Here is a 225,299-nt window from a genome sequence, read left to right on the forward strand (position 1 = left end):
CGAAGAAAGAAACATCACGGCAAAAGGGGGCGCAAGCGCCCCCCTCCGCCCTCAGAAATCCAGACGCGCGGTCGCAGAGATCGCGCGGCCGTTGAGCAACCGGCCGCGGACGATGCCGCTGGCGGGAATGCGATCCTCGTCGATCGAGGTCAGTGCCCGCGTATCGAACACGTTGGTGGCGTTCAGCGACAATAGCAGCCGTTCGGTCGGACGGAGCTGCACGAAGGCGTTGGTCGTGACATAGCCCGGCATCTTCAGCAGGTTGACATCCTGCGAATAGCTGTCGGTGGTGCCAATGAACACGGCCCCCACTGCGAAACGATCGTTGCTGATCTGCGGCGTCGCCTGGAAGATCAGGCTGGCCTGATGACGCGGGGTGTTGCCGTCGACCGCCGGGTTCACCCGGTCACGGACGATCTCGGCGTCGGTCCAGGTCGCCCCGCCGGTCAGGCTGAACAGACCGTGGCGGATGCCACCTTCGAACTCCAGTCCCGTGGCACGGTAGTCGCGTGCGATGACGGCGCCGGTCGAGGTGTTGATGTTCGAATCCTGCGCGTCGACATGAAAACCGGTCAGGTTCAGCGTCAGGTCCGCCCGGCGGAACTTCACGCCGAGTTCGGCCTGCTTGACGGGATCGTAGGAAGCCGATGGGATCAGCAACCGGCCGGTTGCATTGTCGATCACCGCGCCGAACGTGATCCGGTCGGCATTGGCGCGGGCGCCGCGGCTGTAGCGGCCGAACACCGCGAACGGCTCCGACACGCGGAAGTTGATGCCCGCCGAGTAGGACAGATAGTGATAGTCGTAATCGACCAGACCGGGCGCGCCGATCGGGGTCACGCCGACGCGCTGCTCGGGCGGCGAGATCAGCCCGTTCCCGTCAATGTCACGCGCGACCTGCCCGACCCGGCCATTGCCCAGTTCGACCCCGAACACCTGCCCGCTGGCGCTGCCATAATCGTAGCGCAAGCTGCCGCCGATCGACACGCGACCGATCCGGTAGTTCGCGGAGGCGAACGGCGCGTTCACCGTATAGGCCAGCCGCAACGTGCGGCGCTGCGTGCCCGACAACGGGTTATAGGCGTAGATGCCGTTCGCGGTTCGCGCCGCCCCGGTGCTGTCGAAGACGTTGAGCAACTCGGCATCCCCGCCGCCCCGGATTTCAGACACCGCGACGCCGTACAGGATCGACGTGTCGATGGTCTGGCGCGCGGCATAGAAGCCCGCCGTGGTCGTCAGGCTGGCCTCGCCCAGTTCCCATACCCGGCTGGCCCGGATGTCGTTGGTGACGTTGCCGACATCCTGCTGCCGCCGGTCGCGGATGTTGTAGATGCCGATCAGGCCGTTGCCGTTCAGCGTCGTCGGGTCGGCAACCGCCTGTCCCGCATTGGCGCCCGTTGCGTAGCGGAAGCTGCCACCGGTGGCACCGAGCCGCGTCAGCGCGGCGACCGGGGTCAGCATCAGGCTGCTGAACGGCCCGATCAGCCCGCCCGATCGTTCCGCGTACCGAAACCGTTCCATGATCGTCCAGCCCGCCAGCGTGAACTGGCCCTCCACGCCGAAGGCCTGCTCCTTGACCCGGTGGCCGTTGCGGATGTCCTCCAGGATCGGCTGGTTGTTCTCGTCGAGCAACGTCACCGACTGGAGGGCGCGGGTCGACAGCGTATCCTTGGTCGGATCGAAACCGGGCACCGCGCTCAACTTCGGATCGGCATCGGTACCGGTCACGCGCAGCGGCACCGAATCATAGAAGGGCGAACGATCGTCGAGATATTTGCCGTACAGCCGGATATAGCCACCGGTGAATTCCCTAGTGACATTGGCCTTGATCTGGCCGCCACGTTGCCCGTCGAAGCCGATCCGGCGGGGGCCTTCGCCCTGCCGGTAGAAGCCGCCGACATGAAAGCGCAGATTGCTGGTCAGCCGGCCGCCATAATCGAAATCGGCACGATACTGGTCGAAGTCGAAACCTGCGGTCAGCGCCACCGCGCCACCCTCGCGTTCGCCGGTCTTCGAGATGAAGTTGATGATCCCGCCCGGCGAGTTGGAGGCGAAGGTGGAGGCGGAGCCACCCCGGATCGCCTCCACCTGGGCCAGATTGAGATCGACGCGCACGAAGCTGTCCGAGCTCGCCCCGACAATGTCGCCGAATTCCATCACCGGCAGGCCGTCTTCCTGCAACTGCACGAACTTCGCGCCGGAAGACGACAGCGGCAGGCCCCGGATCGTGATGTTGGCGATGCTTTCGCCGTTGGGCGCTTCGGCCAGAATGCCGGGAATATCGCGGAGCAGCTCGCCGACCGAACGTGGCGCGAGCTTGGCGATCTCCGCCTCGCGCAACACGCTGGTCGAGGTGGCGCTATCCAGCCGGTCGCGCCCCTTGGCGACGCCGGTGGTGACGACATCGGCCCCCTGCGGAGCCTGTGCCGGCACCGGTGCCGCTGGTATCGCCGGTGTGTCGGGTGTCGCCGACGCCGCAACCGGCATCATCAGCGCGATCGGCGCCACGGTCAGCAAAGCATTGCACTTCATCAAGAAATCCACCCCCAAAAAACGGCTTTTGCTGTTTATAGGACGCGGTACCGGGCGCGGGTCGAACATCCCGGATTCAGGATGGGCGCTGAAGCGCAATTTATCTTTTCGTTGGTTTACAGATCGTCAGCCCAATACCGGGCCTATGACCGCAAATCGGGCATCGGGCTGCCGCAATATGTCGTCATGATATGAAAAAGGGCGCGGAGGCTGTCGCCTCCACGCCCTTTCCCGTCGTATGGTTCGTGCCGTTTACTCGGCAGCGACGCCCTTGGCAGGACGCGTATCGCGGCGTTCCGCGATCCGCGCCGACTTGCCGGTACGACCACGCAGATAATAGAGCTTTGCGCGACGCACGGCGCCCTTTCGGACGACGTCGATCGAATCGATGTTCGGCGAATACAGCGGGAAGACGCGCTCGACGCCCTCACCGAACGAAATCTTGCGGACGGTGAACGAGGAACCCATGCCCTTGTTCGACCGGGCGATGCACACGCCTTCATAGGCCTGCACGCGGGTACGCTCGCCTTCGACCACCTTCACGCCGACCTTCAGCGTATCGCCGGGGCGGAACTCGGGGATCGCGCGCTTGGCGGTGAGCTTCTCGATCTGCTCGGCTTCGATCTGCTGGATAATGTTCATCGCATCAGTCCTTGTCACGCCGCGCGCCAGAGGGAGGCTGAACCCGAGCGCCCTCATGGCGCTCCCAAAGGTCCGGCCTCCGTAGCCGTGTATCGGTCTCGGCCATCGACTTTCGCCAAGCCGCGATCCTCGCATGATCCCCCGATCGCAGCACTTCGGGGATCGTGCGCCCTTCCCATTCAAATGGTCGGGTATAGTGTGGATACTCGAGCAGCCCCTGTTCGAAGCTTTCGTCATCCCCACTTGAAGCTGCGCCCATTACGCCGGGAAGCAGCCGGACGCAAGCGTCCAGCAATACCAGCGCCCCCATCTCGCCGCCCGACAGGACATAATCGCCGATCGACACCGGTTCGACCGCGCGACCCTCGAACAACCGCTCGTCGAATCCTTCGAACCGGCCGCACAGCAAGGTCAAGCCGGGGCCGGTGGCCAGTTGCCTGACCCGTTCCTGGGTCAGCGGTGCGCCGCGGGGGGTCAGGGCCAGCACAGGGAGGCCGGGTGCCATGGCCGCAGCGTGATCGACCGCGCGGGCCAACACGTCGGCGCGCAGCACCATGCCCGCCCCCCCGCCGGCGGGCGTATCGTCGACCGAGCGATGCCGATCGGTGGCGAAGTCGCGCAACTGGATCGCGTCGCACCGCCATCGTTCCTCACGCAGCGCACGGCCGGCGAGCGATTGACCTAGCGGTCCGGGGAACATGTCGGGATAAAGGGTGATTATCTGGGCGATGAACATGACCACCCCCCTTCCCCCCGCCGCACGCCCTGCGCAAGGGGTGGACGATTGCATCATCATCGGTGCCGGTCCCGCCGGGCTGACGGCAGCGATCTATCTCGCGCGGTTCCTGCTCACCATCCGGCTGTTCGATTCGGGTGACAGCCGCGCGGCCTGGATACCGCGGACGCATAATCATGCCGGCTATCCCGATGGCATTGCCGGCATCGAATTGCTCCGGCGGATGCGGGAACAGGCGGAACGGTTCGGCGCAGTCCGGGAAGAGGCCAAGGTAACCGCGATCGAATGCGATGGCGAGGAATTCATCGTCCATCTCGGCGATCACACCGCCCGCGCCCGATCGGTGCTGCTCGCCACCGGCGTGGTCAACAATCGCCCGGCGATGGAGGCCGGGCTTCACCGCCGGGCGCTGGCCGAAGGGCTGCTACGCTATTGTCCGATCTGCGACGGTTACGAAGTGACCGACAAGCGGGTCGGCGTGATCGGCAAGGGTCGGCACGGGATGAAGGAAGCCCTGTTCCTGCGTAGCTATACGCGCGACGTGACGCTGGTCAGTCCGGATGCCGAAACGGATCTGGATGCCGAATGCGAGGCGGCGCTGGACGCGGCGGGCGTGGCGCGGGTCAGTGGCCCCTGCGGCGGTTTCGCGATCGAGGAACGGCAATTCGCCTTCGACACCGCCAATGGGCGGGTGGCGTTCGACAGCGTCTATCCGGCGATGGGATCGGTGATCCGCTCCGAACTGGCGGTCGCGGCGGGTGCGCGAGCGACGGACGAGGGATGCCTGGAGGTGGACGATCACCAGCGAACCTCGATTCCCGGCCTGTTCGCCGCAGGCGACGTGGTGAAGGGGCTGGACCAGATCAGCCACGCGATGGGCGAGGCGGGCGTGGCCGCCACCACGATCCGCAATCTGCTGGCGGAAAGACAGCCGATCCGGCGATAGAACCTATTCGACGAAGGCGGGATCGACCACCATCCGTTCGAACGACCAGTCCGGCACCGCCTCCGACCGCATCGGCACCATGAAGCGCTTGCCGGTCGGGCGTTCGATCTCGATCACGTCACCCGCGCCGAAATTGTCGATCGCCACCACCTGCCCCAATGGATCGCCATCCGGCGTCACCACTGGCAGGCCGATCAGGTCGGTGTGGTAATATTCGCCTTCGCCCAGTGGCGGTAGCGCCGATCGCGGCACCGTCAAGGCGGTGCCGCGCAACGCTTCGGCAGCGGTACGATCCGGCACCTGCGCGAACCGCACGATCGCGCCGTTGCCACCATGCCGGAGCGAGGTGAGCGTCAGCGCACCGTCGTTGAACGAGCGGTAACCATCCAGATTCCCGGCGAAGACCTTCAGACGGACCTCGCCCGCCACGCCATGTGCACCGATCACGGCGGCCAGTGTGACGGGTGGGTCGTTCTTCATGCGATCATCCTTGGGGGGAGCCATCGTCCTCCGAGGGACTGTCGTCGGCGCCTTCGGCCGGATCGTTGGCCGACACGCCCTGATTGGTCGCGTCTTCCAGATCGTCAGGCGTGGTGCGGGGGTCCGGCAGGGAACCGGGCCGGGATTCGGGATCGTGGGTCATCATGCACTCCTTCGACTGATCCAGCCTAGGCAACGCATGACGACCCCATCCGCTGCTTATGCTTCTGCGGTGGTTTCCGCTTCGGCATCCGCCACCGGTTCGGCCGGCGTCGCAGCGGCGGCAGCAGCGGCTTCTTCCTGCGCCTTCAGCTTCTCGGCCCGCTCCTCGGCGCGCTCGGTCGCCTTCTCGCCCGGCTTGCCCTTGCTGGGGTTGTTGCGCGCGGTGCGCTCACGCACGCCGGCGAGGTCCAGGAAGCGCGCGACGCGATCGGTCGGCTGCGCGCCGTTCGACAGCCAGTACTTGGCGCGATCGGCGTCGAGCACGACACGGTTCTCCGCGTCCTTGGCGAGCAGCGGGTTGTAGTTGCCGATCTTCTCGATGAACTTGCCGTCGCGGGGCGAGCGCGCATCGGCCACGACGATGCGGTAGTACGGACGCTTCTTGGAGCCGCCACGCGACAGACGAATGCTGAGTGCCATGATATATTTCCTGTAGGTTGTGGTTTGGTATTCAGTCGGAGCCGGCCGGAACCGGCATCGTCATTTCTTCTTGATGAGGTTTTCGAAACCGGGAGGAAGTTTCGGCATCCCGTCGGGGCCGGCCGGGCCGCCGAGTCCTGGCAGGCCACCGCCCGCCTTCTGCATCAGGTCGCCCATGCCGGGGCCGCCGATCGCATTGCCGAGACCGCCCATGCCGCCCCCCATGCCGCCCTTGCCCAGCATCGCCATCATGCCCTTGATCCCGCCCATCTTCTTGATCTTCTTCATGGCGGTGGACATTTCCTGATGCATCTTCAGGAGCTTGTTGACGTCCTGCACCGTGGTGCCAGACCCCTTGGCAATGCGGATCTTGCGCTTGGCATTGATGAGTTCGGGCTTGTTGCGCTCCTTGACCGTCATCGATCCGATCATCGCATCCATGTGGATCAGGATCTTGTCGCCGCCGGCCTGCTGAAGCGCACCCTGCGCCTTCTTCATGCCGGGCATCATCCCCGCCAGTGCACCGAGCCCGCCCATGCGCCGCATCTGCGCCAGCTGGCCGCGCAGGTCGTTCATGTCGAACTGACCCTTGGCCATCTTCATGGCCATCCGCTCGGCGTCTTCCTGCTGGATCGACTCGGCGGCGCGCTCGACCAGCGACACGACGTCGCCCATGCCGAGGATGCGACCCGCAACGCGTTCCGGGTGGAAGGCTTCCAGCGCGTCCAGCTTTTCGCCGGTGCCGGCGAACTTGATCGGCTTGCCGGTGACGGCGCGCATGGACAATGCCGCACCGCCGCGCGCATCGCCGTCCATCCGGGTCAGCACGACGCCGGTCAGCGGCACCTGATCCGAGAAGTTCTGCGCGACGTTGACCGCGTCCTGTCCGGTCAGCGCATCGACGACGAGCAGGATTTCCTGCGGCCGGGCGATATCCGCCACCGCCTTCATCTCGTCCATCAGCGCCTGATCGACGTGCAGACGACCGGCGGTGTCGAGCATCAGCACGTCGAAGCCCTGCAGCTTCGCCGCCTGCATCGCGCGCCGCGCGATCTCCACCGGTTGCTGCCCGGCGATGATCGGCAGCGTCGCGACCTCCACCTGCGTGCCCAGCGTCGCCAGTTGCTCCTGTGCATTGGGACGATTGACGTCGAGCGACGCCATCAGCACCTTCTTGCGATCACGACCGGACAGACGCTTGGCGATCTTGGCGGTCGTCGTGGTCTTGCCCGAGCCCTGAAGCCCGACCATCATCACCACCGCGGGCGGCGCCACGTCGAGCAACAGGTCGCTCTCGTCCGCGCCCAGCATCGCGATCAGCGCGTCGTGGACGATCTTGACGACCTGCTGACCCGGCGTGACCGAGCGCAGTACGTTCTGGCCGATCGCCTGTTCGGTCGCCTTCTCGACGAAATCGCGCGCGACGGGCAATGCCACGTCGGCTTCGAGCAGCGCGACCCGCACCTCGCGCATCGCGGCGCGAACATCGGCTTCGGTCAGCGCACCACGGCCACGCAGGCGATCGAAGACGCCGCCAAGCCGGTCGCTCAGACTTTCAAACATGGCCTCGACAACCCCGACTGGCGCCAAACGCAAAAGCGCCGGCGGGCGAAACCTCGCCGGCCAGCGGGCACGCCGCACCGGGGCGGTCGTGCTTCTCTCAAGCGTCCGACTGAACGAACGTGCGGGGGCTGTTACAGGAACATGGGTGTGTTAGCAACCATGCAGGTCACCAGCCGCCGCCGGTCTCCGCCAGATACGCCTGTTCCTCGGGCGTGGTATCCCGTCCCAACGCCGCGTTGCGCCCCGGAAAGCGGCCGAATCGACCGAATACCGCACGATGGTCGCGCGCGAAGGCGGCGTTTTCCTCGATCCCCAGCGCCTCGAACGTCGCCACGCTCTTGTCCTGCAACGCCTCATCCTCGGCGTGCATCAGCGGCATGTAGAGGAACACCCGCCGCGCCGGCGGCATCGCCCGGTCATAGCCGCGCTCGATCGCCTCCAGCGTCAGGCCGACCGCCAGCGCGTCCGCCGCGAACGCCTGCGCCTGACCACGATGGAGATTGCGGGAAAACTGGTCGAGCACGATGATCGCCGCCAGCATCGTATCGGGATCGTCATGCCAGCCCGCCGCCTCGCCCGCCAGCAGGTCGTGGTTCAATCGGCCGAAGCGATCGGCGATCGTCCGGTCGAGCGCATCGTCGCGCCTGAATTGTGCTTCCTTCGACAGCCCGAACCAGAAGTCGAGCACTTCGCGTGCCTGCGCGTGGACTTGCGCGTCGTCCGTCCCTAGATCGCCCGTCATGTCGTCTCCCCCTGCGGCCGAGGTCGTGAGCCTCGGATGCCGCCTCAACATCGCCGAAAGCGAAACCATCCGCGCGTTGATCGTGGGGCGGGACATGGTTGTCGTCAACAGTTGCGCGGTGACCAACGAGGCGGTGAAGCAGACCCGCGCCGCGATCCGCCGCGCCCGCCGCGACCGGCCGGAAGCGGAGATCGTGGTCACCGGTTGCGCGGCGGCGATCGATCCGGCGGGGTTCGCCGCGATGCCGGAGGTGACGCGGGTGGTCGCGAACGATGCCAAGCTGGCCCCGGCCAGCTGGGGCCTGTCCACCCCCCTGCCCGCTACCCTGTTCACCGGCCACGCCCGCGCGTTCGTCGAGGTGCAGAACGGCTGCGACCATGCCTGCACCTTCTGCATCATCCCGCAGGGTCGCGGCGCCAGCCGATCGATCCCCGCCGGCGCGGTGGTGGATCGGATCGCGGCGCTGGTCGATGCCGGCCACCGGGAGGTGGTGCTGACCGGGGTCGACGTGACCAGCTATGGTCACGACCTGCCCGGCGCACCGATGCTGGGATCGCTGGTGGAACGCATCCTGCGCGGCGTGCCCGAGCTGGAGCGGTTGCGGCTGTCCTCGCTCGATTCGGTCGAGATCGACGATCGGCTGTTCGACCTCGTCACCGGCGAGGCACGGGTGATGCCGCACCTGCATCTGTCGCTACAGGCAGGCAACGACCTGATCCTGAAGCGGATGAAGCGCCGCCACTCACGTGCCCAGGCGGTGGCGCTGGTCGAGCGGTTGAAGGCAACGCGCCCGGCCATCGCGATCGGGGCGGACCTGATCGCCGGCTTCCCGACCGAGGACGAGGCGATGTTCGCCGATACGCTCGCGATCGTCGCCGATTGCGCCATCGTCCACGCCCATATCTTCCCCTATTCGCCGCGCACCGGCACGCCCGCCGCACGGATGCCGCAGGTCGATCCCGTCATCCGTCGCGACCGCGCCGCCCGGCTGCGCGCGGCGGCAGCGATCCAGCGACGCGACGGGCTGGCGGCGCAGATCGGTGCCACCGCATCTGTCTTGGTCGAGCGCCCCGGCACGCACGGCCACGCCGCCGACTTCGCCGACGTCCACCTGTCCACGCCCGCCGAACCCGGCACCATCGTCTCCGCCACCATCACCGGCGCCACCGACACCCATCTCATCGGAACCACTGTATGAGCACGACACCCTCCTGGCACGACAAGCTGCTCGGCGGCTTCCGGCGAACCTCCGACCGGCTGGTCGGTAACCTCGCCGGTCTCGGCACCGCCCGCCTCGACACGGAAACGCTCGACGAGGTCGAGGAAGCGCTGATCGCCTCCGATCTCGGCCCCGAAACCGCGGGCCATATCCGCAACCGGCTGGCCGAGGGCAGTTTCGAACGGAACATGGAAGACCTCGGCATCCGCCTCGTCGTGGCCGAGGAGGTGGAGAAGGCACTGGCCAAGGTCGCCACTCCGCTGGAGATCGACGCCTTTCCCCGGCCGCAGGTGATCCTGGTCATCGGCGTCAACGGATCGGGCAAGACGACGACGATCGCCAAGCTGGCGCATCTGTTTATGGAACAGGATTACGGCGTGATGCTGGCGGCGGGCGACACGTTCCGCGCCGCCGCGATCGGCCAGTTGCGCACCTGGGCGGACCGGGTCGGCGTGCCGATCGTGACCGGCAAGGAAGGCGGCGACGCGGCGGGTATCGTCTACGAAGCGGTGAAGCAGGCGACCGCGACCGGCATCGACGTGCTCATCGTCGACACCGCCGGCCGACTTCAGAACAAGCGCGAACTGATGGACGAACTGTCCAAGATCCGGCGCGTGCTCGGCCGCCTGAACCCGGAGGCGCCGCACGACGTGGTGCTGGTGCTGGATGCCACCACCGGCCAGAACGCCCTCAACCAGATCGAGGTGTTCAAGGATGTCGCCGGTGTCACCGGCCTCGTGATGACCAAGCTGGACGGCACCGCGCGCGGCGGCGTGCTGGTGGCGGCGGCGGAACGGTTCGGCCTGCCGATCCACGCGATCGGCATCGGCGAGGGGATGACCGACCTGCGCCCGTTCGATGCCAACGAGGTCAGCCGGATCATCGCCGGTGTCGAGGGGGTGCGGAAGTGACCATCGGCCGCGACATCTATACTGACGCCGCCGCCGGAGTCGCGGAACTGGAAAAGGGGAAACCCGGCATCCGGATGGCGGTGGACTATGGGCCGCTGCTGGTCTTCTTCCTGGTCAATTTCCTCGCCCCGGCCGGACCGATGGTCCGGTTGGTGGCGCGGTTCAGCAGCGTCCTGAATGGCATGGATCAAGCCGGCGCGCTGGTGATCGCCCGGGTGATCTGTGCGACCACGGCGTTCGTGATCGCCACGGTGATCGCGATCATCGTATCGCGCGTGAAGCTGGGCCGGGTATCGCCGATGCTGTGGATTTCTGGTGCGCTGGTGATCGTGTTCGGCGGACTGACCGTCTATTTCCACGATCCGCGCTTCATCCAGATGAAACCGACGATCGTCTACGCCACCTTCGCGGCGGTGCTGTTCTTTGGCTTCGTCACCGGCCGGCCGCTGCTGGAAGGCCTGTTGGGGACCGCCTATCCCGGCCTGAGTGCGCTCGGCTGGCGCAAACTGACGCGCAATTGGGCGGTGTTCTTCGTCGCGATGGCACTGCTCAACGAGGTCGTGTGGCGCAATGCCGGCTGGAATTTCTGGGTGGGCTTCAAGCTGTGGGGCGCGATCCCGCTGACCCTGGGGTTCGCGATGGCCAACATCCCGATGCTGATGCGCCACGGATTGCAGGCCGGCGACGGTGCCGTGGCCAAGGAACTGCCGCCCGAATAGGCGCCGTCGCTACACCAGTACGGTGTCGGGCCGGCCGACCTCGTCCAGCCGGGTCTCGCGGTCGATTTCCATCAACGGTTTGAGCAGGCCGTCGCGGATGTCGTACACCCAGCCATGCAGCGTCAGTTCGCGGCCGCTGGCGAACGCCGCCTGCACCGTGTCGGTGCGGGCGAGGTGGATCAGCTGGTCGCGCACGTTCATCTCCACCAGTCGATCGACCCGCGACGTTCCCTCCGGCACCGCTTCCAGTTCGTCGGCGTGGACGCGGGCAACCTCGCGGGCATTTTCCAGCCAGGTGTCGACCGGGCCGCTGACCCCGCCGTTCAGCACGCCGTGGATGCCGCCGCAGCCGTGATGGCCGCAGAGCACGATATTGGGCACCTCCAGCACGTCGACAGCATATTGCAGCACCGACAGCAGGTTGAGATCGTCGTGATGCACCAGATTGGCGATGTTGTTGTGGATGAACATCAGGCCGGGCAGCGACTGCGTCTTCTGTTCGGGGCTGATCCGGCTGTCGGAACAGCCGATCCACAGGAATTGCGGACGCGTCTGCCGGCTGAAGAAATCGGCATCCTCGTCGGTCAACTCGGCCGACCAGGCGCGGTTGGCGAGCAGCAATTGCTTGGACATCTTCATGCGGCGTGAACCTCGGCGATGGGGGCATCGATCATCGGCGCGGTCCGCCCGGCGATGTCGCCACGGATCAGGACGCGGATGTCGCGATACCGGGCGTTCTTGATGAAGGCGTTGATGATGTCGACATTGTCGAGATCGACATAATTGGTCGAGGTGAGATCGATCATCAGGTTCGCCCCGTCCGGCACCCGCCCCAGGCTCTTCTGCAATTCATACTTGTGGATGAAGTACAGGTTGCGCCGGGCCCGGACCAGCCAGTCGTCACCGGCATGGGCGACGGTGACGGCGGTGCGGAAATTGCGGGCGATCACGAACACGAAGCCGACCGCCATGCCGATCACGATGCCTTCCAGCAGGTCGGTGAACAGGATCGCGGCGACGGTGACGACCAGCGGTACGAACTGGGTCCAGCCCTGCTTGAACCGTTCCATGAACAGTTTGGGCTTGGTCAGCTTGTACCCGGTGGCGATCAGCACCGCGGCCAGCGCCGACAGCGGGATCAGGTTCAGGATCGCCGGGATCAGCGCCACCGACAGCAACAGCCATGTGCCATGCAGCAGCGTCGACAACTTGCTCTCCGCACCGGCATCGACATTGGCAGAGGAGCGGACGATCACCGAGGTGACGGGCAGGCCACCGATCAGGCCGGACACGATATTGCCCCCGCCCTGCGCCAGCAATTCCCAGTTCTTGTCGGTGGTGCGGCGCTGCGGATCGATCTCGTCCACTGCCTTCACGCTCAGCAGCGATTCGAGGCTGGCGACGATCGCGAGGGTGATCGCGACGGTCCAGACGGTGCCGTTGGTGATCGCGGCGAAATCGGGCAGCGTGAACAGGTTGACGAATTCACCGACGCTGCCGGCGCGCGGCACCTGCACCAGATGGCGGGGGCCAAGCTGCCATTCCGGCTTCACCGCGCCCAGCAGCATGTTGCCGAACACGCCGATCAGCACGACGACGAGCGGTCCCGGCACGAAGCGCAACGGCCCCGTCTTCGGTCGTGCGCCGTCCCACCAGAACAGGAATATCAGGCAGACCGCCGCGATCAGCACCGCGCCGGGGGTCACGCTGCCCGTCAGGCTATCGGTGATCCGGGTGAAGGTGTTGATGCCGTCGCCCGTGGTGAATTCGAAAATCCCCTCCGCTTCGGCGTCATAGCCGACGGCATGGGGAATCTGTTTCAGGATCAGGATCAGGCCGATCGCCGCCAGCATCCCGGTGATGACCGAGGAGGGGACGAATTCGGCGAGGATGCCCGCCCGGGTAAAGTAGAAGCCGAGTTGCAGGATGCCCGCCAGCATCACCGCCAGCGTGAATACCTGATAGCTGGGCAGGCTTTCGATCGCGGCCAGCACGATCACCGTCAGCCCCGCCGCCGGCCCGCTGACCGACAGGGGCGAGCGCGACAGCGACCCCACGACGATGCCGCCGACGATCCCGGCGATCAGCCCGGAGAACAGCGGCGCCCCCGACGCGAGCGCGACCCCGAGACACAGCGGCAATGCGACGAGCGCAACGACGATCGAGGCCGGCACATCCGCCCGTGCGGTCGCCAGTAACGACTTGGATGACGGCACCGATACTCCTGTCGTTATATCTCCGCCGGTCGTGACCGGGCCGGCCATGAACAGCGCATGACATTGGTGTCATGTAGCCGATCGCATAAGTGAGATTGCAGGGACGCGCAACGATCATGGCAGGTTGCCGTGGCTTATGGGGATGATGGATGCGGCGCGGGTGTTGCTATCCGGTTGCGCTGGCAGCCGGTATGCCTATGTCGTCCGATGATGGCGCACCGCCCGACACGATCGACCGACTGGGGTTTTCCGCGCTGGCGCGGCTATGGCACGGGCCGGGAGGCCAAGCCGGTACGGCTGTGCGACCGCCATGGCTGCGATGCGCCGGGAAATTGCCCCGCACCCAAATCACCCAACAATCCCGATCGCTGGTATTTCTGCCAGGAACACGCCGCCGAGTATAATCGCGGTTGGGACTATTTCGAGGGCCTGTCCGTCGAGGAAGCGGCCGAGCGTGAGGCGAACGAAACCCGCAGTGCCGATGGCTATGAACGATCCCGCCACTATGCCTGGACGGGGCCGGGCGACGGTACCCGCTCACGCGACGAACTACGCGCACTGACCGCGCTGGGGCTGGAGGACGATGCCGGGTTCGAGGCGATCCGCACCGCATGGCGCAAGCTGGCCAAGGAAAACCATCCCGACGTGCGCCCCGGCGATCCCGACGCCGCCGTCCGGTTCCAGGCGGTCCAGGCTGCCTATGAGGTGCTGCGCGCCGCCGAAGAACGCCGCACCACCGCATGATCCGTACGGCGAAAAGCCGGTGGACCGGCGTGGTGCTGGTCTGCGGCAAATGTTCGAAGAAGATCGATGGCGGCTTCGGCGACGATGGCAGAACGTCGCTGGCCAAGGCGCTGCGCCAGCGTGCCGGCAAGGGCCGCAAGGCGACGCACGGCGTGATCGAGACGAAATGCCTGAAACTCTGCCCGAAGCGCGCCGTGGCGGTGGTCGATGCGGCCTGTCCGGAACGCTGGCTGGTGGTCGACGCCGGCGAATCCATCGACGCGGTTGCGGTAAGGATCGGGATGCTGCCGGCCGGTCAGGCGTAACGGGCCGCCGTCTCCCGGATCAGCGCGATCATGTTGGGGATGCCCTGCGTCCGGTTCGAACTCAGTTGCCGGCCCAGATCGAACGGTGCGAGCGCCGCCGGAATGTCGGTGCCCAGGATCGCATCCGGCGCCCGGTCCTGCACGGTCAGCAGGACCAGCGCGATGATGCCCTTGGTGATCGCCGCATTCGAATCGGCCAGAAAATGCAGCTTCCCGTCGTCCATCCGGGTCGGATAGATCCAGACGGAGGCCGAACATCCGCGGACCAGCGTCGCCTCGGTCTTCAACGCGTCCGGCATCGGTTCCAGATCGCGGCCGAGATCGATCAGCAGGCGATACCGGTCGTCGGGATCGAGGAAGTCGTATTCGTCGTGGATATCGGTGATGCTGGGCATGGCCCCTCGCCTAGCGATTGAACCGCGATCCGGGAAGCACCCGGATCAGATGTCCACGCCCGCCGCGATCGCCTCCAGCTTGCGGATACGTTCGCGCAGGTCGGCGATCTCGATCCGGGCGCCCGCGGTGGGCGCGGGCAGATCGCCGCTGCGATCGAGCTCGCTCCGCTTCAGTTGCAGCCAGCCGCGCCAACCCGCCAGCCCGCCGGCGACGATCATGCCCAGCCCGGCCAGCCCGGACAGCGATAGGGTAACGGTGGTGAAAGGATCGATCATGGTCGCCTCCCTGTTGATCTTCAGCGATCGCGCAGCCGCTCGATCTCGCGATCGAGGCCGAGGCTGCCGTGGTTGTCGGTAACGACCCGCTCCAGCACCGCGACGCGGTCCTTGAGCTGGCGGATTTCATCCTGCGCGCGGATCGCGTCGGCGCTCTGCACCGTGCGGTCCTGTTGTTGTCCCAGCGACTGGTATCGTCGCGACATCACCTTCGCGATGGCGACGATGAGGACGATCAGGACGGTCATCGAAAAGGGGTTCATCGGTCTTGCTCTCTATGTATCGACAGGTCAGCCAAGCTTGACCGGCTCGGCGCGTTCGTCGCGCAACCGGTCGATCTCGTCGGACAGGTCCATGCCGCGATCGGTGACGATCCGTTCCAGCACGCGCACGCGCTGTTCCAGCCGCTCGGTCTGCGCGGCATATTGTGCCGCCTTCTCGGCGACCATCGATGCCTCCAGTTCTATCCGGCGATGCTGGTAGGCGAACCATGGCTTGACGAAGACGCCGCCGAAGATCGCGAGCAGGCCGCAGGAAATGCCCAGAATGGGGATGATGCGCGGGGACATCGGTGATCCTCAGTTGGCCGGGCTGCGCAGCCGGTCGATCTCGTGGCTCAACAGGCTGCCGCTGTCGGTCACGATCCGCTCGACGACGATCAGCCGGTCCTTCATCGAGCCGATCTCGGCGCGGAGTTGCGCATTCTCCTGACTGAGCAGCTTCACCCGCTCGACCGTCTCATCATCCTTCTTGGGATAGACCGACCGGCCCCGGGCGCCGTCGAGCGGATAACCATGCTTCATCCGCAGCCACGTGGTGGTGACCCAGCCACCCATCATCAGCAAAAACATGACGGCCATGAACGAAAACACGACCTGGATGAGCTGAAATTTATCCGGTGACATATGATGGCTCCCTGAATGTCAGCGTAGCGCGTCGATGGCGCGGGCGGTGCGTTCGGCGGGATCGGTTGCGATCCGTTCGAGGACGGCGATCCGCTCCTCCAGCCGGCCGACCTGTCCGGCCAGCTTCTCGTTCTCCGACGTCAGCAGCTGCATCGTGCGGCGCGCCTGCGGGTCTTCGGTATTGCCCCGGTCGTCGCCGGGCGCGTGGCCATGTTTGGCGCGGATCCAGTTGTTCACGATCCAGCCGCCGATCAACATGGCGATGATCGCCAGCACGAAGAACGGTTTATCCCAGTCCATCGTCATCACTCCCTATTGGATTGTCTGTCGTCGACCCCTGCCGGGACGGTTCAGCGCAGGCGCTCGATCTCGTCGGCGAGCGCGGTATTGCGGCTGGTATAGTGGGTTTCCATGTCGGCCAGCCGGCGATCGATATCGCGCAGCTTCGAGCGGACTTCGGCGGTGGAGCGTTTCGGATTGCTCCGCACCCCCTGCCAGAACTTCTGGTCGTCTGCGTTCTGATACAGGCCGATCGGCTTGGGATCGACGATCGCCGCCACGATAAAATAGGCGGCGATCACCCACCATTGCTGGGCGATCAGGGCCAGGCCGGCCATGCCCAGGCGGACCCATAGCACCTCGACCCCGGTATAATCGGCGATCCCGGCGCAGACGCCCTTCCACTTGGCATCCTGCTTGTTGAGGTAAAAGCGAGTACGGGCGGCCATCTCAGTTGCTCCGGTCAAGGTTGCGGTCGAGGCGATAGCTGGGCTGCGGGGCGTTCAGGCCCGGCTTCCAGTCGGGATTGTCGGCGGCGACGATGCGCTCGACGGTGTTGAGGCGATCCTCCAGACGACGGGCGAGATTGTACATCTCGTCCAGCATCCGCTCGTCCTCCTCGGTGATCTTCGGCGCGGCGCGCCATTTGGTGATGTAGTGCAGCACCACCCAGGGCAGCCCGATGAACAGGCAGATGATGGCGAGTACGGGTTCGATATCCATCTCAGCCCTCCCGGTTCGCATTGCCCAGCCGCGCCTTCAGCGCCGCCAGTTCAGCATCCACCCGGTCGCTCTGCCGCAGTTCCGCGATCTCGTCCTCCAGGCTCTTGCCGACGCCCAGGCCCATCGCCTCGGCTCGGCCCTCCGCCTCGTCGGCGCGGCGTTCCAGTTCGCCGAAGCGGCTGAACGCCTCCTGCGTCTTGGGGCCGGCATAGGCATCGCGCAGGCGATAGCGGTTGTTGGCGCTTTCCAGCCGGGTCTGGATGTTCGACTGCTTCGACCGCGCCTCGCGCAGGCGACCCTGCAATTTGGCGATATCCTCCTCGGCGGCGCGCAGGCCATCGTCCAGCACCTGGATTTCCGCCTTCAGCTGGTCGGCCATGTCGGCCGCCTTCTGCCGCTCCACCAGCGCCGCCTTGGCCAGGTCTTCGCGATCCTTGCTCAGCGCCAGTTCGGCCTTCTCGGTCCAGTTGGCCTGCAACTGTTCCAGCTTGGCGATGTGGCGGCGCATCTCCTTCTGGTCGGCGATGGTGCGCGCGGCGGAGGCGCGGACCTCGACCAGCGTTTCCTCCATCTCGAGGATGATCATGCGGATCATCTTGGCCGGGTCTTCGGCCTTGTCGAGCAGATCGGCGAAGTTGGCGGCGACGATGTCGCGGGTACGGCTGAAGATTCCCATCATGAACTCCTGAGGGGCGGAAACGGCATTCATCCGCTTATGCCACGAAGCGGGCGGCCATGGCGACTGCCCGTCCCTGATTAAACGATCCGCCATCCGCTTCTGCCGGGCCGACCGCGGTCAGCACGCAGGTGGCGCTCATCACCACGGTCAGGGCGAGCGTGGCGAACTTGCGGGTGAAATCGTTGAACATGGCGTGGTCCCTTTTGCTGGTCGACCGTGTCATCGGCCGGATACCTGATGCTTTGCAGAAGCCGTGCCAGTTTATGAAATTACCTAATTACAACGACTTAACAGATTTTCGGCCGCCAGCCGATTTTGATATCTTGCGCAACATTGGGATTTCGCGCCAAGGATTGGCAATGGAACGGGCAAGCCAGGTCATTGGTCAATCGGGGGCCTTTCTCGACGCGCTGGAACGGGCCAGCCGCGCCGCCGCGCTCGACCGGCCGGTGCTGGTGATCGGCGAGCGCGGGACCGGCAAGGAGCTGGTCGCCGAACGCCTGCACCGCCTGTCGCCGCGCTGGGACCAGCCGCTGGTCATCATGAACTGCGCCGCGCTGCCCGAGACGCTGATTGAGGCTGAACTGTTCGGGCACGAGGCGGGCGCCTTCACCGGCGCCACCAAGGCGCGCGTCGGCCGGTTCGAGGAGGCGGACGGCGGCACCTTGTTCCTCGACGAACTCGGCACGCTGTCGATGGCGGCGCAGGAACGGCTGCTGCGCGCCGTCGAATATGGCGAAATCACGCGGATCGGGTCGTCGCGGCCGATGCGGGTCGACGTGCGGATCGTCGCGGCGACCAACGAACATCTGCCCGACAAGGTGGACCGTCACGAGTTTCGTGCCGATCTGCTCGACCGACTGTCGTTCGAGGTGGTGACGCTGCCGCCGCTGCGCTCGCGATCGGGGGACATCCATGTCCTCGCGGATCATTTCGGGCGGCGGATGGCGGCGGAACTGGGCTGGGAGCGCTGGCACGGCTTCGGCCCGGCGGCGGTCGAGCAGTTAATGCGGCATCGCTGGCCGGGCAACGTCCGCGAACTGCGCAACGTGGTGGAGCGTGCGGTGTACCGCTGGGAACAGGGTGGACCGGTCGACCTGATCGAGATCGATCCCTTCGCCTCCCCTTATCGTCCGCAAAGCGCCGCGATCCCACGCCCCGATCCCGCCACGGCGTCGCCGGATACCGGCCCGCAGGACGACGAGGTGACTGCATGCGAAGTCGGCCCGTCCGACTTCAAGTCGCGCGTCGCGCTGTTCGAACGCGATCTGCTGACCCGCAGCCTCGCGGAGAACCGGTTCAACCAGCGTCAGACCGCCGAGGCGCTGGGCCTGTCCTACGACCAGTTGCGCCATGCCCTGCGCCGCCACGATCTGATCGGAACGGTTGCGTAACACCGGTGGGCGGACCAATTGCGGGTGGCGTGCGTTTCCCCGCACGATCCATCCCGACCCGGTCACGGGTCCAATCAGGAGCTGCCCCGATGGCGTTCGAACTTCCCCCCCTGCCCTATGCCTATGATGCGCTGGAACCGACGATCTCGAAGGAGACGATGACGTTCCATCACGACAAGCATCACGCCGCCTACACCAACAAGCTGAACGAGTTCGTCGCGGCCGACGCCAAGCTGGAAGGCAAGACGATCGAGGACATCCTCGGCATGATCTCGCAACTGCCGGCCGGCGTGCGCAACAACGGCGGCGGTTACTGGAACCACGACTTCTTCTGGAACACGATGAAGCAGGGTGGCGGTCAGCCGTCGGGCAAGCTGGCCGAGGCGATCGAGCGCGATTTCGGCGGACTCGACAAGCTGAAGGAAGAATTCAACACCAAGGGCGCGGGTCAGTTCGGGTCTGGCTGGGCATGGCTGATCGCCGACGGCAGCGGCAAGCTGAAGGTCACCTCGACCCCCAATCAGGACAACCCCCTGATGGACGACGCCAAGGAGCCGGGTACGCCGCTGCTGGGTAACGACGTGTGGGAACATGCCTATTACCTGACCTACATGAACGATCGGCCGGGCTATCTGAAGGCATGGTGGGACGTGGTCGACTGGGACAAGGTCGGCGAGCGGTACGACGCGGTCGCCGCGTAACCCGACGTCTTTTCGGTTCCCCGGCTCGATGCCGGGGAACTACCCCGGCATCTTGAACACGATCCGCGTCAGCGTGCCGCCACACCCCAGTTCGCCATCGGGACGGTAAGTCTTGGCAAAACGCGATGCCTTGATGAAGTCGGTCGAAGCGCCTGAAAAAATGAACGGTGGATAGCTGAGCAGGGCACGCGGCGCGGCGGTCCTGCCATCGGCGGCGATATCGAACTGGACCTGTGCCCATCCCTCGAAACCCCAGGCCATCGCCTCGCGCGGGAATGCCTCGAAGCCGGGTGAAGTCATCATCTTCGGCGGCGCATCCAGCAGGGCGCATTGCCGGGCATCAAGCCCTGTCGCCGTGAAGGCGGTACGGGCGGCGTCCACTTGTCCCGCTCGCTGTTCCAGCGACGCGATCCGGACCAGCGCCCCCACTTTCAGCGGATCGTCCTTCGACAGCGCGGCGTCATCGACGATCAGGCGCAGTACCGGCATCGCGTTCCGATCCCCCGATCGTCGCGCCATCATCCGGTCGGCCAGCATCAGCCGCAAAATCGCCCGCGCCTGAGGGTCGCCGGCATAGGCCGGCGACTCGATCAGCGCAGTCAGCGTCTCATGACGTTTGTTGCGGCCATCGTCGTCATTGTTCCGTACAGCGGGATCGAACGCCAGTCGCACCACGGCCGGCGCGTCATGAGCGGCCGCGATCGTCATGCCACGATCATACAGCGCGAGCCGTTCTTCTGCCGGCAGCGTCCAGTTGCCCGCTAGACGAAACAGCGCGGCCAAGGTCGACAGCGATGCGGGCGAGGCCGCACTGGCGGTGGCCAACGCCGCTCGCTGTGGCGCCAGGGCGACGGGGCCGTTCGTGGCGTCCGGCAGGTCGATATCCTTGCCGGCCAGCCACTTTTCCACCGCCGCATCGACGCTGCGCTCGATCGATGGACGCTGAAAGGCGGTGGAGCACCGCATCTCCACCCGCGCGCCATAGCGGAAGAAGGCGGGGATCGCCGCCACCCGCTCCGCCGGCCACCACCATTCCCGCACCGTCCGCGCGAATTCGAGCGCAACCTGTCCGCCGCCGGCCGCATAGATCGGCGCGGCGCGGCGCACGGTACCGTCGTCGGCGATGGTGAACTCCACCACCGCCACATCGACCGGCTTCAGCCCCGCCTCGCCGCCGCAGTCCGGCGCGCGCATCTCGGCGGCGGGATCGAATTCGCCCTTGGGCAGGCGACCGGCCCCCGTCATCGCCATGTACTGCCGCGCCTGATCGGCTTGCCCCGCCAGCAGCATCGCGATCGCGGCATCGGAACGCACCGCGACGTCCGACAGGCTGGTGCGCGTGGTCAACCCGCCCGACGCGGCGACCGCGCGTAACGCCGCCGCCTTGGCGCCCGCGAAATCACCGGTGTTGAGCAGCAGTTCGGCCTGACGCTGGGCAATCGTCGCCGTCACCTTGCCGTCCAGCTTGGTGCCGGCGGTCATCGCGTCGATCCGGACCAGGGCGACCTTTGCCCGCGCAGGGTCGACGAAGGTCATCGCCTGCACCTGCCCCAGCAGCGCGCCCAGCTTTGCACCGGGGTCGCCCGCATCCTGTTCCGCCGCGATATAGAAATCCGCTGCGTCGGCATAATCCAGCGCATCGATCGCCAGCGCGCCGAGCCGAAGATTGGCCAGCAGCCGGTCGTCGGCCAGCGTCGCATCGGTTTTGGGCAAGCCCGCAAGCCCGACCCGAATCGCCTCGCCCGCGCCCGATCTGTCCCCCGCCTTCAGCAGCGATGCACCGCGACGGACCTGCGCGATCGCCCGGCTGCGCGATCCCGGTTTGCTCCGCCGTTCCAGCGCGGCCCATGCCCGGGCGGCGGCCGCCGCATCGGGCGTGGCGTCCAGCGCCACGGCGGCATCGAACAACTGCTGCGCCGTCGGGTTGGCCCCCATGGTCGCGATCGGCGCCTGCTGCGCCCCCGCCGTACCGCCCAGCATGATCGCCGCCACTGCCCCTGCCGTCATCCGCATCGTGCGTCTCCCCCCGCGTCGGCAGGTTGTATGCACGGCGGCGCATCCCATGGAAAATGGAAACGCCAGAGGATCTGTAAGCCGGGTTCTGTCCTCCCCAAGGGGATGGGCGACCATTCCTCTACGACGACGCTTGCGCGCCGCCTCCAGCAACCAACCCGGGCAGCGGGTGGAAACGCACCCCGGAACCGCGAAGGTTCCATGCCGCCCCTATTCGGTCTTGCTCCCGGTGGGGTTTACCATGCCGCTTCCGTTACCGGTCGCGCGGTGCGCTCTTGCCGCACCCTTTCACCGTGGCGTCGCCGAAGCGGTCGCCGTCTGCTCTCTGTGGCACTGTCCCTGGGGTCGCCCCCGCCGGGCGTTACCCGGCACCGTCGTTTCGTGGAGCCCGGACTTTCCTCGCGCAGCCAAGGCTGCCCGCGGTCGCCCGATCCTCTGGCGTCGCGCGTCCCTAGCCGCGATGGCGGCCCCCGCCAACCATCAATCGTCGCCTTGCGGGCGCGGCAACAGCAGCGCGAGCAGGATCATCCGGCATTCGGCATCGATCTCGCCATCGATCAGTTCGGGACGGAAGCGTCGCTGGAACGCCATGATCGCCGCCATCCGGTCCGCCACGTCGTACCCGAACCGCTCCAGCGCCAAGCAGAATCCCGCCTGCGTCCATTGCGGGTCCATCAGGTTACGGGTCGGGCGTGGCAGCGCAAGCCGCAGGCGGGCCAGGCTGTGCCACGGAAACAGTTCGCCCGGATCGCGCTTGCGGGCGGGCGCGATGTCCGAATGGCCGACGACGTCGCCACGGGTGATGCCGTGGCGTTCCTTGATATCGGCGACCAGCGGGATCAGCGCCTCGATCTGTTCGGCCGGAAACGGGCGATACCCCCAGTCGTGACCGGGATTGACGATCTCGATGCCGATGCTTGCCGAATTGACGTCGTCGATCGCGCGCCAGTGCGAGCGGCCGGCGTGCCAGGCGCGCTTACCCTCGTCCACCATCCGCAGGATCGTGCCGTCTTCCGCGACGAGATAATGGCACGATACCTTGGCGGCAGGATCGCGCAGCCGGGCGATGGCGCTGTCGGCATCCTGCATCCCCGTATAATGCAGTACCAGCATCGACACGGGCAGCGACCGTTCGTCCCAGTTGGGCGACGGGGTGTCGATGATCGTCATGTCCGGCCGTTCTCCCGCTGAAGCCGGTTCTGGTTGGCCGAAGACGGCGTGCCCCGCAAGCGTTCAGGCAGCGTCGCGAACGGATGCCGGCCCCACCCGGTCGTAGAAACCACGGAATCGGCGACTGGGTTCGAACAGGCCGGTCTGCCCGATCACCGTCTCCCCTGCCCCCAGCACCAGCGTACCGCCCGGCGCCAGCGCCTCCGCCAGCATCGCGAACACCGCCAGCTTGGTGGGGGCGGACAGATAGATCAGGACATTGCGGCACAACACCACGTCGAACTTTCCCGGTGGCGGGCGATCGGTGACCAGGTTCATCCGCCGGAACTGGATCAGCCGGGTCAGCTCGGGCTTGGCGACCCAGTCTCCCCCTTCACCGTCGAACCAGCGCATCATCCGCCGGATCGGCAATCCCCGCTGGATTTCGAACTGGGTATAACGTCCCGACCGCGCCCGGCCGAGGGCGCTGTCCGACACGTCGGTCGCCACGATTTCGGGGATGGCGATGCGGTGTTCGGCCTGACGTTCGGCATAGTGCATCGCCAGCGACAGCGGCTCCTGCCCGGTCGCGCAGCCCGCGCTCCAGATCCGCACGCGCCGCCCCTTTTCCTCGTGCAGCGCGATCGCTTCGACCAGCATCTCGAAGACGGGCTGGTCGCGGTAGAACGAGGTTTCGCAGTTGACCAGCGCGTCGACGATGCGATCGGCCACCGTCCGGTCCTGCCCGTTCAGCAACTGCAACACCAGTTGGTCGAGCGTCTCCAGCCCGCGTTCGCGCAGCAGCGGTTTCAGCGCGGTGTCCAGCCGCCACGACCGGTAGCTGGCCAGTTGCTGGCCGGTCCGCGCCTCCAGCAACGCGGACAGCACCGTCATCGCCACGGTCGATCCCGGCATCGCCGGGGGAAAGGGAGCGGTCATGGACGGCGCCCCGTCGCAATCAACCGGCCGATCGCCTCGGGCGGCAGGATCGCATCGGCGTGGCCCTGCGCGGCGACCACGCCGGGCATGCCCCATACCACCGAACTCGCCTGGTCCTGCACGATCACGCATCCCCCCCTCGCCTTGACGCGCTGCACGCCTTCGGCCCCGTCCCGGCCCATGCCGCTCAACACGATCGCCAACAGCCTCGGGCCGTAGACATCCGCCAGCGAAGCAAACATCGGATCGACCGAGGGCAGGCAACCACTCGCCACCGGCTCCGCGGTCAACCGTACCGCCGCCCCGCCTTCGGGCAGCGACACGCAGCGCAGGTGACGGTCGCCGGGGGCCACGATCACCCGTCCCGGGCGCACCCGCAGGTGATCCACCGCCACGTCGCACGGTCGCCCGGCCATCAGCGCCAATTGCGCCGCGAAATAGGCCATGAACGATACCGGCAGATGCTGTGTCACCACGATCGGCGCACTGAAGCCCGGCGGTACCGCGCGCAGCAGGTTGCTCAATGCATGGATGCCGCCGGTCGACGCTCCGATCGCGACGATATCGAAATCGGTCGCGGTGCGGGCGGATGTCGTCATTGCCGGGTTCGGGCCGCCGGGCGGCGCGACCTTCAGGGCGACGGCCGGGCGCCGTGCCGGCGGCAGGCGATCGAACAACCGGCCGATCCGGTCGACCAGTTGCCGCCCGAACTCGGCGGACAGGCCGCTCGTCCCCGGTTTTTCCAGCGTATCCGCCGCCCCCAGTGCCAGCGCCTGGATCGTCGTCGCCGCGCCATCGCCCGCGGATGACGACACGACGACGATCCGGGCACCCCGACCCGCATTCAGCAGGTCGGGAAGCGCGGTCAGTCCGTCGACCCCCGGCAGCGCCACATCCAGCAGGATGACGTCGACCGTCTCGACGGCCAGGAACGCGAGCGCCGCGGCGACGGTGGCCACCGCCCCGGCCACCCCCATCCGGTCTCCCGCCTCGACCAGCCGCGTGATGACCGCGCGCGACACCACCGAGTCGTCGACGATCAGGACCCGGATCGGGTCCGCCGGCGACAGGCCCGGTGGTCGGATGGCGATGGCCATCGATATCAGCCCCGCCGATCGGGGTTCACGCCATGCCGACGATCTGGAGCTTGCTCTCCAACGTGTCGCGGTCGAACGGCTTCATCACATATTCGTCGGCCCCGGCCTCGATCGCGGCGCGGATATAGGCCATGCCGTTCTCGGTCGTGCAGAACACCACCTTGGGCCGGGTCGGCACGTCGGATTCGCGCAGCGCGCGCAGGAAATCCATCCCGCTCATCACCGGCATGTTCCAGTCGAGCAGGATCACATCCGGCGCGGAAACGAGACAGGCGTCCATCGCTTCTCGCCCGTCGCACGCCTCGGTCACCTGAAAATCGAGCGTCTCCAGGATGTGTCGCGCGACCTTGCGGATCACCTTCGAATCGTCGACCACCAGACAAGTCTTCATGAAACAGCCTTCCGTCACCTGACAGCACGATATTGGCAGGTAAAAATGATTAGCGTCTTAACCCCGGGCCGTTTTCAGGCGGCGAGCGCCTGATCGTCGATCACGGTACCGGCGGGGACGAGAGCGGTCAGGTCGAGGACGAGCAGCGGTTCGCCGTCTCGTTCGACCACGCCGTTCGCGGCGGCTGCCCAGCGCCCGTCCAGCGCCAGACCGGAGGACAGCGATATCCGTTCAAACGGGAACACATCCTCGAACGCATCGACCAGGAATGCGTAATGATGGCCGTCGATCGCGGCGATGATCGCGCGCCGCGCCGCCCGCGCCGGCTCCCGCCCCAGCGCGACCTGGGTGTCGATCACGGTCACCACGCGGCTGCGCAGCGCCGCCAGCCCACGAACCGCAGGCGGCGCGCACGGCACCGCCACCACCTCGCCGATATCGACCGCCGAATCGACCTGCGATGCCGCCACCGCGACCCAGCGGCCGGCCAGATGGGCGATCAGGAACAACTCGCTCATCGTGCCATCTCCCGTCGCATGTCGTCATGCGACTGCATTTCCGCCGCAACCGCCGCGATCAGCGCCGCCCGATCATAGCGATAGATGCCTGCCTCGCCCGGCATCGCGGGGCGGCTGCGCAGCAGCACGACCGGATCGCCGTTCGCCGACGCGGCGGGCGGGTCGTCATCCATCGCCAGCGTCACCGCCGCGGTTTCGCCCGGTGCCAGCGTGGAGGCGCAGCGATATCCCGACGCCTCCAGCACGGGCCGCAGGAACGTTTCCATCCAGCCGGTGCCGTCATGATGCAGCAGGCAGAGCGGGCGGACGACCGGCGGCGCGAGTTCGCCCGCGAACAGGGCATGGCCATCCACCACCTCCACCTGCTCGCCGTTCACCACCGCGACCCCGGCGATGCCGGGCCGGTCGCGCACCGGCGCCATCGCCACCGGCAACGTCACGATCTCGTGCGCGTCACGGATCGGATAACCGATCTCGGTCACGCCGTCGGTCAGCCGCAGCAGCGTCACCTGCCCGGTCGTCGGGGGTTCCGCCCTCGTCACCAATGGCACGACCCCACCCTCGATCGACAGATGCAGGCGGCCGCCCGTCCGCTGGATGGCCGTGGCCGACACCGTTTCCACCCGGTCCACCGCCGCCAGCGGCAGCGCGCGGCGTCGCCCGTCAAGATCGTCGAACAACAGCGCGTCGATCCCGCGTTCCTGGGCCGCCGCCTCGTTCTCGTCGACGATCGCCTTTGGCGTGAAGCGCAGTCCCGCCGCCGCCGCGACGCCCGCGCCGTCGAGCAGCAGCATCGGCAATCCGCTGTCGGGCAGCGTCTGCCCCGCATAGATGCCGGTGCCCATCACCGCCGGGCAGACCGGCTTCACCACCAGTTCCTCCGAATCCAGCACCGCCCCGATCCCGAGCGCGAAGTTGCCATCACGCGTGCCGACGATCGCCAATGCCTGCGTACGTCCGCCATCGATCCCCAGCAGCGACGCCAGATCGACCAGCGGCAACCGCCGCCCCCGCACCGTCGCTACCCGCGAATCGCCCAGATCGTCGACCCGCACCGCGTCGCCGCGAATCGCCACGATCTCCTCGATCGACTGGCGCGGCAGCGCGAAGCGCTGTTCGCCGACGCCCACCACGATCGCCGGGATGATCGACAGCGTCAGCGGCACCTGCAACTCGATCGTCAGCCCCGCACCCGGCCGGTTGCGCAGCGCGATGCGGCCACCGATCTGCTCGATGTTGGCGCGCACAACGTCCATGCCGACGCCACGTCCCGATATGGCGGTCGCCGTATCCCGGCTCGACAGGCCCGGTGCGAAGATCAGTTCCAGTCGCTGCCGTTCGGTCATCGCCGCGAGCTTCGCCTCGCTGTGCAATCCCGCCGCTGCCGCCTTGGCGACCAGCCGGTCGACATCGATGCCGCGGCCGTCGTCAGTCACCTCCAGCACGATCTGGTTGCCGGTCTGCCGGGCCGATACCAGCAGCCGCCCCGCCTCGCGCTTGCCCAGCGCATGGCGCAGCGCCGGCGGCTCGATCCCGTGATCCACCGCGTTGCGGATGATGTGGACCAGCGGATCGCGCAGCAGTTCGATCATCTCGCGATCGAGTTCGACGTCGGCGCCCTCCACGTCCAGCGTCACCAGCTTGCCCAGCGGTGTCGCGGTATCGCGCACCATCCGCGGCATCGCCGAAAAGAGCGCCTCGATCCGCTGCATCCGGGTACGGCTGATCGTGTCGCGCATTTCGCCCACGGTCAGCGACAGGCGTTCCAACGCACCTTCGACGCGGGGATCGATCGGCTGGTCGCGCAGGCGACGGGCCAGTTCGTTGCGGGCCAGCACCATGTCGGACATGCCGGCCATCATCCGGTCGAGCAGATCGACCGCCAGTCGTACACTGCGGCTGGCGATGCGGGTCTGCGGCCCGGCCGCTGCCGGTGCGATCGGCAGGGCGTCCTCCGCCAGGGCGGCGATCAGCAGATCCTCCGTGGTATCGTCTAGTGGCGAGCCGGCGGCGATCGCTTCGGTCAGTTCGCCGATCCGGTCGACGATCGCCAGCACCGCATTGACCAGCGCGGTATCCGGCGCCCGCGTACCCTCGCGCACCGCCGCCAGCACGTCCTCGGCGGCATGGGCAAGCCGGCCGAGCCTTGGCAGATCGAGGAAACCGCAGCTGCCCTTCACCGTGTGGACGAAGCGGAAGATCGCATCCAGCCGGGTACGATCGGTCGGGTTGGCCTCCCACAGCACGATCTCCCCCGACAACGCGTCCAGCGTTTCTCGGGTTTCCGCGATGAATTCCTGTAGCAGGTCGTCCATGAGCCTCCGGGCGTTCGCCGATGGTCATGGACGACAGGGGTTAAGACCCCCTTTACCCGAAGGTATTTTTGCGGGCGATTACCCGGCGGGCGCCGCCATCGTCGCACCGAAGATCATCACGCCCTCGCCCTGATCGGACACCAGCACCTGTCCGCCCCCTTCGGCGACCAGCGTATGCACCATGAACGCCGCCGCCAATCGCGAGGTGACGCCGTCCGCCGCCGCCCCCTCGGTCAGCATCCGGCGCAGTTCGGGATCGAGGATGATGCGCGGCCCCGCGATGCGGACCACGATCTCCAGCCGCCCGTCCTCCTCTTCGGCACCGATGTCGAGCGTGCCGCCACGGACCAGCGCCTCGTTGGCGATCAGCGTCAGGTTCAGCATCGCCTTCACCGCCGCCTTGGGCAGGGCATCCGCCTCGACCAGCCAGCCCAGCGTGGTGCGCTTGGCATCGGACAACAACCCCTCGATCGCGGCACGCGCCTCCCGCGGATCGACCGTCTCGCCGAACCCGCCGGCCGCTCCGAAGGCCAGCCGGAAGAACTTCAGCTTGTTGGCGGAGGTGCGGGCGCTATCCGACAATAATTCCATGCACCGTTGCCGCATCGCGGGGTCGGTTTCGTCCGCCAGCAACTCCAGCCCGTTGTTGAGCGCGCCCACCGGGGACAACAGGTCGTGGCAAAGCCGCGAACAAAGCAGGCTGGCGAAATCGACCGGACTGATGGTCATGCTGATCCCCTGAAATACGTATGTCCTGTGCGGGCTTTCGCTTTTTCCCGCAAGTCCGTGCCGGTCAGCCCGATGACGGATCGCCGGATGACGGATCGATCGAGAGGGCGGCGAACCGGCCATGCACCGGTCCGTCCGCCACCGCCTGCCACGCCGTCACCCGGCCGCCTGCCACGATCAGCCAGATGCCGCCGTCCGGCGCGGCATCGGCGGCATCTCGCGGCGACGGCGCGGCGACGCCGCCCGGGTGCGAGTGATAGCAGCCGACCGGCATCATCGCCCCGTCCCGTGCCCGTCGATGCGCCGCCAGCAACGCCGCCGGATCGATTTCGAATCGCCGCGCCGGATCGGGGGCCACGTTGATGCAGGGTTCGACCGCATCGATCCGGTCGACGCTGCCGAACAGCAGCCCGCACACCTCCGCCTCCGGTGACGCGGCGGCGACCGCGAGGATCTGGTCGATCAGCGCGCTTGAAATTTTCACCCTCATCGCCATCTGGCGTAGTCCATGGACCGGGGGGTTGCCACTATCGAAGCGACGATCGCGCCGGCTGCGGACGGGTGGCGGCTGGATCGTGCGCTGGCCGAAGCGGTGCCGACGCTGTCGCGCGAACGGTTGAAGGTGTTGATCGCCGCCGGGGCGGTATCGCATGGCGGCGCGCTGGCCCGCGATCCGGCGCGGCGCGCGACGGCGGGCAGCGTGTTTTCCGTCGCGGTGCCGATCCCTACCCTGCCGCACAACGAAGCGCAGGATATCCCGCTGGTCGTCGCCTATGAGGACGAACATCTGATCGTGATCGACAAGCCTGCCGGGCTGGTTGTCCACCCCGCCGCGGGCAACCTCGACGGAACGCTCGTCAACGCGTTGCTTCATCATTGCCGGGGATCGCTGTCGGGGATCGGCGGCGTCGCGCGGCCGGGGATCGTCCACCGGATCGACAAGGACACATCCGGCCTGATGATCGCCGCAAAGACCGATCGCGCGCACGAAGGCCTGGCGAAGCAGTTCGCCGACCACAGCATCGAGCGCCGCTACCGCGCGATCACCGGTGGCATCCCCCGCCCGGCCGAGGGATCGGTCGATGCCCCGCTGGCCCGCAGCGCGCAGAACCGCAAGAAGATCGCGATCGTGCCCGGCGGCAAGCGCGCGGTCACCCATTACCGCACTCTTCAGGTCCTGCGCGATGCGGCCCTGGTGGAATGCCGGCTGGAGACCGGACGCACGCATCAGGTCCGCGTCCACATGGCCTCGCTTGGCCATTCCCTGCTCGGCGATCCCGTCTATGGCCGGGCGAAAGGGTTTCCACGTCAGGTACTGGAAACGATCGGTTTCCGGCGACAGGCGTTGCATGCCGCCCGGCTGGGGTTCATCCACCCCATAAAAGGGGACGTAATGGCGTTCGACAGCGATATGCCGCCGGATATGCAGGAACTGTTCAGCCGCCTTCACGTATAACTTTTAGCGAATTCGCCGCATCGCGGCACGCGCGTCCGAGGAAAGGGATCAACATGGCAAAAGGCAGCAACGTCCCGGCGACGATACCTGCACTCGGCGGCGAACAGAGCCTCAACCGCTATCTGTCCGAAATCCGCAAGTTTCCCCTGCTCCAGCCCGAGCAGGAATATATGCTCGCCAAGCGGTTCCAAGAGCATGGCGACACCGACGCGGCGGCCCAGCTGGTCACCAGTCACCTGCGGCTTGTCGCGAAGATCGCGATGGGGTATCGCGGCTATGGCCTGCCCACGTCCGAACTGATTTCGGAGGGCAATATCGGCCTGATGCAGGGCGTGAAGAAGTTCGAGCCCGATCGGGGCTTCCGGCTCGCCACCTATGCGATGTGGTGGATTCGCGCGTCGATCCAGGAATATATCCTGCGGTCGTGGAGCCTTGTGAAAATGGGCACCACCGCCGCACAGAAGAAACTGTTCTTCAACCTGCGCCGCATGAAGTCCAAGCTCGACGCGTTCGAGGATGGCGACCTCCGCCCCGAGGACGTCACCAAGATCGCCACCGATCTGGGCGTTGCCGAGCATGACGTCGTCTCGATGAACCGCCGCATGGCGATGGGTGGCGATACGTCGCTGAACGTGCCTATGCGTGAAGATGGTGAAGGTCAGTGGCAGGACTGGCTTCAGGACGATGCGCCGTTGCAGGACAAGATCGTTGCCGATCAACAGGAAGCGGACGTCCGTCACGACATGCTCGTTTCCGCGATGGACGATCTGAACGATCGCGAAAAGCACATCCTGACCGAACGCCGGCTGACCGATGACCCCAAGACGCTGGAAGAACTCAGCCAGGTCTATGGCGTCAGCCGCGAGCGCGTACGCCAGATCGAGGTGCGGGCGTTCGAGAAGCTGCAAAAGGGCATGATGCGGCTGGCGGGGGAAAAGCGGCTTTTGACCGCCGCCTGATCCGGCCCCGACAATCATGCCGGATATCGTCGTGATCGGCGGCGGCGCGGCCGGCATTGCCGCCGCCCGCCGCCTTCACGATGCCGGTGCCGACGTGCTGCTGGTCGAAACGTCCGACCGGCTCGGTGGCCGTGCCTACAGTAGAAATCTTGCGTTACCCGGCGGTGGCGATGTCACCGTCGATCTGGGTTGCGGCTGGCTTCATTCCGCCCGTCGCAATCCTTGGACGACGATTGCCGAGGCGCGGGGCTTCCCGATCGATCGGGGATCGCCGCACTGGGACGTGCAATGGTGCGATCTCGGCTTTCCTCCCGCTGAACAGCAGGCATTCGCAACGACGCGGGAACGATGGGAGGCGGCGGCCCATGCCGCGCTGACCGGTCCCGATCGGCCGCTGTCGGACTTCATCGATACCGCCGACCCCGCCCGCCCGATGATCGACGCCATCTCCGGCTTCGCCAACGGCGCGGCATTGACCGACGTCTCGCTGCACGACTGGGCCGCCTATGAGGATGCAGCCGGTGACGACAATTGGGCGTTACCGGCTGGTTACGGCACGCTGATCCATGACCATGCCCGCCCCCTGTCGGTGCGGCTCCACACGCCGGTCACCCGGATCGATCACCATGGTGCCGTCCTGCGGCTCGACACGCCCGTCGGCACGATCGAGGCTGAACGGACGATCGTCTGCGTGCCCACGACCGTCATCGCCGATGGAGGGATCGTCTTCGATCCGCCACTGCCCGCCAAGCTTGATGCCGCCGCCGCGCTGCCGCTGGGGCTGGCGGACAAGGTGTTCCTGCATGTCGATGCCCCAATATGGCCTGCCGATGCCCATCTGATCGGCAATCCCCGCTCCGCCTGCACGGCCAGCCATCGACTGTCGCCGTTCGGTCGGCCGATCGTCGAAAGCTTCTTCGGCGGCCCCTGTGCGGAGATGATGGAGGGAGGCGACGCCGCCGCTTTCGCGATCGACGAACTGGTCGCGCTGCTGGGTGGCGACTGGCGGTCGCGCTTCACGCCGTTGGCCGTTACGCGCTGGCGCCAGGAACACGGAATCGGCGGCAGTTACAGCCATGCCCGTATCGGTTCGGCCGGCCAGCGGATGGTGTTGGCCCGACCGGTCGACGACCGGCTGTTCTTCGCGGGGGAAGCCTGCTCGCCGCACGACTTCTCGACCGCGCATGGTGCCTATGCCACCGGCATCGCCGCCGCCGACCGGGTTCTGGCCCTTTCCCGCCACGCCCGATAGGACCGCCAACATGATCTTCATGTTGCGCTGGCTGGCAAAGGCCACCCTGATCTTCGTTGCGGTGACCATCCTGTGGGTCGGCCTCTATCGTTTCGTGCCCCCGCCCTTCACCTTCACGATGATGGGCGACGTGATCGCCGGGCGCGGCGTGACCAAGGATTGGGTGCCATTGTCCCGGATCGATCCGGATATGGCGCGGGCGGCAATCGCCGGTGAGGATGCTCGCTTCTGTTCCCACAACGGCTTCGACTTCCGTGCCATCTCGGCGGCGGCGGTGCGCAACGCGCAGGGACGCCGCATCCGCGGCGGTTCGACGATCAGCCAGCAGACCGCCAAGAACGCATTCCTGTTCCAGGGTGGTGGCTATCTGCGCAAGGCGGCGGAGGCGTATTTCACCGTCCTGATCGAGGCGCTGTGGGGCAAGCGGCGTATCATGGAGGTGTATCTCAACATCGCCGAAACCGGGATCGGCACATATGGTGTCGAAGCCGCAGCAATCCGTTATTTCCATCACGACGCCAGCCACCTGTCGCCGACCGAGGCGGCACGAATCGCTGCGGTCCTGCCGCTGCCCAAGAAACGGGCGGCGATCGATCCTCGCGGGTCGATCCGGCGTCATGGCAATACCATCACCCGTCATATCGGCGTGGTGCGCCGCGCAGCGCTGGACAAATGTGTGTCGTGATCGGGTGAGATGACCTTGCTCAACGCGGTGGAGCGGCATCCTGCACATTGGCGCTGCTCGGCGCGACGCCCATCTCGGCCAGCGGTTCTCCGGTTTCCGGCACCATGTCGTTGGACGCGGCGATCTCGGCGACCAGATTGGCCTGGGCTGATCCGCCGACCGCGCGCTCATGCGTCGCGCTGGCGATGATCGTACTGGCCGTGGCGATCAGCACGACCACCGCGATCAGGCCGATCAAGCCGACCTTGATACGCTGAAACGACTGCGATGGTTCGGGACGGCCTTTCATCATGTGGCCGGAATGTAACACTACCGCCGATATTTCTCAACCCGTCGTCTCAAACGACCGGCTCGACGAGTCCCTTTTCCGCACGCCAGACCGGGTTGTGGAGCGTCGACAGATAGCGGAAACCGGTGTCGCACAGGATCGTCGCAATCCGCCGCCCCGGCCCCAGGGCACGCGCCAGTCGCACCGCGCCCGCGACATTGATCCCCGACGACAGACCGAGACACAGCCCCTCTTCATCGAGCAGGCGCCGCACCCATTCATAGCCCTCCTGATCGGCGACCCGGAACTGCGTGTCGATCGGCGCACCTTCCAGATTGGCGGTGATCCGCCCCTGCCCGATCCCCTCCGCCACCGACGATCCCTCCGACCGCAGTTCGCCATACGCATAATAGTCGTAGAGCGCGGCGCCATGCGGATCAGTCAGCGCGATCGTCACGCTATCGTCTTTTGCCTTCAGGCCCAGTCCGACGCCGGCGATCGTGCCGCCGGTACCCGCCGCGCAGGTGAAGCCGTCGATGCGGCCATCCATCTGCGTCCAAATTTCCTCCGCCGTGCCGACGATATGGGCGCGGCGGTTGGCGATATTGTCGAACTGGTTGGCCCAGATCGCCCCCGGCGTCTCCTCCGCGATCCGGCGCGAGGTGTGGACGAAATGACAGGGGCTGGAATAGGGCGCGGCCGATACCAGCACCAGTTCCGCACCAAGCGCGCGCAGCGTATCCATCTTCTCGCGGCTCTGCGTCTCGGGCATCACGATGATCGTGCGGTATCCCTTGGCATTGGCGACCAGCGCCAGCCCGATACCGGTGTTGCCCGCCGTCCCCTCCACGATCGTTCCGCCGGGGCGTAGCGTCCCGCGCGCCTCCGCATCCTCGACGATGAACAGTGCCGCGCGATCCTTTACCGAGGCACCGGGATTGGCAAATTCACATTTACCGAAAATGTCGCAACCCGTCGCCTTGCTCGGTCCGTCGAGGCGGACGAGGGGGGTATGACCGATCAGGGCGAGCGTATCCGGGGCAGTATGCATGCCACAGGCCATAGGCCCCTGCCACCGCCTGGCCAAGCGACCGCCCATTTACCGCCCCCAAGTATCACTAATGGCGCCGGGGTGGGTGCTCCCGTCAATGGCCGATGCCGGTCGGCACCCCTACGGTTCGCACCACCGCACAGCGCTTGACGCAATGCAGCATATCGGCAAAATCGACGGCGTCATGAAGATGCACCCTCTGTTCACCGCCGCCCCGCTCCTCTTGCTGGCCGCCTGCAATTCACAGCCGCAGCAGCCCGAAGTTGTTGATTCCAATCCCGATCCGCTCGCCAACCAGATCGCGAACGCCGCACCGGTGGAACTGCCGCCATCGATCCGGGTGGAAAAGACGTTCCGTTGCGCCGATGGCTCGCTGGTCGGCGTGGTGTTCTTCAATGGTGACAAGCAGGTCAACGTCCGCGTGCCCAGCACGGCAACCACCCCGACGGTGCTGAAGGCGCCAGCGAAGGGCGAGCCATTCACGGCCGAGGGCGGCTGGACCCTGACCGGCGACGATACCAAGATCACGCTGACCCAGCCGGAAAAGAAGGCGCTCAGCTGCCACGTCTGATTCCGGCCCGTTCCGATCATCCGGAGGCCGGCGGCTGGTTCCGCCGGCCTTTTCTTTTGGCCGCCGCGTATCCACGCCTTGTCCGCCGCCGTCCGCAAGCCCACGTCGAAGCGTGACGATGGATATCCTCGATCCCCAACTCGTGCTTGGTGCCTATTCGGTCGGGGTGTTTCCGATGGCGGATGCCCGCGATGCCGATGGCGTCTATTGGGTAGAGCCGCGCCGCCGGGCCGTGCTGCCGCTGGACGGGTTCCACCTGTCGCGTACGCTGCGGCGGACGATCGCGGCGGACCGGTTCCAGGTTACCGTCGATACCGATTTCACCGCGATGTTACGCCTGTGCGCCGAGAGTGCCAGCGACCGGCCCGAAACCTGGATCAACGGCGGTATCGAGGACGTGTTCGTCCGCCTCCACCACCTCGGATTTGCGCACTCGGTCGAGTGTCGTGACGGTGATCGGCTGGTGGGCGGATTGTACGGGCTCGCGATCGGCCGGGCGTTTTTCGGGGAAAGCATGGTCAGCCGCGCGACCGATGCGTCGAAGGTCGCGCTGGCCTGGCTGGTCGCGCGGTTGCGGGTGGGTGGCTTTACCTTGCTCGACTGCCAGTTCCAGACGCCCCACCTCACCTCACTCGGCGCGGTGGAGATATCACGCACCGATTACATGGCGTTGCTGGAGGCCGCGCTTGAGGGGGGGACGACGGCCGGCTCGCCGGATGTGGTGTCCGGGCGCGGGGCGGCCGATTTCGGCGCCCTTGATCGTGTGCCGGCGATCGACTCGGTATCCGGCCCGGTCGCGGGGAAGGACATCGTGCAGCTTTTGGTCCAGACGTCGTAGATTGGATGCTGGACGACGTTCAGCGCCGACCGCTCCTTGAACAGCCATCCTGAAAAACCACGCCGCCATGCCCGGTCGGGGCCACGCACGTCCATCTGCACGAACGCGCCCGTCAACTGCTCCGCCTCCCACGGCGCGGTCCGGTCACAGGCGCGCAGGCGGACGACCACGTCACCGATCCGTGCCACGCCGCCGGGGCGGAGGCGCACCTCGCGGCTGGCGCCGTTACGCTTGTTGAGTACGCCGATCACGGCGATGCGTTCTGCCATCGGAGTCGTACCGGCGATCATCGGGCCGGCGCCGCTGGTGTCGACCGTCTCGATACCGGTCGGCGGCGCCTCGGGCACATCCTGTTCGACCCGGATCGGCGCAACAGCGGGATCGGGCGCGGTCAACGCGCGATAGCCGAACCAGCCACCGATCGCGAGCGCCACGACCAGCACGGCCGCGGCGACCCAGCGGATCATCCCTCCGGCGTCCAGGCTTCGTAATCGCCCGTCGCGGCGGCGCGCTGCCCGCCCTTTTCCATCGCCCCGGCCGGGCGATAGGCCAACGGCGTACCGGTCAGGTTGGCGATCGCCGGCTTCTGCCAAGCGCGCTGCGGCGGCATGGACCGTTCGGGAACGTCGTCGACCTGACGGTGGAGCCACGCGACCCATTCCGGCGGCACCCGGCTGGCGTCGTTGGCACCCTGATAGATCACCCAGCGGCGAGGATGACCGGCGGTATCCTTGCGCCCTTCGTAATAGACGTTGCCCAGCGCATCCTCGCCCTTCCGGGCCATGCCGCGCAGGCCATAGACGCGGGTGCCGATGGTGGCGCCGTTCCACCAGGTGAAGATCGAGGACAGGATACCCATGCCGTCCGCTTACCCCGACCGATCGCCGTCATCAACCGCCGATCGGCGGTCAAACGTCATGATCCGGTCGTCGACCAGCTGACCCGGTCGCCCTCACCGATCCCCAGTTCGCTTGCCCTGCCGCCGCGGAGTTCCAGAACGGCCGACACCGGCTCGCCCGACGGGACCGACGCTTCGGAGAAGGGGACGGTGTTTTCGGCGATACGGGCGATCGTGCCGTCGGCACGGATGAACAGGATGTCGAGCGAGGTCGGCGTGTTCTTCATCCAGAAGCTCGTCTCGCGCGGTTCGCCCCCATCAGGTGGATAGGGCGCAAACAACATCGCCGAATCCGCGACGAGATTGGTGCGGAACATCAGTCCGCGCGCCTGTTCCGCCGCCGTCTGCGCCAATTCCGCCCGGAAGACATGACTGCCCCCCGCCCCGTCGATCCGGACCGGCACGATCCGTACGCCTTCCGCCTCCGATCGACGGCCGTCACAGCCGGCCAGCGCCAGCAAGGCGATCACGGTGGCCACCTTCTTCACGATACAGGCTCCACCACGACGGCCAGCGCACCCTTGCAACCATCGACGATGCGGGCACGCACCGGCTGTTCGGGTTCGACGGCGATCAGGCCGCCGCGGCGCAGCGTCTCCATGTGGACGAACACATCGGCTCCATCCCGATCGCGGATCAGGAAGCCGTATCCCTTCAGCCGATTGAACCATTTCACGCTGGCCGGTTCGAAGGCGCCGGCACTGTCGATCATGGTGAGCGGATCGATCCGATCCTCGCGGGGGCGGGGCAGCGGAACATCCGCCACCGCCTGGGACAGGTCGATCGTCATGATCTGCCGGGCCTGCAGGCCCCGGCCGCGCTCGACCACCAGCGCCTCGACCCGGGCGCCTTCGGGCAGGCTGCGGCGGCCATGCTCTTCCAGCACGCTGAAATGCACCAGCACATCGCCCATTGCGGGATCGTCCGCTACGATGAAGCCGAATCCCCGCGTCACGTCGAACCATTTGACCACGCCGACGACCGGTACGCCCGGTACGCCCGACCCGATTCCATCGTCTGTACCGTGTGCCGGCTGCAACCCTTGCTCCATCGGCCACCCCTGACGGCGCCCTGCTAGCATGGTTCGTCATCCCCGCAAGGACCTATGGCCGAAGCGGTATCTACATCGATTGTCTGACCGGGATCGGCAAAGGCGATTAATCTTGCCAGCACAAAGGAATGGCCTGCCCTGACCATGGCACCGATATGCTTTTCCCGCTGGGCCTTTTCGACCGGTGCGGGCGCAAACGGGCCGATCCGCCGCCGCCGGGCGAAGGCCAGCGCGCTGTCGAGGCGATCGCGAGCCACCGCAGGCTGAACCGCCGCGACATCCTCGGCGCCGACACGCGCCTGTCGCAACGCCATCGTCACCCGTCCCGCGCCGAGCCCGCGTCGGGTCAGCGCCGCCGCCTTGGCGGTCGCATAGGCACGGTCGTCGACATAGCCGAGCCCCGCCATCTTTTCTGCGAGATCCTCCGCAACGGTCCGCGCGTCGCCTTCTCCCGCCCAACCGCGCTCGCGTGCCTTGCGCACCAGATAGTCGGCCAGCTTGCCGCGCGTGGTGGCGAACCGCTCGACATAACGCAGCGCCAGACGCTCCATCGCGGACGGATCGAGCGGGAGTACCGGGCGCCTGGTTGATCGATCCGCCGTCATTCGCCTTGATTGTGCCACACTGGATAAGGAAGGAATAACCGGCGCAGGTGCGCCGCTCGAAGGACCAAGGCACGATGACGACCGAGATGCAATGCCAGGCCGCCCCGATCGCGACGCCGACCGCGGATGCGCTTCCCCGCCGCTTCGCCGATTTCGGGACGCTGGGCGAGGCATTGGACTATGCCGCCGGCGGCGTCCGTGGCCTGAATTTCCATGATCCGCGCGGCGCATTGGCACGGCCTTATGCCTTTGCGGAACTTCGCGAAGATGCATTGCTTGCCGCGCGCCGGCTGATCGCCGCCGGCGTGAAGCCGCAGGATCGGATCGCACTGGTCGCCGAAACCTCGGCCGAGTTCGCGGCCTTGTTCTTCGGGGTGGTCTATGCCGGTGCATGGCCGGTGCCCTTGCCGCTGCCGACCTCGTTCGGCGGGCGCGACTCGTATATCGATCAGCTTCGCGTCCAACTCGCCAGCTGCGACCCATCGATGCTGATCTATCCGCCCGATCTGATCGCGCTGGCCGGGGAGGCTGCCGCCGTGGCGGGCGTGACCGGGATCGACTGGACGAGCTTCGCCGCACGTCCCGCGCCCGAGGTGACGCTGCCACAGGCCGAGCCGGACCAGATCGCCTATCTGCAATATTCCAGCGGTTCGACCCGTTTCCCCCACGGCGTCGCGATCACGCACCGCGCGCTGCTCAACAATCTCGCCGCGCACAGCCACGGCATGGCGGTGCGCGACACCGATCGCTGCGTGTCATGGTTGCCCTGGTATCACGACATGGGGCTGGTCGGCTGCTTCCTGTCGCCAGTGGCCAATCAGGTATCGACGGATTATCTGAAGACGGAAGATTTCGCCCGCCGCCCGCTGGCTTGGCTCGACCTCATCAGCCGGAACGAGGGCACCACCCTCTCTTATTCACCGACCTTCGGTTACGACATCTGCGCGCGTCGCATCTCCTCGCAGACCAAGGCGTCCGACCGGTTCGACCTGTCGCGCTGGCGGGTCGCGGGTAACGGCGCGGATATGATCCGCCCCGACGTGATGCAGGCATTCGTCGACGCCTTCGCCGATGCGGGTTTCCAGGCCGGTGCGTTCCTGCCCTCCTACGGTCTGGCGGAAGCGACGCTGGCGGTGTCGATCATGCCGCCGGGCGAGGGTATTCGCGTCGAGCTGGTCGAGGAGACCGAGCTGTCGGGCGCCCATGCCAATGACGACAGGCCACAACGGTTCCGCGCCATCGTCAACTGCGGCAAGCCGGTGCGCGACATGGAGGTCGCGATCCGTCAGGAAAACGGCGCGCCGCTGCCGGAACGGGCGATCGGCAAGGTCTGGTGCCGGGGGCCATCGGTGATGGTCGGCTATTTCCGCGATCCCGCCGCGACCGAGGCGTGCATGACCGATGGCTGGCTGGATACCGGCGACATGGGCTATATGTCGGACGGATATCTGTACATCGTCGGCCGCGCCAAGGACATGATCATCGTCAACGGCCGCAACCACTGGCCGCAGGACATCGAATGGGCGGTGGAGCAACTGCCCGGCTTCAAGTCCGGCGACATCGCCGCCTTCGCGATTACCACGCCGGGTGGCGAGGAGACGCCGGCGGTGCTGGTCCAGTGCCGCAGTTCCGACACCGCCGAACGCAGCCGCCTGCGCGACGCGATCCGGGAACGGGTACGCTCGGTCACGGGCATGAACTGCGTGATCGAACTGATCCCGCCGCGGACGCTGCCGCGGACGTCGTCGGGAAAACTGTCGCGTGCCAAGGCGCGCAATCTCTATCTGGCCGGCGAGATCAAGCCCTACGACATCGCCGCCTGACGCCGCCATCGGCATGGGCATCACAGGCTGCCTATTCGCCGGTGCAGCAAAGCTTGCTGGGAAACTGCGCCGTCATGCGCCAGGTTCGGGCATCATGACACGTGTCTCCTTTAGCGCCCAGGTGTTCCTGGGCATGGCCGCCGGCCTGCTGCTCGGTTTCTGGGCCCGTACCCTGGGTGAAACCAGCGCACTGGCCGAGGCATTGCGCATCATCGGCGAAATCTTCGTCCAGCTGTTGCGGGCGCTGGTGGTGCCGCTGGTCTTCACCGCGATCGTCGCCTCGATCGCGGCCCTGCGCGATCTGGGTAACGCTGCGCGACTGGTGGCGGGCACGCTGATCTGGTTCGCGATCACCGCATTGATCGCAGTCAGCATCGGACTGGCGCTGGGCCTGCTGATGGAGCCGGGCGTACGTGCCGGGGTGGATGCCGCGACGGCAATCCGACCGACCTCGACCGGATCATGGCTCGACTTCCTGCGGGGGCTGGTGCCGTCCAACATGCTTGGCCTGAGCGCATCGACCAAGTTGACCGATAGCGGGGCGACCACGTCGATCTCGTTCAACATCCTCCAGATCATCGTCGTCGCCATCGCGCTGGGGATCGCCGCCGTGCGGGTGGGCGAGCCGGGATCGGCCTTCCTGTCGTTCAATGCCTCCGCCCTCGCCATCTTCCGCCGGGTGCTGCGCTGGGTGGTGAGGCTGACCCCGATCGGCACGGCCGGGCTGCTGGGCCATGCGGTCGTGCAATATGGCTGGCAGTCGCTGTCGGCGCTGGGTGCCTTTGCCGGTGCGGTGTATCTGGGACTGGGACTGGTGCTGCTGGTCGTCTATCCGGTCCTGCTGCGGATGAACGGCCTGTCCATCCGGCGTTTCTTCGCCGCCGCATGGCCCGCGATCCAGCTTGGCTTCGTGTCGCGCTCGTCGATCGCCACGTTGCCTGTCACCGAAGCGGCGGTGGAGCGGATCGGCGTTCCGAAAAGCTATGCCGCCTTCGCCGTGCCGTTCGCCGCGACGACCAAGATGGATGGATGTGCCGCCGTATACCCCGCGGTGGCGGCGCTGTTCGTCGCGCAATATTATGGCATCGCGCTCCATGCTTCCGACTATCTGCTGATCGTCCTGGTATCGGTGGTTGGATCGGCGGCGACCGCAGGGCTGACCGGGGCGCTGGTCATGCTGACGCTGACGCTGTCGACGCTGGGGCTGCCTTTGGAAGGAGCGGGCCTGCTGCTTGCCATCGACCCGATCATCGACATGGGGCGTACCGCGGTCAACGTCGCCGGACAGGCGCTGGTGCCGACGATCGTCGCCCGCCGGCAGGGACTGATCGTGGACATCGCGGCGACCGATCCGGCGGCGGTTCCCGCGGCGGCATGACCCCGGTCGCCCGGCTGCGTGCCGCCACAGCGCCATCGCACGACATGGTCGATGCGGCGTTCGGCCATCACGATCTGACGAAGGCGGCGGATTATTCCCGCTTCCTGATCGCCCATGCGCTGGCGCTGCCCGCCGCCGAACGTCAATTCGCCACGATGGATCGATTGCCGCCATGGCGGATTCGCACGCCGTTACTGTTGGCGGACCTGCAAGACCTCGGCCATGCCCTCCCCACACCTCTCGCGTTCACGCTACCTGATATGGCGGGTGCGGCATGGGGAGCGCTGTATGTGACGGAAGGATCGCGTCTCGGCGGCATCATGCTGGCACGATCGGTCGACCCGAGTCTGCCCACCCGCTATCTCGGCGCGAAGCATGAAAGTGGGGAATGGCGGGGATTGCTCGCGGCGATCGATGCCGAGGGTGAGCGGCAGGGCGAAGCATGGATCGATGGCGCCATCGCGGGTGCGGAGATATGCTTCACCCTGTACCGGCACGCCGCCGCCCGGATCGCCACCCGCTGAAGCAGCCCCTGTCTCAGCCCTCCTGAATCGGCGCGGTCAGGATGGCGCGCAGCCCTGGCTGGTTATCGTCCTGCTCGATCTCGCCGTTCAGCCGGGCGACCATCGCCGCCATCATCCGGCTGCCGAAGCCTGCCTTGTCGCCGACCTTGCCCCGTCCTTCGTCCGCGACGATCAGGCGCAGACGGTTGCGATGCTGTTCCAGCACGATGGCGATCGGGCCGGGCAAGCCATCATAGGCATATTTGGTCGCATTGATGACCAGTTCGGTCATCACCAGCCCGACATTCACCGCCCGGTCGGACGGGATCAGCACCGGCGCGAAATCCAGCCTCATGCGCGACGCCCATTCCTCCCCCAGCGACAGCTTCATGTCACCGGCCAGTTCCTCAAGGTACCGGGCCAGATCGATGGTTTCGATCCGATCGTCGCGGTACAGGCGACGATGGACCTGCGCGACGGCGGACAATCGCGCCTGTGCCTCGCGCAGGTGATCGGACACCTCTCCCGGCCCGACTGCACGCGCCTGCATCGCCAGGAAGGCGGATACGAGTTGCAGACTGTTCTGGATGCGGTGATCGACCTCCTTCATCAGCAGGTCTTTCTGCTGCAGCAATGCCTCGCGTTCGTTCGCGGTGCGGGTCAGCTGGGCGTTCAGATCACGTAGCTGGCGGACCTGGTAGGCATCGTGAAAGGCACGCCGCAGGCGATGCGCAGCCTCCACCTCTTCCAGCGTCCAGCGGCGCGACAGGCCGCGCACCGCCTCCGTCCAAGTCTCGAACGATGCACGCGGCGTCAGTTGCTCGCCCGGTGTCAGGCCGACCGACTTGTGCGGGTTGCCCGCCCATTCGATCTCCTCGATCTGCTCCATGCGGAACCACAACAGGGTGCCGCCTTCTTCCCCCAGCGTCATCGCGAGCAGACCACTGGCATTGCCAGCATGTCCGACGGCCTCCGGCATCGCCGTGGCCAGTTCGTGCGTCACGAAAGGATCGCTGCCGCCACGTGCACTGACCCACGCCCCAATCTCCCGGATCGTATCTTCAGGTGGACAGATGCCGTCGACCACCACCGTCTGGCCGTGGACCAGCGCAAAACCATCGGCTCCCAGCATCGTGCGCAACTCGCGCTTCACCCGCGCCACCGAATGGGGCAGGCCGGTCGCGCCCGCCAGCTTGGGGACGACATCGTCCTCCGCCGCGCGCAGCCGCAACCGCTCGCGATAGGTTTCCGCTTCCTCCTTGGCGCGGACCTGTCGGGCAAGGCCGGATGCCAGCATCGCCGCCGCCGCACGAACGTCGGCGGACAGCGCGTGCGGCGTACGATGATGGCAGGCGATCAGCCCCCATAGCAACCCGTCCTTGACGATCGAGATCGACGCGGAAGCGGCTACTCCCATGTTCATCAGGTACCGGACATGGATGGGCGACACGCTGCGTATCGCCACGTCGGACAGGTCGACCCCCGCGAAGGCTGCTGGCCTGATCGGCTGCGGGTGATAGGTGACGTCGGGGATCGACCGGGTACGGTTGCGGATATAAAGCGCCCGCGCTTGACGCGGGATGTCCGATGCCGGGAAATGATGATGCATGAAGGTGGACAACGCCGGATCGCTGTCTTCCGCCACGACGCGCCCGGCATCGTCGTCCAGAAAACGATAGACCATGACCCGGTCGAACCCGGTCAGCGTTCTGAAGGCGACGGCCGCACGATCGCACAAGGTACGCAGATCGCTCGCGCGCTCGAAGCTGGTGGCGAAGGCATCGAGCCGACTCAGGGTCGCGCCAGCGCTCATCGGTGCTGCGGCACTCGGCTCCAGCTCGACGAGCAGATGATCCCCTGCCCGGTGCACGGCGACGTCAAACCGTTCGTCATGCACGGTGATCGGCATACCAATCACCGTCCCGCCCGAACCAGAAGGAGCAGTCGCGATCAGTGCCGCGATATCCTGGCGCACCAGCGTCGATAGCGGCGCGCCCAGCCATTCCGGCGACAATCGCGTCTCGATATCGCCCGCTCCCGCGATCACGGTCATCGAACCGGCATCAGCGATCAGCAGCAGTCCATGTGGCTGGATCGATCCGGGTATATGGATGGGCTCCCGATCACAGCCGGCCAGGTCAAGGCCGGGATCGGTCGAAATACTATGCGACGCCATGGCTTACGCTTACCTCTTTACGGAAAGCGGCATGAACGTTTCGTCCGGGCATTGCAAATCCGGTACCCTCGATCACTTCACCTGGATCAATTCGCGGATACGCGTGGCCAATGCCTCCATCGCGAACGGCTTGGTCATCACGTGCATCCCGGCATCCAGATGCCCGTTTCCGACCACCGCATTCTCGGCATAGCCGGTGATGAACAGCGTCTTCAGACCCGGCCGGACCAACCGTGCGGCATCCGCCATCTGCCGACCGTTCATTCCGCCCGGCAGGCCGACATCGGTCACCAGCAGATCGATCGGGATCGCCGACTGCAGAATCTTCAGCCCGGCAGCGCCGTCCGCCGCCTCGATGGGCAGATAGCCCAGTTCCTCCAGCACCTCGACCACCAGCATCCGGACAGTCGGCTCGTCATCGACGACCAGCACGGTTTCACCCTCACTTGTTCGAGGGGCATCGGCCAGATCGGGCATCGCTTCCACACCGTCGGCCTCGCCACGGTGCCGCGGCAGATAGAGACAGACCATCGTCCCCTCCCCCGGCTCCGAATAGATCCGCACCTGCCCGCCCGACTGGCGCGTGAAACCATAAATCATCGACAGGCCAAGCCCGGTGCCCACCCCCAGCGGCTTGGTGGTGAAGAACGGATCGAACGCCTTGGCGATCACCTCCGGTGTCATGCCCGTTCCCGTATCGGATACGCATAGCGACACATATTGACCCGGTTCAAGATCACGGTCCCGCGCCGCGCGCGCATCGAGCCAGCGGTTGGCGCTTTCGATCGTCAGCCGACCGCCATCGGGCATCGCGTCGCGAGCGTTGATGCACAGGTTGAGCAGCGCGTTCTCAAGCTGGTTGGGATCGACCAGCGTCGACCACAACCCTCCCGCCGCCACCGTTTCTAGTTCGATTCCCGGCCCGATCGTGCGGCGGATCAAATCCTCCATGCCGGCGATCAGCCGGTTCATGTCGGTCGGCTTGGGATCGAGCGTCTGCCGGCGCGAAAAGGCGAGCAGCCGGTGCGTCAGCGACGCCGCACGTTTCGCTGCCCCCTGCGCGGCGAGCGAGTATCGTTCGACATCGGCAAGTCGGCCTTGTGCGATGCGGATGCCCAGCAGTTCGAGACTGCCGATGATCCCGGTCAGCAGGTTGTTGAAGTCGTGCGCGATACCGCCGGTCAACTGGCCGACCGCTTCCATCTTCTGGCTCTGACGCAGCGCCTCTTCCGCCACCATCAGTTCGCGGGTCCGTGCCGCCACCTGCTCTTCCAACGTGTCGGCGAAACGGCGCTGGTCGTCGATATCGGTATTGGTGCCGACCCACCGGACGATCACCCCGCCCGCCCGTACCGGCTCCGCCCGCACCAGAAACCAGCGATAGGCACCGTCCGCGCGACGGATGCGGAATTCGACCCCGTAGACTTCGCCGGTCATGATGGCATGCACCCACCGTCGCCCGGCTTCGGCAGCATCATCTGGATGGACGATGTCGGTCCATGCCATCAGCCCGGCCAGTCCGGCCTTATCGAGACCGCTATAGGCATAGACCTGATCGTTGAACCAGTAGAGGTGGCCATCGGCATGGGCCGCCCAGATCTGGTTGGGCACGGCCTGGGCAAAGACGCGGAACTGCTCCTCGCTCTGCCGGCGGGCCTCGTCAGCACGAACGCGCTCGGTGGCAGCGCGGACGCGGGATGCGACCTCACGGATCAGCGCCAGCTCGTCGTCGTCGTACGGGCGCGGCTCGGCGTTGTTGACGAAGACGAGCGCGACGATGCGCCCCTGTTCGAGCAGCGGCATATTGACGAACGAGGCGGCGGCGATGCCGCGCAGCGCATCGGCGGTGGCGCGGGTACGCGGGTCGCGCGCGACATCGGCGATCTGCACGGTCCGGCCCGCCTTCAGGTCTTCGATATAACTGCCATATTCCCGGAATTGCAGCACACCGGCAATGCTGGTCACGCCTGGCGCATTCCAGTCCCGATCGATCGTGATCGTCTCCGCCCCGGTATCGATGACGCCGTACCCGGCACGGCTGACGCCCAATGCACGACCGAGGATTTCCGAGGACACATAGCTGATCTCACCGATGTCGGTCAGGTCACGTAGCCGATCACCCAGTTCGAGCAGCGTCGACTGTCGCATCGCCGCGCGCTTCTGATCGGTGATGTCGAAACTGACGCCGGGGAAGCGCACGGGTCGCCCCTGATCGTCAAGCCGGCACCGACCCTGCGCCGCGACCCAGCGGGTGGAGCCATCATCCTGGATCAGGCGATATTCGGCAATGAACTCTCCCCCCGAACTGATTGCCTGCTCGATCCGGGCCTCGGCCGGAAGGCGGTCGTCCGAATGCATCCTGCCAAAGAACGCGGCAATGGGTGCGCCGTGGGCAGCCCGATCGGGATCGACGCCATAAAGACGGGCGAACCGTTCGTCCGCGCGAACCAGATCGGTGGTTACGTCCCAATCCCAGGTGCCGATGCCGTGTCCGGCAGACAGGGCCTGCTGCAACCGCTCCTCGCTTTCGCGGGCGGCATGTTCGGAGCGGCGCTGGTCGGATACATCGGCGAACAGGATGCCGATCCTGCGTTCAGCGGGGTCGCCGACCCGTAACGCCTGTACCTCGAACCAGCGGCCCATGGCCTCCGATCCGTTTCCGAAGCGGGCCGGTTCACCGGTCAATGCGACTCGGCCATAGGTATCGTACCAGTGCTGCTCCAGCCCCGGCACCAGTTCCCGTGCGGTCCGGCCGACGGGATCGACCAGTCCCGTCTGCTGTTCGAACATCCGGTTCACCGCGACGAACCGGTAATCCACCGCCCGATCTCCATCGAAGATCATCTCGACGATACAGAATCCGGTATCGACCATGTCGAATATCTGGCGATAGATGTCCGGCGACACGGGGCCGCCGGACGAGAGGGAATGGGTCATCGATCCGCCAATGGTCGGTTACGTCGTCTGGCCGCCCGCTGCCGCCGGGCCACGGTGGTTAGCGAGACGCGAACGGGCGTGGTTCAGTTCCCTTTCTGACAGGCGACGATCGCCGCGATCACGCCCAGCGTATCCTGCGGGTCGCGTACGCGCACGGTATCCAGTCCCAGTTCCTTGGCGGGATAGTCATTGCCACCGGGGAAGATCGCATCGCCGATGAACATCATCGCCTCCAGCGGGATGCCGCTGGCATCGCGCAGTTTCTTGAGACCATAAGCCTTGTCGACACCCTCGCGAGTGATGTCGATCGAGGTGGCGCCACCCATGTTGATCGACAGGCCGGGCAACCGCTGCTTCAGTTCGGCCTGGATGATCTTGCGCTTCTCGAACTTGGGGTCCCAATGTTCCTTGGCGTCGATCGGCGCCTGCTGGCCGAGCGCGGAGAAGGTGATCTGGCTACCGCGATCCTCGATCCGTTCGCCCCAGGTCTGTTCGGGTACGAAACCCGTCGCCTCCAGCGCGGCGTCGAATTCGCGCAGGATCTTGGCCTTGGTCTCGTCATCGAACAGTTCGGCATACACCGTCGTCCATGCATCGTCCTGCCACGTATAGAGCTTGGTGCCGGTGGTCGGCATCAGCCACAGCTTCGACCGGTCGGCCCGCGCCGGCAGACGGCTGGCCACCTGCTTGTCGAACTGTGGCCAGTCCCCGCCGGAAATCACCGCGACATTGGCTACGCCCAGCAGGTCAGCCAGCGCCTCCGCCATCGGATCACCCAGCGGCTGCTTGCTTTCGGCCAGGGTTCCATCGAGGTCGAATGCGACGAGCTGCTTCATGCGTGATCCCTTTTGATAATGAGATGGTCGATGGCCCACGCGACGCCATCGTCGTCGTTCGGCCGGGAAACGTGATGTGCCCGGGTTTTGACGGCATCCGGCGCATTGCCCATCGCGATCGCCAGTCCGGCACGGTCCAGCATCGGCAGATCGTTGGCCTGATCGCCGATCGCGGCGGTTTCGTCGAGCGGCACCCCGAACGATTCGGCGAGAGCGGCGATGCCCGCCCCCTTGTTCGCCTCCGGTGCGGTGACGTCGAGATAATAGGTCTGGCTTTGCGCGATCGTGGCGCTGTCACCCCATGCGTCGGCCACCTGCACGGCCAGTTCGGCCAACAGCGGCTGATCGTCGCTGACGAAGGTGATCTTGTCCGCCCGGTCGAGCAGGGCATCGAAGTCGTCGGTGACGATCGGTTCCTGCGCCGAGGCCCGCCGCTCCGACCCGACATGGGTGCCCTGGTCGGTCGACGCATACCAGCGATCGTCGGCGAACATCCACCGGTCCACCGGCGCATCGCCGACTGCCGCCCAGATGCCGCGTGCGACCGCAGGATCGATCCGGTGGTGCGCCAGTATCTCACCCGACCGCCGGAAGACGATGCCGCCGTTGAACGCGCCGACCGGCTCGTCGAGACCCAGTTGCTCGATCAGCGGCAGCAGCCCCGATCGCGGACGTGCGGAGATGATCGTGAAGCCGATCCCGGCCTCATGCAGGCGCGCGACCGCGTCGATCGTTCCGTTGGTCAACCGCTTCTCACGATCGACCAAGGTTCCGTCGACATCGGACACCAGCAGGCGCGGGCGCTTGCCCGATGAGTTCATTGCGGGATTTCCACGTGGCCGCCAAAGCCATAGCGCATCGCCGACAGCACCTTGTCGCCGAACGTATGGTCGATCCGGCTGCGATACCGCGCGAAAAGCGACGCGGTGAGGACGTTGGCCGGCACCTTCTGCTCCATCGCCGCATCGATCGTCCACTGCCCCTCGCCCGAGTCCGCGACGCTGCCGGAGAACTGTTCCAGCATCCCGTCCTTCGCCAGCGCGATGGCGGTCAGGTCGAGCAGCCACGACGAGATCACGCTGCCACGGCGCCATACCTCGGCGATGTCGGTCAGGTTCAGGTCGAACCGTTCCTCCTCGGGCAGTTTGTCGGTGTTCTTGGACTTCAGGATGTCGAAGCCTTCGGCATAGGCCTGCATCAGGCCGTATTCGATGCCGTTGTGGATCATCTTGACGAAGTGGCCCGATCCCGCAGGCCCGGCATGGATATAGCCCTTTTCGGCGCGGGGATCGGCATTCTCCGGGTTGCGGCCGGGGGTACGGACGATGTCGCCGGTGCCGGGCGCCAGCGTGTCGAAGATCGGATCGAGCAGGTCGACCGTCTCCTTGTCACCGCCGATCATCATGCAATAGCCGCGTTCCTTGCCCCACACCCCGCCGGACGTGCCGACATCGACATAGTGAAGGTCCTTCTCCGCCAGCATCTTCGCGCGGCGGATGTCGTCCTTGTAGAAGCTGTTGCCGCCATCGATCACGATGTCGCCGGGCTTCGCATCGGCACCGATCGTCGCGATCGTCGCTTCGGTGATCTCGCCGGCGGGCAGCATCACCCACCAGATCGCCGGCGTGTCGAGCTTGTCCCGCATGTCGTCGAGCGAGGTGGCGGGGATCGCGCCATCCGCAGCCAGCGCCGCGACCGCCTCGTCATTGCGGTCGTAGGCGACGATCTCGTGACCACCGGCCATCAGCCGGCGGGCCATGTTGCCGCCCATTCGGCCGAGGCCGATCATGCCAATCTTCATCATGTTCACCTATATCGAGGATCGGGCAACCGGAGCTCAGGCGGTCGCCGGCTGCTTATTCGCGATCGCGCCCAGCAGGTCGTCGAAGGCGCTTGTGAAGGACGCAACCCCTTCAAGAACAAGGGAATCCGTCACACCGGGGAGGTCCAGCCCAAGCCGATCGGCCTCCGCCAGCACATGCCGGGCGGCGTCGACATCGGCGGTCAGCGTCGTCGCCACCGTGCCGTGGTCGCGGAAGGCGTCCATCGTCTTGGGTGGCATGGTGTTGACAGTGTCGGGACCGATCAGCGTGTCGATGTAGAGCGTGTCGGGATAGGCCGGGTCCTTGACCCCGGTCGACGCCCAAAGCAGCCGCTGCGGCTGTGCGCCCTTCGCGGCCAGCGCCTGCCAGCGATCGGATGCGATGAAATCCTGATACCAGGCATAGGCCTGCTTGGCGTTGGCGATCGCCACCTTGCCGCGCACCGCCTTCAGCGCCTCCGCCTCGGCATCGCCGTCCTTCAGCCGGGCGTCGATCTGTTTGTCGATCGTCGTGTCGATCCGGCTGACGAAGAAGCTGGCGACCGATGCGATGCGATCGATCGGCTGGCCCTGACGGACGCGCTCTTCCAGTCCCGCCGCATAGGCCTCGGCGACCCGGATATAGGCGTCAAGCGAGAACAGCAGCGTCACGTTGACGTTGATCCCCACCGCGATCGTCGCCGAAATCGCCGGAGCGCCGGCGATCGTGCCGGGAATCTTGATCATCAGGTTCGGACGATCGACCGCCGCCCACAGCTTCTGCGCCTCCGCGATGGTCGCGTCGGTGTCGTCGGCGATGTAGGGCGACACCTCCAGGCTGACATAGCCGTCCTTCGCATCCAGCTGATCATAGACCGGCGCCAGCGTTTCTGCCGCAGCCTTGATGTCCTCGATTGCCAGATGTTCGTAGCGGTCGATCGTCGCGGCGCCGGGATTTTCCTCGTCGAACGCGGCAAGCGTGTCGTCATAGGCATCGCCATGCCCCATCGCCTTTTCGAAGATCGACGGGTTGGAGGTGACGCCGGTCAGCCCGTCCTCCTCGACCAGCTTCTTCAGCCCGCCGGCTTCGAGAAACTTGCGGTCGACGAAGTCGAGCCAGACGGCGGTGCCTGCGGCGGAGAGATCGGAAAGCTTGCTCATCGCGGTCATTCCTTGTCGGTGGAGGCGGCTTCGGCGATCAGCGAACGCGCCCTGTCGACGATGTTGTCGACGGTGAAGCCGAACTTGTCCTGAAGCTTGGCGAGCGGTGCGGAGGCGCCAAAGGTGGACATGGTGATCGTGTCGCCATGGCTGCCGACATAGCGGTCCCAGCCCATCGACCCGGCCATCTCGACCGCCAGCCGCGCCTTGACGGCGGGCGGCAGGACCGAGTCCCTGTATCCCTTGTCCTGCAACTCGAAACGATACCAGCTGGGCAGCGAGACGACGCGCGCCCTGGTGCCCGCCGCCGTCAGCTTTTCATAGGCATCGACCACCAGCGACAATTCGCTGCCCGTGGCGATCAGCACGACCTCCGGCTCGCCATCGCAATCGGCCAGCACATAGCCGCCCTTCCGCACGCCTTCGGCACTGGCATATTTGTCGCGATCGAGCGTCGGCAGCGCCTGACGGGAGAAGATCAGCGCCGCCGGGCGGCTCGCATCCTCCAGCACCGCGCGATAGGCCCATGCGACCTCGTTCGCATCGCCCGGCCGAATCACGTCAAGACCCGGGATCGCGCGCAGCGACGCCAGATGCTCGATCGGCTGGTGGGTCGGGCCGTCCTCGCCGACGCCGATCGAATCGTGGGTGAACACCCAGATCGCGCCGACCTCCATGATCGCCGACAGGCGGATCGGGGCGCGCATATAGTCGGCGAAGACGAGGAAGGTGGAGCCGTAGGCGCGCAGATGCGACAACGCCATGCCGTTCACCACCCCGCCCATGCCGTGTTCCCGGACGCCGAAGTGGAAGTTGCGGCCGGCATAGTTGTTCGGTTCGAACGACGCCTCGTCCTTGATGTCGGTCTTGGTGGAGGGCGCGAGATCGGCTGAGCCGCCGATCAGCCACGGCACGCGCTTCGCCAGCGCATTCAGGACCTTGCCACCCGAATCGCGACTGGCCAGACCCTTGGCATCGGCGGGGAACACCGGCACGTCGGCATCCCAGCCGGCGGGCAGTTCATCCTTCAGCATCGCATCGAGTTCGGCCCCCAATTCGGGATTGGCTTGGCGATAGCGGTCGACCATCGCGACCCATTCGTCACGCAGCGGCTTGCTGCGGTCGCCGATCGCCTTGCGGAACGCCCCGGCGACGCCATCCGGCACGTAGAAGCTCTTGTCCTCGGGCCAGCCATAGGCACGCTTGGTCAGGCGGACATTCTCCTCGCCCAGCGGCTCGCCATGCGCCTTCTCGCTGCCCGCCTTCGGGCTGCCCCAGCCGATCACCGAGTGGACGACGATGAAGGTCGGCCGGTCCGTGGTCTTGCGGAACGTCTCGATCGCGGCGGCGATCGCGGCGGTGTCGTTCGCGTCGTCGACATGGATGACGTTCCAGCCATAGGCCTTGAAGCGCAGGCCGACATCCTCGTCGAACGCCAGATCGGTGCCGCCCTCGATTGAGATATGGTTGCTGTCGTAGATCCAGCAGAGGTTGGACAGTTTCAGATGACCGGCGATGCTCGCCGCCTCGGATGCGACGCCCTCCATCATGTCGCCGTCGCCGCACAGCGCGTAGACGTCGTGATCGAACACGGGGAAACCGTCGCGGTTGTAGCGCGCCGCGAGCGACCGCTCGGCGATCGCCATGCCCACCGAATTGCTGCACCCGGCGCCCAGCGGGCCGGTGGTGGTCTCCACACCGGTGGTGTGGCGGTATTCGGGGTGGCCGGGGGTCTTGGAGGACAATTGCCGGAACTGTTCCAGATCGGCGAGGCTCAGCGCCTCTTGGCCGGTCTTGTTGCCATCGGCGTCGATCTCCTCGATCCCGGCGAGGTGGATCAGGCTGTAGAGCAGCATCGACGCATGGCCGACCGACAGGACGAAGCGGTCGCGATTGGGCCAGTCGGCATGGGCCGGATCGTAGCGCAAGAACTTCGACCACAAGGTATATCCGACCGGCGCCAGCGCCATCGGGGTGCCGGGATGGCCCGAATTGGCCTTCTGCACCGCATCCATCGACAGGGTACGGATGGTGTCGATCGCCAGTCTTTCGGGACTGCCGTCCTCGTGCAGGGCAGTGTCGACGGGCGTGGCAGTCTCGGTATCGGACATGAACATGAGCCTCTATTGGTCGATGGTCGAACGCCTGTACCGGCGGTCGGTTGCGCGGTGACGACGCCCCTAGCGGTTCGTCGGACGACGTTCCAGTCGCGTAACGGTTCCGGCGGCGGCGATATAGGCCGCGTCGACCTCGGTCAGGAACAGGCCATGGCCGAGCACGCCGGGGATGCCGGCGATCGTCGCGGCCAGCGCCGGCCACTCCTGTGCGACCGCTTGGCGGCAATCGAACACCATGCCGCCATTGTCGGTACGATAGCGCCCCCCGTCACGCGGGACGACCGATGCGAATAAGGCGGTCAATTCCTGCGACACGAAGGCGGCACTGAACGGCAGCACCTCCACCGGGATCGCCGCCTTGCCGATCGCCGCCACCCGTTTGGAGCCGTCGGCGATCACGATCATGTGATCGCTGGCCGCCGCGACGATCTTCTCGCGCAGCATCGCCCCGCCCGCCCCCTTGATCGCGCGGCAGGCGTCGTCGATCTCGTCGGCGCCATCGATCGTCAGGTCGACGCGCGCGACATCGGCGAAATCCCGCACCACGATCCCGAGCGACCGCGCGAGTGCCGCGCTGGCCGCCGACGTGGCGACCGTTTCGATCCGCAGTCCGGCCGCGGCGATGGCATGGATAGCATGGGCGGCGGTGGAACCCGTGCCCAGCCCCACCAGCATCCCGTCGCGTATCTCCCGCACCGCGGCCCCGGCCGCCATTCGCTTGTCGTCATCCGGATCGGTCATCGAAGGGGGAACGAGCCAGAACGCGATCCGTGCCCGCGCCCTGCCCCGTACCCGCACCCCGTCGTCCGGTCGGGGGTTGCAACCTTGGGCGAACCCGCGCATTTTGCGATGGTTACGGGCGAAGGTCCGTCGAGCGAACGGACAATACCATCTTGATTTTGAAGGACGTGCGGCCAGGCGCCGCGATGATCGCGATCGGGCTGGCATTGTCGGTCACGGCATGTGGAGGCGGCGAGTCCGCCGATAAAGGCAAGAGCAAGGGCGGCGGCCAGCCGGGCCAGGGCACACCGCAGGTCGGCTTCGTTGCGGTCCAGCCGACCGAGGCGGCACTCGTCACCGAGTTGGCGGGTCGCGTCACCGCCTTCGAAAGCTCGGACGTGCGACCGCAGGTCACCGGCCTGATCCGCCGCCGTTTCTTCACCGAGGGGACCTTCGTCCGTCAGGGACAGCCGCTCTACGAAATCGATCCCCGCCTGTACCGTGCCGCCGCCAACGAAGCGCGCGCGAAGGTGGCGAGCGCCGAGGCCAATCGCGAGGCAACCCGCGTCCTCGCCGATCGCTACCGGCCGCTTGCGGAGATCGAGGCGATCTCCAAACAGGATTACACCAACGCGGTCGCGCAGGCCCGTCAGGCCGCCGCCGCCGTGGCACAGAGCCGGGCCGCGCTCGACACCGCGCAGATCAACCTGCGCTTCACCACCGTGCCCGCACCGATTTCCGGGCGGATCGGCCGCTCGCTGTTCACGGTCGGTGCGCTGGTATCGGCGACGCAGGCCGACCCCCTCGCCCAGATCCAGCGGCTCGACCCGATCTTCATCGATATCCAGCAGAGCGCGGATGCGCTGCTGTCGTTGCGTCGCAGCCTGTCCGGGCAGGGCGTGGTGCCGACCACGGCACAGGTCCGCCTGAAACTGCCCGACGGCAGCGATTACGGACGGACCGGCACGATCGAGTTTTCCGAGGCGCTGGTCGATCCGACCACCGGCACCACGACGCTGCGCGCCCGCTTCGCCAATCCGCAGAACGTGCTGCTGCCGGGCATGTTCGTCCGTGCCCGTTTCGCGCAGGCCATCAACCGCCGTGCCTTCCTCGTCCCCCAGCAGGGCGTCAGCCGCGATCCGCAGGGCAGCGCGACCGTGATCCTCGTCGGCCCCGGCAACAAGGCGGTGCAGAAGAAGGTGACGGCCGAACGGACGCAGGGCGCCTATTGGGTCGTGACCGAGGGGCTGAACCCCGGCGACCGGGTGATCGTGCAGGGTCTGGGCAAGCTGCGCCCCGGCCAGTCGATCAAGCCCGTGCCCGCCGCGACGCCGCAACGCGTCGAGGCCCCGAAGCAGGACGGCGACCAGACCCAGAATCCGCAGAAGGCCGGCTGACCGCATCATGCTGAGCCGGATTTTCATCGATCGCCCCATCTTCGCATGGGTCATCGCGATCATCATCATGCTGGGCGGCGTCGGCGCGATGCTGAGCCTGCCGATCGCGCAATATCCCGACGTGGCCCCGCCGCAGGTCACGATCCGCGCCACCTATCCGGGCGCCAATGCCCAGACGTTGCAGAACGCGGTGACGCAGGTCGTCGAACAGACGCTGACCGGGATCGACGGGCTGCTGTATTTCCAGTCGTCCTCGTCCAGCCGCGGATCGGTGACGATCACCTGCACCTTCGACAAGGGCGTCGATCCCGATATCGCGCAGGTGCAGGTCCAGAACCAGGTCCAGCAGTCGCTCGCCCGCCTGCCGCAGCAGGTGCAGCAGCAGGGGCTGATCGTCCGCAAGTCGAACCCCGACTTCCTGCTGATCGCCTCCGTCTACGATTCCACCGACCGGTCGACCAACCGCGACGTGTCGGATTACCTGACTTCGACGTTGCAGGACCCGCTGGGCCGGACCGAAGGGGTGGGCGACACCAACGTGTTCGGATCGCAATATGCGATGCGCATCTGGCTCGATCCGAACAAGCTCAACAGTTTCCAGCTGATGCCGGCGGACGTCATCACCGCGATCCAGAACCAGAACACCGAGGTCGCGGCCGGCGAGATCGGCGGCCAGCCGGCGGCGCCGAACCAGTATCTGAACGCCGTCGTCACCGCGCAGTCGCGGTTGCAGACGCCCGAGCAGTTCCGCAACATCATCGTCAAGACGCAAGGCAACGGCGCGGCGGTCAAGATCGCCGATGTGGGCTGGGTCGAGCTGGGCGCGGAAAGCTATGCCGCGATCAGCCGCGTCAACCAGCATCCCGGTGCCGGTATCGCGGTGCTGCTGGCGCCGGGCGCCGATGCGCTGAAGACCGCCGAACTGGTGAAGGCGCAGATCACGGAGACCGCCAAGAGCTTCCCGCCCGGCTACGAATACCGGTTCGTCAACGATTCCACCAACTTCATCAAGCTGTCGATCGAGGAGGTCGTGAAGACCCTGATCGAGGCGGTGATCCTGGTTGTGATCGTGATGTTCGTGTTCCTGCAGAGCTGGCGCGCGACGCTGATCCCGACGATCGCGGTGCCGGTGGTACTGCTGGGCACGTTCGGCGTGTTCTATCTGGCGGGCTTCTCGATCAACACGCTGACGCTGTTCGGGCTGGTGCTGGCGATCGGCCTGCTGGTCGACGACGCGATCGTGGTGGTCGAGAATGTCGAGCGCCTGATGGAGGAGGACCCCAGCCTGACGCCGCGCGAGGCGACGATCCGGTCGATGGACGAGATCACCGTCGCGCTGGTCGCGATCGCGCTGGTGCTGTCGGCGGTGTTCCTGCCGATGGCGTTCTTCGGCGGATCGACCGGCGTGATCTACCGCCAGTTCTCCGTCACCATCGTCGCGGCGATGATCCTGTCGGTGGTGGTCGCGCTGGTGCTGTCGCCGGCGCTGACCACGACCTTGCTCAAGCAGAAGCAGCATGACGACAATGGCGACTCGGTGGAGGATGGCTGGCTCGGCCGCAAATTCCCCAGGGTCGCGCATTTCTTCGCCCGCGCCCGCGACAACTTCAACAACTGGTTCGATCGCACCTCGGACCGCTACGTCGATTCGATCAAGGCGATCGTGTCGCGCAAATGGCTGTTCCTGCTGATCTATGCCGGCGTCGTCACGCTGCTGGCGGTGCTGTTCCTGCGGATGCCGACCGGGTTCCTGCCCACCGAGGACCAGGGCATCGCGATCGTGCAGTTCCAGCTGCCCCCCGGTGCGACGCAGAACCGCACGTTCGAGGTGCAGCAGGAGGTCGAGAAATATTTCGTCGCCAGCGAGAAGGCCAACGTCCAGACTGTCTTCACGGTCAGCGGCGCGGGCGGCGGTGGCGCCAGCGGGCAGAACACCGGCCAGGGCTTCGTCGCGCTGCGTGACTGGGCGGAGCGGGAGGGCAAGGAGAACTCCGCCGATGCGATCACCGAGCGCGCCTCCGCCGCGTTCGAGGGGCTTCGCGATGCGCGGGTCTATGCGTTGCTGCCGCCGGCGGTTCGGGGGCTGGGCCAGTCCAACGGCTTCACGATCGAGTTCCAGAACACCGGCGGCATGTCGCCCGACCAGTTCGCCGCCGCGCGCGACAAGCTGCTCGCCGCCGCCGCCGCCGAGCCGACGCTGGCGGGCGTGCGCCTCAGCGAACTGCCCGACGTGCCGACCGTGAAGGTGAACGTCGATCCGCAGAAGCTGTCGACGCTGGGGCTGAACCAGGCGACGGTCAATTCGACGCTGTCGACCGCGTGGGGCGGCCAGTACGTCAACGACTTCCTCGATCGCGGGCGGGTGAAGCGCGTCTATGTGCAGGGCGATGCGAACTACCGCACCTCCCCCTCGGACCTGAACCAGTGGTTCGTGCGCGGATCGAACGGGCAGATGGCGCCGTTCACCTCGTTCGCGACGACCAGCTGGCAGAAGGCACCGGTGTCGCTGTCCCGGTTCAACGGCATCCCCAGCTACGAATTCCAGGGGCAGGCCGCGCCCGGCACCAGTTCCGGACAGGCGCTGGAGACGATGCGGCGGCTGGCCGGCGAGATACCGGGCACGTCGGTCGAACTGGCCGGGCTGTCCTATCAGGAGGCCGTGTCGTCGGGTCAGGCGCCGTTGCTCTACGGCCTGTCGATCCTCGTCGTGTTCCTGTGCCTTGCCGCGCTGTACGAAAGCTGGTCGATCCCGTTCGCGGTGCTGCTGGTCATCCCGCTGGGGCTGATCGGGGCGATCGCCTTCGTCACGCTGCGCGGGCTGACCAACGACGTCTATCTCCAGATCGGATTGCTGACGACGATGGGGCTGGCGGCGAAGAACGCGATCCTGATGATCGAGTTCGCCGAACAGGCGGAGAAGAACGGCGCGCGCGTGCTGGATGCCGCGTTGCAGGCCGCCAAGATCCGGCTGCGGCCGATCCTGATGACCTCGTTCGCGTTCATCTTCGGCGTGCTGCCGCTCGCCATCTCGACCGGCGCGGGGGCGAACAGCCGCATCGCGATCGGCACGGCGGTGATCGGCGGAATGCTGTCGGCGACGTTCCTCGCGATCTTCTACATCCCGCTGTTCTTCGTCCTCGTCCGCCGCGGCGTGCGCGACGGCATCGCCAAGCTGCGCGGACGGCCGACCGGCTTCCGGGGCCAGGATTACGATGGCGGCCGGGGCGATGGCGACGAAGGCGGCCAGCCCTATGGCCCCAACCGCCCGCTCGGCCCGCCGCAGCGGGGGCAGGCATGATGCGTAACACCGTCCTCCTCGTCGCCATGACCGCGACCGCCCTGTCGGCCTGTTCGATGGCGCCGACCTATGTCCGCCCCGATCTGCCGGTGCCGGCATCCTGGCCGGTCGGCGACGCCTATCTGCGCCAGTCGGAGGCCAGCCTGCCGGCGATCACCTATCCGGCGGTCTTCACCGATCGCCGGCTTCAGCGCCTGATCGAGCAGGCGCTGGTCAACAATCGCGACCTGCGCGTCGCCGCCGCCAATATCCAGGCGGCCCGCGCCCAATACCGTATCCAGCGCGCCGACCTGTTTCCGCAGATCGATGCCACCGGTCGCTATAGCTATCAGGGCGGCGGCAACGGCGCGTCGACCGTGGCGGGCGGCGGCACCGGAGCCGGGACCGGCGGCACGGGAACGGGGGGCACGGGGACCGGGACGGGCGGCATCGGCGGTCCCGGGACGGGGGGCACCGGAGCCGGCGGCACGGGAACCGGCGGCACTGGCACGGGCGGCACCGTCGTCACCACGTCCTCGTCGCGAAGCGCATGGTCGGTGGGACTGGGGGTGACCTCGTTCGAGCTTGACCTGTTCGGCCGCATCCGCAGCCTGAGCCGCGCCGCGCTGGACCGGTATTTCAGCACCGAGGCCGCCGCGCGCACCGTCCGGTTGACGCTGGTCGGGGACATCGCCGACGCCTGGCTGGCCTATGCCGCGGACCAGAGCCTGTTGCGGATCGCGCAGGACACGGCATCGTCGGCCCAGCGATCGGTCGAGCTGACGCGTGCCCGCCTGCGTGGCGGCATCTCGCCCCGCACCGATCTGGCGCAGGCGATCCAGATCCTCGCCACGGCGGAGGCGGATCTGGCGCAGCAACGCACGCTGGTGGCGCAGGATATCAACGCCGTGCAGTTGCTGGTCGGTGCGCCGGTCGATGCCGCGCTGTTGCCCGCCACCATCGATCAGGCGGCCGTGACGATTGCGGCATTGCCGGCCGGGCTTGATTCGGGCGTGCTGCTGCGTCGGCCCGACGTGGTGCAGGCGGAATACGAACTGCGCGCCACCAATGCGGAGATCGGCGCGGCGCGCGCCGCGCTGTTCCCGCGCATCTCGCTGACCGGGCTGGTCGGCTTCGCCTCGACCGCCCTGTCGTCACTGTTCGACAACGGCGCCTTCACCTATTCGGTCGCGCCGTCGGTCGGCTATCCGATCTTCCAGGCGGGGGCCGCACGCGCCAATGTGCGCTTCACCGAGGCGCAGCGCGACGCCGCGCTGGCCACGTATGAAAAGGCGATCCAGACCGCGTTTCAGGAAACCGCCGACGCACTCGCGCGACAGGGCACTATCGCCGATCAGGTGGCGGCCAATCGTCGCCTCGTCGCGGCGACGGCGGATACGCTGCAATTGACCGATGCGTCGTATCGGGGTGGCGTGACGCCGTTCCTCAACACGCTAGATGCGCAGCGATCGCTATACTCAGCGCAGCGGACGCTGGTCGCCACGCAACTGGAGGCGGCATCCAACCGGGTGACGCTCTACCGCGTGCTGGGAGGCGATTCGTCGCTGGAAGCGACCGCGGACGGACCGAGACCGGTGACGCCCGTAGATGCCGTTCGACGGGAGCCGGGTCCCGCGCGATAGATCGCGGCACCCGGTTCGCCGGTCAATTCCTCAGCCCTTCAACCCTGGCGGAACGGCGCCACGGCGGTGCGGCCGAACTGCATGATGAGTTCGCTGACCTCGCGTGCCTGCGCCATCGACCGGCTGCTCTGCTCGCGCAGGAACTCGCCCTGGATACGCATGACGTCGGCGATGTCCTTCGCCTCGGCGGCGGCGCGCATCGCGGCGAATGCCTCCCGCGTGTTGGTTTCGGCCTGCTCGATCATCTTGATGCCGATCGTCGAACCGTTGTCGGCGATCGCCCGGCCCGCTTCGCCCATGCGTTCGGCACCGGCCCTCGCCGCGTCGCTGCCGGCCTTCGCTGCGTCGTTGATCGTATCGGCCATGTCCGTGTTCCTCCGTTGGATGGTCACTGACGCCGCCAACGCGCGGCGCGACCGGGCGATCCGCCAGATTGCGCGCCGGGATCGATGATCCCGCCGGCCGGCCGGTCAGGTGCCGTCGTGGTTCACCAGCAGGTGCTTCGCCTGTTCGACCAGGGCGGCCGCCACCCAGCAGTCCAGTTCCTCGGCCACCGCGATCAGTCGCTCGGCCAGCGCCGCAGCTTCCTCAACGCGATCGATGCCGGCCCGTTCGTTCGTCATGAAATCGATCTCCGCGCCGCTTTCGGTAGCCCGCCTGCCGCCACGGTCAACCATCGATCGGGCGTCACGGATCGCGATCTGTTCCGATGCAGGACGTATCGAGCCTGCCGGACGACCGGACGAACAGGCGGACGAACGGGCGGACGAATGGACGGGCAAACGGGCGGGCGGACGGGATACGCGCAGATTGAGGGGAGAACCGCCCTTCCCCCCCACGCGTACCGCTGCTATCGCCCGCGACAACCGTTGATTATCCGATGCTCCGGCGCCTCGTGCGGCCCAGCCGCCGTCCGTGGTGCGCGTGGGCGACAACAGGCAAAGGACGCTTATGACCGCCATCGGCCAGGACACCCTCAATACCCGCACCACGCTGACCGCCGGCGGCAAGAGCTACGATTATTTCAGCCTCGCCAAGGCGGCGGAGCAGCTGGGCGACATATCCCGCCTGCCCTTTTCGATGAAGGTGCTGCTGGAGAACCTGCTGCGCTTCGAGGACGGCGTCACCGTGACGCGTGAGGATATCCAGGCGATCGTCGACTGGCAGAAGGACGCGCGGTCGAACCGCGAGATCCAGTATCGCCCCGCGCGCGTGCTGATGCAGGATTTCACCGGCGTTCCCTGCGTGGTCGATCTGGCCGCGATGCGCGACGCGATCACCAAGCTGGGCGGCGATCCGGCCAAGATCAATCCGCAGGTGCCGGTCCACCTGGTGATCGACCATTCGGTGATGGTCGACGAGTTCGGCACGCCGCAGGCGTTCGAGGAGAATGTCGACCTCGAATACCAGCGCAACATGGAACGCTACGAGTTCCTGAAATGGGGTTCGAAGGCGCTCGACAATTTCCAGGTGGTGCCGCCGGGCACCGGCATCTGCCACCAGGTCAATCTGGAATATATCGGCCAGGCGGTCTGGTCGTCGGCGGAAAGCGGCGACCATGCCAAGGGTGGCGCGACGATCGCCTATCCGGACACGCTGGTCGGCACCGACAGCCACACGACGATGATCAACGGCCTGGGCGTGCTGGGCTGGGGCGTCGGCGGGATCGAGGCGGAGGCGGCGATGCTCGGCCAGCCGGTATCGATGCTGATCCCCGAGGTCGTCGGCTTCAAGCTGACGGGCGCGCTGGCCGAGGGCATCACCGCCACCGACCTGGTGCTGACCGTCACGCAGATGCTGCGCAAGAAGGGCGTCGTCGGCCGCTTCGTCGAGTTCTACGGTCCCGGCCTCGCCTCGATGACCCTCGCCGATCGTGCGACGATCGCCAACATGGCCCCCGAATACGGCGCGACCTGCGGGTTCTTCCCGATCGACGCGCGCACGATGGACTATATGCGCCTGACCGCCCGGTCGGACGAGAACATCGCGCTGGTCGAGGCCTATGCCAAGGCCAACGGCTTCTGGCGCGAAGAGGGGGCCGCCGACCCGATCTTCACCGACACGCTGGAACTGGACATGGGCACCGTCGTGCCCTCGCTCGCCGGCCCGAAGCGTCCGCAGGACAAGGTGGCGCTGAACAAGGTGGACGAGGTCTTCAACGGCGACCTGTTCAAGATCTATCACAAGGAGCAGGCCGTGCGCGTGCCGGTGGCGAACGCCACGCACGACATCGGCGACGGCGACGTGGTGATCGCCGCGATCACCAGCTGCACCAACACGTCCAACCCGTCGGTGCTGGTCGCCGCCGGGCTGGTCGCCCGCAAGGCGCGCGCGCTGGGCCTGACCGCCAAGCCGTGGGTGAAGACCTCGCTGGCGCCGGGATCGCAGGTCGTGACCGACTATCTGGACAAGGCCGGACTGACCGAGGACCTTAACGCGCTCGGCTTCAACCTGGTCGGCTATGGCTGCACCACCTGCATCGGCAATTCGGGGCCGCTGGCCGCGCCGATCTCCGCCGCGATCAACGAGAACGATCTCGTCGCCGCGTCGGTGCTGTCGGGCAACCGCAACTTCGAGGGGCGCGTGTCGGCCGACGTGCGGGCGAACTTCCTCGCCTCGCCGCCGCTGGTCGTCGCCTATGCGATCAAGGGCACCGTCACCACCGACATGATCGAAACCCCGCTGGGTCAGGGATCGGACGGGCAGGACGTGTTCCTGAAGGACGTATGGCCGAGCAACGACGAGGTCCGCACCGTGATGGAGGCGAACATCGACGATGACATGTTCCGCAGCCGTTACGGCAACGTCTATCAGGGCGATGCGAAATGGTCGGGCATCGACGTGACCGGATCGGCGACCTACGCATGGCCCGCCGCCTCCACCTATGTCGCCAACCCGCCCTATTTCGAGGGCATGGAGATGACCCCGGCACCGGTCACCGACATCATCGAGGCACGGCCGCTGGCGATCCTGGGCGATTCGATCACCACCGACCACATCTCGCCCGCCGGCTCGATCAAGGCGGACAGCCCGGCCGGTCGCTGGCTGTCGGAGCGGCAGGTCAGTCGCGGCGACTTCAACAGCTATGGCGCGCGGCGCGGCAACGATCAGGTGATGGTGCGCGGCACCTTCGCCAACATCCGCATCCGCAACGAGATGGTGCCGGGCGTCGAGGGCGGCATGTCGAAATATGACGGCGAGGTCATGCCGATCTATGACGCGGCGATGCGGTTCAAGGCGGACGGCACGCCCCTCGTCGTCGTCGCCGGCAAGGAATATGGCACCGGCTCGTCGCGCGACTGGGCGGCGAAGGGCACCAACCTGCTCGGCGTGCGCGCGGTCATCACCGAAAGCTTCGAGCGTATCCATCGCTCGAACCTGGTCGGCATGGGTGTGCTGCCGCTCCAGTTCGCCGAAGGCGTGACGCGCGAGACGCTGGGTCTGGACGGTTCGGAAACGTTCACGATCCGCAACGTCGCCACCCTGCGTCCGCGTCAGGATGTCGAGGTCGAACTGGTCCGCGCCGATGGCCGCAAGGAGACGTTCACCACCCGCTGCCGGATCGATACCGTCAACGAGCTGGAATATTTCCTGAACGGCGGCATCCTCCAGTACGTGCTGCGCAACCTGGCCGCCTGAGCCGGGCAGTCGGACGTGAAAAGGGGCGTGACCGGCAACCCGGTCACGCCCCTTTTTCGTGCGCGAGGGCGTGGCGATCAGGGTTTCATCTGCTCGCCCAGTTCGCGCGCCGCTTCGTCCAGTCCGGCCAGCGCGTCGCGGCGCTGGTCCTCGGTCAGATGGCGTTCGATCGTGATCGACTGGCGGGCGAGCCGGATGCTCGCCACCGCCTGACGCAGGCCATTGCGCTTCGCCTCGTCGGCACGACGTTCCGCCTGCGCGGCCTGACGGACCGCGAACGCCGACTGGCGATGGCTCCATTCAGCCTGATGGCGCCCCCATTCCGCCTGTTGCATCGCCAGCGTCGTGGTCTGCCGGATGCGGTTGCGGCAGACGATGATGGTGCGACGTCCGCGCTCGTCATTCCCCGCCATCGTCGGGGCGCCGGTTCCCGGTTCGCAGTCGCGGTCGACGACGATCGGGACGGCCGGCATCGGCGGCGTCGCGGGGATCGGCGGCACCGGCACCGGGTGCGCGGCGATATAGGCGGCCGCGGCGGCACCGTCGTAGCGGGTGGTCTTGCCGTCCTTCACGATCACGACATGCCGGGCGGTGCGCGTGCCGGACCGGGGTGCCGGGGGCACCGGCGGTTCGGGCGGGCGGGCGGGTGCGGTCATCGGGATGGCAGGTGGCGCCGGCGGCGTGGGCGGGGCGGCGAGCTGGACGCCGGTCGCGCTTTCGACGCCGGCGGTCAGCGCGGCGGCGGCGCGGGTGCCCGAGGCGGTGACGACCAGTCCGGCGGTGACGGCGCCCAGGATCGCGACGGCGCCGGTCGCCCGACGCGTGCGGGACAGGCGGGTATTGGTCAGCATCCGTAATCTCCCTTTCAGATCGGTGATGGTGTGGAGGTGGCAGGCGGCCGAGATCGCGCCGCCATGCGCCGCCTTCACGATCGCGCAGGCATAGATATGGCGGTCGGTCCGGCTGCGGCCGGCGAGCACGCGGGCATCGTTGGCGAGTTCCTGATCGCAGCGGAAGGCGCGAAAGGCATGCCAGGCCAGCGGATTGAACCAGTGGATCGCGAGCACCGCGAGTGCCGCCCAGTTGGCGACCAGATCGCCACGGGCGTGATGGCCCAGTTCATGCGCCAGCGCGAGTTCGCGTTCGTCGGCATCGTAGCGGTCGGCGAAATCGTTCGGGAAGGCGACGAAGCGTCGCGCGGTGCCGAAGGCAAGCGGCCCCGCCGCCGCCGGCGTCTCGATCACGCACACCCCGCCGACCCGGTCGAGCAGCCGCGCGCTCGCCAGCAACCGCTGGCAGAAGCGGCGATGACGGACGAGGTGCAGGACGAAGAAGATCGCCGCGCCGAGCAGCCACGCGCCGATCGCGATCACGCCCCAGGGGATCGCCGGTGACGGCACCGCGGCCGCCGCCGCGAGGGGTGCCGTCAACGGCTCCGCCCCCACCAGTATCGTCATCGCCTCGCTGGCGCGGGCGATCGGCATCGCATCGGACTGGCCCCACCCTGCGGGCAGCGGCGGCATGGTGAGGCGCAGCAGCGGCAATACCCAGAGGGCATAGGCGATCTGTGGCCCGAAGACGCGGCGCACCGGCTGCCGGATCAGCAGCACGACGAGCATCAGCGCGGCCGATGCGGCCAGCGCCTCCACCGCCCAGGCGATCACGACTTCAGCCCCTTCAGGATCGCCTCGATCTCGGCGATGTCGCGGGCGGTCAACTGGTCGCGATCGGCCAGATGCGCGACTAATGGCGTCAGGCGACCACCGAACAGCCGGTCGATCAGCCGGCGCGATTCACCCGCGACATAATCCTCGCGCGCGACCAGCGGTCGATAGAGATAGCGGCGGCCATCCGCCTCGTGCGCGATCGCCGCCTTGCCCAGCAACCGGCCGAGCAAGGTCTTGACGGTGTTGGCGCTCCATCCCCGATCGGGATCGACCCGTTCGGCCACGTCCTGCGCGGTAAGGGGCGAATCCTGCCACAACACCTCCATGACGGCGTGTTCGGCATCGCTGATCCGTTCGGCCACGACTCACTCCCTGATTGACTACACGTGTAATCTCACTGATTACGAGTGTAGTCAATCAGGACGCCATGCCTGTCGGGTTATCTTACAGATGGGGTATCGAAGGAGGGGGCATTAACGATCGTCCGGCGCGGTTTCGCGCGGTTTATCCGATCTGGCACGCCATCTGCTACATCAGGGAATAGCCGAAGCGTCAGCGCGTTCAGCAGGGTGGACCGGTCGCTCGATCGAGTCTCGCGCCGGTCCACCCGACCCGGCCTACCGTTCAGGAGGCGGGGCGTTCGCCGCCGAACAGTTCGGCCAGCTCGCCGCTTTCGTACATCTCCATCATGATGTCCGATCCGCCGACGAATTCGCCATCGACATAGAGCTGCGGGATCGTCGGCCAATCCGAATAGGCCTTGATGCCCTGCCGGATGCCCTGATCCTGCAACACGTCGACGCTTTCGAACTCAGCGCCGAGATGATTGAGGATCGCCACCGCCCGGCTGGAAAAGCCGCATTGCGGGAACAGCGGGCTGCCCTTCATGAACAGCACCACCTTGTTGGCCTTCACCACCGCATCGATGCGGGCGTTCGTGTCGTCGGTCATCATCGTCATCCTCAGGAAACGGCTGTCGTCAGTTGGAGCGCGTGGAGTTCGCCCCCCATGCGCCCGCCCAGCGCGGCATAGACGGCGCGGGTCTGCGCCACGCGGCTCATCCCGGCGAAGCTGGGCGCGACCACGCGGGCGGCATAGTGATCGCCGTCCCCGGCCAGATCGGTGATCTCGACCTGCGCATCGGGGATCGCCTGGCGGATCAGCGTGGCGATATCGTCGGCGGACATCGGCATGTCAGCGCACCTCCAGCAACTGGCGGCGGGCTTCGACATGCCGTTCCTCCAGCGCGCTGCGCACGGTCGGCTCGTCGGTATCGACGCCGGCGGCGGTCAGATCACCCACCACCTTGCGGATCACGTCCTCGTCACCCGATTCCTCGAAATCGGCCTGCACCACCGCCTTGGCATAGGCATCGGTTTCCGCCGGGGTCAGCCCCATCCGCTCCGCCGCCCACTGGCCGAGCAGGCGGTTGCGGCGCGCGGTGATCCGGAACGCCATCTCGTCGTCGCGCACGAACTTCGCCTCGGCCGCGCGTTCGCGGTCCTCGAACATGGTCATCTGGCTGCTCCCCGCATCATTGCTGCTGCGGAGATAGGCGCAGCGATACGGCGGCGCAACATAGCGGGCGGCGCGCGTCCTAGACTTCCACCACCAGCTTGCCGATCGCGCCGCGCGAGGCGATCTGCGCGATCGCCCTGCCCCCGTCGGCCAGCGGGTACCGGCCGGTGACGCGGGGGCCGATACGGCCATCGGCCCACAGGCGGAACAGGTGATCGACATGCGCAGCGTTGGCCGCCGGATCGCGCGCGGCGAAGGCGCCCCAGAACACCCCGCAGACATCGCAGCTTTTCAGCAGCGTCAGGTTGAGCGGCAGTTTCGGAATGCCGGCCGGGAAGCCGACGACCAGATACCGCCCTTCCCAGCCGATCGATCGCAGCGCCGGTTCGGCATAATCGCCGCCGACCGGATCGTAGATCACATCGAACCCCGCCTTGCCCCCGGCCGCCTTGAACCGGTCGGCCAGCGCCCTGGACTGGTCGCGATCGAACGGCGCGCGCGGATAGACGATCGCCTCGTCCGCCCCGGCCGCCATCGCGGCGGCGGCCTTTTCATCCGAGGAGACGGCCGCGACGACGCGGGCACCGAACGCCTTGCCCAGTTCGATCGCCGCCAGCCCGACGCCGCCGGCCGCGCCCAGCACCAGCAGGCTCTGCCCCGCCGCCAGCCGGCCACGGTCGAGCAGCGCATGGATGGTGGTGGCATAGGTCAGGATCAGCGACGCGCCCTCGGCGAAATCGCGGCCTTCGGGCAGGCGATAGAGGCGGGCCGCATCGACCGCGACCTTTTCCGCCAGCCCGCCATGGCCGACCATGCCGATCACCCGGTCGCCGGGTTGCCAGCCGGTCACCCCGTCGCCGACGCTGTCGACGATGCCCGCCACCTCGCCACCCGGCGCGAAGGGGCGCGGCGGCTTGAACTGGTATTTGTCCTCGATGATGAGGACATCGGGATAGTTGATCGCGCAGGCGCGCACGGCGACCACGACCTGCCCCGGCGCGGGCACCGGATCGGGCGCGTCGGCCAGTTCCAGAGTTTCAGGTCCGCCCGGCGCCCTCGACAGCAATGCCTTCATATCCGCGTCTCCCCTCGACCCAGGGGCGATGTTCGGCCATCGCTCCCTCGAATTTCGAAATCGCGGTATCTCTTGCCAGTGTCAGGCCGATCTCGTCCAGCCCTTCCATCAGGCACTGGCGACGGAACGGGTCGAGTTCGAAGGCGAAGCGGTCCTGATAGGGGGTGGTGACCGTCATCGTTTCCAGATCGACGGTGACGGGCTGGTCCCTGGCCACCTCGACCAGCCGGTCGACCGCTTCCTGCGGCAGCACGACGGGGATGATGCCGTTCTTGAAGGCATTGCCTGAAAAGATGTCGGAAAAGCTGGGTGCGATCACCGCACGGATACCCATGTCGGCCAGCGCCCAGGCGGCATGTTCGCGGCTCGACCCGCAGCCGAAATTGTCGCCCGCGATCAGCACCGGCGCGCCGGCATAGCGGGGATCGTCGAAGATGTTGCCCGGCACCGCCCGCACCGTCTCGAACGCGCCACGGCCCAGACCCGAGCGGGCGATCGTCTTCAGCCAGTGCGCGGGGATGATGACGTCGGTATCGACGTTCTTGGCGCCCCAGGGATAGGCGGTGCCGGCAACCGTGGTGACCGCCTCCACTATTCCCCCCGCGCCTGCGCCACAGGTTTCGCCACGCTGGCGCTGTAGGCGGCGACGCCGCTCAGGACCGCACCGGCGACCAGCATCACGAGTATCTTCTTCATGCGTCGTTCCCCATCAGATCGCGGACATCCGCCAGCCGGCCGGTCACCGCCGCCGCCGCCGCCATTGCCGGCGACAACAGGTGGGTGCGAGCACCGGGTCCCTGTCGCCCGACGAAATTGCGGTTGGACGTGGAGGCGCAGCGTTCGCCCGGTGGCACCTTGTCCGGGTTCATCGCCAGGCACATCGAACAGCCCGGTTCGCGCCATTCGAAGCCGGCGTCCACGAAGATGCGGTCGAGCCCCTCCGCCTCCGCCTGCCGCTTCACCAGCCCGGACCCCGGCACGACCATCGCGCGCACACCGTCGGCGACACGGCGACCGTTGGCGACCGAGGCGGCCGCGCGCAGGTCCTCGATCCGGCTGTTGGTGCAGCTGCCGATGAAGACATGGCCGACGCCGACGTCCTGCATCCGCGTACCGGGTGCCAGCCCCATGTAATCGAGCGACTTGCGCGCGGCGTCGCGCTTGGCGGGATCGGCGAAGCTGTCGGGATCGGGGACGACGCCGGTGATCGGCACCACGTCTTCCGGACTGGTTCCCCAGGTGAGCGAGGGGGCGATGTCGGTGGCGTCCAGCGTCACCGTCCGGTCGTAGCGCGCGCCGGCATCGGTGGGCAGCGTCCGCCACCAGTCGACCGCACGATCCCATTCCGCCCCCGCCGGCGCCATCGGCCGCCCCTTCAGATAGGCGAAGGTCGTCTCGTCCGGGGCGATCAGGCCGGCGCGCGCGCCACCCTCGATCGACATGTTGGCGATGGTCAGCCGCCCCTCGACCGACAGGGCACGGATCACCGCGCCGGTATATTCGACGACATAGCCGGTGCCGCCCGCCGCGCCGATGCGGCCGATGATCGCGAGGATCACGTCCTTGGCCGACACGCCGTAGCCAAGCGTGCCGTCGACGCGGATCTCCATCGTCTTCGATCGCGTCAGTTGCAGCGTCTGGGTGGCGAGGACATGCTCGACCTCCGACGTGCCGATCCCGAACGCCAGTGCGCCGAGCGCGCCGTGCGCGGAGGTGTGGCTGTCGCCGCAGACCAGCGTGGTGCCCGGCAGGGTGAACCCCAGTTCGGGGCCGACGACATGGACGATCCCCTGCTCCGCCGCGGTGGCATCGATATAGTCGATGCCGAATTCGGCGGTGTTGCGGCGCAACGCCTCCAGCTGGGCCGCGCTTTCGCGATCGGCGATCGGCAGCAGCCGGCCATCGGCGCCCAGACGCGGGGTCGTGGGCAGATTATGGTCGGGTACCGCCAGCGTCAGTTCGGGCCGGCGGACGCGACGACCGGCGACACGCAGCCCCTCGAACGCCTGCGGGCTGGTAACCTCGTGGACGAGGTGGCGGTCGATATACAGAAGGCAGGTGCCGTCGTCGCGACGTTCGACGACATGCGCATCCCAGATCTTCTCGTAGAGCGTTTGCGGACGGCTGGCCATAAGGCGCCTCCGTTAACCGAAATGGCGTTCGCCGCCAAGTCGCACGCTTTCCGCGAATGACGGGGGACCGATCCGCGTCATCACCCGTTAAAGTAACCTGGATCAAGGGAGACGACGCGGGTGTGCCACGTTCTGATTATCGAGGACGAGCCGCTGGTCGCCATGAACATCGAAATGATGCTCAGCGAAATCGGCGCGACGTCCTTCTCATTCGCCGTGACCGAGGACGAGGCGGTGATCGCCGCGCACGAACATCCGCCGCAGCTCATCACCTCCGACGTGCGGTTGGTGGACGGTCTCGGCCCGGCTGCCGTGCGGCGTATCCATGAGGAACTGGGGCCGATGCCGGTGATCTTCATCACCGCCAGCCCCCATGACTGCGACCCCGACGATCCATCGACCACGGTTCTGGTGAAGCCGGTGAGCAGCGAGGCGGTGACCGCCGCTTTCCACCGGATGATGCCGCTGCCCTAGGCGTCGCGCGTCATTCCCACTCGATCGTGCCGGGGGGCTTGGAGGTATAATCATAGGTGACGCGATTGACGCCCTTCACCTCGTTGATGATCCGGGTCGCGACGCGCGGCAGGAAGTCGCCGGGGAAGGAAAACGCCTGCGCCGTCATCCCGTCGACCGAGGTTACCGCCCTGAGCGCCAGGACGTAATCATAGGTACGGGCATCGCCCATCACCCCGACGGTGCGGACCGGCAGCAGCACGGCGAACGCCTGCCAGATCGCATCGTAGAGGCCGGCGGCGCGGATTTCCTCCAGATAGATCGCATCCGCCTTGCGCAGGATATCGCAGCGTTCGCGCGTCACCTCGCCGGGGATACGGATCGCGAGGCCAGGTCCGGGGAAGGGATGACGGCCGACGAACACGTCGGGCAGACCCAGTTCGCGACCCAGCACGCGGACCTCGTCCTTAAACAGTTCGCGCAAGGGTTCGACCAGCTTCATGTTCATGCGTTCGGGCAGGCCGCCAACATTGTGGTGGCTCTTGATCGTCACCGATGGCCCGCCGGTGAAGCTGACGCTTTCGATCACGTCGGGATAGAGCGTGCCCTGCGCGAGGAAGTCGGCGCCGCCGATCTTCTTCGCCTCCGCCTCGAACACGTCGATGAAGGTCTTGCCGATGAACTTGCGCTTCGCCTCCGGATCGGTGACGCCGGCAAGGCCATCCATGAACAGGTCCTGCGCCTGCACATGGACGAGCGGGATATTGTAGTGGCCACGGAACAGGCCGACGACCTGCTCGGCCTCCCCGGCCCGCAGGATGCCGCCATCGACGAACACGCAGGTGAGCTGGTCGCCGATCGCCTCGTGGATCAGCAGCGCGGCGACCGACGAGTCGACCCCGCCGGACAGACCGCAGATCACCTTCGACGCGCCGACCTGTTCGCGGATCTCCGCGATCTTGGCGGCGCGGAACTCGGCCATCGTCCAGTCGCCGGCGAGACCGCAGACGTGGCGGACGAAGTTGGCGATCAGCTTCGCGCCGTCCGGGGTGTGGACGACCTCCGGGTGGAACTGCATCGCATAGATGCGGCGATCGTCGTCGGCGATGATCGCGAACGGCGCGCCGCGGCTGGAAGCGACGGGGCGGAAGCCGGGGGCGAGTTCGGCCACGTGATCGCCGTGGCTCATCCATACCTGATGCCGGTCGCCTTCGGCCCACAGGCCGTCGAACAGCGCGCAAGGGGCATCGACCGCGACGAACGCCTCGCCGAACTCGCCCCCCATCCCCTTCTCGACCCGACCACCGAGTTGCTGGATCAGCGCCTGCTGGCCGTAGCAGATGCCCATGATCGGCAGGCCGCTTTCCAGGATCGCATCGGGAATGCGCGGACTGCCCTCGTCGAGGACGGAGGCGGGGCCGCCGGACAGGATGATGCCCTTCGGCCGGATGCGGGCATAGGCGTCGGCGGCGGACTGGAAGGGGGCGATCTCGCTATAGACGCCCGCCTCGCGGACGCGACGCGCGATCAGCTGCGTCACCTGGCTGCCGAAATCGACGATGAGGATGCTGTCGGGGTGTTCCATGGCGCGGCCCTAGCCGCGAAGCGGGCCGGGGCCAAGCCCGGCCGGCGGGGCAACATTGCCGCGACGGGCTCTCACGCAAGAAGGCCGCACTCCCCAAGGGGAATGCGGCCTTCCGGAAACCGATCAGCAGGCGATCACGCCGCTTCGTTGTAATCCTCGTCGTCCTGGACCACCGGGCCGGAATCCTGACCCTTGGCCGAGACGTCGCGATCGACGAACTCGATGATCGCCATCGGCGAGGCGTCCGACTGGCGCGGGCCGGTCTTGATGATGCGGGTGTAGCCGCCGTTGCGATCAGCATAGCGCGACGCGATCACGTCGAACAGCTTCACCAGCTGCGCATCGTCCAGCAGGCGGGCATGGGCGAGACGACGGTTGGACAGGCCACCCTTCTTCGCCAGCGTCACCAGCTTCTCGACATAGGGGCGAAGCTCCTTCGCCTTGGCGACGGTGGTGGTGATCTGCTCGTGCTTGATGAGCGCGGCCGCCATGTTCCGGAACAGGGCGATCCGGTGGGCCGAGGTACGTTGCAGCTTACGGCCGCCGACGCGATGACGCATGATGTATGTCCTTCTTCGTTCGTTCAGGGGCCGTTTGACGGAAACCCCGGAGCAGGCGGTGAGAAAAAAGGGCCACCGCCGATAACCCGTGCCGGCAGAGAAGCCGGCGGAAAGTCACGAAAGTCACGTCCTACAGGGGGTATTTCACCCGAACCGGGACTTTTCGCTGTGGGCCGGACCCGGGCAAAGCCCGTGCCTCACGTCGAACGGGTCAGCCAAACTGACCCGCCGGCCGGGCTGGCGCCGTCATCGGGATAGCGTTCGCTATCCCGATGCGGCTCAGCCCATGATTTCCTGCTCAAGCTTCTTGGCCATCTCTTCGATGTTCTCGGGCGGCCAGCCCGGGATTTCCATGCCGAGGCGCAGACCCATCGACGACAGCACTTCCTTGATCTCGTTCAAGGACTTGCGGCCGAAGTTCGGGGTGCGCAGCATTTCCGCCTCGGTCTTGCCGACCAGATCACCGATATAGATGATGTTGTCGTTCTTGAGGCAGTTGGCCGAGCGGACCGACAGTTCGAGCTCGTCGACCTTCTTGAGCAGGTAACGGTTGATCTGCTGCGTGTCGCCCGCAGGCTCCGCGCCGGCAGCCGGTGCCGCGACCTGACCCGTGGGGGCCGGACGGGTCATCGACGAATCGTCGAAGTGGACGAACAGCGCCAGCTGGTCCTGGAGGATGCGGCCGGCATAGCCCACCGCGTCTTCCGGGGTGACGGTGCCGTCGGTCTCGATCGTCAGCGTCAGCTTGTCGTAATCGAGGTCCTGTCCGACGCGGGTCGGGTCGACCTTGTACGACACCTGACGTACCGGCGAGTAGAGCGCATCGATCGGGATCAGCCCGATCGGGGCGTCGGCCGGACGGTTGGCGGAGGCGGGGACATAGCCCTTCCCCACATCGGCGGTCAGCTCCATGTTGAGCGTCGCACCTTCGTCGAGATGACAGATCACCAGATCCTTGTTCATCACCTCGATATCGCCGGACACGGCGATATCGCCGGCCTTCACCTCGCCGGGGCCGGTGGCCGCCAGCTGGAGACGCTTCGGGCCTTCGCCCTGCATCCGGATCGCGATCTGCTTCACGTTGAGGACGATGTCCGTCACGTCCTCACGGACGCCGGCGAGCGACGAGAACTCATGCAGCACGTTCTCGATCTTGATCGAGGTGACGGCGGCGCCCTGAAGCGAGGAGAGGAGCACGCGGCGCAGCGCGTTGCCGAGCGTCAGGCCGAAGCCACGCTCCAGCGGCTCGGCCACGAAGGTCGCCTTCCGCTTGCCGTCACCGCCCTTCTTCTCCAGGCCGTTCGGCTTTTTGAGTTCCTGCCAGTTCTTTGCGTTGACAGCCACGGGGTTCCCCTGGGTTGGAGGCCGGGGGGCGCCGGCCTCGGATAGTAAAAGGACGCCGGCTCGTCAGCCGGCGAGCCCGAAATCAGACGCGGCGACGCTTGGACGGACGAACGCCGTTATGCGGGATCGACGTGACGTCCCGGATCGACGTGATCTGGAAACCGACCGCCTGCAGCGCGCGCAGCGCCGACTCGCGACCCGAACCCGGACCCTTGACCTCGACCTCGATCGTGCGGACGCCGTGTTCGGCGGCCTTCTTGCCGGCGTCTTCGGCAGCGACCTGCGCGGCGTACGGCGTCGACTTGCGCGAGCCCTTGAAGCCCATCATGCCGGCCGACGACCACGAGATCGCATTGCCCTGCGCGTCGGTGATCGTGATCATGGTGTTGTTGAAGCTGGCGTTCACATGCGCGACGCCGGCGGTGATGTTCTTGCGCTCGCGACGACGAATGCGCTGCGGTTCACGTGCCATTGTTGGAAATTCCTGACCTTGAAATCGTGGTACGGAGACAGGGAGGCCGTCTGCCCCGGACCTGTCTCCGACGGAGAAGAAGTGAAAAACGTCCCCCGGACGTTCTTCTTACTTCTTCTTGCCCGCGATCGGCTTCGCCTTGCCCTTGCGGGTGCGCGCGTTGGTGTGCGTGCGCTGACCGCGGACCGGCAGGCCGCGACGGTGGCGCAGGCCACGATAGCAGGCGAGGTCCATCAGACGCTTGATGTTCATCGCGGTCGTGCGGCGCAGATCGCCCTCGACGCTGTAATCGGCGTCGATCGCTTCACGGATCTGGAGAACCTCCTGATCGGTCAGGTCCTGAACGCGACGTTCCGGCGCAATCGCCAGCTTCTCGGTGATCTTCTTGGCGTTGGCAGGGCCGATGCCGTGAATATAGGTCAGCGCGATAACCACGCGCTTGTTGGTCGGGATGTTGACACCCGCAATACGTGCCATGGAATGTTTCTCCTAGCTCCACAGCGATCGGCATGGCCGCACGATCGCTATCTCGACGCGTTGATCCGCCCCACCGATGCGAAACGCACAAATGCGACGTGCGCAAAAATGCGACGCCGGCAGCCGGTGGCTCGGGGTAGAACGTCGTTAGGGGGCGTGAAACATCAAGTCAAGCAGCGGGTTCCGATCCGGCGGCGGCCAGCGGATGGACCAGCCCGGCCCGCGCGGCGCGGCGGAGCATGGTCCAGCGGCGCAGCGCCACTACGAACCAGATCAGTTCCACCGCCCCGAACGGCCATGCCCCCTGCAGGAAGCCATAGGCCGATCCCATCAGACAGCCGATCGCGAACAGCAACGTCCAGAACGGCGCGCGATCCTCCAGCACATAGCAGATCAGCATAAAGGTGACGGCGAACAGGCCGAAGGCGGTCAGGGCGTCCATGACCGGCAACAATGCACGGAGGAAGCCCGGAGTTGCGTGCCCGGACGCCCGATCAGCCTTCCGCGGCGGGCGATGGCACCGCATCATCGGGCGTGAACAACCATCCCCGTGCCTCGGCCTCCGTATCGAAGCAGCGGCGCCGATCCTCGTTGCCGATCCGCTTCGCCTGAATGCGATGCACGGCACCCGACACGACCATCGCGATCCGCTTCGACGGCGAATCGGGGCGAATCATCTTGGCGAACTCGGCGGCGACGTTCTGCGGCAGGATGTTCTTGCGGCTCATGTCGAGCAGCGTCAGGAAATGGCCCGGCCGCGCGCCTGCCGCGATCATGCCCCGGATCGCCTTCGTCACTTCCAGCCCGAACCGCTCGGCGGTCGGCTGATCCCAGTCGCCTGTCAGCGTGAGATGCAGGAATTCCCGCGCGGGATCGGTGTCGATCGTGAAGGTGGGGGGAACCATGGCAACCTCGCTGACCATTTGGTTCTACGCGATAGAAGTGAATATTCCCTCAAACCGGCAGGAGCAGACGGGCGATCAGACCGGGCGAATTGTCATCCAGTTCCAGCCGTCCGTCGTGCAGGCGCGCGACCGCCTCGATCAGGGTCATGCCCAGCCCGGCGCCGGGCGTGGTGCGGGCGGTATCGAGACGGCCGAACCGGCGCAGCGCGTGCGCCCGGTCGGCGGCGGCGATACCGGGGCCGCGATCCTCGACCTGGATGGTGATCGCACCCGGGGCGGCACCGGCCCGCAGCATCACCGCCCCGCCGCCGGCGCCGTGCTTCAGCGCGTTGTCGATCAGGTTGGTGATCGCCTGGCTGACGAGTTCGCGGTGCAGCCGTACCGGTCGCAGGCCGGGATCGACCCTGACCGTGAAGCTGAGGCCCGCCTCCTCGGCGACGGGGCCGTAGAGGTCGGCGATCTCCTCGACCAGCGCGGCGGGATCGACCAGCGTGAACCGGTCGCGCGACACGGATTCGGACCGGCTGATCTCGATCACCATCGTCAGCATCCGCATCACCAGATCGGTTTCCGCGAGCAGCCCGCCCAGCATCGCATCGCGCGTGGTGGGATCGCCGGCCACCACCGCCTGTTCCGCCTTGGTCCGCAACCGGGCGAGGGGGGAGCGCAGGTCATGCGCCAGACTGTCGGTGACGACGCGGAGTTCGGCCATCAGCCGTTCCACCTTGCCCAGCATCGCGTTCAGCCGCGCCGCCAGCCGGTCGAACGAATCGACGCCGCCCGCCACCATCTCGACCCGGCGGGACAGATCACCCTCCCCCGCCGCCTCGATCACCCCGGCGATCCGGTTGAGCCGCGCGCCGACATAGCGGGCGAGGACGAGGCCGGCGCCGATGCCGAGCGCCAGCGACAGCGTGACCGCCAGCGCCAGCGCGCCTTCGATCGCGCGCTGTTCCGCCTCGATCACGTCGAGCGTGCGGCCGGTCAGCAGCCAGTTCCGGCCGATCGGCCGCAGGATATAGCCGGTATCATGCTGCCCCCACGACCCCGTGTCGGCGAGATGCGCGACGTGGAAGGCGGTGGCGTGCAGCGGCACCGTGACCCGTGGCGGCGCATAGCCGGCCAGCCGGCGGCCGCGCCCATCGAGGATGGCGACGACCAGCGACACATCGCCCGGCGGCCTCGCGTCGCGCACCGCGTCGGCAAGGGGCCGCAACCCCTCGCGCCGCCAGATCGCCAGCAGCGCATCGGACTGTTCGGTCATCTCGCGACGGGTCGCGGCGATCGCATCGTCATGCGTCCATTTCCAGACGAACCCGACGAGGACGAGGTTCGACACCAGCGCCAGCGCGATCGCCAGCAGCGCGATGCGCGCGGTGACCGACAGCCTCATGCGCGACGAGCGCCCCTAGCCGTCGGCGGCGAGGCGATAGCCGGCACCGCGCACGGTGTGGAGGATCGGCGAACCGAACCCGTCCTCCAGCTTGCGGCGCAGGCGGCCGATATGCACGTCGACGACGTTGGAACCGGGATCGAAATGATAGTTCCAGATCTTCTCCAGCATCATCGTGCGGGTGACGACCTGCCCGGCATGACGGGCGAGGAATTCGAGCAGGTTGAACTCGCGCCCGCCCAGCGCGATCGGCCGGCCGGCGCGGGTGACGTGGCGGGCGAGCAGATCGATCTCCAGATCGCCGACCGACAGGCGGGTCTTCTGGGGTTCGGTGGCGGCACGATCGGCACGGCGGACCAGCGCCTCGATCCGGGCGGACAGTTCGGCGAAGGAGAAGGGCTTGCAGAGATAGTCGTCGGCACCGGCGCGAAGCCCGTCGACGCGATCGTCGACCGAGGCGAGCGCGGACAGGACCAGCACCGGTGTCGCCACCTTCGCTGCCCGCAGCGCCCCGACCATCGACAGGCCGTCGAGCCCCGGCAACATGCGATCGGCGACGATCAGGTCGAACACCCCCTCGCTCGCCAGGAACAGGCCGTCGCGGCCATCGCCCGCGATCTCGACCGCATAGCCGTTTTCGGCCAGTCCCTTGGCCAGATACGCGGCCGTGGAGGCGTCGTCCTCGACGATCAGGATCTTGCGGCTCATCGCATCACGCTCACCGGCATCGTCCTATCCCGACAACCCGAAAAGGGAAAGCCGGCGGAAGGTCGTGCCTTCCGCCGGCCCCTACGACGCTTCCGGGAGTTAAAGCGCCGATCTCGCGATCTGGTGGCCCCCCTCTACCGGCGGCCGGCCATCCGCGGGGTGACCGGATCATGACAAATCCATCACGTTCCCGGTCAGGCAGGCATCACCAGCGGGGCGACCGGCGACTGCGGGCGGCGCGCCATCGCCGAATTGACCGCCCGGACCAGCACATCGGCACCATAGGGCTTGGCGAGCATCACCGCCTCCGCCTCCGCCAGCACCGCCGCGGTATCGCCCGTGGCGAACACGATCCCCAGGTCCGGACGCAGCGTGCGGGCGCGGTCCGCAAATTCCGGGCCGGACAGGCCGGGCAGGTTCACATCGGTGACCAGCACGTCGATCGAATTCGCGCGCAGCAGCGTCATCGCCGCCTCCGCGCTGGCGGCATCGAGTACCGTGAAGCCCTGTTCGATCAGGATTTCGGCGGTGCTGGCGCGGATCATCTCGTCATCCTCGACCAGCAGCACGCTGATCCCGCGCGACGGTGCCACGGTTTCGGCCGCGACGGGAGCGGCGGTGCGGGACAGGCTGGTTTGGGACAGGCTGGTTTGGGACAGGGCGGCAAGCTGGCGCTGGCCCCGGTTGCCCAAGACGTGGCGGAACTTCCGCGCCAGCGCCTCACGCGTGTAGGGTTTCGACAGGAGTTCGACCCCGGCATCGAGCCGGCCGCCATGGACGATCGAGTTCTCGGTATAGCCGGAGGTGAACAGCACCGCGATATCTGGCAACCGCTCACGCGCCTTGCGCGCCAGCTCGGGGCTTTTCAGCGTGCCGGGCATCACGACGTCGGTGAACAGCATGTCGATCGGAATGCCGCTTTCGACGACGCTGAGCGCGCTCGTCGCGTCCACCGCCTTCAGCACGCGGTAGCCGAGATCGGTCAGCATCTCGACGACGATGGCGCGCACCTCCGCGTCGTCCTCCACCACCAGCACGGTTTCACTGCCGCCGGTGATCGGGCCGTGATCGACCTGCACCTCGACATCCTCGCTCTGCATCGCGCGCGGCAGATAGAGACGGATGGTAGTGCCGTGCCCAACCTCGGAATAGATCTTAACATGGCCGCCCGACTGCTTGACGAAGCCATAGACCATCGACAGGCCAAGCCCCGATCCCTTGCCCTCGCCCTTGGTCGAGAAGAAGGGTTCGAACACCTTGTCGATGATCTCCGGCGCCATGCCGCTGCCGGTGTCGGATACGGCGAGCATCACATACTGGCCGGGCATCACCTCGTCATGGGTGCGGGCATAGGCATCGTCGAGATGGGCATTGCCCAGTTCGATCGTCAGCCTGCCCTGCCCCTCCATCGCGTCGCGCGCGTTGATCGCCAGGTTGAGCAGAGCGTTCTCGATCTGCGCCGGATCGATGAAGGTGTTCCACAGGCCGCCGCCGACGATCGTCTCGACCTCCACCCCCTCGCCGATCGCGCGGCGCAGCATATCGTCCATGCCGTTGACGAAGCGGGTGACGTTGACGACCTTCGGCTCCAGCGCCTGCCGCCGGCCGAAGGCGAGCAGTTGCGACGCCAGCTTCGATCCGCGCGACACGCCGGCCATCGCGTTGGCGACGCGCCGTTCCGCCCGGTCGTTGCCGGCGACGTCACGCGCGAGCAATTGCAGATTGCCCGACACGACCTGCAACAGGTTGTTGAAATCATGCGCGACACCGCCGGTCAGCTTGCCGACCGTTTCCATCTTCTGCGCCTGCGCCAGCTTCATCTCGGTCTGGCGGCGGCTTTCGATCTCGGCGATCACCCGCGCTTCCAGATTGTCGTTCAGGTGTCGCAGCTGCTGCTCGGCGCGTTCGCGGTGGCGGACCTGCCGGGACAGGTGCTCGGCCTGTTCGCGCAACGCCGCCTCCGCGGCGCGGCGATGGGTGATGTCGGTATGGACGCCGACCCATTCGAGGATATCGCCATCGTCGCCGATGATCGGCAGCGCCCGGATGGCAAAGGTCCGCCACGTTCCGCAATGGCGACGGACGCGATGTTCATGGACGAACATCGACCGGCTGGCGACCGCCGCGTTCCACGCCGCGAGGGTGGCGGCGCCATCATCGGGATGGACGGCATCGGCCCAGCCGAACCCCTGATAGTCGCCTGGCGACTGCCCGGTCAGCTGCGCCCAGCCCGGCTGTTCGCCCAGCATCCGGCCATCGGGGGTGTTGGTCCACAGCACGCCGTGGACGGCATCCATCGCAGTACGGAAACGGGCGTTGCTGACCGTCAGCGCCGCCTCGCGCGCGGCGCGCTCCTCGATGTCGATGCCCAAGACGTAGCAACCGGCGATCGTGCCGCCGGCCGCGATGTCGGGAATGTAGCGCAACTCGAACCGCCGCGCGCTGCCGTCGAGGCGCGGGATGATCGCTTCGCTTTCCAGGGTTTCGCCCGCCAGCGCGCGATCGATCGAGGGCCGGCGGTTGGCATAGAATTCCTCGCCCACCGCATCGCGAATCGTGCGACCGATCATCGTCGCCGGATCGATGCCCAACAGGTCGCGATAGGCGCCGTTGGCGAAGCGATAGACGTGATCGCGATCGACATAGGCGACCAGCATCGGCACCGCATCGGTGACGGCGCGCAACTGCGCCTCGCTCGCCGCGACGCGACGTTCCGCCCGCAACCGCCCGCTATTGTCGACGACGGTACACATCACGCCGCCCACCTGTCCGTTGGCGGCATAGACGGGCGTATAGAACAGATCGAGGTCCAGCGTTTCGCGACCGGTGGCGCGATGGAAGGTGATCGGCTGGTCGTGATGCGAGACGGCTTCGCCCCGTTCAGCGGCCGCCAGCACGGTGCGGTTCCATTCCCACACCTCCGGAAACATCGTCGCCACCGGTTTGCCGAGCGCGACGGGATGCCGGTCGCCCGCGATCGCGCTATAGGCGTCGTTGTAGAGCAGCAGATGATCCGGCCCCCACATCAGCACCTTGGCGATCGGGGAGTTGACGATGTTGGTCACGGCGCTGCGCAATTCGGCCGGCCACCGATCGACCGGACCGAGCGAGGTCGCGCTCCAGTCGCAAGCGCGAATCAGCGCGCCGCATTCGCCGCCGCCGATCGGCCATTCGCCGGAGAATGCGGCCGTCGCGGGGGCCGGCACAAGCTGCCCGCCCTGATCCCGCAGCAATTTCAACGCGGTACGAACCACCTCGCTGGCATTGCCATATTCGCCGGCGGCAAGCTGTTCGTCGATGAACGCTCCCAGCTCTGGTGTGAGCGAGATGTTACGCGACAGACGTTGAATGACCATCATGATAGCATGGCAAAAATCCCTCTGTGTGTCAACCAATGACACACAGCGCGGGTCATAGGATATGCCGGATCGGGGATGCGGATATGGCTATTATAGGCGCGGTTTCGGGACCCTGTTCAGGCCGGGCAGCGAGTATAATGCGTCGTGGCACCCTGACCGCCGCCCTGCCCGTCTCCAGCGCTGTCGCGCACCAGCGAACGGCCGTCGTCCTGTAGCACCATCCGCGTCGATTCGCGCCACGTCTGGCCTTCGCCCCTGAACGACAGGGTGGCGACCAGCGTCGTCGCCCCCTCGATACGTGCCTCCGCCAGCGTCGCCCGGGATTCCCAGAAGCGCAGCGTATCGGCGGTGACGGTCATCAACCCCTTGGCATCGTCGCGCGTGGCGTCGCAGTCCGCCAGCCCGATCCCCCAGCGGCCCCGAAAAGCCATGGGGATCGCGGCGACCGGCGACGGCGCCGGCGTCGGCAGGACGGCGGGAGCGGCGGCGTTGCCGGGGGGATCGAGTGGCACGATCATGTTGCCGGGGTCCGCATACAGGTTGGCCGGGGTCTGCTCGATGGGCGCGACAGCAGCTTCCTCCTCCGCGCCGTTGCCCGTGCTGTCCTCGGACGATCCGCAGGCGGCAAGCATCAATAGAGCAGCGATGGCGTATCTGGTCATGCGGATGGTCCCGATCTGACGAACTAGGGAAGAGTAACGCGGGCGCGGCGACCATGGGTCCGCAAACCGCCCTGTCGGCCCGTGCAAGTATTTCTACCACGAAACGGCCTTGGTGCTGTCCTACAGCGCCGCCCCGATGCCGACGACGCGGCAGGACGATAAAGGGTTTGGCCATGATGATCGGTGAACTGCTGCTGACGGCAGCCACGGCGGCGGCACTCGCGGCGCAGGCGCCCGTATCCCCAACGCCCGCCACGCAGGACGGCGCACAGACGGGAGCGGCACAGACAGAAGCGGCACAGGCCGCGCCGGTGGCCGATGCCGCGACGACGGCGAACGAGGGCGACGATATCGTCGTGACCGGCACCCGCGTCGCCGGTCGCAGTCGGCTGGACAGCGCCTCGCCGGTCGATGTGCTGAGCGGGGCGAGCCTGCAACGCCAGGGCACGACCGAACTGGCGACCGCGCTGGCCGCCGTGGCGCCGTCGATCGATTTCCCGCGCCCCGCCGCCAATGACGGCACCGACGCGATCCGCCCCGCGACGCTGCGCGGCCTGTCGCCGGACCAGACGCTGGTGCTGATCAACGGTATCCGTGGCCATACCGCGGCGCTGCTCAACACCAACGGCACGGTCGGGCGCGGATCGGCGGCGGTCGACCTGAACACCATCCCGACCGTGGCGCTCGACCGGATCGAGGTGCTGCGCGACGGCGCGTCGGCGCAATACGGATCGGATGCGATCGCCGGCGTCGTCAACCTGCGCCTGCGCGAGGCCCGGTCGGGTGGCGGCGCCCAGGTGAATTACGGTTTCTACGACACGCAGGTCGATACCGCCAACAACAGCCGGCACGTGACGGGCGAACATGCCGTCACCGCCTCCGCCTGGCAGGGCATCGGGTTCGGCAGCGACGGCTTCGTCACCGTGTCCGGCGAGTACATGAAGCGCCAGCCGACCAACCGGGCCGATATCGACACGCGGGTCAATCCACGGCGCATCACCGGGCGGTACGGCGACCCCGCCGTCACCCAGTATACCGGTTACGTGAACGCCGGCACCTCGCTGACCGACACGGTCAGTCTCTACGCGTTTGGCGGCTATCAGGACCGTGACACCAAGAGCGCCGCCTTTCCCCGCCTGCCCGGCGTGACCAACGGATACAACGTAAATACGTTATATCCCAATGGCTTCCTGCCGATCATCAACACCAAGTCGAAGGATATCAACGCCGCGACCGGCCTGCGGGGCGATTTCGGCGGGTGGAATGCCGATCTCAGCGTGAGTTACGGCCGAAACCTCATTTCCTTCAACACCCTGAATTCCGCCAATTTCGCGGCGGGCAACGCATCGCAGCGGGATTTCTATGCCGGGCGGCTGATCTATGACCAGTGGATCGCGGGGCTGGACGTGACGCGGAAGTTCGACGTGTTCCAGTCGCTCAACGTCGCGTTCGGCGTCGAGGGCCGGCGCGAGGGCTACAAGATCGAGGCGGGTGAGCCCAATTCCCGCCCGGTCAGCCGGGTGTCGGCGGGGGCGCAAGGCTTCCCCGGCTTCAGCGCGGACAACGAGCTGGAGCGATCGCGCCGCAACGCCAGCGCCTATGTCGATCTGGAAGCGCAGGTGACCGACAAGCTGCTGGTCGGGCTGGCCGGACGCGTCGAGGATTATTCCGATTTCGGCTCGACCGCGACGGGCAAGGCCTCGCTGCGCTACGACATCGCGCCGTGGCTGGCGCTGCGCGGCACCGCCTCCACCGGCTTCCGGGCGCCATCGCTCCAGCAGCAGTTCTTCACCTCGACCGCGTCGGTGGTGCAGAACGGCGTGCCGGTGCTGACGATCACGACGCCGTCGACCTCGCCGCTCGGCACCGGGCTTGGCGGGTTGCAGCTGGAGGCGGAGAAGTCGACCAACTTCTCGGCCGGCGCGGTGGTGCGCGCGGGCGGGTTCGACCTGACGGTCGATGCCTATCGCATCCGCATCCGCAACCAGATCGGCCTGTCGGAAAACCTGAACGCCAGCTTCAGCCCGCAGGTCGCGGCGCTGCTCGCGCCGTCCGGCGTGACGGCCGCGCGCTTCTTCATCAACGGGCTGGCGAGCACGACCAAGGGCGTCGACGTGGTCGCGCACTACCGCCTGCGGACCGAGGCGGCGGGCGCGTTCGACTTCACCGTGGCGGGCAACATCAACGACGTGAAGGTGACGCGGGTGCCGACCTCCACCGCGACGCTGAACCCCGCGCCGACGCTGTTCGCGCGCAGCCGGATCCTGTCGCTGGAAGACGGCACGCCGCAGCAGAAGGTGACGGGGACGATCGACTGGTCGCTCGACCGGCTGGGGGCGCTGGCCCGCGTGACCTATTATGGCGACGTGAACCAGCCCGGCACCACCCCGGCGGCGGACGTGCATACCGGCAAGCACGCGATCACCGATCTGGAACTTCGCTATGCCGCGACCAAGGGGGCGAACATCGGCATCGGCGTCAGCAACGTGTTCGACGTGTATCCCGACCGCACGATCCCGGCGAACAACAGCACCGGTACGCTCGGCTTCCCCTATTACTCGCCGTTCGGGTTCAACGGCCGGTATCTGTACGCCCGGCTGGGGGTGAACTGGTAATCACGTCTTCGGGACGATCCGCCTCCATGTCCATCTCCGGACCAAGCGGATCGTCCCCGATCCCCGTCAGCGGCGTGCCCGACAGATAGGCGGCCCGGCCGAGCAGCTGCGCGCCGAACGGCAGCGTGACGAGCAGGAACAGGATGGTCAGCAGCCCGGTCGACGGCCGGGCCACCTCCCCCAGCAGCATCGCGCCCAGGATGACGAGCGCGGTGCCCAGCGTGCCGGCCTTGGTGGCGCTGTGCATCCGTTGCAGCGCATCGGGCAGGCGGACGAGGCCGATCGCGGCGACCAGCAGGAAGCCGACGCCCAGCGTCATCAGCACGATCCCGGCGAGTGTGGTCATCCCCTGCCCTTGCGTTCGAGAAAGAGGGCGAAGGCGGCGGTGGCGACGAAATTGACCAGCGCCAGCACCAGCGCCACGTCGAGGAAAGCGCTGCGCCCCGTTGCCACCGCGGTCAGCGCCGAGAAGGCGACCGCGACCGCGGTCAGCATGTCGAACGCGACGAACCGGTCCGCGATCGTCGGCCCGCGCAGCATCCGCCAGCCGGCCAGCGCCAGCGCCACGCACAGCACCACCGCCAGTAGCGCGGCGACGGCGGGAAGATCGATATTGCTCATGCCTCCAGCTCCGCGACCCAGCGTTCGTAGAGGCGACGGAACCGCGCGATCGTCGCCGCATGATCGGGCGTGTCGAGCAGGTGCAGGTACAGCCGGCGACGGTCACCGGATACGTGCAGGCAGGTCGATCCCGGCGTCAGCGAGGTGAGATAGGCGAACAGCGCGACCGCCCATGGCCGGCGCAGGTCCGTCTCCATCACCAGAATCGCGGGCCGGGTCGCGACAGCCGGTCGCAGCACCACGGCGGCGACCCGCAACGACGAGACGATCAGGTCCCACAGGAACGCGACGATCAGCGCCAGCACCGCGACGGCCTTGCGCAGCACCGTCATGCCCCCATCCCCTTCAGCGTGGCGGCGGCGAGTTCGGCGACCCGCCACCATGGTTCGGGATACAGGCCGATCGCCAGCGTCGCCGCCGACAGCACCGCCATGCCGGCCAGCATCGCCGGCGGCACATCCCGGGCGGCACGATCGGCGGGCCGCGATTTCCAGCACGTCTCCACCCACAGGCTGGCGACCGAGATGATCGTGAGCAGCGCCGCGACCAGCGCCACCAGCGACAGCCAGCCCATGCCCGCCGCGATCCCGGCACGCAGCACGAACAGCTTCGCCCAGAACCCCGACAGCGGCGGGATGCCGGCCAGCGACAGCATCGGCACCGCGAACAGCGCGACGAACAGCCGGTCGGACCGGATCATGCCGCCGGCCCGCTTCAGGTCCCAGCTGCCGCTGGCCCGGCGGATCGCGCCGATGCCGAGGAACAGGTTGGCTTGCACGATCATCGAATGCATCATGTAGAAAGTCGCGGCCGCCAGCCCTTCGGCCGTCCCCAGCGATACGCCCGCCGCCATGTAGCCGACCTGCGCGACGACGTGATAGCCGATCAGGCGCCGCATGTCGGTCTGCGCCAGCGCGGCGAGCGCGCACAGCAGCATCGTCGCCGCCGCCAGCAGGGCGAGCACCGGCAGCAACTGGGCCGCCGCCGCGCCGAACACCCCCGCGATCACCAGCATCAGCGCATAGAAGCCCATCTTGGTCATCAGCGCGGCGAAGACGGCGGCGACCGTCAGCGGCGCGGCGGCATAGGAGGCGGGCAGCCAGACATGGAGCGGCGCCAGCCCCGATTTCAGCGCGAAGCCGCCGAGGATCAACGCACCGGCGACGGCGAGCGCGACCGAGGGCGGCCGGGCGGGCAGGATCGCCGCCAGCGTCGCCATGTCGAGCGTGCCGGTCGCGCCATAGACGAGGCCGATGCCGGCAAGGATCGCGGTCGCCGCGATCATCCCGAACGCGGCATAGCGCATCGCGCCGCCGATCTGCTCGCGCCGGCGATCGATCGTGACGAGGCCGAGCGCGGCGACCAGCGCCAGTTCGAACCAGACATACAGGTTGAACAGATCGGTGGTCAGCAGCGCACCGTTCACCGCGCCGACCAGCGCCAGCATCAGCGCATCATGCCCCGCCCGCCGCCGGCGATCGCCGATATCGGCGCGTGCATAGATCGCCGCCGCCGTGGCGACGAGTGCCACGACGAGGATCAGCAGCGTCCCCGGCAGGCGCGCGGCGAAACCGACCCCGATCCCCCGTGGCCAATCCCCGAACACGGCGATCGCCGGGCCGGTGCCATCGATCGACCGCACGAACAGCACGATCGATGCCAGCGCGGTGAGCGCGACGACGAGGCCGGTCCACCCCTCGCTGACGCGCGGACGATGGGGGAGCAGCACCGCGACGGCGGCACCGAGCAGCGGCAGCCCGACCGGGGCGATCAGCAGCAGCGAATCGGTCATGCCGGTTCCACCGGATCGGGATCGGCCGGTTGATCGACCGCGCCGAGCGCACGCGCATCGAGCGAGCGCGTCGCCCGCCAGCCGCGCAGCACGATCGCGGCGAGGATGACGGTCAGCGCGAAGCCGATGACGATCGCGGTCAGGATCAGCGCCTGGGCCAGCGGATCGGCGGATTCCTCCAGTACCGTCGCCCCTTCGCGGATCAGCGGCGGCTGGCGACTGGCGATGCCGCCCGCGACGAACAGCATCAGGTTGATGCCGGTCGACAGCAACGCCAGCCCCAGCAGGATACGGATCAGGTTGCGCGACAACACCATGTGCAGCGCACAGGCGACGATCGCGGCGGCGGCAAGCGCCTGGATCAGGGTCATCGTGTCGCCTCCCGCTGCAACCCGAACAGGAACGCCAGCACCGCCCCCAGCACGACCAGATAGACGCCGAGATCGAACGTCATCGTCGTACTGAGTTTCGGGAAGCCGGCGGGCTCCCACCACAGATGCGTCAGATAGGGGCGACCGCCGATCATCCCCGGCAGGCCGCTGACCAGGGCGGTGGCCAGCCCGACGCCGACCAGCGTATGCGGCGACACGCGCAGGCTATGCCCGGCGGCAGCGGGGCCACGTGCCAGCGACAGCACCGCAAAGGCGAGCGCCGCGACCAGCCCGCCGACGAAGCCACCGCCCGGCTGGTCGTGCCCGCGCCACAGGATGACGACCGAGGCGGCGAGCAGCAGCCAGAACAGCGGCGCGGCGGCGACAGCGAAGCTGAAATGCACCGCGCGCACCGGCTCCCCGGCATGGGGCGTCGCGGAGCGCCGCGCCAGCAGCGAGGTGGCGAGCAGCGCGGCGGCGGCGATCACCGTGGTTTCGCCCAGCGTGTCGAAGCCCCGGAAATCGACGAGGATGACGTTGACGACGTTATGCCCCTTGCCGGCGACATAGCTCATCCGCGCGAAGAAATCGGACGGGGCGGCGCCATGACCGATCGTGGCGACATCGACCAGCGCGACCAGCAGCAGCAGCGCGAGCGAACCGGCCAGCACCCAGTCGACCAGTCGCTGCCGGCCGCTGCGGGTGCGCGGGGCATCGAGCGGCAGGACGACGAGCAGCGCGGTCAGCAGCACGACGATCAGCGCCTCCACGGTGAACTGGGTGATCGCCAGATCGGGGGCACCGCCCGTCATGAAGGTGATCGCCACCGCGAACCCGGTCAGCCCCACCGCCAGCATCGCGACCAGCAGGTTGCGCGCCCGCGCCGCCACCACCGCCCCCGCCACGCCCGCCAGCGCGACCAGCGTGTCCGCCACCCGCACCGGCGCATCGCCCGACGGCAGATGAAACGGCGCCCCAACGGACGCCACCGACCACGCAACGATCGCGATCATCGCGGCGATGGCGGTGCCCAGCACCATGCGCAGATCGCCATGTTCGGTCCAGCGGACCAACCCGGCGCTGGTGCGCAGCAGCAGGCGTAACGAGCGTTCCCACATCCGCTCGATCCCGAAGCGCTCGAACTGGTCGTGGCTGCGCAGGTACAGATGGATGCGCCGCCAGAACACCGCGATCGCCACGCCCACCAGCACGACGAGGCCGCTGAGCATCAGCATCGGCGTGACGCCGTGCCACACCGCGACATCGACCTCGATCGGCCGGCGATAGACGGCGGCGACCGCGGGGCCGACCGCGACGCGGGTGATCCAGTCGGGATCGAGGCTGATCGTCAGCCCCGCCAGTGCCAGCAGCAGGGGCGGCATCCCCAGCGAAAAGCTTTCGCGATGCTCCAGCTTCACCGGTTCGGCCGGGCGCAGGAAGAACGGCTTCAGCGTGACGACCGCCGCGACGCCGACCATCACCGCATTGACCAGCACCGCGACCGCGATCGGCACGCTTTCCCAGCTACTCTCGATCTGCGCCTGGAACAGGAATTCCTTGGTGATGAAGCCGAAGAAGGGCGGGATGCCCGCCATCGACAGGCTGGCGCCGGCGCAGGCGATCGCCGTCATCGGCATCCGCCGCGCCAGCCCCCCCAGCGCGCGCAACGAGCCGACGCCGGTGGCATGGAGGACGGAGCCGGCGCAGAAGAACAGGGCCGCCTTGTAGAGCGCATGGGCCAGCAGGAAACCGATCATCGCCACCGTCGCGGTCGGCCCGTCCAGCCCGACCAGCAGCACGAGGATGCCGAGCGAGGCCATGGTGGAAAAGGCGAGCGCCGCCTTGAAGCTTTCGGCCCGCAGCGCCTGCACCGCGGCGACCAACATCGTGATGCACGCGACGACGATCATCACGGTGCGGCCCCAGCCGGTGGCGGCGATCGTCGGTTCGAACCGGGCGAGCAGATAGATACCCAGCTTCACCATCGTGGCCGAATGGAGGAAGGCGGAGGCGGGGGTCGGCGCCTGCATCGCGTTGGGCAGCCAGAAATGGAACGGGAACTGCGCCGATTTGGTGAAGCCCGCGATCATCACCGCGACGACGATCGGCGCGCCCCACGGACTGACGACCAGTTCCGCCCCGCGATCGATCGCCCCGCTGAACGAATAGCTGCCCAGCACATGGCCGATCATCACCACCGCCGCCAGCAGCGCGAGGCCGCCGCCCGCCGTCACCTGCAATGCCATCACCGCGGCGCGGCGGGCGCGGGCGGAGCGGCCGTCGAACCCGATCAGCAGGAACGACAGGATGCTCGTCGCCTCCCAGAAGATCGCCAGCAGCAACAGGTTGTCGGCCAGCACGGTGCCGAGCATCGCGGTCATGAACAACAGGATCAGCGTGAAGAAGCGCGCGCGCTGCGCCCGCGACTTCAGCGTCAGATAGCCGCCGGCATACACCACCACCAGCGCACCGATGCCGGTGATGAGCAGGCAGAACAGGAACGAGAAGCCATCCAGCCGCAGCGTCAGGTCCAGCCCGACCGCCGGTGCCCAGCGATGCGTTTCGGCCTGCACCCAGCCGCGCTCCACCACCGGCGCCATCCTGACGAACGCGGCCAGCAGCCCCAGCGGCAGGATCGCCACGACCAGCCCCGCGCCGCGCCCCATGATCCGGGCCACGAACGGCAACAGGCAGCTTCCCACGAACGACAGGGCCAGAATGACGAGCATCGGTTCTCCATGCGGGAGGCGTTTGCGGAACGCACCCCATAAAAAGCCGGACGGCGGCGGGACGACGGGAAAGCCCCCGGCGGTCACCGGTTCACCGCCCGGCCGGCATCGCCCTAAACAAAAATTTTCTGTCAAAGGTCCGGCCATTGGCATTTGTTGCGTCTGACGGGGTGAGAGACGCCGATCGCATGACGAGCGGCGCCACCATGATCGGGGGACCATCGAATGACACGGAGTTGGCAACGGACGGCGCTTGCGCTGCGGACCAGCACGATCGCGGCGGCGATGGCGGCGATCGCCCCACCGGTCGCGGCGCAGGGCGTTCCGGCCCAGGCACCGGCGGCGGTGGAGGAAACGCAGGACGGCGACCAGACGGCGGCGGACGACATCGTCGTGGTCGGCTCGCAGATCAGAGGTGCGAAGGTCAACGATGCGCTGCCGGTGACGGTGATCGGCCAGCGCGAGATCGCGGCATCGGGCGCGGTGTCGGGGGACGAGCTGTTCCGGTCGATCCCGCAGTTCGGCGACGTGACGTTCAACAGCGCCTTTCTGCCGGGCAGCAGCAATTCGGCGCGCGGCGACATCGGATCGGTCAACCTGCGCAATCTGGGGATCGGCAACACGCTGGTGCTGCTGAACGGCCGGCGCGTCGTCAATCACCCCACCAGCCAGGCGAACGACCAACTGGTGCCGGTGCTGACCTACAACACCAACGCGATCCCGGTGAACGGACTGGAACGGCTGGAGGTGCTGCGCGACGGGGCCGCCGCGATCTATGGCGCGGATGCGGTGGCGGGCGTGGTGAACACCGTGCTGAAATCCGACTTCAACGGTGGCGACCTGTCGATCCAGTATGGCGGGGCGGAGGGCACCCGGTTCCGAGAATTCAATGCCAATGGCGTGTTCGGCAGCAATTTCGCGGGCGGGCGCGGCAATATCACGCTGTTCGCCAATTACGATCGCGGCACCGGGCTGGACACCACCGAGCAGGATTTCACCGCCTCGTCCGACAAGCGCGCACTGTTCGCGGGCACCCGGTTCGAAGCGGCGACCTCGCTCGACGGGCGCAGCGTGACGACGCCGTGGCTGTCCGCGCAGACGCCGGCCGGCTTCGGTACGGTACGCCGCACCGCGTCCGGCACCACGACCGCGCTGACCAGCGCATCGGGGCTGTTCCATATCCAGCCCACGACCTCTGCCGGGTGCCAGTTCGCGACGGGCAACGGGCTGTGCATCGACGACGGCGCGCTGGCGACCGCGGGGGTCGACCGCGACCTGCGGCAGGATACGCAGGCGCAGCGAACCAGCGTCATCCCGTCGCTCAACCGCATCAACCTGTTCCTGACCGGGCATTACGATCTGGACGACAGCGTCACGGCATTCTGGGAGGGCGGCTATTATCGCGGCAAGACCCACGCGCAGCAAAGCCCGATCCAGACGCTGACCTCGATCCCGATCACGGTGGCGGCGAGCAACTACTGGAATCCGTTCGGCGCGGCGACCTTTGCCGACGGCACCGCCAACCCCAACCGGATCGCCGGCACCAACGTCCCCGCCGCCGGCCTGCCGGTCACGATCCGCAACTATTCCTTCTCCGACCTCGGCAACATCAACGTATCGGTCAAGAACCAGCAGTATCGCGGGTTGTTCGGGCTGCGCGGCGAGGCGAACGGATTCAACTGGGAAACCGCCGGCAGCTATTCCGAGGCGACGGTGCGCGACGTGAGCGACAATATCTCGCGGACCAAGCTGGCCTATTATCTCGGCCTGTCGACGCCCGACGCCTATAACGTGTTCAACGGCGGCACGCTGGCGACACCATCGATCGGCGATGCCACCCCCAACCGCCAGTCGACGATCGACGCGATCCGCGAGTCCCTGACCCGCTTCACCAAATCGACGCTGGCGACGTTCGATTTCCGCCTGTCGAAGCAGGATCTGCTGACGTTGCCGGGCGGCGACCTGGGCTTCGCGGCCGGCATCGAGGCGCGGCGCGAGACCCAACTGGACGACCGCGACGCACGGATCGACGGCACCATCACCTTCCGCGATTCGGCGACCGCGATCCCGGTGGGCGACTTCGCCAATTCCAGCGTCAATCCCGACACCAGCGGCAAGCGCGAGGTGTTCGCGGCCTATGGCGAACTGGCGATCCCGGTGGTGTCGCCGGAGATGGACGTGCCGCTGATCCGATCGCTCAGTCTGCAGGTGGCCGGGCGGTTCGAACGGTACAGCGATTTCGGCGATATCGCGGTGCCCAAGGTGGCGGGCGCGTGGGATATCGTACGCGGCATCCGCCTGCGCGGATCATGGGCGAAATCGTTCCGCGCGCCCAATCTGGAACAGGTCAACGCCGCGCTCGTCACGCGGACCAATACCCGCACCGACTATGCGTTCTGCGAGGCCGATCTGCGCACCGGGCGGATCACCAGTTTCGCCGGCTGCGCGCGGGCACAGACGACGACGGCGCAACGATCGGGCAATCCCGATCTCGATCCCGAACGCGCCGAGACGCTGTCGTTCGGCGCGGTGCTGGAGCCGCCGCTGCCCGCCGGACTGGGATCGCTGACGCTGACCGGCGATTACTGGCAGGTGCGCCAGACCGGGCTGGTCGGCATCTTCGGCGAGGGCAACGCCCTGACGCTCGACTATCTGTTGCGCCAGAGCGGGCAGACCAACCCCAACGTCGTCCGCGCCGCGCCGACGGCGGACGATATCGCCGCGTTCAACGGCACCAACCTGACGCCCGCCGGACAGGTGCTGTACGTCACCGATCGCTATGCCAACCTGTTGCCGCAGACGGTGCGGGGGCTGGATTTCAACGCGATCTATCAGGTGCGCAACACCGGCGTCGGCGATTTCAGCGCCTCGTTCAACATCGCGCATCTGCTGAAATTCTATCAGGACCCCTCGCCCGGCATCGCCGCGCTGCTGGCGGCGCGGGAGGCGGGGCAGATCAATGCCGGCACCGCGATCACCGGCGGCGGCGACCTGCGCCGCCAGAATTCGCGGCCGACGTGGAAATGGTCGGGCGCGCTGACCTGGTCGATCGAGAACGTCACGCTGAGCGGCTTCACGCAATATATCGGCAGCGTCGAGGATACCGGGCTGATCGACAGCGTGGGCGATCCGTGGATCGTCGACGACCAGATCACCGGCAACCTGTACGGCGAATACCGCTTCGCCGGCGGCACGCTGGCCGGCACCAACATCCGGCTGGGCGTACGCAACCTGACCGACGAGAAACCGTCGCTGTCCTCGAACGGCTATCTGGGTACGCTCTACACGCCGACGCGCCGTTACTGGTACGCCAACATCCGCCATCGTTTCTGATGAACGAAGGAGCCATCATGATCCGTATCACCGCCGCCCTGCTGCTGGGCGGGACCGCCGCCATCGCCACCCCGTCGATCGCCGCGCCGAAGGAGGGCAGCCTGGCGATCGTCGGCGCGACGGTGTTCGACGCCACCGGCGCGGCGCCGCGCGTCGCGACGGTGCTGGTCGAGGACGGCCGCATCGTCCGGGTCGGACCGGGGTTGAAGCCCCCGGCCGGGGTGCGGATCATCGACGGCCGGGGCAAGGCGCTGCTCCCCGGCTTCTTCGACCTGCATACCCACTGGACCCCGGCGGGCGAGCCGGACACGACGCCGCAGATCGCCACCGCCTATGTCGCCGCCGGGGTGACGACGGTGAACGATTTCCACGAACAGCCCGAAAGCTATGCGCCGCGCCGGGCGTGGCTGGCATCGCTGGTCGCGCCGCACGTCAATTTCGCCGCGCGGATCAGCACGCCGGGCGGGCACGGCGCGGACTGGGCGGACCAGTCGACCACGATCTGGATCAACACGCCGCAGGCCGCCCGTGCCGCGATCGAGCGACTGAGGCCGTACCGCCCCGACCTGATCAAGGCGTTCACCGATGGCTGGCGCTATGGCCTGGCCCCCGATAACACCAGCATGGACGAGGGCACGCTGAAGGCGCTGGTCGCCGCCGCGCACGACGCGAAGCTGAAGGTGCTGACCCATACCGTCACGGTCGATCGCGGTGCCATCGCGGCCCGGGCCGGGATCGATGCGCTGGCGCACGGATTGCAGGACCGGCCGATCGATCCCGCGACGCTTGCCACCGTCGTGACCGCGAAGATGGCGATGGCGCCGACGCTGGCGGTCTATGATCCCGACAAGGCGGGCGTCCCTGCGGATACCACCACCCCGCGCTATCGCCAGGGCACCGCCAAGTTCGGTCATGCGCTGGCCAATGTGAAGACGATGTTCGACGCGGGAGTGCCGATCGGGCTGGGGACGGACGCGGGGATGCCCGACACGCCGCACGGCATCTCGACGTTGCGCGAACTGGAACTGCTGGTGCGGGCCGGGCTGACCCCGGCGCAGGCGCTGGTCGCCGGCACCGCCACCAGCGCCCGGATCATGGCGCTGGACGACGATCGCGGGACGATCGCGGCCGGCAAGCGCGCCGACCTGATCCTGATCGACGGCCGCCCGTGGGATGATATCGCCGACGTCCACAAGGTGTCGCAAGTGGTGATCGACGGCCGCCTCGTCTTCGGCAAGGGGGCGCCGCCCCTGCCCGCGGGCAACCGCGCGACATTCCTGCCGCCGGTGAAGGTCGCACCCCTGCTCGACGATTTCGAACGGGCGGACAGGCGCAGCACGCTGGATACGCTGCGGCTGAAGACGGGCGATGGCGGGATCGACCGGACGGTGGAGATCAGCCAGATCGTTCCCCGCGCGGAGGGCGGCCACGCGCTGCTGCTGTCCGCGCGGATGGCGATGAAGGACGATGCCTATGCCGGGGTCGCGATCCCGCTGACGCGTGGTTCGGTGACCCCGGTCGACGTGCGCGGATACCAGGGCGTGCGGTTCGATATCAGGGGACCTGGCCGCTACACCCTGCGCCTGAACGCGCCGACCGGCAGCTGGTCGACCACCATCGACGGCACGGCGGGCTGGAAGACCGTGGAGGTGCCGTTCGCCACGTTAAGCCCGGTGGCGCGCGCCGGCAAAGCGGGTGCGGCGTGGACCGGCACCGACATCGTGACGGTGGAGATCGGCGCGACGCGACCGCCCGGCGCGACGCTGGGCGTCACGCTGGACGATATCCGTTTCTATTAGAACTCGATCACGGGCCGGGGCCGGGGACGTCAGTTCCCGGTCGCGCCCGCCGTTCCCGAACCGCGCGGCACCACCGTGGCGATGATGACGTGCAGCAGCGATTGCCCGACGTCGTTCTCGACATTGAGTTGCCAGTGCCCCTCGTCGGCGAAACCCGGATGGCTGGACAGATATTCACCGAGATAGCGGACCGCGGCATTGCGCGCTTCGTCCAGTCCTTCGGCCTCGACGGGCACCCGATCACGTCCGGGACCCATCAGCCTGAAATAATATTGCATCATTTGAGGCACATCGCTGGAAACGGGCAATTTGTCCTTAATCTGAAAAAGGCCGGTTCCGGCACGATGTCGCCATCGACGATCCGGGACCGGGGTATCCGAAATTCGGCCGTTACGCGATTGGCAAGACCGTTGCCAGCCGGTAAGCGCTGCATCGGCCCGGTTCCACCGGACCATCAGATCGCGTCGGTGCCCGACAAGGGCGTAAATGGGAATGCGGTGAGAAGCGATGCTTCGAATCCGCGGCTGTCCCTGCAACTGTAAGCGGCGAGTGACGGACACATGCCTGCCCCGCAACGGACAGGCGGCCACTGGCATCGGGTTCGCCCGGCTGGGAAGGCCGTGACCGGAACGACGACCCGCGAGCCAGGAAACCTGCCGGCGTAACGGTCGCTCTTGCTCGGGTCCAGGGGATGGCCGGAGCACGGTGTTCCGTCTGAGCGACGAATCCATGCGGCCGGGGTCGCATCGATGCGCGCTGCGGGCGGCCTTCGAGCCATCCGTCCGTCGTTCGCCCATCGGCCTTCGTGCAGCCCCGCCGCCTCGTCGTCGATTGCGCTCGCGAAGGAAACACCGTGTCCGATTCCGCCCAGAGTCCTGCCCCGAATCTCGCTAAAGTCCCCGTCACCATCGTCACCGGATTCCTGGGGGCGGGGAAGACGACGCTCATCAGCCATCTGATCCGCCATGCCGCCGGCCGCCGGCTGGCGGTGGTCGTCAACGAATTCGGCACGCTGGGCGTCGACGGCGACATATTGAAGGGTTGCGCGATCCCCGATTGCCCGGCAGAAAACGTGGTCGAGTTGGCCAATGGCTGCATCTGCTGCACCGTGGCGGACGACTTCATCCCCACCGTCGAACACCTGCTGGCGATGACGCCGCGCCCCGACCATATCCTGATCGAGACATCCGGGCTGGCGCTGCCCAAGCCGTTGCTGAAGGCATTCGACTGGCCGGCGATCCGGTCGCGCATCACCGTCGACGGCGTCATCGCGCTGGCCGATGCGGAGGCGGTCGCCGCCGGGCGCTTCGCCCCCGATCTGGCCGCGCTGGCGGCGCAGCGGGCGGCCGATCCGGGCATCGACCACGAGACGCCGCTGTCCGAGGTGTTCGAGGACCAGCTGGCCTGTGCCGACATCGTCCTGCTGACCAAGGCCGATCTGGCCGGGCCGGAGGGCGTCGCCGCCGCCCGCGCCACGATCGCGGCGGAGGCGTCGCGCCCCGTTCCCGTCGTCGAACTGGTGGACGGCGTGATCGACCCCGCCGTGATCCTGGGCCTGAACGCTGCGGCGGAAGACGATATCGCCGCCCGCCCCTCCCACCACGACGGCGAGGACGATCACGAGCATGACGATTTCGACAGTCTGGTCCACGAGACTGCCGAGATCGACGATCCCGCGACGCTGGTCGCCCGGATCGAGACGCTGGCGCGCGATCACGATATCCTGCGGGTGAAGGGCTATGCCGCCGTCCGCGGCAAGCCGATGCGGCTGCTGGTGCAGGCGGTCGGCGCCCGGGTCCGCATCCAGTATGACCGGCCGTGGCGGATGGACGAGGCACGACGGACCACGCTGGTCGTGATCGCCGAGCATGACCGGATCGATGCCGCCACGATCGGGGCCGTGCTGAACGGCTGAGCGGCACGATGCACGTCGTCTTTCGGGAGAGCCACGGGCTGGAGGAAACGGCGACCCCGCGCGATCTGGGTCAGCCGCCCGCCGATCTCGTCGTCCTCTCCTTCTCCGACAGCGATCTGGGCGCGTTCGCGGCGGGGTGGCACGCGGCGGCGGCGGCCGGCGCGGCGCTGCCGTCGCTGCGGCTCGCCAATCTCGCCGATCTCACGCATCCGCTGTCGGTCGACACCTATGTCGATGCCACCCTGTCGGGGGCGAAGGCCATCCTGATCCGGCTGATCGGCGGGCGGTCCTACTGGTCCTACGGATTGCAACAAGTGGAGCAACTCGCCCGGTCGCGCGGGATCGCGCTGGCGGTGCTGGCCGCGGACGGGCGCGAGGACGACCGGCTGGCGGCGGCATCGACGGTGACGCCAGCGACGCGGCACCGGCTGGCGACGGCGTGCGACGCGGGGGGCGCGGCGGCGGCACAGGGGGCGCTGGCGGAACTGGCGGCGGCGGCCGGGCTATACAGCGGACCGGTACGCATGGCCGCCGCGCCGGCGAACGTCGGCGCCTGGAGCGACGGTGAAGGCGTCACCTGCCCCGCCGCCGCGATGATGCAGCCGGAAACCGCACCCGGCGGGCGTATCCTGCTGATCTTCTATCGATCCTATCTGCTCGCCGCCGATCTCGATCCGATCGCGGCGTTGCAGCGGGCGCTGGCGGCGCGCGGCTTCGATCCCGTCGCGCTGTTCGTGCCGTCGCTGAAGGAACCGGCGGCGCGTGGCTGGCTGGCGCGCTGGGTGACGGCGCTGGCCCCTGCGGCGATCGTCAACGCCACCGCCTTTTCCGGGCGGGGCGATGCCGGCGACGCGTCGCCGCTCGACGCGGCCGGGGTGCCGGTGCTGCAGGTGGCGCTCGCCACCTCGACAGCGCGGGACTGGGCAATCAGCGCACGGGGCCTGTCGCCCGCCGATCTGGCGATGCACGTCGTGCTGCCCGAGATCGATGGACGCCTGTTCGCGGGCGTCGTCAGTTTCAAGCAGGAACGGCTGCGCGACCCGGTGCTTCATTATGCGCGCCGCGCGCACCGGGCCGATCCCGCACGGGTCGCGGCGATCGTCGACCGGGTGGCGGCATGGGTGAAGCTGGCGCGGACCGCCCCCGCCGACCGGCGCGTCGCCCTGGTGCTGTCGACCTATCCGGGCAAACATCATCAGATGGCCCATGCGGTCGGGCTCGATGCGCTGGCCTCGGCGGAGGCGATCGCGGGCGGCGCGCCGCTGGCCACCGCGCTGGCCGGGGAGCGGCTGCGCTGGCCGCTGGACGACTATCGCGCGGCGCTCGCGCGGCTGCCGGCGGTGCTGCGTTACCAATTGGCCGAGGCATGGGGAGACGCGGAGGACGATCCCGATGCCGGCTATGGCATGTTCGCCTTTGCCGCGACGATGCGCGGCGACACGCTGGTCGCGCTGCAACCCGAGCGGGGGCGGCCGGCGGCGCGGAGCGACGACTATCACGACCTGAGCCGGGTGCCGCGCCACGCCTATGTCGCCTTCTATCTGTGGCTGCGCGCGCGGCGGATCGACGCGCTGGTGCATATGGGCGCGCACGGCACGCTGGAATGGCTGCCGGGCAAGGCGGTGGCGCTGTCCGATGCCTGCTGGCCCGAGGCGCTGACCGGTCCCCTGCCGGTCGTCTATCCCTTCATCGTCAACGATCCGGGCGAGGCGGCGCAGGCGAAGCGACGGATCGGCGCGGTCACGATCGGCCATCTGCCGCCACCGCTGGTCACGACGGGCAGCGGTGCGGGGCTGGGCCGGCTGGAACTGTTGCTCGACGAATTCTCGACCGCCGACGGACTCGACCCCGCCCGGCGCGACCGGTTGCAGGCGGATATCGCCGCCGAGGCGCAGGCGATCGGCCTGTCCGCCGAACTGGGACTGGCCGACGCCGGCAGCGCGACGGAGGCGATCGCCCGCATCGACGCGTTCGTGTGCGACGTGAAGGACAGCCGCTTCGGCGACGGCCTGCACGTGTTCGGCACCGGTGCCTGCGGCGCGGCGGAGCGGGCGGGGCTGGAGGCGGCGCTGGCGGGGCGCCGGGTGGCGCCGGGGGCGGCGGGATCCCCGTACCGTGGTGGTGGTGGCGGTGGCGACGTGCTGCCGACCGGGCGCAATCTCTATACGCTGGACCCCCGCGCCATCCCGTCGCGCGCCGCACATATGCAGGGGCAGCGGCTGGCCCACGAACTGGTGCGGCGGCATCTGCAGGACCACGGCGACTATCTGCGAACGCTGGTGGTCGACCTGTGGGGATCGGCGACGATGCGCACCGCGGGCGAGGATTTCGCGATGGCGCTCCACCTGCTGGGTACCGCGCCGGTATGGGACATGGGGTCGGGCCGGGTGACGGGGGTCGAGATCCTGCCGCTGGCGATGGCCGACCGGCCACGCGTCGATGTGACGCTGCGGGTGTCCGGGCTGTTCCGCGACACCTTCGCGCCGCTGTGCGCGCTGTTCGGGCAGGCGGTGCGGGCGCTGGCGACGCGGGACGAGCCGGCGGACTGGAACCCGTTCGTCGGCCATGCGCCGGCCCCCCGCGTCTATGGCCCCGCCCCCGGCCGCTACGGGCTGGGGATCGAGGAGGCGGGCGATATCTATACCGACGACGCACGGATGCGCGCGGGCGAGGCATGGCTGGCGGCATCGTCCCATGCCTTCGATGCGGAGGGCGTGCCGGATGCGGCGGGGCTGCGCGCGCGGGTCGCCGCCGCCGACGCCTTCGTCCATATGCAGGACCTGCCCGAAACCGACCTGCTGCTCGCCGCCGATTATGCGGGGCACGAGGCCGGCTTCGCCGCCGCGCAGGGCGTGACGGGGGGCAACGCCGCGCTCTATCACCTGGATGCGCGCGATCCCGACCGTCCGCGCGCCAGGGCGTTGCGCGAGGAGGTGGCGCGGGTGGTGCGCGCCCGCGCCGCCCAGCCGGCCTGGATCGACGGCATGATGCGCCACGGCTATCGCGGCGCGGCGGAGATCGCCGCGACTCTCGACCATCTCGGCAGCTTCGCGCATCTGGCGGGGGTGGTCGGGCCGGAACTGATCGACCTGTACCACGATGCCACGCTGGGCCGCGACGACGTGTGCGCCTTCATGGCGGTGGCCAATCCGGCGGCGCTGGCGGCCTTGCGCGCGCGGTTCGCGGCGCTGCACCGGTCGGGCCTGTGGCCGACGCGGCGCAACTCGATCCTGGCGGACATCGCATGACGATCGTGCGCGGATGGTGCCCTACCGCCTGGGCGCCGATGGCGGCGGGTGACGGGCTGCTACTGCGCGTCAGGCCGCCGTTCGGGCGGATGACGATCGCGCAATGGCGGGTGCTGGGCGAGGTGGCGCAGGAGCATGGCAACGGCGCGATCGATCTGACCAGCCGGGCGGGCCTGCAATTGCGCGGGCTGGCCCCTGCCACCTGCGACGCGGCGCGTGACGCGCTGATCGCGACCGGGCTGGTCGATCCCGATCCGGTGCGCGATGCCCGATCGGTGCTGCTCGCCCCCGACTGGCGGCCGGGCGACGACACCCACCGGATCGCTGCGGCGCTGTACGACCGGCTGGACGACCTGCCGCCGCTGCCGGGCAAGGTCGGGATCGCGATCGATGCCGGCGCGGTGCGGACACTGGCCGACAGTCCCGCCGATTTCAGGATCGAGCGTAGCCGGAATGACGGATTAATGATCCGCGCCGACGGACAGGCGACCGGGGCGGCGGTGCCGCCGGGTGCAGAAGCGACCGCGCTGATCGCCTTGACCCGCTGGTTCGTCGCCAGCGACGGCATCGCGGCGGGGCGAATGGCGCGCCATGCCGCGCCGCTGCCCGGTTGGGCGATCGGCACACTCGCCCCCGCCGCGCGCGCGGCGCCACCGCCGATCGGGGCGCATCCACTCGGCACGGCGATCGGCCTGCCGTTCGGGCGGATCGACGCATTGGCGGCGCTGGCCTTGGCTGGGTTGCCGGGGCTGACCGGCGTGCGGCTGACGCCGTGGCGGCGGCTGATCCTCGAAGGGGTGGCGCCCGGTGCCGCCGGCCTGCCCCGCCCCGATCCCCGCCTGCTGGCGATCGACGCCTGTGTCGGTGCGCCCGCCTGCCCGCAGGCCAGCGTCGCGACACGGTCGCTGGCGATCCGGCTGGCGCCGTTCGTGACCGACCGGCTGCACGTCTCCGGCTGCGCCAAGGGCTGCGCACGGGCGCGGCCGGCCGATATCGTGTTGACCGGCCGCGACGGCCGTTTCGACCTCGCCCGCCACGCCCGTGCTGGCGATCCGCCGGTGATGACCGGGCTTGCCCCCGACCAGTTATCCGCCCTTTTCGGAAGTACCTCCCGTGCCCCATAGCTATGAAACCGACGGCGCCGCCATCTATCGCCGCTCCTTCGCCATCATCCGGGCCGAGGCCGATCTGGCCGGCTTCGCCGCCGACGAGGAACCGGTGGCGGTCCGGATGATCCATGCCGCCGGGCTGGTCGATCTGGCCCGCTCGATCCGCTTTTCCGCCGGTTTCGCCGCTACGGCGCGGGCGGCGTTGCGCGACGGCGCGCCGGTCCTGTGCGATGCGCGGATGGTGAGCGAGGGGATCACCCGTGCGCGGCTGCCCGCCGGCAATGCCGTGCTGTGCCCGCTTCACGACCCCCAGGTGCCTGCGCTCGCCGCCGCGATGGGCACCACGCGGTCCGCCGCCGCGCTGGAATTGTGGCGACCACATCTGGCCGGGGCGGTGGTCGCGATCGGGAATGCGCCGACCGCCCTGTTCCACCTGCTCGACATGCTGGCCGATCCCGCCTGCCCCCGCCCCGCCGCGATCGTCGGCTGTCCGGTCGGCTTCGTCGGCGCGGTGGAATCGAAGGACGCGTTATGGGCGGAGTGCCCCGTTCCGTGCGCGATCGTGGCGGGGCGACCGGGCGGCAGCGCGGTGACCGTCGCCGCGATCAACGCGCTGGCGAGCGACGTGGAATGACCATCGCCGCCACCGGCACGGTCCATGGCGTCGGGCTGGGTCCCGGCGCCGCCGACCTGATGAGCGTGCGGGCCGACCGGCTGGTGCGCGGCGCCCGCCACCTGGCCTATTTCCGCAAGGCCGGGCGCGCCGGCCGGGCGCGGCGGCTGGTCGACGGGATGCTGCGGCCCGACGTGATCGAGTTCGCGATGGACTATCCGGTCACGACCGAGATCGCGGTCGACGATCCGGCCTATAATGAACGCCTCTCCGCCTTCTATGCCGACTGCACCCGCCATCTCGCCGGACTGGCCGGGGATGGTGCCGACGTGGTGGTGCTCTGCGAGGGCGATCCGTTCTTCTACGGATCGTTCATGCACCTCCACAGCCGGCTGACCGGCCGGGTGCCGGTGGTGGTGGTACCGGGCGTCACCGGCATGTCGGGCGCCTGGACAGCCACAGACAGGCCGATCACCTGGGGCGACGACGTGCTGACGATCGCGACCGCGACCTTGCCCGAGGAAGAACTGGCCCGCCGCATCGCCGATACCGACGCGCTGGTGGTGATGAAGATCGGCCGCCACCTGCCCAAGCTGCGCCGTGCGGTCGCGGCGGCGGGGCGGACGCGGGCGGCATGGCTGGTCGAATATGCCGCGATGCCCGAACAGCGCGTCACCCCCCTGGCCGAGGCTGCGGACGAGGCGCCCTATTTCTCGATCTTGCTGATCCACGGCCAGGGGCGGCGACCTTGAGCGCGGGATGGCTCGCCATCGTCGGGCTGGGGCCGGGCGCGGCGCGGATGCTGACGCCCGAGGTGACGGAGGCGATCGGGCAGGCCAGCGACGTGATCGGTTACATCCCCTATGTCGCGCGGGTCGCGCCACGGGCGGGGCTGACGCTCCATCCGTCGGACAACCGGGTGGAGATCGACCGCGCGGGTCATGCGCTGCGGCTGGCGGCGGCGGGCGGGCGCGTCGTCGTCGTGTCGTCGGGCGATCCCGGCGTCTTCGCGATGGCGGCGGCGGTGTTCGAGGCGCTGGAGGCGGGACCGGATCACTGGCGCGATCTGGATATCCGCGTGTTGCCGGGCATCACCGCGATGCTGGCGGCGAGCGCGGCGGCGGGCGCGCCGCTGGGCCATGATTTCTGCGCGATCAACCTGTCCGACAATCTGAAGCCGTGGGACGTGATCGAACGGCGGATCGCACTGGCGGCGGCGGCGGATTTCGCCATCGCCTTCTACAACCCGCGCTCCCGCGCCCGGCCCGACGGGCTGGACCGGGCGTTCGCGGTGCTGCGCGAGACGTGCGACGACGCGCGACCGGTGCTGTTCGCGCGCGCGGTGACGACACCCGAGCAGCGCCTGCGGATCGTGCCGCTGCCACAGGCACGCGGCGAGATGGCGGATATGCGCACCATGGTCATCATCGGATCGAGCCGGACGCGGCTGATCGACCGCGCCGCCGGGCCGCTGCTCTACACGCCGCGATCGATATCATGATCCAGCCAGTCGAGCACCGCCGCCACATCCTCCACCGCCGCCCGGTCGGGCATGGCGGGGCGATCGATCAGCAGCACCGGCAATTCCAGCGCACGGGCGGCGGCCAGCTTGGCGGCGGCACCGGTGCCACCGGCGTTCTTGGCGACGATCAGGTCGATGCGGTGCGCCGTCATCAGCGCCCGGTCGCCCGCCAGCGTGAACGGCCCAAGATCCACCACCAGCGTGTGATGCGGCAACGGCGGCGGCACGGCCGGCGCATCGACGAAGCGCAGCAGGTAATGATGCTGCGGTCGTGCCGCGAAGGCGGCGACGTGCATCCGCCCCAGCGCGAGCAGGATGCGTCGCCCCGGCCCGTCCAGCGCGCCGACCGCCGCGGCGATATCGGCGACACCGGTCCAGCGGTCGCCGGTAACCGGTCGCCATGCCGGCCGGGTCAGCGCCAGCAACGGCACGCCGGCGATCCGGGCCGCCGCGACCGCATTGCCGCTGATCCGCGCGGCGAACGGATGCGTCGCGTCGACCAGATGCGTGATCCGGGCCGCCGCCAGATATCCCGCCAGACCATCGATGCCGCCGAACCCGCCGACCCGCACCGGCACCGGCTGTGCCGCGGGCGCGGCGGTTCGGCCGGCATAGCTCAGGATCGCCGATATGCCGCGCGCGGCACAGGCGGCGGCCAGCGCGCTCGCCTCGGTCGTGCCGCCCAGGATCAGAATATGCGGCGGAGGGACAGGCGACATGGCTGGTAAGGGTCCGTGGCTGACGATCGTCGGGATCGGCGAGGATGGACCCGCCGGCCTGTCCACGGCAAGCCGCGCCGCGATCGACGCGGCGGAGATCGTGATCGGGGCGCCGCGCCATCTGGCCCTGCTGCCCGACATCGCCTGCCCGGTCGAGGCGTGGCCGGTGCCGTTTGCGGCGGGGATCGCGCCGCTGCTCGCCCGGCGGGGGCGGCGCGTGGTGATGCTGGCATCGGGCGATCCGTTCTGGTTCGGCGCGGGCAGCGTGATCGCGCGCCACCTGTCGCCGCACGAATGGACCGCCCACCCTGCCCCCTCCACCTTCGCGCTGGCGGCGGCGCGGTGCGGTTGGCCGCTGGAGGATGTGATCTGCCTGGGTCTGCACGCCGCCCCGTGCGCCCGGATACGACCGCATCTGGCACCGGGCGTCCGGGTCGTCGCCCTGGTCCGCGATGGCGATGCGGCGCGGACCCTGGCCGCCTATGTCGCGGCGCAGGGCTTCGGGAAATCGGCGGTCACGATATTGGAGGCGCTGGGGGGACCGCGCCAGCGCATCCGCCATGCCCGCGCCGCGACGCTGGACTTCACCGATATCGCGCATCCGGTGGCGGTGGCGGTAGAGGTGGCGGGGACCGGTGCGGTCGTGACGGTGGCGCAGGGGATCGCCGACGACTGGTTCGACCATGACGGGCAGATCACCAAGCGTCCGGTCCGCGCGCTGGCGCTGTCGGCGCTGGCCCCCCGTCACGGCGAGACCCTGTGGGACATCGGCACCGGATCGGGATCGATCGCAATCGAGTGGTTGCTCGCCCACCCCTCCACCCGCGCGGTCGCGTTCGAACGCGATCCCGTTCGCGCCGCCCGCGCCCGCGCCAACGCTGCCGCGCTGGGGGTGGGGCGGCTGACGGTCGTGGCGGGCGAGGCACCGGCGATCGTGTACGACGGCCCGGCCCCGCAGGCGGTGTTCGTCGGCGGCGGCCTGTCGGCGGCGCTGCTCGACCATCTGTCCGCCACGCTTCCCGCCGGCACCCGGATCGTCGCCCATGCCGTCACGCTGGAATCGGAAATGCTGTTGGCACAGTGGCATGCCACGCATGGCGGCGATCTGTTGCGGATCGACCTGGCTGAGGCGCAGCCGCTCGGCACGCGGCGCGGCTGGCGCGCGGCCTATCCCGTGGTGCAGTGGCGGGCGGTGCTGTGATCGTCGCGGGTTTCGGGTGCCGGGCGGGGGCGACGCCGGCTGCGCTGGCGGCCGCGCTGGCCGCGGCGTTGGCGGCGGCGGGCCATGATCGCCCCGACGTGGTGGCGGCCCCCGCCGATCGCGTCGCGCTGCTCGCACCTCTGGCGGCGCGGCTGGGCGTTGCCCTGATACCGATCGACGACGATGCGTTGCGGGGGACCGTCACCCCGACCCGGTCGGCTGCCAGCCGGCGCGCCCGCGGCACCGGCAGCGTGGCGGAGGCGTGCGCACTGGTCGCCGCCGGTTCGGAAGCGCGACTGATCGTGACGCGCCGCATCGATCCCCACCGCCTCGCGACCTGCGCGATCGCCCGATCCCCTTGCCCCCGATCCCCTTGCCCCCGATCCTCCTGCGAAAGCCCCGCATGACCGTTCACTTCATCGGCGCCGGCCCCGGTGCCGCCGACCTCATCACCCTGCGCGGGCGCGACCTGATCGCCGCGGCGCCGGTGTGCCTCTATGCCGGCTCGCTGGTGCCGGTGGCGCTGCTCGATCACTGTCCGCCGGATGCGCGGATCGTGAACACCGCGCCGCTGTCGCTCGACGAGATCATCGACGAGATCGCCCGCGCCCATGCCGCCGGTCACGATGTCGCGCGGCTCCATTCGGGCGACCTGTCGATCTGGTCGGCGATGGGCGAGCAACTGCGCCGGCTGCGCGCGCTGGGCATCCCGTTCGATGTGACGCCCGGCGTCCCCGCCTTCGCCGCCGCCGCCGCGACGCTGGAGGCGGAACTGACGCTGCCCGGGCTGGCGCAATCGGTGGTGCTGACGCGCACCACCGGCCGGGCGAGCGCGATGCCCGATGGCGAGGCGCTGACCGCCTTCGCCGCCACCGGCGCGACGCTGGCGATCCATCTGTCGATCCATCGGCTGCCCGGGATCGTGGATGCGCTGACCCCGTGCTACGGCGGCGATTGCCCGGTCGCGATCGTGTGGCGTGCCAGTTGGCCCGACCAGCGGATCGCGCGCGGCACGCTGTCGACCATCGCCGCCGCGGCGGCGGGCGGGCCGGAGCGGACCGCGTTAATCCTGGTCGGCGGGGTGCTGGATGCACGCGATTTCGACGAGAGCAGCCTGTACGCCGAGGGGTACGACCGTCGTTTTCGACCGCAATCGGCAGCGTCGCCCTTTGCCGGAGAAGAAGCATGACGCGCGGCCTGATGATCGCCGCGCCATCGTCGGGCACGGGCAAGACGACGGTGATGCTGGGGCTTTTGCGCGCGCTTCGCGACCGGGGCGTCACGGTCCAGCCCTTCAAGAGCGGACCGGATTATATCGACCCCGCCTTCCACCGCGCCGCCAGCGGGCGGCCGTCGTTCAACCTCGACAGCTGGGCGATGGCGGGGGCGCAGCTCGACACCCTGGCATCGCGCGCGGACGATGCCGACCTGATCCTCGCCGAAGGATCAATGGGGCTGTTCGACGGGGTGGCCCGCCCCGGTGCGGCCGGCAACGGCGCCAGTGCCGACATCGCCCGGCGGATGGGCTGGCCGGTGGTGCTGGTGATCGACATATCCGGCCAGGCACAGTCCGCCGCTGCGACCGCGCTGGGCTTCACGCGGTTCGATCCGAGCGTACGGATCGCGGGCGTGATCCTGAACCGCGTCGCCAGCGTGCGCCACGAAACATTGGCAAGCGCCGGGATGGCGGCGATGGGCATCCGCGTGCTGGGTTGCCTGCCGCGACGCGGCGACCTGCAACTGCCCGAACGGCATCTGGGGCTGGTGCAGGCGGGGGAACATGCCGATCTGGATGCTCGCATCGCCGCCTATGCCGCCTTCATCGCCGATCATGTCGATCTGCCGGCGTTGCAGGATATCGCCGCCACAGCGCCCCGCCGCCCGGTGTCGGCGGCGGCGCTCATCCCCCCGGCACAGCGGATCGCGCTGGCGCAGGATGCCGCCTTCTCGTTCGTCTATCCGCATCTGCTGGAGGGATGGCGCGCCGCCGGGGCCGAGATCCGGCCGTTCTCGCCGCTGGCCGACGAGGCGCCCGATCCCGCCGCCGACCTCGTCTGGCTGCCGGGGGGCTATCCCGAACTCCATGCCGGACCACTGGCCGCCGCCGAACGCTTCCGCGCGGGGCTGCACGCCCATGCCGCGACCCGCCCGGTGCATGGCGAATGCGGCGGGTACATGGCGCTGGGCGAGGCGTTGATCGACGGCGACGGGGTGAGCCACCGCATGGCGGGGCTGATCGGGCTGGTGACGAGCTATGCCAAACGACGCCTTCATCTGGGCTATCGCCGTGCGGTGCTGCACCAGCCGATCGCGGCACTGCCCGCCGGTGCGGTGCTGGCGGGTCACGAGTTCCATTATTCCACCATCATCGAACAGCCGGATGCCCCGCTGGCGCGGGTGACCGACGCCAATGGCGACGAACTGCTCGATACGGGATCGGTGCGGGGCCATGTGACGGGCACCTTCTTCCACCTCATCACCGCCGGTACGGAGCCGGGCGCATGACGGGCTTCGTCGCCTTTGTCGGGGCCGGGCCGGGCGACCCGGACCTGCTGACGCTGAAGGCCGTGGACCGGCTGCGCCGCGCCGATGTCGTGCTGTTCGACGATCTGTCGGCGGGGCCGGTCCTCGACCATGTCCGTCCGGGGGCGGCGGTGATCGCGGTCGGCAAGCGGGCCGGGCGGCCCTCCCCCAGCCAGTGCGAGGTATCGACGCTATTGGTCGACCATGCCCGAACCGGCGCGCGGGTGGTGCGCCTGAAGGCGGGCGACCCGGGCATCTTCGGCCGGCTGGAGGAGGAGATCGCCGCCCTGCGTGCCGCCGGCATCGGGTTCGAGATCGTGCCGGGGATCAGCGCGGGCCAGGCCGCCGTCGCAGCGGCGGGCATCCCGCTGACCCGTCGACTGGCGGCACGCCGGGTGCAGTTCGTGACCGGCCACGACGTGACCGGCACCCTGCCCGCCGAACGCAACATGGCGGCGCTGGCCGACCCCGACGCGGCGACCATCGTGTTCATGCCCAAGCGGACCTTTCCCGCGCTCGCCGCCGATCTGATCGCGCATGGCCTGCCGGGCGATACGCCCGCGCTGTTCGCCGAGCGGGTCGGCCATCCCGATCAGCGGCTGACCCGGACGACGATCGCGGCGCTCGCCGCCACGCTGGCGGCCGGGATGTCGGATGCGACCGCGCTGGTCGTGTACGGCCCGCTGCTGCCGGACGCGGCATGATCGACCTGCACCTGATCGGAATCGGTACGGGTAATCCCGATCATCTGACGCGGGCCGCCGAACGGGCGATGCAGGCCGCCGACCTGATCCTGCTGCCGCGCAAGCGCGCCGATACCGCCGATCTGCTCGACCTGCGCCAGACCTTGTGCGCGGCGGTGGCGATGCCCGACACGCATGTCGTGCTGTTCGACCTGCCCGAGCGTGACGATGCCGCCCCCTATGGTGAGGCGGTAGAGGCATGGCACGACGCCATCGCGAAGGCATGGGCCGATGCGATCGAGACCCATCTGCCGCAGGGCGGGCGGCTGGCGCTGCTCGTCTGGGGCGACCCCTCGCTGTACGACAGCAGCCTGCGGATCGCGCAGCGGCTGGGCGCCGACGGCATGGCGATGCGGGTCAGCGTGGTGCCGGGCATCACCAGCCTGCAGGCGCTGACCGCCGCGCACGCCATTCCACTCAATACCGTCGCCGCACCGGTGACGATCACCACCGGCCGCCGACTGCGGGAACGGGGGTGGCCGGAGGGGGTGGATACGGTCGCGGTGATGCTCGACGGCGGCTGCGCGTTCGAGACGATCGACCCGGCGGGGATCACGATCTGGTGGGGTGCCTATCTCGGCATGGCGCAACAGGCGCTGGCGGCCGGGCCGCTGGGCGAAGTCGGGCCGACGCTGCGGGCCCGCCGTGCCGCGCTGCGGGCGACGCATGGCTGGATCATGGATACCTATCTGCTGCGTCGATCGCCCGCCTGAGCCGGGATGACATCCGCCTGATCCATCCCGTCGTTGCGAGCGTAGCGAAGCAACGACGGATAGACAGGTTTCACGTCATCACGCTCCAGCGATCGTCACGCCCGGCGCAGTTCCTGCAGCCGCCAGCGCCCGTGCCCGTGCCGCGACAGGGTGACCCGCATCAGCGGCGTCACGTCGATGCCCAGCGTGGCGGCGACCGGTATTCCCAGCGCGTGCGCGATCGCCGCCCGGATCACCGCGACATGGGTGACGGCTAGCATGCTGCCCGCCGCCAGCCCGTCCAGACACGACCCCACCCGGTCGGCGACCGCCGCCATGCTTTCCCCACCCGGCGCACCCGTTTCGGGCGCCGCCAGCCAGGCGGCCAGCGCCGCGCCGTCCACCTCGTCCAGTCCCGCGCCGGTCCAGTCGCCGGCATCGATGTCGCGCAACGACGGCTCATCCTCCCCCGTGAGCGACAGCAGCGCGGCGGTGTCGCGGGCCGCCATGCCGGGGGCGATCAGGCACCGGTCGAACCGTCGCCCACCGGGTACGAACCGCCGCACCGCTGCGCGCCCACCCTCGTCGAGCGGCTCGGCCGGATCGGGAAACCGGGCGGCGCGGAACGATGCCGTGGCCCCGGCGCACAGCAGGACGAGATGGGTCGACACCGGCAAAATGCTCCTGATCGATTGACGTGCCCCGGCGCAGCGGCCACAGTCGCGGGCATCGGAGCCGGGCGGGAAGCCGGTGAAATTCCGGCGCGGTCGCGCCACTGTGATCGACGGGTTCGTCCCTGTCGAGAGCCAGACCCCGCCCGGCACCTCCACCCCCCGCGCCGGGCGCGTATTCCCGGCAGGAGCATGCCTGTGACGACCGGCCTTTCCATACCCTTCGACGATCGCCTCGATGGCAAAGGCGGCGGCATCGCCCGCCCCATCCCGATCGCGGACATCATGCCATGGGCGGTGTTCGCTGCCGTGGTCGCGCTGATCCTGCTGTACTTCGTCAGCACCGAACAGGGCGCCTTCGCGCTGTTCGAGGGCAAGTATGTGCACGAATATGTGCATGACGGCCGCCATCTGCTGGGCTTTCCCTGCCACTGATCCTGTCGGGGAAGCGCCATGATGAAGACGTTGCTCTGGCGGGGGATGCTCGCCGGACTGGCCGGTGCGTTCGCCGCCGCCACCTTCGCCCTGCTGTTCGCGGAACCGCGGATCGATGCCGCCATCGCTTTGGAATCGCGCCATGCGATGGCCGGGATGGCGGCCGAGCCCGAGCTGGTCGGCCGTGCCGTGCAGAAGACCTGGGGACTGTTCACCGCGATGGGACTGTACGGCACCGCGCTGGGCGGGCTGTTCGCGATCGTGTTCGGCGGGCTGTACGGCCGCGTCGGGCAGACGGCGCCGCGCACGCTGGCGTTGACGCTGGCGATCGCCGCCTTCGTGGTCGTCGTGCTGGTTCCGGCGATCAAGTATCCGCCGACGCCGCCCGCGGTCGGGCTGCATGAGACCGTCCGGCTGCGCACCGCCGCCTGGTTCGCGATGCTGGCGCTGTCCATCGCCGCCGCCGTGGCCGCCGGTCGTCTCCAGCGGGTGATGGCCGCACGGGTCGCGGCGACCGACCGGCTGATGATCGCCGGTGGCGCCTATGTCGCGATCGTCGCGGCCGGGCAGTTGCTGCTGCCGTCGATCGATGAGGTGCCCGCCGATTTCCCCGCGACGTTGCTGTGGCAGTTCCGTCTTGCCGCGATCGCGACGCAGGCGGTGTTCTGGCTGGTAGCCGCCGACCTGTTCGGCCGCGCCGCGAGCCGCATCGTGGAATGGAACCGACCATGATCGACGACCCCGCCGCCGAGGCACGCCATGCCGAAAAGATGCAGCGCATCCAGGCCGCCCGGCGCGACATGATGGCCAGCAAGACCGGCGAGAAGGGCCTGCTGATCGTCCATACCGGCCCCGGCAAGGGCAAGTCGACCGCCGCGTTCGGCATGGCCGTGCGCGCGATGGGGCACGGGATGAAGGTCGGCATCGTCCAGTTCGTGAAGGGCGCGATGACCACCGGCGAACGGGCGATCTTCGACGCCTTCCCCGACCTCGTCAGCTTCTGCCCGATGGGCGAGGGCTTCACCTGGGACACGCAGGATCGCGCCCGCGATATCGCGGTCGCCAGGACGGCGTGGGACGAGGTGCGCCGGATGATCGCCGATCCCGCAATCGCGATGGTGATCGCGGACGAGCTGAACATCGTGCTGCGCTATGGCTATCTGCCGGTCGAGGAAGTCGTGGCCGCCGTCATGGACCGGGCGCCGATGAAGCACGTCGTCGTCACCGGCCGCAACGCCCCGCCATCCCTGATCGACGCCGCCGATCTGGTGACCGAGATGACGCAGGTGAAGCATCCCTTCCGCGGCGGGATCAAGGCGCAGGCCGGAATAGAATTCTGATGAAACTGATCCCCGTCGACAACGCACCCGCCGTGGTGGTGTGCAACACCTGCCGGTTCAGCAAGGAGGAACGCGACGACCCCGCCGGCCGTCGTGGCGGCGCGCTGCTGTTCGACGCGCTCGTCGCGGCGCGGGCGGCGGACCCGGCCTTTGCCGATGTCGCGGTGCAGGCGATGCCGTGCCTGTTCGCCTGCACGGAGTTCTGCACGGTGCATCTGCGCGGCCCCGGCAAGGTCGGCTATGTCATGGGCCGGTTCGCCGCCGATGCGGAGGCGGCACGCGCGATCCTGGAATATGCCGCGCACTTTGCGGCCAGCGACACCGGGCAGGTGCCCTTCAAACAATGGCCGGCGGGGGTGAAGGGGCATTTCATCACGCGCACCCCGCCCGAGGGGTATGTCGTCGAATGATCGTCTTCGCCTCGCCCGCCGATTTCGTCGCGGCCATCGAGACGCTGCGTCCCCCGGACGCCGACAGCCGCGCCGCCGCCGCGCGGCGTCAGGCCGAACTGACCAAGCCGCCGGGATCGCTGGGACGGCTGGAGGAGATCGCGCTGTTCATGGCGGGATGGCAGGGCCGCGCCCGGCCCCGGCTGGATCATGGCCGCGTCGTGGTCTTCGCGGGCAACCACGGCGTCGCGGCGCGCGGGGTGAGCGCCTTTCCGGCCGAGGTGACCGCGCAGATGGTCGCCAACTTCCAGTCCGGCGGTGCGGCGATCAACGCGCTGGCCGCCGCCGCCGGGCTGGCGCTCGGCGTGGTGGCGCTGGACCTCGACCGGCCCACTGCGGATTTCACGACCATGCCCGCGATGGGGGTGGACGACTGCCTCGCCGCGATCAACGCCGGGGTGGCGGCGGTGTCGCCCGATCTCGACCTGCTGGTGCCGGGTGAGATGGGGATCGCCAATTCGACCGCCGCCGCCGCGCTGTGCGCCGCGAGTTTCGGCGGCACGGCGCGCGACTGGGTGGGGCCGGGCACGGGCGTCGAGGGTACGGCGCTGGCCGCGAAGATCGCGGCGGTGGACGCCGCCCTGCTGCGCCACCGCGCGGAGGCGACCGATCCGTTCGAGACGCTGCGGCGACTGGGCGGGCGGGAGATCGCGGCGATCGCCGGGGCGGTGGTGGCGGCGCGCCGCCACGGCATCCCGGTGCTGCTCGACGGGTTCATCGGCACGGCGGCCGTCACGCCGCTGGCCGCCCATCGGCCGGGCATCGTCGATCATTGCCTGGCCGGGCACGTCTCCGCCGAACCGGGCCATGTCCGACTGCTGGCCCGACTGGGGCTGGTACCGCTGCTGTCGCTCGACATGCGGCTGGGCGAGGCGAGCGGGGGAGCGGTGGCGGCGATGCTGGTCCGCGCCGCGCTGGCCGCGCATGACGGCATGGCGACCTTTGCCGAGGCGGGCGTCGCCACCGCGTGACCGCGCCGCGCATCGTCCATCTGATGCGGCACGGCGAACCCGACGGCGCGGGCCGGATGATCGGCCATGGCGATCCGCCGGCGACCCCGGCGGGGATCGCCGCCTGCATCGCCGCCGCCGCGTCGCTGACGCCGGTGGCGATCGTCGCGTCCGACCTTGCCCGCGCCCATGCCTGCGCCAATGCGATCGGCGGGCCGCACGGATTGGCGGCCGGGCGCGACGCCCGCTGGCGGGAACTGAATTTCGGCGACTGGGACGGCCGGCACCCCCGCGATCTCGACCCGGACGCGCTGGCCCGTTTCTGGGCCGATCCCGATGGGGCGCCGCCGCCCGGTGGCGAACGCTGGTCGGCGCTGGTCGAACGCGTCGGTGCGGCGATCCCCGCCCTGGTAGACGGGACGCTGGTCGTCACCCATGCCGGCGCGATCCGCGCGGCGCTGGCGGTATCGTGCGGTTTCGATGCACGGCAGACTTGGACGTTCGCGCTGCCCTATGCCGGGATCGTCACACTGCGGCTGTGGCCGGACACGCCACCCGTCGCCCAGATCGTGAGACTGGCGTGAGGCGGATCCTGCTGGCGCTGGGGTTCCTCACCCGCCTGCCTGTGCCTGCGGTGACGGCATCGACGGCGGATTTCGCGGCGGCGATCCGCTGTTATCCGCTGGTCGGCCTGGTCATCGGCCTGTGCGTCGCGCTGGCGGGAGGGGCGGGTGCGCTGATCGATCCATGGGCGGGCGCGCTGGCGGCGTTGGCGATGTGGGTGGGCGTGACCGGGGCGCTGCATCTCGACGGGCTCGCTGATCTGGCGGACGGGCTGGGCGCGGCGCATGGCGACCGCACCCGCCTGCTGGCGGTGATGGCCGACCCGCATGTCGGCAGCTTCGGGGTGGTGACGCTGGGCCTGCAATTGCTGGCGAAGCTGGTGCTGCTCCATGCCTGCGCGCCGATCGGGTGGGCGATCGTGTTGATCCCGGCAGCGGCACGGATCGGGCCGCTCGGCTGGGCACGCTGGCTGCCGCCGGTCACGCAAGGGCTGGGCGCGACGGTCGCCCGCGCGGTACGGCGGCGGGACCCGATCGGCTGGGGGCTGCTGCTCGCGGGCGGCGGGGTGGTGTTCCCCGTCCTGCTGGCCGCACCGGTCCTGATCCTAGCCTATGCGCTGTGGCTGCGGCGCAAGCTGGGCGGGATCAACGGCGACGCGCACGGCGCGGGGATCGAACTGGTCGAAACCGGGCTGCTAGTCGTGCTGGCGGTGCTCGGCCCGCGCTGAGTGTCTGTTTAGAAACTCGCGAGAGGGCAAGTTTCAAGGCGGTGCCGGCCCGCTCCCCCTCCCGGCCACCCATTCAGGATACGCTGTGGGTGGCCGGGAGGGGGAGCGGGCCGGCACCGCAAAACGCGCCCCGGCGCGTTTTCAAACAGATTATGACGTCACCAGTCGCGAGCGTGGTTCAGCGGATCGGGGGTTCGCCGTCGTCCACCTTGATGCCGGTGCCGGCGATCATGTGGATGCCGCATTCCACCTTGTCCATCCCGCGCCAGCGACCCGCGCGCGGGTCTTCGCCGGGACGGACGGGCGAGGTGCAGGGCGCGCAGCCGATCGAGGGGTAGCCCTGCGCTTCCAGCGGGTGGCGGGGCAGGTCGTGCTCGGCGAAATACGCGTCGAGCGCGGCCTTGTCCCAATCGACCAATGGGTTGATCTTGAGCCGGCCCTGATCCTCCTCGAACCGGGGCAGCGCGGTGCGGGTGCCGGCCTGGAAGCCCTTGCGGCCCGAAATCCAGGCGTCGAAGGGGACGAGCGCGCGAGCGAGCGGTTCCACCTTGCGGATTTCGCAGCAGCCATCGGGGTCGTAGGACCAGCGTTCCGCCTGCTTGTCGCGCACCGCGAGCAGGTGCGGATCGGGACGCACGACGCGCAGGTCGGTGAGGCCGAGGCGCTCGGACAGGGTGTCGCGATAGGCCAGCGTCTCGCCGAACATCTTCTGGGTATTGGTGAAGATCACCGGCACGGAGCGGTCGACGCCCGCGACGATATGCAGCAGCACCGCCGATTCCGCCCCGAACGACGATACCGCCGCGACCCGCCCGGCGAGGTCGCCGGTCAACAGTTCGGCGAGCATCGCCGGCGCGGGCACGCCGGCGAAGCGCGCCTCCAGCGCCGCCGCGTCGGCGGCGGTGAAGGCGGGGCGGGTATCGATCGTGTCGAGGACACGCGCCGGTTCAGCCATGACGGCGTTTCCAGACGGGCACGACCGCATCGGCGGCCGGCTGATAGCGATAGTCGTAGCGGTCGAGGCTGCGGCGCAGCACCTCCGCATCGATCTCCGCTTCGGGAGCGAAGCTGTCGAAGCCGCAGCGACGCATCAGCGGCAGCTGGTCGACCAGCACGTCGCCCTGCGCCCGCAACTCGCCGGTATAGCCGCCCTCGCGCAGGATACGACCGGCCGAATAGCCGCGACCGTCGCGGAACGACGGGAAGCTGACCTCGATCAGTGCGAGCCGATCCAGATAGGGCAGGAGCGCGCGCGCATCCTCACCCGCTTCCAGCCGGACGGCGGTGGCGTTGGTCTGTTTGGCGAGGAAAGCGTCGAGCGTAACCGCCGGCTCGTCATGCGCCACGTCGTCGCGGAAGCGCAGCAGGTCATCCATAGATCGCCTCCTTGAACGGCTGCATTCCGACGCGGCGATAGGTGTCGAGGAAACGCTCGCCGGGTTCGCGCAAGGACACATAGGTGTCGGTCGCCCGTTCGATCGCGTCGACCACGCCGTCCTCGTCGAAGCCGGGGCCGGTGATCTTGCCGAGCGACACGTCCTCCGCCCCCGAGCCGCCGAGCGAGAGCTGGTAATTCTCGGTGCCCTTCTTGTCGACGCCGAGGATGCCGATATGGCCGGCATGGTGGTGGCCGCAGGCGTTGATGCAGCCCGATATCTTGAGCTTCAACTCGCCCAGATCGCGCTGGCGGACGGGATCGGCGAAACGGGTCGCGATCTTCTGCGCCAAGGGGATCGAGCGGGCATTGGCGAGGCTGCAATAATCAAGGCCGGGGCAGGCGATGATGTCGGTGATGAGGTCGAGGTTCGCCTCCGCCAGCCCGGCGTCGCGCAACGCTTCCCATATCGCGTACAGATCGGCCTTGCGAACATGCGGCAGGACGAGGTTCTGGGCATGGGTGACGCGCAGTTCGTCGAAACTGTAGCGTTCGGCCAGATCGGCGACGAGGTCGATCTGCGCGGAGGATGCGTCGCCGGGGATGCCGCCGGCGGGTTTCAGGCTGACCGTGACGATCGCATAGCCGGCCTGCTTGTGCGCCACGACGTTCTGGTCGAGCCAGACGGCGAAGTCGGGATCGCTGCGGTCGACCCGGTCCGGGGCATCCGTATCGAAGGCGGGGGGCGCGAACATCGCGGTGATGCGGGCGAGTTCGGCGGCGGGGGGATCGAGGCCAAGCGCCTTGACCGCGACGAACTCCTCCTCGACCTGGCGGCGATAGTCGTCGGCGCCGATCTCGTGGACGAGGATCTTGATCCGCGCCTTGTACATATTGTCGCGGCGGCCGTAGCGATTGTAGACGCGCAAGGCGGCTTCCAGATAGCTCATCAGATCGTCGGCGGGGACGAAATCGCGGATCAGCGGCGCGATCATCGGGGTGCGGCCCATGCCGCCGCCGACATAGATACGCGCGCCCAGTTCACCGTCCCGCGTCACCAGCTGGATGCCGATGTCGTGCAGGCGCATCGCGGCGCGATCCTCGTCCGCGGCGATGACGCAAATCTTGAACTTGCGCGGCAGGTAGCTGAATTCGGGGTGGAAGGTGCTCCACTGGCGGATCAGCTCCGCCCAGGGGCGCGGGTCCGCGATCTCGTCGGCGGCGGCGCCGGCGAACTGGTCGGACGAGATGTTGCGGATGCAGTTGCCACTGGTCTGGATGGCGTGCATCTCGACCGTGGCCAGCCTGGCGAGAATATCGGGCGTATCCTCCAGCTTGATCCAGTTGAACTGTAGGTTCTGGCGGGTGGTGAAATGGCCGTAATCACGGTCGTAATCGCGCGCGATCGAGGCCAGCATCCGCATCTGCCGGCTGTCGAGCGTGCCATAGGGAATGGCCACCCGCAGCATATAGGCGTGCAGCTGGAGATAGAGGCCGTTCATCAGCCGCAGCGGCTTGAACTGATCCTCGGTCAACTGGCCGGCGAGGCGGCGGGTCACCTGATCGCGGAACTCGTCGACGCGGGCGTCGACGATGCTCTGGTCGTATTCGTCGTACTTATACATGAGCGGGGGCCTTGGGTGTCGCGCGGCGGGGCGCGGTCGCAAGAAGAACGTGGTTCGCGTAGGGACGCGAGGACGTGAAGAAGATATGGTTCGCGCGGAGGCGCGGAGACGCGGAGAAGAAGAAAGAGGGTTTTTCGGCCGCGTCAGCGGCCAAGGAGCGCGAACCCGGCGGTAATTCCGGTAGGCGCTGCGCGCCGGGGGTAACACCTCCGCGTCTCCGCGTCTCCGCGTGAACCCCTTTTTCTCCTTGGCTTGGCGGCGGCACACGCATCATATCACCCAGCTTCCCGCGTTCGGATCGGCCGGTTTCAGCGTCAGGTCCGGCCGCACCGTCGGGCCGAGCGCGCGGATACGATCCTTGATATGGGCGGGGCGGGGGCCGTCCGCCGTCATCGTCGCGTCGATCACATAGGGCACGTTGACGCGGCGCGCGCCTTCCTCGGCACGGGCGATCGCCTCGCCCTGGTCGGCGACGTCGATGGCGTCGTCCAGATGGCGCGACCAGCCGGTGCCGGTCCACCAGGTGACATCGCCGCTGGCGAGGTCGTTTCCGGTCAATATCCTCATGCTTCGGTCTCTTCCGCGATCCGTGCCCAGCGGGCAAGCTTGTCTTCGGCATCAGACAATTCAACGACTTCGCCTACGACGATCACCGCCGGGCTGCCGACGCGTTCGCGCGCGACCATCGCGCCGAGATCGGCGAGCAGGGTGCGCAGCGCGCGGTGGCCGGCCAGCGTGCCGCGTTCCAGCACTGCGACCGGCATGTCGGGGGCGACGCCGTCCGCCATCAGCTTGTCGGCGATGACGGCGGCGGTGGCGACGCCCATGTAGATCACGAGCGTGCGGCCCTGCCCGGCGAGGCCGGACCAGTCCTGATCCTGCAACCCCTTGCACTGGCCCGCCACGAACGACACCGCCGACGAATGATCGCGGTGGGTGAGCGGCAGCATCGCCTCCGCCGCGCAGCCGAGCGCGGCCGAGACGCCGGGGATCACCTCGACCGTCAGGCCGGCGGCGCGCACCGCCTCCACCTCCTCGCCACCGCGACCGAAGATGAAGGGGTCGCCGCCCTTCAGCCGGATGACGATCGCGCCGGTCTTCACATGCGCCACGATCAGCGCGTTGATCGCCTCCTGCGGCAGGGTGTGACGGGCACGTCGCTTGGCGACCGAGATGCGTTGTGCGGTGGCAGGGGCCAGATCGAGGACGCGGGGGTCGATCAGTCCGTCGTGCACGACGATGTCGGCGATCCTCAACGCCTCCACCGCGCGGACGGTGAGCAGGCCGGGATCGCCGGGGCCGGCCCCGGCGAGGATCACGCGACCGCGCGCGTGGGGATCGAGTAACGTCGCCATGCACCACCAGATGGCGTCTTCGTGCGGGTGCGGCAATCGAGCGATGCTTGGGGCAGGGGTAGCATGGCTTTGGGCGGCGGGCGCAACGATCCATTGTCTTCTGCCCCGCTTCGCGCAAAGGCTGCGCCGCAAAGGGGAAATCCATGCGCCTGACCGTTGCCGTCGCTCTGCTGCTTGCCGCCACCTGCGCCACGCCCGTGCTGGGTCAGGCGATCCCGCTGGCGGCGCCCCTGCCGGGCGACGGGCCGGAGGATGCGAAGCTGAAGCGGCTGTTCTATGACAGCGACGAACGCGATCTGGCACTGAACCCGATCCAGGCGATCTTTCGCGGCGACCTGCGCTATGCCGACCGCTTCGGCGACTATCTGACCGATGCGCGCACCGCGACCGAGAAGCGCAACACGCAGGCCGATCTGGCGGCGATCACCGCGATCGATCGCGACAAGCTGACCCCGGTCGACCGGATCGCCTACGACGTGTTCCGCAACCAGACCGAGGTGGCGTTGCGCGGCTTCGCCCCGGCGATCGAGCGGATCGAGCGGGCGTTGCCGATCAACCATTTCGGCGGGTTTCAGACCTTCTATCCCGACTTCGCGTCGGGGAAGGGCGGCGCGCCGTTCAAGACGGTGCAGGATTACGAAAACAACCTGACACGCAACGCCGGCTATGCCGCGCTGTACGATCGCATCATCGCCCGCTTCCGCGAGGGGATGGCCGAGGGGATCGTGCATCCGAAGCTGGTCGTGCGCAACATGATCGCGCAGTTCGACGGGCTGCTGGCGCAAGGGGTGGAAGGATCGACCTTCTATGCGCCGGTCACGATGTTCCCGGCGTCGATGCCTGCTGCCGACCGGACCCGGCTGACCGCCGCCTATGCCGCGCAGGTCCGCGATGTCCTGATGCCGGCGCACCGGAAAATCCGTGATTTCCTGGCGGACACATATTTGCCCAAGGCGCGCGACACGGTGGGACTGTCGGCGATGCCGGGGGGCGACGCGCTGTACGCCTACCGGATCGAGCAGTCGACGACGCTGCCGATGACGGCGGCGGCGGTCCATGCGCTGGGCCTGTCGGAGGTGGCGCGGATCACGCGCGAGATGAACGAGCAGCAGGTGGCGGTCGGCTACAAGGGGACGCTGGCGCAGTTCTTCACCTTCCTGCGCACCGACCCACGGTTCCAGCCCAAGACCGCCGAGGAGGTGCGGCTGGGCTATGAGGGGATCGGCAGACGGGTGGATGCGCGGGTGCGCGAGCAGTTCTCGCTGATCCCCAGGACGCCGCTGGAAATCCGGCCGGTCCCCGATTTTCGCGCGAAATCGGATGCGGGCGGATCGTATCAGGGCGGCACGCCGGACGGGTCGCGCGCGGGCGTGTTCTATTACAACACCTACGACCTGCCGATCCGCTACACCTGGGGGATGGAGACGCTGTACCTGCACGAGGCGGTGCCGGGGCATCATTTCCAGGTCAGCCTGGCGCAGGAGAATGCGGCGCTGCCTGCGTTCATCCGTTTCGGCGGCAACACCGCCTATGTCGAGGGCTGGGCGCTCTATGCCGAAAGCCTGTGGAAGCCGCTGGGGATGGAAACCGACCCCTATCAGCGGGTGGGCGGCCTGAGCGACGAGATGCTGCGCGCGATGCGGCTGGTGGTCGACACCGGGCTGCACGCCAAGGGGTGGAGCCGGGACCGGGCGATCGAATACATGCTGGCAAACTCACCCATGTCGAAGACCGACGCGACTGCCGAGGTGGAGCGGTACATCGCGATCCCCGGACAGGCGACCGCGTACAAGATCGGCCAGTTGACGATCTCGAAACTGAAGGCGCAGGCGCAGGCGAAACAGGGCGCGGCGTTCGATCCGCGAGCGTTCCATGCGCAGGTGCTGGACACGGGCGCGCTGCCGATGCCGGTGCTGGAGAAGAAGATCGGGGACTGGCTGGGGAAGTGATTCCCCGTTCTGAGTCAGTCTAACCCATTCCGTCATTGCGAGCATAGCGAAGCAATCCAGAGCGTCACACGCTAGGCCCTGGATTGCTTCGCTATGCTCGCAATGACGATTGGGGCTGCTTTGGTGGCATCATCGTCAAGCCGTCGATGGTAACGGTCCGGCCCCTTTTACGCATCGATAGTCGGGACGTTCTATTCGTCCCGCAAGCCGATGCCGATCGCGGCGCGGGGATTGTCGGTTTCGCTGGAGACGACCGGATAGGCGCAGTAATCCGCCGCGTAGTAAGCGGAGGGGCGGTGGTTGCCGGACCAGCCGATGCCGCCGAACGGGGCATTGGAGGCGGCGCCGTTGGTCGGGCGGTTCCAGTTGACGATGCCGGCGCGGATATGGGCCCAGAACCGGTCGTAGAGTTCGGGCGTCTGGCTGACCAACGAGGCGGACAGGCCATAGCGCGTCGCGTTCGCCTCTGCGATGGCGGCGTCGAAATCGCCGTGGCGGATCACCTGCAACAGCGGGCCGAACAGCTCGACATCGGGACGGTCGGGCACGGCGGTAACGTCGATCATCGCGGGCGTCAGGAAGGGGCGGCCCGGCACCGGGCGTTCCAGATGGCGGATCGGCCGGCCGCCGCGCATCAGCAGGTCGACAAAGGCGTCGCTCAACTGGTCGGCGGCGTCGTTGTCGATCACCGGGCCCATGAACGGCGCGGGATCGTCGTGCGGGGCGCCGACGATGATGCGACCGATCAGGCGATCGAGTTCCGCGACCAGCGGTTCGTACAGCGCGTCCTGCACGATCAGGCGGCGCGCGGCGGTGCAGCGCTGGCCCGCACTGGTGAAGGCGGACTGCGCCACCAGCACTGCCGCGCCGGCGATGTCCGGCGTATCCCACACGATGATCGGGTTGTTGCCGCCCATCTCCAGCGCGAGGATCTTGTCCGGCCGGTCGGCGAACAGGCGGTTGAGCGCGAGGCCGGTGGTGGCCGAGCCGGTGAACAGCAGCCCGTCGATACCGGGATGCGCGGCCAGCGCCCGCCCCTCGTCCGCGCCGCCGACCAGCAGGCGCGCGCATTCGGCGGGCACCCCGGCGGCATGGAGGCAGTCGATCATGAACGCCCCCGTGGCGGGTGTCTTCTCCGACGGTTTGAACACCACCGCATTGCCCGCGATCAGCGCGGGGACGATGTGGCCGTTGGGCAGGTGTGCGGGAAAATTATAGGGGCCGAGCACCGCCAATACGCCATGCGGTTTGTGCCGGACGGCGACGCGGGCGCCGAGCTGCCCGTCCATCCGCCGCTGCGCGGTGCGTTCGGCATAGGCGGCGACCGAGATGTCGACCTTGGCGATCACCGAGTCGATCTCGGTGCGCGCTTCCCACAGCGGTTTGCCGGTTTCGCGCGCGATCAGGTCCGCAAAGGCGTCGTAGCGCTGACGGACGACATTGGCGTAGCGACGCAGCGTCTCCACGCGGAACACCAGTGGCCGGGCGGCCCAGCCGACCCAGCCGGCGCGGGCGGCGGCGACCTCGTCGTCCGCGTTGCCGATGGGCAGGCGAGCCAGTTCGGCACCGGTCGCGGGTTCATGGGACAGAAGGTCGGTCATCGATGGTGTCTTACCGTGTCCGGCGGGCTTGTCTAATCACCGCAGCGCCGCCGCCATCGCCCGGATCGCGGCGACCTTGGTATGGAGCGGCGACCAGTCGTCGGCGGTGGCGATCGGCGCCCACAGCGCCTCCACCTCGTCGATCGGCATCCCGCACGGCTCGCCCGACCAATAGGGGTGGGCACGGTCGCTGCGCGGCGGATGCGCGGCGAGCGCGGTGCGTACCGCGGCCCATGGCTCGCTATAGGTGGCAGGCAGGTCGGGACGGGCGAAGGCGTCGAAGAAGAAGCGGTCGATCGGCGTGGCGGTGGTGCGCAGCGCCTGCTCCACCGCGCGGACGGTGGCGCGGTCGGTGTCGGGGTCGACCGGCGCCAGCCCCAGCCGCCACAGGATCGCGGCGGCAAGCTCGCGCTGGAACCGGGGGGCGAACCCGTCGAGCGCGGCGACCAGCGGGTCGCTGTCGGCGATCAGGCGCAGCGAACTGGCGAACTGCATCGCGTTCCAGCCGATCGCCTCCGGCTGGCGGCCGAAGGCGTAGAGGCCGGCATGGTCGAAATAGGCGGCGGTGTAGGCCGGGTCCCATGTGGGTGCGAAGCGCCACGGGCCGTAATCGAAGCTCTCGCCGGTCACGTTGATGTTGTCGGTGTTGAGCACGCCGTGGACGAACCCCGCCGCCATGTAGCGTGCCGCCAGCGTCGCGGTGCGATCGACGACATGGGCCAGCAGGCGGACGGGATCGTCGCTGTCCTCCGCGTACAGGTTGCGCAGGACGTAGGAGACGAGGGCGCGCATCGACACCTCGTCGCGTTCATAGGCCAGCCGCTGGAAGCTGCCGATGCGGATATGGCCGTGGCTGAGGCGGACCAGCACCGCCGAACGGGTGGGGGAGGGTTCGTCGCCGCGCATCAGCTCCTCGCCCGTCTCGACCAGCGACAGGGTGCGCGAGGTGGGGACGTTCAGCGCCTCCAGCATCTCGGTGGCGAGGATTTCGCGGACGCCGCCCTTCAGCGTCAGGCGACCGTCACCGGCGCGGCTCCATGGCGTCTGCCCCGATCCCTTGGTGCCGAGATCCATCAGCCGGTCGCGATCGTCCCAAACTTGGGTAAAGGTGAAGCCGCGACCGTCGCCGAGATCGGGGTTGTACTGGCGGAACTGATGGCCGTGATACCGCAGCGCCAGCGGTTGCGGCAGCGTGCCGGGCAGGGGGGCGAAGCGGCCGAAATGAGCGATCCATTCGTCGTCGGTCAGGTCGGCGAGGCCGATCTGTGCGGCGGCGCGGTCGTTGCGGAAACGCAGGATGGTTTCGGGGAAGTCGGCCGCCGCGACCGCGTCGTAGAAGGCGTCGCCCAACGAGAGGATGGGGCAGTCGGGGCGGTATGCTTGCGGGGAGAAGGGCATCCGCCGATATGGGTGGTCGAACACGGGAACCGCAACATGGCCGCTTATGCAAAACTACATTGGTGGTCGAACGACGGGGTACGGCTGCACGCGCGCGATTATCCCGGCGATTCCGACAGGGTGCCGCTGATCTGCCTGCACGGGCTGACCCGCAACGCGCGCGACTTCGCCGCCTTCGCCGAAGCGCATTCGGGGGAGCGGCGGGTGATCGCGGTCGATTTCCGCGGTCGGGGCGAAAGCGGCTATGCCAAGGACGCGATGTCCTATGTCCCGCTCACCTATGTGCAGGATGTCGAGGCGCTGCTGGCGGATCAGGGCATCGGCCGGTTCGCGGCGGTGGGCACGTCGCTGGGCGGGATCGTGACGATGCTGCTGGCGGGGCCGGCGAAAGGGCGGCTGGCCGGTGCGCTGCTGAACGATATCGGGCCGGAGATCGAAGCGGCGGGGCTGCAACGCATCCGCGGCTATGTCGGCCGGGGATCGAGCTGCCCGACCTGGCTCCATGCGGCGCGGACGATCGAGGAGAACAACCGCGACGTCTATCCTGGCTGGGGGCTGGAACAGTGGCTGGGCATGGCCAAGCGGCTGTACCGGCTGTCGAGCGGCGGGCGGATCGTGCTGGACTACGACCTGCGTATCGCCGAGCCGTTCCGCGTGCCGGGCGCGGAGGCCGGGCCGGACATGTGGGGCGCGCTGGCCGGGCTGGCGGACGTGCCCGTCCTGCTGGTGCGCGGCGAACGATCCGACCTGCTGGGCGAACCGGCGATGGCGCGGATGGCGGCCACGCTGCCCAACGCGGAGCGGGTTACGGTGGCGGAGGTCGGCCATGCGCCGATGTTGGACGAGCCGGTGGCGGACGCGGCGATCCGCCGGTGGCTGGCGCGGCTGGACTGATCCGTCAGCGCGGCAGGGTCGCGATCGGCATCGCAGGTGACGTGGCATGGCGGAACCACATGCTGGCACCGTATAGCGACAGGCACAGCCCGCCGGGCGTGGCGCGGGCCGGGGTGCGGCGGGCGGCGTGATCGACCGTCGCGGTCAGTTCGTCGTCGAACACCGCGCGGTAGCGGGTCCGGCCGTCCGCACCTGTGCCGAGGCGGATGACGCGGCCATAGTCGCCGAGATAGCCGGCGCGCTGGGCGATCACCTCCTGCGTGGCGGCATCATCGTCGCCGCAATCGGCGAGGCGGGCGGCGATGTAACCAAGGCCCAGTCCTTCGCGGACCGCCGCCAGATCCTGCGGCACCACGAAGGTGACGGCGATCCGGACCGGGGTGGCGAGGGCCGCCGGCTTGGTACCGCCATCGGGCGCGCCGGCGGGGAGCAGCCGCACCCGTTCGACCGTGACGGGGCCGAGATCGCGAGGGACCAGTGCCCAGACGGCCACCGCCGCGACCAGCGCGATCAGGACTGCAAGGACGAGCAGGACCGGGCGCCGGCCGGCGCGGCGGGAGGCGCCGTCAGCCGACATGATGGCCGCCCAGCAGCGTCCGGCCGCTCACCCCACCGACAGTGTCGCGCATCATCCCGCGGAAATCGCCGTGCGTCCGGTTCGCGATCAAGCTGTGATTGGGGGCGTTCGGTTGCCCGATGGCCGGTGGACGCGGATATTTGCGCCCCGCCCACGCGATCGTATCGTCGAACGACCGGTTGTCCGACGAGGGTTCCGCCCGGACGTTGAGCCACAGGCCGGCATCGGCGCGGATCGCCGTCCAGCTGCGCTGGAAACGCCCGACCGGATCGATGCTGACGAGCAGGTCGACGTTCGGCGTGTCCTTCAACACCCAGAAGGCGGTGTCGCCGCCGTAACTGTGCCCGACCAGCGTGACGTTGCCGCCCTTCGCCTCCCCGTTCAGCAAGGCGCGGATGGCATCGCCCTCGGTCCAGCTGAAACAACGGCAGGAGAAATCCGGGTTCATCTTCGCATATTCGGCGTGATAGGTTTCGACGATATGGCTGAACCAGTCGTCGCCACCGCCGCCTACGAAGATCTTCCAGATGGTCATGCCGTCTCCGATCCGGCCCGATCGTAGGTATCGCGTCCGCCGGGGTCAATCCGACCGGTCCATGGCCGGAACTGCGGGACATCGCGTTCGTCTTGGGGGCATACCCCGACCCCGGAGCGACGATGACCAAGCCCGCCGATACCCATACCGCGCGCCGCAGCCTGAACGGGCGGCGGGCGATCGTGACCGGCGGAACGACGGGGATCGGCCGCGCCATCGCGGTGCTGCTCGCCGCCGAGGGGGCCAAGGTGTTTATATGCGGGCATGAGGAGGCGGCGCTGCAGGAAGCGCTGGCCGACATCCGCGAAGTCGGCACGGGCGACGGGATGGCGATCGATCTGGCCGAACCGGGGGCGGTGGAGCGCTTCGTCGCGGCGGGCGAGGTGGCGCTGGACGGGATCGACATCGCGGTGATGAACGCCGCGGTCGCCGCCGAGGGACTGACCGACATGGATGCCGCCGCGATCGGGCGTGCGATCGCGGTCGACTTCACCGCGTACTTGATGGGCGCGAAGGCGGTATCGGAAAGGCTGGTGCCGGTCGGCGATCTGGTGTTGATCGGATCGATGAGCGCGCATGTGCTGGGGCCGGGATCGACGATCTATGCCGGGATCAAGGCGGGCATCGCCGGCTTCGCCGCGGCGCTGCGCCGCGAGCTGGGGCCAAAGGGCATCCGCGTGTCGCTGGTCGAGCCGGGCAAGACGGGATCGGACATGCAGTCGCCCGACCTGCCGCCCGACGAACAGCGGGCGATGATCCGGGACGAGACGATGCTGCGGGCCGAGGACATTGCGGTGGGCGTCCACTATCTGTTGACGCAACCGTCGCGGACGGTGGTGCAGCAGCTGGTGATCGTGCCGCGCGCGCAGGAGGGCGAATGATGGGATTCGATGCACTGGTCTTCACCCCCGACGATGTCGATCTGTCGCGGTCGCCGCTGGCGGGCAAGGTGGGGGCGGACACCTATGTGCTGGGCGCGTTCAATCCCGGCCTGACGCGGCTGCCGAACGGCAACCTGCTGATGATGGTGCGGGTGGCGGAGGCGCTGCGCCGGCCGAGGTTCGACGGGCACGTCCATGCGATCCGCTGGGCGGCGGGCGGTTATCACCTCGATGCGTGGCCGCTGGAGATGGTCGACACCGCCGATCCGCGCAAGTTCATGATGCATGGCGGCGGATGGAAGGTGATGGCGCTGACCAGCCTGTCCTGGCTGCTGCCCGTCGAACTGAACGCGGACGGCACGGCGGTGGTCGGGGTGCATTACGACCGTGCGATCGCGCCGGCGACCGATTACCAATGCTATGGCATCGAGGATGCGCGGATCAGCCGGGTCGGCGACCGGTATCTGATGACGACCTGTTCGGTCAGCCCGGAACGTCATTCGACCACGCTGTATTCCAGCACGGACGCCATGGACTGGACGCTGGAGGGGATCGTGCTGGACCACCAGAACAAGGACATGCTGATCTTCGAGGGGCTCGTCGGTGGCCAATACTGGGCGCAGACCCGGCCGCTGGGCGACCTGTACTTCGCCTATCCGCCGGGCAGCGAATGGCGGGCGGGACCGTCGATCAACCTGGCGACCTCGCCCGACGCGCTGCACTGGAAACCGTATGACAAGCCCGGCATCCGTCCCCATGCGGCGACGGTGGCGACCGCGCGCATGGGCGGCGGCACCCCTCCGATTTTGACCAACGACGGCTGGCTGACCCTGTGGCACGGGGTGGAGCCATCCGGGGTGGTCGGCATCTATCGCACCTACTGGTCGATCCTGGACCGGGACGATCCGTCGATCACGGTGCGGACGCAGCACGCGCCCCTGCTGGAGGCCGTACCGGCGCTGACCGAACCGTTGCAGGAGCAGATGTATGTCAGCGACGTCGTGTTCACGACCGGCATCGTCGCGGCAGGCGATCATTACATCGTGGCGAGCGGCGAGGCCGATCTGGCCTGCCGCGTGACCCATATCGATGCGAGCGTGTTCGCCGGCGGCGATTGAGCTTTGCTGAACGATCGATTAAGCCGCCGGGGGGATGACATCCATCGGGGGATCGATGCGGTTCGGGCTGGCAGTGGCGGCGATCGGTCTGGTGGCGACACCGGCGGTGGCCGTATGGCCGGGCGCGGCGCCCGCCGACCCCGCCGCTGCTACCACCAATGATGCCGTGACCGGGGCGGATATCGTGCGGATGCCAGTCGATCCGTCCGGCACCGCCTTTGCCGATTGCACGACCCGGCCGGGCGAGGCGCTGTGCGGCGCGGGCCGGGCGGCGGATATCCTGTTCGTCGATCTCGCCGATCCGGGGCGGCCGATCTCCACTCGCTCGTTCTCGCTGCTGGCGGCGGAAGACGGCGCGATGCTGACCGCCTATGACGCCGCCGGGCGGACGATCGGATCGGTGCGGGGCGCCGGCGATGGCGAGCGAGTGACGCTGGTGGGGGCGATCACCCGCATCGCAGTGCGGCCGGCGGCGGCGATCAGGCCGGCACCTGTCGATACGGCGACGGCGATGTCGCATGTGCCGGAACCGGCGACCTGGGCGATGCTGATGATCGGGTTCGGGATGATCGCGGCCGGGGTGCGGCGCTGGATGCGACGGTCGCAGGCCCGCTTCGACGAACGCATCCGGCGGATCGCGGCGGGCGAGGCGGTATAGGATTCGTCCGCGTCGGCGATCCGCGGCGGGGAAGGACCGGCCCCTTCACAGGGGGCCGATCCCTCCGGTGCGGACAGGAGCCTTAGTTGCTGTCGCTGTCGTCGTCGTCCGCGATGATGAAAGCACCGCCGGCCACGACCGCGGCGGCAAGGACGAGACCGACGATCGCGCCGGGTGCGGCAAGCTTGCTGCCGCGCTTGGCGGGGGTGGCGGCGCGGGTGGTGGCCTTCACCGACAAGGAGCTCGCGGGATTGGCCGCCGTGGCAAGCGCGGGCGTGGCGGAAAGCGCGAGGGCGCTGGCGGAGGCGATAAGGGTCTTCATCATCATGGTCTCTCCCGTGGTCGTCCCGTGGAGCATCGGAGGATGACGCAGGTGATCCCGCCACGCAATAGGTGGCATTGGCATCCGAATCGATTATCGGAACCGATATGAACGCGCCCCTTTCCATCCTCCACCTCCACGGATCGTTCGACATCGGCGGCAAGGAGGCACGCGCCGCGCGGCTGATGGCGGCATGGGGAGACCGCGCCCGGCACGTGATCGTCTCCGCCGATCCGGCGGCGACGGGCGCGCGGGCGCTGATCCCGGCCGGCGTCCGTTACGAGATCGCGCAGGACCCGCCGCCGCTGGCGGGCAAGCCCGCGGTGGCGCGGTACGAGGCGATCGCGCGGATGATGCGGCGCTACGACCTGGTACTGACCTATGGCTGGGGCGGGATCGACGGGGCGATGGCACGGCGCGTGTTCGGCAAGGACATGCCGCCGCTGATCCATCACGAGGACGGCTTCGGCGCGGAGGAGGCGCAGGGGCTGAAGATCGAGCGCAACCTGTACCGCCGCGTCGCCTTGTCCGCCGCACAGGGACTGGTGGTGCCGTCGGAGGCGCTGGAGGGGATCGCGCTGGGGGCGTGGAAACAGCCGCGGTCGCGCGTCCACCGCATCGTCACGGGCATCGCCACCCGGCATTACGCCGCCGATCCCGATCCCCGCGCGATCCCCGGCTTCGTCCGGCGCAAGGACGAGGTGGTGATCGGCGCGGTGGCGGCGATGACCTCGATGAAGAACCTGTCCGCGCTGGTTCGCGCGGCGGGCGGCCTGTCCGGCAAATTCCGGCTGGTGATCGTGGGGGAGGGGCCGGAGCGGGCGATGATCGCGGGCGCGGCGGCGGCGATGGGAATCGCCGACCGGGTGGTGATGCCGGGCTTCGTCGAGCGGCCCTACCGGTTCCTGCGCGGATTCGATCTGGTCGCGCTGTCGTCGCGCGCGGAACAGTTCCCGACCGCGGTGATCGAGGCGATGGCGGCCGGGCTGCCCGTGGCCAGCCTGCCGGTGGGCGACGTGCGGCGGATGGTGGCGGCGGAGAACGCGCCCTTCATCGCCGAATGGCCAACCGAGGTGCGGCTGCGCGACGTGATGCAGGCGCTGGTCGACGACGCCGGCCTGCGGCGGACGGTGGGTGCCGCCAATCAGGCGAAGGCCGTGGCCGAGTATGACGAGGGGGTGATGATCGCCCGGTATCGCGCGCTGTATGAAGGCGCATTGGGCCAGCCGGGCGCGCTTTCCTGAGCGTGACGGGCTGATCCATGTTTTGCTCGCACCATGGTCCCCAGTCGCTATAGAGCGGGTTGGTTCGTCACGTCGTTTTACTGCCGGGAAAGGTATCGTCGTCCGTGTTTAAAGGTCTAAAGCCCATCACCTATGCCGGCCGTGAAGTGTGGCCGTTGGTGGAGGGCGGCAAGGGCGTCGCCGCGACCAACCATGCCTCCGCCGGCGCCTGGGCGGCGGCGGGCGGGATCGGCACCGTGTCGGCGGTCAACGCCGACAGCTACGATCCCGACGGCAAGATCATCCCGCAGATCTATCACGAGCTGACCCGGCGGGCGCGGCACGAGGAACTGATCCGCTACGCGATCGACGGCGCGGTCGAACAGGTGAAGCGCGCCTACGACATCGCCGGTGGCAAGGGTGCGATCAACATCAACGTGCTGTGGGAAATGGGCGGCGCGCCGCGCATCCTGCACGGCGTGCTGGAACAGACGCGCGGGCTGGTGGCGGGCGTGACCTGCGGCGCGGGGATGCCGTACAAGCTGTCGGAGATCACCTCGTCCTACGGCGTATCGTATCTGCCGATCGTGTCGTCGGGCCGGGCGTTCCGCGCGCTGTGGAAACGCGCCTATTCCAAGGCGGCGGAATGGCTGGCGGCGGTGGTGTACGAGGACCCGTGGCTGGCGGGCGGGCATAATGGCCTGTCCAATGCCGAGGACCCGTTGAAGCCCGAGGACCCGTATCCCCGCGTGAAGGCGCTGCGCGATACGATGCGGGAGGGTGGGATTCCCGATTCGACGCCGATCGTGATGGCCGGCGGCGTATGGTATCTGCGCGACTGGAACGAGTGGATCGACAATCCCGAACTCGGGTCGATCGCGTTCCAGTACGGCACGCGCCCGTTGCTGACCCGCGAAAGCCCGATCCCCGAGGGGTGGAAGAACCGGCTGATGGAGATCGAGGAGGGGCAGGTGCTGCTGCATCGCTTCTCGCCGACCGGTTTCTATTCGTCGGCGGTGCGCAACCCGTTCCTGCGCGCGCTGGAGGGACGATCGGCGCGGCAGGTATCGTTCTCGATGCAGGAAGGCGGGGACCATGTCTTCCAGCTGGACGTCGGGGTGAAGGGCAAGAATTTCTGGGTGACGCAGGCGGACCTGCTGCGCGCGCGCGAATGGTTCGGTGCGGGCTTCACCGATGCGCTGAAGACGCCGGACAACACGCTGGTGTTCGTGACGCCGCAGGAAAAGGGGGAGATCCGCAAGGATCAGGCGGACTGCATGGGCTGCCTGTCGCAGTGCCTGTTTTCCAGCTGGGCGGATACCGACACCAATTCGACCGGGCGGCTGGCCGATCCGCGCAGCTTCTGCATCCAGAAGACGCTGCAGGATATCGCCCATGGCGGCGACACCGAACAGAATCTGATGTTCGCGGGCCATGCCGCGTATAACTTCAAGCGCGATCCGTTCTATTCCAACGGGTTCGTGCCGACGGTGAAGCAATTGGTGGATCGTATCCTGACGGGTGACTGATGCGGGCGGCGGGTCGTGCCGGTCTTCATCCTTTGTTTACGATCGACCCGCATGACGTGGCGGGTGTCCGCTGGCCGATGATTCCGGCGCGTCGGCGGCACCAGTGACGGGCCTATCCACGGAGACGGCCGGCCCCGCCGGCGAAAGGTATCGAATGAAGCGGATCATCGGTCTGGCTTTGGCGACGGTGCCGGTGCTGGCGGGGTGTGCCGCCCGTGACCGGCCGGCCGCCGTGGCCGGGACTGCGGTGGTCGAGACGACGCCGCTGTCCGGCTGGCGTGCGATGATCCGACCCGATGATGCGACGCGGATCGACGCGCTGCCCGCCCGATGGGCCACCGCGCGGGCCGGTGTCGGGCGGCGCGGGGCCGCGGCGTTGCGGAGCGAGGGCGACCTGCTGCGCGCCGATGCCGGGCTGGCGCATCCCGCGCTGCCGCCGGGGTCGTACCGGTGCCGCTCGGTAACGCTGGCACGCGGCACGGTGCAGTCGGGCAAGCCGTTCTTCTGCTATGTCGGGGGCGAGACGGGCGAGCGGGTCAGCTTCACCAAGCAGACCGGCACCGCGCTGCCCGGCGGCTGGCTATACCCTGAGCAGGACCGATATGTATTTCTGGGAGCGCGGCAGCGGCGGGCGGGTGACGTGTCGCTCGGCTATGGCGTCGACCGTACCCGCGACCTGATCGGCGTAGTGGAGCGGATCGGTGCCTTCCGGTGGCGGCTGGTACTGACGGGGGAGACGATGGAGGTCTACGAACTGACACCGGTCGCACCCGACAGTCAGGGTGCTGGCTCCAACTGAATCATACCGATTGCGACAAACGGTGTTGCCGTCGGCGGTGACGACGGTCTTGACGCATTGAATGAAGGGAGGCCCGGCGATCGACCGGGCCTCCCTTCATGGCGTCAGTCGACGACGGTGCCGACCACCGCGCCCGCAGTGCCGCCGACCGCCGCGCCCTTGCCGACATCCTTGCCGGTGACCGCGGCGACACCGGCCCCGCCCGCACCACCGATCGCGGCGCCGCGCAGCGTCGAGCAGGCCGACATCGATACGGCAGCGGCGACGAGGGCGGCTGACATGGCGATCTTCTTCATGGGGAAACTCCTGTTGATGCGTAGCTGAAGGGTCCGGAGACGCCCTTCAAAAGCTGCGCGCTATCAATCGTTCCCGTTGTTTCGCCTGCGAAATCTATGCCCAGCCGTCCAGCACCTGATCGGGGGGACGGTGACCGTCGGCCCACATCCGGATATTCTGGATCACCTTTTCCCCGCTCGCCAGCCGCCCCTCGATGGTCGCGGAACCCATATGCGGAGTCATCACCACATTGGGCAGGGCAAGCAGGCGCGGATCGATCCGCGGTTCGTGTTCCCAGACGTCCAGCCCGGCCCCGGCGAGGTGCCCCGCCTCCAGCGCATCGACCAGCGCCTCCTCGTCGACGATGCCGCCACGGCTGGCATTGATGAGGTAGACGTGCGGCCGCAGCAGCGCGAGGCGACGGCGATCGATCAGCAGGCGGCTGTCGTCGTTCAGCGGGGTGTGGACGGTGACGATGTCGGCCACGCGCAACAGGTCGTCGAGATCGGGATGCCAGATCGCGCCCAGTTGCTGCTCGACGATCGCGGGCAAGCGGTGCCGGTTGTGATAATGGATCGACAGCCCGAAGGCGCGGGCACGGGCGGCGACCGCCTGCCCGATCCGGCCCATCCCGACGATGCCCAGCGTCTTGCCCCCGATGCGGTGGCCCAGCATCCCGCCGGGGCTCCAGCCATGCCATTCGCCCGATCGGACCAGTTTCTCCCCCTCCGCCAGCCGCCGGGGGACCGAGACGATCAGCGCCATCGTCATGTCGGCGGTATCCTCGGTCAGGACGCCGGGGGTGTTGGTGACGATGATGCCCCGGGCGCGGGCGGCGCGCAGATCGATATGGTTCACCCCCGCGCCGAAATTGGCGATCAGCCTGAGCCGTGGTCCGGCGGCGGCGATCACCGCGGCATCGATCGCATCGGTGACGGTGGGCACCAGCACGTCGCATGCCGCCACCGCGACCCGCAACGCATCGGCCGGCAGGCGGGTGTCGCCGCGATGCTGCACGGTATCGAACAACGCCGCCATCCGATCCATGATCTGATCGGGCAATTCGCGGGTGACGACCACCTGCGGATGAGGGCAGCGGCGCGTATCGGACATACCCGATGGCTTGGCGGACGGACCGCGCCGCGTCAACGGACGTTGATTGGCGGCGGCGTTCGTGAAAGGGAGACGATCGGCGCCGGAGGGAACAGGTTCAATGCGTATCGCGGCCATCGCGCTTCTCGTCATCGCCGTCGCCGGCGGGACAACCATCCCCGTCCGCCCCGCCACGGCACAGACGGTGAAACAGGCACCACCCTATTGGCGGTCGATCGGGCCGGGCCGGGCGCTGATGCGTACCGGGCCGGCACGCACCTATCCGGCAAGCTGGCTGTACCAGCGCCGCGACCTGCCGCTGCGCGTGGTCGCGGTGTTCAAGGAATGGCGGCGGGTGCAGGACCCGGACGGGGCGGAGGGATGGATGCTGTCCAACCTGTTGCGCAGCACCCGGACCGCGATCGTGCGGGGGGAAGGGCCGGCGGCGATGCGCAAGCGCCCCGCCGCCGACGCGACGCTGGTGTGGCAGGCCGCGCCCGGGGTGGTGGGGCGGATCGGCGACTGTAACGGCAATGGCTGGTGCCGCTTCGATGTCGAGGGGCGGACCGGCTATATTGAAACCGAACGGCTTTGGGGTGTTGAGCAATCCGAAATGATTGAATAACTTGATGAAGTTGCGGCATTGCATGGCAAGGATTCAGTCATTAGAACTTGATCCATGCTAGAACGTCAACCGGGCGGCATCATTGCGATCCACGACGATCCGCCTGTGTTGCACGACGGGTTGCCCAGACGGTATCTGACGATCATTGCCGAAGCCGCCGAACGACTGCTGGCCGCCGACGATCCGGCCGCGATGGTGGACGAGCTGTTCGCGCTGATCTGTGACGAACTGAAGCTGGATGTGTTCTTCAACTATCGGCTCGACGGCGACCGGCTGGTGCTGGAAGCGCATGGCGGCATAAGCCCCCATCACGCGGCGGGCGCCGCCGTCGTCGAGCTGGGGCAGCCGATCTGCGGGGTGGCGGCGCGCGACCGGTCCAAGCTGCACGTCACCGCCATCCAGTCATCGCCCGACCCCGCGCTGGATTTCGCCAAGGACGTGGGGCTGGACGCCTTTGCCTGCACGCCGTTGATCCATGGCGGCCGGCTGCTCGGCACGCTGGCCTTCGCGCGGCGCTGGGCGGGGCGGTTCGAGGCCGACGAACTGAACCTGATCCATATCGTGTGCAGCTATGTCGCGATCGCCAAGCATCGGCTGCGGACCGAGGCGGAGATGCGCAGCGCGCTGGAGCGGCAGGAACGCCTGCTGCACGAACTGAATCACCGGGTGCGCAACGCGCTGCAACTGGCGATCAGCATCGTCGGCATGGAATTCGGCGTACCCGACGCCGATACGCCGCTCGCCGCAAAACGCCGGGCGGTCGCCCGGCTGGAGGCGATGGCGACCGCGCACCGGCCGCTCTACGCGACCGACCGGCTGGGGCAGGTGGATGTCGAGGCGCTGGTGCGTGGCGTCGCGGAACAGACCGTCGGGCATGACGTGGCGGTGCTGGTCGATGGCATCCACAGCCTGTCGGTCGAACGCGGCGTGGCGCTGGCGCTGGCGATCCACGCCATCCTGCTGGGCAATGGCGATCTGGAGATGATCCGGGTGGGCCTGCGGATGATGGACGGGGTCGCGCGACTGGCGGTCGGCTTTTCCGCGCCCTCGCTGGCCGGCGACGACCGGAACGGGGTGGAGGTGCCGCGATCGATCGGCCTGTTGTTGCGACAGCTTCATGCCGCGATCGATCGCGACGGATCGGGCATGACCATCCATTTCATCAACGAGACGTAGGTCGGGATGGGCGGCGACGTGGAAGGAAAGTCCTTGCGTATCCTGGTGGTGGAAGACGAAGCGCTGGTGGCGATGCTGATCGAGGATGCGCTGACCCTGTACGAGCACAAGGTGGTGGGGGTGGCAGAGAACGTCGCGGCGGCGATGGTGATCGCGATGCGCGAGCCGATCGATCTGGCGTTGTGCGACATCCGGCTGGCGGACGGCGACAGCGGCGAGGAGGCGGCGGCGCAGCTGGCCGCGTTCGGCATCCCCAGCCTGTACCTGAGCGGCAACTGCCCCGCGCGCACCGACAATCCGCTGGTGGTGGGCTATATGGCCAAGCCGTTTCCGACCGCGGCACTGGGCCGTGCGGTGATCGCCGCCCATGCGGTGGCGCAGGGGGGACAGCCGCAGGCGATGCCGTCCGGGATGCAATTGTACGACCACGACTGCCGCGCCGGCCCGGCAATCGGACAGGCATGACCGGGTAGGCATAATTCATCAGGGACGAGGGGCAGCGACGCGCCGCGTCAGTCGATCAGTTCCACCGCCATCGCGGTCGCCTCGCCCCCGCCGATGCACAGCGAGGCCATGCCGCGACGCTGGCCGGTCGTCGCCAGCGCCGATAGCAACGTCGCCAGCACGCGGGCGCCGCTGGCCCCGATCGGATGGCCGAGCGCGCAGGCGCCGCCATGGACATTGATGCGATCGTCCGGGATGGACAGGTCGCGCATCGCGATCATTGCCACCGCGGCGAATGCCTCGTTCACCTCGAACAGGTCGATATCGCCGATCAACCAGCCGGCGCGTGCCATCGCCTTGCGCATCGCGAAGACGGGGGCGGTGGTGAATTTGGCGGGCGCATGGGCGTGGGCAGCGTGCGCGACGACGCGCGCGACCGGGGTGAGACCAAGCCGTTCCGCGACCGAGGCCCGCGTCATCACCAGCGCCGCCGCGCCGTCCGAGATGGAGGAGGCGTTGGCGGCGGTGATCGTCCCGTCGCGCGAGAAGGCGGGCTTGAGCGTCGGGATCTTCGCCACATCGCCGCGCGCGGGCTGTTCGTCGAGCGCGACGGTGGTCGAACCCTTGCGGCCCGGAACCTCGACCGCGACGATCTCGCGGTCGAACGCGCCGCTGGTCTGCGCGGCCTGGGCGCGTTGCAGCGACCGGATCGCGAAATCGTCCATCGCGGCGCGGGTGAACTGGTATTCCGCCGCGCTTTCCTCGGCGAAATGGCCCATCAGCCGGCCGGGTTCATAGGCATCCTCCAGTCCGTCGAGATACATATGGTCGTGAAGCGTGTCGTGGCCGATCCGCGCGCCGCCGCGATGACGCCGCGACAGATAGGGCGCGTTGGTCATGCTCTCCATGCCACCCGCGACGATCAGGTCGGCCGACCCGGCCGCCAGCGCCTCCGCCGCCATGATCGCGGCCTGCATCCCCGATCCGCACATCTTGTTGACGGTCGTCGCCTCGACATGGTCGCCCAGCCCGGCGCCGATCGCCGCCTGCCGCGCCGGGGCCTGGCCCAGCCCCGCGGGCAGGACGCAACCCATCACGATGCGCTCCACCGTGGCGGCATCCACCCCGGCGCGGTCCACCGCGGCGCGGACGGCGGCGGCGCCGAGCTGGGTCGCGCTGGCGCCGGCAAGGCTGCCCTGGAACGAGCCCATCGGCGTACGCGCGAACGACAGGATCACGACAGGATCGGTGGCGGCATCGGCGGTCGGGGCGGGGATCATGACAGCTCTCCAGACTATATTTTCGCGCCCTGCGCCGGAGTCGATCACGATCAATGGCGATGCCGGGCGGGTGCGTTACGGCGCGACATGGACAATGCGATCAACATCGTCAAATGGTTCGCCTCCATCTCGGGCATGGCGGCGGCACTGGTGGTGTCGCTCGATCTCGGCCGGGTCGCGACGGGGTGGGGGTTCGTGGTGTTCGTCGCCTCGTCCGTCGCGTGGTTCACCGGCGCGTGGCTGACCGGGGACTGGGCGCTGGCGACGCAGAACGGCGTGCTGTTCGCGATCAACGTGCTGGGGGTATATCGATATCTGGTCCGCAAACGTCTCTGACCCGGTGACCTGGGGCATCGCGCTGGCGGTGCTGGGGGCGATCGTCGGCAGCTTCATCGCGGCGCTGGTGGTGCGCTGGACCGAGGACCGGTCGGTGATGCGCGGGCGATCCGCCTGCGATGCCTGCGGACGGGCGCTGACCCCGGCCGAGCTGGTGCCGTTGCTAAGTGCGCTGGCGCTGCGCGGACGGTGCCGGGGATGCGGGGCGGCGATCGACCCGGTGCACTGGCAGATCGAGGCGATGGCGCTGGCGATCGGCGCGGCGGCGGGCTGGGTCGCGGCGGGGCCGGTGGCGCTGGCGGGGGCGGCCTTCGGCTGGCTGCTGCTGGCGCTGGCGGCGCTCGACTGGCGGGCGTTCTGGTTGCCCGACCGGCTGACCCTGTTGCTCGCGGGGGGCGGGGTGGCGACGGGGATCGTGGGGTGGACGCCGGCCCTGACGGACCGGCTGATCGGCGGCGTCGGCGGATTCGCGCTGCTGTGGGGTATCGCCGCCGGCTATCGCCGCTGGCGGAGGCGTGAGGGTATGGGCGGGGGCGATCCCAAGCTGTTCGGCGCGATCGGGCTGTGGCTGGGCTGGCGGATGCTGCCCGCCGTCATGCTGACCGCCGGCCTGATCGGACTGGGCGTGGTGCTGTTCCGGCAGGCGACAGGGCGGGCGATGACGGCGACGGACATGCTGCCGCTGGGCACGCTGTTGGCGCTGGCGGCTTACCCGGCATGGCTGATGATGATAGGATCGCCGGCATGATCGCGCTGTTCCTCGCCCTGCAGGCCGCCGCCGTCGCGGCCCCGCCTGCCACGTCACCCGCCATGTCTCCGTTGCCCGATGCGCTGGAGCGCCAGTCGCTGCCCGAGCGTGGATGCGCGGCCTATCTGTGGAGCGTGGCCGACCGCAAGCTGGTGGCGGTGGCAGGCGCCGATCCGGCGCGGCTGCGATTGGCGCTGGCCGGGAAGCCCGCCGATCTGGCGCGGGTAGCGCAGGTGGGCACCGGCGAATTCGGGCTGGGCGGCACCGGCGATTATCGGCTGGGCGACATCACCGCGCGGCTGGAGATGACCGTCACGACCCGCCCCGACCTGACCGATGGCGGCGGCGTGCCGCAGGGGGTGCTGACGATCGCACGCGGCGGCGCGGACCAGGTGATCGTGCCGGTCGCCGGGCTGGTCGGCTGCGCGCCGGCACGCTGAACGCCGGCACGAACCGCGCGATCCCGGCTGCAATCTGGTTAATCGACTGAACTCTTTGCCAGGCCACGCGTTGGCGGCAGTGGTTGAGTGTAGTACCGGCAAACGGCGACACTCTTCGAAAGGGGCTTTGCACAGCGTGATCGTATCCGACCGTCGGCATCACTGGTTAGCCGTCGCGCTGATGGCATCGGTACCCGTTTCCGCGCAGATTTCTGCCCCCGGCACCGCTCCCGCCCGTGGGCCGGATGCGCCGCGACCGGCGGATGCCCCCGCATCATCCACGCCGGCCGATCCCGCGCAGGGCAATGGCCCGATCATACCCGATGCCGAATTCGGTGCGGCGCTGCCGCCCCTGTCGGGTGATATCAACGCTCCGCTCGAACCGATGCCGGCCATTCCCGCCGCCGGATCGACGACCACCGCACCGGTTTCACCGGGCGAAACGCTGGGTCCCGTCGGACCCGGGGACCCGGCGCTGACGCAGCCGCTGACCCCGCTTGCCGCGTTCGACGCCACGCCGTTGCAGGATGCCGTCATCGCCAATCCCGACAGCCCGGAAATCCGGTACGAGACGGTGGTGCGCGGGCTGGACGCCCTCAATCTCGACGACGAGTTCAAGTCGCTGTCGGCCTTGCGCGAAGGTGACGGCAAGGCCGCGAACGCATCGCAAGTGGCGGCACGGGCCAGGGAGGACGAAGCGCTGGCGGTGCGGCTGATGCAGTCGCTGGGCTATTACGATGCGACGGCGCTGTCGGTGGTCGAACGGCCGCCGGTCGCGGCCACGGCCCCCGTGGCCACCAATCCCACGGCGACCACTGCGCCGGTCGCCACGCCGGCAACGGCCCCGGCGGCTGCCGCTCCGGCTGCGGATGGCGCGGATACCGCGACCGGGCGACTGCGGGCGATCGTCACCGCCTCCCCGGGGCAATTGTATCACCTGTCGTCGATCACGGTGCAGGCGCCTGCGGTGGTGCCGGAAGACCTGATCCGGCGTAACCTGCCGATCAAGGTCGGCGACCCGATCGAGGCGGCGCGCATCCAGGGGGCGGAGGCCAATGTCAGCCTCGTCCTGCCGCAACAGGGCTATCCCTTCGTCAAGGTCGGCGAGCGCGATATCCTGCTGGAGGATCAGGGGCCGGAACCGGTGGGTGCCTATACGCTGCCGGTCGACACGGGCCCCCGATCGTCGTTTGGGCGGCTGACGACGGTAGCTGGCGCGGTGATGGGCGACAATGCCGGCAAGGGGACGAACGGCGCGGCGCCGGAAACCGTGTTCGGGCTGGATCACCTGAACATCTTCCCCCGGTTCGAGCAGGGGCAATTGTACGATTCGCGGCTGACCGACGACCTGCGCGATGCGCTGGTCGCGACCGGATTGTTCAACAGCGTGGCGGTGGAGCCGCAGCGCACCGGCCGCGCCGGGCCGGACGGCACCGAGGAGATCGACCTGCTGGTCCGCCAGACCAAGGGGCCGGCGCGCACGCTGGCCGCGACCGCCGGCTATTCGACGGGACAGGGCGCGCGGGTCGAGGGAAGCTGGCAGCACCGCAACCTGTTCCCAGACGAAGGCGCGCTGATCGCGACCGCAGTCGGCGGGACGCAGGAACAGGGACTGGGCGCGACCTTCCGCCGGTCCAATGCGGGGCGGCGCGATCGCACCTTCTCGATCATCGCCAACGCCAGCCACCAGAATTACGACGCATATGAGGCCTATATCGGCACGCTGGCGGTTCGGTGGAGCTATGATTCGACGCCGATCTGGCAGAAGAAGTTCACCTATTCCTATGGCGGCGAACTGACCGGCACGAACGAGGACGTGTATGATTTCGACCTCAACCGGCGGCGGCGCGGCACGTTCTTCATCGCGGCCCTGCCGGGGCAGGTGGTGTTCGACCAGTCGGACAGCCTGCTCAATCCGACGCGGGGCTATCGCCTGAAACTGAACCTCAGCCCAGAAACGTCGGTGCGCGGCGGGGTGAGCCCCTATGTCCGCACGATGGTGGAGGGCACCGTCTATTACCCGATCAACGACCGGCTGGTGATCGCGGGGCGCGCCCGCGCCGGATCGATCCAGGGCATTTCGCGTGACGAACTGGCACCCTCGCGGCGTTATTACGGCGGTGGCGGCGGGTCGGTGCGTGGCTACGGCTATCAGCGGCTGGGGCCGTTCGAACCGATAGATCCCGCCGATCCGGAAGCGAAGCGCAACCCCGTCGGCGGTCGTTCGCTCAACGAATTCGCGGTCGAGGCGCGATATCGCTTCGGCAATTTCGGGATCGTGCCGTTCGTGGATGCCGGCAATAGTTACGAGGATTCGCTGCCGACCTTCTCGGCCTTGCGCTGGGGCGCGGGGATCGGCGGGCGTTTCTACACCAATTTCGGGCCGTTCCGCGTCGACGTGGCGACCCCGCTCAATCCGCGACCTGGCGACGGCAAGATCGCCCTCTATATCTCGATCGGGCAGGCATTCTGATGATGGATGATACTGCGCCGGACGGTACCGTCGCCCCGGCCAAGCGGCCGGTGTGGCGGCGGATCGCCAAGGGTGTCGTCATCACGGCGGCGGGCGTCGTGGCGCTGGCGTTGCTGGTGCTGTTCGGGATCAACACCGATCCCGGCCGCCGCTTCGTCGCGGACCAGATCGGCGGGTATACGACCGCATCGGGCCTGAACATCAAAGTGGGGCGGATCGACGGATCGCTCTATGGCCGGATGACGCTGAGCGACCTGCGGGTCAGCGATCCGCAGGGCGTGTTCCTCGACAGCCCGAAGCTGGCGGTCGATTGGCGCCCGTTCGCGTTTGCCAGCAATCATGTCGACGTGCGCGAACTGGTCGCCGACGCGGTCAACCTGCGGCGGCGGCCGGTGTTGAAGCCGACCCCGAGCGACCCCGACGCCCCGCTGCTCCCCGATCTCGACATCGATGTGAACCGGATGAGGATCGGACGTTTCGCGATCGCCGCACCGGTCACCGGGCAACCGCATGTGCTGTCGATCGACGGCATGGTGCATATCGCCGATCGGCGCGCGCAACTGGTGGCGAACGCGACCGCGCTGCGGGCGCCGGGCGTGGCCGGCGGCGATCGTCTGGCGCTGAAGCTGGACGCGGTGCCGGACGACGACAAGCTGGACGTCGACGTGAAGCTGCGCGCGCCGGTCGGTGGCCTGGTGGCGACGATGGGCGGGCTGAAGCAACCGCTGGCGCTGTCGGTCGACGGGCGCGGCGGCTGGGCGGCGTGGCAGGGACGCGCGATCGCGCGGTTGGGCGACGGCGAGCTGGCGAATCTGGGGCTGACCGCCAAATCGGGGCATATCGAGGTGCGCGGCACCACCCGCCCCGGATTGTATCTGGCCGGGCCGGTCGAACGGCTGACCGCCCCGGCCCTGCAGGTGGCGATCGACACGACACTGAACGAGCGGCGGGCGGATACGCGCATCAAGCTGCAATCGAGCGCGCTGGCGGTGGATGCGGGCGGCGTGCTCGATCTGGCCAACAGCCGGTTCGGCCAATTCGCCGTCGATGCGAAGCTACTGACGCCGGGGGTCATCGCGCCCAGCGTCAATGGCCGCGACGTCACCGCGCGGGTGGTGCTGGACGGCGCGTTCGCGACGCCGACGGTCGATTACAAGATCGCCGCCGCCACGCTGGGCTTCGGCGATATCGCCGCGCAGAACCTGTATGCCGAAGGGCGGGCGACGGTGAATGCCGATCGCATCCTGGTGCCGGTGAAGGCACGGGCGCGGCGGGTGACCGGGCTGAATGCGGCGGTCGGCGGGCTGGCGAACAATGTCGCCATCCAAGGCGACTTCGCGATTTCGATGCCGAACATCCTGTCGGACAACCTGCGGATCAGGTCGGACAATATCGATGCGACCGCGATCGTCGTCGCGAACGTGCAGACCGGCCGCTACACCGGCGCGCTCAAGGGGCGCGTCAACAACTACCGCGTCGATTCCATCGGCATCATCGACCTGTCGACCGATGCGAAACTGGTCGCGGGCGCCAATGGCGGGTTCGGCATCACCGGCCGCGTCGTCGCCCAGACCAAGCAACTGTTCAACGACGGCGCGCGCAATTTCCTGGGCGGTAACGCGGTGCTGCGGGCGGATGTCGGATACAGCCCGGAAGGTATCGTGACCTTCGGCGGGTTGCGGCTGAACGCGCCCCAGTTCCGCATCACCCGCGGGCAGGGGCGGTTCGATCCGCGCACCGGGGCGGTGGCGGTGAACGCCGATGCCGTGTCCACCCAATACGGCCCCCTGTCGGCGCGGGTCACCGGATCGGCGACGAACCCGGTGGTCGTGCTGCGTGCGGCGCGGCCGGGGGTCGGGGTCGGACTGGTCGATCTGCAGGCGCGGGTGGTCGGCCGGAACGGGGCCTATGCCGTCACCGCGAGTGGCGGCACCGATTATGGCCCCTTCACCGCGGACGTATTGGTCCGGCCGGGCGCGCAGCTCGCCGTCGATGTGCGGCGCGTGGTGTTCGCGGGCATCGTCGCCAACGGGCGGGTGGTGCAGACCGCCGCCGGGCCGTTCGCGGGGGCGCTGGCGTTCAACGGACAGGGGCTGAACGGCAATGTCCGGCTGGCTAGCCAGGGTGGCAACCAGCGTGCCGACGTGACCGCGCGGGCCTATAACGCCAAGCTGCCGGGGCCGGTCGACTTCACTATCGGACGCGCGATCGTCGATGCCAGCATCGTCATGCTGCCGCGCGCGCCGCAGGTGGTGGCCGACGTGCAACTGGCCGATACCCGTTATGGCCCCACCGTCATCCAGACGGCCCGGGCGAAGGTGAATTATGTCGGCGGTCGTGGCACCGCGCAGGCGCTGCTCACCGGATCGAACGGCGTGCCGTTCCGCGTGGCGGCGAATGCCCGGCTGGCGCCCGACGACTATCTCGTCGCGCTGCAAGGCATGGCGAACGGGATCAACTTCCGCACCGCCAACCCGGCGCGTATCCGCAAGGTGGCGGGCGACTATCGCCTGGCGGCCACGCGAATCGATTTCGATCGGGGATCGGCGCGGATCGCGGGCGCTTTCGGCCGGACGACGAGCGCGCAACTGCGGCTCGACCGGCTCGACCTGTCGGTATTGAGTGCGTTCGTGCCCAATCTGGGCATCTCCGGTCAGGCGACCGGCAGCGTCGATTATGCCCAGTCGGGCGGGTCGGCGATCCCGACGGCGGATGCACGGATCACGGTGGCGCAGTTCCGCCGCACCGGGCTGGCCGCGGTGTCGACCCCGGTCGACATCGTCTTCGCCGGCAATCTGCTGGCCGATGGTGGCGAGGCACGTGCGCTGGTGAAGAGCGGGCAGACGGTGGTCGGCCGGATGCTGGCGACGCTCAGGCCGCTGCCGCCGGGGGCGGGATCGTGGACGACGCGGCTGATGTCCGCGCCGCTGGCGGGCGGCATCCGGTATAACGGGCCGTCGTCGCTGCTGTTCTCCTTCGCGGCGCTGGAGGGACAGCAACTGACCGGACCGATCGCGGTCGCCGCCGATTTCTCGGGACGGGTTTCGGCGCCACGGTTGAACGGCGTGATCCGGGCCGATGCGCTGACCTATGACAACGAAACCTATGGCACGCGACTGTCGCGGATGCAGCTGGCCGGGCGGTTCAACAACGACCGTCTGGAGATCACCCGGCTGGCGGCACGGGCGGGCGACGGCACGGTCGAGGCGCAGGGATCGATCGGGCTGGCGGCCGATTCGGGCTTCCCGATCGATCTGCGTGCCACGCTGAACAATGCGCGGCTGGCGGACAGCGATGCGCTGGCCGCGACGACCAGCGGCACCGTGCGGCTGACCAACGGTCCGCAGGGTGGCCTGATCCGGGGCGAGTTGACGATCCCCAACGCCCGCTACCAGATCATCCGGCAGGGTGCGGCGGAGGTGCCGGAACTGACCGGCATCCGTCGCCGCAGCGCGATGCGGACCCCCAAAGCCACCGACCGGCCCGCCCCGGCGGCACCGGCCGGCCTGTTCAAGCTCGACCTGCGGGTGCGGGCGAACAACCAGCTGTTCGTATCGGGCATGGGGCTCGAATCGGAGTGGGAGATGGACCTGCGGATCGGCGGCACCTCCACCGCGCCGGTCATCACCGGCGGGCTCGACCTGATCCGCGGCACCTATTCGTTCGCGGGCAAGCGGTTCGAGGTCAGCCGCGGCGTCATCCGATTCCGTGGCGGTGCGCTGACCGATCCGGACATTAACATCCAGGCGACCACGACGACCGACGGCATCACCGCGACGCTGAACGTCACCGGCACCGGGCAGCGGCCGCAGATCAGCTTCACGTCCACGCCGAACCTGCCGCAGGACGAGGTGTTGAGCCGGCTGCTGTTCGGCACCAATCCCGAAAACCTGTCGGCGATGGAGGCGATCCAGCTGGCCTCCGCGCTCAACTCGCTGCGCGGGTCGGGCGGTGGCGGACTGAACCCGCTGGGCAAGCTGCGCTCGGCGACCGGGTTCGACCGGCTGCGGGTGCTGGGCGCGGACGACACCACCGGGCGGGGTACCAGCCTGGCGGCGGGCAAATACCTGACCGACGACATCTATGTGGAGATCGTCACCGATGCCCGCGGCTTCACCGCCACGCAGTTGGAGATCGCGCTGACCCGGGCGCTCAGCATCCTGACCTCGACCGGCTCGTTCGGCGGGTCGAGCGGCAGCGTGCGCTATTCGAAGAACTACTGACGGGCCCTCCGCCGGCCGGCTTTACCCTCCGCCGGCGGAGTGGCATGGCCGGCCGATGGAGACGTCGTCCACGACATTGCCCGGCCATGTCGATGTCCTGATCGTCGGGGCGGGGATATCGGGGATAAGCGCTGCCTATCACCTCCGGACCCGCTGCCCCGATTCGTCCTGGCTGATCCTGGAGACGCGGGACGCGATCGGCGGTACCTGGGATCTGTTCCGTTACCCCGGCGTCCGGTCGGATTCGGACATGCATACGCTCGGCTTCTCGTTCCAGCCATGGACTGGCGAGAAGTCGATCGCCGATGGCGCGTCGATCCGCGATTATGTGCAAAAAACGGCACATGATCATGGCATTGATCGACATATCCGATTCGGCATGACGGTGACGGCAGCGTCGTGGTGCGGGGATACCGCGCGCTGGCGGATCGAGGGGGAGGGACCGGATGGCCCCTTCGTCCTGACCGCGTCGTTCGTCGATCTGTGCGCGGGCTATTATGATTATGACGGCGGCCATGCGCCGGAATTTGCCGGGGCGGATGTCTTTGCTGGTCGGATCGTGCATCCGCAGCATTGGCCGGCCGATCTCGATCATCGGGGACGGCGCGTGGTGGTGATCGGCAGCGGTGCCACCGCGGTGACGCTGGTGCCGGCGCTGGCCGGGGACGCCGGACATGTGACGATGCTGCAACGCTCGCCGAGCTATGTCGTGGCGATGCCGGCGGTCGACGCGATCGCGGCCCGGTTACGACGCTGGCTGCCGACCCGATCGGCCTACGCCGTGATCCGCGCGAAGAACATCGCGTTCGGGATGGCGACCTTCGCCCTGGCCCGGCGCCTGCCCACGCGGGTCGCCCACCGTATCGTGGCGGCGGCGCAGAAGGCGATCGGGCCGGCGCACGATGCGGGTGTCCATTTCACGCCGCGTTACCGACCATGGGATCAGCGAGTGTGCCTGAGCCCGGACGGCGATCTGTTCGCCGCGCTGCGGGAGGGGCGTGCCTCCATCGTCACGGACAGCATCGACCGGTTGATACCGGAAGGGGTGCGGCTGGCATCGGGCGCGACCATCCCGGCGGATCTGATCGTGACGGCGACGGGGCTGCGCGTGAAGATGGCGGGCGGGATCGCCTTTCGTGTCGACGGTCATCCGATCGGCTTTGCCGGTCGCCTGCTCTATCGGGGCATGATGTTCGAGGGTGTGCCGAACCTGATCCACACCTTCGGTTATACCAACGCGTCGTGGACGCTGAAGGCGGACCTGACCGCTGCCTATCTGTGCCGGTTGCTGCGACGGATGCAACGGACGGGGGCGCGATCGGTGGTGCCGGTAAACAGCGACGAATCAATGGCGATCCGGCCGTTCGTATCGTTCAGTTCGGGCTATATCACCCGGGCGGCCGATGACCTGCCGGTGCAAGGGGAGCGCAGCCCATGGCGGCTTCGCCAGAACTATCTGCTCGATATGATGACGTTACAGCATGGCACCCTCCGCAATAATGCGCGGAGTGGGTTGCGATTCATGCGATAATGGTCGAAACGAAATCACATCGACAGAAAAGTGATTCGTCACGCAAAAATTAGTTAAAAGTCCGAAGGGGCACTTCCGTGCAAGGGCAAGACGCCCCCTCGAACGATATCATATGTTACCAGGGACGGATGTGTTCGTTGTAGATCAGCGACAGAATGAACTTCAGCATGGTATTCTCCCTCGTTGGCACCCGGGGTGGGGCGCGCCTTCACTCTAATTCCACTTTAACCATAGCTCAATATGGTTAACGAAAGTTATATGCCCTGATCGTGGCTTTTAACCATTTATTCAACCGCCGCGCCTAGCCAACGGCCATGGATCGCGTCGGACCTATCAATCGCGGGCAGTCGCCACAGGAAGGAAGCTCGTCGTTGGTCGGTTCGCCGGCCACCGGGCACGGGACATGTGGCATGGAGCCGAACTACGTCTGCATCATTGCTCAGATCGCCAATTTCGCGGTCCTGCGGCGTCACCTCGGCATGGCGGTGGCTGGCCGGCTGGCGGAAGATGTCGCCGGTGTCGTCGCGAAGCTGATCCCGGATTCGACGGTGGTGGCGACGGCGCGTGATCGCATCGAAATTACCGCGGCCGCAGCTGATCGGGGGGTACTATCCGCCTGGCTGGCGATGATCGACAACGCATTCGAAACGGCCTTCGTGGTCGATGACGAACCCTATGCGATCGATCTGGTGATCGGGGCGGGGATCGTCGGCATCGGCCAGCATGATGCCATCCGGCTGATCGACGAGGCGGAACAGGCGGTCGAGGATGCCCGCGTCGCCCGTGCGCCCGTGGTCCGCGGCGTCGGTGACATCGACACCGCGATACCGGATCGCGAAGCGTTGGCCCGCGACCTTCGGCTCGCGATCGGCAAGGGGGAATTGTTCCTTCACTACCAGCCCAAGGTGCATCTGCGACGCAACCGGGTCGAGAGCGTCGAGGCGTTGATCCGCTGGCGCCATCCGGTGCGTGGACTGATCATGCCGGGCGAGTTCATCGGCATCGCCGAGGAATCGCGCGATATCATCGACCTGACGGTGTGGACGATCCAGCAGGTGATTCGCGATCAGCGCGCACTGGCGCGCGAGGGGCATGACGTCACCGCGTTCATCAACATCTCCGGCAGCCTGTTGTCGGACGCCCGCTTCGTGCGCCGCGCCTGTGCGCTGGTGAAGAGCAGCGGCGCGCGGATCGGTTTCGAGATCACCGAGACGGCGGTGATCCGCGAACCGGAGATCGCGATCGCGCATCTGCATGAATTCGCGGCGATCGGTATCGACATCGCGATCGACGATTACGGCGCGGGGCTTTCGTCGCTTGCCTATCTGAAGAAACTGCCCGCCCGCGAACTGAAGATCGACAAGCTGTTCGTGACGCAACTGACCAGTTCCAACCGTGATCCCCTGATCGTCCGGTCGACGATCGATCTTGCCCATGCGCTGGAGATGGAGGTCGTCGCCGAAGGGGTGGAGACGCCGGCGGCACTGGCGCTGCTGACGGTGATGGGGTGCGATATCGCGCAGGGATATTTCATCAGCCGCCCGATCGATCTGCCGGCGCTGCTGGATTTCCTGGGTAGCGACGCCATCGCCGATCTGGACCCCAAGCGGGCGATGCTGCCCGACCTGGCTCGGGCATTCGGGCGGGCCTGATCCCATGAAACGGATCGGCTGGTCGATGCTGCTGACGATCGCCTGTTCGGCCGCAGGCTTCGCCGCCGACCCGGGCGTGACCCAGTTCGATCGCCAGATCACTGCAGCGCGGGATTCGATGCTCACCAGCCCGCCCAGCGCCAGCAAGGCGGCCACGGAAGCGGCCGTGACCGCCCGCAGAATCAACGATCCGCAAGAACGACGTATTGCCATTGCGACGACCGACTGGTTGCAGGCCGAAGCGAATTCCCGGCTTGGCGATTTCGACAAGGCCAAGCGCTACGTCGATGCGGCTGCCGCCATCATCCTGCCCGGACAGTCCCAGCTTGCCGGTGATATCCTGTTGACCCGTGGGGGCGTCCATGGCGCGCGGTTGGATGTCGCGGCATCATTGCTCGATTATCAGGCGGCGTTCCAGATATTCCGCAAGATCGGCAATGCGCGCAGTCAGGCGATCGCGCTGATGTTGATCGCGTCGCTTTACACCGATGGTCGCGACAATCTTTCCGCGCTGCGCTATCTCGAACAGGCGACGGAAATATATCATGGTGATCCCGGCCTGTTGATATCGCTCCACAACGGACGCGGTGGCGTCTTGCAGGACCTTGGCCGGCATGACGAGGCGGAGGGCCAGTTTCGGCTGGCGATGCACTATGTCGCGCAGGTCAAGAGCCAGGCGCTGGAAGCCACGGTCCTGCGCAACATCGCGCGCAACCGGCTGAAGGCGGGACAGGTCGAGGCCGCCGAACGGGCCGTACGACGCAGCCTGTTGCTGACGGTGCAGGATCGGGATGCCGGGGCGCGGTCGCAACTGCTGGCGGTGGCGGCGCAGGCGGCCGCGCAGCGCGGCAACACGGCGCAGGCGGCCGACCTGATCGAACGGAGTTTCGCCGGCGTCGATCCCACGACGACCGGCGTCGTCTGGCGGGAGGCGCATGCCACCGCCTATGCCGTCTTTTCGAAGCTGGGGCGCGACGATCTGGCCCTGGAACATCTCGCCGCGCTGAAGCGGCTCGACGACGAGGCGACGAAGCTGGCGATCACCACCAGCACCGCGCTGATGGCGGCGCGGTTCGATTACGCCAATCAGGAACTGCGCATCGCCAATCTGAAGGCGGACGAACTGCGCCGGTCGGTCGCATTCGGGCAGGCGCGGGCGCGGATCGAACGGACGATCTTCCTGGGGGTCGGCGGCGCGACCGCGATCGTCATCGCGTTGCTGGCCGCCAGCCTGTTCGCGATCCGGCGCAGCCGCAACGAGGTGCGTGCCGCGAACGACGATCTGGGCCGATCCAACGATGCCCTGGGCAAGGCGCTGGCGGCGAAGACCGAGTTCCTGGCGACGACGAGCCATGAAATCCGCACGCCGCTGAACGGCATCCTGGGGATGACGCAGGTGATGCTGGCCGACGATGCGCTGCACGGGCCGACCCGCGAACGGGTGTCGGTAGTGCATGGCGCGGGACTGACGATGCGCGCGCTGGTCGACGATATCCTCGACGTCGCCAAGATGGAGACGGGGAACCTGTCGATCGAACAGGCCCCGTTCGACCTGCGCGCCACGATCCGGGAAGCGTCACGGATGTGGGAGGCGCAGGCGGCGGCCAAGGGACTGACGTTCGCCGTCGATCTCGACGATTGCCCGACGCGGATCCAGGGCGATGCCGCGCGGGTGCGGCAAGTGGTGTTCAACCTGCTGGCCAATGCACTGAAATTCACCGCGACGGGCGGCATCTCGCTGGCGGCGCGGGCCACGACCGATGGGCGGGCCGTGACGATCGCGGTCGCCGATACCGGCATCGGCATCGCGGCGGACAAGCAGGGGGCGATCTTCGAATCGTTCCGGCAGGCGGATGCCGGCACCACGCGGCAATATGGCGGCACCGGGCTGGGGCTGTCGATCTGCCGCAATCTGGCACGGGCGATGGGGGGCGAGGTGACCGTGACCAGCCGTCCCGGCGAGGGCGCGACCTTCACCGTCACCCTGCCGCTGGTGGCGGTGGCGCCCGAGGCGATCCGGGCAGCCGATCCGGATGCGACGGATGCGACGGGCAGCGCGCTGCTGGTGGTCGATCGCAATCCGATCGGCCGCAGCCTGTGGAAATCGCTGCTGGGGCCGCATACCGATCGCCTGATCTTCGTCTCGACCGCCACCGATGCGGTGGCGGCGCTGGGCGATGGCCGGATCGACCGTGTCCTGATCGACGATGCGACGATCATGGCCGATCCGCTGTCCGATGCCGCGCTGGATACGCTGGCCGGGGCGGCGACGACGGCAGGGGCGGCCATGGTGTTGCTGTGGCCGGCCGATCGCACCATGCCCGATGTGCCGATGATGCGGATCGTGCGCAAACCGGTGGCGGGGCCGGCGTTGATCGCCGCGCTGTTCGGGACGGGACACGACGAACCGTCCGATCGCACGCTTGTATCCGGGATGGCATGACGGCTAGGTACCTTGCCATGAAATGCCGCTTTCCGCAGCGTCCGTTGTCCCCGGTACCCCGGTCGTGAACGTCCTCTTCATCGAGGATGATGCCATGAACCGCCGGGTCGTGCGCGACATGTTACGAGTCGCGGGTGCCAGCATGGACGAGGCGGAGAATGCCGAACAGGGTCTCGCCCGGATCGATACGGGCGACTATAATATCGTGCTGATCGATCTGCGGATGCCCGGCATGGACGGCATCACCGCGATCGGCCACATCCGCGCGCGATCCGATATACGGGCGACGGTGCCGATCATCGTCGTCACCGCCGATACCGCGATCGACCTGCGCCAGCGGTGTCTGGCGGCGGGCGCGGACGACGTGATCTTCAAACCGGTGGCGATGGACGACCTGTTCGATTCGATGGGGCGGGTGCTGGCGCGCGGCGCCGCGGACGGCGCCTCGATCGTCTGACCTTAGCGGGGCGGCCGCAGCGCCTGCGCCAGCGACGACGTGCCGCTGCCGCGCCGTGCCGGCTGTGGCTGCGAGGCATCGGGCGACCAGGCGGTCAGGAAGATCAGGTCGATCCGCTCACGCACCCGTCCGTCCGGCCCGGCGGCCGCGGCGAACGCCTGCGCCGCCGTGGCCAGCGCGGCGCGGGACAGCGGATGACGATCGGTCAGCACGTTGGTGCCGGCCATGCCGCGCAGATCGGCGAGCAGGCGGCCGAGATCGGGATAGCCGATGTCGAGCGTCTCGATATCGGCGACGGGCAGCGCGAAGCCGGCGCGGACCAGCAGGTCCCCCGCCGATCGCACGTCGACCTGCGGATGCAATCGCGCGACCGGCCGGTCGCGTTCCGCCTGCTGGAACGCCTGACGCAGCACGGGAAACGATCCGCCGCCCACGAACGCCGCCAGAAACAGCCCGTCGGGCCGCAGGACGCGCCGGGCGAGGGTTAGCGCGCCGGGCAGATCGCCGACGGTGTCGAGCACCCCGGCGCTGACCACGCAATCGAAGCTGGCATCCGCGAAGGGCAGGCGATCCTCGTCCCCCTGCACGCCGCCATGGCCCCGCGCGAAGTGGAAGCCGGGATCGAGCCGCGCGATGCGGGCGCCGGGCGGCGGCATGAACGCGGCATCGTAACTGCCCAGATCAAGGAAGTCGGTGAAGTCGCGCGTCACCGCGTCCAGCCGTTCGGCGATCCCGTCCAGCATCGCGGCGCGCAGAAAATCGTGATCGGCATAAAGCGGCACGGCGCGATCGCGCCGCTGGCGGCGGGCGGCGCGGTCGAAGATGGAGGATGTATCCATGACGGCGCTTGTGCCCCGCCGGCCGCGCGGCGACAAGCGATGGATGCGGGGCATCGTCCGGACCGGCTGGCGCCTGATCGCCGATTACGCGCTGCCGCCGCGCTGCCCGGCCTGCGGGATACCGGTGGCCGAGGATCACCGGTTCTGCGTGGATTGCTGGTCGAGCCTGCGCTTCCTGGGGCCGCCATGGTGCGCGCAATGCCACCTGCCGTTCGCGTTCGATCGGGGACCGGGAGGGGTGTGCGCCCCGTGCGCGATCACCCCGCCGCGCCACGCCGGCGTGCGGGCCGCGGTGGCGTATGGCGATGTCGCGGGGGCATTGGCGGTGCGGCTGAAGCATGGCGGACGGATCGCGCTGGCGGGGACGATGGCGCGGGCGATGCTGCGGCTGGTGCCGGGCGATGCCGATCTGCTGGTGCCGGTGCCGCTGCATCGTGGCCGGCTGTGGCGGCGCGGATTCAACCAGGCGGGGCTGATCGCCGAGGCGGTGGGCCGGCTGGCGGGGGTGCCGCGCGAACACCTCGCCCTCCGCCGCGACCGGGCGACGCCGCTGCTGCGCGGGCTGGGCCGGCGGGGGCGGGCGCGGGCGGTGGCGGGCGTCTTCCGGATCGATCCGGCGCGGCGTGACCGGGTGCGGGGCAGGGCGGTGCTGCTGGTCGACGACGTCTACACCACCGGCGCGACCACCGCGGCGTGCACCCGGGCACTGCGGGCGGCGGGCGCGCGATCGGTGACGATCCTGTGCTGGGCGCGTGTCCTTCCCGACGATTGATCCCCGCCCCGATCGATCAGCGCGATTGACAAGCCGGTCGCGCGTCCACACTTCCGGGTCATGGCAAAAGTCGAAATCTACACCAAGGCATTCTGCCCCTATTGCTCGCGGGCGATGCGGCTGCTCGACAGCAAGGGCGTCAGCCCCGACGAGTTCGACATCACGATGGGCGGACCGAAGCGCGCCGAGATGATCGAGCGGGCGAACGGCCGCACCACCGTGCCGCAGGTGTTCATCGACGGTCGGCACATCGGTGGATCGGACGATCTGGCCGCGCTGGAACAGGCCGGCAAGCTCGACGCGCTGCTGGCGGCGTGAAGGCGGGCGTCCTGCAGATGACGGCCGGGATCGATCCGGCGGTCAATGCAGCGACGATCGCCGCCGCCATCGCCGGGACGCGGGAACGCGGCGGGGCGATGCTGTTCACCCCCGAGATGTCCGGATTGATCGACCGCGACCGCGCGCGGGCGGCGGCGATGATCGTGGGCGAAGACGCGGACCGGGTGCTGGCGGCGACGCGCGAGGTGGCGGCGCGCCATGGCATCTGGGTTCATCTCGGCTCGCTGGCGGTGCGGCGCGAGGACGGGCGATACGCCAACCGCGCCTTCGTGATCGATGCCAGCGGCGGTATCCGGGCGCGATACGACAAGCTGCACCTGTTCGACGTCGATCTGCCGAACGGCGAGAGCTGGCGCGAATCAGCGAGTTATGCCGCCGGCGAGGCGGCCGTCATCGTCGACACCCCGGTCGGGCGGATCGGCCTGTCGATCTGTTACGACCTGCGGTTTCCCGATCTGTACCGGTCGTTGAGCGATGCCGGCGCGACGGTGCTGGCGGTGCCGGCGGCCTTCACCCGGCCGACCGGCGCGGCGCATTGGCACGTGCTGCTGCGGGCCCGTGCGATCGAGGCGGGGGCGTTCGTGATAGCGGCGGCGCAGACGGGGACGCATGAGGATGGACGGACCACCTATGGCCATTCGCTGGCGGTCGATCCCTGGGGCGCGGTGATGCTCGATATGGGGGAGGCGCCGGGGCTGGCGATGGTCGATCTCGATCCGGCGAGGCTGGACGAGGTGTGCGCGCGCATCCCCGCGTTGCGGCATCGCCGGGCCATTCCGCCGGTGACGTTGCCGTGATCCCGGGGGCGCCGGATACATGATCGTGTTCGACCTGCGGTGCGACGGTGGCCATGTGTTCGAAGCGTGGTTCGGCTCCAGCGACGCCTATGCCCGGCAGCGCGAGGACGGGTTGCTGTCGTGCCCGGTCTGCGGGTCCGCCACGGTGGACAAGGCGGTGATGGCACCGGCGGTGGCGGCCAAGGGCAACCGGTCGACGTCGTCGGATATGGCCAGGATGAAGCAGGCGATCGGCCAAATGGCGGCGGCGCAGGCGAAGCTGCTGGCGTCGTCGCAATGGGTGGGAGCCGGTTTCGCGACCCGGGCGCGGGCGATGCACGACGGGGAGGAGCCACCCCGGACGATCCACGGGCAGGCGACGCTGGCCGAGACGAAGGCGCTGGTCGAGGATGGCGTGGCGGTGGTGCCGTTGCCGCTGCCGGTCGTGCCGCCCGACCGGGTGAATTGACGGTGGATCGCCGCGCCACGCTGGTTTAAGGAGCGTCGGCGTGGTTCCGTAGCTCAGCTGGACAGAGCGCCACTTTCCTAAAGTGGGCGTCGGGGGTTCGAGTCCCTCCGGGACCACCAAATTTCCTGTATATTGTGATAGTTGGGGCGGGAAGGCGTTGGCCTGACCGATCCCGTCGTGGCGGGCTGTGGAGGCGATCCGGGGCGTCACGGGCTGGGCTCTGGATTGCTTCGCTGCGCTCGCAATGACGGATGGGGGGTGACGTTATCATGCCTACGCCGGCAAGCTGGCGGAACCTGCGTCAGGTCGGTTTCATCCCGCGTGCCGCGACGACTCCGTTGACGGGGGAAGCGGGTCGGCGAGGTGGAAAGTCACACCGGAAAGTCACGAAAGTCCCATCCTACAGGGGTGCCGGCGGGGCGTGGACGGTGGAGACGAAGCTGCGATCCGGGCATGTGGCGGGATCATAGACCGAACGGCCATGTGTAGGACAGGCGGTAGCCGCGTTTCCTGTCGGCCGGGTCGGGGGGGTCGTGTGGACCGGATCGTTCCGGTGGACGCGAGGCTGGCTGGGCTTTCCGGCGGTGACCGAAGCCCGGATGGGTGCGGGCCGGATGGGGAGGGCTGGCGGCCGATCGCGGCGGCCGGTCCGATCCGGTGCAAGCCCCGGACGGGAAAGGAAAAGTCCCGACGCGGTCGCGCGTCGCTTTCGTGTGGCCGGTAGACAGGTATCGATGGACCGGGGCCGGCAAACCGGGGGTGCCGGAGCACCCCCGCCGCATCACGCCTTGGTCAGGTGTGCCGAGATGTACTTGTTCATCTCGAACATCGTCGCGCTGTCCTTGCCGAAGACCTTCTTCAGCTTGTCGTCGGCGAGGATTTCGCGCTTGTTCTGGGGATTCTGAAGCTCCTGCTTCTTGATATATTCCCAGACCTTGCTGATGACCTCGCTGCGGGGCAGCGCATCGGCGCCGACGATCTCGCCGAGTTCGGGCGAGGGCTTGACGGGTGCATGGATGCCCGAGCCTGCCTTGGTCTGCGTGTCGGCGGCCTTTGCGGCACCGGCTTCCTGCTTGGCTTTAGCCATCGTCTTCCTTCCTATATGATCTTTGTTCGCCCCGTTGACGGGACTACGCTTTCTTCAGCGCGTCCGCCTTGTGCGCTGCCTTGCCGCCGTTGTCACTCTCTACGATGAACTGGGGCTCGTCCTTCGAGGCGCGGACCTGATGGCTCTTGATCTTCGTATCGTGGGTCACCTTCTCGACGACCTTGCCATGGGCTTCGCCGCCGTGCGATTTCCAGGTCACCTCGTCGCCCTTTTTCGGATCATCCATCGCCTGCTCCTCTTGTATGCCGGCCATCAATCGCGGCAAGGGCATAATGGTTGCAGGATGGCGGGCACACCGCCGGCAGGATGGCGGGCATGCGCCCGCGAGGAGCGAGACATGAAGACGCGTGCCGCCGTGGCGTTCGAAGCGAAGCAGCCGCTGGAAATCGTGGAACTGGACCTCGAAGGGCCGAAGCCCGGCGAGGTGCTGGTCGAGATCATGGCGACCGGCATCTGCCACACCGATGCCTATACGCTCGACGGGCTGGACAGCGAGGGCCTGTTCCCCAGCGTGCTGGGCCATGAGGGCGCGGGGATCGTGCGCGAGGTGGGCGCGGGCGTGACCAGCGTCGCGGTCGGCGATCACGTGATCCCGCTCTACACGCCGGAATGTCGCCAGTGCAAAAGCTGCCTGTCGGGCAAGACCAACCTGTGCACCGCGATCCGCGCGACGCAGGGGAAGGGGCTGATGCCCGACGGCACGACGCGGTTCAGCTACAAGGGCCAGCCGATCTTCCATTACATGGGCTGTTCCACCTTCTCGAACTTCACCGTCCTGCCCGAGATCGCGGTGGCGAAGATCCGGCCAGACGCGCCGTTCGACACCAGCTGCTATGTCGGCTGCGGCGTCACGACCGGGGTGGGCGCGGTGGTGCATACCGCCAAGGTGCAGCCGGGCGACACCGTGGTCGTGTTCGGGCTGGGCGGGATCGGGCTGAACGTGATCCAGGGCGCGAAGCTGGCGGGGGCGAAGATGATCGTCGGCGTCGACATCAACCCGGATCGCGAGGAATGGGGCCGCCGGTTCGGCATGACCCATTTCGCCAACCCCAAGGTGGTCGGCGACATCGTGCCGCATATCGTAGCGCTGACCGATGGCGGAGCGGATTACAGTTTCGATGCGACCGGCAACACCGATGTGATGCGGCAGGCGCTGGAATGCTGCCACCGCGGCTGGGGTACCAGCATCGTGATCGGCGTGGCGGAGGCGGGCAAGGAGATCAGCACGCGCCCCTTCCAGCTGGTGACGGGGCGCAACTGGCGCGGCACCGCGTTCGGCGGCGCGCGCGGGCGAACGGATACCCCGAAGATCGTCGACTGGTATATGGACGGGATGATCCAGATCGATCCGATGATCACGCACCGGCTGACGCTGGACGAGATCAACAAGGGGTTCGACCTGATGCACGCGGGCGAATCGATCCGCTCGGTCGTGATCTACTGACGATCAATCAAGGAGGGGAAGACCATGTTCAGTCACGTCATGCTCGGTGCCAACGATCTGGAAGCATCGAAGACGTTCTACGACGCCACGCTGGGCGCGCTGGGCATCGCGCCCGGCCGCACCGATCCGGTCGGCCGGACCGCCTATCTCCATCCCGGCGGCATGTTGATGCTGACCCGGCCGATCGATGGCGAGCCGGCGTGCCATGCCAATGGCGGCACGATCGGTTTCGCCGCGTCGTCGCCGGAAGCGGTCGATGCGTGGCATGCGGCGGGCGTCGCGGCGGGCGGCACCGCGATCGAGAACCCGCCCGGCCTGCGCCAGTCGCCGTTCGGACCGCTGTACCTCGCCTATCTGCGCGATCCCGCCGGCAACAAGCTGTGCGCGATGCACCGTCCCGCCGCCGCGTGACGGATAGCGGGACGGCCTATATCCTGACGCTGACCTGTCAGGACGGGATCGGGATCGTCGCGGCGGTATCGGGGGCGCTGGCGGGGATCGACGGGTTCATCCTCGACAGCCAGCAATATGCCGATCTGGAGACGGGGCGCTTCTTCATGCGCGTCGTCTTCGCCGGGGGCGGGCCGGGGTTTCCGGCGATGGCGGACGGCGTGCGCGCCGCGCTGGCCCCGGTCGCCACGCGGTTCGGCTTCGCGTGGGAAGTGATGCCCGCCGATCACCGGCCGCGCGTGCTGGTGGCGGTGTCGAAGGGGTCGCATTGCCTGAACGACCTGCTCCACCGCTGGCGTACCGATACGCTGCCGGTGGAGATCACCGGCGTCGTCTCCAACCACGACAGCCTGCGGCCGCTGGTCGAGTGGCACGGGCTGCCCTGGCACCATCTGCCGGTCGACGATGCGACGCGGGGCGCGCAGGAACACGCGATCCTCGACCTGATGGCGGCGCAGGGGGCGGAATATCTGGTGCTGGCGCGGTACATGCAGGTACTGGGGCCGACGCTGGTCGCGGCCCTGCCGGGGCGGTGCATCAACATCCACCACAGTTTCCTGCCCGGCTTCAAGGGTGCGCGCCCCTATCACCGCGCGCATGAGCGCGGCGTGAAACTGATCGGTGCCACCGCGCATTTCGTGACCGCCGACCTGGACGAGGGGCCGATCATCGAACAGGCGGTGGAGCGGGTCGATCACCGCGCCTCCGCCGACGACCTGATCCGCATCGGCCGCGATATCGAGGCGCAGGTGCTGGCGCGCGCGGTAAGCTGGATCGGGGAACGGCGCGTGTTCCTCAACGACAACCGGACGGTGGTATTCCGATGACGACGATGACGACGGTATCCGAGGCGAAGGCGTTCGGCGGCACGCAGGGGGTGTACCGCCATGCCTCGACCGCGACGGGCACCGACATGGCCTTCGCCGTCTTCGTGCCCGCGCATGAGGCCGGCGAGCGGTTGCCGGTGTTGTGGTATCTGTCGGGGCTGACCTGCACCCATGCCAATGTGATGGACAAGGGCGGCTATGCCCGCGCCTGCGCCGAACATCGTATCATTCTGGTCGCGCCCGATACCTCGCCGCGGGGCGAAGGCGTGGCGGACGATCCGGCATGGGACATGGGGCAGGGGGCCGGATTCTACGTCGATGCCACCCAGGCGCCATGGGCGCCGCATTTCCGGATGCGGACCTATATCGAGGACGAACTGCCTGCGCTGGTCGCCGCCGAATTTCCCGTCGACATGGGCGCGCAGGCGATCACCGGCCATTCGATGGGCGGCCACGGCGCGCTGACCATCGCGCTGCGCCACCCGGACCGGTTCCGCAGCTGCACCGCCTTCGCGCCGATCGTCGCGCCGTCGCAGGTGCCGTGGGGGGAGAAGGCGCTGGGTGGCTATCTGGGGCAGGACCGGGCGGCATGGCGCGCGCACGACGCGGTGGCGATGATCGAGGACGGCGCGCGCTTCCCCGACCTGCTGGTCGATCAGGGCGAGGCGGACGGCTTTCTCGCCGAACAATTGCGGCCCGATCTGCTCGCCACCGCGTGCGCCGATGCGGGTATCGACCTGACGCTGCGGATGCAGCCGGGCTACGACCACAGCTATCATTTCATCTCGACCTTCATGGCGGACCATGTCGCCTGGGCGGCCGAGCGCTTGAGGACATCAGCATGACCGCACTGGACGATGGCGACCTGATCGAGGCGGACGGCAAGATCGCGGTGCCCGACGACGTGGCGGCGGCGATCGAGACGCTGATCGCCTGGGCGGGCGACGATCCCTCGCGCGAGGGGCTGCGCGACACCCCCCGCCGCGTCGCGCGCGCGTGGAAGGAATATTGCGCCGGTTACGGCGAGGACCCCGGCCGCCACCTGTCGCGGGTGTTTGAGGAGGTGGGCGGTTACGACGAGATCGTGCTGCTGAAGGACATCCCGTTCCAGTCGCATTGCGAGCATCACATGGCGCCGATCATCGGCCGCGCGCACATCGCCTATCTGCCGCGCAACCATGTCGTCGGCATCTCGAAGCTGGCGCGGGTGCTGCACGGCTATGCCCGGCGGTTGCAGGTGCAGGAACGGCTGACCGCCGAAGTCGCGGATTGCATCTGGACCCACCTGAAGCCGCTGGGGGTGGCGGTGGTGATCGAGGCGACCCATGCGTGCATGACCGCGCGTGGCGTGCGGACCCCCGGCGTCGCGATGGTGACCAGCCGGATGATGGGCGCGTTCCGCGACGACGAGCGCAGCCGCAAGGAGGTGCTGGCGCTGATCGGTGTCGGTGGCCGGTAGAGCGTGACCGGACCATGTTGAACCACCGTCATCGCCCTGCGGGCGCCCGCTTCGCGGCGGGGCGCTTTTGCCGTGATGGAGCGTTGCTCGTCGGTCACGATGCTTTGGCATCGCTCCCTCCTCGCGCCTTCCAGCACGGCAAAATCACCTCCGTGCCGATGATCCTACATGCTCCGGTCACGCTCTAGGCCGCTCGCACTCGTCACCGGCGGGTGCCGGCGGCTGGGTGCGGCCATTGCCGGCGCACTGGCGCGGGCGGGTTATGATCTGGCGCTGCACGGCAGCCACGATGCCGAACCGGAGCCGGCGCTGGCGGCGGTGCTGGCCGGTGCGGACGTGCGGTGGCACGGCTTCGTCGCGGATTTCACCGATCCGGCGACGGCGACCGATCTGTTCGCGGCGGTGGCGGCGCGGTTCGGCCGCGCGCCCGACCTGCTGGTCAACGGTGCCTCCGTGTTCGGGCAGGACCGGCTGGCGGATATCGGGGTGGCCGACCTGACCGGCGCCTATGCGGTGAACTGTGCGGCGGCGGTGCTGCTGGTGCAGGCGTTCGTGGCGGCCGGCGGGGCGGGGGATCGCTCGGTGGTCAACATCCTCGACCAGCGGATCGCGCATCCGCACCCCGACCAGCTATCCTATACGCTCGCCAAGCTGGGGCTGGCCGGGCTGACGCGGATTGGCGCGGCGGGCATCCGCATGAACGGGGTGGCCCCCGGCCTGACGCTGGCGACCGACGATTACGATGCCGGCCAGATGGCGCGGCTGGCCGCGATGATGCCGTTAGGGCGCCTGTCGTTGCCCGACGATATCGCGGCGGCGGTGCTGTTCTGCGCGGGCGCGACGGGGATGGACCGGCAAATCCTGTTCGTCGACGGCGGCGCGCATCTGGTGCCGTTCGAGCGCGATTTCATGCATCTGGCGGGGTGAGATCGCGGCATTTCCGTTGATGGCCTGCCACCCCCCGGCGGAGGCCGGGGTCCAGTTGGGTGAAGGGGTGTTTAACCCACAACGGCTTTCCCAACTGGGCCCCGGCCTCCGCCGGGGAGGGGTATTTGGGGCAGATCGGCGCGGCTATCCACGACCGTTCCGGAGCATGGCTCCCCTCAGTCCCCGATCTTCTCGCGTTGCTTGTCGGCCCAGGTCTTGCCTTCCTCGCCGCCCCATAGCAGCCACGCGATATAGCCGGCGGAGGGGTTTTCCTCGTCGCCCCAGTCGTGGGACTTGGCGTCCTTGTCGACGTCGTGGCGGGCGAAATAGCTGTGCATCGACTTGACGTCATCGTCGGACATCGGGCCGCCATCGACGATCTGCTTGGCGCGCTTCACCCCGACATCGGTGCCGCCCCGGTTGAATTTATCGCGCAGGTCGAGGCCCTTCTGGGCGTTGTCGGCCATCTTCTTCGTCGGCTTGTGTTCGTTCGGCATCGGTTCGTCTCCCGGACATCCGGGAGACGAACCGGCCGCGCCGACGGGGGTTCCGTCAGGCGCGGTTGGCGGCGCTCAGGACCGCGCGGACGCTGGCGGTGGCGATGTCGCTGTCCAGACCGACGCCGAACACGATGCGGCCATCGTCGGTGCGACATTCGACATAGGCGGCGGCCTGCGCATCGGCACCGTGGCCGATCGCGTGTTCACTATAATCGATCACGTCGAGGGTCGGCCCCGTCTCGCCCAGCGCGGCGATCACGCCGGAGATCAGGCCGTTGCCGCGCCCGGAGATCGAGCGTTCCTCGCCATCCACCGCGACGCGCCCGACGAACAGGCGCTGGCCGGCGGTGCCCGTCTCCTCGTAGTCGCGCAACACGAAGCGGTCACCGTCGCGGGGCAGGTAGGTCGCCTCGAACCGGCCCCAGATATCCGCCGCGCCCAGTTCGCGGCTGGTTTCGTCCGCCAGTGCCTGCACGTGGCGGCTGAAATCGGCCTGGAGGCGCTTGGGCAGTTTCAGCCCGCGATCTTGCTCGATCACCCAGGCGACGCCGCCCTTGCCGCTTTGCGAGTTGACGCGGATCACCGCTTCGTAGCTGCGGCCGAGATCGGCGGGATCGATCGGCAGATAGGGGACTTCCCAGATGCCGTCGTTGCGGGCTGCTTGCGCGGCGAACCCCTTCTTGATCGCATCCTGATGCGACCCGGAAAAGGCGGTGAAGACCAGATCGCCGGCATAGGGCGTACGCGGATGGACGGGCAGGTTGGTGCAATACTGGACCGTGTTCACCACCGCGTCGATATCCGACAGGTCGAGCCGGGGATCGACCCCTTGCGTGTAGAGGTTGAGCGCGACCGTCACGAGATCGCAATTGCCCGTCCGCTCGCCATTGCCGAGCAGGCAGCCCTCGACCCGGTCGGCCCCCGCCATCATCCCCAGTTCGGCGGCGGCGACGCCGGTGCCGCGATCGTTATGCGTGTGGAGCGAGATGACGCAGGCATCGCGGTGGCGGATGTGGCGCCCGAACCATTCGATCTGGTCGGCATAGACGTTGGGCGTCGCACATTCGACGGTGGCGGGCAGGTTAAAGATGATCGGCGCGTCCGGCGTCGGTTGCAGCACGTCCATCACCGCCTCGCACACCTCCACCGAGAAATCGAGTTCGGCGGTGGAAAAGGTCTCGGGGCTGTATTCGAACTGCCAGCGCGTGTCGGGCCGCTTCGCCGCCTCGTCGCGCAGCACCTTCGCGCCCTCGATCGCGATCTGCTTCACCTGTTCGCGGGTCATGCCGAACACGATCTTGCGCCACGCCGGCGACACCGCGTTGTAGAGGTGGACGATCGCGGTCTTCGCCCCGTCCAGCGAGGCGAAGCTGGTTTCGATCAGGTCGCGGCGCGACTGGGTGAGCACCTGGATCGCGACATCGTCGGGGATGCGGCCGGTCTTCACCAGCCCGGAAATGAAGTCGAACTCGGTCGCGCCGGCGGAGGGGAAGCCGACCTCGATCTCCTTCAGCCCGACCTGCACGAGCAGGTCGAACAGCCGCGTCTTCTTTTCGGCGTCCATCGGATCGATCAGCGCCTGATTGCCGTCGCGCAGGTCGGTCGACAGCCAGCGGGGCGCGCGGGTGATGGTGCGCGACGGCCATTGCCGGTCGGGCAGGTCGATCGGCGGAAAGGGTCGGTATTTGGTCGAGGGATCGCGGAGCATGGAGACTTCCCGGATGTGACGCCGCGGCACCGTATCACGGTCGCGGTCGATCATGGCGCTAGGGGTAGGATAAGGCCCTTAGGGAAACGCGCATGGGAACGACGCCACCCTAAGGGCGGATAAGTCGCAGGCCGGGCAGCGCGTTCAGCATCCGGTGCATCATGCCGCCGGGCCGCGCACTTGTCCACCGATGCCCGTGCCATGGCAAGATTTCGTTAGTGTCGTTCCGGCTAAGTCGATGAAGATATAAGGAATTTCGATATGCGCCAGTTGCTTTACATCAGTACCGTCCACCGTGCGGTCGCCGCGACGATCGACCCCGCGACGATCCTGGCGGCATCGCGGCGCAACAATGCGCGCGACCGGATCACCGGGCTGCTGTTCTTCAACGGCAAACGCTTCCTCCAGGTGCTGGAGGGCGAGGAGGCGAACGTCGACACGACGTTCAGGCGCATCCAGCAGGACGATCGGCATTACGGACTGGTCGTGCTGTCGAACCGCGAGGTGGCGGTGCGCGAATTCGGGGAATGGGCGATGGCCTATCACGCCCCCGGCACGGGTGGGCAGCGAGGCGACCCGGCCACGCTGGGCCGGATCGCCGCGCTGGCCGCCCGTGCCGCGCCCGATGTGCGGGCGACGTTCGAGGGGCTGGCCGCCAGCGCCCGCACGGCCTGACCGGCCGGCGGGCGCCGACCGGTTCACTTCGCGGCGAACGCGGCGTTGATCGTCAGATCGACCTTGTCGGAGACGACCGGCGCCGCCATGCCGAGTCCGAAATCGCTGCGCTTGATCGATCCGGTCGCGCGGAAGCCGAAGTTCAGCTTCTTGCTCATCGGATTGTTGCCCGCGCCGACGAAGGTCGCCTGCAGGGTGACCGGCTTGCTGACGTTCTTGATCGTCAGGTTGCCGACGATCGTCGCGCCATTGCCGCTGGCGCGGACGCTGGTGGACACGAAACGGGCGGTGGGGTTGGCCTCCGCATCGAAGAAGTCCTTCGACTTGAGGTGCTTGGTGAAGCCCTCCGAGGTGGTGGACAGCTGATCGACCGCGAAGGTCACATCGACCTGGGTCGCGCTCAACCGGGCGGGATCGATGGTGATCGAGCCGGCGGTGGCGCCGAACTGACCCTCCAGCAGCGAAAAGCCCATATGGTTGACCTGCCACGTCACCTGCGTGTGGTTCGGGTCGACCTGATAGGTGCCGGCGGTGACCAGTGCCCGGTTCGGCGTGCCGGGGGTGCCGGTCTGGGCGACGACCGGGGCGGCGATCAGCATGATGGCGGTGGCGATGGCGATACGCATGTCGGTAAACTCCCTGTTGACCCGACCGACCGTGGCGGGCGGGGAGGGTGCCGTCAAACGCCGTTGCGACAACGATCCGTTTCGCGGGTGGGCGGGATGTGGACCAGACAGACGATCCACATCCCGTCTTCTCAGTTCTTCGCCTTGTCGACCAGCTTGTTGGCGCCGATCCATGGCATCATCGCGCGCAGTTCCGCACCGGTCTTCTCGATCGGGTGAGCGGCGGCGAGGCTGCGTGCTGCCTTCAGTTCCGGCTGGCCGGCGCGGTTGTCGAGGACGAAGTTCTTGACGAAGCGGCCCGACTGGATGTCGGCGAGCACGCGCTTCATCTCCTTCTTCGTCTCGTCGGTGATGATCCGCGGGCCGGTGGTGATGTCGCCATATTCGGCGGTGTTCGAGATCGAATAGCGCATGTTGGCGATGCCGCCCTCGTACAGCAGGTCGACGATCAGCTTGGTTTCATGCAGGCATTCGAAATAGGCCATTTCGGGCGCGTATCCGGCCTCGGTCAGCGTCTCGAAGCCCGCCTGGATCAGGTGGGTGATGCCGCCGCAGAGCACGGCCTGCTCACCGAACAGATCGGTTTCGCATTCCTCGCGGAAATTGGTTTCGATGATCCCCGAACGGCCCCCGCCGACCCCCGATGCATAGGCGAGCGCGACATCGTGCGCGTTGCCGCTGGCATCCTGGTGGATCGCGATCAGGCAGGGGACGCCGCCGCCGCGGACATATTCGCTGCGCACGGTATGGCCCGGACCCTTGGGCGCGATCATGATGACGTCGATGTCCTTCGGCGGCTCGATCAGGCCGAAATGCACGTTCAGGCCGTGCGCGAAGGCAAGGGCGGCGCCGGGCTTCATGTTGCCCTTCAGGTCGTTCTCCCAGATCGCGGCCTGATGCTCGTCGGGGGCGAGGATCATCAGGATGTCGGCCCAGCCGGCGGCGGCGGCATTGGACATCACCTGGAAACCGGCGTCGGCCGCCTTCTTCGCGGTGGCCGAGCCGTCGCGCAGCGCGATCGCGACCTGCTTCACGCCCGAATCGCGCAGGTTCTGGGCATGGGCATGGCCCTGCGAGCCATAGCCGATGATCGCGATCTTCTTGTCGGCGATGAGGTTCAGATCGGCGTCGCGATCGTAATAGACTTTCATGGTCTTCGTCCCTTTTTTTGATCGTTCCCCGGGGGGAACGGTAGATAATCAGGCGGCGTCGCGGCCGCGGGCGATGGCGACGATGCCGGTGCGGGCGACCTCGACCAGGCCGACCTCGCGCATCAGCTCGACGAACTTGTCGATCTTCTGGAACGAGCCCGTCACCTCGAACACGAAGCTGGAGGTGGTGGCATCGACCACCCGGCCACGGTACACCTCGGCCAGCCGCATCGCCTCGATCCGCTTCTCGCCGACCCCGGCGACCTTCACCAGCGCCAGTTCGCGTTCGACGTGATCGCCCTCGACCGTCAGGTCGACGACCTTGTGGACCGGCACCAGCCGGTCGAGCTGCGCCATGATCTGTTCCATCACCGGCGGCGACGCGCTGGTGACGATAGTGATCCGGCTGACCGCCTTGTCGTCGCTGATCTCCGACACGGTCAGGCTGGCGATGTTGTAGCCGCGCGCGGTGAACAGGCCGGCGATCCGGGCGAGGATGCCGGGTTCGTTGTCGACGATCACGGCCAGCGTATGGCGTTCGGCTGCTTCGGTCTTGATGTGCATGTCGATCTCTCTCCCCTCCCGCTTGGCGGGAGGGGTCGGGGGAGGGCTGTTGGCGGATCGGGGTGCGGCGGTCAGACCAGCGCCTTGGCCTCGTCGTCCATCTCGCCGGACACTTCGTTGGCCTGCAGGATCATGTCGGTATGCGCCGCGCCCGACGGGATCATCGGAAAGCAGTTGGTCAGTTTCGACACCATGCAGTCGACCATCACCGGTCCGTCATGCGCCAGCATGTCGGCGATGCCGGCGTCGAGCTGGTCCATCGTCTCGATCCGGATGCCCTTCCAGCCATAGGCTTCGGCCAGCTTGACGAAATCGGGCAGCGATTCGCTGTAGCTTTCCGAATAGCGCGACGAATAGGTCAGTTCCTGCCACTGGCGGACCATTCCCATATATTCGTTGTTGAGGATGAAGACCTTGACCGGCAACCGGTACTGGCCGGCGGTGGCCAGTTCCTGGATGTTCATCTGGATCGATGCCTCACCCGCGATGTCGATCACCAGCGCGCCGGGATTGCCGAGCTGCGCGCCGATCGCGGCGGGCAGGCCGTAGCCCATCGTGCCGAGCCCGCCGGAGGTCAGCCACTTGTTGGGCGCGTCGAAGCCGAAATGCTGCGCGGCCCACATCTGGTGCTGCCCGACCTCGGTCGTGATGATCGGCTCGCGCGCGTGGGTCGCCTCGTACAGCGCACGCACCGCGCGCTGCGGCATGATCTCGGTGCCGTTGCCTTCGGGGAAGTCGAGGCAGCGTTTCGCGCGCCAGCCGGCGATCCGCTCCTGCCATTCGGTCAGGTCGGGCTTGGGATGCTGGCGCGCCTTCCACACGCGGACCATGTCCTCCATCGCGTGGCCGGCATCGGCGATCACCGCGAGATCGACACGGACGTTCTTGTTCACGCTCGACCGGTCGATATCGATATGGACCTTGCGGCTGTTGGGGCTGAACGCATCCAGCCGGCCGGTGACGCGATCGTCGAAGCGGCTGCCGATCGCGAGGACCAGATCGGCCTCGTTCATCGCCATGTTCGCTTCGTAGGTGCCGTGCATCCCCAGCATCCCCAGCCATTGCGGGCCGCTGGCCGGATAGGCACCCAGACCCATCAGCGTCGAGGTGACCGGCGCACCGGTCAGCCGCACCAGTTCGCGCAGCAGCTGCGACGCGGCGGGGCCGGAATTGATGATGCCGCCGCCGGTGTAGAACACCGGCCGCTCCGCCGCCGCCAGCATATCGACGACGGTTTCGATCGCCTTCGGATCGGCCTTCACCTGCGGGCGATAGGTCTTGTGCTGGATCGGGCCGGGCTTCTGGTACTTGGCGGTCGCGACCTGCACGTCCTTGGGAATGTCGACGACGACCGGGCCGGGGCGGCCGGAGGTGGCGATGTGGAACGCCTCGTGGATCACCGCGCCCAGCCGGGCCGGGTCCTTCACCAGATAGTTATGCTTGGTGCAGTGACGGGTGATGCCGACGGTATCCGCCTCCTGAAACGCATCGGTGCCGATCAGCGCGGTCGGCACCTGGCCGGTGATGACGACCATCGGGATCGAATCGAGCAGCGCGTCGGTGATGCCGGTGACCGCATTGGTCGCGCCGGGGCCGGAGGTGACGAGGACGACGCCGGGCTTGCCGGTCGACCGGGCATAGCCCTCCGCCGCATGGGTCGCCGCCTGTTCGTGACGGACGAGGATGTGCCTGATCCGGCCGGACCGGAACAGCGCGTCATAGATCGGCAGCACGGCGCCGCCGGGATATCCGAACACGATCTCCACGCCGAGATCGCATAGCGCCTCGACGAGGATGTCGGCTCCGCTTCGCTCGGTCATGGTTGTCTCTTTCGGTGATGGAAGAAGGTGGGGTGGCGCTAGAGGGGTAAGGACCAGCCGTCAACCCCCGTTATCGCAATAAAGCATCTATAAAAGCCAATACAGAGTCATTTTCTGTCGCAATATGCCATTCTGGTGGTGGTTGATTGCGGAACCAGGTATATTGGCGCTTCGCATAGCGTTGGGTGTCGTGGCGCAGCCGCGACAGGGCGTCGTCGCGCGACAGCCGCCCGGCGAGATGATCGGCGAGCGCGGCGACCCCGATCGCGCGGCGGACCGGGGCATCGGCGGGAACATCCGTCCGCGCGATCAGCTCCGCCACCTCGACCATCGCATCGTCCATCATCGCGGCGGCGCGCGCATCGATCCGGGTCAGCAGCAGGTCGCGCGGCGGCAGCAGGCGGACGGGCACCAGCCGGATTGTGTCGCCGATCCCGCCGACCCGTTCCGCCTGCCAGTCCGCCAGCGGCCGGCCGGTCGACCGCACGACCTCCAGCGCGCGGGCGACCCGCGTGGTATCGGCGGGGGCGAGGCGGGCGGCAGCGGCAGGGTCCTCGGCCGACAACAGGCGATGCGCGTCGGCGACCGGCAGCGCGCGCACGGCGGCGCGGATCGCGGGATCGATGTCGGGCACCGGTGCGATGCCGTCCAGCAGGGTCCGCAGATACAGGCCGGTGCCGCCGACCAGCACCGGCAATCGCCCCTCGGCATGGATCGCGGCGATGGTGGACCGCGCCTCACCGGCCCAGCGGGCGGCGGAGTAGCCGGTATCGGCGCCGTCGACATGACCGAACAGGCGATGCGGCACGCGCGCCTCGTCGGCGGGCGACGGGCGGGCGCTGAGCACCCGCAGGTCGCGATAGACCTGACTGGCATCGGCGTTGACGACGACGCCGTCATGCGCCTGTGCCACCGCGATCGCCGCGGCGGACTTGCCGCTGGCGGTCGGCCCTGCGATGAGTGCGACGCTGGGGAATGGGGGAAGTGCGATGTTCACGGCGACGCTGATAGCAGCCAATGGCCTGCCTGGGGGAGAGGTGTCGGCGGCGGCGGACCGGCTGGCGGCGGCGGGGTGCAGGCCATCGGCCCCCCGCTGGATCGATGCCGATGCGGCGGTCGATATTGATTTCATCGGTGATTCCCTGGCGGCACGGGCATCGCTGGAGGGCGTCTTCGTGGGGGTCGATCTGATCGTGCAGCCCCGCGCGGGGCGGCGCAAGGCGCTGCTGATCGCCGACATGGACTCGACGATGATTACCGTCGAATGCATCGACGAACTGGCCGATTATGCCGGCATCAAGGCGCAGGTCGCCGAGGTGACCGAACGCGCGATGCGCGGCGAACTGGATTTCGAGGGCGCACTGGATGCCCGTGTCGCGCTGCTGGCGGGGCTGGACGAAGGGGCGATCGACCGCTGTCTGGCGGAACGGGTGCGCAACATGCCCGGCGCGGTGCCACTGGTCCGGACGATGCGGGCGGGCGGGGCGCTGGCGATCCTGGTGTCGGGCGGCTTCACCCGCTTCGCCGAACCGGTGGCCGCCCGGATCGGGTTCGACCGCGCGATCGCCAACCGCCTGCTGGTGGCCGAAGGGCAACTGACGGGCGCGGTCGCCAAGCCGATCGTCGGTGCCGCCACCAAGGAGGCGACCCTGAACGCCGCCATCACCGAACGCGAGCTGACGGCGGCGCAGACGCTGGCGGTGGGCGACGGCGCCAACGATCTGCCGATGATCCGCGCGGCGGGGCTTGGCGTCGCCTATCACGCCAAGCCGATCGTCGCCGCGGCGGCGGCGGCGCGGATCGAGCATGGCGACCTGACCGCGCTGCTATGGGCGCAGGGTATCCCCAGGGCGGAATGGGTCAGCGAATAATGCGCCGGGAGCGGGACGACACCGGCTTGATCGTCCCGTCGTTGCGAGCGTAGCGACGCAGCCGGGTGCGTCGTGCGCCGGGCTCTGGATTGCTTCGCTACGTTCGCAATGACGGACGGGTGGATTTCAGGTCATCACACTCTACAGCGCCCGGCCGCCCTTCCACAGCCGCAGCACGCGGCCCTGCACGGGCAGGCCGTCGAACGGCGTGTTCCCGGCGGAGGCGAACGCCTCGCCATCGATCCGCCATGGTGCGCCGTCGTCGAACAGGACCAGATCGGCGGGCTGACCCGTCGCCAGCCGGCCGGTGTCGATCCCCAGTATCCGCGCCGGATTGGCGGCGAGCAGCGTGAACAGCCGGTCGAGCGTGACCAGTCCGTCGCGCACCAGCATCAGTGCCAGCGGCAGCAGCGTCTCCGCGCCCGCCATGCCCGCGGCGGCATCGGCGAAGGGCAGGCGCTTTTCCTCCGCGCCATGGGGGTCGTGGCCGGAGGCGATCACGTCGATCGTCCCGTCCGCCACCGCCGCCAGACAGGCGCGTCGGTCCGCCTCGTCGCGCAGGGGCGGCGAGAGGTGGGCGAAGGTGCGGAAATCGCTCATCGCGATATCCGACAGGTGGATATGCGCGGGCGTGATCCCGCAGGTGACGGAGACGCCGCGCCGCTTCGCCGCCCGGATCAGGTCGATCGCGGCGGCGGTGGTGACCTGCCGGATGTGCAGGCGTGCGCCCGTCTCCTCGGCCAGCATCAGGTCGCGCGCCACCGCCAGCGCCTCGGCGATCGCGGGGGCGGCAGGCAGGCCGAGCCGGGTCGCGGTCTCCCCCGCCGTCGCGACCGCGCCGGCGGTCAGCCCGCCATCCTCGGCATGGGTGACGACCGCCAGATCGAGATCGCGGGCATAGGACAGGACGCGCGCCATGACCTGCGCATCGGCGATCCAGCCGCGCCCGGTGGCGACGGCATGGGCGCCGGCCTGCTGGCAGAATGCCATCTCGGCCAGTTCGCTGCCCGCCAGCCCGCGCGTGGCGGCGGCGAGGGGGTGAATCCACAGATCGGGGCGACCGACCAGCGCGGCCCGCTGGACGATGCCGGGATCGTCCAGCACCGGCGACTGATCGGGCATCAGCGCGATCCGGACGATGCCGCCGCGCCGGCACGCCTCGCGATCGACGCCGAACACGCCGAGATCGACGATCGCGGGGGCGAGCAGCCTGCCGCGTCCGTCGACGACCTCTGCGTCCGCCGGCACCTCGACCGCGCCGATCGCGGCGATGACGCCGTCCCGCACCAGCAGCGCGCCGGATTCGACCCGGTCGGGCAGCACCAGCCGCACATCGGTGATCGCCACCACGCTCATGCCCAGCCCTCCACGCCGCGCGCCCGGCGGGTGAGCACGTCGAGGCACGCCATCCGCACCGCCACGCCCATCGCCACCTGTTCGGTGATCGCCGATTGCGGCCCGTCCGCCACCACCGAATCGATCTCGATCCCCCGGTTCATCGGGCCGGGATGCATCACCAGCGCATCGGGCTTCGCGCGCTTCAGCCGTTCCGGCGTCAGGCCGTAGCGCAGCCGGAATTCGCGCGGGGAGGGGACGTAGCCGCCATCCATCCGCTCGTTCTGGAGGCGCAGCATCATCACCACGTCCGCCCCCTCCAGCGCCGCATCGAAATCGGTGAAGGGCTGGACGAACATCCGCTCGATCGCGGGCGGCATCAGGGTGGTGGGCGCGCAGACCCGCACCTCGGCCGCCAGCGCGGTGAGCGACAGGATGTTCGACCGCGCGACGCGGCTGTGCAACAGGTCGCCGCAGATCACCACGCGCTGCCCGGCGATGCTGCCGCGCCGCCGCCGGATCGTCAGCGCGTCGAGCAGCGCCTGGGTGGGATGTTCGTGGCGACCGTCGCCGGCGTTCAGCACCGGACAGTCGACCTTGTCGGCGATCAGCTTCACCGCGCCCGAACTCATATGGCGGATCACCAGCACGTCGGCACGCATCGCGTTCAGCGTCTGCGCGGTGTCGATCAGCGTCTCGCCCTTCTTCACCGAGCTTTGCGCGGCGTGCATGTTGACCACGTCGGCGCCCAGCCGTTTCCCCGCGATCTCGAACGACAGCAATGTCCGCGTGCTGTTCTCGAAAAAGGCGTTGATCTGGGTGAGGCCGGCAAGGGGCGCGTCGCCGCGCGCATGGGTGCGGTTCGCCTCCACCCAGCGGTCCGCCTCGTCGAGCAGGAACGCGATCTCGTGCGGTTGCAGCCCCTCGATCCCGGTCAGGTGCCGGTGCGGGAAGACGGCAGACCCTGCGATCAGGGCGGCGGGGCGGTGATCGGACGGCGACAGCATCGTCGCGGCGGGTAGCGAAGCCCGCCGCATGGGGCAAGCGAGCTTGCTCAGACGTGTTCGTCGACGACCGTTCCGAGCGGGGTGAAGACGTTCTGCCCGCCATGATCGTCATAGGGGCCGTCGACACCGAAACGTTCGCGCATCCGGTCGAGCAGCGCGGCGGCCGCGCTGCCGCGCTGGGTGGATTGCGCGTCGGTTTCGGCCGCCGCCTGCCGGTTCGCGCCGGCCGGGTCGCGATCGTCGCGGTCGACCGCCGCATCGGCAACCGCCGTCTCGGCAACGGCTGTCTCGGGGGCGGCCGGATCGGGGGCCGTCGCATCGGCGAGCGTCCGGTCGAACAGCCGGATCATCTCCGCCGCCTCGTCGGGATCGATCGTGCCGGCACGGACCTGACGCTGCACCAGCCAGTCGAACTTGTAGCGCAACGTGGTTTCCGCACCCCGGTCGCGTCCCTCGTCGGGCTGGTCGCGACCGGACCGGTCCTCGCCGGGATCGCCCTGCGCGAAGGACGTCGTGGGCTCGACCACCGGGCGCACCGGGGCGATGCCGGTGATGGCGGCTGACGGGGTATTCCCCGTGACGGGGGTCATCATGTTCATCGCGTACGGCCCTCTTCGCAAACGGCTGCACCCGAGACGATAACCGCCAACTCGTTGACGATTCGTCAGGAAACATGGTGTACGGCGCGCGGGTTCCGCGCACCGCCCTGCGATCAGGCGGCGACCAGCGCGTCGATCGCGGCCTGCAGGATGTGCGCGGCGGCGAGATTGTCGATCCGCTCGGCCCGCTTGGCCCGGCTCATGTCCTGTTCGATCATGAACCGCTCCACCGCGACGGTCGACCAGCGCTCGTCCCACAGCAGGATCGGGCCGAGATCGTCGAGCAGCCGCGCCATGCTGCGCGTCGCCTGCGAGCGGGGGCTTTCGCTGCCGTCGAGGTTGAGGGGCAGGCCGACGACGAGGCCGCGGACATGCTGTGCAGCCATCAGGTCGACCAGCTGCGCCTTGTCCTTGGCGAATTTCGTGCGGCGGATCAGCAGCGCCGGGCTGGCGAAGCTCCAGCCGGCATCGCACAGCGCGGTGCCGATCGTCTTGGTCCCCACGTCCAGCCCGATCAGCCGGCCGCCATCGGGCAGGGCGGCGCGGAACACCGCGCGATCGGTGGTGATCATCGTCTTTTCCCCGGCACGCGCTTCGCCGCCTTCTTCACCGGGCGCCATGCCGCCAGCCGCCGGCCCGCGTCCGCCCGCACGTTCGCCCAGAACAGGCTGTAGTCGTAGACATGGTAGTTGTTGCCCGGCAGCACATAGGGGCCGACATCGGGTGCCTCGCCGATGAACAGGAACCCGCGCTCGCCGCAGCGGGCGGGGACGCGGGCGGGCGTCAGATCGGCGGTCGACAGATCGGCGGCCGGGAAGAGCGTGCCCAGATTGGCGGTCGCCGGCGCGGTCGCGTCGGCGGTGCCGGTCAGGGGGTTGGTGCAGACCATCGGCGTGCCGCGACGGGGCTGGCCGTCGAATCCGCGCGTCATGTCATAGGTGTCGACGATCAGCGACAGGTCGGCGGGTTCGGCGAAGCTTTCCCACGACAACAGGCAGCCCGCCTGATCGGGGGCGGTGCATTCCGGCAGGCCCATGCGCGGCAGATCGGTGGCGCGCGACACCGGCCAGCCGACGACATAGGCGGCGACGATCCGGCGGGCGAGCGTCGGGTCCTTCGCCACCCGGTCACGCAGCAGCCGCGTCAGGTGCAGCGCACCCTGGCTGTGGCCGGCGAGGATGATCGGCCGGTCGGGCGCGACCTGCCGCAGGAAACTGTCGAACGCGGCATCCACGTCCTCATACGCCAGTTGCAGCGCCCGTTCGGCATCGGCGACGCTGGTCAGGAAGGCGCCGAACGTCGCCTGACGGTAACGGGGTGCCCAGATCTCGCCCGCCTCGTTGAACGCGCTCGCCTGGCCGCGCAGGAACAGCGCGGCGCGATCGTTGGTCTCGGCATCGTCGATCGGCGCGTTCCAGTGATCGCGGCTGACATAGGAGGTGGGGTGGATGAAGAAGATCGCCGCGCCGCCCGGCGTCGCGCGCGGGGCGAAGCCCGCAGGCGTCCACAAGGCGGGATTGCCGGGCAGATCGGGGCGGGCGAGCCACATCGCGCGATCGTCATACGCCTTGCCCGGCACATCGGGCTGCGCCCTGAATTCCTCCTTGGGAACCAGCGTCATCCGGATCAGGTCGTTGCCGTAGAACCGGTACGTCAGGGCACCCGCGATGGCGAGTACGATCAGCCCCGCGACCAGATACAGGAATTTGCGCGCCACCCATTCACTCCGTTCCGGCGTCTCCTGCCGCACCCGGCGGATACGCGCAATCGCGATGGTGCAGCGCAAAAGCGTTGCGCGGCCGGGATGCGCGATGCTAGCCGCAATGGCATGTCCGTCGACACCGCCACCGTCAAGAAGATCGCCAGCCTCGCCAGGCTCGCCATCACCGATGAGGATGCGAGCCGCCTCGCCCCCGAACTCGGCAACATCCTCCACTGGATCGAGCAGCTCGAACAGGTCAATACGCAAGGGGTCGAGCCGATGACGGCGGTGATCCCCAACAGCCTGCGGCTGCGCGACGACGTGGTGAACGCCGATCCGCTGACCGGCGGCGGCATCCGCGACCTGTTGATGAAGAACGCGCCGCAGGCCGAACACGGCTTCTTCACGGTGCCCAAGGTGATCGAATAGCATGACCGACCTGACCGATCTGGGTATCGCCGCCATCCGCGACGGCTTCCGCGCGGGAGATTTCACCGCGCGTGACGTGGCGGCGGCGTTCAACGCCAACATCGCCGCCGCCGACGCGCTCAACGCCTTCCTCGTCAAGACGCCCGACCATGCGCTGGCCGCCGCCGACGCGGCCGATGCCGCGCGTGCCGCCGGTGACGCGCCGAAGCCGCTGGCCGGCGTGCCGATCGGGATGAAGGACCTGTTCTGCACCACCGGCGTCGCGACGACGGCGGCGAGCCATATCCTCGAAGGCTTCGTGCCTCCCTACGAATCGACCGTCTCGCAGAATCTGTGGGATGCGGGCGCGGGGATGCTCGGCAAGCTGAACATGGACCAGTTCGCGATGGGATCGTCGAACGAGACCAGCGCGTTCGGCAACGTCATCTCGCCGTGGCGGCGCAACGACGGCGGCAACGCGGCGCTGGCGCCGGGCGGGTCGTCGGGCGGGTCGTCCTCGGCGGTCGCGGCCCGGCTGTGTCCGGGCGCGACGGGCACCGATACCGGCGGCTCGATCCGCCAGCCCGCCGCCTTCACCGGGATCAGCGGGATCAAGCCGACCTATGGCCGCTGTTCGCGCTGGGGCACGATCGCCTTCGCCTCGTCGCTCGACCAGGCGGGGCCGATGGCGCGCGACGTGCGCGACTGCGCGATCATGCTGGGCGCGATGGCCGGGTTCGACCGCAAGGATGCGACCTCGCTGCACCTCGACGTGCCGGCATGGGAGGCGGGCCTGTCCGCCAACCTGACCGGCAAGCGGATCGGGATCCCCAGGGAATACCGGGTCGACGGGATGCCCGCCGAGATCGAGGCGCTGTGGCAGCAGGGCATCGACTGGCTGCGCGATGCCGGGGCGGAGATCGTCGAGGTGTCGCTGCCGCATACCAAATATGCGCTGCCCGCCTATTACATCATCGCACCCGCCGAGGCGTCGTCCAACCTCGCGCGCTATGACGGGGTGCGTTACGGCCTGCGCGACCTGCCGGAGGGGGCGGGGTTGCAGGATATGTATGCCGCGACCCGCGCCGACGGTTTCGGCGACGAGGTGAAGCGCCGGATCATGATCGGCACCTATGTGCTGTCGGCCGGTTTCTACGACGCCTATTACACGCAGGCGCAGAAGGTGCGGACGCTGATTGCCCGCGATTTCGAGCGGGCGTGGGAACAGTGCGACCTGCTGCTGACGCCGACCGCGCCATCGGCCGCGTTCGGGCTGGGCGAGAAGTCGGACGATCCGATCGCGATGTACCTGAACGACGTGTTCACCGTGCCGTCGTCGCTGGCGGGATTGCCGGCGATGAGCGTGCCGGGCGGACTGGATCATCAGGGCCTGCCGCTGGGCCTCCAGATCATCGGCCGGCCGCTCGACGAGCAGGGCGTGCTGAACGCCAGCCTCGCGATCGAGGAGCGCGCGGGCTTCGTCGCCCGGCCGGACCGCTGGTGGTAGAAGCGGGGGGGCGTCGCCCCCGGCTCTACGTCCATCTTCCGTTCGGTCGCAACGCGGTCAAATACCGGAAGCAGTTCGAGGAGGGGACCGAGCCCGACGAAAGCCCCTATGGCTTTCACCGCGCCGCCGAGTGCGGATTCGAGGTGACCTATTCGGACGACGATTTCCGGCCGCTGTCGCGCAAGATCGCGCGGTGGGACGAGCGCACGATCCGGCTCGACATGCCCCATGCGCTGTTCAACCGGCGGCGGATGGCGGCGGCGGACATCATCGTCACCATGTCCGAATGGGACGCGATGGCGGCGCAGTTGCTGATGGTGATGGGCCTTGTGCCGCGCAAGCCGATCATCGGCACCGCGATCTGGGTGATCGACTGGTGGGAGTCGCTCAACGCCGGGCGGCAGTTCCTGTACCGCAACCTGTTGAAGCGCATCCCGCTGTTGCTGACGCATACGCAGCCCTGCCTCGACGCGTGCCGCCGCAGGCTGCCCGGGGTGAACGCCGCGCTGATGCATTTCGGCATCGCCGCCGAGAACTTCGCTCCCCATGCGGCCGAAGGGGATGCGCGCGGCGTGACGCGCATCGTCGCGGCGGGCAACGACATGACCCGCGACTGGCAGGTATTGCTCGATGCGTTCGGCAACGATCCGGATTACGAGCTGGTCATCATGAACCGGGAACTGCCCGACGATCTGCTGACGAAATACAGCAACCTGACGATCCCGCGCAGCCCGCCGCTGGCCGAATGGCGTCGCCTGTATGCCAGCGCGACCTATATCGCGGTGCCGATGCGCGATAACATCTATTCGGGGATCACCGTCGCGCTGGAGGCGATGGCGATGGGTATTCCCGTGATCGCCTCGCGCACCGGCGGTGTGCCGACCTATATGGCGGAGGACGAGGCGTTGTTCGTGCCCCCCGGCGATGCGGCGGCATGGAAGACGGCCGCCCGGTCGCAGACGCCGGACGAACGGCGGGCGATGGCGGAACGGGCGCAGGCGCGGTTCCGCCGCGACGATTATTCGACACTGGGTATGATGCGCCGATACGCGCGGTTCAGCGCGCCGTTGATCGGCCGCGAAGAGAAGAATGGACGGATCGATGGCTGAGCAGGCGTATATGGTCGAGGGCGCGACGGGCGCATGGGAGGTCGTGATCGGCCTGGAAGTCCATGCGCAGGTGACGTCGCAGGCGAAGCTGTTCTCCGGCGCGGCGACCGCGTTCGGGGCGGAGCCGAACACGCAGGTGTCGCTGGTCGACGCGGCGATGCCGGGGATGCTGCCGGTGCCCAATGCCGAATGTATCCGGCAGGCGGTGCGCACCGGCATGGCGATCGGCGCGACCATCAACAAATGGTCGCGGTTCGATCGCAAGAACTATTTCTACGCCGATCTGCCGCAGGGCTATCAGATCAGTCAGCTCTATCACCCGCTGGTCGGCGAGGGCGCGATCGACATCGCGCTCGACGAGAAGGACCCGGACGGCTCGCAGAAGTCGATCGGGGTGGAGCGTATCCATGTCGAGCAGGATGCCGGCAAGCTGATGCACGACCAGCATCCGACGCGTTCCTATGTCGATCTCAACCGGTCGGGCGTGGCGCTGATGGAGATCGTCAGCCGCCCGGACATGCGTTCGCCCGCCGAGGCGGGGGCCTATCTGCGCAAGCTGCGCTCGATCCTGCGCTATGTCGGGTCGTGTGACGGCAACATGGAGGAAGGCTCGATGCGCGCCGACGTGAACGTCAGCGTGCGCAAGCCCGGCGACGAACTCGGCACCCGGACCGAGACGAAGAACGTCAACTCGGTCCGCTTCGTGATGGCGGCGATCGAGTACGAGGCGCGCCGGCAGGTCGAGGTGCTCGAATCGGGCGGCCGCATCGTGCAGGAAACGCGGCTGTTCAACGTCGAGAGCGGCACCACCCGGTCGATGCGCTCGAAGGAAGACGCGCATGATTACCGGTACTTCCCCGATCCCGACCTGTTGCCGCTGGAACTGGAGGACGCGTTCCTCGACGATTGCCTCGCGTCGCTGCCGGAACTGCCCGATGCCAAGCGCCGCCGCTATCAGGCGCTGGGCATCAGCGCCTATCAGGCGGACGTGCTGACCGCCGAGGTGGAGAGCGCGCGCTGGTTCGACACGTTGCTGGATGCGGGAGCGGAGCCGGTGCGGGCGGCGAACTGGGTGACGTCGGAACTGTTCGGCGCGCTCAACCGGCTGGGCCGCTCGATCGTCGACAGCCCGGTGGGGCCGGCGCAGGCGGCGGAACTGCTGGCGCTGGTCGCGGACGGGACGCTGTCGGGCAGCCTCGCCAAGCAGGTGTTCGAGGTGATGCTGGAGACCGGCGATGCGCCGTCGAAGATCGTCGAGGAACGTGGCCTGAAGCAGACCAGCGACACCGGCGCGATCGAGGCGGTGATCGTCGAGGTGATCGCGAAGAACCCGAACCAGCTGGGCCAGTATCGCGGCGGCAAGGAAACGCTGTTCGGCTTCTTCGTCGGCCAGACGATGAAGGCGATGGGCGGCAAGGCCAATCCGGCGGTGGTCAACGAGTTGCTGAAGAAGGCGCTGGCGGGCTGAACGGATAGGGCCGGCCCTTATCCTGCATCCCTTCCCGGCGGAGGCCGGGGTCCAGTGGGGAAGGGCCGATGATAGAACGCGAAGGTCCGCCCAACTGGACCCCGGCCTCCGCCGGGGAAGTGTCTGGCTTTGCGGGTGAATGTGAACGGGAGAGCGGCGATGCGGTGGATGCTGACGATGGCGCTGGGGCTGGTGGCGATGCCCGCCGTTGCGCAGGTGACGCCGCCTGCCGCGCAACCGGCCACGTCACCGCTGCCGCGTGTCGCGATCGTCACCAGCGCCGGCCGGATCGTGGTGGAGGCGGATACGCGCGCCGCGCCGGTCAGCGCGAACAACTTCCTGCGCTATGTCGATCAGCGCAAGCTGGACGGCACCAACTTCTACCGCGTGGTGAAGGTGGCGGACAAATTCGGGTTCGTGCAGTTCGGCTCGAACGGCGACGGCAAACGCTCGCTGCCGCCGATCAGGCATGAGCCGACCAGCACCACCGGGCTGAAACATCTGGACGGCACCCTGTCCACCGCGCGCCTTGCCCCCGGCACCGCGCGGGGCGAGTTCACCGTCTCGGTCGGGGACCAGCCGTCGTTCGATGCGGACCCCACCCGCCCCGGCGACAATCAGGGCTATGCTGCGTTCGGCCGGATCGTCGAGGGGATGGATGTCGTGCTGCGGATCTTCGATGCGCCCGTCTCGCCCGACAAGACGGTGCGCGGCGCGTTCAAGGGCGAGGTGCCGACTGCGCCGGTCACGGTTCTTACCGCGCGGCGGCTGCCGGTCACGCCCTGAGAGGCTGTTTGGAAACTCGCAAAAGGGCGAGTTTCAAGGCGGTGCCGGCCCGCTCCCCCTCCCGACCACCCACAGCGTATCCTGAATGGGTGGTCGGGAGGGGGAGCGGGCCGGCACCGCAAAACGCGCCACGGCGCGTTCTCAAACAGACCCTGATCGGAACGAACGGGCTGGCGAAACCGGCCGGCATCGGGCAAGCGGGCGGGCATGAAGCACGCCCTTTCCGTCACGCGCGAGGCGGACTTTGCCGCCTGGTATCAGTCCGTCATCACCGAAGCCGACCTTGCCGAGGAATCCGGCGTCCGCGGCTGCATGGTCATCCGCCCCTGGGGCTATGGCATCTGGGAACGCATCCAGCGGCTGCTCGACGACCGGATCAAGGCGACCGGACACGAGAACTGCTATTTCCCGCTGTTCATCCCGCTCTCCTATTTCGAGAAGGAGGCGGAGCATGTCGAGGGGTTCGCCAAGGAGATGGCGGTCGTCACGCATCACCGGCTGGTGGCGGACGGCAAGGGCGGGCTGATGCCCGATCCCACCGCGAAGCTGGAGGAGCCGCTGGTCGTGCGGCCGACCTCGGAGACGGTGATCGGCACCGCCTTTTCGCGCTGGGTGCAGTCGTGGCGTGACCTGCCCGTGCTCATCAACCAATGGGCGAACGTGGTGCGGTGGGAGATGCGGACGCGGATGTTCCTGCGCACCACCGAATTCCTGTGGCAGGAAGGGCATACCGCCCATGCCACCGCCGACGAGGCGGTGGAGGAGACGTTGCGGATGCTGGAGGTCTACCGCGAATTCTCCGAAACCTGCCTCGGCGTGCATGTGATCGCGGGCGAGAAGCCGGAGAACGAGCGATTCCCCGGCGCGGTCTCGACCTATTCGATCGAGGCGATGATGCAGGATGGCAAGGCGTTGCAGGCCGGCACCAGCCATTTCCTCGGCACCAATTTCGCCCATGCCCAGAATATCAAGTTCCAGAACAGCGCGGGCGAGTTCGAACTGGCGAACACTACCAGTTGGGGGGTGTCGACGCGGATGATCGGTGGCGTCATCATGGTCCACGGCGACGACGACGGCCTGCGCGTGCCGCCGGCGATCGCGCCGTGGCAGGTGGTGATCGTGCCGATGCTCCGCGACCAGCCCGAAGACGCGGCGATCGTGGACTATTGCCGCAGCCTGCAAAAGGAACTGGCGGCGCAATCGGCGCTGGGCGAGCCGGTGCGTGCGCTGCTCGACCTGAAACCCGCCAAGGCCGCGACCAAGCGCTGGGGCTGGGTGAAGAAGGGCGCGCCGATCGTGATCGAGGTCGGCGGGCGCGACGTGGCGGGGGGCAACGTGTCCGTCATCCGTCGCGACCGGCTGTACCGCGAGGACGGCAAGCTCGATTCGGCGGTGATGCCGCGCGGCGATCTGGTGGCGGGCGTCGCGCAGACGCTGGCCGATATCCAGGCAACGCTGCTGGCGCAATCGACCGAGCGGCTGCGCGCGCAGATCGTGCCGGTCGACGATTTCGCCACCGTCGAGGCGCATTTTGCCGACAGCGTCAGGAACCCCGGCTGGGTCGATGTCCGCTGGTCGAAGCCGACCGGTGCGGCGCTCGACGCGGTGGTGGAACGGCTGAAGGCGTTGAAGCTGACGATCCGCAACGCGCCGCTGGGCCAGACGCATGGCGATCACGGCCCGTGCATCTTCACCGGCGAGCCGGCGGTGGAGCGCATCCTGATCGGGCGGGCATACTGACGGACGCCCGTCGCCCGATCCGTCGCCGCGCGCTGCCGCCGGGACAGGTGGCGGCGCAGGCCGCGCTGTCGGCGGTGCGGCCGCGCTTCTATCGCGCGGGGCGGCTGGGGCCGCTGACGACGCTGGCGATCCGGGCGGTCGCGGTGCTGGTGCTGGTCGGAATCGCGCTGGGCGGGCACTGGATCGACCGGGACGGCCTGCGCGACAACAGCGACGGGGCGGTCACGTTCCTGGATATCGTGTATTTCACGGTCATCACGGTGACGACGGTCGGGTATGGCGATATCGTGCCGGTATCCACCTCGGCGCGGATGTTCGACACGTTCGTCGTCACGCCGATCCGCATCTTCGTGTTCCTGATCTTCCTGGGCAGCGCGTACAGCTTCATGTTGCGGCAGGGATGGGAAAGGTGGCGGATGGGCCTGATACGACGCGAACTGAAGGATCACGTGATCGTCTGCGGCTATGGCCGGTCGGGCACGGCAGCGGTCGCCGAACTGCTGGAACGCGGGCACGACCCCGGCGACATCGTGGTGGTCGACGAACGCGCCGACCGGCTGCGGCTGGCGGAGGAACTGGGCGTGGCCACCGTGGAGGGCGATGCGACGCACAACCGCGTGCTGTCGATCGCCAAGGTCGAGGCGGCGGCGCAGGTGATCGTGTCGCCGGGGCGCGACGATACCGCGGTGCTGATCGTGCTCACCATCCGCCGGCTATCACCCCATGCCGGCATCGCGGTGGCGATCGCAGCGATCGAGAACGAACTGCTGGCGCGCGATGCGGGGGCGACGATCATCGTCAATCCGGTCAGCTTCGGGGGGCAGTTGCTGGCGCAATGCACCGCCGGGCCGCACATCGCCGACTATATGGCCGATCTGGTGACGCGGGGTGGCTCGGTCGAACTGCGCGAGCGCGCGGTGCGGCCGGACGAGATCGGGCGATCGGTGCGCGAGATCGTCGGCGGGCAGGTGCTGCGCCTGTATCGCGGCGATCGGGCAATCGGGTTCTGGGAGCATGAGGCGATGGCGCTGGCGGCGGGCGACACGGTGATCGAGGTGGTGCAGGCAGGGAAGTAGGGCGGGCAGGGTGACGCGGGCGGTCGCGCGCCCTATCTGCTGTCGATGCCTCGACCCACACCCGGCCTGCCGACCCGTCCGCAGATCCTCCACTTCATCGAAACCGCCGACAAGCCCGCCGGCAAGCGTGAGATCGCGCGCGCCTTCGGCCTGACCGCGCAGCAGAAGATCGCGCTCAAGGCGCTGCTCAAGGACATGGCGGACGAGGGGCTGATCGATGGCGGCCCCGGCCGCGCCTTCCACAAGATGGGCGGCGTGCCCAAGGTGACGGTGCTGCGCATCGTCGATGTCGATGACGGCGGCAATGTATGGGCGGTGCCCGACCGGTGGGAAGCGGAGACGCCCGCGCCGCGGCTGCGCGTGCGCGACCGCAAGAAGGGCGCGCTGGGGATCGGCCAGCGTATCCTCGCCCGGACCGAGGACGCCGGGCAGGGCCTGATCGCGCATCCGATGAAGATGCTGGAAAAGGCGTCGGAACAGATTCTCGGCGTGCTTCGCGAGGAAGGCGGCAAATACTGGCTGACCGGGGTCGAGAAGAAGGAGCGGCGCGAATTCGCGGTGTTCGATCGCGGCGACGCGGCGGCGGGCGATCTGGTGCTGTGCGACCTCGCCGGTCGTCCCCCCGGCCTGTCGGTGCGGGTGGTGGAGCGGCTGGGCGATCCCTTTGCGCCGCGTTCCTTCTCGCTGATCGCGATCCACAAGCTGGGCATTCCCGACGTCTTTTCCGAGGCCGCGCTGGAAGAGGCGGAGCGGGTTGCCGCGCAGCCGCTGGGCGAGGGGCGCGAGGACCTGCGCGACCTGCCGATCGTCGCGATCGATCCCGCCGACGCGCGCGACCATGACGACGCGGTCTGGGCCGCGCCCGACGACGATCCGACGAACGAAGGCGGGTGGAAGGCGGTGGTCGCGATCGCCGATGTCGGCTTCTACGTCCGCCCCGGTTCGGCGCTGGACAAGGAGGCGCGCGCGCGCGGCAATTCGGTCTATTTCCCCGACCGGGTCGTGCCGATGCTGCCCGAAATCCTGTCGGCGCACGTCTGTTCGCTGGTCGAGGGCGAGGATCGCGCCGCGCTGGCCTGTCATCTGCAGGTGTCGAAATCGGGCGCGCTGAAGGGCTGGCGCTTCACCCGCGCGGTGGTGCGGATCGCGGCCAACATCGCCTATGAGGATGCGCAGGCGGTGATCGACCGGGGGGAGGGGGACCTGCTGCCCGTGCTCCGCCCGCTATGGGCATGCTGGCACGCGCTGGCCAAGGCGCGGGACGCGCGCGAACCGCTCGACCTCGATCTGCCGGAACGCCGGGTCGTGCTGGACGAGAAGGGGCGCATCCTCTCGGTCGCGCCGCGTGAACGGCTGGATGCGCACCGGCTGATCGAGGATTACATGATCGCCGCCAACGTCGCCGCCGCCAAGGCGCTGGAGGCGAAGAAGGCACCGGTGATGTACCGCGTCCACCTGCCGCCCAGCCGCGAGAAGCTGGTGGCGCTGAAGGATTATCTGGAGACGTTCGACGTGCCCTTCGCGCTGGGGCAGGTGGTGAAGCCGGCGACGTTCAACCATATCCTGACCCGGATCGGCGAGGCGGATTTCCGCCCGCAGGTGATGGAGCAGGTGCTGCGCACCCAGACGCAGGCTTATTACGCCCCCGCCAATCAGGGGCATTTCGGCCTGTCGCTGGGCAGCTACGCGCACTTCACCTCGCCGATCCGGCGTTATGCCGATCTGGTCGTCCACCGCGCGCTGGCGGGCGCCTATACGCTGGGGCCGGGCGGGCAATTGCCCGATGGCGACGAGATGGAGCGGATCGGCGAGGGGATCAGCCGGCTGGAACGCCGCGCGATGGAGGCGGAGCGCGATACCGTCGATCGCTATGTCGCCGCCTTCCTGTCGGAACGGGTGGGGGACGAGGTGGATGCCCGCATCACCGGCGTGCAGAATTACGGCTTCTTCGCCACGGTCGAGGGGATCGGTGGCGACGGGTTGATGTCGGTCCGCGATCTGGGCGGCGAGTATTTCCGCTTCGACGAGGCGGCACGGACCTTGGTCGGAGAGACGAGCGGCGATGCCTATGCGCTGGGGCAGCGGCTAAGGCTGCGGCTGGCGGAGGCGAACCCGGTGTCGGGCGCGCTGCGGTTCGAACTGCCCGGCGGCAAGGCGGCGGCACCGCCGCGCGGGCCGCGCGTGCTGAAGCGGCGGGGCCGGCCGGCCAATATCCGGCATCAGGGCAAGCGGCGATGATCCATCGCAGGATGGCATCGGCCTGACCCCCAATCCGTCATTGCGAGCGCAGCGAAGCAATCCAGGGCGTCCTGATCCGGCCCTGGATTGCTTCGCTGCGCTCGCCATGACGGACATCAGGCCCCATCATTTAACCGTCATCGTTTCGGTGCCCTGACGATGACGGGATCGGTTGGGTGATCGCCCGTCACGCTCCGGCGTGGAACTGCAATCCCGCCAGCCGCGCATAGAGGCCGCCGCCCGCGATCAGATCGGCATGGGTGCCCTGCTCGACGATCCGCCCCTCGTCCATCACCACGATCCGGCCGGCGGCGCGGACGGTGGCGAGGCGGTGGGCGATGACGAGCGTGGTGCGATCCGCCATCAGCCGTTCCAGCGCTTCCTGCACCAGTCGCTCGCTTTCGGCGTCCAGCGCGCTGGTCGCCTCGTCCAGCAACAGGATGGGGGCATCGCGGAGCAGCGCGCGGGCGATCGTCAGCCGCTGGCGCTGCCCGCCGGACAGGCGCGCGCCGCCTTCACCCAGATAGGTATCGAGACCATCGGGCAGGCGGCGCAGGAATTCGGCGGCGTTGGCTGCCTCCGCCGCGTCCCACAGGGCATCGTCTCCCGCTTCCCAGCGGCCATAGCGGAGATTGTCGCGCGCGGAGGCCGCGAAGATCACGGTTTCCTGCGGCACCATCGCGATCCGCGCGCGCAACTGCGCCGGATCGGCATCGGTCAGGGGGACGCCATCGACGAGGATGTGCCCCTGTTCGGGATCGTAGAAGCGCTGTGCCAGCTGGAACAGCGTCGACTTGCCCGCGCCGGAGGGGCCGACCACCGCCACCGTCTGGCCCGGTGCGATATCGAGCGAGAAGCCGTCGAGCGCGAGGATTTCGGGGCGGGTCGGATAGCGGAAGCCGACCCCCTCGAACCGGATCGCCCCGCGTGGCGGCACCGGAAAGGCGACGGGGTTCGCCGGCGCCGCGATCTCGGGCACCTCGCGTTCCAGTTCCGCGAGCCGGCTGGCCGCACCGGCCCCGCGCAGCAGGTCGCCATAGACTTCGGTCAGCGCGCCGAACGCCCCCGCGACGATGCCGCCGGTCAGCACGAACGCCGCGATCGATCCGCCGCTGAGGCGGCCGGCGGCGACATCGACCGCACCCTCCCACAGCACCAGCGTGATCGACCCGAAGACCAGGCCGATCACGGTCGCCGTCATCACCGCGCGCAGCGCGTTGCGGCGGCGCGCGGCGGCGAAGGTCGCCTCCACCGCGGTGCCGAAGCGTGCCGCCTCACGCGGTTCCTGTCCGAACGCCTGCACGATCCGCATCGCGCCCAGCACCTCGGTGGTGATCGTCCCGACCTCGGCGATGCGGTCCTGCGAGGCGCGCGAATAGCGGCGGACGCGCTTGCCCAGCACCGTCATCGGCAGGATGATGAGCGGGATGCCCAGCGTCAGCATCCCCGCCAGTTTCGGCGAGATGACGAACAGGTAGATCAGCCCGCCGATGCCGGTGAACATGTTGCGCAGCGCGATCGACACGGTGCTGCCGACGATCATCTCGATCAGCGCGGTATCCGAGGTCAGGCGCGAGGCGATCTCCGACGGGCGGTTCTCCTCGAAGAAGCGGGGGCTGAGGCGCAGCAGGTGGCGCTGCACGTCCGTCCGGATATCCGCCACCACCCGTTCGCCCAGCCACGAGACGTAGTAGAAGCGGATCGCGGTGGCGACCGCGAGCACCACGACGATCATCAGCAGGTAATGGAACGAGGTGGCGAACGACGTGCCCCCCTGACCGGCGAAACCCCGGTCGATCACCCGCTTGAAGCCATAGGGGATGCCGATCGTCGCCGCCGAGGTGGTGAGCAGGGCGGCGCCGGCGATCGCGATCCGGCCGGGATAGCGACGGGCATGACGCCAGACCATGCCGAGATCGCCGAGGCGGCGGCGGTCGTCCGCCGGCGGGGTCCCGGTGGGGGCGGGCGGGGTGTCGCGTCGGGCCATGCGCCTGCGCCTAGCAGCGCGGGGCACCCCGCTCAACGCCGCGTATCGTTCGGTAACGATCGATGTGGTAGACGGGGTGGCATGGAGCGTTTGCCGCCGGGCGGACGTTGCCGATAAGTAATTAGGCACTTCGTCCAGACACGCCTATCTTGGGCCAAAGGATACCCGATGCTTTACCACGCCTATGAAATGCAGCGTTCCATGATGGCCGGCGCCAGCGCCATGGCCAATTTTGGTGCGGGTCTGCTGCAGAACCCCGCCAATCCCTTCGCTTATCTGGGTGGCGGCGCGATCGTCGGCTCCGCGCTGGAAGTGTTCGCCCATGCCGCCGCCCCGCGCGGCAAGCCCGCATTCGGGTTCACCCATACCAGCATCGACGGGCGCGACGTGCCGATCCACGAGGAGATCGTGCTGCGCAAGCCGTTCGGCCAGCTCAAGCGGTTCCGTCGCGAGGGGGTGGAGGGTGGCCCCAGGCTGCTGATCGTCGCGCCGATGTCGGGCCATTTCGCCACGCTGCTGCGCGGCACGGTGGAACGGATGCTGCCCTTCGCCGACGTCTACATCACCGACTGGCGCGATGCGAAGCTGGTGCCGATGTCGGCCGGGCGTTTCGATCTGGACGATTACGTCGATTATCTGGTCGAATTCCTGACCGCGATGGGCCGTGACGGCGACCCCCGTTCGCACATGCTGGCGGTGTGCCAGCCCTCCGTCCCCGCCTATGCCACCGCCGCGGTGATGAGCGCGGATGCCCACCCCCATCGCCCGCTGACGCTGACGATGATGGGCGGCCCGGTCGACACGCGCGAGGCGCCGACCGCGGTCAACACGCTGGCGACCAAGCGGCCGCACAGCTGGTTCGAGCAGAACGTGATCGTGACGGTGCCGGGCACCTATCCGGGCAGCGGCCGTCAGGTCTATCCGGGGTTCCTGCAACTCGCCGGCTTCATGTCGATGAACCTCGGCAACCACATGATCAGCCACTGGGGGATGTTCAAGCATCTGGTGCAGGGCGACGGCGAGGGCGCGGACGCGACCAAGGGCTTCTACGACGAATATCGCTCGGTCTGCGACATGACGGCGGAATTCTATCTCCAGACGATCGACGTCGTCTTCCAGACCCATGCCCTACCCAAGGGCGAATATATCCATCGCGGCAAGCGGGTCGATCCCGCCGCCATCACCGATATCGGCCTGCTGGCGATCGAGGGCGAACGCGACGACATTTCCGGGCTGGGCCAGACCAAGGCGGCGCTGACGCTGGCGACGGCACTGCCCGATGACAGGAAACAGTATCTGATGGCCGAAGGCGTCGGCCATTACGGCATCTTCAACGGTTCCAAGTGGCGCGACCGCATCGCGCCGGTGCTGGAACAGTGGATGACGNGATCAGGCGATCGAGCCGACCTTCGCATGGCTCGACGATTCGTCCTGATGGATCGTGCCACCGAACAGCATCTTCACGCGGCCCGACAGCGAGATATCGGTTTCCCACAGTTCCGCCGAGCTGACGTCGAAGCGGAGCAGCGCGAGGTTGGGGTCCGCCTTGCCGCCCGGGAACCATGCCTCGACATTGTTGTCCCACAGCTTGTCGATCTGCGCGCGATCATTGTCCTGCCGCAGGTTGCCGGCGAGGCAGGCGAAGAAATCATGGCCCTTGCCGACGAACTGCACCATCGCCTCGCCACCGCCGGCGGCGCGGTTGTCCTTGCCGGCAAAGACGAACAGCGTGTTGGGCTGATCGTCGTCGAGGCGGACGTACATCGGCTCGCTATGCTGGCCGTTGGTCAGGCCCAGCATGACATAGGGGCTGGCCTTCACCTTCTCGATGAACTTCGCGGCGATTTCCTGCGGGCTGTCGTGGTCGGCCATGTGCTGCTCTCCTTTGATGGGGTTGTCGGGAGAACGAGAGGGGCGGGCGTTGGTTGCGCCTGTGGTCGCGTTGTCGCGGCCAAGCCGATGACATAAGCGGATTCACTGTCGATGCCCCGTCCCGGCGATGGCTCGAACGCGAAAAACCCCGGCCGCTGGCACGACCGGGGTTCGGTAGCTCAGGAAGCAGGCTTCATGAGCCTCGCCTGATGTACTAATTATGGCACGTCGAACATATCAAGACGACCTTACAGCACCTCGAACAGCCCGGCCGCGCCCATGCCGCCGCCGACGCACATCGTGACGACGACGTATTTCGCGCCGCGACGCTTGCCCTCGATCAGCGCGTGGCCGGTCATGCGGGCGCCGGACATGCCATAGGGGTGGCCGATCGAGATCGCGCCGCCGTCGACGTTCAGCAACTCGTCGGGGATGCCCAGCTTGTCGCGGCAATACAGCACCTGCACCGCGAACGCCTCGTTCAGTTCCCACAGGCCGATGTCGTTCATCGTCAGGCCGTTGCGTTCCAGCAGCTTCGGGATCGCGAAGACCGGGCCGATGCCCATCTCGTCCGGCTCGGTGCCCGCCACGGCCATCCCGACATAGCGGCCGAGCGGGGTCAGGCCACGACGGTTCGCCTCGTCCTCGCTCATCAGCACCGAGGCGGAGGCGCCGTCCGACAATTGCGAGGCGTTGCCGGCGGTGATCGTCGCGTCGGGACCGAGCACGGGCTTCAGCGCGGAAAGACCTTCCAGCGTGGTGTCCGCGCGGTTGCCCTCGTCCTTCGACAGGGTGACCTCCCTGTGCGTGACCTCCTTGGTCTCCTTGTCGACGATCGCCATCGTCGCGGTGACGGGGACGATCTCGTCGTCGAAGCGGCCGGCGGTCTGCGCGGCGGCGGTCCGCTGTTGCGAGCGCAGGCTGTATTCGTCCATCTGATCGCGGGTGATGCCATAGCGCTTGGCGACGACTTCGGCAGTTTGGAGCATCGGCATGTAGATGTTCCTGTGCATCGCCAGCAGTTCCGAGTCGGGGGCGATGTTCATCTTGGGCGTCTGGACCAGGCTGATGCTGTCGACGCCGCCGCCGATGGCGATCTCCATGCCGTCGACCACGATCTCCTTCGCGGCGGTGGCGATCGCCATCAGGCCGCTGGCACATTGCCGGTCGAGCGACATGCCCGATACCGTGGTCGGCAGGCCGGCACGGAGCAGCGCGGTGCGCGCGATGTTGCCCGCCTGATGCCCCTGTTGCAGGGCGGCGCCCCACACCACGTCGTCGACCTCGCCGCCATCAAGTCCGGCGCGCTCGACCGCCGCCTTGATGGCGTGCGAGGCGAGCGTGGGGGAAGGCAAGTTGTTGAAGGCGCCGCGATAGGCACGGCCGATCGGCGTGCGGGCGGTGGAGACGATGACGGCGGAACGCATGGACGTATCCTTTCAGATTTGCTCTATTGACGCAGGGGCAGGTGGGATCAGACCACGATCAGCGTGATCCATTCGGCGATCAGGGCGGGGGTGTCCTGCCCCTCGATCTCGGCGGTGAAGGCAACCAGATGGTGGAAATTGCCCGGTTTCCGTTCGTCGAAGGCCAGGGTGACGAAGCGGCCGCGCACGCGCGATCCGCTGCGTACCGGTGACAGGAAGCGCAGCTTGTTGGCGCCGTAGTTCACCGCCATCCGCATCCCCTCCACCACCGGTGCGTCGGCGACGCTGGCGGCAAGGCGGGGCATCAGCGACAGGGTGAGGAAGCCATGCGCGATCGTGCCGCCGAACGGCGTCGCGGCGGCGGCGACCGGATCGACATGGATGAACTGCCGGTCGCCGGTCGCGTCGGCAAAGGCATCGATCATCGCCTGATCGACCGTCACCCAATCGCCGAACGCCTCGGTGCCGACGCGCTGGCGCATGTCCGCGATGCTGATCGTCGCCACCTGATTCCCCTCCGGCCCTATTTCGCGCTAGACGCGTACCGTCCTGTAGCCACGGGGTCATGTCCGCGGCAAGCCCTCGCAAGACCGGAACCTTGAAGATGACGACTGCCGTAACGTCCGAAGCCCGTAAAAGCATGAATAATCTGTACCGGGCCCCCGAACCCGATGTTCTAAAACCGCTGCTGGATCGCGCCGCGACCAGCCCCGATTCGAGAAGCCGGATCATCGGCCACGCATCGGGCCTGCTCGCCGACCTGCGCAGTGCCCAGAGCCGGGGCTGGGTGAACCAGTTCCTGCAGGAATACCGGCTCAATTCATCCGAGGGGATCGCGCTGCTCAGTCTGGCGGAGGCGTTCCTGCGGGTGCCCGATCCGGAGACCGCCGATCTGCTGATCGCGGACAAGCTGGGCGATGCCGACTGGCGCGCGCATACCGGCAAGTCGTCGTCGCGACTGGTCAACTCCGCGACCTGGGGACTGGTGGTCGGCCGCGTACTGGTCGGCGAGGGCGAGGCGGGGCCACTGAAGCGGCTGATGGCGCGGGCGGGCGAACCGTTCGTGCGGCAGGCGGTGGGCGCCGCGATGAAGATGATGGGCGAAATCTTCGTGATGGGGCGCACCATCGACGAAGCGATGCGCCGGATGAAGAAACCGGAAAACAAGGGCTTCACCGCCAGCTTTGACATGTTGGGTGAGGCAGCGCGGACCTTTGCCGATGCCGACCGCTATTTCCGGGCCTATGTCGGGGCGATCGATGCGGTGGGCAACGATCCGGCCGCTGGCCATTCGGTATCGGTGAAGCTGTCGGCGCTGCATCCGCGCTACGAAGTCGCCCGCTGGAACGAATGCGTGCCGGCGCTGACCGGGATGCTGGAGGCACTGGCCGTGCAGGCGGCGGGCAAGGGCATCGCGCTGACCGTCGATGCGGAGGAATCCGAACGGCTGGAAATGAGCCTCGACATCATCGGCGGCGTCGCGGCGCTGCCGTCGCTGAAGGGCTGGGACGGGTTTGGCATGGCGGTACAGGCCTATGGCAAGCGCGCGCGGGCGGTGATCGCCTGGGCGGACGGGCTCGACCGGATCATGAACGTGCGGCTGGTGAAGGGCGCCTACTGGGACAGCGAGATCAAGCGCACGCAGGTCGAGGGGCTGGCCGATTATCCGCTGTTCACGCGCAAGGCGGCGACCGACGTGTCGTATCTGGCCGTGGCGAAGGACATGCTGGCCGCGCGCAACATCCGCCCCGCCTTCGCCAGCCACAACGCCCTGACGGTGGCGACCATCCTGGAATGGGCCGGCAACAGCCGGGATTTCGAGTTCCAGCGCCTGCACGGGATGGGCGACGGCCTGTACGAGCGGCTGGTGCGGGAGAACGGCCATCATTGCCGTATCTATGCGCCGGTCGGCGGACACCGCGACCTGCTGGCCTATCTGGTCCGCCGGCTGCTGGAGAACGGCGCCAATTCCAGCTTCGTCCACCAGTTGGCCGATGCGCGGCTGACCGAGGACGAGATCCTCGCCGATCCGGTCGCGAAGATCGCCGGCGTGGGCGGTTCGCGCCATCCCTCCATCCCGCTGCCGGTCGACCTGTTCGGCGCGGGGCATCGCAATTCGGGCGGGATCGACCTGAGCGATGTCAACATATTGGCGCGGACTGTTGAGGTGGTGAACGATACCGGCCTCGTTCGTCGCGCGGGGGCTGTCGCCAACGCTCCGGCGGATGCGGCGGGGCTGGTCCGGGATGCCGTATCCCGTGCCCATGCCGCGTTCCCCGGCTGGTCCGCCACCACCGTCGACGATCGTGCCGCCTGTCTCGACCGGCTGGCCGACCTGCTGGAGCAGGATCGCGACCGGCTGATGGCGATTTGCGTGCAGGAGGCGTTCAAGACGATTCCCGATGCGATCGGCGAGGTGCGCGAGGCGGCGGATTTCTGCCGTTACTATGCGCAGCAGGCGCGGATGCACCTGCGCGCCATCGAACTGCCGGGGCCGACCGGCGAGCGTAACATGCTGCATCTCGACGGACGCGGGGTGTGGGCGACGATCGCGCCGTGGAACTTCCCGCTTGCGATCTTCCTGGGCCAGACGGTGGCGGCGTTGGTCACGGGGAACACCGTGGTGGCCAAGCCGGCGCCGCAGACCCCGCTGATCGCCCAGGCCGCGGTCGAACTGGCGCACCGCGCCGGGGTGCCGCGCGATGCGCTGGTGCTGGTGACCGGCGGGCCGGACGTCGGCGCGGCGCTGACCGGCGACGTGCGGGTGGCGGGCGTCGCCTTCACCGGATCGACCGCGACCGCGAAACGGATCGCGCGCACGCTGGTGGAGGACGACGACCGGCCGATCGTTCCGCTGATCGCGGAAACGGGTGGAATCAATGCGATGATCGTCGATTCTACCGCACTGCCTGAACAGGTGGTGGCGGATGTGGTCGCCTCGTCCTTCCGTTCGGCAGGGCAGCGCTGTTCCGCGCTCAGGCTGTTGCTGGTGCAGGAGGAGGTGGCCGACACCGTCATCGGGATGCTTGCCGGGGCGATGGACACGCTGCGGATCGGCGATCCGGGCGATCCCGCGACCGATGTCGGCCCGGTGATCGACCGGGCGTCCTACGACAAGCTGATGGCCTATCGGGCCAATCCGAAGGGGCAGACGCTGAAGACTCTGGCGGTGCCGGCGGAGGGGCTGTTCGTGCCGCCGACGCTGATCCGGCTGACGGCGATCGAGGAACTGGACCGCGAATGGTTCGGACCAATCCTGCATGTCGCGACCTGGCCCGCCGGCAAGTTGACGGAGACGATCGCGCGGGTGAACGCCAAGGGATATGGCCTGACGATGGGGCTGCACAGCCGCATCGCCCGCGCCGCCGAGGTCGCGGAGGCGGAAGCGGCGGTCGGCAATCTCTACATCAACCGGTCGATGATCGGCGCGGTGGTGGGATCGCAGCCGTTCGGGGGCGAGGGACTGTCGGGCACCGGCCCCAAGGCGGGCGGGCCGCATTACCTGTATCGCTTCTGTGCGGAACGCGCGGTGTCGGTGGATACGACCAGCGCCGGCGGCAATGCGACCCTGTTGTCACTGGACGAGGGCGGCATCTGAGCGTCCGTCCGGACAAGGGCCGATCGACAAATCGTTACGGCACGGCACCGAATGGCGTCAGGCTCGTTGTGCTGCCCTGACGGCATTCACGGGGAATGCAACGACATGGGAGACCGACGATGAACGCAACGACCCTCAACGGCGACGCACAGGACCTTGGCGGCAACGTGAAGGAGACGATCGGCAAGGTGACCGGTGATCGCTCGTTGCAGAACGAAGGGATCGCGGATCAGCTGGCCGGCAATGCCCGCCAGATCGCCGGTGCGGCCAAGGACGCGTTCAGCAATCCCGGCCCGGTGGTGGAAAAGGCCAAGGGCTTCGCGCAGGCGCGCCCCTATGCCACCGCGGCGCTGGTCGGCGTGGTCGGGCTGGCGGTGCTGAACAGCCTGCGCGGCAAGTAACACCCGGTCTGCGTACCCGATATGCCGGTCGGCGAGCGATCGCCGGCCGGCATTTTCGCGGGTGGTTCAGGCGACGGATGGTTCGGGCGGAGCGGCGGTGACGATCTCACCCGCCTCCACGGCGACCGGCCACGCCGTCAGGCGCTGACCCAGGCAAGGGCCGCCCACGCACAGGCCGTCCCCGATATCGAACAGTGCGCCATGCCAGCTGCAGGCGATATGATCGCCACCCGGCGTCAGATAATCGTCCAGCACCTGCGCCAGCGGGACGCCCGCATGGGGACAGCGATCGACATAACCGAACACCGCGTCGCCACGACGGACGATAAAGCCATGAAACCGGCCGCTGCGCATCTGCAGGACATAATTGCGCGCCTTGCCCGCCATGATCGCGTCCAGCGGGCCGAGGCGGACGCCGGCCGGGGTGGCGAAGACGCGATCGGTCGCGGTCACGGCAGCTGCGCCTTGGCGAAGCCGGTCCATACCCCGTCATAATCCAGCTGCATCGTCGGGGTCTCGGTCGCCCACCGCGTCGGGCGGACGGGGAACCGGGTCTCGAACATGAAGGCCATCGTATCGGCGATCTTCACCGGCGCCAGATCGGCGGCGACCGCCTTGTCATAGCTGGCGCGATCCGGACCATGGCCGTTCATCTGGTTGTGCAGCGACGCGCCGCCGGGGGCGAAGCCGCCCTCCTTGGCATCATAGGCGCCGTGGATCAGACCCATGAACTCGCTCATCACGTTGCGGTGGAACCAGGGCGGGCGGAACGTATCCTCCGCCACCATCCAGCGCGGCGGGAAGATCACGACATCGACATTGGCGGTGCCGGGTGTGTCGCTGGGGCTAGTCAGGACGGTGAAGATCGACGGATCGGGATGATCGAACGACACGGTGTTGATCGTGCAAAAACGTGTAAGATCATAACGATAGGGGGCAAGGTTGCCATGCCATGCCACTACGTCGAACGGACTGTGATCGAGCGTGGTCGCCCATAGCCCGCCCTGATATTTCTGGATCACCTGATGGGGGGCGTCGATATCCTCGAACCAGGCCGCCGGGGTTTCGACATCGCGCGGATTGGCGAGGCCGTTGGCGCCGATCGGGCCGAGATCGGGCAGGCGCAGCAGCGCGCCGTAATTTTCAAGCACATAGCCGCGCGCCCGTCCGTCGGGTAGGGCGACGCGGAACCGCACGCCGCGCGGAATGATCGCCAGATGGAGCGGCGCGATATCGATCCGGCCCTGCTCGGTATCGATCGACAGGCGTCCCTCCTGCGGCACGATCACGATCTCGCCGTCCGCCGAGAAGAACACCCGATCGGTCATGTCCGCATCGGCGGCGTAGAGGTGGATGGCGACACCGGTGCCCGTGCCGACATCGCCGTTGCCACCATAGGTGACGAGGCCGTCGATCCAGTCGGTCGGCGCGTCCGGCCAAGGCAGCGGGTCCCAGCGCAGGCGGTTGGGGCTGGGGGGCGTGTCGGTGAAGGGCGCCGATTTCAGGTGCGCGGCGCCCCGATAGGGGACGAACGCGGGATGGTTGGCGGTGGGGCGCAGCCGGTAGAGCCAGGCGCGACGGTTTTCGGCGCGAGGCGCCGTAAACGCGGTGCCCGACAGTTGTTCGGCATAGAGGCCGAAGGGAACGTGCTGGGGGGAGTTGCGGCCGATCGGCAGCGCGCCGGGAATGGCCTCGGTGGCGTGGTGGTTGGCGAAGCCGGTCTGATAGTCGGGCATGGGGGTGCTCCTTCGTCACGCCGGCGCGTCAGACGCGGCCAGGCCGCGCCTTGTGTTCCGGCCTGGCCGCGCTGGCCGGGTGCGCTTGCGCATGGTCATGCGCGCACCGGTGGATGCCTAGGCATCCACCGTGATGACGCCGCGCCGGATCTGATCCAGCTCGATGCTCTCGTACAGCGCCTGGAAATTGCCGTTGCCGAAGCCCTCGTTCCCCTTGCGCTGGATGATCTCGAAGAAGATCGGGCCGACCATCGTTTCGGTGAAGATCTGCAGCAGCAGCCCTTCCTCGCCGGCCGCGCCGTCGATCAGGATGCGGTTGCGGCGCAGGCGTTCCAGATCCTCGCCATGGCCGGGCACGCGCTTGTCGACGAGTTCGTAATAGGTCTCGATCGTGTCCTGCAACTTCACGCCGCGGGCGCGCAGCTTCTCGACGGTGGTGTAGATGTCGTCGGTGGTGAGGGCGAGGTGCTGGATGCCTTCGCCGTTATAGTCGCGGATGAACTCCTCGATCTGGCTCTTGTCGTCCTGGCTCTCGTTCAGCGGGATGCGGATCGCACGGTCGGGGGCGATCATCGCCTGGCTGAACAGGCCGGTCGCCTTGCCCTTGATGTCGAAGTATTTCTGTTCCTCGAACCCGAAGATCTGGCCGTAAAAGGCCGACCAGGTCCGCATCTGGCCACGGCGCACATTGTGGGTGAGGTGATCGAGCAGGTCGAGCCCGACATTGTTCTCGGCCTCCGCCGCCTCGGCACCGGGTACCGGCGTCCAGTCGTCGTAGAGCGAGCCGGCCGCGCCGTGGCGATCGACCAGATAGAGGTTCGAGCCGCCGATCCCCTCCAGCACATAACCGCCGCCGAGCGCGCCGCCCGTGGCATCGCCGGGCCTGGCGCCACGGGCGATCGCGGCATCATACGCGGCCTTCGCATCATGGACGCGGAACGCCATGCCGCTGGCGGACGGCCCATGATCGCGCGCGAAATCAGGAGCATGGCCGTCATGCCTGCGATTGAGCAGCAGGTTGATCCGCCCCTGCTTGTACCGCGTGACGGGCAGCACGGGATGAGTCGCGGCGGCGACGAAGCCGAGTTGTTCGAACTGGCGGGCAAGCGCATCGGGATCGGGCGAGGTGAACTCGGCGAACTCGAAGCCGTCGAGCCCCATCGGATTGACGTCCATATGGTCCATAACCGCTCCTGAAGAAGTATCAATCGTTACCGCTTATCTGGGCGTTTGCCGAACCGGTGTCAAATGATACGATGCCGCCAATGGCCCGACGACCGCTGATCCTGGACGACTTCATCCCCTACCGATTGTCGGTGACCTCCAACCTGGTCAGCGACACGATCGCGCGCACCTATGAGGCGTTGTTCGGGCTGACGATCCCGGAATGGCGGCTGGTGGCGGTGATCGCGGAGCGGGACGGGATCACGCAGCAGGCGATCGGCGCGACGACGCGGATGGACAAGGTGACCGTCAGCCGCGCCGCGATCGCGCTGGCCGACCGGGGGTTGCTGGCCCGCGTGGCCAATCCCGACGACCGGCGATCGCATCTGCTGCGGCTGACCGGACCGGGACATAAACTGTATGCGGCGGTCGCGCCGCAGGCGATCGCGCTGGAGCGGCGCATCTTCGCCGGCTTCGCGCCGGCCGAGATCGCTGCCTTCACCGCAATGCTGCGCCGGATCGAGGCAGCGGCGCTGGCGCTTGACGCGACCGGGGATGCGCCATGATAGCGGCACTGGCGATGCGAACGCTACGGGAGAGACGATGATGCAGGCGGAACACGCGCTGACGATCGGCGCGATGCTGGGTGAGGGGCCGATCTGGATCGGCGATGCGCTGTGGTTCGTCGATATCAAGGGCCAGCGCGTGTATCGCCATCACCCGGCGACCGGCGCGCTCGACCAGTGGGACGCGCCGGAGATGGTCGGCTGGATCGTGCCGGCGGGGCTGGGCGGGTTCGTCGTCGGGCTGAAATCGGGGCCGCACCGCTTCGATCCGGATACCGCGACGTTCAGGCGGATGACGACGATCGACGCGCACCTGCCCGCCAACCGGCTGAACGACGCCACGGTCGATTCCACCGGCCGGCTGTGGTTCGGCACGATGGACAATAACGAACTGGCCGTCAGCGGCCGGCTGTACCGCTGGGACGGGACGGCGGCGGTCGACAGCGGCGCCGATGCGGTGACGATCGCCAACGGCCCGGCGATCGATCCGTCGGGGACGCGGCTGTACCATGTCGACACCTCCGGCAAGCGAGTGATCGTGCATCCGCTGGCCACGGACGGGACGCTGGGCGCGGGGGAGGAATTCCTGCGGCTGGGCGAGGACGAAGGCTGGCCCGACGGGGTGATCTGCGATGCGGAGGGCGGCGTGTGGCTCGGCCTGTTCGGCGGCTGGCAGGCGCGACGCTACGCGCCGGACGGTACGCTGACCGATACGATTCACTTCCCCGTCGCCAACGTGACCAAGATCGCGCTGGGCGGCCCCGATGGCCGTACCGCCTGGGCGACGACCGCGCGGCAGGGGCTGGACGCGGCGGCGCTCGCCGCGCAGCCGCTGGCGGGCGACGTGTTCACGTTCCGCGTGGCGATACCCGGCCAGCCGACGGTGGCGATGGGGTAGGATACCGGCAAGATACCCGCCGCCTTGCCGCAACGACGATTCGCTGCGAGCATCGCGAAAACGACGGCGGGAGAGTGAGATGCGGGCGGCGGCAATACTGGCGGCGATGCTGGCGACGGGAGCGGGCGTCGCCGCGTTCGCCGCGGTGCAGCGCGATACGGCCCCGGCCCCAGCCTCGACGCCGAACCCGCGTGCGACGCCGCAGGACGACGGCATCCTCGTCCTCGGCCCGCGACAGGAGGACGATATCGTCGTCACCGGTGCCCGGCCGGTCATCCGTGGCGGGCTGTGGCGGTTTCGCCGGTCGGGCACGATGAACTACGGCGTGACCCCCGGCCGGTTCAGCCAGGCCACCTCGCTGCCGTTCAGCTTCCTGACGTGCCTGCCGGACGGCGAGCTGGAGGCCGCGTTGCGCCGGGCCAGCGGCGAGGGATCGTCGCTGATGAGCGATGCGCGGTGCAACGACCTGAGGCTGACGGTCGGCAAGGGACGCGTCGCGGGCAAGCGGATATGCACCGCCGGACGTGCGGGGCAGCGGGTGGCGACGGACATATCGGGCCGATACGACACCCGGCAACTGGCGATCACGTTCACAGCGGAGGCGTTGCATGACGGTTATGAACGGGGTGGCGGACCGGACTGGAATCCCGAGCGGGCGAAGGGATATCGCTGGCAGGCGGTGGCGGTGCGCGAAGGCGACTGCCCCCAGTCGCCGGTCAGGAACCAGCGCAACGCGGAGGAAGTGGTGCCGCTGCTGTTCACCCCCGGCCTCGACTATCTGGCGTTCGACACCATGGCGAGGGATTGAGGCCCCATGGGCCGATTGCCTTCCTCGCGGCGATTGGCGATGATCGCCCGCAGATAGAACGGGGGAGGCGGGATGCGATCGACGATGGGGGCGGTGCTGGCGTCGATGCTGCTGGCACCGGTGCCGGCCGTGGCGGCGTGCAAGGTATCGAGGATTCTCGAACTGCCGGTGACGATGGCCGGGCGACGGCCGATGGTCACGGCGCAGCTGGGGGGGCGGGACGTGCGCTTCATCCTCGACAGCGGTGCGTTCTACAGTACCATCTCACGCGCCAATGCGGCGGAGTTCGGCCTGAAGGTGTCGGCGATGCCGCCGCAGTTCCGGGTGAAGGGGATCGGCGGCGATTCCACCGTCGGTGCCGCCGTCACGCGCGACTTCACGCTGGGCGGCGTGGCGATCCCGAAGATATCATTCATCGTCGGCGGCAGCGATACCGGCACCGCGGGCCTGCTGGGCCAGAACGTCCTCGGGCTGGCGGATGTCGAATATGACCTGCCGCACGGCGTCGTCCGGCTGATGAAGACGACCGATTGCGGCAAGGCAAACCTTGCCTATTGGGCGGGGGACAAGCCGATGACGATCCTGCCGCTGATCGAGCAGGCGCAGAGCAATTTCAATCCGCATACCATCGCCACCGTGGAGCTGAACGGGCGCAAGATCCGCGCGCTGTTCGATACCGGGGCGCAGACATCGCTGCTGTCGCTGGAGATCGCGAAGCAACTGGGCGTCACGCCGACCTCGCCGGGAGTGGTGGCCGCCGGCATGGGCGGCGGGCTCGGATCGCGACAGGTCCGTTCGTGGTACGCGCCGTTCGAGCGCATCGATCTGGGCGGCGAGGTAATCCCGAAGCCGAAGATCCATATTGCGGAAATCGATCTGGGTCGTGCCGACCTGCTGGTGGGCGTCGATTTCTTCCTGACGCACCGGGTGTTCGTGTCGAACGCCACGAACCGGATGTTCTTCACCTATGAGGGCGGGCCGGTGTTCGGGCTGACGCCCACAGGCGCCCGCGACGTGGCCGGCAAGGCGATCGACCTGACCGACAAGGCGGCGCAACCGACCGATGCCGCCGGGTACAGCCGGCGGGGCGCGGTGCTGCTGTCGAACCGGCGGGTGGCGGAGGCGCTGGCCGATCTGGACAAGGCGGTGGCGATGGCGCCGGACGAGGGCCGTTATTTCCACCAGCGCGCGATGGCGCGACTGGCCGACCGCCAGATGCTGCCCGCGCTGGCCGATCTGGACCGCGCGATCACGCTGTCGCCCACCGATGCCGAGGCGCGGCTGACGCGGGCGAGCCTGCGGATCGCGGGGGGTGACCGGGAGGGGACGAAGGCCGATCTGGCGGCGGCCGATGCCGCGCTGGCGCCGTCCGCCAACGGCCGGCTGGCCCTGGGCGCGATGTACGGCCGGGTCGACATGCCGGCTGCCTCCGCCGAGAATTACGGACAATGGCTGCGTACCCACCGCGACGACGGCAAGCGCGGCGACGCCCTGAACGGCCGGTGCTGGGCGCTGGCGCAGATGGGCCGCGATCTGGACATGGCGCTGGACGATTGCAACGCGGCGCTGAAGCTGTCGCCGGGCAATCCCGCCTATCTGGACAGCCGGGGGCTGGTGCGGCTGCGGCGGGGCGAACTGGCGGCGGCGCTGGCGGATTACGATGCGGCGCTGAAGATCAGGCCGCGCCAGGCCTGGTCGCTGTACGCGCGCGGGATCGCCGCCGCCAAGGCGGGGCGGGCGGACGAGGCGCGGGCCAATCGAGCCGCCGCGCTGGCGATCGATACGCGGATCGGCGAACAGGCGAAGCGGATCGGGCTGGAATGACCGGACGCGGAACCGGGCGCGCGGTCAGACGGTGACGGCGCTGGCCTGTCGCCCCGCCTCGCCGAACACGCGCAGGTAACGGGCGATTTCGGCCGGGTCGCCGGTGGCCTTGGCGGGATTATCCGACAGCTTGACCGCCGGGCGGCCATTGGCACTGGTGACCTTGGCGACGAGCGAGATCGGCTCCAGCCCGGTGGTGCCGTCGGGCGCGCAACCGCGGAAGTCGTTGGTCAGGTTGGTGCCCCAGCCGAAGCTGGTCCGCACCCGTCCGTCGAAATGGCGATAGGTCGCCTCGATGGAGCCGACATCCATCCCGTCCGAGAAGATCAGCAGCTTGCCCGCCGGATCGCGGCCGTGCGCCTGCCACCAGCGGATGATCTCGTCCCCCGCGGCAATCGGTGGCGCGCTGTCCGGGCGGAACCCGGTCCAGTCCGCCACCCAGTCGGGCGCGTCGGCGAGGAAGGCGGCGGTGCCGAACGCATCCGGCAGCGCGATCAGCAGGTTGCCGCCATAATGCCGCCGCCACTCGTCGAGCACGCGGTACGGCGCGGCGCGCAGTTCTGCGTCGTCGTTCGCCAGCGCGGCGATCACCATCGGCAGTTCATGGGCGTTGGTGCCGATCGCCTCCAGGTCGTTGTCCATCGCGAGCAGGACGTTGGAGGTGCCGATGAACCGGTCGCCCAGCCCCTCCTTCACCGCCTCCACGCACCAGCGCTGCCACAGAAAGCCGTGGCGGCGGCGGGTGCCGAAATCGGACAGGACCAGATCGGGCAGCGCGCGCAGCCGCTCCACCTTGTCCCACAGCCGGGCCTTGGCGCGGGCATAGAGGACGTCGAGCGTGAAGCGCCCCATGTCGCGCATCGCCGCGCGCGACCGGAGTTCGTTGACGATGGTGAGCGCGGGGATTTCCCACATCGTCGTGTGCGTCCACGGACCGGCGAACTGCAGTTCGAACTGCCCGTCGACCCGGCGCAGATCATAGTCGGGCAGCTGGAAATCGGCGAGCCAGGCCAGGAAATCCGGCGCGAACATCCGTTCCTGCCCGGCGAAGCTGTTGCCCGCCAGCCAGATCAGCTCCTTCTTGGCGAAGCGCACGGTGCGGGCATGATCCAGCTGGGCGCGCAATTCCCCTTCGTCGATCGTATCGGCGAGCCTTACCGTGCGGCTACGGTTGATGAGGGTGAAGGTCGCCTGCACGTCCGGATAGAGATGCCGGATCATCTGGAGCATCAGCAGCTTGTAGAAATCGGTGTCGAGCAGGCTGCGGACGATCGGATCGAGCCGGAAGCCATGATCCCAGGTGCGGGTCGCGATGTCGGTGACAGCCATGTCGCCCTTTTACCCGGCGTGATCGGCGGCGGAAGAGGGGATATCCGCCCGCCGGGTTGCATCGCCACCCAGCGGGTTCATAGACGATGATGCCATTAACCGTTTGGGAGATAAGGATTTGACGTCGACACCGGTCGCCATCCTCTATCAGGCGCTGCCGCCGCCGATCATCGACGGGCTGCGCAAGGACGCCAAGCCGGGCGGATATTCCGATGGCGGCGCGGATATCGCGGTGGCGTTGCGCGACGCCGGGCGGGCGGTGGTGACTCCGGTGGCGAACCCCGATCCGGCGCGGGCGCTGGACTGGGTATTCCCCGATACCGGCGCGGGCATCGCCGCCGCGCTGGCGGCGGGGGCGGGCATGTTGTGGGCGAACACGGTGCTGTTCGAGGGGCATCCGCTGGAAGACGTGATCGGCCGGGTCGGCATCGTCGGCCAGACGCCGGCCGCGATGCAGCGGTTCGACGACAAGTTCGATACCAACCGGGCATTGACGGCGGCCGGCCTGCCGGTGGCGGCGTCGTTCCTGCTGTCCGCCACCGCGCGGGACGGGGTACGGGGACTGGACGACCTGCCCGGCATGGCGCTGTCGTTTCCGGTGATCGTGAAGCCGGTGCGCGGCCGGGGCAGTCAGGGCGTGACGCTGGTCGACGACCTGTTGGCGCTGCGCACCGCGGCGGCGCGATTGCTGGACGAGGCGACGTTCGGCGACATGCTGATGGTGGAGGAATATCTGGCGGGCGAGGAGACGACCGTCACCGTCATGCCGCTACGATCGCCGCTGCCCTCCGGCGAACGCGGCGATGCCCATTGGGCGTTGCGGCCGGTACGACGGTTCGATCAGCGCAACGGCGTCGCGCCCTATAACGGTGATGTGCCGGTGACCCGCAACAGCGCGGCGATCGGCACGGAACGGCTGGCAGAGGAACCGGTGCGGGCGGTGATCGCCGCGTGCGTCCGCGCCGCCGCGCTGGTCGAGGCGCGGGCGGCGATCCGGATCGACTGTCGCGCCGGCGGGGACGGCAGGTTCAGGCTGTTCGATCTGAACATGAAGCCGAACATGACCGGACCGGGGCGGCCGGGCCGCGACGATCAGGATTGCCTGTCGGCGATCGCCGCGCGGGCGGACGGATGGTCCTATGCCGATCTGCTCTGTGCGATGCTCGATGCCGGGTGGACCGACTGACCCGGTCAGCCATGGGTCAGCCAGTCGCGCAGCAGCGCGGTCACCTCGCCCGGCCGTTCCATCGGGGCGAGGTGCCCGCATGATCGCAGCAGGTGGAAACGGGCGCTGGCGATCCGGGCGCTGAGGGCGCGGGCATCGTCCGGCGTGCAGATACGGTCGCGATCACCGACCGCGACCAGCGCGGGCACACGGATCGCGGCGATCGCGTCGCTGATGTCGGGGCGGGCGAGCAGGGCGCGCTGCTGGCGTTCGAATACGGCGGGGCCGACCCGGTCCGCCATCGCCTGTGCCGGACCGCTGACGATCGCGGACAGGCGGGGATCGGCATGGGGCGCGGTGGCGAGCATCCCCTGACCGCTCACCGTGCGGGGGCGCATGTCCATCGAATCGCGGGTGCCGAACAGGGCGATGCGGGTGATCCGGTCGGGCGCCTGCCGCACCATTTCCATCGCGACGTATCCACCAAGGCTGACGCCCGCGACCGCGAAGCGCGGCGGCGCATCGGCCAGCACGCGCGCGGCCATGCCGTCCAGCGTATCGTCGCGCGACAGGTCGCCGAATTCCGGTTGGGCGAGGCGGGACAGATCGACGATCTGGCGCGCCCATAGCTGCCCGTCGCACCCCATGGCGGGGAGCAGGACGAGGGGGGTGGGGGAACGGTCCATGCGAGGTCTCCGGAAGCGATCAGGGCGAAGGGGGCGGGCGGAAGGCGAAGGGGGCACCGATCAGCACCAGCACGACCCGGGTCAGGTGGTGGACGATGACGAAGGCGGGTTCGAGCGCGAGGCTGAGGGAGACCATGCTCATCTCCGCCAGCCCGCCGGGCGAATAGGCGAGGACGAGCAGCACCGGATCGAGCCCGGTCGCCGCGGCGATCCCGACCGCCCACAGGACGGTGAGGACGAGCAGCAGCACCGTCGATCCGGCGGCGAGCAGCAGAGTGCGGAACAGCGCGCGGATCGTCATACCGACGAAGCGGCAGCCGATCGTCGCGCCCAGCCCGACCTGCGCGGCGGCAAGCGCCCAGGCGGGGATGCGGAAATCGGCGATGCCGGTGGCATGGACGACCGCCGATACCGCGAGCGGCCCGACGAGGTGCCACGCCGGCAGCCGCAGCAACCGCCCGAGCGCGAGGCCGACCACGACGCAGCCGACCGACCAGCCGAGCAGCGCGAGGTTCGCGACATCGCCGTGGACGACGGTCGCGGCGGCGGGCGGTGCCACGGGCGTGGCGACGAGGCGGATCAGGAAGGGCAGGGTGAAGACGACGAGGAAGATGCGCGCGCCGTGGATCAGCCCGATCGTCCGCTCGTCCGCGCCGCGTTCGGACCCCATCACCACCATCTCGGCGATGCCGCCCGGCATCCCGGCGAAATAGGCGGTGACCGGATCGAACTTCGCGACCCGCCGGAAATAGGTGACGCAGACGAACGCGGCGCTGGCGAGGAAGGCGGGCAACAATATCAGCGGCACGATCCAGTCGCGTGCCTGACCGAACAGGTCGGGGCGGAAGCTGCTGCCCAGCACCACCCCGATCACCGCCGCCATCGGTCGCCGCGCCGCCGAGGATGCGGCGACCGGCAGGCCGGCGATGCTGGCCGCCGCGCAGGCCGCCATCGAACCCAGCACCCAGGGCAGGGGGGCACCGATCGACCGGAACAACACGCCACCCGCCGCACCGACACCGAGCGCGGCGAGGAAGCGGAGGATGGCGGCAGGGTCCTTCACGGGCAGGTCAGGCGACGAACGGGAAGGCCAGCGCGATCATCCCGACCAGCGTCATCACCAGACAGACCAGCGTGGCGGGGATCAGCGTGAATCGCTGGTGATCGGCCAGATCGATGCCGACGAGGCTGACGAGCAGATAGGTGGAGGGTACCAGCGGGCTGAGCAGGTGGACCGGCTGGCCCATCAGCGAGGCCCGCGCGATCGCCTCCGGCGCGACGCCGTAATGCGCGCCGGCTTCGGCGAGGATCGGCAGCATTCCGAAGTAGAAGGCGTCGTTGGAGATGAAGAAGGTGAAGGGCAGGCTGAGCGCGGCGGTGATCGGCGCCATGTATGGCCCCATCGCCGGCGGGATCACGCCGACCACCGCCTTGCTCATCGCCTCCACCATGCCGGTGCCGCCGAGGATGCCGGTGAAGATGCCGGCGGCGAAGATCAGCGAGACCACCGCCAGCACGTTGCCGGCATGGGCGGAAATCCGCTCCTTCTGGTCGGCGACGCCGGGATAGTTGACGATCATCGCGATCGCGAAGGCGATCATCATCAGCACCGACAGCGGCAGGATGCCCCATACCAGCAGCGTCAGCAGCGTGACGACGAGGGCGGCGTTGAACCAGATCAGCTTCGGGCGACGCGCCTCGGGATATTGTGACACCGCCATGCCGGTGAATTCGTCGCTGGCGGTGATCCCCGCCTCGCCCATCCGCAGCCGTTCCTTGCGGCCGAAATAGATGGCGAGGCCGATCAGGAAGGCGAGGCCCGCGATCATGCCGGGGATCAGCGGCAGGAACAGCGTGGCGGGATCGAGCTTCAGCGCGCTGGCGGCGCGGGCGGTGGGACCGCCCCACGGCGTCAGGTTCATGATGCCGCTGGTCGTCATCAGCAGGCAGACGAGGTACAGCCGGTTCATGTCGAACCGCTTGTAGAGCGGCAGCAGCGCGGCGATCGTGATGATGTACGTCGTCGACCCGTCGCCATCGAGGCTGACGAGCGCGCACAGCACCACGGTGCCGATCAGGATGCGCATCGGGTCGCCATGGACCAGCCGGATCAGCCGGCCGACCAGCGGATCGAACAGGCCGGTATCGGTCATGGTCGAGAAGAACAGGATCGCGAACAGCAGCATGACGCCGGTGGGGGCGAGGTTCTTGATCCCGTCGATCATCATCGGGCCGAGGCCGGCGGCCTGACCGGCAAAGACGCCGAAGATCGAGGGGATGACGATCAGCGCGACCAGCGGCGTCATCTTCTTCGTCATGATGAGGGTCATGAACGTGGCGACCATCAGGAAGCCGAGCAGGGCGAGATTCATCGCATCGTCCTTACAAAAGGGCGGAAAGGGGAGATCATCAGAAGGTGACGCCGACGCGCGCGCTGAGCGTCTGGCCGCTGTCGTCGCCGGTGAAGGCGCCGGCGCGATTGTCGGTGTTCCACCGGATCGCGTTCACCTGGAACCGGGTGAAGCTGTTGAGGTACCAGTTGACGCCCAGCGTCGCGGCCCAGCCCTCGCCGCCGGTCAGCAGGCTGGTGTAATCCAGATTCTCGTAGCGGGCGGTCAGTTCGATCGCGCCGACGCCGCCGTCGAAGGTGGGCTTCAGCACCTGCGGCTGGCCGAAGCTGCCGAGGCGGGGGTTGTAGGGCGGCAAGTCGCCGGTCAGGAAGAAACCGCCCGACAGGCTCCACGCCTTGCTGACGAAATCGGGACGGCCGGCATCGAGCCGCGCGTTGCGGCGGCCCGCCTCGCCCATCACCCACAGCGGCCCGCGATAGCCGCCGACCTCGATCCCGTAGCCGGTGGTGCCGGTGCCGCCGGTCAGCGTGCCGCTGCCGACGCGGAGCGCACCGTTGAAGCGGCCGCCGATCACGGTGTTGCGGGTCAGCGTGGTCGCGACCGAGGACAGCGATTCGTCGAAGCCCCAGGCGCCGAGGTGGAGCACGCCGGTATCGGTCTTGATCGGGTTCCAGTGCGCGCGCGCCAGCACGGTGCGGCTGTCGCCGACATTCTGCACGCCGTCGATCCGGTCGCCGGTGAGGGTGACCGAGGCGTGGCCGGTCTTCCAGAACAGGCGCGGCATCACGCCGATGCCGTAGAAGCCGCGCTGCGGGATGATCGCGGTGGCGACGGTGGTGCGTTCGAGGAACGGTGTCGAATCCGACCCCGTCGAGCCTTCGAAACTGCGATCGTTGAACAGGTGGCCAGCGCGTACATCCCAGTCGAGACCGGGCCTGATCCGTTCGCGCCAGCCGACGAACGCGGTGACGACATCGACCTCGTTCTCGGAGAAATCGGATTCGAACTGGTAGAAGAAGTGCGTGCCGACCCCGCCTTCGAGGCCGAGGCGGAGCGCGCGCATCCCCGTGGTGGTGATGTTGCGGCCGTCATATTTCGACCCGAAGCTGGAACTGACATCGGTCAGGATGCGGCCACGCGGCTTGAAGGTGTAGACGCCGTCCGCCGAGTGGAAGACGGGCAGGCCCGCGCCCCATTCGGTGGTGAGGCCGGACGGATTGTCGCGCGCGGCGATGGCGCGGCCGACGTCGCGGTCGGCGGGGCCGGGGGGCGCGAGTTGCGGCGCGAAGGGTTCGGTGCGCCGCGACTGGCCGGACTGCGCGACTTGCGTCGCCGGCGTAGCGGGAGCCGGTGCCGCCGTTGCGACCTGTGGCGCAGCGGGATCGACCGCGCGGGCGGGATCGGCCTGCGCGACGGTGGCGGCGCCCTCCAGCCGGTCGAGCCGGGTCTTAAGCGCCGCGATCTCGGCCGCCTGCGCGCGGACCAGCGCGGCCAGATCGGCATCGGTCGGCGTCTGGGCCAGCGCCGGGGTGGCGGCGATCAGCGCCACGATGGCGCAGCCGGTACGGAAGAGGGTCATCGGTGTTGGGCTCCGGTGGCGAGGATCGCGGTCCAGTCGCGCAGGAAACGCTGGCGCTTGACGCGGTCGAGGTTGACGAGAAGCTGCGGGCCGACCCGGATCGGCCGGGTCTGGGCAGACGGCAGGCGGCGGGCGCGCACGTCGGTGCGCACCGGCCACAGGCTGCGCGCGGCGAGCAGCGTCTGCCCTTCGCGCGACAGCAGGAAATCGAGGAACAGCTTGGCCGCGGCGGGATGCGCCGCATCGTGCGCGACGAACGCGATGCGCGAGGTGACGATGGTATAGTCGCGCGGGAAGGCGACACCGATGCGCGGATCGGTACGCGCCCGCTCCAGCGCGTAGGAGCCGATCACGTTATAGGCGATCGCCTGCCGCCCCTCCGCGACCGCGCGCAGCATCGGTCCGGTCGTCAGCGACAGGACGGGTTTCGTCGCCGCGATCGCCTCCAGCAGCGACCGGGTGTCGCGGGTGGTGGCGAAATCCTCCGACAGGTAGAGATAGCCGACATTGGAGCGGGCCGGATCGAACGTCGTCACCCGGCCGGTGAAATACGGGCGCTGCTGCCGGAGCAGCGACTCCAGTGCGGCATGGGTGCGGGGCACGCGGGCGGCCGGCACCAGCCGCTTGTTGTAGACGATGCCGATCGGCTCCGCCGTCACGCCGAAGCCCATGTTCTTCCAGACCGCGGTCGGTGGCAGCGCCGGTTTCTCCGGGCTGGCATAGCCTTGTGCGAAGCCGTCGTTGATGAGCTTCACCTGCAGGTCCATCGCCGACGACCAGACGAGATCGGCGGACGGGCGGCGCGCCCGCGTCTCCGTGACGAAGCGACGATAGATCTCGGTGGAACCGAGATCGGCGTACAGCACGGTGATGCCGGGATAGCGGCGGCGGAAGGCGGCGACGACCGGCATCATCTCCGCCCGGTCGGCATTGGCGTAGATGCGGACCTGCCGTTCCGCCCGGGCGTCGGCGATCAGCTGGTCGTAGGAACGCGGATAGCCGGCGGGCCGCTGCGCCAGCGCGGGCGTGACCGTCACGGCCATCGCCATCATCGCCGTGATCGGCCTGATACGGGAAACGGGGGTCGGCATCGGCATCTCTCCTCGCCCTCCGCGTCTCCGCTCGGATGGGCTTGTCGGCGGGATAGGCGGCCAAGCTGTCAGCAGCCTTTCACGCGGGTCCGGCCCATGCGAAGGTACGGCGATGCGTATCCTGATGATCGAGGACGACGCGGCGCTGGCCCGCGGCATCGCCGCCCTGTTGCGGGCGGGGGGCCATGCGGTCGACCATGTCGCTACGGGTCGCGATGCGCTGGCGGTGGTGGCGGGCGAACCCTATGCGGTGGTGATCCTCGACGTGGGCCTGCCCGATATCGACGGCTTCACCGTGCTGGCGCGGTTGCGCGAGCGCGGCGACCGGGTGCCGGTGCTGATGCTGACCGCGCGCGATGCGCTGGACGACCGGGTGCGCGGGCTGGATCTGGGCGCGGACGATTATCTGCGAAAACCCTTCGAGCCGGAGGAGCTGGAGGCACGGGTGCGGGCGCTGGGCCGGCGACGGGGCGGCGATCCCCTGCCGGTGCTGGGCGTGGGCACGCTGACGATCAACCGGTCGAGCGGCGAGGCCAAGGTGGGCGACCGCACGCTCGACCTGCGGCGGCGCGAGCGGACGGTGCTGGAGGCGCTGGCGACGCGGGCGGGGCGGGTGGTGCCGCGCGAACTGCTGATCGGCGAGGTGTTCGGCTTCGACGAGCCGGTCGGCGGCAACGCGATCGAGGTGCACGTCACGCGGCTGCGCGGCAAGCTGGCCCCCGACGGTCCGGAAATCCGCACGGTGCGCGGGGTCGGGTACATGCTCGATGCCGGGTGACACCCGGACGCCCGCGCTGCGGACGCGGCTGCTGGTGGCGATGGTCGGGCCGCTGCTGCTGGCGGCGGTGGTGATCGGGCTGGTCGGCGCGACGCTGATCGCCGATGTGGTGCGGCGGACCAGCGACCGGGTGCTGGGCGGCGCGCTGGGCGCGATCGCGGAGACGGTGCAGGTGGAGCGCGGCGAGGTGACGCTGGACCTGCCCGCCGCCGCGTTCGGGATGCTGGAGAATGGCGAGCGCGACAATGTCTACTACCGGATCGCGGTGGGGGGCGAGTTGCTGACCGGTTATGCCGATCTGTCCGCGCCCGACCCGGCCACGCTGGCGGTCGACGTGCCCCGCTATCGGTTCGCGCGCTACCGCGATCAGGACATCCGCATCGCCGAGGTGCGCCGCGCGTTGCCCCGGATCGATCGGCCGGTGGTGATCCAGATCGCCGAGACGCTGGACAACCGCCGGGCGCTCAACCGGCGGCTGATGATCGCGCTGCTGATCGGCGAATGCGTGCTGGTCGGTGCGGCGGCGCTGCTGCTGCGGCCCGCTTTGGGGTGGAGCCTCCGCCCGCTCGCCCGGTTGCGCGGCGCGGTGGAGGCGCGCGACGAGCGGGCGCGGCCCGACTTCTCGCCGCTGGAGGCGGGGCCGCTGCCCAGCGAACTGCGCCCGCTGGCACAGGCGTTCGACCGGTTGCTGGCGCAGTTGGACAGTGCGACCGGCGGGGTGCGGCGCTTCACCGCCGATGCCTCGCACCAGATGCGCACGCCGCTGTCGGTGCTGAAAGTGCAGGTGGCGCTGGCGCGGCGCGGATCGGGCGGGGAGCGGGCCGAGGCGCTGGACGAGATCGCGGAGGCGGTGACGCGGCTGGAACGGCTGGTGACGCAACTGCTCGCGCTGGCGCGCGCGGAGGAGGCGGGGGTGTCTGCCCCGCTGGAGGCGGTCGACCTGCGCGAGGTGGCGAGCGCGGTCATCACCCGGCTGTTCGCACAGGCCGTCGAGGCAGGGGTCGAGCTGACGCTGGAGGGCGACGAACGGCCGGTCGTGCCGGGGCATCGCACGCTGATCTTCGAGATCCTGTCCAACCTGATCGACAACGGCATCCGCTATAATCGCCGGGGCGGCACGGTGTCGGTGCGGCTGGCGGCGATAGACACGGCGACGCTGATGATCGTCGCGGACGACGGGCCGGGTATTCCCGCCGGCCACCGCGATGCGGCGTTCGAGCGGTTCGTGCGGCTCGGCGCGGCGGGCAGCCCGGAGGGCAGCGGGCTGGGACTGGCGATCGTCCGCTCCGCCGCCGCGCGGCTGAACGCGACGGTGGAACTGGAGGATGCCGAGCGGGGGACGGTGGTGGTGGTGCGGTTTCCGTCCGCCTGACTACCCCTCCCCCACGGGGGAGGGGCGTCGGTCAGTCGATATCGCCGTGGCCGAAGCCGTGGCCGGTCGTCATCTTGGCGCCGGTGCCGCTGGTGGTGCCGCTGCCGCCATTCTCCCACCAATAGGGCAGGCGGCGACGGGTGCCGGTCGTCACCTCGTTCAGCGTCGCCGCGTCGTACAGGCGGCCGCCCAGCATCACCTGCGCCACTTTGTCGCTGTTGCGGATGTCGACCGTGGGATCGGCGTCCAGCACGACCAGATCGGCCAGCTTGCCCACCTCCAGCGAGCCGACGTCCTTCGCATAGCCGAGCGAGGTGGCGGCCGCGATGGTGCCCGCGCGCAACGCCTCGACCGGGGTAAAGCCGCCGCGCACGAAGCTCCACAATTCCCAATGCGCGCCGAGGCCCGGCTGCTGGCCATGCGCGCCGATCGCGACCGGTACGCCCTTGTCCGCCAGCTTCTTCGCCTCGCGCGCGGTCGTCCCGTCGACATAGTCGCTTTCGGGCGCGATCTCGCGCCGGGCGTTCTGCGCGGCGAGCAGCGCGGGCGGGGCGTGACGGGTGAGGAGCGGATGCCGCCACACATCGCTGTGCGCGCGCCAGTAGGGATCGCCCGCCGGCCCGCCATAGGCCACCACCAGCGTCGGCGTGTATCCGACCGTGGTCTGCGACCACAGGCCCACGACATCGGCGTAGAACCGGTCGAGCGGGACATTGTGTTCGACCGTGGAATTGCCGTCCTGCACCAGGCTCATGTCCAGCGTGAACAGCGAGCCGCCCTCCGGCACCACCTCCATGTTCTCGGCCTGCGCGGCGGCGACGACCATCTGGCGCTGTTCGCGGCGCGGCTGGTTGTAGTTCTTGACGCTGTGCGCGCCCTGCGCCTTCAGCCGGCGGATGATGGCCAGCGCGTCCTCGTACTTGTCGATCTGCGCGTAAACGTCGGGCGCCTTGGCGCCATAGACGATCTCGCCGGTCGAGAAGGTACGGGGGGCCAGCACCATCCCGGCCTGCTGCATCTCCGCCGCCGGGAAGATTTCGGCCGATCGCGACGAGGGGTCGTGGAGGGTGGTGGTGCCGAAGGCGAGGTTCGCCATCGCCGACCAGTTCTGTTGCGGCACCAGTTCGTCGTCGCCCTGCGGCCCATGGGCATGGGCATCGACCAGACCGGGGATGATCGTCTTGCCGGTGACGTCGATCGTCTTCGTGCCGGCCGGGATCGTCACCGTGCCGCGCGGTCCGATCGCGACGATGCGGTCGCCCCGGATCAGGATGGTGGCGTCGTCGAGGATGCCGCCGTCCGCCCGCGCCATGGTGACGACGCGTGCGCCGGTGAGCGCGACGGTGCCGGTCGGCTTGGCCGCGGCGATATCCATCGACAGGGAAATGCCGGTGCGGGGTGCCGCGAACTTCGGCGCGTCCTCGCCCGCCGGGGCGGTGCGGAACAGCGCGGCGGTATCGGTGGTGTAGAAGGTCGGCCCGGCGCTCCAGTGGATGCGGCGGCCGTCGTTCGACCAATTGATGAAGTCAGCCCCGTCGCCGCTGACACGGGTGACGGGCAGGGGGCCACCCTTCGCATCCGTCTCCACCGCCTGCCGGCCGGGCAGCAGCGGCATCACGAACGCCTCGTAATTCTGGCGGAACGCGATGTAATCCCCGGCGGGGGAGATCTGGTAGTCGTTGACCAGTTCGCCGGAGGCATGGACGCGGCGGTCCTGCCCGGTCAGGTCGGTGCTGACCAGCTGGCGCTTGCCCTTGTCGTTCGCCATCAGGAACACGCGGTCGTTACCCGCGCCGAACTGGGGCGAGGCGACGTCGCGGGCGATCTGCACCGGCGCGCCGCCGGTCGCCGCGACGCGATAGGCGCCGGTGCCGGGATTGCCGCGCGGTGCGGTCAACCCGCCGCCCTCGCCCTGTTCGAACACGATCGTCCTGCCATCGGGGGAGAAGCGCGGGCGGCGATAGGTGCCGGCCACCGTCGTCACCGTGCGGGGCGATCCGCCGCCGGCGGCGACGGTGCGGACCTGGCCCAGCCCGGCATCGGTCCAGCCGACGAACGCGATCTGGCGGCCGTCACGCGACCAGCTGGGATAGAGTTCCAGCTCGTCCGACCCACGGGTCAGGCGGGTGGCGGTGCCGCCGGTCGCCGACTTGGTCCACAGCTTGCCCAGCGTCTCGAACACGATGGTACGGCCATCGGGCGATACGCTGGCCCAGCGCGGCATCTTCGTGGCGAAGCGATCGGGGGCGACCGCGACCTGCGGATGGACCGCGTCGACGATCACGCGGGTGTCGTCGATCCGGAACGGGATCACCGCCGCGCCCGATCCGTCCGGGGATACCCGGCGCAGCTTGCCGCCCGCCCAGAACACGATGGCGCCGTCACCCGGCGTCCACGCCAGATTGGGGTACACGCCGGTAACCGCCCATGTCTCCTGCACGTCGCGGTCGAGCGGGCCGTAGACGACGCGTTCGACCCCGGTGGCGAGGTCCTTCACCCACAGCTTGCTGACATTGTCCTCGCGCCGGACGAAGGCGATCCGTTTCCCGTCGCGCGACGGCGTCGGCCGCACCGATCCGCCCACGCCCGACACCGCGGTCGTCACCTCGCCGGTATCGATGTCGTAGCGTTCGATGTCGAACAAATCGGTGCGCGAGTTCTGCGCATATTCGAAGATCGGCCCCGGCGACACGTTGCGGGTGTAGAAGATGCTCTTGCCGTCGGCGGCGTAGATCGGTTCGCCCAGTTCCTTCTGCAGCACCTCGCTGGCGCGCTTGACCAGCTGGACGCCGCCGCCGCCGGAGACGTGGTAGAGCCAGATTTCGCCGGTGCCGAGCGAACGGCCGGTGGTGAAATGCTTCTTGGCGGCGATGAAGCGGCCGTCCGGGCTCCAGGTCGGCTGGTTGAGGAGGCGGAAATCCTCCTTCGTCACCTGCCGCTTGTCGGAGCCGTCGACGTTCATCACCCAGATATTGTCGCCGCCGCCGCGATCCGAGGTGAAGGCGATGCGCCGCCCGTCGGGCGAGAAGCGCGGCTGATGTTCGAAGGCGAGGCCGTCGGCGATCCGGGTCGGCGTGCCGCCACCGATCGGCATAGTGTAGATGTCGCCGAGCAGGTCGAACGCGATCGTGCGGCCATCGGGCGATACGTCGACGTTCATCCAGCTGCCTTCGTCCACCCGGATCGGCACCTCGCGCGTGCGCAGGCCCGTGGGACGGTTGACGTCCCAGGCGGCCGGTTTCTTCGTGGCAGCGGCCGGCGCGACGGGGGTGGCCGTGGCGGCGGGCGCCGGCGGGGGCAGCGCACCGGCGGGGTCGGGTACGGGCGCGGTCGCCTGATCCTCGGGCGCCTGCGTCCGCTGCACGGGCTTGTCGGCGGGCGGTGGCGCGGTCTGCGCCAGAAGCTGGCCGGCGGCGAGGCAAAGGCCGATGGCGGTCAGTGCGTGGTGCTTCACGGTGCGGTATATCCCCTGTTTGCCGAAGGTTTACCCGATCCGCCGCCGCCGTCACGCGCGAAATGCGCTTACCCGTCGCCCGTCAATAACTGACCGGATAATCCTTGCGGAAATCCATGCCGGCATAGGCGCGCCGCATCGTCCAGGGCTGGCCCGGCTGCGACCAGTAGGGATGGCTGGCCGGCAGCCCCAGCGCCACCAGCCCTTCCGATGCGATGTACATGCTGCCGGCGTTCGAATACCAGTCGCCCAGTGCCGGCTGGTGGCCGGTGAAGCCGATCTGCATGAAGCCGCGATCGTCGAAATTGCGCAAGCCACCGGCGGTGCCGAACACCTGTCGCGCTGCCGCCGCCGTCGCGGCGCGCACCTGTGCGGGCGGCAGCGTATCGGGCAGCCAGCCGCGCCACGCCAGCACGCCCAGCACTTGATGCGCGGCGATCCGATAGGTCAGCGACCGGCCGATCGCGGCATAGGCGCCGTCCGGCCCGATCATCCGTTCCAGATGCTCGCCGAACCGCTGCATCCGCTTCAGCGCGCGGGCCTGCTCCTCGGCCGGTTTCAGGTTGTTGAAGTTCGTCTTTCCCTTCGCGATCGTCTCCATGATCTGCACCATCATCGGGTGGATGACGTAGCTGTTGTAGTAATCGAAGTGGAAGCTGGCGCCGTCGCCGTACCAGCCGTCGCCCAGATACCAGTCGCCGGCGAACAGTTTGATCGTCAGGTCGACCCGCATCGGGTCCCAGTCCTCGCCGATCGAGAACAGGAACGCCTCGTTCATGCAGGCGAACAGCAGCCAGTTCTGATAGGGGGGCGAGACGCGGCGGAGGCCCTTGATGACCTCGACGATGCGGCGCTTGGTGGCGGGATCGAGCGGCGTCCACAACGCCGCCGGCGCGCGCAGCAACGCGCTGGTGAAATAGGCGCTGTCGACCAGCGCCTGGCCATGGCCCTCCCAGCCCAGCCGGTCGGGGCTTTTGGGATCGACCGAGTGGATGAAGCTCTGCACCGCCTGTTCGCGCAGGGTGCGGCGGACGCGACCTTCGGCGTCATCGGTGTCGGGCAGCGCGAGCCAGGGCGCGATGCCGTCGATCAGCCGCGCGAACGCCTCCATATACGACACCTTGGGGTCGCGGCCGTCCCAGTTGGGGCTGAGTTCGGGCGTCCATTCACGCTGCAACCGCCCGCGCGCCATCCGTGACAGGATCGGTGTCGCCATCCGCTCGGCGAGCGCCGCCATATAGGCGCGGTCCTCGGCCCCGCTCGACAGGGTCGCGGCGGGCTGCACCTGCCCGGCGCCGGCCTGCGTCGCCGCCGCCGCCGGCATCGCCGCCATGCCCGCCCCGCCGGCCAGTCCGGCCAGAAAGCTGCGTCGTTCCATCATCCACTCCCCGTATCGCCTTTGGGTTCAGCATGGCGCGGGGAACTTATAATACAAGATTATTCGATGGAAACCCGATCACTGGTCGATGCGGGTCAGGCCGGTGGCATAGATGCGCGCACGGGCGGCATAGCCATCGGCGGCGGCGCGCAGGCGGGCAATGGCGTCGGGCGACAGGGTGCGGACGGCGCGGGCGGGGGCGCCGACGATCAGGCTGCCGGGGGCGAAGACCTTCCCCTCCGTCACCAGCGCGCCCGCCCCGATCAGGCAATCGTCGCCGATCACCGCGTCGTTCAGCACCGTCGCGCCCATGCCGACCAGCACGTTGTCGCCGATCGTGCAGCCGTGCAGGATCGCGCGGTGGCCGACCGTGCAGCCCGTGCCGATCGTCAGCGGACTGTCAGGATCGGAATGCAGCACCGCGCCTTCCTGGATATTGGTGCGATCGCCGATCAGGATCGTGGTGTTGTCCGCCCGGATCGCCGCGCCGAACCAGATGCTGGTATCCGCGCCGAGGCGGACGTCGCCGATCACGTCGGCGGACGGTGCGATCCAGGCCGATCCGTCGTCGGGGAGCGAAGGGCGGCGGCCATCGATGTCGTAAAGCGGCATCAGGCGGCCGCCCGATGCATGGCGGTATCGGTCGCCTTGCGTTCCGCGCGGAAGCGGTGGAGCAGCGGTTCGGTATAGCCGTTCGGCTGGTCCAGCCCCTCGAACACCAGCGCGCGGGCGGCGCGGAAGGCGATGCTGCCTGCCTCGTTCCCCGCCATCGGGCGATAGGCGGGATCGCCCGCATTCTGGGCGTCGACCTTCGCCGCCATCCGGCGCAGCGCATCGTCGACCTGCGCCGGGGTGGCGATGCCGTGGAGCAGCCAGTTCGCCATATGCTGCGACGAGATGCGCAACGTGGCGCGATCCTCCATCAGGCCGATATCGTGGATGTCGGGCACCTTCGAACAGCCGATGCCCTGATCGATCCAGCGAACGACATAACCGAGGATGCCCTGCGCGTTGTTGTCGAGTTCCTCGCGCACCTCGTCGGGCGAAGGCGGGGTGGCGGCGACGGGGATCGTCAGCAGCCGGTCCAGCGACGCGACCGGTTCGCCGGCACGCGCGGACTGGCGCGCGGCGACGTCGATGGCGTGGTAATGCGTCGCATGCAGCGTCGCGGCGGTCGGGGAGGGGACCCAGGCGGTGGTCGCCCCGGATGCCGGATGCGCGCCCTTCTGCGCCAGCATGTCCGCCATCCGGTCCGGCGCCGCCCACATCCCCTTGCCGATCTGCGCCCGGCCGGCGAGGCCGCAGGCGAGGCCGATCTGCACGTTGCGATCCTCATAGGCGGCGATCCAGTCCGCCGTCTTCATCGCGCCCTTGCGGATCATCGGGCCGGCCCGCATCGCGCTGTGCATCTCGTCGCCCGTCCGGTCGAGGAACCCGGTGTTGACGAACACAATCCGGTGACGGACCGCCTGGATGCAGGCGGCCAGATTGGCGGAGGTGCGGCGTTCCTCGTCCATCACCCCGATCTTGATCGTGTGGCGGGGCAGCGCCAGCAGGTCCTCGACCGCATCGAACAACCGATCCGTGAAGGCCGCCTCGGCGGGCCCGTGCATCTTGGGTTTGACGATGTAGATCGATCCGGCGCGGCTGTTGGCGCGGGGGCCCTTGACGTCGTGGAGCGCAATCAGGCTGGTGACGATGGCGTCGACGATCCCCTCCGGTGCTTCCGCGCCATCGGGCAGGCGGATCGCCGGGGTGGTCATCAGATGGCCGACGTTGCGCACGAACATCACGCTGCGGCCGGGCAGGGTGAACCCGGTGCCGTCGGGCGCGGTATAGGCGCGGTCCGCGGCGAGCCGACGGGTGACGGCATGGCCGTCCTTCGCGAAGCACGCCTCCAGCGTGCCCGCCATCAGGCCCAGCCAGTTGGCATAGGCGGCGACCTTGTCCGCCGCATCGACCGCCGCGATCGAATCCTCCAGATCGGCGATCGCGGTCAGCGCGGATTCGAGGATCACGTCCGCCAGCCCGGCGGGGTCGGTGCGGCCGACCGGGTGGGTGCGGTCGACGACCAGTTCGATATGCAGGCCGTGGTGGCGGAACAGCCAGTTGTCGCCGGCCCGCCCGGCCAGTTGCGCCGGATCCGCCAACAGGGGCGCATCACCCGTCCAGTCGCGCCACGATCCCGCCGCCAGCGGCACGGCGCGGTCGAGGAAGGATTTCGCCCATTCGATCACCGCGGCGCCCCGGACCGGATCATAGTCCGGGCCGGCCGCGACGCCGGGAATCGCATCTGTCCCGTAGAGCGCGTCGTACAGGCTGCCCCAGCGCGCATTGGCGGCGTTGAGCAGGAACCGCGCATTCAGGATCGGCACGACGAGTTGCGGACCCGCCAGCGTCGCCACCTCCGCATCGACATTGGCGGGATCGACCGTGAAGGCGGCGGGCTCATCGACCAGATAACCGATGTCGCGCAGGAATGCCTGATAGGCGGGCTGGTCGATCGGCTGGCCGGCGCGGCGGTCATGCCAACCATCGAGCCGGGTTTGCAGATCGTCGCGCAGGCGCAGCAATTCGGCGTTTTCCGGCGCGAACCGCGCCAGGATCGCGGCCATGCCGGACCAGAAACGGGCGGGGTCGATCCCGGTACCCGGCAGCGCGCGTTCCTCGACGAAGCGGACCAGGGGTTCCGCCATGCGCAATCTCGCGCGATCGACCATCGGCATATCGTCCACTCCTGTCACGTCTGATCGATCGCGCACGTTGGCGCGAACGATGATGGGTCCGGGGAGGAACGTCGCCACCTTGCCCCGGATCGATGGGCCGGGGCAAGGGGATTTTCAGGCGATCCGGGGCAGTTTCGCCAGATGCTTCTCCAGCGTGATCGGATAGTCGCGGACGCGGACGCCGGTCGCGTTGTAGATCGCATTGGCGATCGCGCCGCCGACACCGCACAACCCCAGCTCGCCGACGCCCTTCGCCTTCATCGGCGAGGTGGTGGGGTCGACCTCGTCGAGGAAGATCACCTCCTGATGCGGGATATCGGCATGGACCGGTACCTCATAGCCGGCGAGATCGTGGTTGACGAAGAAGCCGAACCGCTTGTCGACCGCCAGTTCCTCCATCAGCGCGGCACCGACGCCCATCGTCATCGCGCCGATCACCTGACTGCGTGCCGCCTTCGGGTTGAGGATGCGGCCGGCGGCACATACCGCCAGCATCCGGCGGATGCGGACCGTGCCGGTCCAGGCATCCACCCCCACCTCGACGAAATGACCGGCGAAGGTGGATTGCTGCATCTTTTTGGCGAGATCGCCGAACTCGATGCCGTCCTCCGCCGACAGCCCGGCATCGCCCGCCGCCTCGGCCAGCGAGACGCTGCGATTGCCGGCCCGGACCTTGCCGTCCGCGAATTCGACGTCGGTCGAATTGAAGCCCAGCCGTTGCGCCACCGTCTCGCGCAGCTTCATGCAAGCGGCATAGACGCCCGCGGTCGAACTGTTGCCGCCCCATTGTCCGCCCGATCCCGCCGATACCGGAAACGAACTGTCGCCGAGCAGCACCACGACCTTGTCGATCGGCACGCCCATCACCTCCGCCGCGGTCTGGGCAACGATCGTGTAGGTGCCGGTGCCGATATCGGTCATGTCGGTGGCGACGGTGACGATGCCCTTGCGATCGATACCCACCCGCGCGGCCGACTTCATGTTCATGTTGTTGCGGAACCCGGCGGCGACGCCCATGCCGACCAGCCAGCGCCCGTCACGGACCTGGGCGGGCTTGGTATTGCGCTTGTCCCAGCCGAACCGGTCCGCACCCTGGCGCAGGCAGGCGATCAGGTTGCGCTGCGAGAATTTACGCTCCGGCTTGGCGGGATCGACCTGCGTGTCGTTGCGGATGCGGAACTCCACCGGGTCCATGCCCAACTTTTCCGCCATCTCGTCCATCGCGATTTCGAGCGCCATCAGGCCCGGGGCCTCGCCCGGCGCGCGCATCGCATTGCCCTCCGGCAGGTCGAGCACGGCGAGGCGCATCGCCGTCATCCGGTTCGCGCCGGCATAGAGCAGCTTGGTCTGCGACACCGCCGTCTCGGGACCGCCGCCGGGCAGGTCGCCCGAACCGCTTTCGTGCCCGATCGCGGTGATCGTGCCGTCCTTGGTGCAGCCGATACGGATGCGCTGCACCGTCGCGGGGCGATGCGTGGTGTTGTTCGCCATCATCGGCCGGGTCAGCGCGACCTTGACCGGGCGGCCCGCCGCCTTCGCGCCCAGCGCCGCCATGATCGCGTCGGCGCGGACGAACAGCTTTCCGCCGAACCCGCCCCCGATATAGGGCGAGATCAGGCGGACATTCTCATTGGGAATGCCCAATGTCAGCGCGACATCGCCCTTGCCCCAGGCGATCATCTGGTTGGAGGTCCACAGCGTCAGCTTGTCGCCCTCCCATGCCGCGATGCTGGCATGGGGTTCCATCATCGCATGGGTCTGGTCGGGCGTGGTGTAGCGCGCGTCGAGCGTGACCGGGGCCGCGGCGAACGCCTTGTCGAAATCGCCGACCCGTTCGATCGGCGGCGCGCTGCTGCCCTCGCCGCTGCTGTCGCCCTTGAGCGGTGCGGCGGTCAGCGCGGCATCGAGATCGAACCGGCCCTTGCCCCGCGCATAGTCGACACGGACGAGCGCGGCGGCGGCGCGCGCCTGTTCGAACGTCTCGGCGACGACGACCGCGATCGCCTGATGATAATGGTCGATCTGGGGGCCGCCGAGCAATTTTGCGGTGTTCATCTTGCCCTTGGCCAGCGGGCCGGCATTGTCGGCGGTGACGATCGCGATCACGCCGGGGGCTGCTTTCGCATCGCTCAGGTCGATCGACGCGATCCGCCCCTTGGCGATCCCGGCCCCGACGACATAGCCATAGGCCTGATTGGCGACCACGTCGTGCCGCTCATAGGCATAGGGAGCGGTTCCGGTGGTCTTGCGCGGACCGTCGATCCGGTCGGTGGGCTTGCCGACGACCTTCAGCTGATCGATCGGGTTGGTCCCGGCGGGCGTGTCGAACTTCATGCGGATGCCTTCCCGGTCCGTGCTTCGGCCATCACCGCGGCGAGCGTCCGCTCGACCAGTGGGACCTTGAATGCGTTGTCGGCGGTGGGCTTCGCGCCCGCCAGCAGCCGGCCGGCGACGGCGCGCGAGCCTTGCGGCATCGCCGGTTCCGCCGCCTCCACCCGCCATGGCTTGTGCGCGACGCCGCCGACCGCGACGCGGCCGGTGCCGTCACGCTGGATCACGGCCGCGACCGAGACGAGCGCGAAGGCGTAGGAGGCGCGGTCACGGACCTTGTGATAGAAATGCTGGCCGCCGATCGGCTTGGGCAGGGTGACGGCGGTGATCAGTTCGCCGGGCGCCAGCGCGGTTTCGATGTGCGGCGTGGTGCCGGGCAGGCGGTGGAAATCGGCGATCGGGATCGTCCGGGCCTGGCCCGCCGGGTTCACCGTCTCCACCTTCGCGTCCAGTACCCGCATCGCGACCGCCATATCGCCCGGATAGGTCGCGATGCACGCATCGCTGCCGCCGATCACCGCGAGCTGGCGGCTGTACCCGCCAATCGCCGCGCAGCCGGACCCCGGCTTGCGCTTGTTGCACGCCATGTTGGTGTCGTAGAAATACGGGCAGCGGGTACGCTGGAGCAGGTTGCCCGCCGTCGTCGCCTTGTTGCGCAACTGCCCCGACGCCCCTGCGACGATGGCGCGGCTCAGCACGCCATAATCGCGGCGGACGCGCTGATCGGCGGCAAGGTCGGTGTTGCTGACCAGCGCCCCGATGCGCAGCCCGCCATCGGCGGTCGGTGCGATGGTGTCGAGGCCGAGCCCGTTCACGTCGACCAGATGGGCCGGTGCCTCGATCTCCAGTTTCATCAGGTCGAGCAGGTTGGTGCCGCCGGCGATGAACTTCAAGTTCGGCCGGGCGGCGGCAGAGGCCGCTGCCGCGGGGGAGGTGGCGCGTTCGTAGGTGAAGGGCTTCATGCGCGGGCTCCCGCCACATCGGTCATCGCATCGACGATATTGGAATAGGCGCCGCACCGGCAGATGTTGCCGCTCATCCGCTCGCGCATCTCGTCCCCGGTCGCCTGTGGCCGGGCCGTCAGGTCGGGGGTGACGTGGCTGGGGACGCCGGCCTTGATCTCGTTCAGCGTCGCCACGGCGGAACAGATCTGGCCGGGGGTGCAATAGCCGCACTGATAGCCGTCATGCTTCACGAAGGCGGCCTGCATCGGGTGCAGCTTGTCGGGCGTGCCCAGCCCCTCGATCGTGGTGATCGCATCGCCTTCATGCATCACCGCGAGGCTGAGGCAGGAATTGATCCGCTTGCCATCGACCAGCACGGTGCAGGCGCCGCACTGGCCATGGTCGCACCCCTTCTTGGTGCCGGTGAGGTGGAGATGCTCACGCAGCGCATCGAGCAGCGTGGTCCGGGTGTCGACCTCCAGCGTGCGACGGGCGCCGTTGACCCGAAGATCGACCTTCATCATCGTCGGTGCGGGCTGGGAAGGGGGCGTCTGCGCCTGGGCGGGAAGGGCGGTCAGCGCCGCCGACGCCGCCCCGCCCACCAGAATACCGCGCCGGCTGATCGCCGCTTCGCCGGAATCGTCCGTCATCATTCTTTCCTCGCCGGCCGTCACCCCCGGTCGCGGGGGCGTGGGCGCGTTCGCCTGTGTCATGGAGATGCCGACGGTATCGTCGTCGGTTATCCGATCGACACGCTCAACGCATGGCGGGGCGGGGGTGGTTCCTGATGCAAGTTATTCTCACCGGGATCGGCGCCTAAAGGTGATGTTCCCGACGCAGACGGCGCAGCAGCGCGGGGGCGGGGCGGGTCAGCAATTGCCGCAGCGGACGCAGGATCATCATCGCGTCGAGCGACAGCGCCAGCACCACGATCACCGCACCCAGCGAGGCGCCACCGATCACGCGGACCCATCGCTCCCCGGTCAGCGGCGTGCCGCAGCGGAACAGCGCCAGTGCGAGGATCGCGGCGGCGGCAAGACGCAACACGCGAACCTGACGGGGATTGGGCACCCCCGCCTCCCGCCGGAAGCGGAACGAGGCAGCGGCCAGCAGCAGCCAGGCGATCGCGGCGAGCAGCGCGGTTTCAAGCATCGACCAATACCTTCGAACGGCGGGAAACGGGGAGACGCGGCGGGCGACCGGCACGGCGCGCGGCGATGCCCAGCAGCAACGCGATCGCCAGCATCGCGATGTCGAAGCCGGCGAACGTCCAGTCGCCCGCCGCCAGCGACCACGGCAATCCCCGCGCCGTCGTCAGCAGGTTGACCACGGGGACGGCGGCGAAGGCGAGCGCGCCGATCGCGAACCCCTCGGCCCAGGCGCGGCGGGCGGGACGCAGCAGTTGCAGCAGCGCGACCCCGCCCCATGTCCAGAACATCGCCTGCACTTCCAGATCGGCGCGCCCGGCCAGATCGGCGGGGATCAGCCGGTTCGCGAGGAAGAACGCCGCCATGCCGATCGGCAGCCCGGCGACGACCGCGATATTGAGCCGCTCGACCAGTCGCAGGCCGAAGAACGGCGCGACGCCGGGGCGACGGCGGGCGGTGGTCCACAGCAGCAGGCCGGTGCCGACCATCGCCGCGCCGGTCGCGCCCAGCAGGAACAATGTCCAGCGCAGCGCCGGCCCCGCGAACTGCGCGATGTGCAAACCGAGCATCACGCCGGTGGTGGCGAGGGCCGGCCCCGGATCGGGCGACTGCGTAATCACCTGTCCGGTCGCGCCGGCATAGGTGACCGAGGCTCCCCGCGCATCAAGCGAGGCGCTGGGGTGGCGGGCGACGGTGACGGTCGCGGCCCGGTCACCGGGATGGCGGATGACGACGCGGGTGGCGTCGGCGCCCCAGCGCCGTTCGGCGGCGGCGACCAGCGGGCCGACCGGCACCAGCGGTGCGGGCGTACCGCTCGCCTCCGCGTCGGCGGGCAGGCCATAGGCGGCCTGCGCGAAGTCGAGCGGCTTGGCATAGTTCGCGGCGATCGGCCACGGCATGTACATCACCACCAGCGTGATGAGCCCGGTATAGGTGACGACCGCATGATAGGGCAGCGCCAGCACCGCCGATACGTTGTGCGCGTCGAGCCAGCTGCGCTGCCCCTTGTTCCAGCGTAGCGTGAAGAAATCGGCGAAGATGCGCTTGTGCGTGACCACGCCCGAAATGATCGCGCCGAGCATGAACAGTCCGCACAGCCCCGCCAGCCAGCGCCCCCAGGGATAGGGCAGCTGAAGCTGGAAATGGAACCGGTAGAAATGCTCGCCCCCGCGCGTGTCGCGGGCGGCGATCGGATCGCCGGTCCGGGGGTCGAGTTGCAGTTCGCCGCGCGGGCGGGGCGGGGCCTTGGGATTGGGCTGTTCGAACACGCGGGTGATGCCGGTGCGCGCGTCGGGCAGATAGATGTACCATTGCACGTCGTCCGCGCCGACCGTCTGCAGATGCGCGACGGCGGCGGTGGCGGCCTGTGCGGTGGTGACGCTGCGCACGGGCAGTTCGGGCTGCATCCAGCGGGTGAT

217 protein-coding genes, 1 tRNA gene, 1 other RNA gene, 1 pseudogene and 1 riboswitch (1 of these 221 running past the window's edge) are annotated in these 225,299 nt (G+C 68.3%); of the genes and pseudogenes, 95 read left to right on the forward strand and 125 right to left on the reverse strand.

The features are described 5' to 3' along the window. Positions 1-51 precede the first annotated feature (51 nt). From IFT82_RS02850 to trmD, 3 genes are all read right to left on the reverse strand, one after another. Positions 52-2,532, reverse strand: a complete 2,481-nt coding sequence (locus IFT82_RS02850; RefSeq protein WP_192124370.1) for a TonB-dependent receptor domain-containing protein — start codon at positions 2,530-2,532, stop codon at positions 52-54. Between the two features lie 252 nt (positions 2,533-2,784). Continuing rightward, positions 2,785-3,174 carry a 50S ribosomal protein L19 gene (gene rplS, locus IFT82_RS02855; protein WP_192124372.1) on the reverse strand — a complete coding sequence of 130 codons (390 nt, stop codon included), beginning with the start codon at positions 3,172-3,174 and terminating at the stop codon, positions 2,785-2,787. Positions 3,175-3,178: 4 nt separating this feature from the next. Continuing rightward, the gene (gene trmD / locus IFT82_RS02860; protein WP_274602208.1) at positions 3,179-3,910 is read right to left on the reverse strand and encodes a tRNA (guanosine(37)-N1)-methyltransferase TrmD; all 732 of its coding nucleotides are present in this window, start codon (positions 3,908-3,910) and stop codon (positions 3,179-3,181) included. Between trmD and IFT82_RS02865 the strand changes: the two genes are divergently transcribed. Then, on the forward strand, positions 3,909-4,856 hold the full coding sequence (locus tag IFT82_RS02865) for an NAD(P)/FAD-dependent oxidoreductase (RefSeq protein ID WP_192124374.1): 948 nt from the start codon (positions 3,909-3,911) through the stop codon (positions 4,854-4,856). The genes trmD and IFT82_RS02865 overlap by 2 nt on opposite strands. 3 nt (positions 4,857-4,859) lie before the next feature. Here IFT82_RS02865 and rimM read toward each other — a convergent pair whose 3' ends face one another. The 5 genes from rimM to IFT82_RS02890 form a co-directional block, all read right to left on the reverse strand. Continuing rightward, positions 4,860-5,336, reverse strand: coding sequence for a ribosome maturation factor RimM (gene rimM / locus IFT82_RS02870; RefSeq protein WP_192124376.1), 477 nt, complete (start codon positions 5,334-5,336; stop codon positions 4,860-4,862). Between the two features lie 4 nt (positions 5,337-5,340). After that, entirely contained in the window at positions 5,341-5,499 is a 159-nt protein-coding gene (locus IFT82_RS02875; RefSeq protein ID WP_192124378.1) for a hypothetical protein, read from the reverse strand. A gap of 56 nt (positions 5,500-5,555) precedes the next feature. Further along, the gene (rpsP, locus tag IFT82_RS02880; RefSeq protein WP_192124380.1) at positions 5,556-5,978 is read right to left on the reverse strand and encodes a 30S ribosomal protein S16; all 423 of its coding nucleotides are present in this window, start codon (positions 5,976-5,978) and stop codon (positions 5,556-5,558) included. A gap of 60 nt (positions 5,979-6,038) precedes the next feature. After that, the gene (ffh, locus tag IFT82_RS02885) at positions 6,039-7,541 is read right to left on the reverse strand and encodes a signal recognition particle protein (RefSeq protein ID WP_192124382.1); all 1,503 of its coding nucleotides are present in this window, start codon (positions 7,539-7,541) and stop codon (positions 6,039-6,041) included. A gap of 166 nt (positions 7,542-7,707) precedes the next feature. Next, on the reverse strand, positions 7,708-8,283 hold the full coding sequence (locus IFT82_RS02890) for a DUF924 family protein (protein ID WP_192124384.1): 576 nt from the start codon (positions 8,281-8,283) through the stop codon (positions 7,708-7,710). Here IFT82_RS02890 and IFT82_RS02895 point away from each other — a divergent pair. From IFT82_RS02895 to IFT82_RS02905, 3 genes are all read left to right on the forward strand, one after another. Continuing rightward, the gene (locus IFT82_RS02895; RefSeq protein ID WP_192124386.1) at positions 8,282-9,481 is read left to right on the forward strand and encodes a MiaB/RimO family radical SAM methylthiotransferase; all 1,200 of its coding nucleotides are present in this window, start codon (positions 8,282-8,284) and stop codon (positions 9,479-9,481) included. The two genes, IFT82_RS02890 and IFT82_RS02895, sit on opposite strands and share 2 nt — an antisense overlap. Beyond that, positions 9,478-10,413 (forward strand): signal recognition particle-docking protein FtsY, encoded by a 936-nt coding sequence (ftsY, locus tag IFT82_RS02900; protein ID WP_192124388.1) that lies wholly within the window; start codon positions 9,478-9,480, stop codon positions 10,411-10,413. Before IFT82_RS02895 ends, ftsY begins: the two co-directional genes overlap by 4 nt. Before the next feature lie 74 nt (positions 10,414-10,487). After that, a complete protein-coding gene (locus IFT82_RS02905; RefSeq protein WP_192125033.1) occupies positions 10,488-11,132 on the forward strand; it encodes an inner membrane-spanning protein YciB in 645 nt (214 codons plus the stop codon). Positions 11,133-11,141: 9 nt separating this feature from the next. On the opposite strand, the gene IFT82_RS02910 is transcribed toward IFT82_RS02905, so the two are convergent. Both IFT82_RS02910 and IFT82_RS02915 read right to left on the reverse strand, forming a co-directional pair. Next, a complete protein-coding gene (locus IFT82_RS02910; RefSeq protein ID WP_192124390.1) occupies positions 11,142-11,771 on the reverse strand; it encodes a carbonic anhydrase in 630 nt (209 codons plus the stop codon). Continuing rightward, the gene (locus tag IFT82_RS02915) at positions 11,768-13,348 is read right to left on the reverse strand and encodes a SulP family inorganic anion transporter (protein ID WP_342355026.1); all 1,581 of its coding nucleotides are present in this window, start codon (positions 13,346-13,348) and stop codon (positions 11,768-11,770) included. Before IFT82_RS02915 ends, IFT82_RS02910 begins: the two co-directional genes overlap by 4 nt. A 210-nt stretch (positions 13,349-13,558) precedes the next feature. On the opposite strand from IFT82_RS02915, the gene IFT82_RS02920 reads away from it, so the two are divergent. Both IFT82_RS02920 and IFT82_RS02925 read left to right on the forward strand, forming a co-directional pair. Beyond that, positions 13,559-14,092, forward strand: a complete 534-nt coding sequence (locus IFT82_RS02920) for a J domain-containing protein (RefSeq protein WP_192125035.1) — start codon at positions 13,559-13,561, stop codon at positions 14,090-14,092. Continuing rightward, entirely contained in the window at positions 14,089-14,397 is a 309-nt protein-coding gene (locus tag IFT82_RS02925) for a (2Fe-2S) ferredoxin domain-containing protein (protein WP_192124394.1), read from the forward strand. Before IFT82_RS02920 ends, IFT82_RS02925 begins: the two co-directional genes overlap by 4 nt. Here the strand turns inward: IFT82_RS02925 and IFT82_RS02930 are convergent. From IFT82_RS02930 to IFT82_RS02975, 10 genes are all read right to left on the reverse strand, one after another. Further along, positions 14,388-14,792, reverse strand: coding sequence for a SufE family protein (locus tag IFT82_RS02930; RefSeq protein WP_192124396.1), 405 nt, complete (start codon positions 14,790-14,792; stop codon positions 14,388-14,390). The two genes, IFT82_RS02925 and IFT82_RS02930, sit on opposite strands and share 10 nt — an antisense overlap. A 45-nt stretch (positions 14,793-14,837) precedes the next feature. After that, a complete protein-coding gene (locus IFT82_RS02935) occupies positions 14,838-15,068 on the reverse strand; it encodes a hypothetical protein (RefSeq protein ID WP_192124398.1) in 231 nt (76 codons plus the stop codon). Positions 15,069-15,088: 20 nt separating this feature from the next. Further along, positions 15,089-15,316 carry a hypothetical protein gene (locus IFT82_RS02940; protein ID WP_244646449.1) on the reverse strand — a complete coding sequence of 76 codons (228 nt, stop codon included), beginning with the start codon at positions 15,314-15,316 and terminating at the stop codon, positions 15,089-15,091. A gap of 42 nt (positions 15,317-15,358) precedes the next feature. Beyond that, a complete protein-coding gene (locus tag IFT82_RS02945; protein ID WP_192124402.1) occupies positions 15,359-15,637 on the reverse strand; it encodes a hypothetical protein in 279 nt (92 codons plus the stop codon). Between the two features lie 9 nt (positions 15,638-15,646). After that, complete coding sequence (locus IFT82_RS02950) at positions 15,647-15,928, reverse strand: hypothetical protein (protein WP_192124404.1); 282 nt, start codon at positions 15,926-15,928, stop codon at positions 15,647-15,649. A 63-nt stretch (positions 15,929-15,991) separates the two neighbouring features. After that, a complete protein-coding gene (locus IFT82_RS02955) occupies positions 15,992-16,273 on the reverse strand; it encodes a hypothetical protein (protein ID WP_192124406.1) in 282 nt (93 codons plus the stop codon). Positions 16,274-16,323: 50 nt separating this feature from the next. Beyond that, positions 16,324-16,701: an envelope stress response membrane protein PspC gene (pspC, locus tag IFT82_RS02960; protein WP_192124407.1), complete on the reverse strand. Its 378-nt coding sequence runs from the start codon at positions 16,699-16,701 to the stop codon at positions 16,324-16,326. Between the two features lies 1 nt (position 16,702). Then, entirely contained in the window at positions 16,703-16,975 is a 273-nt protein-coding gene (gene pspB / locus IFT82_RS02965) for an envelope stress response membrane protein PspB (protein ID WP_192124409.1), read from the reverse strand. 1 nt (position 16,976) lies between these two features. Next, a complete protein-coding gene (pspA, locus tag IFT82_RS02970; RefSeq protein WP_192124411.1) occupies positions 16,977-17,651 on the reverse strand; it encodes a phage shock protein PspA in 675 nt (224 codons plus the stop codon). Positions 17,652-17,688: 37 nt separating this feature from the next. After that, entirely contained in the window at positions 17,689-17,844 is a 156-nt protein-coding gene (locus IFT82_RS02975) for a hypothetical protein (RefSeq protein WP_192124414.1), read from the reverse strand. Between the two features lie 169 nt (positions 17,845-18,013). Here IFT82_RS02975 and pspF point away from each other — a divergent pair, with 169 nt between their 5' ends. Both pspF and IFT82_RS02985 read left to right on the forward strand, forming a co-directional pair. After that, the gene (gene pspF / locus IFT82_RS02980; protein ID WP_192124416.1) at positions 18,014-19,048 is read left to right on the forward strand and encodes a phage shock protein operon transcriptional activator; all 1,035 of its coding nucleotides are present in this window, start codon (positions 18,014-18,016) and stop codon (positions 19,046-19,048) included. Between the two features lie 89 nt (positions 19,049-19,137). Further along, on the forward strand, positions 19,138-19,749 hold the full coding sequence (locus IFT82_RS02985) for a superoxide dismutase (protein ID WP_192124418.1): 612 nt from the start codon (positions 19,138-19,140) through the stop codon (positions 19,747-19,749). A 39-nt stretch (positions 19,750-19,788) separates the two neighbouring features. On the opposite strand, the gene IFT82_RS02990 is transcribed toward IFT82_RS02985, so the two are convergent. The 10 genes from IFT82_RS02990 to IFT82_RS03035 form a co-directional block, all read right to left on the reverse strand. Continuing rightward, positions 19,789-21,762, reverse strand: coding sequence for a hypothetical protein (locus IFT82_RS02990; RefSeq protein WP_192124420.1), 1,974 nt, complete (start codon positions 21,760-21,762; stop codon positions 19,789-19,791). Between the two features lie 61 nt (positions 21,763-21,823). Next, positions 21,824-22,201: RNase P RNA component class A (gene rnpB / locus IFT82_RS02995), an RNA gene on the reverse strand. Positions 22,202-22,242: 41 nt separating this feature from the next. Beyond that, positions 22,243-22,932: an N-acetylmuramoyl-L-alanine amidase gene (locus tag IFT82_RS03000; RefSeq protein ID WP_192124422.1), complete on the reverse strand. Its 690-nt coding sequence runs from the start codon at positions 22,930-22,932 to the stop codon at positions 22,243-22,245. Positions 22,933-22,995: 63 nt separating this feature from the next. Then, entirely contained in the window at positions 22,996-23,850 is an 855-nt protein-coding gene (locus IFT82_RS03005) for a CheR family methyltransferase (RefSeq protein WP_244646451.1), read from the reverse strand. Next, the gene (locus tag IFT82_RS03010) at positions 23,847-24,947 is read right to left on the reverse strand and encodes a chemotaxis protein CheB (protein WP_192124424.1); all 1,101 of its coding nucleotides are present in this window, start codon (positions 24,945-24,947) and stop codon (positions 23,847-23,849) included. Before IFT82_RS03010 ends, IFT82_RS03005 begins: the two co-directional genes overlap by 4 nt. A gap of 25 nt (positions 24,948-24,972) precedes the next feature. Beyond that, entirely contained in the window at positions 24,973-25,338 is a 366-nt protein-coding gene (locus IFT82_RS03015) for a response regulator (protein WP_192124426.1), read from the reverse strand. A gap of 74 nt (positions 25,339-25,412) precedes the next feature. After that, positions 25,413-25,856, reverse strand: a complete 444-nt coding sequence (locus IFT82_RS03020; protein WP_192124428.1) for a chemotaxis protein CheW — start codon at positions 25,854-25,856, stop codon at positions 25,413-25,415. After that, positions 25,853-28,171 carry a chemotaxis protein CheA gene (locus tag IFT82_RS03025; protein WP_192124430.1) on the reverse strand — a complete coding sequence of 773 codons (2,319 nt, stop codon included), beginning with the start codon at positions 28,169-28,171 and terminating at the stop codon, positions 25,853-25,855. The genes IFT82_RS03020 and IFT82_RS03025 overlap by 4 nt, the downstream gene beginning before the upstream one ends. A gap of 78 nt (positions 28,172-28,249) precedes the next feature. Further along, a complete protein-coding gene (locus tag IFT82_RS03030; RefSeq protein WP_192124431.1) occupies positions 28,250-28,900 on the reverse strand; it encodes a histidine phosphotransferase family protein in 651 nt (216 codons plus the stop codon). 64 nt (positions 28,901-28,964) lie between these two features. Next, positions 28,965-29,390 carry a M67 family metallopeptidase gene (locus IFT82_RS03035; RefSeq protein ID WP_192124433.1) on the reverse strand — a complete coding sequence of 142 codons (426 nt, stop codon included), beginning with the start codon at positions 29,388-29,390 and terminating at the stop codon, positions 28,965-28,967. An 18-nt stretch (positions 29,391-29,408) separates the two neighbouring features. Between IFT82_RS03035 and IFT82_RS03040 the strand changes: the two genes are divergently transcribed. From IFT82_RS03040 to mtgA, 4 genes are read left to right on the forward strand one after another with little or no spacing between them, the layout of a single operon-like run. Then, positions 29,409-30,356 (forward strand): RluA family pseudouridine synthase, encoded by a 948-nt coding sequence (locus tag IFT82_RS03040; protein WP_192124435.1) that lies wholly within the window; start codon positions 29,409-29,411, stop codon positions 30,354-30,356. A gap of 53 nt (positions 30,357-30,409) precedes the next feature. Continuing rightward, a complete protein-coding gene (gene rpoH, locus IFT82_RS03045; protein WP_192124437.1) occupies positions 30,410-31,315 on the forward strand; it encodes an RNA polymerase sigma factor RpoH in 906 nt (301 codons plus the stop codon). A 16-nt stretch (positions 31,316-31,331) separates the two neighbouring features. Next, complete coding sequence (locus IFT82_RS03050; protein ID WP_192124438.1) at positions 31,332-32,567, forward strand: flavin monoamine oxidase family protein; 1,236 nt, start codon at positions 31,332-31,334, stop codon at positions 32,565-32,567. Between the two features lie 10 nt (positions 32,568-32,577). After that, positions 32,578-33,252: a monofunctional biosynthetic peptidoglycan transglycosylase gene (gene mtgA / locus IFT82_RS03055; protein ID WP_192124440.1), complete on the forward strand. Its 675-nt coding sequence runs from the start codon at positions 32,578-32,580 to the stop codon at positions 33,250-33,252. 19 nt (positions 33,253-33,271) lie between these two features. Here mtgA and IFT82_RS03060 read toward each other — a convergent pair whose 3' ends face one another. Both IFT82_RS03060 and IFT82_RS03065 read right to left on the reverse strand, forming a co-directional pair. Continuing rightward, positions 33,272-33,544, reverse strand: coding sequence for a hypothetical protein (locus tag IFT82_RS03060; RefSeq protein WP_244646453.1), 273 nt, complete (start codon positions 33,542-33,544; stop codon positions 33,272-33,274). 46 nt (positions 33,545-33,590) lie between these two features. Continuing rightward, positions 33,591-34,571 (reverse strand): cysteine synthase A, encoded by a 981-nt coding sequence (locus IFT82_RS03065; protein ID WP_192124444.1) that lies wholly within the window; start codon positions 34,569-34,571, stop codon positions 33,591-33,593. 97 nt (positions 34,572-34,668) lie between these two features. Here IFT82_RS03065 and IFT82_RS03070 point away from each other — a divergent pair, with 97 nt between their 5' ends. Then, positions 34,669-35,142 (forward strand): hypothetical protein, encoded by a 474-nt coding sequence (locus IFT82_RS03070; RefSeq protein ID WP_342355028.1) that lies wholly within the window; start codon positions 34,669-34,671, stop codon positions 35,140-35,142. A 118-nt stretch (positions 35,143-35,260) separates the two neighbouring features. Then, positions 35,261-35,980, forward strand: a complete 720-nt coding sequence (gene aat, locus IFT82_RS03075) for a leucyl/phenylalanyl-tRNA--protein transferase (RefSeq protein ID WP_192124446.1) — start codon at positions 35,261-35,263, stop codon at positions 35,978-35,980. A gap of 35 nt (positions 35,981-36,015) precedes the next feature. On the opposite strand, the pseudogene IFT82_RS03080 reads toward aat, so the two are convergent. The 5 genes and pseudogenes from IFT82_RS03080 to IFT82_RS03095 form a co-directional block, all read right to left on the reverse strand. After that, a pseudogene (locus IFT82_RS03080) lies at positions 36,016-36,447 on the reverse strand (DUF2155 domain-containing protein); the annotation flags it as partial. Beyond that, positions 36,444-36,839, reverse strand: coding sequence for an NADH:ubiquinone oxidoreductase subunit NDUFA12 (locus tag IFT82_RS03085; protein WP_192124448.1), 396 nt, complete (start codon positions 36,837-36,839; stop codon positions 36,444-36,446). The gene IFT82_RS03085 and the pseudogene IFT82_RS03080, both read right to left, overlap by 4 nt. 56 nt (positions 36,840-36,895) lie before the next feature. After that, on the reverse strand, positions 36,896-37,366 hold the full coding sequence (locus IFT82_RS03090; RefSeq protein ID WP_342355029.1) for a DUF192 domain-containing protein: 471 nt from the start codon (positions 37,364-37,366) through the stop codon (positions 36,896-36,898). Beyond that, positions 37,363-37,929 carry a cold-shock protein gene (locus tag IFT82_RS20705; RefSeq protein ID WP_244646455.1) on the reverse strand — a complete coding sequence of 189 codons (567 nt, stop codon included), beginning with the start codon at positions 37,927-37,929 and terminating at the stop codon, positions 37,363-37,365. Before IFT82_RS20705 ends, IFT82_RS03090 begins: the two co-directional genes overlap by 4 nt. Before the next feature lie 23 nt (positions 37,930-37,952). Further along, a complete protein-coding gene (locus tag IFT82_RS03095) occupies positions 37,953-38,480 on the reverse strand; it encodes a RecX family transcriptional regulator (protein WP_192124452.1) in 528 nt (175 codons plus the stop codon). A 128-nt stretch (positions 38,481-38,608) separates the two neighbouring features. Here IFT82_RS03095 and IFT82_RS03100 point away from each other — a divergent pair, with 128 nt between their 5' ends. The 3 genes from IFT82_RS03100 (at position 38,609) to IFT82_RS03110 (ending at position 42,259) form a co-directional block, all read left to right on the forward strand. Next, the gene (locus IFT82_RS03100) at positions 38,609-40,357 is read left to right on the forward strand and encodes a fatty acyl-AMP ligase (protein ID WP_192124454.1); all 1,749 of its coding nucleotides are present in this window, start codon (positions 38,609-38,611) and stop codon (positions 40,355-40,357) included. Between the two features lie 94 nt (positions 40,358-40,451). After that, a complete protein-coding gene (locus IFT82_RS03105) occupies positions 40,452-41,735 on the forward strand; it encodes a dicarboxylate/amino acid:cation symporter (RefSeq protein WP_192124456.1) in 1,284 nt (427 codons plus the stop codon). Beyond that, a complete protein-coding gene (locus tag IFT82_RS03110) occupies positions 41,732-42,259 on the forward strand; it encodes a biliverdin-producing heme oxygenase (RefSeq protein WP_192124458.1) in 528 nt (175 codons plus the stop codon). Before IFT82_RS03105 ends, IFT82_RS03110 begins: the two co-directional genes overlap by 4 nt. 13 nt (positions 42,260-42,272) lie before the next feature. On the opposite strand, the gene IFT82_RS03115 is transcribed toward IFT82_RS03110, so the two are convergent. The 8 genes from IFT82_RS03115 to rpiA all read right to left on the reverse strand — a co-directional run bounded on the left by IFT82_RS03115 (position 42,273) and on the right by rpiA (position 54,007). Continuing rightward, complete coding sequence (locus tag IFT82_RS03115) at positions 42,273-44,414, reverse strand: histidine kinase dimerization/phosphoacceptor domain -containing protein (RefSeq protein ID WP_192124460.1); 2,142 nt, start codon at positions 44,412-44,414, stop codon at positions 42,273-42,275. A 72-nt stretch (positions 44,415-44,486) separates the two neighbouring features. After that, positions 44,487-47,351 (reverse strand): PAS domain-containing protein, encoded by a 2,865-nt coding sequence (locus IFT82_RS03120; RefSeq protein WP_192124462.1) that lies wholly within the window; start codon positions 47,349-47,351, stop codon positions 44,487-44,489. An 83-nt stretch (positions 47,352-47,434) separates the two neighbouring features. Further along, positions 47,435-48,187: an HAD-IIB family hydrolase gene (locus IFT82_RS03125; protein WP_192124464.1), complete on the reverse strand. Its 753-nt coding sequence runs from the start codon at positions 48,185-48,187 to the stop codon at positions 47,435-47,437. Continuing rightward, a complete protein-coding gene (locus IFT82_RS03130; RefSeq protein ID WP_192124466.1) occupies positions 48,184-49,008 on the reverse strand; it encodes a Cof-type HAD-IIB family hydrolase in 825 nt (274 codons plus the stop codon). The genes IFT82_RS03125 and IFT82_RS03130 overlap by 4 nt, the downstream gene beginning before the upstream one ends. Then, positions 49,005-49,988: a phosphogluconate dehydrogenase (NAD(+)-dependent, decarboxylating) gene (gene gnd / locus IFT82_RS03135; protein WP_192125039.1), complete on the reverse strand. Its 984-nt coding sequence runs from the start codon at positions 49,986-49,988 to the stop codon at positions 49,005-49,007. The genes IFT82_RS03130 and gnd overlap by 4 nt, the downstream gene beginning before the upstream one ends. A gap of 36 nt (positions 49,989-50,024) precedes the next feature. After that, complete coding sequence (gene tal / locus IFT82_RS03140; RefSeq protein ID WP_192124467.1) at positions 50,025-51,149, reverse strand: transaldolase; 1,125 nt, start codon at positions 51,147-51,149, stop codon at positions 50,025-50,027. 5 nt (positions 51,150-51,154) lie between these two features. Next, positions 51,155-53,260 (reverse strand): transketolase, encoded by a 2,106-nt coding sequence (gene tkt / locus IFT82_RS03145; protein ID WP_192124469.1) that lies wholly within the window; start codon positions 53,258-53,260, stop codon positions 51,155-51,157. 69 nt (positions 53,261-53,329) lie between these two features. Beyond that, entirely contained in the window at positions 53,330-54,007 is a 678-nt protein-coding gene (rpiA, locus tag IFT82_RS03150; protein WP_192125040.1) for a ribose-5-phosphate isomerase RpiA, read from the reverse strand. Positions 54,008-54,192: 185 nt separating this feature from the next. Between rpiA and IFT82_RS03155 the strand changes: the two genes are divergently transcribed. From IFT82_RS03155 to IFT82_RS03165, 3 genes are read left to right on the forward strand one after another with little or no spacing between them, the layout of a single operon-like run. After that, positions 54,193-55,383: an efflux RND transporter periplasmic adaptor subunit gene (locus IFT82_RS03155; protein WP_192125041.1), complete on the forward strand. Its 1,191-nt coding sequence runs from the start codon at positions 54,193-54,195 to the stop codon at positions 55,381-55,383. 7 nt (positions 55,384-55,390) lie between these two features. Then, positions 55,391-58,681 carry a multidrug efflux RND transporter permease subunit gene (locus tag IFT82_RS03160; RefSeq protein WP_192124471.1) on the forward strand — a complete coding sequence of 1,097 codons (3,291 nt, stop codon included), beginning with the start codon at positions 55,391-55,393 and terminating at the stop codon, positions 58,679-58,681. Then, positions 58,678-60,303, forward strand: a complete 1,626-nt coding sequence (locus tag IFT82_RS03165; RefSeq protein ID WP_192124473.1) for an efflux transporter outer membrane subunit — start codon at positions 58,678-58,680, stop codon at positions 60,301-60,303. Before IFT82_RS03160 ends, IFT82_RS03165 begins: the two co-directional genes overlap by 4 nt. Positions 60,304-60,341: 38 nt before the next feature. Here the strand turns inward: IFT82_RS03165 and IFT82_RS03170 are convergent, their stop codons facing one another. Then, positions 60,342-60,668: a phasin family protein gene (locus tag IFT82_RS03170; protein WP_192124475.1), complete on the reverse strand. Its 327-nt coding sequence runs from the start codon at positions 60,666-60,668 to the stop codon at positions 60,342-60,344. 105 nt (positions 60,669-60,773) lie between these two features. Beyond that, a complete protein-coding gene (locus IFT82_RS03175; protein ID WP_207105722.1) occupies positions 60,774-60,980 on the reverse strand; it encodes a hypothetical protein in 207 nt (68 codons plus the stop codon). Positions 60,981-61,254: 274 nt separating this feature from the next. Between IFT82_RS03175 and acnA the strand changes: the two genes are divergently transcribed. After that, entirely contained in the window at positions 61,255-63,942 is a 2,688-nt protein-coding gene (gene acnA / locus IFT82_RS03180; RefSeq protein ID WP_192124479.1) for an aconitate hydratase AcnA, read from the forward strand. A 77-nt stretch (positions 63,943-64,019) separates the two neighbouring features. Here acnA and IFT82_RS21150 read toward each other — a convergent pair whose 3' ends face one another. The 8 genes from IFT82_RS21150 to leuC all read right to left on the reverse strand — a co-directional run bounded on the left by IFT82_RS21150 (position 64,020) and on the right by leuC (position 70,334). Beyond that, positions 64,020-65,606, reverse strand: a complete 1,587-nt coding sequence (locus IFT82_RS21150; protein WP_342355030.1) for a M56 family metallopeptidase — start codon at positions 65,604-65,606, stop codon at positions 64,020-64,022. Then, on the reverse strand, positions 65,603-65,971 hold the full coding sequence (locus IFT82_RS03190) for a BlaI/MecI/CopY family transcriptional regulator (RefSeq protein ID WP_192124481.1): 369 nt from the start codon (positions 65,969-65,971) through the stop codon (positions 65,603-65,605). The genes IFT82_RS21150 and IFT82_RS03190 overlap by 4 nt, the downstream gene beginning before the upstream one ends. A gap of 262 nt (positions 65,972-66,233) precedes the next feature. Then, entirely contained in the window at positions 66,234-66,560 is a 327-nt protein-coding gene (grxD, locus tag IFT82_RS03195; RefSeq protein WP_192124483.1) for a Grx4 family monothiol glutaredoxin, read from the reverse strand. An 11-nt stretch (positions 66,561-66,571) separates the two neighbouring features. Continuing rightward, complete coding sequence (locus tag IFT82_RS03200; protein ID WP_192124485.1) at positions 66,572-66,802, reverse strand: BolA family protein; 231 nt, start codon at positions 66,800-66,802, stop codon at positions 66,572-66,574. A gap of 1 nt (position 66,803) precedes the next feature. After that, the gene (locus IFT82_RS03205) at positions 66,804-67,127 is read right to left on the reverse strand and encodes a DUF1476 domain-containing protein (RefSeq protein ID WP_192124487.1); all 324 of its coding nucleotides are present in this window, start codon (positions 67,125-67,127) and stop codon (positions 66,804-66,806) included. Positions 67,128-67,206: 79 nt separating this feature from the next. Beyond that, positions 67,207-68,202, reverse strand: coding sequence for an NADPH:quinone oxidoreductase family protein (locus tag IFT82_RS03210; protein ID WP_192124489.1), 996 nt, complete (start codon positions 68,200-68,202; stop codon positions 67,207-67,209). Further along, entirely contained in the window at positions 68,165-68,794 is a 630-nt protein-coding gene (gene leuD, locus IFT82_RS03215) for a 3-isopropylmalate dehydratase small subunit (protein ID WP_192124491.1), read from the reverse strand. Before leuD ends, IFT82_RS03210 begins: the two co-directional genes overlap by 38 nt. Before the next feature lie 100 nt (positions 68,795-68,894). Beyond that, entirely contained in the window at positions 68,895-70,334 is a 1,440-nt protein-coding gene (gene leuC, locus IFT82_RS03220; RefSeq protein ID WP_192124493.1) for a 3-isopropylmalate dehydratase large subunit, read from the reverse strand. A 120-nt stretch (positions 70,335-70,454) separates the two neighbouring features. Here leuC and IFT82_RS03225 point away from each other — a divergent pair, with 120 nt between their 5' ends. Next, a complete protein-coding gene (locus IFT82_RS03225) occupies positions 70,455-70,808 on the forward strand; it encodes a response regulator (protein WP_192124495.1) in 354 nt (117 codons plus the stop codon). Positions 70,809-70,818: 10 nt separating this feature from the next. Here IFT82_RS03225 and guaA read toward each other — a convergent pair whose 3' ends face one another. The 11 genes from guaA to IFT82_RS03280 form a co-directional block, all read right to left on the reverse strand. Further along, entirely contained in the window at positions 70,819-72,372 is a 1,554-nt protein-coding gene (gene guaA, locus IFT82_RS03230; protein ID WP_192124497.1) for a glutamine-hydrolyzing GMP synthase, read from the reverse strand. Between the two features lie 134 nt (positions 72,373-72,506). Continuing rightward, the gene (rplQ, locus tag IFT82_RS03235; protein WP_192124499.1) at positions 72,507-72,932 is read right to left on the reverse strand and encodes a 50S ribosomal protein L17; all 426 of its coding nucleotides are present in this window, start codon (positions 72,930-72,932) and stop codon (positions 72,507-72,509) included. Between the two features lie 279 nt (positions 72,933-73,211). Continuing rightward, positions 73,212-74,276 (reverse strand): DNA-directed RNA polymerase subunit alpha, encoded by a 1,065-nt coding sequence (locus tag IFT82_RS03240; RefSeq protein WP_192124501.1) that lies wholly within the window; start codon positions 74,274-74,276, stop codon positions 73,212-73,214. 82 nt (positions 74,277-74,358) lie between these two features. Beyond that, positions 74,359-74,748, reverse strand: a complete 390-nt coding sequence (gene rpsK / locus IFT82_RS03245; protein WP_192124504.1) for a 30S ribosomal protein S11 — start codon at positions 74,746-74,748, stop codon at positions 74,359-74,361. A gap of 108 nt (positions 74,749-74,856) precedes the next feature. After that, on the reverse strand, positions 74,857-75,225 hold the full coding sequence (rpsM, locus tag IFT82_RS03250; RefSeq protein WP_192124506.1) for a 30S ribosomal protein S13: 369 nt from the start codon (positions 75,223-75,225) through the stop codon (positions 74,857-74,859). Between the two features lie 169 nt (positions 75,226-75,394). After that, complete coding sequence (locus IFT82_RS03255) at positions 75,395-75,667, reverse strand: hypothetical protein (protein WP_192124508.1); 273 nt, start codon at positions 75,665-75,667, stop codon at positions 75,395-75,397. Between the two features lie 52 nt (positions 75,668-75,719). Beyond that, positions 75,720-76,130, reverse strand: coding sequence for a hypothetical protein (locus IFT82_RS03260; protein WP_192124510.1), 411 nt, complete (start codon positions 76,128-76,130; stop codon positions 75,720-75,722). 49 nt (positions 76,131-76,179) lie between these two features. Then, positions 76,180-77,523 carry a sensor histidine kinase gene (locus IFT82_RS03265; protein WP_192124512.1) on the reverse strand — a complete coding sequence of 448 codons (1,344 nt, stop codon included), beginning with the start codon at positions 77,521-77,523 and terminating at the stop codon, positions 76,180-76,182. Between the two features lie 15 nt (positions 77,524-77,538). Then, on the reverse strand, positions 77,539-78,231 hold the full coding sequence (locus IFT82_RS03270; RefSeq protein WP_192124514.1) for a winged helix-turn-helix domain-containing protein: 693 nt from the start codon (positions 78,229-78,231) through the stop codon (positions 77,539-77,541). Between the two features lie 194 nt (positions 78,232-78,425). Beyond that, positions 78,426-81,590 carry a type II toxin-antitoxin system ParD family antitoxin gene (locus IFT82_RS03275; protein ID WP_199860307.1) on the reverse strand — a complete coding sequence of 1,055 codons (3,165 nt, stop codon included), beginning with the start codon at positions 81,588-81,590 and terminating at the stop codon, positions 78,426-78,428. A 116-nt stretch (positions 81,591-81,706) separates the two neighbouring features. Continuing rightward, complete coding sequence (locus IFT82_RS03280) at positions 81,707-82,252, reverse strand: hypothetical protein (protein WP_192124516.1); 546 nt, start codon at positions 82,250-82,252, stop codon at positions 81,707-81,709. Positions 82,253-82,425: 173 nt separating this feature from the next. Here IFT82_RS03280 and IFT82_RS03285 point away from each other — a divergent pair, with 173 nt between their 5' ends. Then, on the forward strand, positions 82,426-84,867 hold the full coding sequence (locus tag IFT82_RS03285; RefSeq protein WP_192124518.1) for a TonB-dependent receptor plug domain-containing protein: 2,442 nt from the start codon (positions 82,426-82,428) through the stop codon (positions 84,865-84,867). Here IFT82_RS03285 and mnhG read toward each other — a convergent pair. The 6 genes from mnhG to mbhE are packed head-to-tail and all read right to left on the reverse strand — an operon-like array spanning position 84,824 to position 90,380. After that, positions 84,824-85,213, reverse strand: a complete 390-nt coding sequence (gene mnhG / locus IFT82_RS03290) for a monovalent cation/H(+) antiporter subunit G (RefSeq protein ID WP_192124520.1) — start codon at positions 85,211-85,213, stop codon at positions 84,824-84,826. The two genes, IFT82_RS03285 and mnhG, sit on opposite strands and share 44 nt — an antisense overlap. Then, positions 85,210-85,488: a monovalent cation/H+ antiporter complex subunit F gene (locus IFT82_RS03295; protein ID WP_192124522.1), complete on the reverse strand. Its 279-nt coding sequence runs from the start codon at positions 85,486-85,488 to the stop codon at positions 85,210-85,212. Before IFT82_RS03295 ends, mnhG begins: the two co-directional genes overlap by 4 nt. Continuing rightward, entirely contained in the window at positions 85,485-85,820 is a 336-nt protein-coding gene (locus IFT82_RS03300) for a Na+/H+ antiporter subunit E (protein ID WP_192124524.1), read from the reverse strand. Before IFT82_RS03300 ends, IFT82_RS03295 begins: the two co-directional genes overlap by 4 nt. Beyond that, positions 85,817-87,280, reverse strand: coding sequence for a proton-conducting transporter transmembrane domain-containing protein (locus IFT82_RS03305; protein ID WP_192124526.1), 1,464 nt, complete (start codon positions 87,278-87,280; stop codon positions 85,817-85,819). The genes IFT82_RS03300 and IFT82_RS03305 overlap by 4 nt, the downstream gene beginning before the upstream one ends. Continuing rightward, a complete protein-coding gene (locus tag IFT82_RS03310) occupies positions 87,277-87,651 on the reverse strand; it encodes a sodium:proton antiporter (protein ID WP_192124528.1) in 375 nt (124 codons plus the stop codon). The genes IFT82_RS03305 and IFT82_RS03310 overlap by 4 nt, the downstream gene beginning before the upstream one ends. Beyond that, positions 87,648-90,380, reverse strand: coding sequence for a hydrogen gas-evolving membrane-bound hydrogenase subunit E (gene mbhE, locus IFT82_RS03315; RefSeq protein ID WP_192124530.1), 2,733 nt, complete (start codon positions 90,378-90,380; stop codon positions 87,648-87,650). The genes IFT82_RS03310 and mbhE overlap by 4 nt, the downstream gene beginning before the upstream one ends. A gap of 225 nt (positions 90,381-90,605) precedes the next feature. On the opposite strand from mbhE, the gene IFT82_RS03320 reads away from it, so the two are divergent. Then, the gene (locus IFT82_RS03320; protein ID WP_244646459.1) at positions 90,606-93,713 is read left to right on the forward strand and encodes a TonB-dependent receptor domain-containing protein; all 3,108 of its coding nucleotides are present in this window, start codon (positions 90,606-90,608) and stop codon (positions 93,711-93,713) included. 17 nt (positions 93,714-93,730) lie between these two features. Next, positions 93,731-95,512, forward strand: coding sequence for an amidohydrolase family protein (locus IFT82_RS03325; protein ID WP_192124532.1), 1,782 nt, complete (start codon positions 93,731-93,733; stop codon positions 95,510-95,512). Between the two features lie 29 nt (positions 95,513-95,541). On the opposite strand, the gene IFT82_RS21405 is transcribed toward IFT82_RS03325, so the two are convergent. After that, positions 95,542-95,967: a DUF6894 family protein gene (locus tag IFT82_RS21405; RefSeq protein WP_446740938.1), complete on the reverse strand. Its 426-nt coding sequence runs from the start codon at positions 95,965-95,967 to the stop codon at positions 95,542-95,544. Further along, a riboswitch (cobalamin riboswitch) is annotated at positions 95,961-96,187 on the forward strand. It overlaps the preceding gene by 7 nt. A 178-nt stretch (positions 96,188-96,365) precedes the next feature. Between IFT82_RS21405 and cobW the strand changes: the two genes are divergently transcribed. From cobW to cobJ, 6 genes are read left to right on the forward strand one after another with little or no spacing between them, the layout of a single operon-like run. Next, entirely contained in the window at positions 96,366-97,427 is a 1,062-nt protein-coding gene (cobW, locus tag IFT82_RS03335) for a cobalamin biosynthesis protein CobW (RefSeq protein ID WP_192124536.1), read from the forward strand. Positions 97,428-97,435: 8 nt separating this feature from the next. Then, the gene (cobN, locus tag IFT82_RS03340; RefSeq protein WP_192124538.1) at positions 97,436-100,675 is read left to right on the forward strand and encodes a cobaltochelatase subunit CobN; all 3,240 of its coding nucleotides are present in this window, start codon (positions 97,436-97,438) and stop codon (positions 100,673-100,675) included. Next, positions 100,672-101,799 carry a cobalamin biosynthesis protein CobG gene (locus IFT82_RS03345; protein ID WP_192124540.1) on the forward strand — a complete coding sequence of 376 codons (1,128 nt, stop codon included), beginning with the start codon at positions 100,672-100,674 and terminating at the stop codon, positions 101,797-101,799. The genes cobN and IFT82_RS03345 overlap by 4 nt, the downstream gene beginning before the upstream one ends. Beyond that, a complete protein-coding gene (locus tag IFT82_RS03350; protein WP_192124542.1) occupies positions 101,789-102,418 on the forward strand; it encodes a precorrin-8X methylmutase in 630 nt (209 codons plus the stop codon). The genes IFT82_RS03345 and IFT82_RS03350 overlap by 11 nt, the downstream gene beginning before the upstream one ends. Next, positions 102,415-103,149 carry a precorrin-2 C(20)-methyltransferase gene (gene cobI / locus IFT82_RS03355; protein WP_192124544.1) on the forward strand — a complete coding sequence of 245 codons (735 nt, stop codon included), beginning with the start codon at positions 102,415-102,417 and terminating at the stop codon, positions 103,147-103,149. Before IFT82_RS03350 ends, cobI begins: the two co-directional genes overlap by 4 nt. Continuing rightward, entirely contained in the window at positions 103,146-103,898 is a 753-nt protein-coding gene (cobJ, locus tag IFT82_RS03360; protein WP_274602211.1) for a precorrin-3B C(17)-methyltransferase, read from the forward strand. The genes cobI and cobJ overlap by 4 nt, the downstream gene beginning before the upstream one ends. Here cobJ and IFT82_RS03365 read toward each other — a convergent pair. Further along, positions 103,874-104,638, reverse strand: a complete 765-nt coding sequence (locus tag IFT82_RS03365) for a cobalt-precorrin-6A reductase (protein WP_192124548.1) — start codon at positions 104,636-104,638, stop codon at positions 103,874-103,876. The genes cobJ and IFT82_RS03365 overlap by 25 nt on opposite strands. Here IFT82_RS03365 and cbiE point away from each other — a divergent pair. Genes cbiE through cobF form a run of 6 tightly spaced genes read left to right on the forward strand, consistent with a single transcriptional unit; the run spans position 104,637 to position 109,818 of the window. Further along, positions 104,637-105,839 carry a precorrin-6y C5,15-methyltransferase (decarboxylating) subunit CbiE gene (cbiE, locus tag IFT82_RS03370; protein ID WP_192124550.1) on the forward strand — a complete coding sequence of 401 codons (1,203 nt, stop codon included), beginning with the start codon at positions 104,637-104,639 and terminating at the stop codon, positions 105,837-105,839. The two genes, IFT82_RS03365 and cbiE, sit on opposite strands and share 2 nt — an antisense overlap. Further along, the gene (locus IFT82_RS03375; RefSeq protein ID WP_192124552.1) at positions 105,836-106,246 is read left to right on the forward strand and encodes a cobalamin biosynthesis protein; all 411 of its coding nucleotides are present in this window, start codon (positions 105,836-105,838) and stop codon (positions 106,244-106,246) included. Before cbiE ends, IFT82_RS03375 begins: the two co-directional genes overlap by 4 nt. After that, positions 106,243-107,028, forward strand: a complete 786-nt coding sequence (gene cobM, locus IFT82_RS03380) for a precorrin-4 C(11)-methyltransferase (RefSeq protein WP_192124554.1) — start codon at positions 106,243-106,245, stop codon at positions 107,026-107,028. Before IFT82_RS03375 ends, cobM begins: the two co-directional genes overlap by 4 nt. Further along, entirely contained in the window at positions 107,025-108,344 is a 1,320-nt protein-coding gene (locus IFT82_RS03385) for a cobyrinate a,c-diamide synthase (RefSeq protein ID WP_192124556.1), read from the forward strand. The genes cobM and IFT82_RS03385 overlap by 4 nt, the downstream gene beginning before the upstream one ends. Continuing rightward, positions 108,341-109,066, forward strand: coding sequence for a uroporphyrinogen-III C-methyltransferase (gene cobA / locus IFT82_RS03390; RefSeq protein ID WP_192124558.1), 726 nt, complete (start codon positions 108,341-108,343; stop codon positions 109,064-109,066). Before IFT82_RS03385 ends, cobA (IFT82_RS03390) begins: the two co-directional genes overlap by 4 nt. Further along, a complete protein-coding gene (gene cobF / locus IFT82_RS03395; protein ID WP_192124560.1) occupies positions 109,063-109,818 on the forward strand; it encodes a precorrin-6A synthase (deacetylating) in 756 nt (251 codons plus the stop codon). The genes cobA (IFT82_RS03390) and cobF overlap by 4 nt, the downstream gene beginning before the upstream one ends. A gap of 95 nt (positions 109,819-109,913) precedes the next feature. Here the strand turns inward: cobF and IFT82_RS03400 are convergent, their stop codons facing one another. Beyond that, positions 109,914-110,468 carry a histidine phosphatase family protein gene (locus IFT82_RS03400; protein ID WP_192124562.1) on the reverse strand — a complete coding sequence of 185 codons (555 nt, stop codon included), beginning with the start codon at positions 110,466-110,468 and terminating at the stop codon, positions 109,914-109,916. Positions 110,469-110,666: 198 nt separating this feature from the next. Here IFT82_RS03400 and IFT82_RS21275 point away from each other — a divergent pair, with 198 nt between their 5' ends. Genes IFT82_RS21275 through cobS form a run of 7 tightly spaced genes read left to right on the forward strand, consistent with a single transcriptional unit; the run spans position 110,667 to position 114,933 of the window. Continuing rightward, a complete protein-coding gene (locus IFT82_RS21275) occupies positions 110,667-110,903 on the forward strand; it encodes a CbtB domain-containing protein (RefSeq protein ID WP_342355031.1) in 237 nt (78 codons plus the stop codon). A gap of 18 nt (positions 110,904-110,921) precedes the next feature. Then, positions 110,922-111,635, forward strand: a complete 714-nt coding sequence (locus IFT82_RS03410) for a CbtA family protein (protein ID WP_192124563.1) — start codon at positions 110,922-110,924, stop codon at positions 111,633-111,635. Continuing rightward, positions 111,632-112,243, forward strand: coding sequence for a cob(I)yrinic acid a,c-diamide adenosyltransferase (cobO, locus tag IFT82_RS03415; protein ID WP_192124565.1), 612 nt, complete (start codon positions 111,632-111,634; stop codon positions 112,241-112,243). The genes IFT82_RS03410 and cobO overlap by 4 nt, the downstream gene beginning before the upstream one ends. Continuing rightward, a complete protein-coding gene (locus tag IFT82_RS03420) occupies positions 112,243-112,653 on the forward strand; it encodes a DUF1636 domain-containing protein (RefSeq protein ID WP_192124567.1) in 411 nt (136 codons plus the stop codon). The genes cobO and IFT82_RS03420 overlap by 1 nt, the downstream gene beginning before the upstream one ends. Beyond that, positions 112,650-113,663, forward strand: a complete 1,014-nt coding sequence (cobT, locus tag IFT82_RS03425; RefSeq protein ID WP_192124569.1) for a nicotinate-nucleotide--dimethylbenzimidazole phosphoribosyltransferase — start codon at positions 112,650-112,652, stop codon at positions 113,661-113,663. The genes IFT82_RS03420 and cobT overlap by 4 nt, the downstream gene beginning before the upstream one ends. Next, the gene (locus IFT82_RS03430) at positions 113,660-114,226 is read left to right on the forward strand and encodes a histidine phosphatase family protein (protein WP_342355032.1); all 567 of its coding nucleotides are present in this window, start codon (positions 113,660-113,662) and stop codon (positions 114,224-114,226) included. Before cobT ends, IFT82_RS03430 begins: the two co-directional genes overlap by 4 nt. After that, a complete protein-coding gene (gene cobS, locus IFT82_RS03435) occupies positions 114,223-114,933 on the forward strand; it encodes an adenosylcobinamide-GDP ribazoletransferase (protein WP_192124571.1) in 711 nt (236 codons plus the stop codon). Before IFT82_RS03430 ends, cobS begins: the two co-directional genes overlap by 4 nt. Positions 114,934-115,111: 178 nt before the next feature. Here the strand turns inward: cobS and IFT82_RS03440 are convergent, their stop codons facing one another. The 5 genes from IFT82_RS03440 to cobA (IFT82_RS03460) all read right to left on the reverse strand — a co-directional run bounded on the left by IFT82_RS03440 (position 115,112) and on the right by cobA (IFT82_RS03460) (position 119,288). After that, positions 115,112-115,888: a phosphoadenylyl-sulfate reductase gene (locus IFT82_RS03440; protein ID WP_192124573.1), complete on the reverse strand. Its 777-nt coding sequence runs from the start codon at positions 115,886-115,888 to the stop codon at positions 115,112-115,114. Beyond that, positions 115,881-116,309, reverse strand: coding sequence for a DUF934 domain-containing protein (locus IFT82_RS03445; protein ID WP_192124575.1), 429 nt, complete (start codon positions 116,307-116,309; stop codon positions 115,881-115,883). Before IFT82_RS03445 ends, IFT82_RS03440 begins: the two co-directional genes overlap by 8 nt. Further along, a complete protein-coding gene (locus IFT82_RS03450) occupies positions 116,302-117,933 on the reverse strand; it encodes a nitrite/sulfite reductase (protein ID WP_192124577.1) in 1,632 nt (543 codons plus the stop codon). Before IFT82_RS03450 ends, IFT82_RS03445 begins: the two co-directional genes overlap by 8 nt. A 270-nt stretch (positions 117,934-118,203) precedes the next feature. After that, complete coding sequence (locus tag IFT82_RS03455) at positions 118,204-118,500, reverse strand: DUF2849 domain-containing protein (protein WP_192124579.1); 297 nt, start codon at positions 118,498-118,500, stop codon at positions 118,204-118,206. Next, positions 118,497-119,288, reverse strand: a complete 792-nt coding sequence (gene cobA / locus IFT82_RS03460; RefSeq protein ID WP_192125052.1) for a uroporphyrinogen-III C-methyltransferase — start codon at positions 119,286-119,288, stop codon at positions 118,497-118,499. Before cobA (IFT82_RS03460) ends, IFT82_RS03455 begins: the two co-directional genes overlap by 4 nt. Positions 119,289-119,431: 143 nt before the next feature. Here cobA (IFT82_RS03460) and IFT82_RS03465 point away from each other — a divergent pair, with 143 nt between their 5' ends. Beyond that, on the forward strand, positions 119,432-121,237 hold the full coding sequence (locus tag IFT82_RS03465; RefSeq protein WP_192124581.1) for a DUF885 domain-containing protein: 1,806 nt from the start codon (positions 119,432-119,434) through the stop codon (positions 121,235-121,237). Between the two features lie 191 nt (positions 121,238-121,428). Here the strand turns inward: IFT82_RS03465 and astD are convergent, their stop codons facing one another. Together astD and IFT82_RS03475 are read right to left on the reverse strand one after the other, a co-directional pair. Then, positions 121,429-122,838: a succinylglutamate-semialdehyde dehydrogenase gene (gene astD / locus IFT82_RS03470; RefSeq protein ID WP_192124583.1), complete on the reverse strand. Its 1,410-nt coding sequence runs from the start codon at positions 122,836-122,838 to the stop codon at positions 121,429-121,431. Positions 122,839-122,874: 36 nt separating this feature from the next. Next, the gene (locus IFT82_RS03475) at positions 122,875-124,236 is read right to left on the reverse strand and encodes a protein adenylyltransferase SelO family protein (protein ID WP_192125054.1); all 1,362 of its coding nucleotides are present in this window, start codon (positions 124,234-124,236) and stop codon (positions 122,875-122,877) included. 36 nt (positions 124,237-124,272) lie between these two features. Between IFT82_RS03475 and IFT82_RS03480 the strand changes: the two genes are divergently transcribed. Then, a complete protein-coding gene (locus tag IFT82_RS03480) occupies positions 124,273-125,130 on the forward strand; it encodes an alpha/beta fold hydrolase (protein WP_192124585.1) in 858 nt (285 codons plus the stop codon). Between the two features lie 4 nt (positions 125,131-125,134). Here the strand turns inward: IFT82_RS03480 and IFT82_RS03485 are convergent, their stop codons facing one another. Together IFT82_RS03485 and IFT82_RS03490 are read right to left on the reverse strand one after the other, a co-directional pair. Continuing rightward, a complete protein-coding gene (locus tag IFT82_RS03485) occupies positions 125,135-125,707 on the reverse strand; it encodes a hypothetical protein (protein ID WP_192124587.1) in 573 nt (190 codons plus the stop codon). Continuing rightward, on the reverse strand, positions 125,697-126,242 hold the full coding sequence (locus IFT82_RS03490; protein WP_192124588.1) for an alpha/beta hydrolase: 546 nt from the start codon (positions 126,240-126,242) through the stop codon (positions 125,697-125,699). The genes IFT82_RS03485 and IFT82_RS03490 overlap by 11 nt, the downstream gene beginning before the upstream one ends. Positions 126,243-126,364: 122 nt before the next feature. Between IFT82_RS03490 and IFT82_RS03495 the strand changes: the two genes are divergently transcribed. From IFT82_RS03495 to IFT82_RS03505, 3 genes are read left to right on the forward strand one after another with little or no spacing between them, the layout of a single operon-like run. Next, positions 126,365-127,123 carry an SDR family oxidoreductase gene (locus tag IFT82_RS03495; RefSeq protein ID WP_192124590.1) on the forward strand — a complete coding sequence of 253 codons (759 nt, stop codon included), beginning with the start codon at positions 126,365-126,367 and terminating at the stop codon, positions 127,121-127,123. Beyond that, on the forward strand, positions 127,120-128,241 hold the full coding sequence (locus tag IFT82_RS03500) for a glycoside hydrolase family 130 protein (protein ID WP_192124592.1): 1,122 nt from the start codon (positions 127,120-127,122) through the stop codon (positions 128,239-128,241). Before IFT82_RS03495 ends, IFT82_RS03500 begins: the two co-directional genes overlap by 4 nt. A gap of 34 nt (positions 128,242-128,275) precedes the next feature. Then, complete coding sequence (locus IFT82_RS03505; RefSeq protein ID WP_192124594.1) at positions 128,276-128,899, forward strand: PEP-CTERM sorting domain-containing protein; 624 nt, start codon at positions 128,276-128,278, stop codon at positions 128,897-128,899. An 82-nt stretch (positions 128,900-128,981) separates the two neighbouring features. On the opposite strand, the gene IFT82_RS03510 is transcribed toward IFT82_RS03505, so the two are convergent. Beyond that, positions 128,982-129,224: a hypothetical protein gene (locus tag IFT82_RS03510; protein WP_192124596.1), complete on the reverse strand. Its 243-nt coding sequence runs from the start codon at positions 129,222-129,224 to the stop codon at positions 128,982-128,984. A gap of 104 nt (positions 129,225-129,328) precedes the next feature. Between IFT82_RS03510 and IFT82_RS03515 the strand changes: the two genes are divergently transcribed. The 3 genes from IFT82_RS03515 to IFT82_RS03525 all read left to right on the forward strand — a co-directional run bounded on the left by IFT82_RS03515 (position 129,329) and on the right by IFT82_RS03525 (position 132,772). After that, the gene (locus tag IFT82_RS03515; protein ID WP_192124598.1) at positions 129,329-130,465 is read left to right on the forward strand and encodes a glycosyltransferase family 4 protein; all 1,137 of its coding nucleotides are present in this window, start codon (positions 129,329-129,331) and stop codon (positions 130,463-130,465) included. Between the two features lie 104 nt (positions 130,466-130,569). After that, the gene (locus tag IFT82_RS03520) at positions 130,570-131,973 is read left to right on the forward strand and encodes a nitronate monooxygenase (RefSeq protein WP_192124599.1); all 1,404 of its coding nucleotides are present in this window, start codon (positions 130,570-130,572) and stop codon (positions 131,971-131,973) included. 154 nt (positions 131,974-132,127) lie between these two features. Beyond that, complete coding sequence (locus IFT82_RS03525) at positions 132,128-132,772, forward strand: DUF4893 domain-containing protein (RefSeq protein ID WP_192124601.1); 645 nt, start codon at positions 132,128-132,130, stop codon at positions 132,770-132,772. 104 nt (positions 132,773-132,876) lie between these two features. Here the strand turns inward: IFT82_RS03525 and IFT82_RS03530 are convergent, their stop codons facing one another. Beyond that, positions 132,877-133,068 (reverse strand): YMGG-like glycine zipper-containing protein, encoded by a 192-nt coding sequence (locus tag IFT82_RS03530; protein WP_192124604.1) that lies wholly within the window; start codon positions 133,066-133,068, stop codon positions 132,877-132,879. 94 nt (positions 133,069-133,162) lie between these two features. Continuing rightward, entirely contained in the window at positions 133,163-134,161 is a 999-nt protein-coding gene (locus tag IFT82_RS03535; RefSeq protein WP_192124606.1) for a 2-hydroxyacid dehydrogenase, read from the reverse strand. A gap of 100 nt (positions 134,162-134,261) precedes the next feature. Between IFT82_RS03535 and IFT82_RS03540 the strand changes: the two genes are divergently transcribed. From IFT82_RS03540 to IFT82_RS03550, 3 genes are read left to right on the forward strand one after another with little or no spacing between them, the layout of a single operon-like run. Next, on the forward strand, positions 134,262-134,765 hold the full coding sequence (locus tag IFT82_RS03540; protein ID WP_192124608.1) for an SH3 domain-containing protein: 504 nt from the start codon (positions 134,262-134,264) through the stop codon (positions 134,763-134,765). 54 nt (positions 134,766-134,819) lie between these two features. Further along, positions 134,820-135,941, forward strand: coding sequence for a GAF domain-containing protein (locus tag IFT82_RS03545; protein ID WP_192124610.1), 1,122 nt, complete (start codon positions 134,820-134,822; stop codon positions 135,939-135,941). A gap of 33 nt (positions 135,942-135,974) precedes the next feature. Then, positions 135,975-136,406, forward strand: coding sequence for a response regulator (locus tag IFT82_RS03550; protein ID WP_192124612.1), 432 nt, complete (start codon positions 135,975-135,977; stop codon positions 136,404-136,406). 47 nt (positions 136,407-136,453) lie between these two features. Here the strand turns inward: IFT82_RS03550 and IFT82_RS03555 are convergent, their stop codons facing one another. Continuing rightward, positions 136,454-137,665 carry an acetyl-CoA C-acyltransferase gene (locus tag IFT82_RS03555; RefSeq protein WP_192124614.1) on the reverse strand — a complete coding sequence of 404 codons (1,212 nt, stop codon included), beginning with the start codon at positions 137,663-137,665 and terminating at the stop codon, positions 136,454-136,456. A gap of 87 nt (positions 137,666-137,752) precedes the next feature. On the opposite strand from IFT82_RS03555, the gene IFT82_RS03560 reads away from it, so the two are divergent. The 9 genes from IFT82_RS03560 to IFT82_RS03600 all read left to right on the forward strand — a co-directional run bounded on the left by IFT82_RS03560 (position 137,753) and on the right by IFT82_RS03600 (position 151,968). After that, positions 137,753-138,001 (forward strand): hypothetical protein, encoded by a 249-nt coding sequence (locus IFT82_RS03560; RefSeq protein ID WP_244646462.1) that lies wholly within the window; start codon positions 137,753-137,755, stop codon positions 137,999-138,001. Between the two features lie 4 nt (positions 138,002-138,005). Next, positions 138,006-138,749, forward strand: coding sequence for a prepilin peptidase (locus tag IFT82_RS03565; RefSeq protein WP_342355033.1), 744 nt, complete (start codon positions 138,006-138,008; stop codon positions 138,747-138,749). Then, on the forward strand, positions 138,719-139,189 hold the full coding sequence (locus IFT82_RS03570) for a hypothetical protein (protein ID WP_244646464.1): 471 nt from the start codon (positions 138,719-138,721) through the stop codon (positions 139,187-139,189). Before IFT82_RS03565 ends, IFT82_RS03570 begins: the two co-directional genes overlap by 31 nt. 181 nt (positions 139,190-139,370) lie before the next feature. Next, a complete protein-coding gene (locus tag IFT82_RS03575; protein WP_192124616.1) occupies positions 139,371-141,662 on the forward strand; it encodes an autotransporter assembly complex protein TamA in 2,292 nt (763 codons plus the stop codon). Beyond that, entirely contained in the window at positions 141,662-145,885 is a 4,224-nt protein-coding gene (locus IFT82_RS03580) for a translocation/assembly module TamB domain-containing protein (protein ID WP_192124618.1), read from the forward strand. Before IFT82_RS03575 ends, IFT82_RS03580 begins: the two co-directional genes overlap by 1 nt. Positions 145,886-145,940: 55 nt before the next feature. Further along, positions 145,941-147,416 (forward strand): flavin-containing monooxygenase, encoded by a 1,476-nt coding sequence (locus IFT82_RS03585; RefSeq protein WP_342355034.1) that lies wholly within the window; start codon positions 145,941-145,943, stop codon positions 147,414-147,416. Positions 147,417-147,826: 410 nt separating this feature from the next. Beyond that, positions 147,827-149,068 carry an EAL domain-containing protein gene (locus tag IFT82_RS03590; protein WP_192124620.1) on the forward strand — a complete coding sequence of 414 codons (1,242 nt, stop codon included), beginning with the start codon at positions 147,827-147,829 and terminating at the stop codon, positions 149,066-149,068. Between the two features lie 4 nt (positions 149,069-149,072). Continuing rightward, entirely contained in the window at positions 149,073-151,511 is a 2,439-nt protein-coding gene (locus IFT82_RS03595) for an ATP-binding protein (protein WP_244646466.1), read from the forward strand. Positions 151,512-151,575: 64 nt separating this feature from the next. Then, positions 151,576-151,968, forward strand: coding sequence for a response regulator (locus IFT82_RS03600; protein ID WP_192124622.1), 393 nt, complete (start codon positions 151,576-151,578; stop codon positions 151,966-151,968). Between the two features lie 2 nt (positions 151,969-151,970). On the opposite strand, the gene IFT82_RS03605 is transcribed toward IFT82_RS03600, so the two are convergent. Beyond that, positions 151,971-152,807: a class I SAM-dependent methyltransferase gene (locus tag IFT82_RS03605; protein ID WP_192124624.1), complete on the reverse strand. Its 837-nt coding sequence runs from the start codon at positions 152,805-152,807 to the stop codon at positions 151,971-151,973. A gap of 43 nt (positions 152,808-152,850) precedes the next feature. On the opposite strand from IFT82_RS03605, the gene IFT82_RS03610 reads away from it, so the two are divergent. The 5 genes from IFT82_RS03610 to IFT82_RS03630 all read left to right on the forward strand — a co-directional run bounded on the left by IFT82_RS03610 (position 152,851) and on the right by IFT82_RS03630 (position 155,282). After that, a complete protein-coding gene (locus tag IFT82_RS03610) occupies positions 152,851-153,579 on the forward strand; it encodes a double zinc ribbon domain-containing protein (RefSeq protein ID WP_192125066.1) in 729 nt (242 codons plus the stop codon). A 60-nt stretch (positions 153,580-153,639) separates the two neighbouring features. Next, on the forward strand, positions 153,640-153,897 hold the full coding sequence (grxC, locus tag IFT82_RS03615) for a glutaredoxin 3 (protein WP_192124626.1): 258 nt from the start codon (positions 153,640-153,642) through the stop codon (positions 153,895-153,897). Then, positions 153,894-154,715, forward strand: a complete 822-nt coding sequence (locus tag IFT82_RS03620; RefSeq protein WP_192124627.1) for a carbon-nitrogen hydrolase family protein — start codon at positions 153,894-153,896, stop codon at positions 154,713-154,715. Before grxC ends, IFT82_RS03620 begins: the two co-directional genes overlap by 4 nt. Positions 154,716-154,734: 19 nt before the next feature. Then, complete coding sequence (locus IFT82_RS03625; protein ID WP_192124629.1) at positions 154,735-155,163, forward strand: DUF1178 family protein; 429 nt, start codon at positions 154,735-154,737, stop codon at positions 155,161-155,163. 42 nt (positions 155,164-155,205) lie between these two features. After that, positions 155,206-155,282 (forward strand) — tRNA-Arg (locus IFT82_RS03630). 662 nt (positions 155,283-155,944) lie between these two features. Here IFT82_RS03630 and IFT82_RS03635 read toward each other — a convergent pair. Together IFT82_RS03635 and IFT82_RS03640 are read right to left on the reverse strand one after the other, a co-directional pair. After that, entirely contained in the window at positions 155,945-156,250 is a 306-nt protein-coding gene (locus IFT82_RS03635; protein ID WP_192124631.1) for an SWIB/MDM2 domain-containing protein, read from the reverse strand. A 43-nt stretch (positions 156,251-156,293) separates the two neighbouring features. After that, complete coding sequence (locus IFT82_RS03640) at positions 156,294-156,524, reverse strand: DUF2945 domain-containing protein (RefSeq protein ID WP_446740939.1); 231 nt, start codon at positions 156,522-156,524, stop codon at positions 156,294-156,296. Positions 156,525-156,608: 84 nt separating this feature from the next. Between IFT82_RS03640 and IFT82_RS03645 the strand changes: the two genes are divergently transcribed. The 6 genes from IFT82_RS03645 (at position 156,609) to IFT82_RS03670 (ending at position 161,378) form a co-directional block, all read left to right on the forward strand. Then, complete coding sequence (locus IFT82_RS03645; RefSeq protein ID WP_192124635.1) at positions 156,609-157,715, forward strand: S-(hydroxymethyl)glutathione dehydrogenase/class III alcohol dehydrogenase; 1,107 nt, start codon at positions 156,609-156,611, stop codon at positions 157,713-157,715. Positions 157,716-157,739: 24 nt separating this feature from the next. Continuing rightward, on the forward strand, positions 157,740-158,126 hold the full coding sequence (locus tag IFT82_RS03650) for a VOC family protein (protein ID WP_192124637.1): 387 nt from the start codon (positions 157,740-157,742) through the stop codon (positions 158,124-158,126). Next, a complete protein-coding gene (gene purU, locus IFT82_RS03655; protein ID WP_342355035.1) occupies positions 158,123-158,992 on the forward strand; it encodes a formyltetrahydrofolate deformylase in 870 nt (289 codons plus the stop codon). Before IFT82_RS03650 ends, purU begins: the two co-directional genes overlap by 4 nt. After that, positions 158,989-159,837: an S-formylglutathione hydrolase gene (gene fghA, locus IFT82_RS03660; protein WP_244646470.1), complete on the forward strand. Its 849-nt coding sequence runs from the start codon at positions 158,989-158,991 to the stop codon at positions 159,835-159,837. The genes purU and fghA overlap by 4 nt, the downstream gene beginning before the upstream one ends. Then, positions 159,834-160,451, forward strand: a complete 618-nt coding sequence (folE, locus tag IFT82_RS03665) for a GTP cyclohydrolase I FolE (protein WP_192124641.1) — start codon at positions 159,834-159,836, stop codon at positions 160,449-160,451. The genes fghA and folE overlap by 4 nt, the downstream gene beginning before the upstream one ends. 168 nt (positions 160,452-160,619) lie before the next feature. Further along, positions 160,620-161,378, forward strand: a complete 759-nt coding sequence (locus tag IFT82_RS03670; RefSeq protein WP_192124643.1) for an SDR family oxidoreductase — start codon at positions 160,620-160,622, stop codon at positions 161,376-161,378. A gap of 176 nt (positions 161,379-161,554) precedes the next feature. Here IFT82_RS03670 and IFT82_RS03675 read toward each other — a convergent pair whose 3' ends face one another. Both IFT82_RS03675 and leuA read right to left on the reverse strand, forming a co-directional pair. Then, on the reverse strand, positions 161,555-161,875 hold the full coding sequence (locus IFT82_RS03675) for a hypothetical protein (RefSeq protein WP_192124645.1): 321 nt from the start codon (positions 161,873-161,875) through the stop codon (positions 161,555-161,557). A 55-nt stretch (positions 161,876-161,930) separates the two neighbouring features. Further along, positions 161,931-163,586, reverse strand: a complete 1,656-nt coding sequence (leuA, locus tag IFT82_RS03680; protein ID WP_192124647.1) for a 2-isopropylmalate synthase — start codon at positions 163,584-163,586, stop codon at positions 161,931-161,933. A 261-nt stretch (positions 163,587-163,847) separates the two neighbouring features. Between leuA and IFT82_RS03685 the strand changes: the two genes are divergently transcribed. Next, positions 163,848-164,261, forward strand: coding sequence for a BLUF domain-containing protein (locus tag IFT82_RS03685; RefSeq protein WP_192124650.1), 414 nt, complete (start codon positions 163,848-163,850; stop codon positions 164,259-164,261). A 23-nt stretch (positions 164,262-164,284) separates the two neighbouring features. Here IFT82_RS03685 and IFT82_RS03690 read toward each other — a convergent pair whose 3' ends face one another. The 5 genes from IFT82_RS03690 to miaA all read right to left on the reverse strand — a co-directional run bounded on the left by IFT82_RS03690 (position 164,285) and on the right by miaA (position 169,419). Continuing rightward, positions 164,285-164,887, reverse strand: coding sequence for a YceI family protein (locus IFT82_RS03690; protein ID WP_192124651.1), 603 nt, complete (start codon positions 164,885-164,887; stop codon positions 164,285-164,287). Between the two features lie 131 nt (positions 164,888-165,018). Further along, on the reverse strand, positions 165,019-166,038 hold the full coding sequence (ilvC, locus tag IFT82_RS03695) for a ketol-acid reductoisomerase (protein WP_192124653.1): 1,020 nt from the start codon (positions 166,036-166,038) through the stop codon (positions 165,019-165,021). Between the two features lie 48 nt (positions 166,039-166,086). Continuing rightward, the gene (gene ilvN, locus IFT82_RS03700; protein ID WP_192124655.1) at positions 166,087-166,602 is read right to left on the reverse strand and encodes an acetolactate synthase small subunit; all 516 of its coding nucleotides are present in this window, start codon (positions 166,600-166,602) and stop codon (positions 166,087-166,089) included. A gap of 71 nt (positions 166,603-166,673) precedes the next feature. After that, complete coding sequence (locus IFT82_RS03705) at positions 166,674-168,422, reverse strand: acetolactate synthase 3 large subunit (protein WP_192124657.1); 1,749 nt, start codon at positions 168,420-168,422, stop codon at positions 166,674-166,676. A 70-nt stretch (positions 168,423-168,492) separates the two neighbouring features. Continuing rightward, positions 168,493-169,419: a tRNA (adenosine(37)-N6)-dimethylallyltransferase MiaA gene (gene miaA, locus IFT82_RS03710; protein WP_192124659.1), complete on the reverse strand. Its 927-nt coding sequence runs from the start codon at positions 169,417-169,419 to the stop codon at positions 168,493-168,495. Here miaA and serB point away from each other — a divergent pair. Continuing rightward, positions 169,412-170,293: a phosphoserine phosphatase SerB gene (serB, locus tag IFT82_RS03715; RefSeq protein WP_192124661.1), complete on the forward strand. Its 882-nt coding sequence runs from the start codon at positions 169,412-169,414 to the stop codon at positions 170,291-170,293. The two genes, miaA and serB, sit on opposite strands and share 8 nt — an antisense overlap. A gap of 141 nt (positions 170,294-170,434) precedes the next feature. Here the strand turns inward: serB and IFT82_RS03720 are convergent, their stop codons facing one another. The 5 genes from IFT82_RS03720 to IFT82_RS03740 form a co-directional block, all read right to left on the reverse strand. Beyond that, the gene (locus IFT82_RS03720; RefSeq protein ID WP_192124663.1) at positions 170,435-171,649 is read right to left on the reverse strand and encodes a dihydroorotase; all 1,215 of its coding nucleotides are present in this window, start codon (positions 171,647-171,649) and stop codon (positions 170,435-170,437) included. After that, a complete protein-coding gene (locus IFT82_RS03725; protein WP_192125070.1) occupies positions 171,646-172,635 on the reverse strand; it encodes an aspartate carbamoyltransferase catalytic subunit in 990 nt (329 codons plus the stop codon). Before IFT82_RS03725 ends, IFT82_RS03720 begins: the two co-directional genes overlap by 4 nt. A 47-nt stretch (positions 172,636-172,682) precedes the next feature. After that, complete coding sequence (locus tag IFT82_RS03730) at positions 172,683-173,234, reverse strand: hypothetical protein (RefSeq protein WP_192124665.1); 552 nt, start codon at positions 173,232-173,234, stop codon at positions 172,683-172,685. A gap of 113 nt (positions 173,235-173,347) precedes the next feature. Then, positions 173,348-173,806 carry a Holliday junction resolvase RuvX gene (gene ruvX / locus IFT82_RS03735; protein WP_192124667.1) on the reverse strand — a complete coding sequence of 153 codons (459 nt, stop codon included), beginning with the start codon at positions 173,804-173,806 and terminating at the stop codon, positions 173,348-173,350. Further along, the gene (locus IFT82_RS03740) at positions 173,803-174,951 is read right to left on the reverse strand and encodes a DUF3089 domain-containing protein (RefSeq protein WP_192124669.1); all 1,149 of its coding nucleotides are present in this window, start codon (positions 174,949-174,951) and stop codon (positions 173,803-173,805) included. Before IFT82_RS03740 ends, ruvX begins: the two co-directional genes overlap by 4 nt. Positions 174,952-175,062: 111 nt before the next feature. Between IFT82_RS03740 and gatC the strand changes: the two genes are divergently transcribed. From gatC to IFT82_RS03780, 8 genes are all read left to right on the forward strand, one after another. Continuing rightward, the gene (gatC, locus tag IFT82_RS03745) at positions 175,063-175,365 is read left to right on the forward strand and encodes an Asp-tRNA(Asn)/Glu-tRNA(Gln) amidotransferase subunit GatC (protein WP_192124671.1); all 303 of its coding nucleotides are present in this window, start codon (positions 175,063-175,065) and stop codon (positions 175,363-175,365) included. A gap of 1 nt (position 175,366) precedes the next feature. Continuing rightward, a complete protein-coding gene (gene gatA, locus IFT82_RS03750) occupies positions 175,367-176,851 on the forward strand; it encodes an Asp-tRNA(Asn)/Glu-tRNA(Gln) amidotransferase subunit GatA (RefSeq protein WP_192124673.1) in 1,485 nt (494 codons plus the stop codon). Then, on the forward strand, positions 176,845-177,960 hold the full coding sequence (locus tag IFT82_RS21280; RefSeq protein WP_192124675.1) for a glycosyltransferase: 1,116 nt from the start codon (positions 176,845-176,847) through the stop codon (positions 177,958-177,960). The genes gatA and IFT82_RS21280 overlap by 7 nt, the downstream gene beginning before the upstream one ends. Next, positions 177,953-179,428, forward strand: a complete 1,476-nt coding sequence (gene gatB / locus IFT82_RS03760; RefSeq protein ID WP_192124677.1) for an Asp-tRNA(Asn)/Glu-tRNA(Gln) amidotransferase subunit GatB — start codon at positions 177,953-177,955, stop codon at positions 179,426-179,428. The genes IFT82_RS21280 and gatB overlap by 8 nt, the downstream gene beginning before the upstream one ends. A gap of 159 nt (positions 179,429-179,587) precedes the next feature. Then, a complete protein-coding gene (locus IFT82_RS03765; protein ID WP_192124679.1) occupies positions 179,588-180,214 on the forward strand; it encodes a peptidylprolyl isomerase in 627 nt (208 codons plus the stop codon). A 207-nt stretch (positions 180,215-180,421) separates the two neighbouring features. Further along, the gene (locus IFT82_RS03770; protein ID WP_192124681.1) at positions 180,422-181,954 is read left to right on the forward strand and encodes an aminoacyl--tRNA ligase-related protein; all 1,533 of its coding nucleotides are present in this window, start codon (positions 180,422-180,424) and stop codon (positions 181,952-181,954) included. Continuing rightward, complete coding sequence (locus IFT82_RS03775) at positions 181,897-183,030, forward strand: potassium channel family protein (RefSeq protein ID WP_342355036.1); 1,134 nt, start codon at positions 181,897-181,899, stop codon at positions 183,028-183,030. The genes IFT82_RS03770 and IFT82_RS03775 overlap by 58 nt, the downstream gene beginning before the upstream one ends. Before the next feature lie 45 nt (positions 183,031-183,075). Then, positions 183,076-185,268, forward strand: a complete 2,193-nt coding sequence (locus IFT82_RS03780) for a ribonuclease R family protein (RefSeq protein ID WP_192124683.1) — start codon at positions 183,076-183,078, stop codon at positions 185,266-185,268. A 187-nt stretch (positions 185,269-185,455) separates the two neighbouring features. On the opposite strand, the gene IFT82_RS03785 is transcribed toward IFT82_RS03780, so the two are convergent. Beyond that, complete coding sequence (locus tag IFT82_RS03785) at positions 185,456-187,255, reverse strand: ABC transporter transmembrane domain-containing protein (RefSeq protein WP_192124685.1); 1,800 nt, start codon at positions 187,253-187,255, stop codon at positions 185,456-185,458. 168 nt (positions 187,256-187,423) lie between these two features. Between IFT82_RS03785 and IFT82_RS03790 the strand changes: the two genes are divergently transcribed. After that, the coding region (locus IFT82_RS03790) for a polyhydroxyalkanoate depolymerase (protein WP_192125074.1) at positions 187,424-188,641 on the forward strand (1,218 nt) is incomplete at its 3' end. A gap of 3 nt (positions 188,642-188,644) precedes the next feature. Here IFT82_RS03790 and IFT82_RS03795 read toward each other — a convergent pair. From IFT82_RS03795 to IFT82_RS03805, 3 genes are all read right to left on the reverse strand, one after another. Further along, positions 188,645-189,127: a pyridoxamine 5'-phosphate oxidase family protein gene (locus tag IFT82_RS03795; RefSeq protein WP_192125076.1), complete on the reverse strand. Its 483-nt coding sequence runs from the start codon at positions 189,125-189,127 to the stop codon at positions 188,645-188,647. 248 nt (positions 189,128-189,375) lie between these two features. Next, the gene (locus IFT82_RS03800) at positions 189,376-190,554 is read right to left on the reverse strand and encodes an acetyl-CoA C-acyltransferase (protein WP_192124687.1); all 1,179 of its coding nucleotides are present in this window, start codon (positions 190,552-190,554) and stop codon (positions 189,376-189,378) included. A gap of 47 nt (positions 190,555-190,601) precedes the next feature. Further along, entirely contained in the window at positions 190,602-191,036 is a 435-nt protein-coding gene (locus IFT82_RS03805; protein WP_199860333.1) for a MaoC family dehydratase, read from the reverse strand. Between the two features lie 158 nt (positions 191,037-191,194). Here IFT82_RS03805 and putA point away from each other — a divergent pair, with 158 nt between their 5' ends. Together putA and IFT82_RS03815 are read left to right on the forward strand one after the other, a co-directional pair. Beyond that, complete coding sequence (gene putA, locus IFT82_RS03810; RefSeq protein ID WP_244646472.1) at positions 191,195-194,152, forward strand: bifunctional proline dehydrogenase/L-glutamate gamma-semialdehyde dehydrogenase PutA; 2,958 nt, start codon at positions 191,195-191,197, stop codon at positions 194,150-194,152. 119 nt (positions 194,153-194,271) lie between these two features. Next, entirely contained in the window at positions 194,272-194,553 is a 282-nt protein-coding gene (locus IFT82_RS03815; protein ID WP_192124694.1) for a CsbD family protein, read from the forward strand. 66 nt (positions 194,554-194,619) lie between these two features. Here the strand turns inward: IFT82_RS03815 and IFT82_RS03820 are convergent, their stop codons facing one another. The 3 genes from IFT82_RS03820 to hppD form a co-directional block, all read right to left on the reverse strand. Beyond that, positions 194,620-194,940: a Rieske (2Fe-2S) protein gene (locus tag IFT82_RS03820; RefSeq protein WP_244646514.1), complete on the reverse strand. Its 321-nt coding sequence runs from the start codon at positions 194,938-194,940 to the stop codon at positions 194,620-194,622. A 62-nt stretch (positions 194,941-195,002) separates the two neighbouring features. Then, complete coding sequence (hmgA, locus tag IFT82_RS03825) at positions 195,003-196,289, reverse strand: homogentisate 1,2-dioxygenase (RefSeq protein WP_192124698.1); 1,287 nt, start codon at positions 196,287-196,289, stop codon at positions 195,003-195,005. A gap of 117 nt (positions 196,290-196,406) precedes the next feature. Then, positions 196,407-197,474 (reverse strand): 4-hydroxyphenylpyruvate dioxygenase, encoded by a 1,068-nt coding sequence (hppD, locus tag IFT82_RS03830; protein ID WP_192124700.1) that lies wholly within the window; start codon positions 197,472-197,474, stop codon positions 196,407-196,409. 80 nt (positions 197,475-197,554) lie between these two features. Between hppD and IFT82_RS03835 the strand changes: the two genes are divergently transcribed. The 4 genes from IFT82_RS03835 (at position 197,555) to IFT82_RS03850 (ending at position 201,549) form a co-directional block, all read left to right on the forward strand. Continuing rightward, the gene (locus IFT82_RS03835; protein ID WP_192124702.1) at positions 197,555-198,019 is read left to right on the forward strand and encodes a MarR family winged helix-turn-helix transcriptional regulator; all 465 of its coding nucleotides are present in this window, start codon (positions 197,555-197,557) and stop codon (positions 198,017-198,019) included. A gap of 37 nt (positions 198,020-198,056) precedes the next feature. Continuing rightward, positions 198,057-198,917 (forward strand): SMP-30/gluconolactonase/LRE family protein, encoded by an 861-nt coding sequence (locus IFT82_RS03840; protein WP_192124704.1) that lies wholly within the window; start codon positions 198,057-198,059, stop codon positions 198,915-198,917. Positions 198,918-198,996: 79 nt separating this feature from the next. Next, positions 198,997-199,725, forward strand: a complete 729-nt coding sequence (locus IFT82_RS03845; protein WP_192124706.1) for a hypothetical protein — start codon at positions 198,997-198,999, stop codon at positions 199,723-199,725. A 72-nt stretch (positions 199,726-199,797) separates the two neighbouring features. Continuing rightward, the gene (locus IFT82_RS03850) at positions 199,798-201,549 is read left to right on the forward strand and encodes an aspartyl protease family protein (protein ID WP_192124708.1); all 1,752 of its coding nucleotides are present in this window, start codon (positions 199,798-199,800) and stop codon (positions 201,547-201,549) included. 24 nt (positions 201,550-201,573) lie between these two features. Here the strand turns inward: IFT82_RS03850 and pncB are convergent, their stop codons facing one another. Further along, complete coding sequence (pncB, locus tag IFT82_RS03855; protein ID WP_192124710.1) at positions 201,574-202,878, reverse strand: nicotinate phosphoribosyltransferase; 1,305 nt, start codon at positions 202,876-202,878, stop codon at positions 201,574-201,576. Between the two features lie 118 nt (positions 202,879-202,996). Between pncB and IFT82_RS03860 the strand changes: the two genes are divergently transcribed. Then, entirely contained in the window at positions 202,997-204,064 is a 1,068-nt protein-coding gene (locus IFT82_RS03860) for a biotin carboxylase (RefSeq protein ID WP_192124712.1), read from the forward strand. Between the two features lie 5 nt (positions 204,065-204,069). Here the strand turns inward: IFT82_RS03860 and IFT82_RS03865 are convergent, their stop codons facing one another. From IFT82_RS03865 to IFT82_RS03885, 5 genes are read right to left on the reverse strand one after another with little or no spacing between them, the layout of a single operon-like run. Next, a complete protein-coding gene (locus IFT82_RS03865; protein WP_192124714.1) occupies positions 204,070-204,729 on the reverse strand; it encodes an alpha/beta fold hydrolase in 660 nt (219 codons plus the stop codon). Between the two features lie 19 nt (positions 204,730-204,748). Next, positions 204,749-205,792, reverse strand: coding sequence for an AbrB family transcriptional regulator (locus tag IFT82_RS03870; RefSeq protein WP_342355038.1), 1,044 nt, complete (start codon positions 205,790-205,792; stop codon positions 204,749-204,751). 7 nt (positions 205,793-205,799) lie between these two features. Then, complete coding sequence (locus IFT82_RS03875; protein ID WP_192124716.1) at positions 205,800-207,101, reverse strand: CitMHS family transporter; 1,302 nt, start codon at positions 207,099-207,101, stop codon at positions 205,800-205,802. 37 nt (positions 207,102-207,138) lie between these two features. Next, positions 207,139-208,659: an OprO/OprP family phosphate-selective porin gene (locus tag IFT82_RS03880; protein WP_192124718.1), complete on the reverse strand. Its 1,521-nt coding sequence runs from the start codon at positions 208,657-208,659 to the stop codon at positions 207,139-207,141. Next, positions 208,656-209,750, reverse strand: coding sequence for an ABC transporter substrate-binding protein (locus IFT82_RS03885; RefSeq protein ID WP_244646474.1), 1,095 nt, complete (start codon positions 209,748-209,750; stop codon positions 208,656-208,658). Before IFT82_RS03885 ends, IFT82_RS03880 begins: the two co-directional genes overlap by 4 nt. A gap of 112 nt (positions 209,751-209,862) precedes the next feature. On the opposite strand from IFT82_RS03885, the gene IFT82_RS03890 reads away from it, so the two are divergent. Both IFT82_RS03890 and IFT82_RS03895 read left to right on the forward strand, forming a co-directional pair. After that, the gene (locus IFT82_RS03890; protein ID WP_192124721.1) at positions 209,863-210,528 is read left to right on the forward strand and encodes a response regulator; all 666 of its coding nucleotides are present in this window, start codon (positions 209,863-209,865) and stop codon (positions 210,526-210,528) included. Next, complete coding sequence (locus IFT82_RS03895; RefSeq protein ID WP_192124723.1) at positions 210,518-211,900, forward strand: sensor histidine kinase; 1,383 nt, start codon at positions 210,518-210,520, stop codon at positions 211,898-211,900. Before IFT82_RS03890 ends, IFT82_RS03895 begins: the two co-directional genes overlap by 11 nt. A 31-nt stretch (positions 211,901-211,931) precedes the next feature. Here the strand turns inward: IFT82_RS03895 and IFT82_RS03900 are convergent, their stop codons facing one another. The 9 genes from IFT82_RS03900 to IFT82_RS03940 form a co-directional block, all read right to left on the reverse strand. Further along, positions 211,932-215,354: an amidohydrolase family protein gene (locus tag IFT82_RS03900; protein ID WP_192124725.1), complete on the reverse strand. Its 3,423-nt coding sequence runs from the start codon at positions 215,352-215,354 to the stop codon at positions 211,932-211,934. Positions 215,355-215,436: 82 nt separating this feature from the next. Next, positions 215,437-216,735: a DUF2264 domain-containing protein gene (locus tag IFT82_RS03905; RefSeq protein WP_199860315.1), complete on the reverse strand. Its 1,299-nt coding sequence runs from the start codon at positions 216,733-216,735 to the stop codon at positions 215,437-215,439. A 75-nt stretch (positions 216,736-216,810) separates the two neighbouring features. Further along, entirely contained in the window at positions 216,811-217,344 is a 534-nt protein-coding gene (locus tag IFT82_RS03910; protein WP_192124727.1) for a gamma carbonic anhydrase family protein, read from the reverse strand. Next, positions 217,344-219,452, reverse strand: a complete 2,109-nt coding sequence (locus IFT82_RS03915; RefSeq protein WP_192125082.1) for a malate synthase G — start codon at positions 219,450-219,452, stop codon at positions 217,344-217,346. The genes IFT82_RS03910 and IFT82_RS03915 overlap by 1 nt, the downstream gene beginning before the upstream one ends. A 120-nt stretch (positions 219,453-219,572) precedes the next feature. After that, on the reverse strand, positions 219,573-221,792 hold the full coding sequence (gene paoC / locus IFT82_RS03920) for an aldehyde oxidoreductase molybdenum-binding subunit PaoC (protein WP_192124729.1): 2,220 nt from the start codon (positions 221,790-221,792) through the stop codon (positions 219,573-219,575). After that, positions 221,789-222,751: an FAD binding domain-containing protein gene (locus IFT82_RS03925; protein WP_192124731.1), complete on the reverse strand. Its 963-nt coding sequence runs from the start codon at positions 222,749-222,751 to the stop codon at positions 221,789-221,791. Before IFT82_RS03925 ends, paoC begins: the two co-directional genes overlap by 4 nt. After that, positions 222,748-223,383: an aldehyde dehydrogenase iron-sulfur subunit PaoA gene (gene paoA, locus IFT82_RS03930; RefSeq protein ID WP_192124732.1), complete on the reverse strand. Its 636-nt coding sequence runs from the start codon at positions 223,381-223,383 to the stop codon at positions 222,748-222,750. The genes IFT82_RS03925 and paoA overlap by 4 nt, the downstream gene beginning before the upstream one ends. Before the next feature lie 166 nt (positions 223,384-223,549). Next, positions 223,550-223,885, reverse strand: a complete 336-nt coding sequence (locus tag IFT82_RS03935) for a hypothetical protein (protein WP_192124734.1) — start codon at positions 223,883-223,885, stop codon at positions 223,550-223,552. Continuing rightward, a protein-coding gene (locus IFT82_RS03940; protein ID WP_192125084.1) for a PepSY-associated TM helix domain-containing protein crosses the window boundary here: on the reverse strand, positions 223,878-225,299 show its 3' portion. The gene runs 93 nt beyond the window's last position; only the last 1,422 of its 1,515 coding nucleotides appear in the window; its start codon lies beyond the right edge, outside the window; it ends in the stop codon at positions 223,878-223,880. Before IFT82_RS03940 ends, IFT82_RS03935 begins: the two co-directional genes overlap by 8 nt.

The sequence above is a fragment of the Sphingomonas sp. CFBP 8760 genome (assembly GCF_014841615.1).
Lineage (GTDB): Bacteria > Pseudomonadota > Alphaproteobacteria > Sphingomonadales > Sphingomonadaceae > Sphingomonas.

Coding starts and splice junctions, on each gene's coding strand:
- IFT82_RS03605 (WP_192124624.1), bottom strand. CDS start 152,807: ATGGATACATCCTCCATCTTCGACCGCGCCGCCCGCCGCCAGCGGCGC.
- grxC (WP_192124626.1), top strand. CDS start 153,640: ATGGCAAAAGTCGAAATCTACACCAAGGCATTCTGCCCCTATTGCTCG.
- IFT82_RS03585 (WP_342355034.1), top strand. CDS start 145,941: ATGGAGACGTCGTCCACGACATTGCCCGGCCATGTCGATGTCCTGATC.
- IFT82_RS02940 (WP_244646449.1), bottom strand. CDS start 15,316: ATGACCGTCCTGATCGTCCTCATCGTCGCCATCGCGAAGGTGATGTCG.
- IFT82_RS02850 (WP_192124370.1), bottom strand. CDS start 2,532: ATGAAGTGCAATGCTTTGCTGACCGTGGCGCCGATCGCGCTGATGATG.
- gnd (WP_192125039.1), bottom strand. CDS start 49,988: ATGAAGATTGGCATGATCGGCCTCGGCCGAATGGGCGGCAACATGGCC.
- pspF (WP_192124416.1), top strand. CDS start 18,014: ATGGAACGGGCAAGCCAGGTCATTGGTCAATCGGGGGCCTTTCTCGAC.
- rplS (WP_192124372.1), bottom strand. CDS start 3,174: ATGAACATTATCCAGCAGATCGAAGCCGAGCAGATCGAGAAGCTCACC.
- IFT82_RS03785 (WP_192124685.1), bottom strand. CDS start 187,255: ATGGCCCGACGCGACACCCCGCCCGCCCCCACCGGGACCCCGCCGGCG.
- IFT82_RS03095 (WP_192124452.1), bottom strand. CDS start 38,480: ATGGAGCGTCTGGCGCTGCGTTATGTCGAGCGGTTCGCCACCACGCGC.
- cobM (WP_192124554.1), top strand. CDS start 106,243: ATGACCGTTCACTTCATCGGCGCCGGCCCCGGTGCCGCCGACCTCATC.
- IFT82_RS03025 (WP_192124430.1), bottom strand. CDS start 28,171: ATGGACGACCTGCTACAGGAATTCATCGCGGAAACCCGAGAAACGCTG.
- IFT82_RS03545 (WP_192124610.1), top strand. CDS start 134,820: ATGCTAGAACGTCAACCGGGCGGCATCATTGCGATCCACGACGATCCG.
- IFT82_RS03895 (WP_192124723.1), top strand. CDS start 210,518: ATGCCGGGTGACACCCGGACGCCCGCGCTGCGGACGCGGCTGCTGGTG.
- IFT82_RS20705 (WP_244646455.1), bottom strand. CDS start 37,929: ATGGAGCAAGGGTTGCAGCCGGCACACGGTACAGACGATGGAATCGGG.
- rimM (WP_192124376.1), bottom strand. CDS start 5,336: ATGAAGAACGACCCACCCGTCACACTGGCCGCCGTGATCGGTGCACAT.
- pspA (WP_192124411.1), bottom strand. CDS start 17,651: ATGGGAATCTTCAGCCGTACCCGCGACATCGTCGCCGCCAACTTCGCC.
- IFT82_RS03705 (WP_192124657.1), bottom strand. CDS start 168,422: ATGACCGAGCGAAGCGGAGCCGACATCCTCGTCGAGGCGCTATGCGAT.
- pncB (WP_192124710.1), bottom strand. CDS start 202,878: ATGGCTGTCACCGACATCGCGACCCGCACCTGGGATCATGGCTTCCGG.
- IFT82_RS03525 (WP_192124601.1), top strand. CDS start 132,128: ATGAAGCGGATCATCGGTCTGGCTTTGGCGACGGTGCCGGTGCTGGCG.
- ftsY (WP_192124388.1), top strand. CDS start 9,478: ATGAGCACGACACCCTCCTGGCACGACAAGCTGCTCGGCGGCTTCCGG.
- IFT82_RS03450 (WP_192124577.1), bottom strand. CDS start 117,933: ATGTATAAGTACGACGAATACGACCAGAGCATCGTCGACGCCCGCGTC.
- astD (WP_192124583.1), bottom strand. CDS start 122,838: ATGACCGACCTTCTGTCCCATGAACCCGCGACCGGTGCCGAACTGGCT.
- pspB (WP_192124409.1), bottom strand. CDS start 16,975: ATGGATATCGAACCCGTACTCGCCATCATCTGCCTGTTCATCGGGCTG.
- IFT82_RS03110 (WP_192124458.1), top strand. CDS start 41,732: ATGACCCCGGTCGCCCGGCTGCGTGCCGCCACAGCGCCATCGCACGAC.
- IFT82_RS02990 (WP_192124420.1), bottom strand. CDS start 21,762: ATGCGGATGACGGCAGGGGCAGTGGCGGCGATCATGCTGGGCGGTACG.
- grxD (WP_192124483.1), bottom strand. CDS start 66,560: ATGACCGACGACACGAACGCCCGCATCGATGCGGTGGTGAAGGCCAAC.
- cobA (WP_192124558.1), top strand. CDS start 108,341: ATGACGGGCTTCGTCGCCTTTGTCGGGGCCGGGCCGGGCGACCCGGAC.
- trmD (WP_274602208.1), bottom strand. CDS start 3,910: ATGTTCATCGCCCAGATAATCACCCTTTATCCCGACATGTTCCCCGGA.
- IFT82_RS03275 (WP_199860307.1), bottom strand. CDS start 81,590: ATGATGGTCATTCAACGTCTGTCGCGTAACATCTCGCTCACACCAGAG.
- IFT82_RS03160 (WP_192124471.1), top strand. CDS start 55,391: ATGCTGAGCCGGATTTTCATCGATCGCCCCATCTTCGCATGGGTCATC.
- IFT82_RS03670 (WP_192124643.1), top strand. CDS start 160,620: ATGCTCCGGTCACGCTCTAGGCCGCTCGCACTCGTCACCGGCGGGTGC.
- IFT82_RS03325 (WP_192124532.1), top strand. CDS start 93,731: ATGATCCGTATCACCGCCGCCCTGCTGCTGGGCGGGACCGCCGCCATC.
- IFT82_RS03345 (WP_192124540.1), top strand. CDS start 100,672: ATGACGATCGTGCGCGGATGGTGCCCTACCGCCTGGGCGCCGATGGCG.
- hppD (WP_192124700.1), bottom strand. CDS start 197,474: ATGGACCATATGGACGTCAATCCGATGGGGCTCGACGGCTTCGAGTTC.
- IFT82_RS03010 (WP_192124424.1), bottom strand. CDS start 24,947: ATGGCCATCGCCATCCGACCACCGGGCCTGTCGCCGGCGGACCCGATC.
- ilvN (WP_192124655.1), bottom strand. CDS start 166,602: ATGCACATCAAGACCGAAGCAGCCGAACGCCATACGCTGGCCGTGATC.
- IFT82_RS03935 (WP_192124734.1), bottom strand. CDS start 223,885: ATGCTTGAAACCGCGCTGCTCGCCGCGATCGCCTGGCTGCTGCTGGCC.
- IFT82_RS03905 (WP_199860315.1), bottom strand. CDS start 216,735: ATGATGGAACGACGCAGCTTTCTGGCCGGACTGGCCGGCGGGGCGGGC.
- IFT82_RS03130 (WP_192124466.1), bottom strand. CDS start 49,008: ATGAACTCATCGGGCAAGCGCCCGCGCCTGCTGGTGTCCGATGTCGAC.
- IFT82_RS02955 (WP_192124406.1), bottom strand. CDS start 16,273: ATGGACTGGGATAAACCGTTCTTCGTGCTGGCGATCATCGCCATGTTG.
- IFT82_RS03030 (WP_192124431.1), bottom strand. CDS start 28,900: ATGACCATCAGTCCGGTCGATTTCGCCAGCCTGCTTTGTTCGCGGCTT.
- IFT82_RS02935 (WP_192124398.1), bottom strand. CDS start 15,068: ATGATCGATCCTTTCACCACCGTTACCCTATCGCTGTCCGGGCTGGCC.
- IFT82_RS03475 (WP_192125054.1), bottom strand. CDS start 124,236: ATGCCCTTCTCCCCGCAAGCATACCGCCCCGACTGCCCCATCCTCTCG.
- cbiE (WP_192124550.1), top strand. CDS start 104,637: ATGGCTGGTAAGGGTCCGTGGCTGACGATCGTCGGGATCGGCGAGGAT.
- IFT82_RS03365 (WP_192124548.1), bottom strand. CDS start 104,638: ATGTCGCCTGTCCCTCCGCCGCATATTCTGATCCTGGGCGGCACGACC.
- IFT82_RS03165 (WP_192124473.1), top strand. CDS start 58,678: ATGATGCGTAACACCGTCCTCCTCGTCGCCATGACCGCGACCGCCCTG.
- IFT82_RS03650 (WP_192124637.1), top strand. CDS start 157,740: ATGTTCAGTCACGTCATGCTCGGTGCCAACGATCTGGAAGCATCGAAG.
- acnA (WP_192124479.1), top strand. CDS start 61,255: ATGACCGCCATCGGCCAGGACACCCTCAATACCCGCACCACGCTGACC.
- IFT82_RS03065 (WP_192124444.1), bottom strand. CDS start 34,571: ATGCATACTGCCCCGGATACGCTCGCCCTGATCGGTCATACCCCCCTC.
- IFT82_RS03265 (WP_192124512.1), bottom strand. CDS start 77,523: ATGAGGCTGTCGGTCACCGCGCGCATCGCGCTGCTGGCGATCGCGCTG.
- rpsM (WP_192124506.1), bottom strand. CDS start 75,225: ATGGCACGTATTGCGGGTGTCAACATCCCGACCAACAAGCGCGTGGTT.
- IFT82_RS03840 (WP_192124704.1), top strand. CDS start 198,057: ATGATGCAGGCGGAACACGCGCTGACGATCGGCGCGATGCTGGGTGAG.
- ruvX (WP_192124667.1), bottom strand. CDS start 173,806: ATGATCACCACCGATCGCGCGGTGTTCCGCGCCGCCCTGCCCGATGGC.
- IFT82_RS03050 (WP_192124438.1), top strand. CDS start 31,332: ATGCCGGATATCGTCGTGATCGGCGGCGGCGCGGCCGGCATTGCCGCC.
- IFT82_RS03000 (WP_192124422.1), bottom strand. CDS start 22,932: ATGACGATCATCGACACCCCGTCGCCCAACTGGGACGAACGGTCGCTG.
- pspC (WP_192124407.1), bottom strand. CDS start 16,701: ATGGCCGCCCGTACTCGCTTTTACCTCAACAAGCAGGATGCCAAGTGG.
- IFT82_RS03120 (WP_192124462.1), bottom strand. CDS start 47,351: ATGACCCATTCCCTCTCGTCCGGCGGCCCCGTGTCGCCGGACATCTAT.
- IFT82_RS03575 (WP_192124616.1), top strand. CDS start 139,371: ATGGCATCGGTACCCGTTTCCGCGCAGATTTCTGCCCCCGGCACCGCT.
- IFT82_RS03385 (WP_192124556.1), top strand. CDS start 107,025: ATGACGCGCGGCCTGATGATCGCCGCGCCATCGTCGGGCACGGGCAAG.
- IFT82_RS03910 (WP_192124727.1), bottom strand. CDS start 217,344: ATGCCGCTTTACGACATCGATGGCCGCCGCCCTTCGCTCCCCGACGAC.
- IFT82_RS03610 (WP_192125066.1), top strand. CDS start 152,851: ATGCGGGGCATCGTCCGGACCGGCTGGCGCCTGATCGCCGATTACGCG.
- IFT82_RS03675 (WP_192124645.1), bottom strand. CDS start 161,875: ATGCCGAACGAACACAAGCCGACGAAGAAGATGGCCGACAACGCCCAG.
- IFT82_RS02905 (WP_192125033.1), top strand. CDS start 10,488: ATGGCGGTGGACTATGGGCCGCTGCTGGTCTTCTTCCTGGTCAATTTC.
- IFT82_RS03060 (WP_244646453.1), bottom strand. CDS start 33,544: ATGATGAAAGGCCGTCCCGAACCATCGCAGTCGTTTCAGCGTATCAAG.
- IFT82_RS03845 (WP_192124706.1), top strand. CDS start 198,997: ATGCGGGCGGCGGCAATACTGGCGGCGATGCTGGCGACGGGAGCGGGC.
- IFT82_RS03445 (WP_192124575.1), bottom strand. CDS start 116,309: ATGGATGACCTGCTGCGCTTCCGCGACGACGTGGCGCATGACGAGCCG.
- cobO (WP_192124565.1), top strand. CDS start 111,632: ATGATCGACGACCCCGCCGCCGAGGCACGCCATGCCGAAAAGATGCAG.
- IFT82_RS03780 (WP_192124683.1), top strand. CDS start 183,076: ATGCCTCGACCCACACCCGGCCTGCCGACCCGTCCGCAGATCCTCCAC.
- IFT82_RS03305 (WP_192124526.1), bottom strand. CDS start 87,280: ATGACCGATTCGCTGCTGCTGATCGCCCCGGTCGGGCTGCCGCTGCTC.
- IFT82_RS03495 (WP_192124590.1), top strand. CDS start 126,365: ATGACCAAGCCCGCCGATACCCATACCGCGCGCCGCAGCCTGAACGGG.
- IFT82_RS03850 (WP_192124708.1), top strand. CDS start 199,798: ATGCGATCGACGATGGGGGCGGTGCTGGCGTCGATGCTGCTGGCACCG.
- IFT82_RS03310 (WP_192124528.1), bottom strand. CDS start 87,651: ATGACCCTGATCCAGGCGCTTGCCGCCGCCGCGATCGTCGCCTGTGCG.
- IFT82_RS03480 (WP_192124585.1), top strand. CDS start 124,273: ATGGCCGCTTATGCAAAACTACATTGGTGGTCGAACGACGGGGTACGG.
- cobA (WP_192125052.1), bottom strand. CDS start 119,288: ATGGCGACGTTACTCGATCCCCACGCGCGCGGTCGCGTGATCCTCGCC.
- putA (WP_244646472.1), top strand. CDS start 191,195: ATGAATAATCTGTACCGGGCCCCCGAACCCGATGTTCTAAAACCGCTG.
- IFT82_RS02910 (WP_192124390.1), bottom strand. CDS start 11,771: ATGAAGATGTCCAAGCAATTGCTGCTCGCCAACCGCGCCTGGTCGGCC.
- IFT82_RS03260 (WP_192124510.1), bottom strand. CDS start 76,130: ATGGTTCCCCCCACCTTCACGATCGACACCGATCCCGCGCGGGAATTC.
- IFT82_RS02925 (WP_192124394.1), top strand. CDS start 14,089: ATGATCCGTACGGCGAAAAGCCGGTGGACCGGCGTGGTGCTGGTCTGC.
- rpsP (WP_192124380.1), bottom strand. CDS start 5,978: ATGGCACTCAGCATTCGTCTGTCGCGTGGCGGCTCCAAGAAGCGTCCG.
- IFT82_RS02895 (WP_192124386.1), top strand. CDS start 8,282: ATGTCGTCTCCCCCTGCGGCCGAGGTCGTGAGCCTCGGATGCCGCCTC.
- IFT82_RS02930 (WP_192124396.1), bottom strand. CDS start 14,792: ATGCCCAGCATCACCGATATCCACGACGAATACGACTTCCTCGATCCC.
- IFT82_RS03865 (WP_192124714.1), bottom strand. CDS start 204,729: ATGGACCGTTCCCCCACCCCCCTCGTCCTGCTCCCCGCCATGGGGTGC.
- rpsK (WP_192124504.1), bottom strand. CDS start 74,748: ATGGCACGTGAACCGCAGCGCATTCGTCGTCGCGAGCGCAAGAACATC.
- IFT82_RS02945 (WP_192124402.1), bottom strand. CDS start 15,637: ATGTCCCCGCGCATCATCCCCATTCTGGGCATTTCCTGCGGCCTGCTC.
- IFT82_RS03645 (WP_192124635.1), top strand. CDS start 156,609: ATGAAGACGCGTGCCGCCGTGGCGTTCGAAGCGAAGCAGCCGCTGGAA.
- leuC (WP_192124493.1), bottom strand. CDS start 70,334: ATGGCCAGCCGTCCGCAAACGCTCTACGAGAAGATCTGGGATGCGCAT.
- IFT82_RS02975 (WP_192124414.1), bottom strand. CDS start 17,844: ATGTTCAACGATTTCACCCGCAAGTTCGCCACGCTCGCCCTGACCGTG.
- IFT82_RS03205 (WP_192124487.1), bottom strand. CDS start 67,127: ATGACCATGTTCGAGGACCGCGAACGCGCGGCCGAGGCGAAGTTCGTG.
- IFT82_RS03210 (WP_192124489.1), bottom strand. CDS start 68,202: ATGAAGGCATTGCTGTCGAGGGCGCCGGGCGGACCTGAAACTCTGGAA.
- IFT82_RS03570 (WP_244646464.1), top strand. CDS start 138,719: ATGGCTGATGATGATAGGATCGCCGGCATGATCGCGCTGTTCCTCGCC.
- IFT82_RS03835 (WP_192124702.1), top strand. CDS start 197,555: ATGGCCCGACGACCGCTGATCCTGGACGACTTCATCCCCTACCGATTG.
- IFT82_RS03455 (WP_192124579.1), bottom strand. CDS start 118,500: ATGAGGATATTGACCGGAAACGACCTCGCCAGCGGCGATGTCACCTGG.
- IFT82_RS03795 (WP_192125076.1), bottom strand. CDS start 189,127: ATGGCCGACCACGACAGCCCGCAGGAAATCGCCGCGAAGTTCATCGAG.
- IFT82_RS03625 (WP_192124629.1), top strand. CDS start 154,735: ATGATCGTGTTCGACCTGCGGTGCGACGGTGGCCATGTGTTCGAAGCG.
- IFT82_RS03530 (WP_192124604.1), bottom strand. CDS start 133,068: ATGAAGAAGATCGCCATGTCAGCCGCCCTCGTCGCCGCTGCCGTATCG.
- IFT82_RS03555 (WP_192124614.1), bottom strand. CDS start 137,665: ATGATCCCCGCCCCGACCGCCGATGCCGCCACCGATCCTGTCGTGATC.
- IFT82_RS03420 (WP_192124567.1), top strand. CDS start 112,243: ATGAAACTGATCCCCGTCGACAACGCACCCGCCGTGGTGGTGTGCAAC.
- tkt (WP_192124469.1), bottom strand. CDS start 53,260: ATGTCCGATACCGAGACTGCCACGCCCGTCGACACTGCCCTGCACGAG.
- IFT82_RS03155 (WP_192125041.1), top strand. CDS start 54,193: ATGATCGCGATCGGGCTGGCATTGTCGGTCACGGCATGTGGAGGCGGC.
- IFT82_RS03800 (WP_192124687.1), bottom strand. CDS start 190,554: ATGCGTTCCGCCGTCATCGTCTCCACCGCCCGCACGCCGATCGGCCGT.
- IFT82_RS03640 (WP_446740939.1), bottom strand. CDS start 156,524: ATGGCCGGCATACAAGAGGAGCAGGCGATGGATGATCCGAAAAAGGGC.
- ffh (WP_192124382.1), bottom strand. CDS start 7,541: ATGTTTGAAAGTCTGAGCGACCGGCTTGGCGGCGTCTTCGATCGCCTG.
- IFT82_RS03590 (WP_192124620.1), top strand. CDS start 147,827: ATGGAGCCGAACTACGTCTGCATCATTGCTCAGATCGCCAATTTCGCG.
- IFT82_RS03465 (WP_192124581.1), top strand. CDS start 119,432: ATGCGCCTGACCGTTGCCGTCGCTCTGCTGCTTGCCGCCACCTGCGCC.
- IFT82_RS03560 (WP_244646462.1), top strand. CDS start 137,753: ATGGACAATGCGATCAACATCGTCAAATGGTTCGCCTCCATCTCGGGC.
- IFT82_RS03515 (WP_192124598.1), top strand. CDS start 129,329: ATGAACGCGCCCCTTTCCATCCTCCACCTCCACGGATCGTTCGACATC.
- IFT82_RS03770 (WP_192124681.1), top strand. CDS start 180,422: ATGAAGCACGCCCTTTCCGTCACGCGCGAGGCGGACTTTGCCGCCTGG.
- serB (WP_192124661.1), top strand. CDS start 169,412: ATGTTCACGGCGACGCTGATAGCAGCCAATGGCCTGCCTGGGGGAGAG.
- leuA (WP_192124647.1), bottom strand. CDS start 163,586: ATGCTCCGCGATCCCTCGACCAAATACCGACCCTTTCCGCCGATCGAC.
- ilvC (WP_192124653.1), bottom strand. CDS start 166,038: ATGAAAGTCTATTACGATCGCGACGCCGATCTGAACCTCATCGCCGAC.
- IFT82_RS03820 (WP_244646514.1), bottom strand. CDS start 194,940: ATGGCGGGCAAGGCGCGCAATTATGTCCTGCAGATGCGCAGCGGCCGG.
- IFT82_RS03690 (WP_192124651.1), bottom strand. CDS start 164,887: ATGCGTATCGCCATCGCCACCGCCATCATGCTGATCGCCGCCCCGGTC.
- IFT82_RS03285 (WP_192124518.1), top strand. CDS start 82,426: ATGATGATCGGTGAACTGCTGCTGACGGCAGCCACGGCGGCGGCACTC.
- paoC (WP_192124729.1), bottom strand. CDS start 221,792: ATGAAGTTCGACACGCCCGCCGGGACCAACCCGATCGATCAGCTGAAG.
- gatA (WP_192124673.1), top strand. CDS start 175,367: ATGACCGACCTGACCGATCTGGGTATCGCCGCCATCCGCGACGGCTTC.
- cobI (WP_192124544.1), top strand. CDS start 102,415: ATGACCATCGCCGCCACCGGCACGGTCCATGGCGTCGGGCTGGGTCCC.
- IFT82_RS03255 (WP_192124508.1), bottom strand. CDS start 75,667: ATGGACGCCCTGACCGCCTTCGGCCTGTTCGCCGTCACCTTTATGCTG.
- IFT82_RS03730 (WP_192124665.1), bottom strand. CDS start 173,234: ATGAACATGATGACCCCCGTCACGGGGAATACCCCGTCAGCCGCCATC.
- paoA (WP_192124732.1), bottom strand. CDS start 223,383: ATGACGGACGATTCCGGCGAAGCGGCGATCAGCCGGCGCGGTATTCTG.
- fghA (WP_244646470.1), top strand. CDS start 158,989: ATGACGACGATGACGACGGTATCCGAGGCGAAGGCGTTCGGCGGCACG.
- rpiA (WP_192125040.1), bottom strand. CDS start 54,007: ATGACCGATCCGGATGACGACAAGCGAATGGCGGCCGGGGCCGCGGTG.
- IFT82_RS03125 (WP_192124464.1), bottom strand. CDS start 48,187: ATGAAGCAGCTCGTCGCATTCGACCTCGATGGAACCCTGGCCGAAAGC.
- IFT82_RS03005 (WP_244646451.1), bottom strand. CDS start 23,850: ATGACCGCTCCCTTTCCCCCGGCGATGCCGGGATCGACCGTGGCGATG.
- mnhG (WP_192124520.1), bottom strand. CDS start 85,213: ATGACCACACTCGCCGGGATCGTGCTGATGACGCTGGGCGTCGGCTTC.
- cobN (WP_192124538.1), top strand. CDS start 97,436: ATGCACGTCGTCTTTCGGGAGAGCCACGGGCTGGAGGAAACGGCGACC.
- IFT82_RS03300 (WP_192124524.1), bottom strand. CDS start 85,820: ATGACGGTGCTGCGCAAGGCCGTCGCGGTGCTGGCGCTGATCGTCGCG.
- IFT82_RS02875 (WP_192124378.1), bottom strand. CDS start 5,499: ATGACCCACGATCCCGAATCCCGGCCCGGTTCCCTGCCGGACCCCCGC.
- IFT82_RS03040 (WP_192124435.1), top strand. CDS start 29,409: ATGGACCGGGGGGTTGCCACTATCGAAGCGACGATCGCGCCGGCTGCG.
- IFT82_RS03685 (WP_192124650.1), top strand. CDS start 163,848: ATGCGCCAGTTGCTTTACATCAGTACCGTCCACCGTGCGGTCGCCGCG.
- IFT82_RS02985 (WP_192124418.1), top strand. CDS start 19,138: ATGGCGTTCGAACTTCCCCCCCTGCCCTATGCCTATGATGCGCTGGAA.
- IFT82_RS03925 (WP_192124731.1), bottom strand. CDS start 222,751: ATGAAGCCCTTCACCTACGAACGCGCCACCTCCCCCGCGGCAGCGGCC.
- IFT82_RS03490 (WP_192124588.1), bottom strand. CDS start 126,242: ATGACCATCTGGAAGATCTTCGTAGGCGGCGGTGGCGACGACTGGTTC.
- IFT82_RS03500 (WP_192124592.1), top strand. CDS start 127,120: ATGATGGGATTCGATGCACTGGTCTTCACCCCCGACGATGTCGATCTG.
- IFT82_RS02865 (WP_192124374.1), top strand. CDS start 3,909: ATGACCACCCCCCTTCCCCCCGCCGCACGCCCTGCGCAAGGGGTGGAC.
- IFT82_RS03015 (WP_192124426.1), bottom strand. CDS start 25,338: ATGAAGACTTGTCTGGTGGTCGACGATTCGAAGGTGATCCGCAAGGTC.
- folE (WP_192124641.1), top strand. CDS start 159,834: ATGACCGCACTGGACGATGGCGACCTGATCGAGGCGGACGGCAAGATC.
- IFT82_RS03880 (WP_192124718.1), bottom strand. CDS start 208,659: ATGACCCTCTTCCGTACCGGCTGCGCCATCGTGGCGCTGATCGCCGCC.
- IFT82_RS03105 (WP_192124456.1), top strand. CDS start 40,452: ATGACACGTGTCTCCTTTAGCGCCCAGGTGTTCCTGGGCATGGCCGCC.
- gatC (WP_192124671.1), top strand. CDS start 175,063: ATGTCCGTCGACACCGCCACCGTCAAGAAGATCGCCAGCCTCGCCAGG.
- IFT82_RS21405 (WP_446740938.1), bottom strand. CDS start 95,967: ATGGTCCGGTGGAACCGGGCCGATGCAGCGCTTACCGGCTGGCAACGG.
- gatB (WP_192124677.1), top strand. CDS start 177,953: ATGGCTGAGCAGGCGTATATGGTCGAGGGCGCGACGGGCGCATGGGAG.
- IFT82_RS03115 (WP_192124460.1), bottom strand. CDS start 44,414: ATGGCGTCGCATAGTATTTCGACCGATCCCGGCCTTGACCTGGCCGGC.
- rplQ (WP_192124499.1), bottom strand. CDS start 72,932: ATGCGTCATCGCGTCGGCGGCCGTAAGCTGCAACGTACCTCGGCCCAC.
- IFT82_RS03875 (WP_192124716.1), bottom strand. CDS start 207,101: ATGAATCTCGCCCTGCTCGGCTTCCTGATGGTCGCCACGTTCATGACC.
- cobF (WP_192124560.1), top strand. CDS start 109,063: ATGATCGACCTGCACCTGATCGGAATCGGTACGGGTAATCCCGATCAT.
- IFT82_RS03595 (WP_244646466.1), top strand. CDS start 149,073: ATGAAACGGATCGGCTGGTCGATGCTGCTGACGATCGCCTGTTCGGCC.
- IFT82_RS03410 (WP_192124563.1), top strand. CDS start 110,922: ATGATGAAGACGTTGCTCTGGCGGGGGATGCTCGCCGGACTGGCCGGT.
- IFT82_RS03505 (WP_192124594.1), top strand. CDS start 128,276: ATGACATCCATCGGGGGATCGATGCGGTTCGGGCTGGCAGTGGCGGCG.
- hmgA (WP_192124698.1), bottom strand. CDS start 196,289: ATGCCCGACTATCAGACCGGCTTCGCCAACCACCACGCCACCGAGGCC.
- IFT82_RS03725 (WP_192125070.1), bottom strand. CDS start 172,635: ATGCTGTCGCCGTCCGATCACCGCCCCGCCGCCCTGATCGCAGGGTCT.
- mbhE (WP_192124530.1), bottom strand. CDS start 90,380: ATGCTCGTCATTCTGGCCCTGTCGTTCGTGGGAAGCTGCCTGTTGCCG.
- IFT82_RS03295 (WP_192124522.1), bottom strand. CDS start 85,488: ATGAGCAATATCGATCTTCCCGCCGTCGCCGCGCTACTGGCGGTGGTG.
- aat (WP_192124446.1), top strand. CDS start 35,261: ATGGATATCCTCGATCCCCAACTCGTGCTTGGTGCCTATTCGGTCGGG.
- IFT82_RS02920 (WP_192125035.1), top strand. CDS start 13,559: ATGGCGCACCGCCCGACACGATCGACCGACTGGGGTTTTCCGCGCTGG.
- IFT82_RS03805 (WP_199860333.1), bottom strand. CDS start 191,036: ATGCGCCAGCGCGTCGGCACCGAGGCGTTCGGCGATTGGGTGACGGTC.
- IFT82_RS03915 (WP_192125082.1), bottom strand. CDS start 219,452: ATGGTCGATCGCGCGAGATTGCGCATGGCGGAACCCCTGGTCCGCTTC.
- IFT82_RS03535 (WP_192124606.1), bottom strand. CDS start 134,161: ATGTCCGATACGCGCCGCTGCCCTCATCCGCAGGTGGTCGTCACCCGC.
- IFT82_RS03200 (WP_192124485.1), bottom strand. CDS start 66,802: ATGCCGATGTCCGCCGACGATATCGCCACGCTGATCCGCCAGGCGATC.
- IFT82_RS03765 (WP_192124679.1), top strand. CDS start 179,588: ATGCGGTGGATGCTGACGATGGCGCTGGGGCTGGTGGCGATGCCCGCC.
- IFT82_RS03815 (WP_192124694.1), top strand. CDS start 194,272: ATGAACGCAACGACCCTCAACGGCGACGCACAGGACCTTGGCGGCAAC.
- IFT82_RS02890 (WP_192124384.1), bottom strand. CDS start 8,283: ATGACGGGCGATCTAGGGACGGACGACGCGCAAGTCCACGCGCAGGCA.
- IFT82_RS03035 (WP_192124433.1), bottom strand. CDS start 29,390: ATGAGGGTGAAAATTTCAAGCGCGCTGATCGACCAGATCCTCGCGGTC.
- IFT82_RS03070 (WP_342355028.1), top strand. CDS start 34,669: ATGGCCGATGCCGGTCGGCACCCCTACGGTTCGCACCACCGCACAGCG.
- IFT82_RS03020 (WP_192124428.1), bottom strand. CDS start 25,856: ATGAGCGAGTTGTTCCTGATCGCCCATCTGGCCGGCCGCTGGGTCGCG.
- guaA (WP_192124497.1), bottom strand. CDS start 72,372: ATGGAACACCCCGACAGCATCCTCATCGTCGATTTCGGCAGCCAGGTG.
- IFT82_RS03440 (WP_192124573.1), bottom strand. CDS start 115,888: ATGGCTGAACCGGCGCGTGTCCTCGACACGATCGATACCCGCCCCGCC.
- IFT82_RS03635 (WP_192124631.1), bottom strand. CDS start 156,250: ATGGCTAAAGCCAAGCAGGAAGCCGGTGCCGCAAAGGCCGCCGACACG.
- IFT82_RS03885 (WP_244646474.1), bottom strand. CDS start 209,750: ATGCCGACCCCCGTTTCCCGTATCAGGCCGATCACGGCGATGATGGCG.
- IFT82_RS03510 (WP_192124596.1), bottom strand. CDS start 129,224: ATGATGAAGACCCTTATCGCCTCCGCCAGCGCCCTCGCGCTTTCCGCC.
- rpoH (WP_192124437.1), top strand. CDS start 30,410: ATGGCAAAAGGCAGCAACGTCCCGGCGACGATACCTGCACTCGGCGGC.
- IFT82_RS03320 (WP_244646459.1), top strand. CDS start 90,606: ATGACACGGAGTTGGCAACGGACGGCGCTTGCGCTGCGGACCAGCACG.
- IFT82_RS02950 (WP_192124404.1), bottom strand. CDS start 15,928: ATGGCCGTCATGTTTTTGCTGATGATGGGTGGCTGGGTCACCACCACG.
- IFT82_RS03170 (WP_192124475.1), bottom strand. CDS start 60,668: ATGGCCGATACGATCAACGACGCAGCGAAGGCCGGCAGCGACGCGGCG.
- cobT (WP_192124569.1), top strand. CDS start 112,650: ATGATCGTCTTCGCCTCGCCCGCCGATTTCGTCGCGGCCATCGAGACG.
- IFT82_RS03890 (WP_192124721.1), top strand. CDS start 209,863: ATGCGTATCCTGATGATCGAGGACGACGCGGCGCTGGCCCGCGGCATC.
- IFT82_RS03720 (WP_192124663.1), bottom strand. CDS start 171,649: ATGAGCGTGGTGGCGATCACCGATGTGCGGCTGGTGCTGCCCGACCGG.
- IFT82_RS03270 (WP_192124514.1), bottom strand. CDS start 78,231: ATGAGCCGCAAGATCCTGATCGTCGAGGACGACGCCTCCACGGCCGCG.
- IFT82_RS03485 (WP_192124587.1), bottom strand. CDS start 125,707: ATGTCGGCTGACGGCGCCTCCCGCCGCGCCGGCCGGCGCCCGGTCCTG.
- IFT82_RS03280 (WP_192124516.1), bottom strand. CDS start 82,252: ATGACCAGATACGCCATCGCTGCTCTATTGATGCTTGCCGCCTGCGGA.
- mtgA (WP_192124440.1), top strand. CDS start 32,578: ATGATCTTCATGTTGCGCTGGCTGGCAAAGGCCACCCTGATCTTCGTT.
- IFT82_RS03540 (WP_192124608.1), top strand. CDS start 134,262: ATGCGTATCGCGGCCATCGCGCTTCTCGTCATCGCCGTCGCCGGCGGG.
- tal (WP_192124467.1), bottom strand. CDS start 51,149: ATGAGCAAGCTTTCCGATCTCTCCGCCGCAGGCACCGCCGTCTGGCTC.
- IFT82_RS03100 (WP_192124454.1), top strand. CDS start 38,609: ATGACGACCGAGATGCAATGCCAGGCCGCCCCGATCGCGACGCCGACC.
- IFT82_RS03085 (WP_192124448.1), bottom strand. CDS start 36,839: ATGGGTATCCTGTCCTCGATCTTCACCTGGTGGAACGGCGCCACCATC.
- IFT82_RS03175 (WP_207105722.1), bottom strand. CDS start 60,980: ATGGTTGACCGTGGCGGCAGGCGGGCTACCGAAAGCGGCGCGGAGATC.
- IFT82_RS03580 (WP_192124618.1), top strand. CDS start 141,662: ATGATGGATGATACTGCGCCGGACGGTACCGTCGCCCCGGCCAAGCGG.